The sequence below is a fragment of the Micromonospora chokoriensis genome (assembly GCF_900091505.1).
In the GTDB taxonomy this organism is placed as follows: domain Bacteria; phylum Actinomycetota; class Actinomycetes; order Mycobacteriales; family Micromonosporaceae; genus Micromonospora; species Micromonospora chokoriensis.
Window position 1 is genome coordinate 288,358 of the sequence record NZ_LT607409.1, and the last position, 230,686, is coordinate 519,043.

General features: G+C 71.4%; 212 protein-coding genes, 1 tRNA gene and 3 pseudogenes (2 of these 216 running past the window's edge). 81 read left to right on the forward strand and 135 right to left on the reverse strand.

All coding sequences use genetic code 11. The features are described from left to right. Positions 1-282 carry the 5' portion of a YbaB/EbfC family nucleoid-associated protein gene (locus GA0070612_RS01310; protein WP_088986241.1) on the reverse strand. It extends 141 nt beyond the left edge of the window, so only the first 282 of its 423 coding nucleotides appear in the window; its start codon is at positions 280-282; the stop codon falls past the left edge of the window. A 79-nt stretch (positions 283-361) separates the two neighbouring features. On the opposite strand from GA0070612_RS01310, the gene GA0070612_RS01315 reads away from it, so the two are divergent. Next, positions 362-1,603: an SUKH-3 domain-containing protein gene (locus GA0070612_RS01315; RefSeq protein WP_088986242.1), complete on the forward strand. Its 1,242-nt coding sequence runs from the start codon at positions 362-364 to the stop codon at positions 1,601-1,603. A gap of 34 nt (positions 1,604-1,637) precedes the next feature. Here the strand turns inward: GA0070612_RS01315 and GA0070612_RS01320 are convergent, their stop codons facing one another. From GA0070612_RS01320 to GA0070612_RS01390, 15 genes are all read right to left on the reverse strand, one after another. After that, positions 1,638-2,309 (reverse strand): RlpA-like double-psi beta-barrel domain-containing protein, encoded by a 672-nt coding sequence (locus GA0070612_RS01320; RefSeq protein WP_088986243.1) that lies wholly within the window; start codon positions 2,307-2,309, stop codon positions 1,638-1,640. Positions 2,310-2,365: 56 nt separating this feature from the next. After that, positions 2,366-3,043, reverse strand: coding sequence for a M15 family metallopeptidase (locus GA0070612_RS01325; RefSeq protein ID WP_088986244.1), 678 nt, complete (start codon positions 3,041-3,043; stop codon positions 2,366-2,368). Continuing rightward, positions 3,040-4,170: a D-alanine--D-alanine ligase family protein gene (locus GA0070612_RS01330; RefSeq protein ID WP_088986245.1), complete on the reverse strand. Its 1,131-nt coding sequence runs from the start codon at positions 4,168-4,170 to the stop codon at positions 3,040-3,042. The genes GA0070612_RS01325 and GA0070612_RS01330 overlap by 4 nt, the downstream gene beginning before the upstream one ends. Beyond that, positions 4,167-5,192 (reverse strand): threonine ammonia-lyase, encoded by a 1,026-nt coding sequence (locus tag GA0070612_RS01335; protein WP_088986246.1) that lies wholly within the window; start codon positions 5,190-5,192, stop codon positions 4,167-4,169. The genes GA0070612_RS01330 and GA0070612_RS01335 overlap by 4 nt, the downstream gene beginning before the upstream one ends. A gap of 70 nt (positions 5,193-5,262) precedes the next feature. Continuing rightward, positions 5,263-6,327, reverse strand: a complete 1,065-nt coding sequence (locus GA0070612_RS01340; protein ID WP_231924427.1) for a sensor histidine kinase — start codon at positions 6,325-6,327, stop codon at positions 5,263-5,265. Next, the gene (locus GA0070612_RS01345; RefSeq protein WP_088986247.1) at positions 6,324-6,989 is read right to left on the reverse strand and encodes a response regulator transcription factor; all 666 of its coding nucleotides are present in this window, start codon (positions 6,987-6,989) and stop codon (positions 6,324-6,326) included. Before GA0070612_RS01345 ends, GA0070612_RS01340 begins: the two co-directional genes overlap by 4 nt. 393 nt (positions 6,990-7,382) lie before the next feature. Continuing rightward, entirely contained in the window at positions 7,383-8,252 is an 870-nt protein-coding gene (locus GA0070612_RS01350; RefSeq protein ID WP_231924428.1) for a DUF559 domain-containing protein, read from the reverse strand. 195 nt (positions 8,253-8,447) lie between these two features. Further along, positions 8,448-9,230: a G5 domain-containing protein gene (locus tag GA0070612_RS01355; RefSeq protein WP_231924580.1), complete on the reverse strand. Its 783-nt coding sequence runs from the start codon at positions 9,228-9,230 to the stop codon at positions 8,448-8,450. Between the two features lie 268 nt (positions 9,231-9,498). Continuing rightward, on the reverse strand, positions 9,499-10,314 hold the full coding sequence (locus tag GA0070612_RS01360) for an ABC transporter permease (RefSeq protein ID WP_088986250.1): 816 nt from the start codon (positions 10,312-10,314) through the stop codon (positions 9,499-9,501). Further along, the gene (locus GA0070612_RS01365; protein ID WP_197699289.1) at positions 10,311-11,168 is read right to left on the reverse strand and encodes an ABC transporter permease; all 858 of its coding nucleotides are present in this window, start codon (positions 11,166-11,168) and stop codon (positions 10,311-10,313) included. Before GA0070612_RS01365 ends, GA0070612_RS01360 begins: the two co-directional genes overlap by 4 nt. Continuing rightward, positions 11,165-12,262, reverse strand: coding sequence for an ABC transporter ATP-binding protein (locus GA0070612_RS01370; RefSeq protein WP_088991193.1), 1,098 nt, complete (start codon positions 12,260-12,262; stop codon positions 11,165-11,167). The genes GA0070612_RS01365 and GA0070612_RS01370 overlap by 4 nt, the downstream gene beginning before the upstream one ends. A gap of 5 nt (positions 12,263-12,267) precedes the next feature. Beyond that, complete coding sequence (locus GA0070612_RS01375; protein ID WP_088986251.1) at positions 12,268-13,452, reverse strand: polyamine ABC transporter substrate-binding protein; 1,185 nt, start codon at positions 13,450-13,452, stop codon at positions 12,268-12,270. 445 nt (positions 13,453-13,897) lie between these two features. Then, on the reverse strand, positions 13,898-14,092 hold the full coding sequence (locus GA0070612_RS01380) for a DUF397 domain-containing protein (protein WP_088986252.1): 195 nt from the start codon (positions 14,090-14,092) through the stop codon (positions 13,898-13,900). Continuing rightward, positions 14,083-14,826 (reverse strand): DUF5753 domain-containing protein, encoded by a 744-nt coding sequence (locus GA0070612_RS01385; protein ID WP_088991194.1) that lies wholly within the window; start codon positions 14,824-14,826, stop codon positions 14,083-14,085. The genes GA0070612_RS01380 and GA0070612_RS01385 overlap by 10 nt, the downstream gene beginning before the upstream one ends. A gap of 670 nt (positions 14,827-15,496) precedes the next feature. Next, a complete protein-coding gene (locus GA0070612_RS01390) occupies positions 15,497-15,871 on the reverse strand; it encodes a DUF3499 domain-containing protein (protein ID WP_088986253.1) in 375 nt (124 codons plus the stop codon). A gap of 152 nt (positions 15,872-16,023) precedes the next feature. Here GA0070612_RS01390 and GA0070612_RS01395 point away from each other — a divergent pair, with 152 nt between their 5' ends. Next, a complete protein-coding gene (locus GA0070612_RS01395; protein ID WP_088986254.1) occupies positions 16,024-16,473 on the forward strand; it encodes a metallopeptidase family protein in 450 nt (149 codons plus the stop codon). A 190-nt stretch (positions 16,474-16,663) separates the two neighbouring features. Here GA0070612_RS01395 and GA0070612_RS01400 read toward each other — a convergent pair whose 3' ends face one another. The 6 genes from GA0070612_RS01400 to GA0070612_RS01425 form a co-directional block, all read right to left on the reverse strand. Further along, complete coding sequence (locus GA0070612_RS01400; RefSeq protein WP_088986255.1) at positions 16,664-16,921, reverse strand: WhiB family transcriptional regulator; 258 nt, start codon at positions 16,919-16,921, stop codon at positions 16,664-16,666. Positions 16,922-17,367: 446 nt separating this feature from the next. Next, the gene (locus GA0070612_RS01405) at positions 17,368-17,697 is read right to left on the reverse strand and encodes a phospholipase (protein WP_088986256.1); all 330 of its coding nucleotides are present in this window, start codon (positions 17,695-17,697) and stop codon (positions 17,368-17,370) included. Positions 17,698-17,717: 20 nt separating this feature from the next. Continuing rightward, positions 17,718-19,112, reverse strand: coding sequence for a DUF4331 domain-containing protein (locus GA0070612_RS01410; protein WP_088986257.1), 1,395 nt, complete (start codon positions 19,110-19,112; stop codon positions 17,718-17,720). Positions 19,113-19,163: 51 nt separating this feature from the next. Next, positions 19,164-19,442: a hypothetical protein gene (locus tag GA0070612_RS01415; RefSeq protein ID WP_088986258.1), complete on the reverse strand. Its 279-nt coding sequence runs from the start codon at positions 19,440-19,442 to the stop codon at positions 19,164-19,166. A gap of 158 nt (positions 19,443-19,600) precedes the next feature. Then, complete coding sequence (locus tag GA0070612_RS01420) at positions 19,601-22,270, reverse strand: bifunctional FO biosynthesis protein CofGH (protein ID WP_231924429.1); 2,670 nt, start codon at positions 22,268-22,270, stop codon at positions 19,601-19,603. Between the two features lie 227 nt (positions 22,271-22,497). Beyond that, on the reverse strand, positions 22,498-23,601 hold the full coding sequence (locus GA0070612_RS01425) for a hypothetical protein (RefSeq protein ID WP_088986259.1): 1,104 nt from the start codon (positions 23,599-23,601) through the stop codon (positions 22,498-22,500). 98 nt (positions 23,602-23,699) lie between these two features. On the opposite strand from GA0070612_RS01425, the gene cofD reads away from it, so the two are divergent. Together cofD and GA0070612_RS01435 are read left to right on the forward strand one after the other, a co-directional pair. Continuing rightward, positions 23,700-24,647, forward strand: coding sequence for a 2-phospho-L-lactate transferase (gene cofD, locus GA0070612_RS01430; protein WP_088991196.1), 948 nt, complete (start codon positions 23,700-23,702; stop codon positions 24,645-24,647). Then, positions 24,644-25,729, forward strand: a complete 1,086-nt coding sequence (locus GA0070612_RS01435) for a coenzyme F420-0:L-glutamate ligase (protein WP_088986260.1) — start codon at positions 24,644-24,646, stop codon at positions 25,727-25,729. Before cofD ends, GA0070612_RS01435 begins: the two co-directional genes overlap by 4 nt. A gap of 12 nt (positions 25,730-25,741) precedes the next feature. Here GA0070612_RS01435 and GA0070612_RS01440 read toward each other — a convergent pair whose 3' ends face one another. Then, positions 25,742-26,734 carry a winged helix-turn-helix domain-containing protein gene (locus GA0070612_RS01440; protein WP_088986261.1) on the reverse strand — a complete coding sequence of 331 codons (993 nt, stop codon included), beginning with the start codon at positions 26,732-26,734 and terminating at the stop codon, positions 25,742-25,744. Positions 26,735-27,086: 352 nt separating this feature from the next. Here GA0070612_RS01440 and GA0070612_RS01445 point away from each other — a divergent pair, with 352 nt between their 5' ends. Then, positions 27,087-27,692, forward strand: a complete 606-nt coding sequence (locus GA0070612_RS01445) for an NUDIX hydrolase (protein ID WP_197699290.1) — start codon at positions 27,087-27,089, stop codon at positions 27,690-27,692. Here the strand turns inward: GA0070612_RS01445 and GA0070612_RS01450 are convergent. Beyond that, positions 27,661-28,752: a mannose-1-phosphate guanylyltransferase gene (locus GA0070612_RS01450; protein ID WP_088986262.1), complete on the reverse strand. Its 1,092-nt coding sequence runs from the start codon at positions 28,750-28,752 to the stop codon at positions 27,661-27,663. The two genes, GA0070612_RS01445 and GA0070612_RS01450, sit on opposite strands and share 32 nt — an antisense overlap. Positions 28,753-28,813: 61 nt before the next feature. Beyond that, complete coding sequence (locus GA0070612_RS01455) at positions 28,814-29,959, reverse strand: glycosyltransferase family 4 protein (protein ID WP_088986263.1); 1,146 nt, start codon at positions 29,957-29,959, stop codon at positions 28,814-28,816. Between the two features lie 154 nt (positions 29,960-30,113). Here GA0070612_RS01455 and GA0070612_RS01460 point away from each other — a divergent pair, with 154 nt between their 5' ends. Beyond that, complete coding sequence (locus GA0070612_RS01460; protein ID WP_088986264.1) at positions 30,114-30,803, forward strand: TIGR03089 family protein; 690 nt, start codon at positions 30,114-30,116, stop codon at positions 30,801-30,803. Positions 30,804-30,921: 118 nt separating this feature from the next. On the opposite strand, the gene GA0070612_RS01465 is transcribed toward GA0070612_RS01460, so the two are convergent. After that, entirely contained in the window at positions 30,922-32,892 is a 1,971-nt protein-coding gene (locus GA0070612_RS01465; RefSeq protein ID WP_088986265.1) for an acetoacetate--CoA ligase, read from the reverse strand. 142 nt (positions 32,893-33,034) lie between these two features. Further along, positions 33,035-33,553 carry an acyl-CoA thioesterase gene (locus GA0070612_RS01470; RefSeq protein ID WP_088986266.1) on the reverse strand — a complete coding sequence of 173 codons (519 nt, stop codon included), beginning with the start codon at positions 33,551-33,553 and terminating at the stop codon, positions 33,035-33,037. A 23-nt stretch (positions 33,554-33,576) separates the two neighbouring features. Between GA0070612_RS01470 and GA0070612_RS01475 the strand changes: the two genes are divergently transcribed. Next, positions 33,577-34,248: a hypothetical protein gene (locus GA0070612_RS01475; protein ID WP_088986267.1), complete on the forward strand. Its 672-nt coding sequence runs from the start codon at positions 33,577-33,579 to the stop codon at positions 34,246-34,248. Positions 34,249-34,294: 46 nt separating this feature from the next. Here GA0070612_RS01475 and GA0070612_RS01480 read toward each other — a convergent pair whose 3' ends face one another. Beyond that, complete coding sequence (locus GA0070612_RS01480; RefSeq protein WP_088991198.1) at positions 34,295-35,515, reverse strand: multidrug effflux MFS transporter; 1,221 nt, start codon at positions 35,513-35,515, stop codon at positions 34,295-34,297. A 332-nt stretch (positions 35,516-35,847) separates the two neighbouring features. Here GA0070612_RS01480 and GA0070612_RS01485 point away from each other — a divergent pair, with 332 nt between their 5' ends. From GA0070612_RS01485 to GA0070612_RS01505, 5 genes are read left to right on the forward strand one after another with little or no spacing between them, the layout of a single operon-like run. Then, positions 35,848-36,402 carry an RNA polymerase sigma factor gene (locus tag GA0070612_RS01485; protein ID WP_231924430.1) on the forward strand — a complete coding sequence of 185 codons (555 nt, stop codon included), beginning with the start codon at positions 35,848-35,850 and terminating at the stop codon, positions 36,400-36,402. Continuing rightward, positions 36,399-37,196, forward strand: coding sequence for a zf-HC2 domain-containing protein (locus GA0070612_RS01490; protein WP_197699291.1), 798 nt, complete (start codon positions 36,399-36,401; stop codon positions 37,194-37,196). Before GA0070612_RS01485 ends, GA0070612_RS01490 begins: the two co-directional genes overlap by 4 nt. A gap of 20 nt (positions 37,197-37,216) precedes the next feature. Next, positions 37,217-38,017, forward strand: a complete 801-nt coding sequence (locus tag GA0070612_RS01495) for an ABC transporter ATP-binding protein (protein WP_088991200.1) — start codon at positions 37,217-37,219, stop codon at positions 38,015-38,017. After that, the gene (locus GA0070612_RS01500; protein ID WP_088986269.1) at positions 38,014-39,405 is read left to right on the forward strand and encodes a hypothetical protein; all 1,392 of its coding nucleotides are present in this window, start codon (positions 38,014-38,016) and stop codon (positions 39,403-39,405) included. Before GA0070612_RS01495 ends, GA0070612_RS01500 begins: the two co-directional genes overlap by 4 nt. Beyond that, on the forward strand, positions 39,402-40,016 hold the full coding sequence (locus GA0070612_RS01505; protein WP_088986270.1) for a hypothetical protein: 615 nt from the start codon (positions 39,402-39,404) through the stop codon (positions 40,014-40,016). Before GA0070612_RS01500 ends, GA0070612_RS01505 begins: the two co-directional genes overlap by 4 nt. Positions 40,017-40,078: 62 nt before the next feature. Here GA0070612_RS01505 and GA0070612_RS01510 read toward each other — a convergent pair whose 3' ends face one another. Continuing rightward, positions 40,079-41,248, reverse strand: coding sequence for an acyl-CoA dehydrogenase family protein (locus GA0070612_RS01510; RefSeq protein WP_088986271.1), 1,170 nt, complete (start codon positions 41,246-41,248; stop codon positions 40,079-40,081). A gap of 251 nt (positions 41,249-41,499) precedes the next feature. Here GA0070612_RS01510 and GA0070612_RS01515 point away from each other — a divergent pair, with 251 nt between their 5' ends. Both GA0070612_RS01515 and GA0070612_RS01520 read left to right on the forward strand, forming a co-directional pair. After that, a complete protein-coding gene (locus GA0070612_RS01515; protein ID WP_088986272.1) occupies positions 41,500-42,927 on the forward strand; it encodes a UDP-glucose dehydrogenase family protein in 1,428 nt (475 codons plus the stop codon). 150 nt (positions 42,928-43,077) lie between these two features. After that, the gene (locus GA0070612_RS01520) at positions 43,078-47,964 is read left to right on the forward strand and encodes an SCO7613 C-terminal domain-containing membrane protein (RefSeq protein WP_088986273.1); all 4,887 of its coding nucleotides are present in this window, start codon (positions 43,078-43,080) and stop codon (positions 47,962-47,964) included. A gap of 98 nt (positions 47,965-48,062) precedes the next feature. Here GA0070612_RS01520 and purE read toward each other — a convergent pair whose 3' ends face one another. From purE to GA0070612_RS31255, 5 genes are all read right to left on the reverse strand, one after another. Then, positions 48,063-48,554: a 5-(carboxyamino)imidazole ribonucleotide mutase gene (purE, locus tag GA0070612_RS01525; protein ID WP_088991201.1), complete on the reverse strand. Its 492-nt coding sequence runs from the start codon at positions 48,552-48,554 to the stop codon at positions 48,063-48,065. A 23-nt stretch (positions 48,555-48,577) separates the two neighbouring features. After that, positions 48,578-49,753 carry a 5-(carboxyamino)imidazole ribonucleotide synthase gene (locus GA0070612_RS01530; protein ID WP_088986274.1) on the reverse strand — a complete coding sequence of 392 codons (1,176 nt, stop codon included), beginning with the start codon at positions 49,751-49,753 and terminating at the stop codon, positions 48,578-48,580. Positions 49,754-49,853: 100 nt separating this feature from the next. Beyond that, complete coding sequence (locus GA0070612_RS01535) at positions 49,854-51,899, reverse strand: thioredoxin domain-containing protein (protein WP_088986275.1); 2,046 nt, start codon at positions 51,897-51,899, stop codon at positions 49,854-49,856. Positions 51,900-52,024: 125 nt separating this feature from the next. Further along, complete coding sequence (locus GA0070612_RS01540; RefSeq protein WP_088986276.1) at positions 52,025-55,192, reverse strand: type I restriction endonuclease subunit R; 3,168 nt, start codon at positions 55,190-55,192, stop codon at positions 52,025-52,027. A gap of 76 nt (positions 55,193-55,268) precedes the next feature. Then, on the reverse strand, positions 55,269-55,556 hold the full coding sequence (locus GA0070612_RS31255; RefSeq protein WP_157742396.1) for a hypothetical protein: 288 nt from the start codon (positions 55,554-55,556) through the stop codon (positions 55,269-55,271). Positions 55,557-55,663: 107 nt separating this feature from the next. On the opposite strand from GA0070612_RS31255, the pseudogene GA0070612_RS32980 reads away from it, so the two are divergent. The 3 genes and pseudogenes from GA0070612_RS32980 to GA0070612_RS01550 form a co-directional block, all read left to right on the forward strand. Next, a pseudogene (locus GA0070612_RS32980) lies at positions 55,664-55,891 on the forward strand (helix-turn-helix domain-containing protein); the annotation flags it as partial. 33 nt (positions 55,892-55,924) lie between these two features. After that, positions 55,925-56,590 (forward strand): DUF5753 domain-containing protein, encoded by a 666-nt coding sequence (locus GA0070612_RS01545; protein WP_231924431.1) that lies wholly within the window; start codon positions 55,925-55,927, stop codon positions 56,588-56,590. Between the two features lie 11 nt (positions 56,591-56,601). Continuing rightward, the gene (locus GA0070612_RS01550; RefSeq protein WP_088991202.1) at positions 56,602-56,796 is read left to right on the forward strand and encodes a DUF397 domain-containing protein; all 195 of its coding nucleotides are present in this window, start codon (positions 56,602-56,604) and stop codon (positions 56,794-56,796) included. Here GA0070612_RS01550 and GA0070612_RS01555 read toward each other — a convergent pair. The 7 genes from GA0070612_RS01555 to mca all read right to left on the reverse strand — a co-directional run bounded on the left by GA0070612_RS01555 (position 56,778) and on the right by mca (position 66,496). After that, positions 56,778-57,977, reverse strand: coding sequence for a restriction endonuclease subunit S (locus tag GA0070612_RS01555; RefSeq protein WP_157742397.1), 1,200 nt, complete (start codon positions 57,975-57,977; stop codon positions 56,778-56,780). The genes GA0070612_RS01550 and GA0070612_RS01555 overlap by 19 nt on opposite strands. Next, positions 57,934-59,535: a class I SAM-dependent DNA methyltransferase gene (locus tag GA0070612_RS01560; RefSeq protein WP_231924432.1), complete on the reverse strand. Its 1,602-nt coding sequence runs from the start codon at positions 59,533-59,535 to the stop codon at positions 57,934-57,936. The genes GA0070612_RS01555 and GA0070612_RS01560 overlap by 44 nt, the downstream gene beginning before the upstream one ends. A gap of 6 nt (positions 59,536-59,541) precedes the next feature. Further along, positions 59,542-61,617 (reverse strand): N-6 DNA methylase, encoded by a 2,076-nt coding sequence (locus GA0070612_RS01565; RefSeq protein ID WP_157742398.1) that lies wholly within the window; start codon positions 61,615-61,617, stop codon positions 59,542-59,544. A gap of 26 nt (positions 61,618-61,643) precedes the next feature. Beyond that, on the reverse strand, positions 61,644-62,282 hold the full coding sequence (locus GA0070612_RS01570) for a hypothetical protein (RefSeq protein ID WP_088986280.1): 639 nt from the start codon (positions 62,280-62,282) through the stop codon (positions 61,644-61,646). A gap of 280 nt (positions 62,283-62,562) precedes the next feature. Next, positions 62,563-65,094, reverse strand: coding sequence for a putative bifunctional diguanylate cyclase/phosphodiesterase (locus GA0070612_RS01575; protein ID WP_088986281.1), 2,532 nt, complete (start codon positions 65,092-65,094; stop codon positions 62,563-62,565). Between the two features lie 178 nt (positions 65,095-65,272). After that, entirely contained in the window at positions 65,273-65,566 is a 294-nt protein-coding gene (locus GA0070612_RS01580) for a hypothetical protein (RefSeq protein WP_088986282.1), read from the reverse strand. Positions 65,567-65,614: 48 nt separating this feature from the next. After that, entirely contained in the window at positions 65,615-66,496 is an 882-nt protein-coding gene (gene mca, locus GA0070612_RS01585; RefSeq protein ID WP_088986283.1) for a mycothiol conjugate amidase Mca, read from the reverse strand. Between the two features lie 202 nt (positions 66,497-66,698). On the opposite strand from mca, the gene GA0070612_RS01590 reads away from it, so the two are divergent. After that, on the forward strand, positions 66,699-67,139 hold the full coding sequence (locus GA0070612_RS01590; RefSeq protein WP_088986284.1) for a DUF4307 domain-containing protein: 441 nt from the start codon (positions 66,699-66,701) through the stop codon (positions 67,137-67,139). Between the two features lie 157 nt (positions 67,140-67,296). Next, on the forward strand, positions 67,297-67,794 hold the full coding sequence (gene greA, locus GA0070612_RS01595; protein WP_088986285.1) for a transcription elongation factor GreA: 498 nt from the start codon (positions 67,297-67,299) through the stop codon (positions 67,792-67,794). Between the two features lie 63 nt (positions 67,795-67,857). Here greA and ilvA read toward each other — a convergent pair whose 3' ends face one another. The 4 genes from ilvA to GA0070612_RS01615 all read right to left on the reverse strand — a co-directional run bounded on the left by ilvA (position 67,858) and on the right by GA0070612_RS01615 (position 73,001). After that, positions 67,858-69,078 (reverse strand): threonine ammonia-lyase, encoded by a 1,221-nt coding sequence (gene ilvA / locus GA0070612_RS01600; protein ID WP_088986286.1) that lies wholly within the window; start codon positions 69,076-69,078, stop codon positions 67,858-67,860. A 212-nt stretch (positions 69,079-69,290) separates the two neighbouring features. Beyond that, a complete protein-coding gene (locus tag GA0070612_RS01605; protein WP_088986287.1) occupies positions 69,291-70,700 on the reverse strand; it encodes an amidase in 1,410 nt (469 codons plus the stop codon). Between the two features lie 12 nt (positions 70,701-70,712). Next, a complete protein-coding gene (locus GA0070612_RS01610; protein ID WP_088986288.1) occupies positions 70,713-71,855 on the reverse strand; it encodes a cystathionine gamma-synthase in 1,143 nt (380 codons plus the stop codon). A gap of 99 nt (positions 71,856-71,954) precedes the next feature. Continuing rightward, complete coding sequence (locus GA0070612_RS01615) at positions 71,955-73,001, reverse strand: YncE family protein (RefSeq protein WP_088986289.1); 1,047 nt, start codon at positions 72,999-73,001, stop codon at positions 71,955-71,957. Between the two features lie 128 nt (positions 73,002-73,129). On the opposite strand from GA0070612_RS01615, the gene GA0070612_RS01620 reads away from it, so the two are divergent. Together GA0070612_RS01620 and msrA are read left to right on the forward strand one after the other, a co-directional pair. Then, complete coding sequence (locus tag GA0070612_RS01620; RefSeq protein WP_088986290.1) at positions 73,130-73,540, forward strand: HIT family protein; 411 nt, start codon at positions 73,130-73,132, stop codon at positions 73,538-73,540. An 87-nt stretch (positions 73,541-73,627) separates the two neighbouring features. After that, positions 73,628-74,290 (forward strand): peptide-methionine (S)-S-oxide reductase MsrA, encoded by a 663-nt coding sequence (gene msrA / locus GA0070612_RS01625; RefSeq protein WP_088986291.1) that lies wholly within the window; start codon positions 73,628-73,630, stop codon positions 74,288-74,290. Positions 74,291-74,393: 103 nt separating this feature from the next. Here msrA and GA0070612_RS01630 read toward each other — a convergent pair whose 3' ends face one another. Further along, positions 74,394-74,612 carry a GntR family transcriptional regulator gene (locus GA0070612_RS01630; RefSeq protein WP_231924433.1) on the reverse strand — a complete coding sequence of 73 codons (219 nt, stop codon included), beginning with the start codon at positions 74,610-74,612 and terminating at the stop codon, positions 74,394-74,396. A 777-nt stretch (positions 74,613-75,389) separates the two neighbouring features. Here GA0070612_RS01630 and GA0070612_RS01635 point away from each other — a divergent pair. Both GA0070612_RS01635 and GA0070612_RS01640 read left to right on the forward strand, forming a co-directional pair. After that, a complete protein-coding gene (locus GA0070612_RS01635) occupies positions 75,390-76,319 on the forward strand; it encodes a ribonuclease Z (RefSeq protein WP_088986293.1) in 930 nt (309 codons plus the stop codon). Continuing rightward, complete coding sequence (locus GA0070612_RS01640) at positions 76,316-76,825, forward strand: GNAT family N-acetyltransferase (protein ID WP_088986294.1); 510 nt, start codon at positions 76,316-76,318, stop codon at positions 76,823-76,825. Before GA0070612_RS01635 ends, GA0070612_RS01640 begins: the two co-directional genes overlap by 4 nt. 146 nt (positions 76,826-76,971) lie before the next feature. Here the strand turns inward: GA0070612_RS01640 and GA0070612_RS01645 are convergent, their stop codons facing one another. Further along, positions 76,972-78,342 carry a cystathionine beta-synthase gene (locus GA0070612_RS01645; RefSeq protein ID WP_088986295.1) on the reverse strand — a complete coding sequence of 457 codons (1,371 nt, stop codon included), beginning with the start codon at positions 78,340-78,342 and terminating at the stop codon, positions 76,972-76,974. Between the two features lie 71 nt (positions 78,343-78,413). Then, a complete protein-coding gene (locus GA0070612_RS01650; protein WP_088986296.1) occupies positions 78,414-78,770 on the reverse strand; it encodes a YkvA family protein in 357 nt (118 codons plus the stop codon). Between the two features lie 150 nt (positions 78,771-78,920). Between GA0070612_RS01650 and GA0070612_RS01655 the strand changes: the two genes are divergently transcribed. From GA0070612_RS01655 to GA0070612_RS01665, 3 genes are all read left to right on the forward strand, one after another. Then, the gene (locus GA0070612_RS01655) at positions 78,921-79,973 is read left to right on the forward strand and encodes an SGNH/GDSL hydrolase family protein (protein WP_088986297.1); all 1,053 of its coding nucleotides are present in this window, start codon (positions 78,921-78,923) and stop codon (positions 79,971-79,973) included. Next, on the forward strand, positions 79,970-80,782 hold the full coding sequence (locus tag GA0070612_RS01660) for an SGNH/GDSL hydrolase family protein (protein ID WP_088986298.1): 813 nt from the start codon (positions 79,970-79,972) through the stop codon (positions 80,780-80,782). The genes GA0070612_RS01655 and GA0070612_RS01660 overlap by 4 nt, the downstream gene beginning before the upstream one ends. 78 nt (positions 80,783-80,860) lie before the next feature. Then, positions 80,861-82,123: an acetyl-CoA C-acetyltransferase gene (locus tag GA0070612_RS01665; RefSeq protein ID WP_088986299.1), complete on the forward strand. Its 1,263-nt coding sequence runs from the start codon at positions 80,861-80,863 to the stop codon at positions 82,121-82,123. A gap of 160 nt (positions 82,124-82,283) precedes the next feature. Here the strand turns inward: GA0070612_RS01665 and GA0070612_RS01670 are convergent, their stop codons facing one another. The 4 genes from GA0070612_RS01670 to GA0070612_RS01685 form a co-directional block, all read right to left on the reverse strand. Further along, positions 82,284-82,604 carry a hypothetical protein gene (locus GA0070612_RS01670; RefSeq protein WP_088986300.1) on the reverse strand — a complete coding sequence of 107 codons (321 nt, stop codon included), beginning with the start codon at positions 82,602-82,604 and terminating at the stop codon, positions 82,284-82,286. A gap of 204 nt (positions 82,605-82,808) precedes the next feature. Next, positions 82,809-83,567, reverse strand: a complete 759-nt coding sequence (locus GA0070612_RS01675; protein ID WP_088991204.1) for a Bax inhibitor-1/YccA family protein — start codon at positions 83,565-83,567, stop codon at positions 82,809-82,811. Positions 83,568-83,703: 136 nt separating this feature from the next. Further along, positions 83,704-84,519, reverse strand: a complete 816-nt coding sequence (locus GA0070612_RS01680; protein ID WP_088986301.1) for a Bax inhibitor-1/YccA family protein — start codon at positions 84,517-84,519, stop codon at positions 83,704-83,706. 108 nt (positions 84,520-84,627) lie between these two features. Then, positions 84,628-84,708, reverse strand: a tRNA-Leu gene (locus GA0070612_RS01685). A 101-nt stretch (positions 84,709-84,809) separates the two neighbouring features. Between GA0070612_RS01685 and GA0070612_RS01690 the strand changes: the two genes are divergently transcribed. Continuing rightward, positions 84,810-86,666 carry a hypothetical protein gene (locus GA0070612_RS01690; RefSeq protein WP_088986302.1) on the forward strand — a complete coding sequence of 619 codons (1,857 nt, stop codon included), beginning with the start codon at positions 84,810-84,812 and terminating at the stop codon, positions 86,664-86,666. 68 nt (positions 86,667-86,734) lie between these two features. On the opposite strand, the gene GA0070612_RS01695 is transcribed toward GA0070612_RS01690, so the two are convergent. The 17 genes from GA0070612_RS01695 to eno all read right to left on the reverse strand — a co-directional run bounded on the left by GA0070612_RS01695 (position 86,735) and on the right by eno (position 102,256). Beyond that, positions 86,735-88,066 carry an NAD(P)/FAD-dependent oxidoreductase gene (locus GA0070612_RS01695; protein WP_088986303.1) on the reverse strand — a complete coding sequence of 444 codons (1,332 nt, stop codon included), beginning with the start codon at positions 88,064-88,066 and terminating at the stop codon, positions 86,735-86,737. 102 nt (positions 88,067-88,168) lie between these two features. Beyond that, positions 88,169-88,729, reverse strand: coding sequence for a hypothetical protein (locus GA0070612_RS01700; protein WP_408630554.1), 561 nt, complete (start codon positions 88,727-88,729; stop codon positions 88,169-88,171). Between the two features lie 111 nt (positions 88,730-88,840). Continuing rightward, positions 88,841-90,271 (reverse strand): DUF58 domain-containing protein, encoded by a 1,431-nt coding sequence (locus tag GA0070612_RS01705; protein WP_088986305.1) that lies wholly within the window; start codon positions 90,269-90,271, stop codon positions 88,841-88,843. Further along, complete coding sequence (locus tag GA0070612_RS01710; protein WP_088986306.1) at positions 90,271-91,278, reverse strand: AAA family ATPase; 1,008 nt, start codon at positions 91,276-91,278, stop codon at positions 90,271-90,273. The genes GA0070612_RS01705 and GA0070612_RS01710 overlap by 1 nt, the downstream gene beginning before the upstream one ends. Then, positions 91,278-91,862 (reverse strand): hypothetical protein, encoded by a 585-nt coding sequence (locus tag GA0070612_RS01715; RefSeq protein ID WP_088986307.1) that lies wholly within the window; start codon positions 91,860-91,862, stop codon positions 91,278-91,280. Before GA0070612_RS01715 ends, GA0070612_RS01710 begins: the two co-directional genes overlap by 1 nt. Then, on the reverse strand, positions 91,859-92,647 hold the full coding sequence (locus GA0070612_RS01720; RefSeq protein ID WP_088991205.1) for a DUF4129 domain-containing protein: 789 nt from the start codon (positions 92,645-92,647) through the stop codon (positions 91,859-91,861). Before GA0070612_RS01720 ends, GA0070612_RS01715 begins: the two co-directional genes overlap by 4 nt. Before the next feature lie 20 nt (positions 92,648-92,667). Further along, the gene (locus GA0070612_RS01725) at positions 92,668-93,381 is read right to left on the reverse strand and encodes a uracil-DNA glycosylase (RefSeq protein WP_088986308.1); all 714 of its coding nucleotides are present in this window, start codon (positions 93,379-93,381) and stop codon (positions 92,668-92,670) included. Between the two features lie 19 nt (positions 93,382-93,400). Beyond that, entirely contained in the window at positions 93,401-94,087 is a 687-nt protein-coding gene (locus GA0070612_RS01730; RefSeq protein ID WP_088986309.1) for a dienelactone hydrolase family protein, read from the reverse strand. Between the two features lie 249 nt (positions 94,088-94,336). Next, entirely contained in the window at positions 94,337-95,095 is a 759-nt protein-coding gene (locus GA0070612_RS32330) for an LppU/SCO3897 family protein (RefSeq protein WP_157742399.1), read from the reverse strand. Between the two features lie 130 nt (positions 95,096-95,225). After that, positions 95,226-96,278: an HAAS signaling domain-containing protein gene (locus tag GA0070612_RS01745; RefSeq protein ID WP_088986311.1), complete on the reverse strand. Its 1,053-nt coding sequence runs from the start codon at positions 96,276-96,278 to the stop codon at positions 95,226-95,228. Then, on the reverse strand, positions 96,275-96,607 hold the full coding sequence (locus GA0070612_RS01750; RefSeq protein ID WP_088986312.1) for a PadR family transcriptional regulator: 333 nt from the start codon (positions 96,605-96,607) through the stop codon (positions 96,275-96,277). Before GA0070612_RS01750 ends, GA0070612_RS01745 begins: the two co-directional genes overlap by 4 nt. A 317-nt stretch (positions 96,608-96,924) precedes the next feature. Continuing rightward, on the reverse strand, positions 96,925-97,866 hold the full coding sequence (locus GA0070612_RS01755; protein WP_088986313.1) for a Ppx/GppA phosphatase family protein: 942 nt from the start codon (positions 97,864-97,866) through the stop codon (positions 96,925-96,927). 22 nt (positions 97,867-97,888) lie between these two features. Then, positions 97,889-98,929 (reverse strand): ArsR/SmtB family transcription factor, encoded by a 1,041-nt coding sequence (locus GA0070612_RS01760; RefSeq protein ID WP_157742400.1) that lies wholly within the window; start codon positions 98,927-98,929, stop codon positions 97,889-97,891. 216 nt (positions 98,930-99,145) lie between these two features. Next, on the reverse strand, positions 99,146-99,667 hold the full coding sequence (locus GA0070612_RS01765; protein WP_088986315.1) for an amino-acid N-acetyltransferase: 522 nt from the start codon (positions 99,665-99,667) through the stop codon (positions 99,146-99,148). Beyond that, positions 99,664-100,221, reverse strand: a complete 558-nt coding sequence (locus tag GA0070612_RS01770; protein WP_088991206.1) for a DUF501 domain-containing protein — start codon at positions 100,219-100,221, stop codon at positions 99,664-99,666. Before GA0070612_RS01770 ends, GA0070612_RS01765 begins: the two co-directional genes overlap by 4 nt. A gap of 34 nt (positions 100,222-100,255) precedes the next feature. After that, positions 100,256-100,894 (reverse strand): FtsB family cell division protein, encoded by a 639-nt coding sequence (locus tag GA0070612_RS01775; RefSeq protein WP_088991207.1) that lies wholly within the window; start codon positions 100,892-100,894, stop codon positions 100,256-100,258. 78 nt (positions 100,895-100,972) lie between these two features. After that, complete coding sequence (gene eno, locus GA0070612_RS01780) at positions 100,973-102,256, reverse strand: phosphopyruvate hydratase (RefSeq protein WP_088986316.1); 1,284 nt, start codon at positions 102,254-102,256, stop codon at positions 100,973-100,975. Positions 102,257-102,469: 213 nt separating this feature from the next. Here eno and GA0070612_RS01785 point away from each other — a divergent pair, with 213 nt between their 5' ends. Beyond that, entirely contained in the window at positions 102,470-103,162 is a 693-nt protein-coding gene (locus GA0070612_RS01785; protein ID WP_088986317.1) for a hypothetical protein, read from the forward strand. After that, entirely contained in the window at positions 103,159-104,037 is an 879-nt protein-coding gene (gene nudC, locus GA0070612_RS01790) for an NAD(+) diphosphatase (RefSeq protein ID WP_088986318.1), read from the forward strand. The genes GA0070612_RS01785 and nudC overlap by 4 nt, the downstream gene beginning before the upstream one ends. A gap of 14 nt (positions 104,038-104,051) precedes the next feature. Here nudC and GA0070612_RS01795 read toward each other — a convergent pair whose 3' ends face one another. From GA0070612_RS01795 to mfd, 4 genes are all read right to left on the reverse strand, one after another. Next, entirely contained in the window at positions 104,052-105,671 is a 1,620-nt protein-coding gene (locus GA0070612_RS01795) for a DUF885 domain-containing protein (RefSeq protein ID WP_088991208.1), read from the reverse strand. A gap of 130 nt (positions 105,672-105,801) precedes the next feature. Continuing rightward, the gene (locus tag GA0070612_RS01800; RefSeq protein ID WP_088986319.1) at positions 105,802-106,788 is read right to left on the reverse strand and encodes a nucleoside triphosphate pyrophosphohydrolase; all 987 of its coding nucleotides are present in this window, start codon (positions 106,786-106,788) and stop codon (positions 105,802-105,804) included. Between the two features lie 2 nt (positions 106,789-106,790). Further along, positions 106,791-107,543: a hypothetical protein gene (locus tag GA0070612_RS01805; protein ID WP_088991209.1), complete on the reverse strand. Its 753-nt coding sequence runs from the start codon at positions 107,541-107,543 to the stop codon at positions 106,791-106,793. 177 nt (positions 107,544-107,720) lie between these two features. Then, positions 107,721-111,353 (reverse strand): transcription-repair coupling factor, encoded by a 3,633-nt coding sequence (gene mfd / locus GA0070612_RS01810; RefSeq protein ID WP_088986320.1) that lies wholly within the window; start codon positions 111,351-111,353, stop codon positions 107,721-107,723. A 557-nt stretch (positions 111,354-111,910) separates the two neighbouring features. Here mfd and GA0070612_RS01815 point away from each other — a divergent pair. Continuing rightward, positions 111,911-112,825, forward strand: a complete 915-nt coding sequence (locus tag GA0070612_RS01815; protein WP_088991210.1) for a cyclase family protein — start codon at positions 111,911-111,913, stop codon at positions 112,823-112,825. Positions 112,826-112,867: 42 nt separating this feature from the next. Here GA0070612_RS01815 and GA0070612_RS01820 read toward each other — a convergent pair whose 3' ends face one another. After that, positions 112,868-113,908, reverse strand: coding sequence for a S66 family peptidase (locus GA0070612_RS01820; RefSeq protein WP_088986321.1), 1,041 nt, complete (start codon positions 113,906-113,908; stop codon positions 112,868-112,870). A gap of 71 nt (positions 113,909-113,979) precedes the next feature. Between GA0070612_RS01820 and GA0070612_RS01825 the strand changes: the two genes are divergently transcribed. Further along, complete coding sequence (locus tag GA0070612_RS01825; protein WP_088986322.1) at positions 113,980-115,014, forward strand: hypothetical protein; 1,035 nt, start codon at positions 113,980-113,982, stop codon at positions 115,012-115,014. A 198-nt stretch (positions 115,015-115,212) separates the two neighbouring features. Then, positions 115,213-117,999 carry a phosphoenolpyruvate carboxylase gene (ppc, locus tag GA0070612_RS01830; RefSeq protein WP_088986323.1) on the forward strand — a complete coding sequence of 929 codons (2,787 nt, stop codon included), beginning with the start codon at positions 115,213-115,215 and terminating at the stop codon, positions 117,997-117,999. A gap of 127 nt (positions 118,000-118,126) precedes the next feature. Here the strand turns inward: ppc and GA0070612_RS01835 are convergent, their stop codons facing one another. Next, positions 118,127-118,918, reverse strand: a complete 792-nt coding sequence (locus GA0070612_RS01835; protein WP_088986324.1) for a hypothetical protein — start codon at positions 118,916-118,918, stop codon at positions 118,127-118,129. A gap of 54 nt (positions 118,919-118,972) precedes the next feature. Between GA0070612_RS01835 and GA0070612_RS01840 the strand changes: the two genes are divergently transcribed. Next, positions 118,973-120,148: a DNA recombination protein RmuC gene (locus tag GA0070612_RS01840; RefSeq protein WP_088986325.1), complete on the forward strand. Its 1,176-nt coding sequence runs from the start codon at positions 118,973-118,975 to the stop codon at positions 120,146-120,148. 137 nt (positions 120,149-120,285) lie between these two features. Next, on the forward strand, positions 120,286-123,582 hold the full coding sequence (locus tag GA0070612_RS01845) for a S8 family serine peptidase (protein WP_088986326.1): 3,297 nt from the start codon (positions 120,286-120,288) through the stop codon (positions 123,580-123,582). A 266-nt stretch (positions 123,583-123,848) separates the two neighbouring features. Here the strand turns inward: GA0070612_RS01845 and GA0070612_RS01850 are convergent, their stop codons facing one another. Then, complete coding sequence (locus tag GA0070612_RS01850; protein WP_088986327.1) at positions 123,849-124,292, reverse strand: hypothetical protein; 444 nt, start codon at positions 124,290-124,292, stop codon at positions 123,849-123,851. Between the two features lie 40 nt (positions 124,293-124,332). After that, positions 124,333-125,319: a 4-hydroxy-3-methylbut-2-enyl diphosphate reductase gene (locus GA0070612_RS01855; protein WP_088986328.1), complete on the reverse strand. Its 987-nt coding sequence runs from the start codon at positions 125,317-125,319 to the stop codon at positions 124,333-124,335. 144 nt (positions 125,320-125,463) lie between these two features. Here GA0070612_RS01855 and xseA point away from each other — a divergent pair, with 144 nt between their 5' ends. After that, positions 125,464-126,696 (forward strand): exodeoxyribonuclease VII large subunit, encoded by a 1,233-nt coding sequence (gene xseA, locus GA0070612_RS01860; RefSeq protein ID WP_408630527.1) that lies wholly within the window; start codon positions 125,464-125,466, stop codon positions 126,694-126,696. A gap of 119 nt (positions 126,697-126,815) precedes the next feature. Next, on the forward strand, positions 126,816-127,037 hold the full coding sequence (locus GA0070612_RS01865; RefSeq protein ID WP_088986330.1) for an exodeoxyribonuclease VII small subunit: 222 nt from the start codon (positions 126,816-126,818) through the stop codon (positions 127,035-127,037). A gap of 156 nt (positions 127,038-127,193) precedes the next feature. Here the strand turns inward: GA0070612_RS01865 and GA0070612_RS01870 are convergent, their stop codons facing one another. The 3 genes from GA0070612_RS01870 to GA0070612_RS01875 are packed head-to-tail and all read right to left on the reverse strand — an operon-like array spanning position 127,194 to position 128,884. Continuing rightward, on the reverse strand, positions 127,194-128,042 hold the full coding sequence (locus GA0070612_RS01870) for a hypothetical protein (RefSeq protein ID WP_088986331.1): 849 nt from the start codon (positions 128,040-128,042) through the stop codon (positions 127,194-127,196). A gap of 18 nt (positions 128,043-128,060) precedes the next feature. After that, positions 128,061-128,192 (reverse strand): hypothetical protein, encoded by a 132-nt coding sequence (locus GA0070612_RS32775; RefSeq protein ID WP_269458277.1) that lies wholly within the window; start codon positions 128,190-128,192, stop codon positions 128,061-128,063. 44 nt (positions 128,193-128,236) lie between these two features. After that, positions 128,237-128,884 (reverse strand): DUF4245 domain-containing protein, encoded by a 648-nt coding sequence (locus GA0070612_RS01875; RefSeq protein WP_088986332.1) that lies wholly within the window; start codon positions 128,882-128,884, stop codon positions 128,237-128,239. Between the two features lie 159 nt (positions 128,885-129,043). Here GA0070612_RS01875 and glpX point away from each other — a divergent pair, with 159 nt between their 5' ends. Both glpX and GA0070612_RS01885 read left to right on the forward strand, forming a co-directional pair. Continuing rightward, on the forward strand, positions 129,044-130,075 hold the full coding sequence (gene glpX, locus GA0070612_RS01880) for a class II fructose-bisphosphatase (protein ID WP_088986333.1): 1,032 nt from the start codon (positions 129,044-129,046) through the stop codon (positions 130,073-130,075). Further along, positions 130,072-131,043, forward strand: coding sequence for a DMT family transporter (locus tag GA0070612_RS01885; RefSeq protein WP_088986334.1), 972 nt, complete (start codon positions 130,072-130,074; stop codon positions 131,041-131,043). The genes glpX and GA0070612_RS01885 overlap by 4 nt, the downstream gene beginning before the upstream one ends. A gap of 17 nt (positions 131,044-131,060) precedes the next feature. On the opposite strand, the gene GA0070612_RS01890 is transcribed toward GA0070612_RS01885, so the two are convergent. The 7 genes from GA0070612_RS01890 to GA0070612_RS01920 all read right to left on the reverse strand — a co-directional run bounded on the left by GA0070612_RS01890 (position 131,061) and on the right by GA0070612_RS01920 (position 138,116). Next, the gene (locus GA0070612_RS01890; protein ID WP_088986335.1) at positions 131,061-132,719 is read right to left on the reverse strand and encodes a hypothetical protein; all 1,659 of its coding nucleotides are present in this window, start codon (positions 132,717-132,719) and stop codon (positions 131,061-131,063) included. Between the two features lie 65 nt (positions 132,720-132,784). Then, positions 132,785-133,753 carry an NAD(P)/FAD-dependent oxidoreductase gene (locus GA0070612_RS01895; RefSeq protein ID WP_088986336.1) on the reverse strand — a complete coding sequence of 323 codons (969 nt, stop codon included), beginning with the start codon at positions 133,751-133,753 and terminating at the stop codon, positions 132,785-132,787. A 105-nt stretch (positions 133,754-133,858) separates the two neighbouring features. Beyond that, positions 133,859-134,512, reverse strand: coding sequence for a rhomboid family intramembrane serine protease (locus tag GA0070612_RS01900; RefSeq protein WP_088986337.1), 654 nt, complete (start codon positions 134,510-134,512; stop codon positions 133,859-133,861). Positions 134,513-134,625: 113 nt separating this feature from the next. Further along, a complete protein-coding gene (locus GA0070612_RS01905) occupies positions 134,626-135,303 on the reverse strand; it encodes an aggregation-promoting factor C-terminal-like domain-containing protein (RefSeq protein ID WP_088986338.1) in 678 nt (225 codons plus the stop codon). 276 nt (positions 135,304-135,579) lie between these two features. After that, positions 135,580-136,995: a PhoH family protein gene (locus tag GA0070612_RS01910; RefSeq protein WP_088986339.1), complete on the reverse strand. Its 1,416-nt coding sequence runs from the start codon at positions 136,993-136,995 to the stop codon at positions 135,580-135,582. Between the two features lie 406 nt (positions 136,996-137,401). Next, a complete protein-coding gene (locus tag GA0070612_RS01915; protein ID WP_088986340.1) occupies positions 137,402-137,740 on the reverse strand; it encodes a hypothetical protein in 339 nt (112 codons plus the stop codon). Positions 137,741-137,771: 31 nt separating this feature from the next. Continuing rightward, the gene (locus tag GA0070612_RS01920; protein WP_030328857.1) at positions 137,772-138,116 is read right to left on the reverse strand and encodes a hypothetical protein; all 345 of its coding nucleotides are present in this window, start codon (positions 138,114-138,116) and stop codon (positions 137,772-137,774) included. A gap of 264 nt (positions 138,117-138,380) precedes the next feature. On the opposite strand from GA0070612_RS01920, the gene GA0070612_RS01925 reads away from it, so the two are divergent. The 3 genes from GA0070612_RS01925 (at position 138,381) to otsB (ending at position 140,232) form a co-directional block, all read left to right on the forward strand. After that, positions 138,381-138,824 (forward strand): XRE family transcriptional regulator, encoded by a 444-nt coding sequence (locus GA0070612_RS01925; protein WP_088986341.1) that lies wholly within the window; start codon positions 138,381-138,383, stop codon positions 138,822-138,824. Between the two features lie 162 nt (positions 138,825-138,986). Continuing rightward, the gene (locus GA0070612_RS01930) at positions 138,987-139,340 is read left to right on the forward strand and encodes a hypothetical protein (protein WP_088986342.1); all 354 of its coding nucleotides are present in this window, start codon (positions 138,987-138,989) and stop codon (positions 139,338-139,340) included. A gap of 67 nt (positions 139,341-139,407) precedes the next feature. Continuing rightward, positions 139,408-140,232 carry a trehalose-phosphatase gene (gene otsB / locus GA0070612_RS01935; protein WP_088986343.1) on the forward strand — a complete coding sequence of 275 codons (825 nt, stop codon included), beginning with the start codon at positions 139,408-139,410 and terminating at the stop codon, positions 140,230-140,232. Between the two features lie 41 nt (positions 140,233-140,273). Here otsB and GA0070612_RS01940 read toward each other — a convergent pair whose 3' ends face one another. The 4 genes from GA0070612_RS01940 to GA0070612_RS01960 all read right to left on the reverse strand — a co-directional run bounded on the left by GA0070612_RS01940 (position 140,274) and on the right by GA0070612_RS01960 (position 145,344). Further along, positions 140,274-141,044, reverse strand: a complete 771-nt coding sequence (locus GA0070612_RS01940; protein WP_088986344.1) for an isoprenyl transferase — start codon at positions 141,042-141,044, stop codon at positions 140,274-140,276. Between the two features lie 31 nt (positions 141,045-141,075). Further along, positions 141,076-142,218: a geranylgeranyl reductase family protein gene (locus GA0070612_RS01945; RefSeq protein ID WP_088991211.1), complete on the reverse strand. Its 1,143-nt coding sequence runs from the start codon at positions 142,216-142,218 to the stop codon at positions 141,076-141,078. A gap of 386 nt (positions 142,219-142,604) precedes the next feature. After that, positions 142,605-143,462, reverse strand: a complete 858-nt coding sequence (locus tag GA0070612_RS01955; RefSeq protein ID WP_088986346.1) for a hypothetical protein — start codon at positions 143,460-143,462, stop codon at positions 142,605-142,607. A gap of 31 nt (positions 143,463-143,493) precedes the next feature. After that, positions 143,494-145,344 carry a phosphoenolpyruvate carboxykinase (GTP) gene (locus GA0070612_RS01960; protein WP_088986347.1) on the reverse strand — a complete coding sequence of 617 codons (1,851 nt, stop codon included), beginning with the start codon at positions 145,342-145,344 and terminating at the stop codon, positions 143,494-143,496. A gap of 136 nt (positions 145,345-145,480) precedes the next feature. Here GA0070612_RS01960 and GA0070612_RS32335 point away from each other — a divergent pair. The 4 genes and pseudogenes from GA0070612_RS32335 to GA0070612_RS01975 all read left to right on the forward strand — a co-directional run. After that, positions 145,481-145,576, forward strand: a pseudogene (locus GA0070612_RS32335) (GtrA family protein); the annotation flags it as partial. 208 nt (positions 145,577-145,784) lie between these two features. Then, complete coding sequence (locus GA0070612_RS01965) at positions 145,785-146,321, forward strand: GtrA family protein (RefSeq protein ID WP_088991212.1); 537 nt, start codon at positions 145,785-145,787, stop codon at positions 146,319-146,321. A 63-nt stretch (positions 146,322-146,384) separates the two neighbouring features. After that, the gene (locus GA0070612_RS01970) at positions 146,385-147,089 is read left to right on the forward strand and encodes a GtrA family protein (RefSeq protein WP_088986348.1); all 705 of its coding nucleotides are present in this window, start codon (positions 146,385-146,387) and stop codon (positions 147,087-147,089) included. Then, positions 147,086-147,775 (forward strand): MaoC/PaaZ C-terminal domain-containing protein, encoded by a 690-nt coding sequence (locus GA0070612_RS01975; RefSeq protein WP_088986349.1) that lies wholly within the window; start codon positions 147,086-147,088, stop codon positions 147,773-147,775. Before GA0070612_RS01970 ends, GA0070612_RS01975 begins: the two co-directional genes overlap by 4 nt. Before the next feature lie 45 nt (positions 147,776-147,820). On the opposite strand, the gene GA0070612_RS01980 is transcribed toward GA0070612_RS01975, so the two are convergent. Both GA0070612_RS01980 and GA0070612_RS01985 read right to left on the reverse strand, forming a co-directional pair. Continuing rightward, entirely contained in the window at positions 147,821-148,393 is a 573-nt protein-coding gene (locus tag GA0070612_RS01980; RefSeq protein WP_088986350.1) for a PH domain-containing protein, read from the reverse strand. A 124-nt stretch (positions 148,394-148,517) separates the two neighbouring features. Further along, entirely contained in the window at positions 148,518-149,393 is an 876-nt protein-coding gene (locus GA0070612_RS01985) for a biotin--[acetyl-CoA-carboxylase] ligase (RefSeq protein ID WP_088986351.1), read from the reverse strand. Between the two features lie 84 nt (positions 149,394-149,477). Here GA0070612_RS01985 and GA0070612_RS01990 point away from each other — a divergent pair, with 84 nt between their 5' ends. Next, positions 149,478-151,061, forward strand: a complete 1,584-nt coding sequence (locus GA0070612_RS01990) for an acyl-CoA carboxylase subunit beta (protein ID WP_088986352.1) — start codon at positions 149,478-149,480, stop codon at positions 151,059-151,061. Between the two features lie 126 nt (positions 151,062-151,187). Here the strand turns inward: GA0070612_RS01990 and GA0070612_RS01995 are convergent, their stop codons facing one another. The 4 genes from GA0070612_RS01995 to GA0070612_RS02010 form a co-directional block, all read right to left on the reverse strand. Then, positions 151,188-152,069, reverse strand: coding sequence for a hypothetical protein (locus GA0070612_RS01995; RefSeq protein ID WP_088986353.1), 882 nt, complete (start codon positions 152,067-152,069; stop codon positions 151,188-151,190). Further along, entirely contained in the window at positions 152,062-152,562 is a 501-nt protein-coding gene (locus GA0070612_RS02000) for a SigE family RNA polymerase sigma factor (RefSeq protein WP_088986354.1), read from the reverse strand. The genes GA0070612_RS01995 and GA0070612_RS02000 overlap by 8 nt, the downstream gene beginning before the upstream one ends. 62 nt (positions 152,563-152,624) lie before the next feature. Beyond that, complete coding sequence (locus GA0070612_RS02005; protein ID WP_088986355.1) at positions 152,625-153,608, reverse strand: ketopantoate reductase family protein; 984 nt, start codon at positions 153,606-153,608, stop codon at positions 152,625-152,627. 239 nt (positions 153,609-153,847) lie between these two features. After that, positions 153,848-154,591, reverse strand: a complete 744-nt coding sequence (locus GA0070612_RS02010) for a M50 family metallopeptidase (RefSeq protein WP_088986356.1) — start codon at positions 154,589-154,591, stop codon at positions 153,848-153,850. A 101-nt stretch (positions 154,592-154,692) separates the two neighbouring features. On the opposite strand from GA0070612_RS02010, the gene GA0070612_RS02015 reads away from it, so the two are divergent. Together GA0070612_RS02015 and GA0070612_RS02020 are read left to right on the forward strand one after the other, a co-directional pair. Then, positions 154,693-155,244: a Uma2 family endonuclease gene (locus tag GA0070612_RS02015; protein ID WP_088986357.1), complete on the forward strand. Its 552-nt coding sequence runs from the start codon at positions 154,693-154,695 to the stop codon at positions 155,242-155,244. A gap of 125 nt (positions 155,245-155,369) precedes the next feature. Then, positions 155,370-156,122, forward strand: a complete 753-nt coding sequence (locus GA0070612_RS02020; protein ID WP_088986358.1) for a GH25 family lysozyme — start codon at positions 155,370-155,372, stop codon at positions 156,120-156,122. Positions 156,123-156,197: 75 nt separating this feature from the next. Here GA0070612_RS02020 and GA0070612_RS02025 read toward each other — a convergent pair whose 3' ends face one another. Both GA0070612_RS02025 and GA0070612_RS02030 read right to left on the reverse strand, forming a co-directional pair. Beyond that, positions 156,198-156,392 carry a hypothetical protein gene (locus tag GA0070612_RS02025; RefSeq protein ID WP_231924437.1) on the reverse strand — a complete coding sequence of 65 codons (195 nt, stop codon included), beginning with the start codon at positions 156,390-156,392 and terminating at the stop codon, positions 156,198-156,200. A 98-nt stretch (positions 156,393-156,490) separates the two neighbouring features. Then, on the reverse strand, positions 156,491-158,491 hold the full coding sequence (locus GA0070612_RS02030; protein WP_088986360.1) for a serine/threonine-protein kinase: 2,001 nt from the start codon (positions 158,489-158,491) through the stop codon (positions 156,491-156,493). 90 nt (positions 158,492-158,581) lie between these two features. Between GA0070612_RS02030 and GA0070612_RS02035 the strand changes: the two genes are divergently transcribed. Beyond that, a complete protein-coding gene (locus tag GA0070612_RS02035; RefSeq protein ID WP_088986361.1) occupies positions 158,582-158,776 on the forward strand; it encodes an acyl-CoA carboxylase subunit epsilon in 195 nt (64 codons plus the stop codon). Between the two features lie 89 nt (positions 158,777-158,865). Beyond that, positions 158,866-159,324: a hypothetical protein gene (locus GA0070612_RS02040; protein WP_088986362.1), complete on the forward strand. Its 459-nt coding sequence runs from the start codon at positions 158,866-158,868 to the stop codon at positions 159,322-159,324. A gap of 74 nt (positions 159,325-159,398) precedes the next feature. Here the strand turns inward: GA0070612_RS02040 and GA0070612_RS32895 are convergent, their stop codons facing one another. Continuing rightward, positions 159,399-159,863 carry a hypothetical protein gene (locus GA0070612_RS32895; RefSeq protein WP_157742401.1) on the reverse strand — a complete coding sequence of 155 codons (465 nt, stop codon included), beginning with the start codon at positions 159,861-159,863 and terminating at the stop codon, positions 159,399-159,401. 881 nt (positions 159,864-160,744) lie between these two features. On the opposite strand from GA0070612_RS32895, the gene GA0070612_RS02050 reads away from it, so the two are divergent. From GA0070612_RS02050 to GA0070612_RS02060, 3 genes are all read left to right on the forward strand, one after another. Beyond that, positions 160,745-161,839 (forward strand): S8 family serine peptidase, encoded by a 1,095-nt coding sequence (locus tag GA0070612_RS02050; protein ID WP_088986363.1) that lies wholly within the window; start codon positions 160,745-160,747, stop codon positions 161,837-161,839. A 252-nt stretch (positions 161,840-162,091) separates the two neighbouring features. Then, positions 162,092-162,760 carry a Maf family protein gene (locus tag GA0070612_RS02055; RefSeq protein ID WP_088986364.1) on the forward strand — a complete coding sequence of 223 codons (669 nt, stop codon included), beginning with the start codon at positions 162,092-162,094 and terminating at the stop codon, positions 162,758-162,760. Then, positions 162,757-163,410 carry an O-methyltransferase gene (locus GA0070612_RS02060; RefSeq protein WP_088986365.1) on the forward strand — a complete coding sequence of 218 codons (654 nt, stop codon included), beginning with the start codon at positions 162,757-162,759 and terminating at the stop codon, positions 163,408-163,410. Before GA0070612_RS02055 ends, GA0070612_RS02060 begins: the two co-directional genes overlap by 4 nt. 78 nt (positions 163,411-163,488) lie before the next feature. On the opposite strand, the gene GA0070612_RS31270 is transcribed toward GA0070612_RS02060, so the two are convergent. From GA0070612_RS31270 to GA0070612_RS02080, 4 genes are all read right to left on the reverse strand, one after another. After that, complete coding sequence (locus tag GA0070612_RS31270; protein ID WP_157742402.1) at positions 163,489-163,626, reverse strand: hypothetical protein; 138 nt, start codon at positions 163,624-163,626, stop codon at positions 163,489-163,491. 3 nt (positions 163,627-163,629) lie between these two features. Beyond that, positions 163,630-164,385: an ABC transporter permease gene (locus tag GA0070612_RS02070; protein WP_088986366.1), complete on the reverse strand. Its 756-nt coding sequence runs from the start codon at positions 164,383-164,385 to the stop codon at positions 163,630-163,632. 203 nt (positions 164,386-164,588) lie between these two features. After that, a complete protein-coding gene (locus GA0070612_RS02075) occupies positions 164,589-165,548 on the reverse strand; it encodes an ATP-binding cassette domain-containing protein (protein ID WP_088986367.1) in 960 nt (319 codons plus the stop codon). 122 nt (positions 165,549-165,670) lie between these two features. After that, complete coding sequence (locus GA0070612_RS02080; RefSeq protein ID WP_088986368.1) at positions 165,671-166,282, reverse strand: PadR family transcriptional regulator; 612 nt, start codon at positions 166,280-166,282, stop codon at positions 165,671-165,673. Positions 166,283-166,431: 149 nt separating this feature from the next. Here GA0070612_RS02080 and GA0070612_RS02085 point away from each other — a divergent pair, with 149 nt between their 5' ends. Both GA0070612_RS02085 and GA0070612_RS02090 read left to right on the forward strand, forming a co-directional pair. Next, on the forward strand, positions 166,432-168,183 hold the full coding sequence (locus GA0070612_RS02085) for an acetyl/propionyl/methylcrotonyl-CoA carboxylase subunit alpha (protein ID WP_088986369.1): 1,752 nt from the start codon (positions 166,432-166,434) through the stop codon (positions 168,181-168,183). A 108-nt stretch (positions 168,184-168,291) separates the two neighbouring features. Continuing rightward, complete coding sequence (locus GA0070612_RS02090) at positions 168,292-169,731, forward strand: GuaB1 family IMP dehydrogenase-related protein (RefSeq protein WP_088986370.1); 1,440 nt, start codon at positions 168,292-168,294, stop codon at positions 169,729-169,731. 109 nt (positions 169,732-169,840) lie between these two features. Here the strand turns inward: GA0070612_RS02090 and GA0070612_RS02095 are convergent, their stop codons facing one another. Beyond that, positions 169,841-170,401 carry a TetR/AcrR family transcriptional regulator gene (locus GA0070612_RS02095; RefSeq protein ID WP_088986371.1) on the reverse strand — a complete coding sequence of 187 codons (561 nt, stop codon included), beginning with the start codon at positions 170,399-170,401 and terminating at the stop codon, positions 169,841-169,843. Between the two features lie 81 nt (positions 170,402-170,482). On the opposite strand from GA0070612_RS02095, the gene GA0070612_RS02100 reads away from it, so the two are divergent. From GA0070612_RS02100 to GA0070612_RS02115, 4 genes are all read left to right on the forward strand, one after another. Beyond that, entirely contained in the window at positions 170,483-170,929 is a 447-nt protein-coding gene (locus tag GA0070612_RS02100; protein WP_088986372.1) for a DoxX family protein, read from the forward strand. Between the two features lie 24 nt (positions 170,930-170,953). Beyond that, positions 170,954-171,436, forward strand: coding sequence for a MarR family winged helix-turn-helix transcriptional regulator (locus GA0070612_RS02105; RefSeq protein WP_088986373.1), 483 nt, complete (start codon positions 170,954-170,956; stop codon positions 171,434-171,436). After that, positions 171,430-173,163 (forward strand): ABC transporter ATP-binding protein, encoded by a 1,734-nt coding sequence (locus tag GA0070612_RS02110; protein WP_088986374.1) that lies wholly within the window; start codon positions 171,430-171,432, stop codon positions 173,161-173,163. Before GA0070612_RS02105 ends, GA0070612_RS02110 begins: the two co-directional genes overlap by 7 nt. 152 nt (positions 173,164-173,315) lie before the next feature. Further along, the gene (locus tag GA0070612_RS02115) at positions 173,316-175,247 is read left to right on the forward strand and encodes an ABC transporter ATP-binding protein (protein WP_231924582.1); all 1,932 of its coding nucleotides are present in this window, start codon (positions 173,316-173,318) and stop codon (positions 175,245-175,247) included. A gap of 4 nt (positions 175,248-175,251) precedes the next feature. Here GA0070612_RS02115 and thrS read toward each other — a convergent pair whose 3' ends face one another. Next, the gene (gene thrS, locus GA0070612_RS02120) at positions 175,252-176,469 is read right to left on the reverse strand and encodes a threonine--tRNA ligase (protein WP_088991215.1); all 1,218 of its coding nucleotides are present in this window, start codon (positions 176,467-176,469) and stop codon (positions 175,252-175,254) included. Positions 176,470-176,993: 524 nt separating this feature from the next. Between thrS and GA0070612_RS02125 the strand changes: the two genes are divergently transcribed. Next, complete coding sequence (locus GA0070612_RS02125) at positions 176,994-177,614, forward strand: DedA family protein (RefSeq protein ID WP_088986375.1); 621 nt, start codon at positions 176,994-176,996, stop codon at positions 177,612-177,614. Positions 177,615-177,721: 107 nt separating this feature from the next. Continuing rightward, entirely contained in the window at positions 177,722-178,411 is a 690-nt protein-coding gene (locus GA0070612_RS02130) for a DUF998 domain-containing protein (RefSeq protein WP_088986376.1), read from the forward strand. A 48-nt stretch (positions 178,412-178,459) separates the two neighbouring features. Here the strand turns inward: GA0070612_RS02130 and GA0070612_RS02135 are convergent, their stop codons facing one another. Further along, positions 178,460-179,863 (reverse strand): NAD(P)H-quinone dehydrogenase, encoded by a 1,404-nt coding sequence (locus tag GA0070612_RS02135; protein WP_088986377.1) that lies wholly within the window; start codon positions 179,861-179,863, stop codon positions 178,460-178,462. A gap of 165 nt (positions 179,864-180,028) precedes the next feature. On the opposite strand from GA0070612_RS02135, the gene GA0070612_RS02140 reads away from it, so the two are divergent. Further along, positions 180,029-180,484, forward strand: coding sequence for a gamma-glutamylcyclotransferase (locus GA0070612_RS02140; protein ID WP_088986378.1), 456 nt, complete (start codon positions 180,029-180,031; stop codon positions 180,482-180,484). A 75-nt stretch (positions 180,485-180,559) separates the two neighbouring features. Here the strand turns inward: GA0070612_RS02140 and GA0070612_RS02145 are convergent, their stop codons facing one another. From GA0070612_RS02145 to GA0070612_RS02170, 6 genes are all read right to left on the reverse strand, one after another. Then, entirely contained in the window at positions 180,560-181,519 is a 960-nt protein-coding gene (locus GA0070612_RS02145; protein WP_088986379.1) for a GNAT family N-acetyltransferase, read from the reverse strand. 67 nt (positions 181,520-181,586) lie between these two features. Beyond that, complete coding sequence (locus GA0070612_RS02150) at positions 181,587-181,997, reverse strand: type II toxin-antitoxin system VapC family toxin (protein WP_088986380.1); 411 nt, start codon at positions 181,995-181,997, stop codon at positions 181,587-181,589. Further along, positions 181,994-182,272 carry a type II toxin-antitoxin system Phd/YefM family antitoxin gene (locus GA0070612_RS02155; RefSeq protein ID WP_088986381.1) on the reverse strand — a complete coding sequence of 93 codons (279 nt, stop codon included), beginning with the start codon at positions 182,270-182,272 and terminating at the stop codon, positions 181,994-181,996. Before GA0070612_RS02155 ends, GA0070612_RS02150 begins: the two co-directional genes overlap by 4 nt. A 24-nt stretch (positions 182,273-182,296) precedes the next feature. Continuing rightward, the gene (locus GA0070612_RS02160) at positions 182,297-183,055 is read right to left on the reverse strand and encodes an SCO6745 family protein (protein WP_088991216.1); all 759 of its coding nucleotides are present in this window, start codon (positions 183,053-183,055) and stop codon (positions 182,297-182,299) included. A 138-nt stretch (positions 183,056-183,193) separates the two neighbouring features. Continuing rightward, a complete protein-coding gene (locus GA0070612_RS02165; protein ID WP_088986382.1) occupies positions 183,194-184,219 on the reverse strand; it encodes a hypothetical protein in 1,026 nt (341 codons plus the stop codon). A 4-nt stretch (positions 184,220-184,223) separates the two neighbouring features. Then, positions 184,224-184,856 (reverse strand): MBL fold metallo-hydrolase, encoded by a 633-nt coding sequence (locus GA0070612_RS02170; RefSeq protein WP_088986383.1) that lies wholly within the window; start codon positions 184,854-184,856, stop codon positions 184,224-184,226. 114 nt (positions 184,857-184,970) lie between these two features. Between GA0070612_RS02170 and GA0070612_RS02175 the strand changes: the two genes are divergently transcribed. Continuing rightward, the gene (locus GA0070612_RS02175) at positions 184,971-185,921 is read left to right on the forward strand and encodes a DUF4349 domain-containing protein (RefSeq protein WP_088986384.1); all 951 of its coding nucleotides are present in this window, start codon (positions 184,971-184,973) and stop codon (positions 185,919-185,921) included. Here the strand turns inward: GA0070612_RS02175 and GA0070612_RS02180 are convergent. Both GA0070612_RS02180 and GA0070612_RS02185 read right to left on the reverse strand, forming a co-directional pair. Then, positions 185,878-187,137 (reverse strand): amidohydrolase, encoded by a 1,260-nt coding sequence (locus GA0070612_RS02180; RefSeq protein WP_088986385.1) that lies wholly within the window; start codon positions 187,135-187,137, stop codon positions 185,878-185,880. The two genes, GA0070612_RS02175 and GA0070612_RS02180, sit on opposite strands and share 44 nt — an antisense overlap. Before the next feature lie 449 nt (positions 187,138-187,586). Beyond that, complete coding sequence (locus tag GA0070612_RS02185) at positions 187,587-189,170, reverse strand: acyl-CoA mutase large subunit family protein (RefSeq protein WP_088986386.1); 1,584 nt, start codon at positions 189,168-189,170, stop codon at positions 187,587-187,589. A 205-nt stretch (positions 189,171-189,375) separates the two neighbouring features. On the opposite strand from GA0070612_RS02185, the gene GA0070612_RS02190 reads away from it, so the two are divergent. After that, positions 189,376-191,448 carry a serine/threonine-protein kinase gene (locus tag GA0070612_RS02190; protein ID WP_088986387.1) on the forward strand — a complete coding sequence of 691 codons (2,073 nt, stop codon included), beginning with the start codon at positions 189,376-189,378 and terminating at the stop codon, positions 191,446-191,448. A 48-nt stretch (positions 191,449-191,496) separates the two neighbouring features. Then, the gene (locus GA0070612_RS02195; protein ID WP_088986388.1) at positions 191,497-193,218 is read left to right on the forward strand and encodes a phospho-sugar mutase; all 1,722 of its coding nucleotides are present in this window, start codon (positions 191,497-191,499) and stop codon (positions 193,216-193,218) included. A gap of 13 nt (positions 193,219-193,231) precedes the next feature. Here GA0070612_RS02195 and GA0070612_RS02200 read toward each other — a convergent pair whose 3' ends face one another. Further along, positions 193,232-193,909: a GOLPH3/VPS74 family protein gene (locus GA0070612_RS02200; protein WP_088986389.1), complete on the reverse strand. Its 678-nt coding sequence runs from the start codon at positions 193,907-193,909 to the stop codon at positions 193,232-193,234. A gap of 74 nt (positions 193,910-193,983) precedes the next feature. Next, positions 193,984-194,616 (reverse strand): uracil phosphoribosyltransferase, encoded by a 633-nt coding sequence (gene upp / locus GA0070612_RS02205; RefSeq protein WP_088986390.1) that lies wholly within the window; start codon positions 194,614-194,616, stop codon positions 193,984-193,986. A gap of 123 nt (positions 194,617-194,739) precedes the next feature. Between upp and deoC the strand changes: the two genes are divergently transcribed. From deoC to GA0070612_RS02255, 10 genes are all read left to right on the forward strand, one after another. Beyond that, positions 194,740-195,699 (forward strand): deoxyribose-phosphate aldolase, encoded by a 960-nt coding sequence (gene deoC, locus GA0070612_RS02210; protein WP_088986391.1) that lies wholly within the window; start codon positions 194,740-194,742, stop codon positions 195,697-195,699. 6 nt (positions 195,700-195,705) lie between these two features. Then, positions 195,706-197,136: an aldehyde dehydrogenase family protein gene (locus GA0070612_RS02215; protein WP_088986392.1), complete on the forward strand. Its 1,431-nt coding sequence runs from the start codon at positions 195,706-195,708 to the stop codon at positions 197,134-197,136. Next, positions 197,129-197,953, forward strand: a complete 825-nt coding sequence (locus tag GA0070612_RS02220; protein ID WP_088986393.1) for an aldehyde dehydrogenase family protein — start codon at positions 197,129-197,131, stop codon at positions 197,951-197,953. Before GA0070612_RS02215 ends, GA0070612_RS02220 begins: the two co-directional genes overlap by 8 nt. Positions 197,954-198,213: 260 nt before the next feature. Then, positions 198,214-198,675, forward strand: coding sequence for a BlaI/MecI/CopY family transcriptional regulator (locus tag GA0070612_RS02225; protein WP_088986394.1), 462 nt, complete (start codon positions 198,214-198,216; stop codon positions 198,673-198,675). Between the two features lie 10 nt (positions 198,676-198,685). Beyond that, a complete protein-coding gene (locus GA0070612_RS02230; RefSeq protein ID WP_088986395.1) occupies positions 198,686-199,591 on the forward strand; it encodes a M56 family metallopeptidase in 906 nt (301 codons plus the stop codon). A gap of 271 nt (positions 199,592-199,862) precedes the next feature. Continuing rightward, entirely contained in the window at positions 199,863-201,113 is a 1,251-nt protein-coding gene (locus GA0070612_RS02235; RefSeq protein WP_088986396.1) for a cytochrome ubiquinol oxidase subunit I, read from the forward strand. A 17-nt stretch (positions 201,114-201,130) separates the two neighbouring features. Then, on the forward strand, positions 201,131-202,138 hold the full coding sequence (locus tag GA0070612_RS02240; RefSeq protein WP_088986397.1) for a cytochrome d ubiquinol oxidase subunit II: 1,008 nt from the start codon (positions 201,131-201,133) through the stop codon (positions 202,136-202,138). Continuing rightward, positions 202,135-203,829, forward strand: a complete 1,695-nt coding sequence (gene cydD / locus GA0070612_RS02245; RefSeq protein WP_088986398.1) for a thiol reductant ABC exporter subunit CydD — start codon at positions 202,135-202,137, stop codon at positions 203,827-203,829. Before GA0070612_RS02240 ends, cydD begins: the two co-directional genes overlap by 4 nt. Continuing rightward, complete coding sequence (gene cydC / locus GA0070612_RS02250; RefSeq protein ID WP_088986399.1) at positions 203,826-205,616, forward strand: thiol reductant ABC exporter subunit CydC; 1,791 nt, start codon at positions 203,826-203,828, stop codon at positions 205,614-205,616. Before cydD ends, cydC begins: the two co-directional genes overlap by 4 nt. A gap of 68 nt (positions 205,617-205,684) precedes the next feature. After that, positions 205,685-206,359 carry a permease prefix domain 1-containing protein gene (locus tag GA0070612_RS02255; protein ID WP_088986400.1) on the forward strand — a complete coding sequence of 225 codons (675 nt, stop codon included), beginning with the start codon at positions 205,685-205,687 and terminating at the stop codon, positions 206,357-206,359. Between the two features lie 21 nt (positions 206,360-206,380). Here the strand turns inward: GA0070612_RS02255 and GA0070612_RS02260 are convergent, their stop codons facing one another. Next, entirely contained in the window at positions 206,381-206,722 is a 342-nt protein-coding gene (locus GA0070612_RS02260; RefSeq protein ID WP_088986401.1) for a PadR family transcriptional regulator, read from the reverse strand. Positions 206,723-206,882: 160 nt separating this feature from the next. Here GA0070612_RS02260 and GA0070612_RS02265 point away from each other — a divergent pair, with 160 nt between their 5' ends. After that, a complete protein-coding gene (locus GA0070612_RS02265) occupies positions 206,883-207,839 on the forward strand; it encodes a DNA primase (protein WP_088986402.1) in 957 nt (318 codons plus the stop codon). Positions 207,840-207,878: 39 nt separating this feature from the next. Then, the gene (locus GA0070612_RS02270; RefSeq protein ID WP_088986403.1) at positions 207,879-210,311 is read left to right on the forward strand and encodes a transposase; all 2,433 of its coding nucleotides are present in this window, start codon (positions 207,879-207,881) and stop codon (positions 210,309-210,311) included. Positions 210,312-210,543: 232 nt separating this feature from the next. Here GA0070612_RS02270 and GA0070612_RS02275 read toward each other — a convergent pair whose 3' ends face one another. The 4 genes from GA0070612_RS02275 to GA0070612_RS02290 all read right to left on the reverse strand — a co-directional run bounded on the left by GA0070612_RS02275 (position 210,544) and on the right by GA0070612_RS02290 (position 215,625). Next, positions 210,544-211,137, reverse strand: a complete 594-nt coding sequence (locus tag GA0070612_RS02275) for a GTP-binding protein (protein ID WP_088986404.1) — start codon at positions 211,135-211,137, stop codon at positions 210,544-210,546. A 1-nt stretch (position 211,138) separates the two neighbouring features. Beyond that, a complete protein-coding gene (locus tag GA0070612_RS02280; RefSeq protein WP_030329021.1) occupies positions 211,139-211,516 on the reverse strand; it encodes a DUF742 domain-containing protein in 378 nt (125 codons plus the stop codon). Between the two features lie 99 nt (positions 211,517-211,615). Further along, complete coding sequence (locus GA0070612_RS02285; protein ID WP_030329023.1) at positions 211,616-212,020, reverse strand: roadblock/LC7 domain-containing protein; 405 nt, start codon at positions 212,018-212,020, stop codon at positions 211,616-211,618. Next, positions 212,017-215,625, reverse strand: a complete 3,609-nt coding sequence (locus GA0070612_RS02290) for a sensor histidine kinase (protein WP_088986405.1) — start codon at positions 215,623-215,625, stop codon at positions 212,017-212,019. The genes GA0070612_RS02285 and GA0070612_RS02290 overlap by 4 nt, the downstream gene beginning before the upstream one ends. 502 nt (positions 215,626-216,127) lie before the next feature. Between GA0070612_RS02290 and GA0070612_RS32345 the strand changes: the two genes are divergently transcribed. Then, entirely contained in the window at positions 216,128-216,421 is a 294-nt protein-coding gene (locus GA0070612_RS32345; RefSeq protein ID WP_231924438.1) for a hypothetical protein, read from the forward strand. 5 nt (positions 216,422-216,426) lie between these two features. On the opposite strand, the gene GA0070612_RS02300 is transcribed toward GA0070612_RS32345, so the two are convergent. Continuing rightward, positions 216,427-217,500, reverse strand: a complete 1,074-nt coding sequence (locus GA0070612_RS02300; RefSeq protein ID WP_088986407.1) for an adenosine deaminase — start codon at positions 217,498-217,500, stop codon at positions 216,427-216,429. 45 nt (positions 217,501-217,545) lie between these two features. Next, positions 217,546-217,962, reverse strand: coding sequence for a PPOX class F420-dependent oxidoreductase (locus GA0070612_RS02305; RefSeq protein ID WP_088986408.1), 417 nt, complete (start codon positions 217,960-217,962; stop codon positions 217,546-217,548). Between the two features lie 58 nt (positions 217,963-218,020). On the opposite strand from GA0070612_RS02305, the gene GA0070612_RS02310 reads away from it, so the two are divergent. Both GA0070612_RS02310 and GA0070612_RS02315 read left to right on the forward strand, forming a co-directional pair. Beyond that, positions 218,021-218,509 carry a MarR family winged helix-turn-helix transcriptional regulator gene (locus GA0070612_RS02310; RefSeq protein WP_088986409.1) on the forward strand — a complete coding sequence of 163 codons (489 nt, stop codon included), beginning with the start codon at positions 218,021-218,023 and terminating at the stop codon, positions 218,507-218,509. A 1-nt stretch (position 218,510) separates the two neighbouring features. After that, positions 218,511-219,494: a putative RNA methyltransferase gene (locus GA0070612_RS02315; protein ID WP_088986410.1), complete on the forward strand. Its 984-nt coding sequence runs from the start codon at positions 218,511-218,513 to the stop codon at positions 219,492-219,494. Between the two features lie 2 nt (positions 219,495-219,496). Here GA0070612_RS02315 and GA0070612_RS02320 read toward each other — a convergent pair whose 3' ends face one another. The 8 genes from GA0070612_RS02320 to GA0070612_RS02355 all read right to left on the reverse strand — a co-directional run bounded on the left by GA0070612_RS02320 (position 219,497) and on the right by GA0070612_RS02355 (position 228,773). Then, positions 219,497-220,177: a DUF4272 domain-containing protein gene (locus GA0070612_RS02320; protein WP_088986411.1), complete on the reverse strand. Its 681-nt coding sequence runs from the start codon at positions 220,175-220,177 to the stop codon at positions 219,497-219,499. Between the two features lie 111 nt (positions 220,178-220,288). Next, positions 220,289-221,569, reverse strand: a complete 1,281-nt coding sequence (locus GA0070612_RS02325) for a thymidine phosphorylase (protein ID WP_088986412.1) — start codon at positions 221,567-221,569, stop codon at positions 220,289-220,291. Between the two features lie 136 nt (positions 221,570-221,705). Further along, entirely contained in the window at positions 221,706-222,410 is a 705-nt protein-coding gene (locus GA0070612_RS02330; RefSeq protein ID WP_088986413.1) for a cytidine deaminase, read from the reverse strand. Between the two features lie 173 nt (positions 222,411-222,583). Next, on the reverse strand, positions 222,584-223,864 hold the full coding sequence (locus tag GA0070612_RS02335; RefSeq protein WP_088986414.1) for an ABC transporter permease: 1,281 nt from the start codon (positions 223,862-223,864) through the stop codon (positions 222,584-222,586). Between the two features lie 3 nt (positions 223,865-223,867). Next, positions 223,868-225,244, reverse strand: a complete 1,377-nt coding sequence (locus GA0070612_RS02340) for an ABC transporter permease (protein WP_088986415.1) — start codon at positions 225,242-225,244, stop codon at positions 223,868-223,870. After that, positions 225,241-226,896 carry an ABC transporter ATP-binding protein gene (locus tag GA0070612_RS02345; RefSeq protein WP_231924583.1) on the reverse strand — a complete coding sequence of 552 codons (1,656 nt, stop codon included), beginning with the start codon at positions 226,894-226,896 and terminating at the stop codon, positions 225,241-225,243. The genes GA0070612_RS02340 and GA0070612_RS02345 overlap by 4 nt, the downstream gene beginning before the upstream one ends. A 188-nt stretch (positions 226,897-227,084) precedes the next feature. Beyond that, positions 227,085-228,152, reverse strand: coding sequence for a BMP family lipoprotein (locus GA0070612_RS02350; protein ID WP_088986416.1), 1,068 nt, complete (start codon positions 228,150-228,152; stop codon positions 227,085-227,087). A 279-nt stretch (positions 228,153-228,431) separates the two neighbouring features. Next, positions 228,432-228,773 carry a hypothetical protein gene (locus GA0070612_RS02355; protein ID WP_088991217.1) on the reverse strand — a complete coding sequence of 114 codons (342 nt, stop codon included), beginning with the start codon at positions 228,771-228,773 and terminating at the stop codon, positions 228,432-228,434. 111 nt (positions 228,774-228,884) lie between these two features. On the opposite strand from GA0070612_RS02355, the pseudogene GA0070612_RS02360 reads away from it, so the two are divergent. Then, a pseudogene (locus GA0070612_RS02360) lies at positions 228,885-228,950 on the forward strand (LacI family DNA-binding transcriptional regulator); the annotation flags it as partial. Between the two features lie 417 nt (positions 228,951-229,367). Here GA0070612_RS02360 and GA0070612_RS02365 read toward each other — a convergent pair. The 3 genes from GA0070612_RS02365 to GA0070612_RS02375 form a co-directional block, all read right to left on the reverse strand. Then, complete coding sequence (locus tag GA0070612_RS02365; RefSeq protein ID WP_088986418.1) at positions 229,368-229,805, reverse strand: hypothetical protein; 438 nt, start codon at positions 229,803-229,805, stop codon at positions 229,368-229,370. A gap of 81 nt (positions 229,806-229,886) precedes the next feature. Beyond that, positions 229,887-230,273: a GntR family transcriptional regulator gene (locus GA0070612_RS02370; protein WP_088986419.1), complete on the reverse strand. Its 387-nt coding sequence runs from the start codon at positions 230,271-230,273 to the stop codon at positions 229,887-229,889. Beyond that, positions 230,273-230,686 carry the end of a YihY/virulence factor BrkB family protein gene (locus tag GA0070612_RS02375; RefSeq protein ID WP_088986420.1) on the reverse strand. Its footprint extends 513 nt past the window's final position, so only the last 414 of its 927 coding nucleotides appear in the window; the start codon falls outside the window, past its right edge; it ends in the stop codon at positions 230,273-230,275. Before GA0070612_RS02375 ends, GA0070612_RS02370 begins: the two co-directional genes overlap by 1 nt.

Here is a 230,686-nt window from a genome sequence, read left to right on the forward strand (position 1 = left end):
GGCGGTCGCGGCGGCGCGGACCGTTTCGGTGATTTTTCGGCCGAGCGCCACCGCGTCGCGGTCGCGGTAGACGGTCGACGCCAGTTCTACCTGGACCAACTCGCCGCGGGCACCCACTGTCGCGGTGACCTGACCGTCGGCCGACCGTCGGGTCACCCGAAGCTCGGCGAGCCGTGTCTGCAGGTTGTCCAAACCGGACCTGAGCTGCTGGTATTGCCCGTACACGTCGTCGAATCGGGCTCGTAGCTCGCGGTTGGCGTGCCGGTCCACCTGTTCGCTCACCGCCGCTCCTCCCGTCACCGTCGGTAGAGCAGCACCATACCGGCTGCCATCGATCCGTGTAGTCCGGTAGTTTCAGAGCGTGATCGACCGTCAGCAGGCCGAACAGCTCGCCGCCACCTGGGCCCGCCGCGACTCGCAGCGCCTGGGCCACGAGTGCACAGCGGTGGTGGACGAGTTCGACCTCGGGTACGTCATCACGTCCGTCGTGGCCACCGAGGTGCGGACGGTCCCCGGGGACCTGCCGACGACGGTCATCGACAAGCAGACCGGCACGGTGACCACCTGGCCACGCGTGCCGAGCGACGTGGTGGCGGAGTTGTACCGGCGCAACCAGCCGTCCGGGCCGACCGCTCCGCGCACCGTCGACCCGGCGAGCCTGCTGGTCCGGGAGATCCACCGGGTGGTCACCCCGAACACGTCGGCGCACCTGACCATCGACGGGCGGATCTGGACGGCGGAGGGCGCGAAGGGCGGCGTCCCGCTGAATCATCACCCGCTGGTCCGCGACTATCTGGACGAGCTGCCCCCGGGCGATCTGGTCCGGGGCGGGGACGCTCACGCCGAGCTGATCGTCGTCTCCGACGTGCTGCACGAGTACGACCACCGCCGGGCCGCCGAAGGCATCGCGCCGATGGGCCGGGCCGAGGCGGCGGTGCTGTTGGAGGGCGCCCGATTCGAGATCTTCCGGATCCGGGAGCCCGGCGACCCGGCTGGTGGCCCGGCCGAGCTGCCCTGCGAATCGTGCATCACCTTCCTGATCCGCGCCAACGTGCTGCCGGAGTCGGCTCGGGCGTACACCGAGACCTGGCGTGCGCCGGCGGCGACCGATCCCGACCCTGGTCGCTTCCCGGCGGAGGTCGCCAACGCGCTGGTCGCGGCCGGCTGGCGACCGCACATCGGGGACCAGATCATGGCCGCCGCAGCCGTCCGGGACGTGACAGCGGTGCCGGGGGCAACACACCAGCACACGGTCTTTCCGGCGGCCGTGGAGGCGCTGACCGCGTTCCCCAGCCTGGTCGGTGCCCGTCGCGGCCGGGGCGAGCAGGTGTGGATCTCGCGTTTCGACATCCGGCCGCACATGATCGCGCACACCGCCGACACGCTCGCGGACTTCGGCGCGGTGCTCGGCGTACGCCTCTTCCCGATCGGCACCGAGCAGCAGGACAGCATCCTGGCCATCGACGAGCGGGGGCGGGTGTTCGCGCTCGACCAGGCCGGCGAGTGGTTCCTCGGCGACACCATCGACGCCGCACTGACCACTCTGCTGCTGGGCCGCGCCCCGGCTCGCGTCCGCGACGACGGCACCTGGCAGGCGGACTAGTGCGGGGCCCGGTGTACGGGCCCCGCCTCCGAGATCAGCGAAGCACCTCGACCGTGTTGCGGCGGACGAGGTTCTTGCCCGGCTCGCGGATCTGCTCCATCGCGGCCGAGTTGAGCAGCACGCAACTGCCCGACGGGCCGGTCACCGTCACGGTGGTCGCCCGGTTGTTGTCCAGGTTGGTCACCCGCAGCCGGGTACCCACCGGGAACTGCCCGCTGGTGGCCCCCGGTCCGGCGGCCTCCTCGAAGAAGGTGATCGCACCCGAGCACGCCGATCGGGGTGCCGGGCCGGACGCGGCGGGCGACGCGGCACCGGGGCGTACCGTTCCGGGTGCCGGCGCGGCAGGCGGCGCGGCACCGTCGAGACGCTCCACCACGTTGCGGCGGATGACGTTCTTCCCGGGCTCCCGGACCAGCTCCATGGCGGCGGCGTTGAGCAGCACGCAACTGCCCGACGGGCCGGTCACCGTGACGGTGGTCGCCCGGTTGTTGTCCAGGTTGGTCACCCGCAGCCGGGTACCCACCGGGAAACGGTCGCTGGTCGCCGCCGGCGCCCCGCCCTCCGCGGAGAAGGTGACCGAGCCGGAGCAGACCGACGACCGGGTCGGGGAGGTGTCGGCGAACCCCAGGTTGGTACCGACCGCCACACCCGCCGCGGCGAGCACCGCCACACTCGCCGCCAGCACGTGCTTGCGCTGCACCCTCATCGCCGTCACTCCCGTCCTCGGTGTTTCCGTCACCGCCTGGTACGGACGGGACGGGCCTACCGTTCAGCCGGCACGGGAACCGATCTCGCGACGGTCAGGTCCACCGGCCCGTACCGGGTGCGCGGCGCCCCGGTGATCAGCGCCCAGTAACGGTCCCCGTACGACCAGTGCCACCACTCGGTCGGGTAGTTCACCATCCCCGCGCCGCCGAGGGCGTCCACCATGATCTGCCGGTTTCGGCGGGCGGTAGCGCTGATGGTGGGCGCGTCGGTGAAGCAGGCGTCGGCGCTGTCCTCCGGGGTGGCGTCGATGGCCGTGCCCAGGTCCAGCTCCACGCCGTCGTCGGTGCACAGTGTCAGGTCGACGGCCCCGCCCGTGCTGTGCGGGGCCACCTCGACCGGTGAGACGAACTTGGTGGTCTCGCGGTGCAGTCGCTCCGGGGACCAGTCCGGGTGCCGGCGACGCAGTTCGTCGCGGTAACCGGTGAAGATCGCCAGCTGCGACTGGTACGGCCGGTAACCCTCGACCACCAACAGACGCAGGCCTGCGGGCAGGGCCCGCTGCGCGGCCAGCAGCCGGTCCACGACCCCGGCGCGCAGTCGGGCGTACGCCCCGGCGGGGTCGGCCGCGCGGCCGTCGAGGCGCAACTCGGGCAGCGCCCGCAGGTCGAGCAGCGGGTCGCCGTCGTCGGAGCTGGGTACGGCGGCCACCCGGGGATCGGAGAGCAGGATCATCGGACGCTCCCCGCCGTCAGGACGGGCCGCCCGGCGTGCCGGACGCGGGCCAGCTCCACGAGTCGGTCCACCACCTCCCGGTACCCGACACCGACAGCGGCCCACACCTTCGGGTACATCGAGTGCGCGGTGAAGCCGGGCATGGTGTTCAGTTCGTTGACGTACACCGAACCGGTCGTCTCGTCGTAGAAGAAGTCGACACGGGCCAGGCCCCACCCACCGATCGCGGCGAACGCGCGCAGTGACAGGTCACGGATCAGCTCGGTCACCTCGTCCGGCAGGACGGCGGGAACGATCATCGGGTCGGTGTCGCCGAAGTACTTCTGCCGGTAGTCGAACCAGCCGCCGGCGACCCGCACCTCACCGACCGCCGACGCCTCGGGGCGCGAACCGCCGAGCACCGCGCACTCCAGCTCACGACCGGTGACTCCCTGCTCGACGATGACGAGCTGGTCGTGGCGGAGTGCCTCCTCCACGGCCGCGGCCAGGTCGTCGCCATCGTCGACCCGGGTGATGCCGATCGAGGAACCCATGCTGGCCGGTTTGACGAACAGTGGCCGGCGCAGCCCGACGACCAGGTCCTCCGGGTCCTCGGCGGCCCGGTAGGTGTGCGAGTCGAAGGCGACGTACGGCGTGACCGGGATGCCCTCGGCCCGCAGCGCCCGCTTCATCGCCACCTTGTTCATGCCCACCGCGGAGGCGAGGATGCCGCAGCCGACGTACGGCACGTTCAGCGACTCCAACAGCCCCTGCACCACACCGTCCTCACCGAACGGCCCGTGCAGCACCGGGAAGACCACGTCCAGCTCGGCGTGCACGGCACCGGGTGCGTTGCCGGCGGCCACCTGCACGATCCCCGGGCACGGGCCACTCCGCAGCTCGACGGCCGGGCCGGTCACCACCAGGTGGTCGTCGATGGCCCGTTCGCCGGCCGGCCGGTCGCGCAACTCGGCAAGCACCGAGTCGGGCATCAGCCGGAACCCGCCGCTGCGGGTGACGCCGATGGCGACCGTGCGGTAACCGCTGCCGGCGAGCGCCCGGGCCACCCCGAGCGCGGACGCGCAGGACACCTCGTGCTCCGCAGACGGACCGCCGAACAGGATGCCGATCCGAACGGGCGCACTCACGCCGCCACCCCTTCCGCCGCCGTCACGGCGATCGGCCGTTGGACCACCAACCGCGCCAGGAGCGACGCCTCGACGTTCCCGCCGGTCAGCACCACGCCGACCGTCCGCCGCCGGCCGAAGCCGACGTCCGCGTCGCCGGAGAGCCGGAGCGCACCGGCCAAACCCGCCGCGCCGGACGGCTCGGCCACCACCTTGAACTCCGTCAGGATCAGCCGGAACGCCGCGCCGATCTCGTCGTCGTCGACCCGGACGACCCCGCGCAGCGCGTCGCGCACGATGGCGAACGGCAGCTCACCCACGCAGGACGGCCGTAGCCCGTCCGCGATCGTGGGCGCCGGCGCGACCGGGACGCGCACACCGGCCGCCAGGCTGCGGGCGAGCGAGTCACAACCCACCGGCTCCACGCCGTACACCTCGATGTCTCTGCCGGCCGCGGCCAGGCACGCGCCGGCCACCCCACCACCACCACCGACGGGTACGACGAGCGCGTCCAGTGGTGTGCCCGCGCGCTCGGCCTCCTCGATCAGCTCCAGGCTGGCCGTGCCCTGCCCGGCGATGACGTCCGGGTGGTCGTACGCGTCGACGACCGGGTGACCGCTCTCGTCGCTGAGGCAGTTGGCCGTCGCCACCCGTTCCTCGACGTCGGTGCCGGCGAGCACCACACGCGCCCCCGCCGCGCGGGCCCGGTCGACCTTCGTCGGCGCCGCGTCGACCGGCAGCACCACTGTCGCCGCGAGCCCGTGTTCCCGGGCCGCCAACGCCACCGCGATCGCGTGGTTCCCGGTGCTCTGCGCGATCACACCGGTGTGGCCGTCCGCGGCGAGCCGACCCACCGCCCGCAGCGCGCCCCGCATCTTGTACGAGCCGCCGTTCTGGAGGTTCTCCGCCTTCAGCAAAATCCGCGCCCCGACCAGATCGTCGATCACCGGGGACCGCAGCACGGGGGTGCGGACCACCCGGCCGGCGAGCCAGTCGGCGGCCTCCCCGACATCGACCCGGACCTGGCCAACGGTGCGTGACATCGTTTCTCCTTTCGGGCACGCCGCAGGTGGGGTCCAGCGGTACGCGGACCCGAGCGGTGTGGTGGAAGCGTCAGTGCGGGTTGGGTAGTCGGACGTCGACTCTCAGGCCGCCGTGCTCGGCGGGCCGGGCCGCGATGATGCCGTCGTGCGCCTGGGTGATCGAGCGGGCGATGGCCAGGCCCAGGCCGGCGCCACCGCCCTGCGAGGTGCGGTCCCGGGCCAGCCGGCGGAACGGCTCGAAGAGACCGGCCACCGCTTCGGCCGGCACGGGCTGACCGGTGTTGACCACGGACAGCGCGGGTTCGTCGCCCACCGTGACGGTGAGCGAGCCGCCGCGCCGGTTGTACTTGATCCCGTTCTCCACGAGGTTGGTGACCAGGCGCTCCAGCAGCACCCGTTCGCCGACGACGACCCGGGGCGTGAGGTAGGTGTCGATGGTGACCTCGGCCTCGCGGGCGCGGTCCTGGTAGCCGGCGAGCACCGCCTCGACGATCGTGTCGAGCCGCTGCGGTATCCGCGACCGCAGGCCCTGGTCGCTCTCGCTGAGCGCGAGCAGACCCTCGATCAGCCGCTCGTTGCGCTCGTTGGTCTCCAGCAGTTGGCTGGTCAGCAACTCCAACTGCTCGCCGCTGAGCGCTTGGGCCATGCCGACCTCGATGAGCGTCCGCTGCACGGCGAGGGGCGTACGCAACTCGTGCGAGGCGTTGGCGGCGAATCGCCGCTGGCCGTCGTACCCGGCGGAGATGCGTTCCATCATCGCGTCGATCGCCCGGGACAGCTGGGCCAGCTCGTCGTTGCCCCGGGGTCGGATCCGGTGACCGAGGTTCTGCGGGCCGAGATGCTCGATGGGGCCGGTCAGGTCACGGACCGGACGCAGGCACCACACCGCGCCGAGCCAGACCCCCACGAGCGCGGCCACCGTCACGAGCAGGACGGCCACCAGGGGCAGCACGGACGCCCCCGGGCGTGCTTCCGCGCAGAGCGTGTACAGCCCCGGTATCGGCAGGTCGCAGAACTGCTGCCCCCTGATCCAGGTCATCGTCGCCAGCCACTTGCCGAAGGCGGGCAGCGTCGGCCCGGCCAGCAGCGCCAGCAGACCCACCAGCAACACCCGACGTCGGGGCGTCCAGGTCACGCCGATCCACCGATGCGGTAGCCGGCCTTCGGAACGGTGTGGATGATCGCCGGGTCGCCGAGCTTCTTGCGCAGGGTCATCACGGTGACCCGTACCGCGTTGGTGAACGGGTCGGCGAACTCGTCCCAGGCCTGCTCCAGCAGATCCTCGGCACTGACGACCTGGCCGTCCGCGCGCAGCAGCACGTGCAGCACCGCGAACTCCTTCGGGCTGAGCGCGAGCGGGCGGCCGTCCCGGGTGGCCGTGTGCCGACCCACGTCGAGCACCAGGCCCTCCTGGGCGAGCACCGGTGGCAGCGCCGGCGTGGACCGGCGGCCGAGGGCCTGAACCCGGGCGACCAGTTCGGCGAAGGCGAACGGCTTGGTGAGGTAGTCGTCCGCGCCGAGGCCGAGACCCTCCACCCGGTCGCGGATGCCGGCCGCCGCGGTCAGCAGCAGCACCCGCGTGCCGACCTGGGCGTCGGTGATGCTGCGGCACACCTCGTCACCGGTGTGCCCGGGCATGTCCCGGTCCAGCACCGCGACGTCGTACCGGTTCACCCCGATCCGCTCCAACGCACCGTCACCGTCGTAGCAGACGTCCACGGCCATTGACAGGCGGCGCAGCCCTTGGGCCACCGTGTCCGCCAACAACCGCTCGTCGTCCGCCACCAGCACCCGCACGTCGTCCGCTCCCCCGAGTTCCGCTTACCCGGCATACCGTGTCAGGCCCGGGTTAAGGGTTCTGTAAGCACCCGTCGACAGCCATCGTCCACGGCATTGCCCCAGGGACAAGTCGTCGTGACCCAGGTGGCCGCCGGGTTCGTCCCCGTCCCGTGCCACCTGCGCCCGCTTGTCCCCACGCCCGCCCAACGGTGAGTGAGCCCCGTCACGAAGCCCCCTCACCCCGCCTTACGTGTCGATCATGGAGTTGTGGTTGACGTTACGCGTGGCTTTGCCCGATTGGTACGGCACCACAACTCCATGATCGACCGGGTGGGGGTGGGGGTTGGGGTGGGGGTGGGGGTGGGGGTGGGGTGGGGTGGGTGGGGTGGGTGGGGTGGGGTGGGTGGGGCTTTAGGGGCGGAGGAGGGGGAGCAGGGTTTTGATGATGTGGGCGGGGCGGCGGTAGAGGTCCAGGTCCGTGAAGTGGCGCATTTGCCAGCCGTTCGCGGCGAGCCAGTTCGATCGGGAACGATCGTGCCGGAGGCGGGCGCGGTCCAGGTGAGACGAGCCGTCGTACTCGACGCCGACACGTTGGTGCCGATAGCCGAGATCGATGCGGTAGAGCGGTGTCCCGCTGCTGTCTCGGACCCAGAGCTGCGGCTCCGGCGGCGGCAGACCGCCGTCGACCAGCACCAGTCGGAGCTGGCTCTCCTGTCGGCATTCCGCACGGGGGTCGGCACGTCGCACGAGATCGCGAGCCTGACAGACCCCACGGAGGCGTTTGTGTCGAGCGACCTCGATCCGCAGCTCCTCAGCCTCGCAGGCGCCTACGCGGAGACAGAGGTCCAGCAGCGGCATCACGTCCATCCGGCGCATCGATCGCGCGAGGTCCACCGCACATCTGGCGGCGGGCGCGCAGGGCACTCCGGCCAGCAGCATTGGATCGCGTACGGGCAGCACCGCCTCGTGGGCGATCACGCCCCGGATGTGCGGGACGTTCTCCCCAGCCGGCACGACCACGTGCACGTCGGGGCTGCGCGCATCGCCGAAGCCATGCAGTTGCGCGCCAGTCTGAAAGCCGACGACGGCGGTGGCGGGCAGCCGTCGGAGGATCGCCGGCAGGTGTGCTGCCAGATCAGTCGATGGCGCGTAGACACCCCGCGACAGCCGGTGCAGGTCAGACAGCTCAGTCAGCGTCCGAACCTGCTGCCGGCTGAGGCCGGCCGCGAGCAGCTCCGAATATCGGTACATGCCACAGAATCTGCGGCACCAGCCAACCAACTATCGACCCGAACCCAGCGCCCTGTGGATAACCACAAGCCCTGTGCACAACCCCCAAAGTCTCCCCACCCGTGCTAGCCCCGCCCCCTGTTACCCGTCGATCATGGAGTTGTGGTGCCCCATAAAAGCCTCAAATACGGAGCTATCACCAACCACAACTCCATGATCGACGCGTAACGGGGCGGCGGGGCTGGGTCAGTCGCAGGCTGTGCCGTCGCCGTCGCGGTCCAGGTCGTAGATGTCGCTGCCGATGACGCGGATGGGGCCGCTGACGTAGGCGGGTCCGTTGCCGCTGCCGCCCGCGCAGTCGACGTCGCTGGCGATCGGGACACAGCCGCTGTAGTTCGGGTCGCACGTCGACGACTGCGGCTTCTTGGTGCCGACCGCGACGACCTGGGTCACCGGCTGCTTCGTCACAGTGGACTTGACCAGCTTCCTGGACGTCCGCACCCCGTTCGTGGTGGTCACCTCGTACGTCAGGGTCCGCACCCCGTTGACGCCCTTGGTCCGCACGACCCGCTTGCCCTCGGCCAGTGACGCGTCCTTGACGGTCTTCTCGGCGTACCGGACGGTGGCCTGCTCCGTCTCGGTCGTCACCTTCACGACCGGCGCTGTCGCGGCGTCCGACGGGGTCGGCGAGGCCGTCGCCGGGGGTGCGACGGCTTCTGGAGCGGCAGTTGGGGTGGTGGCCGGCTCGGTGACCGGGGCGGGAGACTCCTCGGCCGGGTCGGCGGACGCCGCCACGATCGGCTGCTGCGCCTGCTCGGCGGCCGTGCCGGTCCTGGTCGGCTCCGGCTCGCCGGCCAGCGCGCCGATGATGGCGGTGCCGGTGCAGCAGAGCAGCAGGATCGACAGGGTCACCGAGCCGAGGATCACGGCGGTCCGGCGGGCGGGGCTGGCCCGACGGAACCAGTTCGGGCGGGGCGCCTGACCGAACGACGACGGGTACGGCGGGCCCGGGTTCTGTGGTGGTTGCATCGTCACGGCGATGAGTGTCGTCGCAAACACCGTGCGCAATATCATCCGTCGCGCTCGTCACCTGCGCCGTTCGCTTCGCACCGATGATCCGTGGGCGCCTCCCCGGACGACGAGACGTCACCTGCGGCAAACCTCCAGGCCGGTCGGCCAGGGCCGATCGTGCGGCTGCATTTGCCAACAAGCCTCGCAAATCCGCGCGCGCCACGCCCTCACACGCTCGACAGTCGACGGACGGCCGGGAAGGTGTCGAAATGCCGTCAGCAGGGGGTCAACGGGGCGTCGGCGTCCGAGCGACCCGTGCCGTCCGTCGGCCGCGTAGCGACGTGAGCCCCACCAGCAGCAGCGCGAGCGCGAACATCGCGGTGCCGATGACGTTGACCTGCGGTGGGATGCCACGCTGGGCGGCGCCCCACACGTACATCGGGAAGGTGACAGTGGTGCCCGCGTTGAAGTTCGTGACGATGAAGTCGTCGAAGCTCAGCGAGAAGGCCAACAGCGCGGCGGCCACGATGCCGGGCAGCACCAGTGGCAGGGTGATCCGCCGGAAGGTCTGCCACTCGGTGGCGTAGAGGTCCATCGCCGCCTCCTCCAGCCGCCGGTCCATCCCGGCCAGCCGGGCCTTCACGGTGACCACCACGAACGACACGCAGAACACGACGTGCGAGATCACGACGGTCCAGAAGCCCTGCGGCACCCCGGCGGACACGAACAGCGCCAGGAGCGATGTGCCCATCACCAGCTCCGGGGTGGCCAGCGACAGGAAGACCAGCAGGTTGACCCCGGCCCTGCCTCGGAAGCGGTGCCGGACCAGCGCGAACGCCATCAGGGTGCCGAGCACTGTGGCGACGACAGTGGCGAGGAACCCGATCTGCACACTGCGGACCACCGCGTCGCACATGTCCGAGGTGGCACACGGCCGACGCCAATTGTCCACAGTGAACTCGTTGAAGTCGTAGGACAGCCGGTTCGACGGGCGGTTGAACGAGAGCGCCGCCACCACCAGGTTCGGCAGCGCCAGGTAACCGAGCACCAGCAGCGCCACGATCAGCACCCAACGGTCGGCCAGCCACCGCGCGAACCTCACCGCACCTCCTCCCGGCCTGCCCTACGGAGATATCCGACCACCACCGCGAGGATCGCCGCCATCAGGAGGACCGACAACGCGGCGCCCTGCGGATAGTCCAGCCGGACCAGGAACGCCGAGTCGACGACGTTGCCGATCATGTATTCGTTCGGGGTGCCGAGCAGCTCCGCGTTGATGTAGTCACCGCTGGCCGGGATGAAGAACAACAGCGTCCCGGCGACCAGACCGGGCCTGGACAGCGGCAGTGTCACCCGACGGAACGCCGCCGCCGGGCTCGCGTACAGGTCGCCGGCCGCCTCCAGCATTCGGAGATCCAACCGCTCCAGGCTCGCGTACAGCGGCAGCACCAGGAACGGCAGAAAGGTGTACGTGAGCCCGAGCACCACAGCGAACGGGGTCGCCAACAGCCGGCCGTCCGGTGCGAGCAGGTGCGCGTCACGCAGCAGACCGACGAGCGTCCCGTTGTCCGACAGGATCGTTTTCCAGGCCAGCGTGCGGACCAGGAAGCTGGTGAACATCGGTGCGACCACGCACACCAGCAGCAGGTTCCTCCACCGGCCGGCCTTCACCGCAATCGCGTACGCCAGCGGGTAGCCCAGCAGCACCGCCAGCACCAGAGCCAACCCGGCGTAACCGAACGAGCGGAGGAACTGCGGCCAGTACGCCTGCACCACGTCGGAGTAGTTGCCGAACGCCCAGGTCATCGCGTACCCGGTGGTGAGCGAGCCGTCGGGGTCGTAGAGGCTGGCCGCCGCGAGCTGCGCCAGCGGCACCGCGAAGAACACCAGCAGCCAGGCCACGCCAGGCAGCAACAGGAGGTACGGCAGGAGCCGCCGCCGCGTCAGCCGGGTCACGACGACGCGGGCAGCAGGAACGCGTGCCGTGGATCCCAGTGCGCCACGGCCGCCCCGCCGACCGCCACCCGCGTCGACGTTCCACTGTTCGCCACGAACACCGACAGCTCGGCGCCCCAGCCGGTACGCAACAGGTACTGCGTGCTGACCCCCACGTAGGAGGCGTCGGTGACCACCCCGGTGACGTGTTGATGCCCCACGGGCACCTGGGCGGCGGAGCCGACCAGGTGCAGTTTCTCCGGGCGTACCCCCAGCTGGACCGGCCCGTGGTCGGCCCGTGAGCGGCCGACGGGCACCGAGAAGCGCGCGCCGTGCGCCGTCACCGCGACGTCGCCGCCGCTGACGCCGGTGGCCTCGCCGGCGAGCAGGTTGGACTGGCCGAGGAAGTTCGCGACGAACGCGGTGGCGGGGAACTCGTACAGGTCGGCGGGTGCGCCGAGCTGTTCGATCCGGCCGGCGTTCATCACCGCGACCGTGTCCGCCATGGTCATGGCCTCCTCCTGGTCGTGCGTGACGTGCACGAAGGTGATGCCGACCTCGGTCTGGATGCGCTTCAGCTCGATCTGCATCTGCCGCCGCAGCTTCAGGTCGAGCGCGCCCAACGGCTCGTCCAGGAGCAGCACCTGCGGCCGGTTGACCAGCGCACGGACCAGCGCGACCCGTTGCTGCTGACCGCCGGACAGCTCGGCGGGACGGCGACTGCCGTAACCGTCGAGCTGCACCAGCGACAGCATCCGGTTGACCTCGTCGTCCACCGAGCGGATGCCGCGTCGACGCAGCCCGAAGGCCACGTTCTCGAAGACGTCGAGGTGCGGGAAGAGCGCGTAGCTCTGAAAGACGGTGTTGACCGGTCGCTGGTGCGGCCGCAGCCGGGCGATGTCCCGGTCACCGAGCAGCACCTGGCCGCTGGTCGGCTCCTCCAGACCGGCGATCATCCGCAGGGTGGTGGTCTTGCCGCAGCCGGAGGGCCCGAGCAGCGCGAAGAAGGAGCCCTGGGGGATCGTCAGGTCGAGGGCGTCGACAGCGGTACGGGCGCCGAACCGCTTGGTCAGGTCGGCCAGTCGCAGGTCACCGGCCGGAGTCTCACGCGCCATCCGCGTCACGCTCCGATGACCTGCTGGAACGTGCCCTCGTACTCCTTCTCCTGCTTCTCGTCCAGGGTCATGAACACCGTGGACCTCGACAGCAGCGCCTCGTCGGGGAAGATCAGCGGGTTGGCCGCCAACTCGGGGTCGATCTTCTCCATCTCGGCCTGGGCGCCCCGGACCGGGCAGATGTAGTTGACGTACGCGGCGAGCTTCGCGGCCACCGCCGGCTCGTAGTAGTAGTTGATCAATTGCTCGGCGTTGGCCCTGTGGGTGGCCTTGTTGGGCACCAACATGTCGTCGCTGTAGAGCATCACACCGGAGTCGGGCGCGACGAACCTGACCTTCTCGTCCGCGCTGGCGAGCTGGATGACGTCGCCGGACCAGCCGATACACGCGGCGATGTCACCCTTGGCCAGCTCCGGCGCGTAGTCGTTGCCGGTGAACCTGCGGATCTGCCCGGACTCGACGGCCTTCCTGAGCTTGTGCAACGCGTCGTCGAACTGGGCGGGAGTGAAGTTCGCCGGGTCGTGCCCGTTCGAGGCGAGCAGGAGGCCCATGGTGTCGCGCATCTCGCTGAGCGCCGTCACCCGCCCCTTGAGGTCGGGGCGGGTGAGCAACTCGTCGACGGTCCGCAGCTCCTTCGTGACATTGCCGTTGTACGCCAATCCGGCCAGGCCGGACTGCCACGGGATGGAGATCCGGTTCTCGGTGTCGAAGGAGCGGTCGAGCAGCGACGGGAGCAGGTTGGCCCGTACGTTCGGGATCCTCGCCGGGTCGAGCTTCTGGACCCAGCCCAGCCGGGCCATCCGGGCCGCCATCCAGTCGCTCAGCACGATGATGTCCCGGTCGATGCTCTGACAGGCGGCGAGCTGGTTCCGTACCTTGCCGAAGAACTCGTTGTTGTCGTTGATGTCCTCGGTGTAGGTGACCTTGATGCCGGTCTCCGCGACGAACTCGTCCAGGCTCGGCCGCTTGGACTCGTCGCTCTCGTCCACGTCCAGGTACTGCGGCCAGTTGGAGAAGGCGAGCTTCTTCTCCGTGCCGGACAGGTCCTCGCTGACGCAGCCGGCCTCGGTCTGCTGGGCGCCCTCGGTGCCGCAGCCGGCGAGGCTGCCGCCCGTGGTGAGCAGGGCAACCGTGCCCAGAGTGCCGGTGAGTAGTCCACGCCGGGAGAGGGGCCGGAGGGGCGCGCGCATCAGTTTTCCTCAGGGTCGGTGCCGTGGACGCCTGACACGATGACAAACCCGCAGCGCCAGAAGAGCATCGGGGCCAGCGCATCACCGCCCGTGCAGCCGCCCATCACGCTCAGCACGATCCGCTCGCCTCCCCGCGCGGGCTCGGTCCACCCAGGGCTTGATCGACTCGCCTCCCTTGGGCTTGATCGACTCGCCTTCCGGGAAACCGGGCCATCCGCGCGACGTGATACCGCGCCTTCCGTGAACCCGAGTGGATCAGCTGTCGGGCAGGCGGCCGGGCAACAGCGGTCGGGCAGGCGGGCAGGCATCAGCAGCCGGTCAGGCGGTCAGGCAACAGCGGTCGGGCAGGCGGTCAGGCATCAGCAGCCGGTCAGGGCTCAGCGGCCGGGCATATGGCCAGGCGGCCAGGCGGCCAGCGATCAGCGGCGGGGCAGGCGGTCAGGGCTCAGTGGTCGCGCCGGCGGACATCCTTGACGAAGGACGACCAGGCGGCCGGCGCGAAGGCCAGGGTGCCGCCGTCGCGGTCCTTGCTGTCGCGCACCAGCACCTGGCCGGGCAGGTTGTCGGCCACCTCGACGCAGGCACCCCCGTTGTTGCTGCTGCGGGTAGCGGTGCGCCAGCGGGCTTCGGTCATGTCCATGTCGTGGCCACTTCCCTGATCAGCTCGATCGACCGGCGTTGGGGTAACGCCTCACCGGTGACGCTCTCCCACCTGTGTCCCAGGCTAGCGACGTCGACGGGATCGGTCACGATCTGACCGCGGAGCTGGTTGTCGAGATACGCCAATTCCGTCCCGTCGGGCAGGCGGCCCAGCACGAAGGGGCCGGCCAGGCCGGTGTGCCACGGACTGTCGGCCGGGATGACCCGGACCTGCACGTGCTCCCACTCGGCGACCGCCGCCAGGTGGGTCAACTGCCCGGACATCACGGCGGGGTCGCCGACCAGCCGGCGCAGCACCACCTCGTCGATCACCGTAACGAGCTGCGGCGGGGCATCGCGGCCGAGGACCGCCTGCCGTTCGAGCCGGCTCGCGACGATCAGATCCACCTCGGACGGCGGGAGCAAACCACCGGTGCCCAGCACCGCGCGGGCGTACCCCTCGGTTTGCAGCAGGCCCGGTACCAGCAGCGGCTCGTACCACCGAATGCCGATGGCATCCTGTTCGAGCTCGGCCCACGGTCGGAACCACGGCAGGTCACGGCGACGGAACGGCTCCGGCCAGAGGTCGGCCGCGTCCCGGCACAGGATCTTGGCCACCGCGACCCGGGTACGCGGATGCGGGATGTGCCCCACGGCAAGCCACCGCGCGGTCGTCTTGGGGTGGACGCGAACCTTCTCCGCCAGCGATTCGACAGTCTCCCCCGCCTCGGCCATCGCCACCCGCAACGCCTCGTTCGCCACTGGAGCCTCCCGCCCGCCAGGCGTACACCGTGACTTCGCTCGATGCACGTTGCGGCGGATGGTAACCACGCTGCGTGGCGATGTCTGCGGTCTACCGGCGTGTGGCGGTCAGACATGTCGGCGCGCTTCCAGAACGCCCACCGAACGCTCCGAAGGTGCCCCACCAACGTCCCCAGCCAGGCCGCCGCACCCCTGCGACCGATCCACACTCACGTCGCCGCCGCCCGTGACGACCGACCCACACCACCTGACCGCCAGCCGTGGCGGCCGATCCACTCCACCTTCCCGCCACCCGTGGCGGCCGATCCACTCCGCGTCGCCGATAAGGCGGTATCAACCGTTCCCGACACCGCCACATCGCCGATCAGGTGTGGATCACCCCGCCCAACCCAACCCCACCCCGCCCCGCCCTCACCCCGCCCACGCCTGTTGATCAAGAGGTTTCGGTCAAAGACCGGCGCGTTCTTGACGCAAACCTCTTGATCAACACCGAAGGAGGCGCGCGCAGCCCGAAGGAGGCGCGCGCAGCCCGAAGGAGGCGCGCGCAGCCCGAAGGAGGCGCGCGCAGCCCGAAGGAGGCGCGCGCAGCCCGAAGGAGGCGCGCGCAGCCCGAAGGAGGCGCGCGCAGCCCGAAGGGGCGCGGTTAGTGGTTGGGGGGGATTACGCGGAGGTGGCCTCGGCGGCCGGTGGAGTGGGACTGGTCGGAGTGCGACCGGTCGTGGGGTTCCTCCGGCGGGCGGGGGGCCGGGCGGGCGGCTTCGCGGACTGCTTCGGCGAGCGCTACCAGGTCGTCGGTGGTGGGCGGGGGCGGTTCGAACTCACCCTCGTGCCGGACCACGTCCCAGCCCCGCGGCGCGGTCAGGCTGCGGGCGTGCGGCTCACACAGGTCGTACGTGTGCGGCTCGGCGAACGCCGCCAGCGGCCCCACGACCGCTGTCGACTCGTTGTAGACATAGGTCAATGTGGCGACCGCTTGCCGGGGGCAGCCGTTACGGGAGCAGCGCCGTGGTGACCTCACGGCGGCAGGGTATCTCCATTACCGGGTCCGGCGCATCGCTTCGCGTTGCGACACGCCCGTCATGGTGATCACAGTTGACCGTTGCGGGCGCGCCGCGCCACGGGAGCGGCGCTGCCGCTGAGCAGCCCCACGTGGGCGCTACCCTTTGCCTCATGACGAGTCCGGAACACCGCCGCCCCGGCTCCGGCCGGCGTGCGCACCGCGACCGGCATGGGCGCGGCCTGCGCGGACGGTTGGTGCCGGCGACCGTGCCGCTGGCGCGGACCAAGGCCGAGGTCTTCGACGACCTGGTCCTGGACACGGTGGAGACGCTGGAGCGTCGGTTCGCCAAGGAGTTGGCCGGTGTCGAGTTCGCGGTCGAGGACGTCCCACCGGACCTGAACGTGTACGACTCCGACGTCCTGGAGGACGGCGAGATCCCGCTGGCCCGACTGCTGCCCGGTCGGCCGGGCCGACAGGAGGTGCCGCCGAGGATCGTGTTGTACCGGCGACCCCTGGAGTTCCGGGCGATGGACCGTGAGGACCTTGCCGATCTCGTCCACGACGTGATCATCGAGCAGGTGGCGAATCTCCTCGGGGTGGACCCCGAAGAGCTGGCCTGAGCAGTCCGGCCGTGCGCCGGCAGTCCGGCCGCGCGCCGGCAGTCCGGCCGCGCGCCGGCAGTCCGGCCGTGCGCCAGCAGTCCGGCCGTGCGCCGCGCTGAGCGACCCCCCGCGGGCCGGACCCCGCTCCGGTAGAGCTGCTGTTCGGGTGCGCTGTCGGGCGGCCCCCACCGCCCCGACCTCGCACCGCTCAGGCGGCCCGCCGCTTCAACTTGCGCCGCTCCCGCTCGGAGAGCCCACCCCAGATGCCGAACCGCTCGTCGTGACCGAGAGCGTATTCAAGGCATTCGGTCTTGACCTCGCAGCGCCCACAGATCCTCTTCGCCTCACGGGTGGAACCGCCCTTCTCGGGGAAGAACGCCTCGGGGTCGGTCTGCGAGCACAGTGCTCGCTCCTGCCACTCCGGCGCGTTTCCGAGCAGGTCGGCCACCTCAAGCTGGCCGTCCATCAAATGCCTCCTTGTCGCGCACCGGCGTCATCGCCGCTGCAACCCCCCACGCGAAAGGCGTGCTTGTCCGTCCGGTCCCGTTTTGTTGCGTTCCGTGCGAACAACCCCATTCAAATTACACGCGTGTAATACGTGCGCCGTCAAGCCAAACTTGATAATGGAGTCGCCCTCCCGACACCCCCGGCCGGCCATCCAGGCCGTCCAGCCTCGCAACCTGCCCTATCGATTCAGACCCCGGCCGAGTAACGCCCTCTCCGGCGAGTTGCTCGACTTTTCTGCCGTGGCGCTCCCCCGCCGGGCCGCCGCCAGGACAGCACGAGCCAAGCTGATCTTGGTGGGGGACAGGTTAACGCGGCGCGGCACAGACTGCCCGTCGAGCAGTGGGCAGCACGCGCGCCCCGTCCACAATGTGGACGGGGCGCGACGTGGAGATCGGTGTCGGGACGTCAGCCGGCAGCCCCGAACCCGCTGCTGGGCCACACGAACTCGGCTATCCCTCCACCATGGACAGAAACCGTCCCGGCAGAGGTCTTCTCGTCCCACCAGACGGTATAGAACCCAGCGGGCAGGTCGGGATAGACCGCACTGTGGAACGAGCCGTCCCGCACCCGGCGCTCACGCACCGCCGAGTGGACCCGCCCGCCCTCCTCCCGGCTGATCTCGATCTCCCGACCGTGCAGATCCGGGCTGGTGTAGACGATCAGAGCACCGGTGTCGCCGCCCAGATCGAGGACCACACTCCCGGTCTCCGACGGCCCGTACGCGTGATCATGCATCCGCTTCTCCCCCGCGCCGATCAGGACCCCGCCGGCGGGTTGTTGAACCCGTCGTACGGCGTACCCAGGTAGGGGAAGTTCCCGAGGAACGGCGCCGTCACATCCGCGGCGCTCAACCCCGGGGTGACCGCGGCGGCCGCCGCGTCCGGCCGGAACGTCTTGTCCACCAGCGGGACGGTCAGCCCGGCGATCGCCCGCAGCGCGATGCTCACCACGTCGTCACCGACCCGCCGCCCGTTCGGGAAGCCGGCCAGGTCACCACCGAGCACCCCGAACCGGTCCGGCCGCCTGGTCGGCGGGATCGCGGTGTTCAGCCGCAGCATGTCCGCCTGCACGTCGCCGGTCGCGTTGGTGAAGCCGTCGATCAGCCCGGCCGGTACGCCCGTGAGCAGGATCGCCACCAGATCGGCGCGGGCCTTCTTGGCCCTGGTGAGCTTGTCCAGGTTCGGGAAGACGTCCGGGTACAGGGCCGGCAGCAACGCGGCCAGCTCCGGCTGCTCGACGAACTGCGCGAACCGCTTGTCCTCCGACGGCGGCAGCGAATTCCACTGGTCCTTCTTGGACATCGGCACGATGACCTCGTTGAACAACGGATTACCCAACCGGGACACCTGCGTGAACGGGCCGGTGGCGGTGTCCGCCGCACCCCGGTCGCCGAGCACCCGCACCTGCCGGCGCGACGCCGACGTCCACACCCCGATCACCGACGCCCGGTCACCGACGCCGTACCGGTTGGCGCGCCGACGCACCCGGTCGAGCGGCACCTGGACGGCGATACTGTGCACGTTCATCCGGTCGGTGGCGTTGACCGGCTCCCCCTCGGCCTTGAAGATCTTCTTGCCGGCGACGTGCAGCTGCTGGAACGGCCGCAGCGTGCCCAGGTCGAAGATCGCCCCCAGGTCGACGAAGAACCCGTCGGCGCGCTGACCGGCGAAGACCCGCTCCCCGGTGGACAGCGAGTAGGTCGCCTGCCGCACCAGCTCGGCGTACTTCGGCGTGGACAGCGGGCCGACGTTGCACGGCGGGCACTGCAACTTGTGCGCCAGCCGGTGCTCCCGGCCGTCGGCCACCCGGGTCAGGCTGTAGAACTGCCGCCGGTTCCAGGTCTTGCTGTCAAGCGAGTCGATCGGGCCGGTGTTGTACAGGAAGCTGTTCGGATTGGTGATCTCGGTGGTGAACTCGAACCGGTAGGTGACGTCCGGACGGCCGTCACCGTCGTTGTCGATATGGATCTCGTAGCGCACGTCGTCGCCGAACTCGAAGAAGTTCGGCCCCCCGGAGGGGAGCTGCAACGGCACGTAGTTGGCGATCAACGTGACCGTGTCGCGCTTGTCGGGGCTGACGAACGCGTACAGGTCGGAGCTGTCGGCGACCGGATCCTTGGCGATCTCCGGGGCCTCGCGGTGGGAAGACATGGCGGACCAACCTCACTGGGCGGGAACAGGGTGGCAGGGCGGGACGACGGGTCAGCGCCGGGCGGCGCGCCGCAGTCGATCCGCCAGGCCGCGGTCGCGTACCTCGATCCGGGTCTCACCGACGAAGACGTCCATCGTTCCGGAGCTTGCGTCCCGCAGGTGCACGACGATCGGCTCGTCGGCCCGCCCGGCCGCGCCGGGGGCGTTCTGCGCGGCCGACAGGCCCGGCACGGTGAGCGCGGCGGCCCCGAGGGTGGCGCTGGCCGCGGCGGTCAACGTCTGCCGGCGGGTCAGTCGCGGCCACTGCCGCTTCCGCTGATCACTGGTCATGGGCAACCTTTCCGGCGGCGGCGCGAACGCGCCCGCGAGGACGGACGGGTCCGGTGCCGTCCAGCGACGCCGGGCCCCGAAGGGACACCGGCGGCGGTCCTCGCCGCGACCGCCGCCGGCATCGCGTGGTACGGCCGGAGGCGGGGAAAGGTTCGACGTCAGGATCTGGCGTGACCGTACGCGGTCGCCCGCTTACGCGCCGGACGCCCGGCCACCGTCGCGATGGCCCGCAACTGCTCCTCGGTACGCGCCGAACCGTTGCCGGAGCCGGCCATCCGGGAGATCGTCTCCTCCATCAGCGTGCCACCCAGGTCGTTGCAGCCACCCTGGAGCATCGCCACGGTGCCCTCGTCGCCCAACTTCACCCAGGAGCACTGAATGTTGTCGATGCGGCCGTGCAACAGCAGCCGGGACATGGCGTGCACCACCCGGTTCTCCCGCCAGGTCGGCCCGGGTCGGGCGATCCCGGCCAGGTAGATCGGGGCGTTGGTGTGCACGAACGGCAGCGCCACGAACTCGGTGAACCCGCCGGTGCGGTCCTGCACCCCGGCCAGCACCCGGAAGTGCGCCAGCCACTGCCCGGGATGGTCGACGTGGCCGTACATCATCGTGGAGCTGGACCGGATGCCCAGCTCGTGGGCCGTGCTGACCACATCGACCCAGGCGGCGGCCGGGAGTTTGCCCTTGGTCAACACCCACCGCACGTCGTCGTCGAGGATCTCGGCGGCGGTGCCCGGGATGGTGTCCAGCCCGGCCTCCCGCAGCTGGGTCAGCCACTCGCGAACCGGCACACCGGCCTTCGCGGCGGCGGTGACGATCTCCATGGGCGAGAACGCGTGCACGTGCATCCCGGGCACCCGGGCCTTGATCGCACGCACGATGTCGGCGTACCCGGTGACCGGCATCTTCGGGTCGATGCCACCCTGGAGGCACACCTCGCTGGCACCGGCCGCCCACGCCTGCGCGGCCCGGTCGGCGACCTGGTCGACGGAGAGCCGGTACGCGTCGGCGTCCCGTTCCCGTTGCGCGAAGGCACAGAACCGGCAACCCACGTAGCAGACGTTGCTGAAGTTGATGTTGCGGTTGACCACGTAGGTCACGTCGTCCCCGACCGCGTCCCGGCGGACGTCGTCGGCGAGGCGGCACAGCTCGTCGAGCGCCGGCCCGTCCGCGCCGAACAACGCCAACGCCGCGTCGGTGTGCCGGGGGTCGAGCAGCGCCGCCGGATCGTCGGCGGCGAGCCGCAGCCCGGCCGCCAGGTCACGGTCCGCGCCGCTCCCCGCCGACATCGGGGGTACGCCCGCGCGACGCGCCGTCGCCTCGGGGGTGACCTTGCCGGCCACCTCGGCCCAGTCCCCGTAGACGCTGTCGAAGTCACCCCGCCGGTCGTCGGTCCGCCCGGTGGTGTCGATGGTGACGTGCAGGTCGACCCGCCCGCCGAACGTCTCCTCCGGCTCCTGCCAGGGTCGACCCACCGGGCGGGCCTCCTCGACGGCGAGCCCGGTCCGCGGATCGGCCAGCGCCATAACGTGCGGCAACAGGCGCGGGTCGAGCCACGGGTCGCCCGCACGCACATACTCCGGGTAGATCGTCAACCGCTCCCGCAGGGTGAACCCCGCCAGCTCGGTGTGCTTCGCCAACTCGTCGATCTGCGGCCACGGGCGCTCCGGGTTGACGTGGTCCGGGGTGAGCGGGGAGACGCCACCCCAGTCGTCGATGCCGGCCCGCAACAGCAGGCCGTACTCGCCGGCGATGAGGTTCGGCGGGGCCTGGATGCGGGCCTTCGGGCCGAGCAGCAACCGGGCCACCGCCACCGTGGCGGCCAGGTCGTGCAGCTCCGCGTCGGGCATGCCGCGCATCGCCGTGTCCGGCTTGGCGCGGAAGTTCTGCACGATCACCTCCTGGAGGTGCCCGTACTCCCGCTGCGCGCGGCGGATCGCGAAGAGCGCGTCCACCCGCTCCGCCGGGGTCTCCCCGATGCCGATCAGGATGCCGGTGGTGAACGGCACCCCGACCCGGCCGGCGTCGTCCAGCACCCGCAACCGGACCGCCGGCTCCTTGTCCGGTGAACCGAAGTGCGGACCACCCGGCTCGGACCAGAGCCGCGTCGCCGTCGTCTCCAGCATCATGCCCATGCTCGGCGCGACCGGCTTGAGCCGCTGCAACTCCGACCAGGACAGCACCCCGGGGTTGAGGTGCGGCAGCAGGCCGGTCTCCTCCAGCACCGCGACCGCGCAGGCGCGCAGGTAGTCCAGTGTGGAGTCGTAACCGCGCTCGTCCAGCCACGTCCGGGCCGCCGGCCACCGCTCCTCCGGCCGGTCACCCAGGGTGAACAGAGCTTCCTTGCAGCCCTGCGCGGCGCCCTCCCGGGCGATCGCCAGCACCTCGTCGCGGTCCAGGAACGGCGCCGGCAGCCGGTGCGGCACCGTCGCGAACGTGCAGTAGTGGCAGCGGTCCCGGCAGAGCCGGGTCAGCGGGATGAAGACCTTTTTGGAGTACGTGACCACGCCCGGCCGCCCGGCGTCGCGCAGCCCGGCGTCCCGGATCCCCCCGGCCACCCGGAGCAGCTCGTCGAGCGCGTCACCTCGGGCGGACAGCAGCGCGGTCGCCTCGTCGACATCCAGAGCCCGCCCGGCCGCGGCCCGGCCCAGCGCCCGCCGGACGCTCGCGTCGCTCGGCCCGGAGTGGTGGCTCAGGCCGGCGCGGTGGCTCGGGCCGGAGTCGCCGCTCGGGCCGGAGTCGCCGCTCGGGCCGGAGTCGCCGCTCGGGCCGGAGTCGCCGCTCGGGCCGGAGTCGCCGCTCGGGCCGGAGTGGATGCGATCAACCATTCGCTCAGCCTATGCGCAGCGCGAGCCCGTTCGACTGACCAGTGCCCGCACCGTGAGAAACGGCCCACCTGGCCTCCCGCCCGGCCCGGTGCCGGCGGAGGCGACAGTGCCCGCTGATCTCGCCGCGCCGGGTGCTGGCGATCCGTCAACATGGTGATCAAGTGATGAAAAGTAGTTGCCAGAGCGTCTGTGGAGCTACTTTCCATCACTTGATCAAGGAGTTCGGCTCAGCGGGGCTGGTCGGGGTGCTCTCCCGGCTTGATGTGCTGGGTGCGGTCGTCGTCCAAGTCGGTGGGACGCGGGATCGCCAGCGTCGGGTCTGCGGGGGCCGGGTCGGCGGGGTGCGCGATGGCCTGCGTCCTGTCGGCGGCGGCCGAGTCGGCGGGCTGACGCGGGATGGCCTGCGTGGGATCCGCCGACGGTGGCTGCCCGAACGGCGGCGCGGCGGGAGACGGCGGCGCGGCGGGAGACGGCGGCGCGGGGTTGAGCGGCGGCGCGGACTGTGGGAACGGCGGCGCCGACTGGGGCGCAGCCTGGAACGGCGGCGCGGACTGCGGGAACGGCGGCGCGGACTGCGGGTGCGGCGGCGCGGACTGCGGGTGCGGCGGCGCGGACTGCGGGTGCGGCGGCGCCGACTGGGGCGCCTGGAACGGCGGTGACGGCTGACCGAACTGCCCCGGGTACTGCGCCGGCGGGTATCCGCCCGGCTGGCCGGCGGAGGGCCATCCACCCTGCGGCTGACCACCGGGCTGCCCCGGTGCCGGCCAACCACCCTGCTGCTGCGGCCAACCAGGATGCGGCTGACCCGGCTGCGGCTGCCCGTAGACGCCGGGCTGCGGCTTGGGACGCGGCACGTAGTAGTGGGCACGCCAAACCGTGTAGACCACCCACGCGGCGACCGCGAAGACGACCATCCAGGCGAACCGGGTGAGCACCCCGAGGAGCGCATCGAGGATCTCGGCCTGGGACAGGCGGCCGACCGTCCAGATCAGCATGGTCAACGTGCCGAAGAACGCGCTGACCGCGTACTCGACGAGAGCCACCTGCGTGATCAGCTTCGCCTTCGGCACCACCGGCGAGATGTGCGTGGCCAGCAGCACGGCCAGCAGCGGCAGACCCACCGCCTCCACCCCGATGAACGAGTAGAACGCGCTGCCCGCCCGGTCGGTGAAGGAGCTGTAGTCGTTCGGGGCGATCAGGCGGAGCAGGCCCACGAAGAGGAACACGGCGTTGGCGCCGAGCAGCGCGAGCGCAGCGAGCTCGCGTAGTGGCTTGGTCAGCTGGCGGGCCTGCGTCGCGTCGGTCGACGCGGGCTCGGCGGGGCTGGTCACGAGCTCCCCCTCGGGGCAGGAACGGACAGGGCGCACGTGAGCCTAGTCTCTAGGACCACCGGCCGACCGGAGGCGTCACGTGCGCGAGGATGGTCGACATGCGCATTGTGGTTCTGGCCGGCGGCATCGGTGGCGCCCGGTTCCTGCTCGGCGTCCGGGCGTACGCCCGGGACGTCGGCGCGGAGGTGACCGCCGTGGTCAACGTCGGCGACGACCTGTGGCTGCACGGGTTGAAGATATGCCCTGACCTGGACAGCGTCATGTACACGCTCGGCGGCGGCGCCGACCCGGAGCGGGGCTGGGGTCGGGTCGGCGAGAGCTGGACGGTCAAGGACGAGCTGGCCGCGTACGGGGCGCAGCCGACCTGGTTCGGTCTCGGCGACAAGGACATCGCCACGCACCTGGTGCGTTCGACAATGCTCAACGGCGGTTACCCGTTGAGCGCGGTCACCGAGGCGCTGTGCACCCGCTGGGAGCCGGGAGTACGCCTGTTGCCGGCCACCGACGACCGGCTCGAAACCCACCCTGTCGTCGAGGACGAGCAGGGGCAGCGGGCGATCCACTTCCAGGAGTGGTGGGTCAGGTACCGGGCTGACATCCCGACACAGCGCTTCGTGTTCGTCGGCGCGGAGACGGCGAAGCCGGCACCCGGGGTGCTGGAGGCGATCGGCTCGGCCGATTTGGTGCTCGTCGCGCCGAGCAACCCCGTGGTGAGCGTGGCGCCGGTGCTGGCCGTACCGGGGCTGCGCGAGGCGGTCGTGGACGGCCCGGCGCCGGTGGTGGGTGTCTCGCCGATCATCGGCGGCGCTCCGGTGCGCGGGATGGCCGACCGGTGCCTCGACGTGCTCGGCGTCGAGTGCAGCGCCGCCGGGGTGGGCCGCCTGTACGGGGGCCGGCCGGACGGCGGCCTGCTGGACGGGTGGCTGGTGGCCGAGGAGGATGCCGGCACGCTGGTGCCCGATGTGACGGTCCGCGCGGTGCCGTTGCGGATGACCGACGAGGCGGCGACGGCGGCGATGGTCCGCGCCGCGGTGGAGTTGACGTGAGGCTGGAAATCCTGCCGGTGCTCGGCATCGGCCACGTGACCGAGGGTGACGATCTGCCTGCGGTGATCGCGACGGCGGCACCGTGGCTGCGCGACGGTGACGTCCTGGTGGTGACCAGCAAGATCGTCTCCAAGGCGGAGGGGCGGTTGGTCGACGTCCCGGCGGACGGGCCGGAGCGGCTCGCCGCACGCGACGAGGTGCTGGCCGGTGAGACCGCACGGGTGGTCGCCAGTCGCGGGCTGACCCGGATCGTGCAGACCCACCACGGCTTCGTGATGGCCTCGGCCGGCATCGACGCGTCGAACGTGGACAAGACCCAACTGGTGCTGCTGCCGGTCGACCCGGACGCCTCGGCGCGGGCGCTGCGCGAGGCGCTGCGGGAGCGCTACGAGCTGGATGTCGCGGTGATCATCACTGACACGATGGGGCGACCCTGGCGCAACGGGCTCACCGACGTGGCGCTCGGCGTGGCCGGGATGCCGGCCATCCGGGACCATCGGGGCGAGGTCGACCCGTACGGCAACGAGCTGCAGTTGACCCAGATGGCCGTGGTGGACGAGCTGGCGGGCGCGGGTGAGCTGATCAAGGGGAAGTGCGACCAGGTTCCGGTCGCTGTAGTGCGGGGCTACCTGTCCAGCACCGACCCGGAGGACACCGCCGGTGCGCGGGCGCTGGTCCGCGACGCCGCACAGGACCTCTTCTCGCTCGGCACCGCCGAGGCCCGGGCCGCCGGTTTCGCCGAGGCCGCCACCCTGAGCGACGCGCACTCCTCGACGCCTGTGGAGCTGGGCGCGGTGCGACGGGCGATCGACGCGGTCGCCGACGTCGTCGCCCCCGGCACGGTGTTCACACTGGTCGACGAGGCGGAGGTACGCGCCGGACTGGTCGCCGAGATGCCGGGATGGCCGGAGGGCGCGACCCTGCTCCTGGGCTCGGCCCCGACGCCGCTGGAGCCGATCGGTCTGGTCCGCTTCGGCGCGGACCTGCATCGGCTGCGCGTCGCCCTGGCCGCCGAGGGTGTCGGGTCCACCCTGTTGCCGCCACCGCCGGGCAGCCCGGCGAGCGCCGCGCTCGCTCTGTGAGAGACGGCCGGGTCAGGCGTCCAGCATGGCCCGGCCGAGCGGCGTCACCATGTGCAGCACGCTGTTGCGCTCCCGGTGACTGACCAGCAGGCCGGCGTTGCGCAGGACTGTGGCGTGCTGGCTCGCCGCGGCGGGCGAGATGTTGAGCTGGCGGGCGACCTCGCCGGTGGTGCAGCCCTCGTCGCTGGCCTGCAACACCGCCGCGCGGGTGCGGCCGAGCAGCGCGGCGAGTGAGTCGCGGGTGGCATGGGACGGCACAGCCCCGTTGGCCGGTGCCAGCCCGCCCAGCCGGTCCACCGGGTAGACCAGCACCGGCGGCAGCGCCGGGTCGAGCAGCGCGACAGGGGTGCTCGCGCAGAAGAACGAGGGCACCAGCAGCAGCCCGCGACCGTCCAGGTGCATCTCCCGACTGTGCGGGTAGTCCCGGACCTCGAGCACCCTGTCCTCCCAGCGCATGGCCGGCCGGAGGCTGGTGAGCAGACCCTCGACACCGCCGTCGAGCAGCGCGCGGGCCCGGCGAGCCCGGTCCGCCGCCACCGCGGCCTGGATCCGGTTCCAGTACGGGCTGATCGCCAACGACCGGTACTGCTCCATCGACTCGGCGAGGTGGTGCAGCACCGCCACCTCGCCTCGGGCCAGCGCGGCGGCCGAGGAGGGCAGCTGGTTCTCGGCGGCCAGCACGCTCAGGTCCCGATGCAGGAGCTCGGTGGGGGTTCGGCGGAGCGCGTCCAGCCCGGCCTCGAAACCGTCGACGCTGGCGTACGGGGTGAGGAAGTCGGGGAAGTAGCCGCGTGGCGGGTTGAGCGCGAACAGCAGCCGGAGCTGCTCGGAGGCGACGTCCTGACGCAGCCCCCGGGACACGGTGCGCCGCCAGTGCGCCGTCAACGGATCACGGTTGCGGCCCTGGAGCACGTGCAGGCTGAGGACCAGCTCCCAGATCGGGTCCGCAGCCGGCGCCACCCGGGTCCGGAGGATGTCCTCCCCAGAAAAATGGATCTTCAGCATGGTGCGCTCCCGTGTCGCCGACAGGGGGGTGCCGGTTGACCGTTCGACTCTACCCGGACGGCACTAATCTCCATCTTTAAGCCTGAGCTGAAAAACCTCGACGTCCTGCGGGCCGCTTCGGCATGCTTCCAGTGCTCGAACACAGGGTGCCGGCGCGTCCTCGACGTCCCGGCGCCAGGGCACCGGGACCGGGGAGGCCCCGGTGATCGGGCGGCACCACGAGGGTCTGCGGCCCCTGCTCCGCAGAGGTGCCGCCCGGTCACCCACCGCACACATCACCCGTCCGGTCGAATTCGACGAGGCGCGGGGTCACCGAGCCGGCCCACTGAGCACACGCTCGTACAGTGTCGGGGTGCCTGACACCGCGATCCCCGGCCCGACCGATGCCACGACGTACACGGCGCTGCACGCCGACGCCACCGCGTTGCTCGGCGACTGGCAACCCACCAGCCCGGACGCGGCCCGCGCCCGGGACCGCACCCTCCGCCTGCTCGACGCCGGCCCGATCGCGATGAGCAGGCAGCACCGCCCCGGGCACATCACCGCGAGCGCGCTGATCCTCGACGCCACCGGCTCGCGCGTGCTGCTCTGCCTGCACGGCAAGTTCGGGCGGTGGGTGCAACTGGGCGGGCACTGCGAGCCGGTCGACCGGACTCTGGTGGCCGCGGCGCTCCGCGAGGCCACCGAGGAGTCCGGGATCGCCGACCTGCGCATCGACCCGGTGCCGATCGACGTGGACGTACACCCGGTGCAGTGCCAGGGTGGCTCCCTGCACCACGACGTCCGGTTCGCCGTGCTCGCCCCACCCGGGGCGGTGGAGCAGGTCAGCGACGAGGCCGAGGAGCTGGGCTGGTTCCCGCCGGACAACCTGCCCGAGCCGCTGGCCGGCGGGACCGTGCAACTGGTCGCGCCGGCCCTCGCAGCCCTCAGACGTAGCCCTCTTCGCCTCGTTCCTTGAGCTCGTCGACCAGGGCCTTGACGTCCTGCGCCCGATCGCGCGGGCAGACCAGCACCGCGTCCGGGGTGTCCACCACGATCAGGTCCTGCAACCCGAGGACGGCCACCAGCCGTCCCGACTGCGGCACGACGACCAGGTTGCTGCTGTCCCGCAGCAGCACGCCGGGCTTCGCGTCGGTGCCGAGCACCACGTTGCCCTGGTCGTCGGCCGGCAGCACGTCGCCCAGCGTGTGGAAGTCGCCGACGTCGTTCCAACCGAAGTCACCCGGCACCGTCGCCACCCGACCCGCGGTGGCCGCGCCCTCCATCACCGCGTAGTCCACCGAGATCTTCGGCAGGGTCGGCCAGATCGCGCCGAGAACCTCGTCCTGCTCCGGGGTGCCCCAGGCGGCGGCGATCGCGACGACGCCCGCGTGCAACGCCGGCTGCTGACGGGCCAGCTCGGCGAGGAAGACGTCCACCCGCCACACGAACATGCTCGCGTTCCACAGGTGCCGGCCCGAACGGACGTACGCCTCGGCGACCTCGGCGCCCGGCTTCTCCTTGAACTCGGCCACCTGTCGCCACGGCGAGCCCTCGGCCTCCTCGCCGGTCTCCAGGTAGCCGTAGCCGGTCTCCGGCCGGGTCGGGGTGATCCCGACGGTCATCAGCATGCCCTGTTCGGCTCCGCGGACCGCCTCCTGGACCGTGCGGACCCAGCTGTCCGGGTCGCGGATCAGGTGGTCGGCGGCGAAGCTGCCCATCACCGCGTTCGGGTCGCGCACCGCGATCACCGCCGCCGCCAACGCGATCGCCGCGCAGGAATCCCGAGGGGAGGGCTCCACCAGGATGTTCTCCTCGGGCAGACCGGTCAGCTGCCGGGCCACCGCCGCGACGTGCGCGGCACCGGTGACCACAAGGGTCCGGTCCGGTGTGGTCAGCGGCGCGAGCCGTTCCACGGTCGCCTGCAACAGCGAGGCGCTGGTGCCGGTCAGCGGATGGAGAAACTTGGGGTGGCCGGCGCGGGACAACGGCCACAACCTTGTGCCGCTGCCACCTGCCGGAATGACCGCATAAAGCATCCGCACATCATGCCCGACGAGTCTGCCCGGAGTGGCACGGGTCACCACCCGGGCCGGAGGGTCAGGATCGGGCCCTGCTCCAGGCGGCGATGTGCACCTCGGCGCTGGTCGCCCAGGTGAACTCCTTCGCCCGGTCGAAGCCCGCCTTCGCCAGCGACAACCGTCGTTGCTCGTCGTCGAGAAGGGCGGCCAGGTCGGTGCCGATCTGCTCCGGGTCCTCCGAGGTGTACGCGACCGCGTCGCCACCCACCTCGGGCAGCGACAGCCGGGGAGTGGTCAGCACCGGGGCGGCGCACGCCATCGCCTCCAGGATCGGCAGGCCGAACCCCTCGCCGTAGGACGGATAGGCGGCAACCAGGGCGCCACCGAGGAAGCCCGGCAGGTCGGCGTAGCGCAGGTAGCCGGGGCGCAACAGGCGCAGGTGCGACGGGACCTCGGCGACGGCCCGGTCGATGTCGTCGTCGTGCCCCTGCCCGCCGGCGATCACCAGGGCCGGCGGGTCGGACCGCTCGGCCACCGCACGCGCCCAACCACGAATCAGATTGGGTACGTTCTTGCGCGGCTCCTTGGCCCCGAGGAAGGCGACGTAGCTGCTGTTGCCGAGCCCCAGCCGAGCGCGGACGCGGGCCTTCTCCTCCTCGGTGGGAGCGTGGAAGGCAGCCTGGTCGACGCCGTGGTAGGCCACGTCGATCCGGGTCGGGTCGGCGTCGAGCAGCCGGATCAGCTCGTCCCGGGTGGCCTTGCTGGGCACGATCACCCGGTCGGCGCGGCGCAGCGAGGTCTTGATGGCGCTGCGGAAGAACGTGCGGCGGGACTTGTCGTAGTGCTCCGGCTCGGTGAAGAACGTCGCGTCGTGCACGGTGACGGTGACCGGACAGCCGGCCCGCAGCGGGCAGGTGTAGAACGGCGAGTGCAGCACCTCCGCACCGACCTGCTGGGCGAGCAGCGGCAGGCCGGTCTGCTCCCAGGCGAGCCGGGCCGGACGGTGGGCCACGGCGGCCGGGGCGGGGATGATCTCCGCACCGGGCAGCATGCGGGTGTAGCGCTCCAGGTCGGTGCGGAGGCTGACCACCGCCAGCTCCACCCCCGACCCACACACCTTGCCGAGGGCACCGAGCAGACCGTCGACGTAGCGACCGACACCACCACGGTCGGCGGGGACACTCGTGGCGTCGATGAGCACGCGGGGCGGGCGACCGGCGGTCACGGGGCGACTCCTTGCACTGGCGGGTCTGTGGGGAAAAACACTCCGGGGGCCAAGCCTACGCCCGAGCGCGGGGGTGGCGCTGACTGCGACCCGACGGTACGCCGACTTGTCATCGCCATCGAGTACGGCCGCAAGGGGCGTATCGTTCGCGCCGATGGCCGACAATATTGCCCGGGTCTTCGCCGATGCGATCGCGACCGACCCGACCAGACCGTTGCTCACCTGGTACGACGATGCCAGCGGGGACCGCACCGAACTGTCCGGCGCCACCCTGGCGAACTGGGTGGCGAAGACCGCCAATCTTCTCGTCGACGAGGTCGGCCTCGCCCCGGGCACCCCGGCCGGCGTGTTGCTGCCGCCGCACTGGCAGGCCGCGGCGGTGCTGCTGGGTTGCTGGTCGGCCAAGCTGAACGTCGTCGACACACCGGGAGACGTGGACGTGCTCTTCGCCGCCGTCGACCAGTTCGACGAGGCGCAGTCCTGGGCGGCCGACGAGCGGTACGCCCTCGGGTTGGCCCCGCTCGCCGCCCCCCTACGGCAGGTGCCACCCGGGTTCGCCGACTACGTGGTGGAGGTACGCCGGCACGGCGACCACTTCACGCCGCAGCCCGGTCCGGGCCCCGCCGACGAGCGCCTGCTGACCCGGGCCGAGGCCCGTGCCGACGAACTGGGCATCGAGCGTGGGGCGCGCGTCCTGGTCGACGCCACCCGCTACCCGGACCCGGTGGACTGGCTGCTGGCACCGCTGACCCGGGCCGCCACAGTGGTCCTCTGCGCCAACCAGGACCCAGCCCGCCTCGACACCCGGGTAGCCACAGAAAAAGTCACCCACCGCCTCCCGTGACCCCACTCGGGGCGGGGCTTGCGCCGTGATCCACTCCATATCGGCGATCTGGCGGTATCCCCTGCCACGGATACCCCGACACCGCCGATCTGGAATGGATCAATGACGGGCAGCCGTCCTAGGCGGAGGTCCTCGACTGGGCGAAGGTGGCGAACGCGGTCAGGGACTCCGGGTTGGCCAGCGCGCCCCTGGCCGCGGCCTGGTCGACCGGCGTGCCGGTGAGGATCTTCTTGACCGGCACCTCCAGCTTCTTCGCCGACAGGGTGCGGGGCACCGATCGCACCTGGTGGATCTCGTCGGGCACGTGCCGGGGGGAGAGGGCGGTACGCAGTTCGCGGCAGATCGTCGCGCGCATCGCGTCGTCAAGGGTCAGACCCTCGGCGAGCACCACGAAGAGCAGCAGCTCACCGGCGCCGCCTTCGTCGTCCTCCAGGTGCACGACCACGGAGTCGAGCACCTGGTCCAGCCCTTCGACGACCGAGTAGAACTCGGCGGTGCCCAGCCGCACCCCACCACGGTTGAGCGTGGCGTCGGAGCGTCCGGTGATCACGCAGCCGCCCCGCTCGTTGATGGTGATCCAGTCACCGTGCCGCCACACGCCGGGGTAGACGTCGAAGTACGCCTCGGCGTAGCGGACGCCGTCAGTGTCGTTCCAGAAGCCCACCGGCATGCTCGGCATCGGCTCGGTGATCACCAACTCGCCCAGTTCACCGATGACCGGGGTGCCGTCGGCGGAGCGGGCCTCCACCTTCGAGCCCAGGGCACGGCAGGCGATCTCACCGGCGTACACCGGCAGCAGCGGCACCCCACCGACGAAACCGGTGCACACGTCGGTGCCACCGGAGAGCGACTGGAGCTGAAGGTGGTCGCCGACGGTCTCGTACACCCAGTGGAAGCCCTCGGCCGGCAACGGCGCACCGGTGGAACCCACCCCGCGCAGCGCGGACAGGTCGGCGATCTCCCGGGGGACCAGCCCGGCCTTGCGGCAGGCCAGGAGGAAGGGGGCGGAGGTGCCGAAGTACGTGGTGCCGGTCTCCGCCGCCAACCGCCACAGCCCACCGAGGTCGGGGTGACCCGGGTTGCCGTCGAAGAGCACGATGGTCGCGCCCACCGCCGGGCCGGAGACCAGGAAGTTCCACATCATCCAGCCGGTGGTGGTGAACCAGAAGAAGCGGTCCGCCGGGCCCAGGTCGTGGTGCAGGGCGAGCATCTTCAGGTGTTCCAGCAGGATGCCGCCGTGGCCGTGCACGATCGGCTTGGGCAGCCCGGTGGTGCCCGAGGAGTAGAGAACGTACAGCGGGTGGTCGAACGGCACCGGCGTGAACGTCAACGGCTCGTCGGTCGGCGCGGCCAGTTCGGCCCAGCCCAGCGCGTCGTCCGGCGGGGTGGCCCGCGGGTCGAGGTAGGAGATGCCGACGGTGTGCCGCAGCGACGGCAGGGCGGCCCGGATCGCTGCCACCTCGGCGCGCCGGTCCACCGGCTTGTCACCGTAGCGGTAGCCGTCCACGGCGACCAGCACGGTCGGCTCGATCTGCTGCCAGCGGTCGGTGACGCTGCGGGTGCCGAACTCGGGCGCGCAGGACGAGAACACCGCGCCCAGGCTGGCGGTGGCCAGCAGGAGGACGTACGTCTCGGGAATGGTGGGGGCGTACGCCGCCACCCGGTCACCGACGGTGACGCCGAGCCGACGAAGCCCTGCCGACACCCGGCGTACCTGCTCACGCAGCTCCCCGGCGGTCAGCGTGACCGGCGGTCGGGTCTGCCCGTGTGCGATCACCACCGGGTCGTCGTCGACCCGCCCCGGCATCCGCAGCACGTTCTCCGCGTAGTTGAGCGTGGCCCCGGGGAACCAGCGGGCCCCGGGCATCCCCCGCTCGGCCAGGGTGGCGGTCGGCGGGGTGTGCGCGATCACCTCGAAGTGGTCCCAGATCGAGCGCCAGAACGCGTCCAGATCGGTGGTGGACCAACGCCACAGCGCGTCGTAGTCGGCGAAGTCCAGCCCCCGGTGCTCTCGCAGCCAGCGCAGGTAGCCGCCGATCCGGGACCGCTCGCGTACGTCCGCCGGCGGCGCCCACAGCATGTCACCCACTGGTCCACCCTCCCCTGGCCCGGCACGACGTTGTGTTTGGGCCGTGGCGCCATCTTGCCCTACCTCGAAGCGCCATTCTGCGCACCGGGTACGCCGACCGATGCGTGCCCGTCCCACACTCCACCCCGCCGACCCGTGTGGGTCAACCGGCGCGGTGGGCCTGGATGGCGCGGCGGCGGGCGAGGCGGTGCGCCCGGCGGATCTCCGCCTCCTTGTAGCGGCGCTCGTCCTCCGCGGTCTCCGGCAGCACCGGTCGGACCGTCCGCGGCGCCCCGCCGACGTCCACTCCGACGAAGACCAGGTACGCGGTGGCCACCCGGACCGCCTCGTCCTCGGCCGAGTCCCACCGTTCGGCGACCACCCGCACGCCGACCTCCATCGAGGTCTGCCCGGTCCAGTTCACCTGCGCGTGCGCGTGCACCAGGTCACCGACCCGGACCGCCTCGGAGAAGACGATCTCGTCGATCGCCGCGGTCACCGCCGTGCCCCCGCTGTGCCGGGCGGCTGCGGCACCCGCCACGTCATCGACGAACTTCATCAGGACCCCACCGTGCACGGTGCCGTAGAGGTTCACGTCCACCGCAGTCATGATCTTGCTCAACGTGACGCGCGAGTACGACGTCGGCTTGCCGACCGGTGCGGCGGAGAGGTGCTCAGTCATGTCGAAAACGGTACGGTGCGCGGATGCGACATCTCTGGAGCTTCCTCGCCGGGCTGGTGGTGGCGCCCATCACCTGGGTGCTGGTCACACTGGGGCAGGACGGGTCGAGCCGGACGGTCGACCGCTGGGTGGAGATCGGCACGTTCAACACCGCCAACCTGATCGAGCCGGCCGTGTACCTCGCTGTCGGTGGTGTCCTGTTGGGCCTGCTCGGCACGCTGCGTTTCTCACCGCTGGGCCCTTTGGTGGCTGGGTTGCTGCTGGTCACCCCGTACATCGGGATGTTCGTGGCGCCCTTCACGGTGCGGGACGCGATCCCGCACGAGTGGAAGGTGCTCGGTGATCCGCTGCCGCTGCGACTGCCGGTGGAGAACGGCACACTCTTCCTGGTCGGCCTGCTGCTGCTGATGGCGACCTTCAGCATGCAGCGGTGGCGGCAGTGGCCCCGCCCGGCGACCGAGCCGGCCGCGACTCCGGCCCCCGCGCCGGACGGAGGCCCCCGCAGCGACGACTTCACCCTCACCGACTGGCCGCCGGCCACCCCGACGGATCGGGACACCGCGCCCCTCACGCTGGGTTACCCGGCTGACTCGACGCCGACCGAGCCGCTGCCGCGGCGGGTCGGTGGCGAATCACCCTGGTCCGCTCCGCCGCGCAGTCAACCGCGTCCGGAGGACACCACCGAGATCCGCTGAATCGTCGGGCGGGCCGGGCGACCGGCCCGCCCGCTGTCCCTTACGGCTAGTGCACCGCGACCGCGAGCTCCGGGTCGACGGTGCCGAGGCCGGCACGGGGAACGACGACGAGCATGACCAGCAGGGCGGCGGCCATGCCGCCCGCGATGACGATCGCCATCGGCACACTTCCGGTGCCGAACAGACCGGCCAGCGGCGCGGACAACGCGCCGATGCCGAACTGCACGGCGCCGAGCAGCGCCGCGGCGGTGCCCGCCGCCTCGCTGTGCCGGCTCATGGCCAACGCCGGGGCGTTCGGTAGGGCCAGACCGGCGGCGGCCAGCACGAGCCACAGCGCGGCGAGCAGGGTGCCCAGACCACCGAAGCCGGTCGCCGCGAACAGGACCAGCAGCAACCCGGCCGCCGTGCCGGCGATCAGGGCGCTGACCAGGATCTGTTGCGGGGTGTAGCGGCGCAGCAGCCGAACGTTGAACTGGGTGGCCGCGATCAGGCCCACCGCACCGGCCCCGAAGGCCACGCCGAACTCCTGCTCGTTGAGGCCGTACTCCTGCTGGAGGACGAAGGACGACCCGGAGACGTACGCGAACAGGGCCGCCATCGCCAGCCCCGCGACCAGTACCAGGCCGACGAACGCCCGGTCGTTGAACAGCCCCCGGTAGTCGCGCACTGTGGCAGCCACCCCTCCGTGCCGCCGACGCGCCACCGGGAGGGTCTCCTGGAGCCGGAGCGCGGCAACGACGATCAGCACCGCGCCGAGCACCGCCAGCGCCGCGAAGACACCCCGCCACTCGGTCCAGCGCAGCAGGCCGCTGCCCAGCGTCGGTGCGAGGATCGGCGCGAGACCCATGACGAGCATCAACCGCGAGAAGATCCGGGCGAAGGACGCCCCGCTGAACAGGTCGCGGACGACGGCAGTGGCGACCACAGTGGCTGCCGCGACGCCGAGACCCTGGAGCACCCGCAGGGCGCCGAGCACCGCGATTGTCGGCGCGAAGACGCACAGCACGGAGGCGACGATGTGTGCGGCCAGCCCGGCCAGCAGCGGAATCCGCCGTCCGACCACATCGGAGAGCGGGCCGATCAGCAGCTGGCCCAGGGCGAGACCGACGAGCGTGCCGGTCAGCGTCAGCTGCACAGCGGTCTCGGTGGTCTGGAGACCAGCCGTGATGGCGGGCAGCGCGGGCAGGTACATGTCGATGGTCAACGGCCCGATCGCGATCAACGCGCCCAGCACGAGGACGAGTTGCACCCGCTGACGGTTGGTCATCAGATCGCCGGGCAGGACACCCTCGGTGATCGTCGGCTCTGCCGTGCGGGTGCCCGCTCCGGCCTCTTCCACGGGCTGCTTCATCATCTCGATCTCTCTGCGGAGCGGGTGTCTCGTCACACGCGGTGCGGGGCGTCCCCGCACCCGCAGGAGCAGCGGGCATGGTGGGGGAGGCGAGGGGTTCGTGGTGGGGGTGAACGCCCGGGAGGCGTACGTCGTTCCCGGTGTGTGGGGAGTCACGCCACGACGGATCGCGGTCGATGGATGCCAGGTGTGACGGCGGTCACGGCGGAACGAGAACCGAAACGGGGGTACGCGTCGTCTTGCCTTTCGTGAGACGAAGTCTGGACGGGCTCGACGAGGGCGAACTGCTCCGCCGGGTCGCTCGGGGCGACCGACGCGCGTTCGACGCGCTGTACCGGCGTACCGCCCCCTGGTTGACCGCACGCCTACGCCGGCGCTGCGCCGACGAGGACGTGGTGGCCGAGGTGTTGCAGGAGACGTACCTGGCGGTGTGGCGGTCGGCCGGCAGTCAGGCGCAGTCGTCCGCCGCGTCCGGCACCGCCGTGGGCTGGTTGTGGACGATCGCCGCCCACCGGCTGGTCGACGCGTTCCGCCGCCGGGCTCGACGCGAGCGGATCCCGGCGGTGCGGACCTTCGAGACGGTGGCCCCGGCCGCCGAGGAGGAGGCGCTGGCCGGCGGGTTGGACGCCAACCTCGAAAGGGCCCTGCACGCGCTGCCCCCGGAGCTCCGACAGGTGCTCCGCGCGATGGTCCTCGACGGGCTGACCGCCCGGGAGACGTCGCTGCTGCTCGGCATGCCGGAGGGGACCGTGAAAACCCGCGCGCGACGGGCCCGAATCGCACTCCGGGAGGCGCTGTCATGACCACTCACCCCGCACCCGCTCTCATCTCCCACTACGCCTCGGGCGGTGTGGGCGTCGACGACGCGACCATCTGGGCGGTGGAGGCGCACCTGGAGACCTGCGCCGACTGCCGGGCGCTGCTGACGACTGCTGTCGACCCCGGCACGCGTGACCTGCTGGACCGGGTCGCCGAGACCGTCGGCGCCGGGATCGCCAACGGTCCGGGGCCGGTGCGACGGCGGCGGCTACCGCGTACCGGGGTCGCCGCCCGGATCCTGCCGTGGCTCGCCACCGCCGCCGGGCTGATGCTGGCCGCGGTCCTGTTCGAGAAGACCTTCGCCAGCCTGCCGTCGCTGGTGCTGCTCGTCGCGCCGGTCGCGCCGCTGCTGCCGGTGGCCGCCGTCTGGAGTCGGCGCGTCGACCCGGCCTGGGAGGTGGCGGCCACCACACCCCGTACCGGTCTGCCGCTGCTCATGCGCCGCACGTTGGGTGTGCTGCTCGCGGTCCTGCCGGTGCTGGCGGTGGCCGGCTGGGGCACCGGGCACTCCCCCGGCCTCTGGTTGCTGCCGGCCCTGGGCTTCACCGCCGGGGCGTTGGCGCTCGGCACCGTGGTCGGGATCGACCGGGCCGCGCTCGCCCTGGCGTTCACCTGGTCCGTGACCGTGGTGGCCCCGAGCCTGGCCGGTGGGCGACTCCCGGCCGTCCTCGCGGCCAGCAGCCTGACCGGTTGGGCGCTCACCACGGTGCTGTTGCTGGCCGTGGTCCTCGTCCAGGCCCGATGGCGGTCGCAGCTCCCCACCAGCACGTTCCGATGACGAGATACGGAGACATGATGATGCGTACGGTCAGCGTGGCGGAGACCGCGCCGTCGACCTACCCGTGGGCGGTGCACGCCGAGGCGTTGCAGGTGAAGGCCGGCCGGCACTTGGCGGTCAACGGGCTGGACCTGTCGTTGGGCATCGGCGTGCACGGGCTGCTCGGCCCCAACGGCGCCGGTAAGACGACGTTGATGCGGGCCCTGGCGACGGTGGTGAAACCGTCCGCCGGCCGACTCACACTGCTCGGCGAGGACGTCACCGCCGGCGCGGACCTCCGCCGGGTACGACGTGGCCTGGGCTACCTGCCGCAGCACTTCGGCTTCTACCCGCGTTTCACCGTCCGGGAGTTCGTCGAGTACCTGGCCTGGCTCAAGGAGATGCCGAAGTCGGTCATCCCCGGCGCGGTGCAACGGGCCATCGAACGGGTGGGCCTGGCGGATCGCGCCGACTCCCGGATGAAGACGCTGTCCGGCGGGATGCTGCGCCGCGCCGGCATCGCCCAGGCGATCGTCAACGACCCGGCGGTGCTGCTGCTCGACGAGCCGACGGTCGGCCTGGACCCGGAGCAACGCCTCGACTTCCGTGAGTTGCTGCGGGAGATCGGCCTGGACAGCTGCGTCCTCGTCTCCACCCACCTGGTCGAGGACGTCGCCGTGGCGTGCACCGACGTGGTGCTGGTCAACGAGGGCCGGTTGGTGTGGCAGGGCAGCACCGGCGAGCTGGCCGAGCAGGGCGGCGCCGACGACGCCGGGGACAGCGCCACCGAACGCGGCTACTCGTCGGTGCTGCGCGCCTACCGTGGGCGGGTGTCGGCGTGACCGGACGCATTCTGCGCATCGAGCTCCGCCGGTCGGCGGCCCTCGGTGTCGCTCTCCTGTCGCTGGTCATCGGCACGGCGCTGGTGCTCACCTCCACCGAGTTCTACGCCGGGCGGTGGATGCAACTGGCGATCACCGCACGGTTGATGCTGATGGTGCTGCTGCCGCTGGCGCTGGCCGGCGGAGCGTTGCTGGGTCGCCGGGACGCCCGTTGCCGGGTCGACGAGTTGTTCGCCAGCACCGTCCGCCCACGGTGGCAGCGCGTCGGTCCGACCGCCGGCGCTCTCGCCGTCGCGGTGGTGAGCGCGTACCTCCTGATGTTCCTCCTTGCGGCCGGATGGGTGGTGCGGACGTCGGCGTACTTCCCGGCCAACGCGGTCGTCGTGATCGCCGTCGGCGTTCCGGCGTTGGTCGCCGCGGCCTGGCTGGGCATGGCCGCCGGTCGGGCCGTGCCCCGCCTGGTCACCGCCCCCGTCCTCGCCGTGCTCGGCTTCGTCCTGGTGGGCCTGGTACCGGAGTGGGTCATGATGGCCGACACCGCCTCGACCCTGACCAGGTTCCGGCCGGAACCGTCGGCGGTCCTGCTCGTCCCGATCTTCAGCGGCGGTGTGGACGACTTCCAGACGGTCACCAACCGGGTCAGCCTGCTCCAGCTGGTGTGGCTGGTGTCCCTCGCCGCAACCGGGCTGCTGCTCCTGGGCGCGGTCCGGCGTCGGGCCATCGCACTGGCCGTGCTCCCCGCGGTGCTCGGCGCCGCCGTCACCGTGCCGCTGCTGCCCGTGGGCGGCACCCGCGGCGCGGTCGCCGCCGATCCGGTCGCCGTCGAGCTGGTCTGCGACAACGACGGCCCGCAGGTCTGCGTGACCCGCGCACACGCCGGGGCCCTGCCCGACATCGTCGGCCCCGCCCGGGAGGCCCTGGCGGTGATCGCGGCGAAGCTACCCAACGCACCGGTCCGAGCGGTGGAGACCCAACAGGTCGCCTACTGGGCGCAACTCACACCCGACCTGTCACCGCCCCGGCACCCCGGCGACACGCTCGTCTTCGAGTCCCCGTCGATCACCCGCACCGGCGGCGCGGACCTGTCCGACGGTTACTTCCGGCCGTTCCTGCTCCGGGCCGCCTGGCAGCAGGAGTGTGGCGAGGGGTCGGAACGGGACGACGAGCCGCTCGCCCGGATGGTCGCCGCCGCCTGGCTGACCGACCAACCACCGGCCCTGGAGGACTGGTGGGACCGGGCGGACGCCGAACGGGCGCAACGCGCCTACCAGGCGCTGGTGAGCCTGCCGCAGGCCGAGCAGCGGCAACGGATGGCAGCGGCACGGGAGGCAGCGCTGGACTGCCGGCCCGACGCCCTGCTGGCGCTCCTGCCCGAGGACAAGCCGTGAGATGGCTCCGGCTGTACCTGCGCTCCCGTCGGGTGCCCCTCGCCCTGGGTGTCGCGACCGCGGTGATCGTGCTGGCGTGGGTGGTGTCGTCGGCCTACACGACCGCGACGACGATCAACGCCCGTACGGCGAGCCTCACCATCATGCTGGCGGTGGTCGCGCTCGGGGCCACCCTCAACGGGGCCGACGACGCGCTCGACCGCACCGCGTCGGTCAACTGGCCGCTGCGGCGGGCCGGGCACCTGCTCCTCGCCGCCGCCGTGGTCACCGCCCTGCTGTCGCTCAGCGCACTCACCGACGTGCGGTACGAGCCGCTCGCCCTCGTGCTGCGCAACACCGCCGGCCTGCTCGGGCTGACCGCGCTCGGCACCGCCCTGTTCGGCGCCGCCCTGTCCTGGATCGCCCCGCTCACCTGGACCCTCGTCGCGGTCCTGCCGTTCCTGGGGCCGAGCAGCGACGTGCGGGTCCAGGTCGCCAGTTGGCTGACCCAGCCCGTCGGCACCACGGCTGCCACCGCCTGCGCCACCGTGCTGGCCGTGACCGGTCTGCTGGCGTACGCGCTACGTGGCGGCCCGCTGCGACCCGCCACCGAGACGGCCCCGGACCGGTGACGGACCCGCCGGTGGTCCGGTACGCCGGTGTCGGCGCACCGGACCACCGGCGGCTACGCGAACTAGACGACGCCGGCCAGCAGCTGCCGGGCCATGACGATGCGCTGCACCTGGTTGGTGCCCTCGTAGATCTGGGTGATCTTGGCGTCCCGCATCATCCGCTCGACCGGGTAGTCCCGGGTGTAGCCGTAGCCACCGAGCAACTGCACCGCGTCGGTGGTGATCTCCATGGCGGCGTCCGAGGCGAAGCACTTCGCCGCCGCACCGAAGTAGGTGAGGTCCGCGTCGCCCCGCTCGGACTTGCCGGCCGCCGCGTACGTGAGCTGTCGGGCCGCCTCCAGCTTCATGCCCATGTCGGCGAGCATGAACTGGATGCCCTGGAACTCGGCGACCGCCTTGCCGAACTGCCGGCGCTCCGTCACGTACCCCTTGGCGTAGTCGAGCGCGCCCTGCGCGATCCCGACGGCCTGCGCGGCGATGGTGACGCGGGTGTGGTCCAGGGTCTTCATCGCGGTGGCGAAGCCGGTGCCCTCCGCGCCGATCATCCGGTCGGCGGGGATCCGCACGTTGTCGAGGTAGACCTCGCGGGTCGGCGAGCCCTTGATGCCGAGCTTCTTCTCCGGCGCGCCGAAGCTCACCCCGGGGTCGGACTTCTCGACCACGAAGGCCGAGATGCCCCGGGACCGCGCGGACGGGTCGGTGACGGCGAAGACGGTGTAGAACTCCGACACGCCGGCGTTGGTGATCCAGCGCTTCACACCGTTGAGCACCCAGTGATCCCCGTCACGCACCGCCCGGGTGGTCATCGACGCCGCGTCGCTGCCCGCCTCCGGCTCGGAGAGGCAGTACGAGAACATGGCCTCACCCGCCGCGACCGGCGTCAGATAGCGGCGCTTGATCTCCTCGGAACCGGACAACAGCAGCGGCATCGTGCCGAGCTTGTTCACCGCCGGGATCAGCGAGGAGGAGGCGCAGGCACGGGCGACCTCCTCGATCACGATGGCGGTGGCCAGCGCGTCCGCGCCCGCCCCGCCGTACTCCTCGGGGATGTGGGGGGCGTGGAAGTCGGCCGCTCGCAGCGCGTCGTAGGACGCCTTGGGGAACTCCCCGGTCTCGTCGGCCTCGCCGGCGTGCGGGGCCACCTTCGCCGCGCAGACCTCCCGGACCGCCTCCCGGATCGCCTGGTGCTCATCGGGCAACCGGTAGACGTCGAACGACTCCCCTGCGGCCATGTCGGCCCCTCCCCTTCACCGCTATCATGCGCAGTCTGTGACGACTCCGGACCGCTGACCGAGCAGACTGAAGACTAGCGACTGCAGTTCAGGAGATGTTACCGGCGCGTAGGCATGGGCATGAGGGTGCACCCACGCCGCTGGGCGATGATGGAGGGCAGACAGTTGGCCAACCCTCCGGTGCCACGCCCAGGCGCCGCAACAGAACGCGACGCGACGACGCGCCGCCAGTGCGAGCGGAGAAGACAGGCGTGACGATCCCCTACCCCACCATCCAGCCGACCCCCGCCATCGCCGCGGTGACACCGCCCTCGGGCGCGCCTCGGCCGCGGGTGACGTTCCTGGGGACCGGCTACCTCGGTGCGACGTACGCCATCTGCTACGCCGAACTGGGCTACGACGTGCTCGGGTTCGACGTCGACGCGGACAAGATCGCGATGCTGAACGCCGGTCAGGTGCCGATCCACGAGCCCGGCCTGGACGAGCTGCTCCGGCGCAACCTCGCCGCCGGACGCCTGCGGTTCAGCACCGACATCGCCGAGACCGCCGACTTCGGTGACGTGCACTTCATCTGCGTCGGCACCCCCCAGCGGGCCGACGGGATGGGCGCCGACCTGTCGTACGTCGAGGCGTCGGTCACCGGCCTCGCGCAGCACCTGACCCGCAAGGCCCTGATCGTCGGCAAGTCCACCGTGCCGGTCGGCACGGCCGAGTGGGTGGAGCAGCTCGTCGGCAAGCACACCCCCGACGACCTCGGTGTCGAGGTGGCGTGGAGCCCCGAGTTCCTCCAGGAGGGCTTCGCCGTCGACGACGTCCTGCGCCCCAACCGGATCGTGGTGGGCGTGAAGAGCGAGTGGGCGAACGGCATGCTCTACGCCGCGCACAAGGGCGTGTTCGACCTGGCCGCCACCGAGGACCGCGAGGTGCCCCTGGTGGTCACCGACTTCGCCACCGCCGAGCTGGTCAAGGTCGCCGCGAACGCCTTCCTGGCCACCAAGATCTCCTTCATCAACGCCATGGCCGAGGTCTGCGAGGCGTCCGGCGGCGACGTCACCCAACTGGCCCGCGCGATCGGCTACGACCCGCGCATCGGCAACCGGTTCCTCCAGGCCGGCCTCGGCTTCGGCGGTGCCTGCCTGCCGAAGGACATCCGGGCGTTCCAGGCCCGGGCCCAGGAGTTGGGCGCCGGCGAGGCGCTGCGTTTCCTGCACGAGGTCGACCTGATCAACCTGCGCCGTCGTACCCGGGTGCTGAACGTCGCAGCGGATCTGCTCGGCCGCCGCTCCGGGCCGGCCGGCCCGGACCTCTCCGGCACCCGGATCGCCGTGCTCGGCGCCACCTTCAAGCCCAACACCGACGACGTCCGCGACGCCCCGGCGCTCGCCGTCGCCGCGCTGCTGCACAAGGCCGGCGCCGACGTGCACGTGTACGACCCGCAGGGCGCCGACAACGCCCGCCGCGCGGTCCCCGAGCTGACCTACGAGAGCGGCATCAACGAGGCGGTCACCGGCGCCGACCTGGTCTGCGTCCTCACCGAGTGGGCCGACTTCCGCAACGCCGACCCGGTCGCCCTCGGCGAACTGGTCAACGGGCGCAAGGTGGTCGACGGCCGCAACTGTCTGGATTCGGCACTGTGGACCCAGGCCGGCTGGGAGTACCGGGGCATGGGTCGCCCCTGATCGAACGCCCGCCAACCGGCCGGCCACCGAGCATCTCGGGGGCCGGCCGGTGTCGTTGTTTGCCCCGGACCCGCCGACAAGAGTCGAAATCCGCGCCAGCTTTGGGCATGCTGCGACAGTGGGAGTCCACAGTGCGGGTGGAGGGGTGTCGTGGCGACCTTTCAATGCTCCTCGTGCGGCCGGGAGATCAAGCCGGCCGTCCGATGCCCGCACTGTGGGGCGGACCAGCCACAGTGGGTCGAACACCTGGCGGACATCGAGCGATCCATCGCGGAGATGAAGGCGCGCGACGCCGCCATCGCCCGTGAGCAACGGCAGATCGCCGCCAAGATGCAGGCCGCGCTCTTCCAGCGGGACATCCTCGCCCACGCCGGCGAGGAACGGGTCAAGCAGGCCACCCGACCCCGTCGGGTGCTGCGCCGCCGCCCCGGCCGGCGGCCACCGACCGCCACCACCGGCGCGCCTCCCCGGGTGCCCCGCCAGAACACCCCGCCGGCTCCGGAGGACCCGCCACCGCCGCCCCGCTGGCTCGACGCGGACGACCCCGAGCACCCGCCGGAGGCCTCGTCGCGCGAGGTGCAGAACATCCCCCTCGGGCTGGGTGCGCTGCTGCTCGGCGTGGCCGCGGTGGTCTTCGCCGCCGTGGCGACCAGCTCGATGGACGCGGTGGCCCGGCTCGGCATCCTGCTCCTGGCCACCGTGCTGATGCTCCTCGCACCGCCGGTGCTGGCCCGGCGCGGGCTCACCTCGACCGCCGAAACCATCGCCGCGGTCGGCCTTCTCCTCGTGCCACTCGCCGGTAACGCCCTCTGGGCGGTGGACCGGATCGGCACCGGCGGCGTCTCCGCCACCGTCTTCAGCGGGGTGATCTTCGCGGTCACGGCGGGCGTCGCATTCGGGTACGCCGGCTGGACGGGCCTGCGCGCGCCCCGCTTCGCCACAGTGCTCGCCGCACAGCCGGTGCTGCCGCTGCTCGCGTACGAGCGGATCACCGGCCCGGGCGGCTGGGCGCTGGTGCTGGCCCTGGTCGCCCTCGTCGACCTCTGGCTGGCCCGCTCCGGCGTGGTGATGGAACGCCCCGTCCGGCAGGACCTGCCACTGCCGGACGCCTCGTCGCCGCCCCGTCGACGCAGCGCCGAGAGCCGACCGGAGGGCGACCCGGAGGAGGCCGCCGAGCTGATCGACGCCGACGCGGGCTCCGCCGACCCGCCGCCCGCCCGCCCGGTGCCCGGGCTGCGCGAGCTGACCTGGCTGCTGCACGCGGTGGCGGTCGCCGTCGCTCTGGCGTACGCGGTCACCGCCCTGCTGCGGGCGCAGACCGTGCCGACGGCCACCGGTGCCGGGGCGGTGCTGCTGCTGGCCGCCGCGGTCGGGCTGGCCGGCGCGCTGGTGCTGCGTCGACCGCCGTTGCCCGACGTCGCGGCCGGCATCGTCACCCTGGCGGTGATCGGTGCGCTCAGCCGAATCGTCTCGGTGGCGCTGCCCGGCCAGGCGCTGCTGCTGATCGCGTTGGTCATCACGGTGACCGGGCTGGCGGTCCGCGCGGTCCCCGAGGCCGCCCGCCGTGGCCCGCAGATCGCCTCGGCGGTGGCGTTGACGGTCAGTGGCCTGGTGGTCGCCGGTGGCGCACTTCGCGCCGGGGTCGCACCGGTCCGGGCTGCGCTGCCCGCCTGGGGCGCCGACCTCGACCGTTACCCGGCCGAACTGGCGGCGGCGGTCGGACCGACAACCTGGCAGCTCGCGGGTGCCGCGTTCCTACTCACCATCGCTGCGGTGCTGGCACTGCCCCCGGAGATCCGCCGCGAGTTCGCGGTCGCCGGCGCGGCCCTGACCGCGCTCGCCGTCCCTGCCTCGTTGGATCTCGGGTGGGCGGCGGCCCCCTGGCCGATGGTGATCACCTCGATCGGCATCGGTGTCGTCGGGCTCTCCGCCCGCACCGACCGCGCCGCGGTGGCACACGCCGCCGGCGCGGCGGTGGTGGGCCTCTTCGGTGCCGGTGCCAGCCTCAGCCGCCCCACCCTCACCGCCGCCGTCCTGCTCACCCTGTTCGTGGCCGGCACCCTGGTCGCGTTGGCACCCCGGATCCGGATCGCCTCCGCGGCCTCCGACACCGTCACCGCCTGGGCCGCCGGTGGTGCCGCGTTCGCGTTGCCCGGGGCGGTGGCCGCGTTCGTGACCGCCACCATGCCGGTCGACCCGACTCCCACCCCGGCGAGTCTCCGGGAGGTGACCGTCCCGGTCCTGGCGGCCAGCTTCCTGGCCGTCTGTGTGACTCTCGGCTACGCCGCCATCGTCCAGGTCTCCCAGCGTCGCATCCCCGCGCCGCTGTCGGTCGGCACCGGGCTGGGCGCGCTGCTCGTCACCGCCGCCGCGTTCGGCGCGCCCGGCGCCACCGTCGCCGACGCCTGGGTCGGCGCGCTCCTGCTGGTCGCGGCGGTGCTGCTCTTCCTGGCCCCCTCCATCGACGCCGGCCGTCGCGCCGACCTCACCCTCGACGGCTCCGACCTGGCCGCCGCCGCGGTCACCACCGCCCTGGTCGCCACACTGGTGCGGATCGGCGCGGTGCTCGCACCGGGTGGGCAGTTGGCGGTGGCCGCCGCCCTCGTCCTGGTCGTCGCTGTCGGCGCGCGCAGCATGCCGGAGGAGTGGCGACGGGGGCCGATCCTCGGCCTCGCCGTCGGTGGCCTCCTCATCGGCGTACTCGCCGGCTGGTCCGCGGTGCGCGGCGGGGTCGGCGTGCTCGCCACCCCCGGTCCGATCTGGGCGGGCGACCTGAGTGGCTGGCCCGCCGCGCCCGTCGGCGGCTCCACCTGGCAGGCGCCCGTCGCGTTGGCGTTGTTGGCCCTCGCCGCCGGCATCCTGCTCCCGCCACCCTGGCGTTGGGACGCGTCCGGCGCGGCGGCGGTGCTCGCCACGATCGGCGCGCCCGCCGCGTTCGACCTGGCCTGGTGGTCGCCGGTCCTGGTCGGCGGCATGGTCGCCACCGTGTTCGGGATCGCCGCGGTCGCCACCGAGGAGGCCCGCGCCGGGCTGTCCCGGGCCACGGTGGCCGGCGTGATCGCGTTGCACGCCGCCGGAGCCGGCCTGGTCCGGCCGTGGACCACGGCGTTGGCCCTGGGCAGCATCGCGCTCATCGGGGTGGTGGTGGCCACGCTGGCCCGCGTCCTGGCCGGTCCGCAGGTGACCGACATCGACACCGAGGGGATGCCACCGCACCTGGCACAGATCGGTGGTGCGGCCCTCGGCGCGGCGCTGCTGGCCCTACCCGGTGCGGTGGCGGCGCTGGCCGCCGAGTTCGGACACTCGGCGCAGGTGGTGCTGACCGCGGCGCTGGCCGCGTCCAGCCTCGGACTGGCCGCCGTGGCGGCGGTCCGTCGGGAGGTACCGCAGTATCTGCCCTGGGTCAGCGCCGCCGTGGTCGGCGGAGCCACCATCAGCGCCCTCGCCGCCATCCCCACCGGCCTCGCCGCAGGTGTCTACGCGGCCGCCGCGGCACTGCTCGGCGTGCTGGCCGAGCTGATCCGGTCGGCCACCGTGCCGCCCACCGGTGCCGCCCAACCGGTCCGGCGCTGGGCGGTACGCCTCGACGGGGCCCTACGCCGGCTGCCGGACGACCCGGAACGACGACGGTGGCGGTTCAACCCGGCAGCCGGTGCGCTGGCCGCGGCGGCCCTTCCGACCGCCCTGGCCCTCGCCTCGATCGCCCCCGCGCTGGTGGCCGCGCTGGTCGAACCGCACCGCACACTGACCCGGATCTGGGACGGCCCGCCGCCGGAGCTGCTCACCCCGCCCCCGGACGTGGTCGACCCCACCCACGTGCTGACCGCGCTGTTGCTCACCGCGACCGCCGCGCTCGCGGCCACCGGTTTCAGCGGTGGACGACGCTCCCGGGCCGTGCCGGTGGTGCTGCCCGGGGCCGCCGTCACGCTGTTGATCACGCCGATCGCGTTGGGCAGCGGCTGGCCGGCGAGCACCCTCGCCGCGCTCTCCGTCTTCACCATCGCGATGCTCGGCCTCGCGTTGACCCCACCGCCGCCGCTGGCCGAACGGGCCCGCTCGCTGCGGCTGGCCCGGGTCCTAGTGTTCGTCATCGGGTTGGCCGCCGGTGGCGCCGGGCTCGCCGGGAGCCTCGCCGCCCGGGAGCTCACAGTGTTCACCCTCGGTGGGGCGGTCGGCGTGGGTGTGGTGGCCGCCCTGTTCGGCACCACCCAGCGGGCCCGCATCCTCGGTTGGCTCTTCGCGTCGCTGATGGCGCAGCTCTTCGTGCTCACCGCCGGTCTGGTCGCCGGGCTGGCCCCGGTCTGGTCCGCGTTCGGGGTGCTCGCGGTCGGGGCCGTCCTCCAGGTGTTCGCGGCGGTCCTGCCCCGGCTGCGGCAACCCGAGGCGCAGCGGGAAGCCTCCACCGTGCAGTGGAGCGGCTACGCCGCCGCGCTCATCGCCCTGGCCCTCGCCTTCGACTCGCCCCGACACATCGCCGCCCTGCTGGCGGCCTGGGGCGCGGTCCTCGGCGTGGCAGCGACCCGGCCCGGTCGCCGGCCGGTGGAACGCCGGATCCTGTTCTGGGCGGTGGTGGTCTGCGAGATCACCGCCTGGTGGATCCTGATGCGGGTGGCCGACGTCGCGCTGCCCGAGGCGTACACGTTGCCGTTCGCCGCGCTGGCCCTGCTCGTCGGAGTCCTCGAACTGCGTCACCGACCGGATCTGAGCAGCTGGGTGGCGTACGGGCCGGCGCTGGTCACCGCCTTCGTGCCGACCCTGGCCATCGTCCTGGCCACCGAGTCCAGCACTCTGCGGCAGATGCTGTTGCTGCTCGGCGCGGTCGCGGTGCTGATCTTCGGCTCGTCCACAAGGCAGCAGGCCCCGGTAATCGTCGGCGCGTCGGTCACCGCGATCACGGCGATCCACGCGTTGATCAGCCTCGGACCCTGGCTGGCGCTCATCCCGGTCGGCATCCTGCTGCTCGTGCTCGGGGCGAGCAACGAGCGCCGCCGCCGCGCCCAGGAACGCCTACAGACAGCACTCCGCGGCATGAGATGAAACGCCTAGCCCCCGTCGATCATGGAGTTGTGGTGGGGACGAAGAACCGCAAGCGACTCTTTTCGGGCACCACAAGTCCATGATCGACGCCCTTGGACCTAGCGGAGGGATTCTTGGAGGGCTGCTTCCTTGGTGGCCACCAACTCCTCCAGCTCGCGCTGGTAGGTCGTCATCCGGGTGCGCAGGCCCTCGTCGGAGGCACCGAGGATGCGTACGGCGAGCAGGCCGGCGTTGCGGGCGTTGCCGATCGAGACGGTGGCGACCGGAACACCGGCCGGCATCTGCACGATGGACAGCAGCGAGTCCATGCCGTCGAGGTGCTTCAGCGGCACCGGCACGCCGATCACCGGCAGTGGCGTCACCGAGGCCACCATGCCGGGCAGCGCGGCGGCCCCGCCCGCCCCTGCGATGATCACCTTGACGCCACGGTCGGCGGCGTCGCGGCCGTACTCGATCATGGCGACCGGCGTCCGGTGCGCCGAGACCACCCGCACCTCGTACGACACGCCGAAGTCGTCCAGCACCTCGGCGGCGGCCCGCATGGTCGGCCAGTCCGAGTCACTGCCCATGATCAACCCGACGGTGCTCACCGCGGCCCTCTCCTCGTTCCCGCTCACTCGTGGCCCTCGCGCAACCAGCGTGCGGCTCGTGCCGCCCGGGCCCGGAGGTCTTCCAGGTCGTCGCCGAGCACCGTGACGTGCCCGATCTTCCGGCCCGGTCGCACCTGCTTGCCGTAGAGGTGCACCTTCGCGCCCGGCTCGGCGGCGAAGAGGTGGTGCAACCGCTCGTCGATCGACATCCCGCCGGGCTCACCGCCGAGCACGTTCGCCGACACCACCACCGGCGCGGTCAGCGCCGTGTCACCCATCGGGTAGTCCAGCACCGCCCGCACGTGCTGCTCGAACTGGGAGGTCCGGGCACCCTCGATGGTCCAGTGCCCGGAGTTGTGCGGACGCATCGCCAGCTCGTTGACGACGATGGCGGGACGACCGGCGTCGTCACGGACCTCGAACAGCTCCACGGCCAGCAGACCGACCACACCGAGCGCGGTGGCCAGGTCGATGGCGAGCTGCTGCGCGGAGACCGCCAGCTCCTCGTCCAGGTCGGGTGCCGGGGCCAGCACCTCCACGTTGATGCCGTCGCGCTGCACGGTCTCGACCACCGGGTACGCGGCCACCTGACCGAACGGCGACCGGGCCACCTGCACTGCCAACTCCCGACGCAGCGGCACCCGCTCCTCGACGATCAGCCGGGTGCCGCCGGCCAGCAGGGTCTCGGCCAGCTCGGTGGCCTGGGCGGCGTCGTCGACCATCCAGACGCCCCGGCCGTCGTACCCGCCGCGGGCCGCCTTGAGCACCACCGGCCAACCGACCTGCTCGCCGAAGCCCACCAGGTCGGCGGGCTCGGCGACCGGCCGCCACGCCGGGTTGGGAGCACCCAGCTCGGTGAGGCGTTCCCGCATCACCTGCTTGTCCTGGGCGTGCAGCAGCGCGTCCGCCGGCGGGTAGAGGGTCACCCCTTCCGCCGCCAGCGTGCGGATGTGCTCGGAGGGCACATGCTCGTGGTCGAAGGTGACGACGTCGCAGCCCTTGGCGAAGGTGCGCAGGGCGGCCAGGTCGGTGTGGTCGCCGTACTGGACGTCGGCGGCGACCAGCGCCGCGCCGTCGTCGGGGGCGGTCGCGAGCACACGCAGTGACTGGCCGAGGGCGATCGCGGCCTGGTGGGTCATCCGGGCCAACTGGCCGCCACCCACCATGCCGACAACAGGCAGTCCGGTACGGGAATCCATAGCGCGGCCAGCCTATCCGGGCCCTCGGCGCGCCTCCCCGGAGGGCCGGCGACCGCGCGCCGGGCGCCCCGTCCGGACGCTCGGCGCGGCGCACCGACGACTACCGGGTGCTACCCAGCTCGGCGGTCAACTCCTCGACGGAGGTGACCGGCCGTTGACAGACGAAACCCCGGCAGACGTACGCGGCGGACCGGCCGTCGACCAGCGGACGGTCGGCGAGCAGCGGCACACCGGGCTGGTCCGGGAGGCCGGCGACCACCACCGCCCCGGGCGGGGCGTACCGACGGGCGGCGGCCACCAGGGGGTCGCCCGTCGGGTCCTCGGTGACGACGGCGATCTCGTACGGCCCGGACAGCAACGCCTCACCGGTCATGGCCGCGTACCCGGTGAACCGGGGGTGCCGCCCGACGATCGGCGCGACGGTGGCGAGCGCCGCCTCGGCGGCCTCCCGGTAGCGGGTCTCCCCGGTCAGGGCCGAGTACGCGACGAGCCCGGCGATCAACGCCGACCGGCCGGACGGGGTGGCGTTGTCGGTCGGGTCGGCGGGACGGGCGACCAGCCGTTCCGCGTCGTCGGCGGTGTCGTAGAAGGCGCCACCGGGTGCGGCGAAGCGCGCCAGCGCGGTGTCCAGCAGCTCACCGGCCAGCGTCAGCCAGCGCCCCTCGCCGGTGAGCTGGTGCAGCGCGCAGAAAGCCTCGGCCACACTGCCGTAGTCCTCCAGGACACCGGCCGGCTCGCCGACGGTGCCGTCCCGGGAGACCCGGCGCAGCCGGCCCTCCACCAGGTGCACGGTGGCCAGGTGCTCGGCGGCCTGACGCATCGCCCCGTCGGCGACGATGGTCACGCCGTCCATCAGGTTGGCGTCCTCGTCCTGCGGAGACGCGTACAGGGCAGCGACCTGCTGGAACTCTGCGATGGCGGTGATCGCCAGCCCGTTCCAGGCGGCCACCACCTTGTCGTCGCGGGCCGGTTGCGGACGGGTGTCCCGGGCCGCGAGCAGCCGTCCCACCACCTGCTGCCAGCGGGCGCGGACCTCGGGCGCGGCGTCGTCCACGTCCCGGGCGAGCCGCAGCACGCTCGTGCCCCCTTCGAAGGTGCCGTCGTCGGTCACCGTGAACAGGTCGGCGGCCCACCCACCGTCCTCCTCGCCCAACGCCTCCACGAGCTGCGCGGGCGTCCAGGCGTAGGTGAGACCCTCGACGCCCTCGGTGTCGGCGTCCAGCGCGGACGCGAAGCCCTCGCCCGGTCGGTGCAGCTCGTCGGCGAGGAACCGGGCGGTGTCCCGGGCGACACGGCGGGCCAGTGGGTCACCGGTGAGCCGCCACAGCTGGGTGTAGAGACGGAGCAGGAGGGCGTTGTCGTAGAGCATCTTCTCGAAGTGCGGCACCGTCCAGTGCGCGTCCACCGAGTAGCGGGCGAAGCCGCCGGCGAGCTGGTCGTAGATGCCGCCCCTGGCCATCGCCTCGGCCGTGTGCCGGGCGATCTCCAAGCTCTGCGGGTCACCGGTGCGCTGGTGGTGGCGCAGCAGGAACAGCAGGTTCATGTGCGGCGGGAACTTCGGGGCACCGCCGAAGCCGCCGTTCGTCGCGTCGTACTCCTTGGCGAGTTGGCCGGCCGCGGCGTCGAGCAGCGGCACGTCCAGCGGGGCGGTGGGCCCGCCGACGGCCTGCGCGCCGCCGATCGCCTCGACCACGGCGGCGCCCTGGCGTACCACCGCCTCGCGCTGCTCCCGCCACGCGGTGGTCACCGACTGGAGCAACTGGACGAAGTTGGCCCTCGGGAAGTAGGTGCCGCAGAAGAAGGGGGTGCCGTCCGGGGTGGCGAAGACGGTCATCGGCCAACCGCCCTGGCCGGTCATCGCCTGGGTCGCGGTCATGTAGATCGCGTCGACGTCCGGGCGCTCCTCGCGATCCACCTTGATCGACACGAAGTTGTCGTTCAGCAGGGCCCCGACCTGCTCGTTCTCGAACGACTCGTGGGCCATCACGTGACACCAGTGGCAGGCCGCGTAACCCACCGAGATGAGTACGGGGACGTCGCGCCGTTTCGCCTCGGCGAACGCCTCGTCGGACCACTGCCACCAGTCGACCGGGTTGTCGGCGTGCTGGAGCAGGTACGGACTGGTGGCGTCGGCGAGTCGGTTCACCCGACGACCATAACCACCCCGGAGGGGCGTTCGCCCGGCGTCCACCTGACGCTCAGTTCGCCTCGTGCGGTTGGACCGTCCAGCAGCGCATTTCGAGGCGGGAAGTTGCGGGCCGGAAGAGGTCATCAGCTCCACTCTTCGGCAAAGGTCTTCGCCTGTGCCAGCACCAGTTCGATCGCTCGTGGTTCCTCATCAGGTGGATAGCCGTAACGCGCGAGCAGCCGCTTGACCTTGCTCCTGATCCGAGCCTGAACCTGTTCACGAACTGACCAGTCCACGGTCACATCGGCTCTGATACGTCGCACCAATTCGTGGGCAATCTCCGCCAACGTGTCGCTACCTAGCTCCCGCATAGCGGATTCGTTGGCCGCCACCGCATCATAGAACGCTAACTCGTCGTCGGTCAGACCGAGTACTGCTGCCCGACCCCGGTCAGCCGCGACCTCTTGGGCGAAGCGGACCAGTTCCTCGACCACCTGCGCCGAGGTGAGCGCGCCATTGGTGTATCGGCGCATCGTATCTAGCAGCCGATCGGTGAACGCTCGCTGGCGGACCAAGTTATGTCGGTGGGTCTGCCGGATCCCTCGTTCGATGGCCCGACGCAATGCTTCAAGGGCAAGATTGGGTCGTGGGTGGTTCTTAATCCGCTCGATGAATGCTTCATCCAGGTGAGACAGATCCGGTTTCTCGACACCGGCCACCCCGTAGACATCGACGACGGCATCCGCCGCGACCGCGGAGGCGGCAAGCTGACGCAACGCCAGTTCGATATCGGCGGTGCTGGGAAGGCCCTGCGCAGCTCTGGCCTCGGCATCAAGCCGGATCAGATACAGCCGTACGGCCTCGAAGAAGGCGATGTCTCGGTGCAGATGGCGCAACTCCGGCGCAGCGGGAGCGAGAGCGAACGCGCGGCCCAGTTCGCGGGCGTGGGTGGTGAACCGTCGAGACAGCTCCGGCGGACCCGACCCGTCGTCGCCCCGCGCCGGAGCACGGAGATACTCGACCGCTCCGAGGATGGCGTCCAGATAACCGCGTGGACCTCCGGCATCCCGTACGGCTCGGAAGTCGTAACCGGCGAGCAGCGCCGAGACGATGCCATGTCGCTCGACGACGAGCGGGATGCCCTCTTCCGAGACGTCGGCGCCAACTGGCCGCTCCTCCTGGTCCTCGACCGTGTATTCGGCCAGCGCCTCGGTCAGCCGGTCCGCGATGCCGAGGTAATCGACGACAAGCCCGGCGGGCTTCTCCCCGAACCTGCGGTTGACCCGAGCGATCGCCTGCATCAGCGCCGCGCCCCGCAGGAACTTGTCGACATAGAGCGTGTGCAGCGGCGGTGAGTCGAAGCCGGTCAGCCACATGGACTGCACGATCACCAACTCCAGGTCGTCGTCCGGGTCGGTGGCCCGTCGCTGGATCACCTTGTTCTGGGTGGCGGTCCGGATGTGCGGCGCGAGCCGTTCTCCGTCGTGTCGTCCACCGCTGAAGACGACCTTCAACCGACCCTTGTCGTCCGCCGCGTGACCCCACGCCGGTCGAAGCGTGACGATCTCGTCGTAGAGCCGCGCGCAGATGTCCCGGCTCAGGCAGACGATCATACCCTTGCCCGGCACCCCGGTGACCTTGCGCATTTCCGCGCTCCGTCGTTCCCAGTGCTCGACGATGTCCTCGGCCACCTGTCGTACCCGCTCGGGTGCGCCGACCACCGCCGAGATGGCGGCGAAGGCGCGCTCTGCCTTGCGACGCTCCTCGGGGCTGAGGTCGCCCACCGCGTCCTCGGCCCGGTCGTCCAGGTCGTCGGGGTCGACGTTGGCCGGCAGGTGCACCGGGATGTGCCGGTTCTCGTAGAAGACGCGGACGGTCGCGCCGTCGTCGACGGCCCGGGTCAGGTCGTACGTGTCGATCTCGGTGCCGAACACCGCCCCGGTGTTCTTGTGCATGTCCCTGATCGGTGTGCCGGTGAAGGCGATGAAGGCGGCGTGCGGCAGGGCGTCACGCAGGTGCCGGGCATAGCCGTCCAGGAAGTCGTAGTGGCTGCGATGCGCCTCGTCGACGATCACCACAATGTTGCGCCGCTCGGAGAGCCGTGGATGCCCCCGGCCGGCGGCCCGCTCCGCGCCGGACAGACCGAACTTTTGGAGGGTGGTGAACAGGATCCCTCCGGTAGGTCGGTCGCGGAGCTGGTCGCGCAGCTCGTCCCGACTGCCGACCCGCTTCGGCTGCGTCTCGGGCAGCAGCCGGCTGGCGGCGAACGTCTCGAAGAGTTGACCGTCGAGGTCGGTCCGGTCGGTGACGACGACGATTGTCGGGTTGTCGAGCGCGGGATGGCGCATCGCCTTGGCGGCGTAGAAGACCATCTCCATGCTCTTGCCTGAGCCCTGGGTATGCCAGACGTAGCCGGCGCGGCCATCGGTCCGGGTCGCCCGCAACGTCCGCTCGACGGCCTTGTTGACCGCGTGGAACTGGTGGGCCTTGGCCAACTTCTTGGTGGCCAACACGCCGCGTTCGTCAACGGAGAACGAGATGAAGTTGGCGACGAGATCGAGGAACCTGGCCGGCTCGAAGGCCCCGGAGACCATGACCTCCAGGGCCGAACCGTCGGTGACGTCGACCCGCCGGCCGTGCTCGTCGACGTTCCAGGGTGCCATGTGTTCCCACGGAGTGAACGGCGTGCCGATCCGCGCGGTGGCACCGTCGCTGGCGACCCAAACCACCGGGGCAGCGAAGACGGCCGGGCCGAGATCCCGCAGGTAGGACCGGAGCTGGGCGTACGCGGTCGCGCTGCTAGTCTCACCCCGGCTGGCCGATTTCAGCTCCACCACCGCAAGCGGCAAACCGTTCACGTAACAGACCAGGTCGAGCCGCCGGGCGTGATCGCCGCTCGTCACCTTGACCTGGGACGCGACAAGGAACTCATTCGCGTACGGGTCGGCGTAGTCCACCAACCAGACCGTCGGCTCACGGGTGATGCCGGCGGCATCGGGGTAGCTGATGCCTGACACGCCTCTGGTGATGAGCTGATGGACCCGATAGTTCTCGGCGAGGGCGTCCTGCGACTCGGGCCGACGCAGGGCGTCGATCGCATCCTCGACTGCGGTCGCCGGCAGATCCGGATTGATCCGGGCCACGGCCCGGTGAAGACGCCGGGTCAGCAGCAGGTCATCCCAGCCAAGACGCTCCCCAGTGCGGGGGGCGAGGTCGACACCCTCGACGGGTTTCCAGCCCCACTCGGCGAACCACTCCCGCGCGAGCTGCTCCCACCCGGCCTCGGTCAGACCGCCCGCTTGCTGCGCCATCGACCACTCTCCTCCGATGACAGAACGTACCTGGCCAGGCCAGCGACCGTCGACATGATCACCCTGGACGTGCCGGCTACGCGGTCGCCCGTCGCACCAACCGCCGGAGTGACCAGGCGAGGATACGGGCCTGATCGAGATCGAGCGGATAGTCCTCGACCAGGTCGGCGGCGTAGAGCCGCAGGTTGACCCCGACAAGCGGCACCGGCAGCCCATCCATCCGAAACAGGCTGCTCCCCGCGTAGATGACCCGGTCGCTGCCCCATGGCGGAATTTCGCTTGAGTAGTGGATCCCGTCCCGGTGCGTCGTGCACCAGGAAGGATGCGTCGGCACGATCAGCCGGGCAGTCGAACCGGCCGTCATCTTGTCAGGCTGGGCTATCAGGGCTCCTCCGGGCGTGACACCAACACGTCAACTCGGCTCGCAACCGGCCAGCTCCGGGTATCAGGAGCCACACCTGAAGATGGCACATGAAAAACGCATGTGCCATAGTTACCCCTATCTGCTCGCGCAGCGCCAGCCAGGAGGCCATCACCTTGCCCGAACCAAGCCCCACGGTGCGTCGCCGTCGACTCGGCATCATCCTCCGAGACCTGCGAATCGCGGCTCGGTTGACCGGTGAGGAGGTCGGCCAGCGGGTCGAGCGCTCTGCGTCCTGGGTCAGTCGCGTAGAGCACGGTCGCGTAGGCCTGCGCAGCCGCGATCTCCATGACCTACTGGACGCCCTAGAGGTGACCAGCGAGGAGACCCGCGAGGCGCTGACGCAGCTCGCCCGAGAAAGCAAGCAACGTGGCTGGTGGAACCGCTACGGTCAGACAATCACCGGCCCGTACGCCAGCTTCATCAGCTTCGAACACGAAGCGACGGGTCTGCTGTGCTACGAGACGATCGTGGTCAACGGCCTACTCCAGACCGAGGCGTACGCCCGCGCCTTGAATGACCGAGCGACCTCTGTGCAGGTGAGTGAGGACGCGGATCGACAGGTCCAGATCAAGCTCAACAGGCAGCAGCGGCTGACGGGCGAGCACCCACCAGAGCTGTGGGTAATCCTCGACGAGGCGGTGCTGCGGCGCCCCTTTGGCGGTCCGTCCGTGATGCGAGATCAGCTTCTACATCTGGCTACCACCGCCGACGAGATGCCGCATGTCTCGATCCAGGTGCTTCCTCACCGACAAGCGATCTTCCCCGGCATGATCGCCTCGTTCACTCTCATGGAGTTCCCGGCCCCGGACACCAGCATCGTCTTCTCGGAAGGCTTGACGGGCGCGGTGCACGGGGAGGCGGAGGAGGCCGCACGCTGTACGATTATCTTCAACGAGCTGCGCGCCGCCGCTCTCAGCAAGAGGGACTCGATCAGGGAGCTACGGGAGGCTGCGCAGATGATGGGTGAGCAGTGAGGAGTCAGGCCATGACGCCGCTCAGCGTGACCTGGCGGACCAGCACACGCAGCGGCACTCAAGGCCAGTGCGTGGAAGTCCGCTACGTCGAGGGCCGAGTCGAGGTACGCGATAGCAAGGACCAAGACGGTCCCGCCCTGGCCTTCCCAGCTGTTATTTGGTCAAAATTTGTTGGAAGCGCTGGGGCTCACCGCACGAACGCCTGAACGACATTCAGCCGAGCGTCATTCCTGATCCTTAGATCTCCAGACATTAACCTCGGCAGCAGCGCGCCTCGTAACTCCAGCAACGCCTCATTCTCCCGCTGAGCAAGCCAAATCCGCTCGTGCAGTTCGTGTAGAACTGGCGCCAGCGAGGCGGTAGAAGGGGCGTCGGGAAGCACGATTTCCCAGCACCCCAACTCACTCAGAGGAATCCGATCGACGGTGGCCCCGTGGACCGCCTTCTGCCGGATCACCTCCTGGAACTCACTTGCGAGATAGGCATGCAGCAACACCGACGAACTCACGAGCGCAGATTTCGGACGGAGGATTCCCATTCTCCGGCCCAGACATGCCTGAACACCCGGAGGCATCAACGCCGCTACTCCGAGCCTCGTTTCATAAGAAAAGAGGACATCACCCGCGCCAGGGGCTACTCGACGCGTCCAAGCAACAAATGAAGCTTCGTCAAGATGCGCCGATTTGCTAAGGTCTAGCGATCCGAAGCCGAGACTTGAAATACTGAGAAAGTAGGGCCCTCTGTCAGTTTTCTTCGGAGTGGCATGTGGCCCGTCATAGATTTGAGCCAAGTCGCCGAGAGCGAACCTTCTCGGCTCGCCGCCACTTATCATCGCGCCAGCATACCGGGCGTTCGCGAGTTCGAGCGCCGTGTCCACTATTCGGTTATTCAGTGAGGCCTTTTCATCGATAGCTGAGATCAGTGAAACTACCGAGTCCTGAGTAGGCCTAGGGGGCAACTTAAAACGGATGGCGCTCATCGCCGACTGAGTGAGCTTCGGCTGCGTAGAACCGGAGAGAAAGCCCGCTAGATCCAGTTCCTGGAGGACGTAAGCAAGGTAACGGGTACTCGCCAGCTCATTCCCCTGAAGAACATGAGCATGGTTATTAACCCAAAAACGACCATCCGCAATGAATGCGATCGGCGTCTTCCTGGTGCGAAGATTCTCTCCGTCCTCCGCGAGGAGGAGATACTCGCCATCAAACAAGTATCCATCCACATAGTCAATCACGCCCGACGCGCCGTAATATGGATATAGGCCAGGCCTTCTATCCGAAGATCTAATTGGACGTCGGTGTGAATCGTGACAAACCGCCACCTCTGTCAGGAGGAATTCCCGGAGCTCAGACATCGACAGCATCCAGTCGCGCACGGAGGATCTGATCATGACGAGCAGCGTCATCCATAAGTAGCAGCAATTGACTGGTCAAGCGGCTCACTCGCTCAGCAATCGGCTCATCGTCCGACTCAGATTCGACAGCCCCCACATAACGGCCTGGGGTTAGGACGAAGTCGTGTTTTTTAATTTCGTCCAGCTTGGCCGAATAGCAGAAACCGGGCTCGTCGGCGTACTTGGCAAACGCTGTTTTGTCGGTGCCGCGCCAGCGATGGTAGGTATCGCCGATCCGCCTGATTTCCTCGTCGGTGAGTTCGCGCAACGTCCGGTTTGCCATGACGCCCAACTTGCGGGCGTCAATGAAGAGGACTTCACCGCGCCGGTCGTTCAGCCTCTTTGAGCCCTGCGGCGACTTGTCCCGTGTGAGGAACCACAGGCAGGCCGGGATCTGGGTGTGCCGGAAAAGCTGCGGTGGCAGCGCCACCATGCACGCCACTAGGTCTTCAGTCACCATATTGCGGCGGATGTCGCCCTCGCCGGACTGCTTCGACGACATCGAACCGTTCGCGAGCACAACACCCGCGCTACCGCGCGGGGAGAGCTTGCTGGCGATGTGCTGGAGCCAGGCGAAGTTGGCATTGCTAGCTGGCGGCACGCCGAACTGCCAGCGGGTGTCCATACCAAGGCGGTCGCCGCCCCAGTCGGAGATGTTGAACGGCGGGTTGGCCATGACGACATCGGCGAGCTTGTCCGGGTGCAGATCCTGGCGGAAGGTGTCCTCCCACTTCGGGCCGAGGTCGGCTCCGATGCCGTGGATAGCCAGGTTCATCTTCGCCAGTCGCCAGGTGGTCTCGGCCATCTCCTGGCCGTACACCGAGATCTTGAACGGGTTTCCGCCGTGGCTCTCGATGAACTTCTCGGCCTGCACGAACATTCCGCCCGATCCACAGCAGGGGTCGTAGACCCGGTCTCCCTGCTGTGGTTCCAACACCTCGACTAGCAGACGTACCACGCTCTTCGGGGTGAAGTACTCGCCCCCTCTGCGGCCTTCAGCAGCCGCGAACATGCCGAGGAAGTATTCGTAGACCTCGCCGAGAATGTCCCGCGCTCGGCCCGATCCACCGCCGCCGAAGCCGATGCGGCCGATCAGGTCGACCAACTCGCCGAGCCGGCGCTCATCGACGCTCGACCGGTTGAAGAAGTGCGGCAGCACGCCCCGCAGCTCAGGGTTCTCGCTCTCGATCGCGAGCATCGCCGCGTCGATCAACTCACCAACGGTGCGCTCACCGGCCGCGCTCTTGGCACCGGTCGCGATGGTTTCCCAGCGGGCGTCCGGCCGGACCCAGAAGACACCCTCGCCGGTGTACTCGTCCCGGTCCTCCAGGAGCCGCTCGGCGCGTTCGCCGGTGATGCCTTCCTCTGCCAGCTCGTCGGCGATTACCCTACGACGTTCGGTGAAGGCGTCCGAGACGTACTTGAGGAAGACCAGTCCGAGCACGATGTGCTTGTATTCCGCGGAGTCCATGCTCCCGCGCAGCTTATCGGCGGCCTTCCACAGGGTGGCCTTGAAATCCGCCGGCTTGGCCGGGGCGATGCTTCGTCGTGCCACTGACTCCTAGCTTCCTTCCTCGCTGACGCCGTCGCTGTCGACGATCACCTTGAGCGCACCATCGGCTATCCCGGCGACCAAGGCTGCCTGGACAGCGTCGATCGCAGTCAGGTGCTCGACCGCTCGACGACGCCGCGCCTCGAAAGTGGCCAGAACCTCATCGAGTCGAACAACCTCCTCGGTTTCGAGGCGCGGCAGCTCCAATCTACTGAGGTCCACCCGCCGGACGAGCCCGCCGGTAGCCCGGTCGGCGTTGCGCGGCGCCATCAGCAGTGCTACCAGAACCCGGGGTGTCATTCCCGGGTGTGGCCTTGCAATTCCTTCGCGGTCCACCGGGTGCTGCTGGTAGTCGGCGAACCCGGGGATGCGGATCACCCGGGCCGGGCTGAGGACGATGCTGCCGCCCGCCTTGTCCACCATCGCCCTGATCTTGTCACCGCCCAGCATGACCACATCGCCGGGGTGGGTGACCTGAGCGGCTTCGCTGACGTCGAGCGTGCCGATCGACCGGCTGCCCACCGGGACGACGCCGGTCAGCTCGGCCACGCCGATGACCGGGAGACCTGTCGGATCGTTTTTTCGTATTCGCTTATCGTTCGCCTTGTGACCAGGCAGGACCCTGAACAACTCCCCGACCGTCCGGTATCCGCGGCTCATCGGTTCGACGGGCACGTCCGCGAGCTCTGGTTCAAACCGGTGCACAGCCCGCTGAGCTTCGCGTAGCCGCGCCAGTTGGAAGGTCGCGGACCGTAGGCCAGTCAGCCGGTCCGTCGGCATCAGGGATCCTCTGGCCTCTCCCCAACACGTGAACTCTGCCGGGGCATCGTCCGGGTTCCGGACCCAGTCGGCAACCTCGGAGAACCAACCGTCAGCGCCCGTGGCAGCGAACCGATCGGCGTCACAAAACAGGACATCATCCGGTCGGCGATAGCCGTCTGGCGCATTCCCGTAGACGAGCAGCGCGAACTCCACACCGACGCGAAACGAGTGCAGACGGCGGGGAAGCTGGATCACGGCCCGCAAGGCACCATCGGCCCCCAGCGGGTGCAGCCCACCCGGACGGACCCGCGCGCTGCGGAGCGCTGGCAGGGGCACAAGTAGGTAAGCGCGTCCCTCGGGGCGCAGGAAACGCACCGCAGCCTCGGCCCACGGGGTAAGTTCCGCCGTGACTGGAACGTTGTCGGTATAGCGATCGAACGGGGTGAAGGGCGGATCGACCACCACCACGTCGGCTACAGACGACGACTCGTCGAACAGGCTATTGCCGCGTCGCACGCATGCCTTCAAGCCATGACAGATTAGCCGAAACCGGAGCAGATCGACCTTAGCAGCGTCCAGGTCGGCCGCTTGGACCCCGACCGGCTTGACCGCCTCCACCAGCGGCAGGAGGAGTGAGCCGAGCCCCGCTGCCGGATCGAGCACGGTAAGCCCCGCCGCCGATCCCATCAGCGCCGCGATCAACCTGCAGACGGTTTCGGGCGTGGCGTCCTGACGGTTCGTGGCACCCAAGCGATCAGCCTGAGTCAACAGGCGCTCGACCGCACGTCCGCCTCCCACGGACGGGACGAGGTCATTCACCACCTTGAGCAGTAGCTGCGTACCGTCCGGCAGGTCACGCAGCGATCGGTCCAAAGCTTCGGCTTCGGCCGTTCGCCCCTCGGCGGCGACCCGGCGGATGCCCTCCGACAAGCCGTCCATCGTCAACGGCGCAGCGGTCAACACCCGCAACGCGGCCAGCGCCAAGGCGACGGCCAACAGCCGGTCGCCGCGCACCGTATTCCTCAGGGCACCCAACGACCGCAGCTCAAGACCACGCCGGAAGACATCACCGTACGTCATCAGCCGCTCATCGGCCTCAGCCGCGAGCACGGCTGGTGGTAGCGGTCGGGCATCCAGCCACCGAGCGACCGCTGCCGCGTCGAAAAGCGCGGATTGGCCCTCCTCCCGGACCGCTCGGGGGAAGTCGGGATGGCGGCGTCGCCAGTTGCTGGCCGTCGGCCGGCGAACCTCGGCGAACTCCGCTACCTCCGTCAGCGTGACGAGCTGCACGTCAGTCTTGTGCTCTGGCTGTTCCGTCGTCACCTCGCGGACATCCTTCCCGTCAGCCCTCACAGCTTCGGCTTCCGGGCAAGCTCCTCAGGGACGCGGTCGTTCGCCCGGACGGACGTAGCCGCGAACGAGGACACGTACCCCATGATCAGGAAGATCTTCTCATTGTCCGCCGCGAGGTGCCGGTGGTGGATCGGCTCGTGATGCGCCATCCGGTTCCGCAACCGGTTGAGATGGTGCAGATCACGGTGCAGCGGCCCCCGCGCGCCACGGTATTCGGGGAAAGCGTGCCGGAGAGCAGGGCGCCAGAGGGTCATCTCATACTCGCGGCCCAAAAGCGCGGCCCAAAAGCCCAAGCTGAGTTCGGTCAACACGTCGCCGACTCGCAGGGAGGGCTGTCGGGGTCCACAAGCCTGGAGAGCGCGGTCCAGACGGGCCGCCTCCGGTTTTCTAAGTGGCAGGGCTCCCGCGTGCCACCAGTCCACCCGGCCGGTCAGGGTGGCCAACTGGGCCGCCATGGAGTTCCGCAGGATCGGCTCGAAGAACGGGAGATGCGCCTGCAGAGCACGCGTGACGTCGATGTTCCAGTAGTAGAGGCGGATCGCCGCCACCGAGTTACCGGCGCACCGATTGAGGTAGGGTGCCATCCTCTCCGGGGAGAGCAGGGCAATCATTCGGCGCGCCTCGTCCTCGTCCATCGCGATCCCCTTCCGATCCGCTCAGCGATGCGGTACTCTCGGTGCGTACACCCCGGGTGTGGCCTCTGATTCAAGCCCCCCGGGGTAAGCCCTTTTGGGGCCGCATGGCGCATCGCGGGCAGCCGGGTCACGGCGGCGATTGCGACAGAACTTCCTTCCGCACCACAAGAATGACAGACACGTCAGCAACCGCGCAAGGCACGGAACTGGACTACATCTGATAAGCCTGCTTATCAGCTCCTGTCATGCGGCGACACTCCTCAGATCCCTCATCGCGAACTTAGGAGGCGCCGTCGGCGCGGAGCCGGAACACGTTCGACTCGGCCGAGTCGCGCAGCGACCCCAGCACCGCGCCGATCTTGTCCGCCGGCATCGGCTTGAAGAAGTGGTAGCCCTGCGCGGAGGTGCAGCCCAGCTCGGCCAGGGCCATCCGCTGCTCGGCGGTCTCCACCCCTTCGGCGACCACGCGCAGCCCCAGCTCGTGGGCGAGACCCACCGTCGTGCGGACGATCGCCGCCGCCTCCGGCGAATCCGCCATCTTGATCACGAACGAGCGGTCCACCTTCAACTCGTCCACGGCGATCCGGGTGAGGAAGGTCAACGACGAGAAGCCGGTGCCGAAGTCGTCCACAGCGAGCTGCACGCCCATCGACCGGAGGGTGGCCAGCACCTCGTCGATGACCTCCAACTCGCTCATCACCACCGTCTCGGTGATCTCCAGGACGAGGCGGTGCGGTGGCACCTGGTGTCGGCGCAGCGCGTCGGCGATCTCCGCAGGCAGCCGGCGGTCCAGCAGGCTGCGTGCCGACAGGTTGACCGAGATCGGGACGTCCAACCCCTCCCGGGCCCAGCCGGCGGCCACACCGAGCGCCTTGTCCAGCACGTAACGGGTGAAGGTGCCGAGCTGCTCGCTGTTCTCCACCGGCCGGATGAAGTCGGCCGGGTTCAGCCATCCACGCCGGGGATGCTGCCAACGGATCAGCGCCTCCACGCCGGTGGGCGCGCCCGTGGTCAGGTCCACCGCCGGTTGCAGGGCCAGCACCAGCTGGTCGTCGACTGTCAGCGCCTCCCGAAGCTCGGCGAGCAGGGCGAGCTGATCGGTGCTGGCCGCGTCGCGGGTGCCGTCGTACGCGGCGACGTTGCCGCCGCCCTCCTTGGCCTGGTACATCGCGATGTCGGCACGGCGCAGCAGCTCGGTCAGGTCGGCGGTGCCGGCGTCCGCCACCACCACACCGACGGAGACCTCGATCGACATCCGGACGCCGGCCACCTCGGTCGGCGCGGCCAACCGTTCGGCGATCTCCCGGGCCTGGCGCAACGCGTGGGCCATCGGGGCGGCCCGGTCGCCGAGCACCGGCACCGCGGTGAGGAGCAGGGCGAACTCGTCACCGCCGAGGCGGCCGAGCAGGTCGCCGGGGCGGACCAGCGTGTCGAGCCGGTTCGCGGTCAGCCGCAGCAACTGGTCGCCCGCCGCATGACCGAGGGTGTCGTTGACCTCCTTGAACTGGTTGATGTCCAGCAGCAACAACGCCACCGGATGATCGTGCGCGAGCTGCCGCAGCGACTGGTCACCCTTGCCGAGCATCGCCGCCCGGTTGACCAACCCGGTGAGCGGGTCGTGCACCGCCTCGTACGACGACCGGGCGGTCACCAATCGCAGCTCACGGTGGGTCGCGGCGTCGTGCAGCGCGGCAGCGAGCGCGTCGCCGAACGCGGCCACGGCGTCGCGTTCCCGCGCGGTGGGCGGGGCCGAGCGGGGAAACCGCACCCGCAGTCGACCGACCGGGGCGGCACCGACCGACAGTGCGCGGACCAGCTCGTGCTCGTCCGCCTCCGTCTCCTCCGGTGGGTCCGTCTCACGGTCGGCCGTCTGACCGCTGGCGTCGCCCCGGTACCGGTGCCACCGGCCGTCGGCCCGGGCCACGTCCACGTCCACCAGTTCGGCGTTGAACAGCGTCAGCGCACCGGTGACCGCCGCGCTTGCCACCCCCCGCTCGTCGAGCTGGTTGAGGGCGGCGGTGGCCTCGGCGAAGGCCCTCCAGGTGCGGCGTTCCAGATCGGCGCGCAACCGGTAGCGGTAGGTCTGTTGGAGCAGCCAGAGCAGCGGCGGCAGCAACAGCAACCAACGCGGGTCGAGCTCCAGCAGAGCGACCACCACGAGGCCGACCGCCACGTTGCCGACGAACATCAGCAGCTTGCCGCGCAACGCGGCGAGCAGCGGCGGCCCGATCGGCAGGCCGTGCCGCAGGCCCAGCGTCACCCCACCCAGCCAGGCGGTCACCAGCAGATAGGTCACCGACCCGGCGAGCACAGCCAGCGCCAGCATCGGGGTGGGCGGGGAGAGCAGTGGCCGCCCGAGCGCCGTGGTCACGGAGACGGCCAACGCCGACGCGGCGGCCAGTGACGCGGCGATCCGGACGATCTCCAGGACCGGGCGGCGGTCGTTGTGCAGGGAGAGCACCGTCCAGGCCAGCCCGGTGCCGAGCAGCGTGGCGGACGGAAGCCACCCGGCCGGGGTCAGGTAGAGGCAGACGATCAACGCCGCCTCACCCCAGGTGATGCTGACCATGCCGGCCGCCGAACGGAACCGGAGCCGGGCCAGCTGGGCGAGACCGAGGACGGCGACCGCGATGCCGAAGCGGGCCGGACCGCCGAGCGGGTCGTCGGCCGGTAGCCGGGCCGGGAGGGTCAACCCCACCGTGGCGGCGACCACGGCGGTCAGCGTGACGGCGGCGGTGAGCACGAGTAACCGGCCCGGGGTGCCCCGCACCCCGAGCCGGTCGAACGAGTCGTTGGCTGGACCGGAGGTCATCGACCTCCCCCGTCAGCCGACCGACCGAGGTTGCGGCGGGCGGCCGGTGCTGTGCTGGTCATCGGCGCCCCCTCCCGCACCCGGCTCGGAGACTTTTGGTCCCCCGGCGGAAGGCTAAGCCAAACCGGGTGGTCGCAACAGGGGGCGACCACCCGGTCCGGCGTGATTCATGGGGTGACTAGCCGTTCCGGTGCTGCTGGTGCCCGTTGGGAGCGGGCGTGGATGAATCACGCCCCCCGGTCCCGTCTGTCGGATCGACGACTGCCGCATCGACCCTGGTCGGGTCGGTGGACCCCGCCTGCTGCGGGAACCGGTCCGGCAGGCGACGCAGCCGGGAGTTCATGTTGCGGATCAGCAGGATGGTCGCGGTGGCCAGCAGCAGGATGAGGAACAGGCCCATCGGGCCGGCCAGACCACCCGTGCGGGTGTCCCCGAAGTTGTTCTCCGCGAGCACCTGGGCAGCGGTCAGCATGGCGTTCCTCCGATGTGCGGTTGGTATCCAGGGTAGACCCGCCCGGAATCAGCGTGCGTGCGCCGTCTCCCGTACCCCGGCGAAGAGATCCGACTCGGGCAGCGGGCTGTCGACCATCGAGCGGGCCAGCTCGTAGTCCTCGGTCGGCCAGGCACGCTGCTGGAGCTCCATCGGCACGTGGAACCAGAAGCCGTCCGGGTCGACCTGGGTGGCGTGGGCGCGCAGCGCGTCGTCGCGGACCGGGAAGTATTCGGAGCACTCGACCCGGGTGGTGATCCGGGGCCCCTTGTCCGGCCGGTCCTCCCACCGCTTGAGCCACTCCTCGTACGGCGACTCCAGACCCGCCGCCAGCATGCCCTCGTGCAGGGCCATGATCTTGCCCTTGGAGAACCCGATGTCGTAGTAGAGCTTCAACGGCTGCCAGGGGGCACCCAGCTCCGGGTAGCGCTCCGGGTCGCCGGCGGCCTCGAAGGCGGCCACGCTCACCTTGTGGCACATGATGTGGTCGGGGTGCGGGTAGCCGCCCTCTTCGTCGTACGTGGTGACCACGTGCGGACGGAACTCGCGCATCAACCGCACCAGGGGCCCGGCGGCCACCTCGACGTCCTGGAGGGCGAAACAACCCTCCGGCAGCGGCGGCAGCGGGTCACCCTCGGGCAGGCCGGAGTCGACGAAGCCGAGCCAGGCCTGGTCGATGCCGAGGATCGACCGCGCGGCGTCCATCTCGGCACGCCGGATCTCGGCGATGTTGGCCCACACGTCGGGTCGGTCGAGCTTGGGGTTGAGCACGCTCCCGCGCTCGCCGCCCGTGCACGTCACGACCAGGACGTCCACCCCCTGTGCGACATATTTCGCCGTCGTCGCCGCGCCCTTGCTCGACTCGTCGTCCGGGTGCGCGTGCACGGCCATGAGACGCAGTTGCTCTGCCAACTTCGGCGCTCCTCGTCTGTGCCGGACGGTGGACCCGACCGGGCTCGACCGGCTGACCTGCCGGGATCTTCCTCACCGCACCCTTGTCGCCGGTCAGCAGCCCGTGCATGACCTGCCATTCCTGCCGCTGGACCGGGTGGGAGGATGGGACTCTGCCATTCTTGCTGATGCCGCCGACAACAACGCCAGGAGATACCCGCCGGTGACCGAGACGCACGCCACAATTTCATCAGGCGCGCCGGTTTTCCCGGCCGGGCGCTACGGCCGTCGCCGGGCACCGGCCGGGCGGCGTCGTCGCACGCTGCTGGCCGCACTGGTGCTGCTGGCGCTCGTGGGGACGCTGACCGTGATCTCCGTACGGCTCTACCGCCAGTACGGCGACCCGGTCTACGACGCCCAGGTGATCACTTATACCGACATCACCGACAACCAGGTGGTTGTCGACTTCCGGGTCACGGTGCCGTCGGGTGGATCGGCGGTCTGCGTACTGCGCGCGCGGGACCGCGCGGGCGCCGAGGTGGCCCGGGAAGAGATCACGGTGACGGCCCAGCCGGGCAACCGGCACGTGACGACCCGACACCGCCTCGCCACCACAGCACGGCCGTTCATCGGTGAGGTCCTGCGCTGCCGCCCCCCGGCCTGAGCTGCGGGAACGTCCCCTCCGACGACGGCGGCGGCCCCTCTACGCGCGGTGTCGGATCCGGGCACCGGCGGTGATGGCCGACACGCTGTGTCGTACCGCACTGGTAACTTGGTAGTTCACCTGTTCAGCCGGCCACGCACAACTGAGGAGAACGCCTGTGTCCACTGGCAACGAGGCGCCCGCCACCTGGCTGTCGCAGGACGCGTACGACCGCCTCCAGGCCGAGCTCGACGAGCACATCGCCAACCGTCCGGCCATCGCCGCCGAGATCAACGCTCGGCGCGAGGAGGGCGACCTGCGGGAGAACGGCGGCTACCACGCCGCCCGCGAGGAGCAGGGCAAGGCCGAAGGTCGCATCCGTTACCTGACGGAGCTGCTGCGCACCGCCAAGGTCGGCGAGGCGCCGACGGCCGACGCGGTCTCCCCCGGCATGGTCGTGACGATCTACTTCGACGACGACACCGACGACACCGAGACCTTCCTGCTCGGCTCGCGGGAGATCGCCGCCACCACCGACCTGACCGTCTACAGTCCCGAGTCGGCGCTGGGCAAGGCGATCCTGGGCGGTCGGGCCGGGCAGACCTGCACCTACACGGCACCGAGCGGCGCCGACATCAAGGTGACGGTGGTCAGCTTCGAGCCGTTCTCCGGCTGACGTCGCCGGCCGCACCACCGATCCCCACCACGCGCACTTCCCGAGGCGTGACACCCACAGGTGTCACGCCTCGGCCGCGAAGACCACCTGGTAACCGCTGGCCCGCAAGGCGCTGATCAGCGTGTCCGAGTGCTCCACGCCACGGGTCTCGACCGACAACGCCACCTCCACCTCGCCGAGGCCGAGGTGCGGGTTGGCCCGCTGGTGCTCGACATCCACGACGTTGGCCCGGTGCTCGGCGATCTGGCTGAGCAACGACGCGAGCTGCCCCGGCCGGTCCGAACAGCGCACCGTCACCCGCAGGTAACGACCCGCGGCGGCCAGCCCGTGCTCGATCACCCGCATCATCAGCAACGGGTCGATGTTGCCACCGGAGAGCACCGCGACCGCCGGCGTCTCCACCTCGACGACGCCCGCCAGCAGCGCGGCGACACCGACCGCCCCGGCCGGCTCGACAACCTGCTTACCGCGTTCGAGCAGCATCAACAGGGCCCGGGAGATGTCCTCCTCGGACACCGTGACCACCTCGTCGACCAGCTTGCGCACGTGGTTGAAGGTGATCTCCCCCGGTCGGCCGACGGCGATGCCGTCGGCGATGGTGGAGAAGGTGGGCAGCCGGACCGGCTCGCCGGCCACCAGTGAGGGCGGGAACGCCGCCGCACCGGCCGCCTGGACACCGATGATCCGTACCTCCGGCCGTAACGCCTTCGCGGCCACCGCCATGCCGGAGATCAGACCGCCGCCACCGACCCCGGTGATGATCGTCTTCACGTCCGGGCACTGTTCGAGGATCTCCAGCGCGACGGTCCCCTGGCCGGCGATCACGTCCCGATGGTCGAACGGGTGGATCAGCACCGCGCCGGTGCGTTCGGCGTACGTGTGGGCGGCGACCAACGACTCGTCGACGGTGTTGCCGGCCAACTCGACCTGTGCGCCGTACCCCTTGGTGGCCGCCACCTTCGGCAGCGGCGCGTTGACCGGCATGAAGACGGTGGCGTGCGTGCCGACCAGGCCGGCGGCGAGGGCCACGCCCTGCGCGTGGTTTCCGGCGCTCGCCGCGACCACGCCGCGCTCCCGCTCCGCCGCCGACAGGCGGGAGATCCGCACGTACGCGCCCCGCACCTTGTACGAGCCGGCGCGCTGCACGTTCTCGCACTTCAGCCAGGTCGGCCCGCCCAGCGCCGCGCTCAGCGGACGCGAGGGCTCCAGCGGCGTCGTCCGGGTGACGCCAGCGAGCAACTCCCGTGCGGCCCGCACGTCGTCGAGACCGACCAGTTCCGTCATGCCCCGATCGTGCCACCCCGGTTCGCGGTCCAGCCCGCGGGCCGGGCCGACCGGGGTGCGGGCCGCCCGGGGTGCGGGCCGCCCGGGGTGCGGGCCCGGGCCGCCCGGACCAGGGTGATCCACTCGGCATCCCGGAAAGCGCGGTATCCACCGCGCCCGGTCAGCCCGACTTCAACGATAAGCACGGCGGCCGCGCCGACCGCGCTAGACGATCACGCGACGGCCGGCGACCCCGTTCCGATCCGGGGATAGCCGGGGGCGTGACGCGCCCAGGGGGCGGCCATCTCGAACTGGCCGGCGACACCGAGCAGCAGCAACTCCGAGCCGGGCGGACCGACCAGTTGCACCGCGACCGGCAGACCGTCCGGGCGCCGACCCACCGGTACCACCACGGCCGGCAGGCCGGCGACGTTCCACGGCGCGGCGTACGGGGCGTACCGGATGTTGGCCGTCATGTTCGCCCGCCACGACCGCTCGGACCAGCGCGCGGCCTCCGGCGGCGCGGTGGCCAGCGCCGGGGTGAGCAGCAGGTCGACGGAGTGGTCGCCGAAGAAGTCGACCGACCGTTGCCGCCACTCCGCCCGGTCGGCCTCCCGCACGTATCCGCGGCGCTGCGCCCACTCGCCCAGCGCGACGTGCCGCCGGGTACGGCGTTGCAGGCCACGCCGGTCCAGCCCGGACGCCCGGACGTCGGTGGCGGCCGCGGCGAACCACGTGGCGATGCCCTGTAGGCCGAGCGCGGTGGGGTAGACCGGATCGGCCGGCACCGTGTCGTGCCCGGCGGCGGCGAGGAGCCGGCCGGCGGCGGCCACCGCGTCGCGGTTGGGTTCGTCAGGGGTGACGCCCCGCACCGGGGATCGCAACGAGACGCCCACCCGCAGCCGCTGCGGCGGGACCAGCTTCTCGGGACGGCGACCGGCGAGCACCGAGAAGCCGACCGCCGCGTCGGCGACGGTGCTGGTCAGCATGCCGTGTTCGGTGAGACCGAACCAGTCGTCCGCACCGAGCTGGCAGGGCACCACACCCCGGCCGGGCTTGAGCCCGACCAGGCCGCAGCAGGCCGCCGGGATCCGGATCGAGCCGAGACCGTCGTTGCCGTGCGCGATCGGCACCAGCCCCGCGGCCACCGCGGCGGCTGCGCCGCCGGAGGAGCCACCGGGGGTACGCGTGCTGTCCCACGGATTGCGCGTCACCGCGCTGTCGTCGTCGGTGAGTGCCCACAGCCCCAGCTCCGGCATCCGGGTCACACCCAGGATCACCGCTCCCGCGCCGCGCAGCCGCCGCACCACCTCGTGGTCGGCCTCCGCGACGTCGGTGCGGGCGGCCGTCGACCCGTTCCAGGTGGGCAGGCCGGCGACCGGGGTGTTCTCCTTCACCGCCACCGGGACCCCCGCCAGGGGCAGGTTGGCGAGGTCCTCCTGCTCGTCGACCTTCTCCGCCTCGGTGATCGCCTCGCCGCCGCGAACGGCCCGGAACGCGGCCAGCTCACGGTCGGCTCGGGAGATGTACTCGAGGTGGTCGGCGACGACCTGGGTGGCCGAGACGTCACCCCGGCGTACGCCCCGGGCGATCTGCTTGGCGGTCGCCCCGACCCAGGTCGCCATGATGTCCTGCACGGCCATCCTCCCCAGCGGTCAGCCCAGTGCCTGCTCCAGATCGGCGAGCAGGTCGTCGACCGTCTCGATGCCGACAGACAGTCGCACGAGATCGCCGGGAACTTCAAGCGGCGAGCCGGCAGCACTTGCGTGTGTCATCCGGCCGGGGTGCTCGATCAGGGATTCCACCCCGCCCAGCGACTCGGCGAGCACGAAGAGCTTGGTGCGGTTGCAGATCTCGACGGCGTGGTCCTCACCGCCGGAGGCGCGGAACGAGATCATGCCGCCGAACCGGCGCATCTGCTTCCCGGCCACCTCGTGACCGGGGTGCGAGGGCAGCCCCGGGTAGAGCACCTGGGCCACCTTGGCGTGCCCGTCGAGGTACGCGGCGAGCCGCTCGGCGTTGTCGCAGTGCCGGTCCATGCGTACCCCGAGGGTCTTGATGCCGCGCAGCGTCAGCCAGGCGTCGAAGGGGCCGTTGATCGCGCCCATCGCGTTCTGGTGGTAGCGCAGCTCCTCGCCGAGCCCGGCGTCGGCGACGACGAGCGCGCCACCGACCACATCGGAGTGCCCGCCGATGTACTTGGTGGTGGAGTGCACCACGACGTCCGCGCCGTGCGCGATCGGCTGTTGCAGGTACGGCGAGGCGAAGGTGTTGTCCACGACGAGCAGCGCGCCCGCGTCGTGTGCCACGGAGGCCAGGGCGGCGATGTCGGCGATGCCGAGCAACGGGTTGGTCGGCGTCTCCAACCAGACGATCTTCGTGCGGCCGGGCTGGACGGCGGCCCGGATCGCGTCCGGGTCGGAGACCTTGGCCGGGGTGAACTCCAGGCCCCAGCGCTGGGCGACACGGGCGAAGAGCCGGTAGGTGCCGCCGTACGCGTCGTCGGGGATCACCACGTGGTCGCCGGGCTGGCACACGGCCCGCAGCAGGGTGTCCTCGGCGGCCAGGCCACTGGCGAAGGCGAGCCCCACCGGCCCACCCTCCAGCGCCGCCAGGCACTCCTGGAGGGCGTCGCGGGTCGGGTTGCCCGAGCGGCTGTACTCGTAGCCGAGCCGGGGCGCACCGACGGCGTCCTGCGCGTACGTGCTGGTCTGGTAGATCGGTGGGATCACCGCGCCGGTGCGGGCCTCAGGGTCCTGGCCGGCGTGGATGGCGAGCGTCTCGAAGCCGTGGTTCATGGTGTGAGGCTAGTGCCCCTTCCCGAGGGCTGGAACGGAACCCGCGCTCCCGGGCGCGGGGCCGGACCGTCCGGCCCGGCCCCGCGCCCGGGAGGGCGGTCAGGCGGCCGGGACGGGCAGGACGTGCAGGGTCGCCTGGTTGGCTCCGGTCCAGTCGTAGGCGACCGCGTAGAGCCGGGCTCCGTTCGGCGACCAGGCCAGCGCGCCGGAGCTCAGCTCGTCGCCGAGTTCGAAGCGGGCCAACTCGGTCCCGTCCGGGCTGAAGACGAACACGTCCGGGTCGTAGGTGGCGTCCGCCCCGGCGGCGATCCGGGTGCCGTCGCGGGAGATCTCGACAGCGTTCGGGTACGCGCCGGTCCGGTAGGTAGCGGACGGGGTGGTGATGTCCGCGAAGGGGAACGCCTGCACCTCGTACGGGGCGCCGGCGGCGGTGTAGAGCGTGGTGCCGGTCGGGTCGAGGGCGATGTCCCGCAGGTTGCTGCCGACCACGGACCAGTCGTTCGTCCGCAGGGTGGTCAGCGTTCCCGCGGTGCCGATGCCGTACGCGTAGACCGACGCCGGGCTCAACCCCGGCTGCCCCGCGAGCAGCACCGACCGGTTCTGGCCGGCCGCGGTGAGCAGCGGAAAGTCGTGGAAGTCCTGCTCGGCGACCCGGGTGGTCAGCCGGGCCGGCTGGCGGCCGAGGTCGATCTGACCGATGTTGCCGCCCCACTGGTCACAGCCGTAGCCGAACCACAGGTAGCGCCCGGTCAGCGCCAGCGACGACGGGCACTCGCCCGCGCCGGTGTCGTAGCGGGCCGACTCGACGAGCGAACCGGTGTCGAAGGCGGCGATGGCATTGGCTGCCGGAAGCGCCACGTAGAGGGTCCGCCGGTCGGCGCTGAGCAGCAGGTCGGTGGGGCCGGGAAGACCGGACAGGGTGCCGACGACCGCGCCGGCCGCGCTGGTCACGACGACGTCGGTGGCGGAACGGCCACCGCTGACGAAGACCCGGTCGCCGGCCGACACCACGTCCGCCACGGTGCTCAGCGGTAGCGGGGTCACGGTCGGCGCGGCGGCGGCCAGGGCCTGTCCCGGGACCCCGCCGGTGAGCAGACCGGCGGTCAAGGCCGCCGCGGCCAGGCTGATGCTTCTTCTGAGGTGCAAGGTTCGTCCTTTCGGAGCTTCGCCACAGCACGTCCCCCCGTGCTGATCGATTCACGTAGATGAGTACCACAGTCGGGCCGCGCGCAGGGGGCAGCGTGTCCCGCGAGGTCGCGGCATAGCCTGTGCCGATGAGCGGTTGCGTGTTCTGCGGGATCGTGGCGGGAGAGGTCCCGGCGTTCCGGGTGGCCGACACACCGGACGGGGTGGCGTTCCTGGACACCCGGCCGGTGTTCAAGGGGCACGTGCTGGTGGTCCCCCGGGTGCACCTGGTGGCCCTGACCGACCTGCCGTCCGACCTGCTGCCGGGCTACTTCGCGCTGGTCCGACGCCTGGCGGTGGCCGTGGAGTCCGGTCTGGGGGCCGGGGGGACGTTCGTGGCGATGAACAACAAGGTGTCCCAGTCCGTTCCGCACCTGCACACCCACGTGGTGCCACGGACCAAGGGCGACGGGCTGCGCGGGTTCTTCTGGCCGCGTACCCGCTACGAGGACGACACCGAGGCCCAGACCTACGCGGACCGGGTCGCCGCCGCGCTCTGAGGCGCGGCCTGACTCACACTCGCGCGGGTAAGGAAGGTGGACCCGCCGGTGTTGCACGCTGCGAGAGGTACGAGAGGAGATCCCCACGTGTTTTTGCGCCGTATGAACGCCGAGATGATTTCGCCCGACCAGGCCCTTCCGGGCCGTCCGATCGCCATGCCGGTCGCTGACCGGCACGAGGTGCTGGGCACCCCGTTGAAGGGCCCGTTCCCGGAGGGCCTCCAGGTGGCGGTCTTCGGTATGGGCTGTTTCTGGGGCGCCGAGCGGCTGTTCTGGACGCTGCCCGGTGTCTACACGACCTCCGCCGGCTACGCGGGTGGCATCACCAAGAACCCGACATACGAGGAGACGTGTTCCGGACGCACCGGGCACGCCGAGGTCGTCCAGGTGGTGTACGACCCCAGCAAGATCAATTATGAGGACCTGCTGAAGGTCTTCTGGGAGAACCACGACCCGACCCAGGGCATGCGCCAGGGCAACGACGTGGGCACCCAGTACCGGTCGGCGATCTACACGACCACCGACGAGCAGCGGACCATCGCTGAGTCGTCCCGGGACGCGTTCCAGCCGATCGTGACGCGGGCCGGCAAGGGTGAGATCACCACCGAGATCGCCCCGCTCGGCAGCTACTACTTCGCCGAGGACTACCACCAGCAGTACCTCGCCCCGACCAAGAACCCGAACGGGTACTGCAACCACGGCCCGAACGGGCTGAGCTGCCCGGTCGGCGTGGCCCGCGTCGGCGGCTGACCACCATCGCGTCAACTGGCAAGGCCACTGGGTTTCGCACCCGGTGGCCTTGTTCTCGTTTTGGCGGCATGGCCGTGAGCAACAGCGTTACCCCACCCGGCGCCTACGTGTCAGCGACGTACACACCCGATCCCCGGACGCCGACCACGATCCCCCGCGCTTTCAACCCCTCGACGGCGCGCGCCACAGTGCGCCGGGCCGAGCCGTATTCATCGGCCAGCGCGTCGTACGTCGGGAGGCGCTGCCCGCGCCGAAACTCGCCAGCGCCGATGCGCCTCAACAGATCAGCCTCGATCTCATGCGCAGTGTGGGGTATCGGCACGCACACAGGCTGCGCCTACCCGCAGCAGGGACTACTTACACCCATTGCCCTACTGGCACTACTTGCACTACTGTCGAATCTGCGCGGTAGGTAGTGGATCTGGGATCGGTGCCTGTCGCTGCATCCAAGGGGCGCCCGCCGGTCTCGCCGATCATGCGGACGCCCCTCATACGGCAGGGAGTAGCGATGTTCAGTGCGCGGGCCGAGGGCGATGAACCGGCAAGGGTGCCAATTGAGCTGGAAGTGTCGAGATGGACCATCGTCGTCACCAGCCGAGTTACGTGCGGCAAATGCTGGCGGGTGCTACGGATGGACACAGCCACGACACCCGGCGAGATTGCCGAGGTCGTCGGTGACCACCAGGAACGCTGCCCTCGGACGCAGCTACGGCCGGCACCCTAGCCCGGGCGGGGGCCGCTCTCGCGGCGTTGCCCTGCCATGCGACGCCGCTGAGCTGGCCGGGCATTCCCATCTGACCCTGTGATCGAAATCCGTTGCCGAGGGCGGCGAGAACTCGATAGCGTGGCCGTACACGTGAAAGGAGGTGGTCCAGACTTGTATAGCAATCGGACTCGTGAGGTGGCTGTCCGCTAGCCGCTGTCCTCGACAGTGATCGGTCCGCCGACAGGCGGGCACCAGCACCATCGTCGAGACCGTGTGGCAGCGGTGCGGCGAATTCCAGACAGCCACCCGACCCCCGGGGTGCCGGCCAAGTCCAGCCGGCCCGCGCGCGAGCGCGGAGCGCCCCGGGGGTCGCTCCATATCCGGAGGCCCTCGATGTCGATGCGCGAACTGGTGGTGCTGGGCACGGCCAGCCAGGCGCCGACGCGGCAACGCAACCACAACGGGTACGTGCTGCGCTGGGACGACGAGGTGATCCTCTTCGACCCGGGTGAGGGCAGCCAGCGTCAACTCCTGCACACCACTGTCACCGCCAGCGACCTCACCCGCATCTGCGTCACCCACTTCCACGGCGACCACTGCCTCGGCCTGCCCGGCACCATCCAGCGACTCTCCCTGGACCGGGTGCCGCATCCGGTCGCTGTGCACTTTCCCGCCGGGGGCGCCGAATACTTCGCCCGGCTACGGCACGCGACCTCCTTCTACGAGACCGCCGAGCTGCATGTCGAACCCATCGAGGCGGACGGGCAGCGGATCATTCTGTCCTGCGGCACGCTGGAGGCACGCCGGCTGCGGCACCCCATCGAGACGTACGGCTACCGGCTGATCGAGCCGGACGGCCACCGGATGCTGCCGGAGAAACTGTCCGCGTACGGCGTCGCCGGGCCGGCCGTCGGTGAGCTGATCCGCGTCGGCCACCTGGACCTCGACGGGCGTCGCGTCACCCGCGACGAGGTCAGCGAGCCCCGGCACGGGCAGCGGTTCGCGTTCGTGATGGACACCGGCCTCTGCGACGGGGTGTACGCGCTCGCCGAGCACGCCGACCTGCTGGTCATCGAGTCGACCTTCCTGGAGTCGGAGGCCGCGCTCGCCGCCGAGGTCGGCCACCTCACCGCGGCGCAGGCCGCCCGGGTGGCGACCGAGTCCGGGGTACGCCGACTCGTGCTCACCCACTTCTCCCAGCGCTATCCCGACCCGCGCCGGTTCCACGACGAGGCACGCGCGCACTTCGACGGTGACCTGATCATCGCGGAGGATCTGACCACGGTGCAGCTCCCACCCCGCCGGGTAGCCTCGGCCGGGTGACCGTCACGCTCCGCCCCGCGACCGGCGACGACCTGATGGCGGTGGGTGCCCTGCACCAGCGCTCCCGGGTCGCCGCGTACTCCGCCTTCCTGCCGGTCGAAGCCCTGGCCGACCCGACACCGGAGGCGATGGGGCGGTACTGGGTCGAGCGGTGGGGCTGGGAACAGTGCACCCACCGGATGACGGTGGCCGAGCGGGCCGGGGCGCTGGTCGGGTTCAGCCACCTGGGCCCGGACGACGAGGACGACCCCGCCACCGGGCTGCTCAACGCGATCCACCTGGACCCGCGCGAGCAGGGCCGGGGCGTCGGTCGCGCGCTGATGGTGGACGCCCTGGACGCCATGCGTGCCAGGGGGTGGCGTCGTGCGGTGCTCTGGGTGCTGCGGGGCAACGCCCACGCCCGCTCCTTCTACGAGCGCGGCGGCTGGACGTCCACGGGCATCGAGCGCGAAGAGCACATCGGCACCGCCCTCACCCCGCAACTCCGCTACACCCGCCCCCTCTGAACTGCCCGGCCCGCCGCACCCTCCCCGGCGTCGATCATGGAGTTGTGGTGACCGATTCAGGTGCCTGTGCCGCTTTTGTACGGCACCACAACTCCATGATCGACGGAGCGAGGGCGGGGACGGGCGGGGACGGGCGGGGTAACGGGTTAGTGGGCTCCCAGGTGGGACAGGAGGTCCTGGCGGGTGAGGACGCCCTTGGGCTTGCCGTCGACCAGGACGAGGGCCGCGTCGGACTTCTCCAGCAGCCCGACCGCCTCGCTCACCGGCTGACCGCCGCCGATCATCGGCAGCGGATCGCCCATGTGCCGCTCGATCGTGTCGTGCAGGTGGGCCTGGCCGGTGAAGAGCGCGTCGAGCAGGTCCCGCTCGGCGATCGAACCGGCCACCTCGCCGGTCACCACCGGCGGCTCGGCCTTGAGCACCGGCAGCTGCGAGACGCCGTACTCGCGCATGTAGTCGATCGCGTCGCGGACCGTCTCGGTCGGGTGCACGTGCACCAGCTCGGGCAGCCCTCCCGGCTTGCTGGCCAGCGCGTCGGCCACCGTCGGCTCCGCGCCGGAGTTGTCGAGGAAGCCGTACCGGGCCATCCACGAGTCGTTGAAGATCTTCGAGAGGTAGCCTCGGCCGCCGTCGGGCAGCAGCACCACCACCACGTCGTCCGGGCCGGCCTTGCGGGCGACCTCCAGCGCGGCAACCACCGCCATGCCGCACGAACCGCCGACCAGCAGCCCCTCCTCGCGGGCCAACCGCCGGGTCATCTCGAAGGACGCCTTGTCGGAGACCTCGACGATCTCGTCGGCGACACCCCGGTCGTACGTCTCCGGCCAGAAGTCCTCGCCGACGCCCTCCACCAGGTACGGACGGCCGGTGCCGCCGGAGTAGACCGAACCCTCCGGGTCCGCCCCGATGATTCGGACCCGACCCTCGGACGCCTCCTTGAGGTACCGCCCGATGCCGGAGATCGTGCCGCCGGTGCCGACACCCGCCACGAAGTGGGTGAGCCCACCCTCGGTCTGCTTCCACAGCTCCGGGCCGGTGGTCTCGTAGTGCGAGCGCGGGTTGGCCGGGTTGCTGTACTGGTTGGGCTTCCAGGCACCGGGGATCTCCCGGGTCAGCCGGTCGGACACGTTGTAGTACGAGCGCGGGTCCTCCGGGGCGACAGCGGTCGGGCAGACCACCACCTCGGCGCCGTACGCCCGGAGCACGTCCTGCTTGTCCTGGCTGACCTTGTCCGGGCAGACGAAGACACACTTGTAGCCCTTGAGCTGGGCCATCAGGGCCAGCCCGACACCGGTGTTGCCGCTGGTCGGCTCGACGATGGTGCCGCCGGGCCTGAGCAGACCGGCGGCCTCGGCGTCCTCCACCATCCGCAGCGCGATCCGGTCCTTCACGGAGCCGCCCGGGTTGACGTACTCCACCTTGGCGAGCACGGTCGCCTGGATGCCCTCGGTGACGTTACGCAGACGCACCAGCGGGGTGTTGCCGATCATGTCGACGACGTTGTCGTAGTACTGCACGGTGTGCCCTTCGTTGCGGCGCCGGCGACGGCGGCCGGGCAGACGTTTACTCGCGCCCAGCGTACGTGCCGTCAGGGCACGATCCCCCCGGGGATGACGGAGCTGCGGCGGCCTTCCCACTCCAGGAAGCGGTCGGTCTCGGCGAGCACGCTGCCGGCCAACCAGGTGATCATGACCGCGTCGTCGGCGAGCCCGAAGATGGCCAGCGGAATCTCCGGGAGCAGGTCGATCGGCGAGACGATGTACGCCGTGGCCGCCGTCATCAGGGCCAGCCGGAGGCCGCCGTCGTACTCCCCCTTGGTGGTGGCCCGGATCATCCGGGGCAGCGCGGCCAGGCGGGTGCCCAACGACGGCCCACCCCGGGCCCCGGACGCCAGTGCCCGCGCCAGTGCCGCGAACGCCGCGCTGCGCTTCAGTGTCTTCCCCATCGTCGTGCTCCTCTCCGCCGGATCAGCGTGGCGGGTCCGCGCAAGTCGGCCGGCCTCTGCCGGACAGATACCCCGCCGCGTCGGTTTCCAGGCACCCGGGTGCCGTCACGACGACAGCGGCGTGTCGGGCCGGCGCGATAATGTCGCGGTATGGGGGTGGCTGATTCCGTCGTACCCGGTGGTACGAGATGGCGGCAGGCCCGGCGGGTCGCCCGCCTGGTGGCCCTCGGCACGGGTGCCACCGCGGCGGCCGCGGTGGCTACCGGCGGGGTGCTGCTCGGCCAGGCACGCCAGGCTCGACGCACCATCCCGATGGCCGAGGCGCCGCCCCCGCGCTGCGACGGCATGTACGGCGCGAAGTTCCCCGGTCCCGCGCTCACCATGGTCGTGCTGGGTGACTCGTCGGCGGCCGGCTACGGGGTGCACCGCCGGCGGGAGACACCCGGGGCGCTGCTCGCCAACGGTCTGTCCCGTCGGCTGCACCGGCCGGTGCGACTGCACCGCTTCGCGGTGGTCGGTGCCATCTCGGCGGCGCTCCGTCACCAGGTGGAGGCGGCCCTGGAGTGCCGACCCGACATCGCGGTGATCCTCATCGGCGGCAACGACATCACCAACCGCACCCCGCGCGGGCTGGCGGTGCGCTACCTGGTCGAGGCGGTGCACACCCTGCGCGACGCCAACTGCGAGGTGGTCGTCGGCACCTGCCCCGACCTGGGCGCGATCCGTCCGATCCAACCGCCGTTGCGATGGTTGGCGCACCGGTGGAGCCGACAACTCGCCGCCGCCCAGACGGTCGCCGTGGTCGAGGCGGGCGGTTGGACGGTCTCCCTCGGTGACCTGCTCGGCCCCCGGTTCACCGCCGAGCCGACCCGGATGTTCGCCTGGGACCGGTTCCATCCCTCCGCCGAGGGTTACGCGATGGCCGCCGCCGCGCTCCTGCCGACAATGCTGTCCGCGCTCGGCGCCGCGCAGGAAAGACGGGTTACGCCGACCCGGGGCGAGGGCGTACGGTCGCTGCCTGAGGCCGCGCAGGAGGCGGCCCGGCACGCCGGCACGGAGGTCAGCGCCACCCGGGTCCGGGGTCGCGACCGAGGGCCGGCGGGCAGGTGGGCGCAGCTGCGTCGCCGCGCGTTCTTCGGTGTGGGCGCGGCACCGCAGCACGGGTCCGCCTCGGACACCTCGACAGTGGAGGGACTGGCATGAACGAGCGCACAGTGCGGGGCTTCACCGCCGGCGTCGCCGGCCGGCTGGGCCGGGCGGCCGCGTTCTCGCTGCTCGCCGGCACCGTGGGAGGCGCTGCCGTCCTGGCCGGCGAGGCGTTCGTCGCCCGACACCGTCGGTACGCCCAACCGGAGCTGGGGCTGGCCCTACGGGCCACGATCGGCCGGGCCGAGGCTCCACCGCTGCGGCTGGTGCTGCTCGGTGACTCGTCGGCCCTGGGTGTCGGTGTCGACCGTCTCGAGGACACCATCGGTGGGCAGTTGGCACACCTGCTCGCCGAGGGCCCGACCGGTCGGCGGGTGCACCTGTCCAGCGTCGGTGTCTCCGGTTCCCGCTCGACCGACCTGGCCACCCAGGTGGCGCGGTCCCTGCTCGGTGAGCGGCCGGACGTGGCGCTGATCCTGATCGGCGCCAACGATGCCACCGGGCTGCGCCGACCCTCCGACGCGGCGGCCTATCTCGGCGCGGCGGTGCACCGGCTGCGGGAGGCGCGGGTCGAGGTGGTCGTCGGCACCTGCCCCGATCTCGGCGCGGTGCGTGCCATCGCCCCTCCGCTGCGCCAGGTGGTCGGCTGGTCCGGCCGGCGCATGGCCCGCGCGCAGACCACTGCCGTGCTGGAGGCCGGCGGCTCGGTGGTCGACCTGGCCAGCGAGACGGGGCCGGTGTTCCGGGCCGACGCGGGGACGCTCTGCCACGACGGCTTCCACCCCTCCGCCGACGGCTACCGGGTCTGGGCGCACGCGCTGCTGCCCGGCGTCGCCGCCGCCGCGACGGTCGCCACCCGGCGCTAGAGCGGCCCGGCGGGGGGTGACATTTCCCGCCGCGCCTGCGCCTTCCGTGCCATGTTACCGGCGGGTTAACGTTGGCCCATGCCGATTGAGTCGTCCCGCGACGCCGTCATCGTCGCCACCGCCCGCTCCCCCATCGGCCGGGCGCACAAGGGGTCCCTGCGCGACGTCCGCTCCGACGACCTCGCCGCGACCATCGTCCAGGCGGCCCTGGACAAGATCCCCGCGCTCGACCCGACCACCATCGACGACCTCTACCTCGGGTGTGGCCTGCCCGGCGGCGAGCAGGGCTTCAACATGGCCCGGGTGGTGTCGACGCTGCTCGGTCTGGACACCGTGCCCGGTGCCACGCTGACCCGCTACTGCGCCTCGTCGTTGCAGACCACCCGGATGGCGATGCACGCGATCCGGGCCGGTGAGGGCGACGTGTTCGTCTCCGCCGGCGTCGAGATGGTGTCCCGCTACGCCCGGGGCAGCTCCGACGGGCTGCCCTCCGAGGCCCAGGCCCTCGTCGGCGGCGGCTGGGAGAACCCCCGGTTCGGCCCGGCCGGCGAGCGCTCGAAGCGCCGCGCGCAGGGCGGCGCCGAGGTGTGGACCGACCCACGCGAGACGGGCGACCTGCCCGACATCTACCTGACCATGGGGCAGACCGCGGAAAACCTGGCCCAGGTGTACGACGTCACCCGCGCCGACATGGACGAGTTCGGCGTACGCAGCCAGAACCTCGCCGAGAAGGCCATCGCCGACGGCTTCTGGGCGCGGGAGATCACCCCGGTCACCACGCCGGACGGCACAGTGGTGAGCACCGACGACGGTCCCCGCGCCGGCGTGACACTGGACGCGGTCGCCGGTCTCAAGCCGGTGTTCCGCCCGGACGGCCGCATCACCGCCGGCAACTGCTGCCCGCTCAACGACGGCGCGGCCGCCGTGGTGGTGATGAGCGCCCAGCGGGCCGAGGAACTCGGGCTCACCCCGCTGGCCCGGATCGTCTCCACCGGTGTGACCGCCCTGTCGCCGGAGATCATGGGTCTCGGACCGGTGGAGGCGTCCCGGCAGGCGCTGCGCCGCGCCGGGATGACCATCGACGACGTCGACCTCGTCGAGATCAACGAGGCGTTCGCCGCGCAGGTCATCCCCAGCTACCGGCAGTTGGGCATCCCGGAGGAGAAGCTGAACGTCATGGGCGGCGCCATCGCCGTCGGCCACCCGTTCGGGATGACCGGTGCCCGGATCACCGGCACCCTGCTGAACGCCCTGGAGTGGCACGACAAGACCATCGGCCTGGAGACGATGTGCGTGGGCGGCGGCCAGGGCATGGCCATGGTGTTGGAGCGGCTGAGCTGAGCCGGGTGGCCTGAGGTCGGTGTCCGCCGCCGACGACGTCGGCCGGTCGGGCACCACCGGGCGCGCGGCGGTTCGCCAGCGGGACCGCGTTCGGCGGTTCGTCACGGACCGCGGCGCCCCCCGCAGGGCGCGCGTCGCGGGACCTGTCCTGACGTGGGCCTCAGAGGGCGTTGCGGGTCGCCGTCACCTCGGCGGCGGCCCGCGCCAGCACCTCGTCGTCGGCCCCGGCGGCCAGCAGGTCCGCCGCCACCACCCGCACCTGGTCGGGTAGGGCCAGATCGTTGTCCAGCCGGGGCACCACCCGGCGCGGCTCCCCTTCGGCGTCGGCGGCCAGGTTGGCGACCTCCTGCACCAACCGGTGCACCAGGTCGGCGCGGGACACGTTGCCGGCGGTGGCGACCGCCGCCCAGCGTGGCTGCTGCCAGTGCACCACCTGACGCACCAGCAACGTCACGGCCTTGTCCAACTCCGCTGCGCTCATCGCCGCCGAGTCTACGGCCGACCGGCGCCACGACCGACCGGCGCCACCGGAGATCGGCGCCCGCGGCCATGATCGACTCGGCTTCCTGAAAATCGGTGCATCACCGCGCCCCGGACACCCCGTCTTTCACGAAACCGAGTCGATCACGCGGCCAGGCGGCAACACGGGCGCGGGCTAGGCGCGGGACGGCACTGCGGGCGTCGGTTAGCGGCGCAGGTAGCTGAGCAGCCGCAACAGCTGCCAGTAGAGAAAGACCAACCCGGTGAGCAGGCCGAACGCGCTCAGCCACGCGAACCGGCGGGGTCGCCCGTCCCGCACCGAACGCTCGACGAGATCGAAGTCGAGGATGAAGCTGAACGCCCCGGCGATGATGGCGACCACCGAGAAGGCGTACGGCAACCAGCCGACCTCACCACTGACGCTGTAGACCGCCAGGCCCGACCGTCCGGTGATCAGGTACGACACCAGGTTGACCACGCTGAGCACGGCGATGCCGAGCAGCGTGCCGATCACCAGACGCGCCAACCGGGGCGTCGCCCGGATCACCCGGGCCCGGTAGAGCGCCGCCATGCCGAGGAAGACGCCGAAGGTGCCGGCCACCGCCTGCACCACGATGCCGGGATAGACCTGCTCGAAGGCACGGCTCGCCACCCCCAGCAGCAGACCCTGCAGGACGGCGTAGCCGAGGATCGGCACCGGGTTGGTGATCGCGCGCAACGAGATGACCAGGACCAGCGCGATCGAGGCGAGCGCGCTGCCGGCCAGCGCGGCGCCCAGCCACGCCGCATCCGGGATCACCGCCCAGGACACCGCCGCCGCCGCGCCGGTGACGATCAGCAATCCGACGGTACGGACCACCACGTCGTCGACGGTCATCGGCTCGACGTCGCGGGAGCCGAGCACCCGGGCCTCCACCCGGCCGGCCTCGTCCAGCCGGTTGAGTACGGGGTTGTTGCTGCGCACCGCCGCCTCCTTCACCCACGTACCCCTTGCAGTCACTCTGCCCTGGGCGGACCGGCGGCGGCGGGAAAACAGCGCGGACGACGGCGCCCGCCCCCACCGGAGCGGGGACGGGCGCCGTTCGGCAGGGCGGACGAGGTCAGTCGTCGCCCTGGAAGTAGCTCAGCAGACGCAGGATCTCGATGTAGAGCCAGACCAGGCTGACCAGGATGCCGAACGCGGCCACCCAGGAGTAGCGCTGCGGCAGGCCCATCCGGACGCCGTCCTCGATCTCCTTGAAGCTGAGCACGAAGCTCAGCGAGGCGACGACGATGCAGACCAGGCTGAAGCCGATCGCCAGCGGGCTGCCGTCACGCAGACCGGTGTTGACGCCGAACATCGCCAGCACGAAGTTGATCAGCATCACCGCGAAGAGACCGGTGATGACCGCGATCATGCCCTTGACGAACGCCGGGGTGGCCCGGATGACCTTCGCCTTGTAGAGCATCGCCATCAGGAAGAAGATGCCGAAGCTGGCTGCGGCGGCCTGGAGCACGATGCCGTCGTACGCCGTCTCGAACGCCTTGCTGACCATGCCGACGAAGACACCCTCGACGACCGCGTACGCGATGACGAGTGCCGGGTTGGCCATCCGGGAGAACGAGATGATCAGGCCGAGGACCAGGCCGACCAGCGCCGCACCGATCCAGGCGGTACCGACCAGCGCGTCGGGCACGAGCACCCAGGCGGCCGCAGCGGTGATGCCGAGGATGCCGAGGAGGGCGACCGTCTTGACGACCACGTCGTCGACGGTCATCGGCGCCACGGTGGGGGGCGCGGCCGGGTAACCGGCCTGGGACGGGTACTGCTGGGGAATGCCGGGCTGTCCGTACGGCCCGGCCGGGGCGTACCCGGCGGAGCGCTCCCGCTCGGCCGCTTGGCCGAGCCGGGCGAGCACCGGGTTCGAGGTCTTCACTGTCTGGCCTCCCTCAGGGGGTCGTGTGCACGTGAACGTGCCCTCCAAGAGTAAACGGCGCAGCCAAGTCCTGGTGATCACGAATGAGAATGCGTCTGAGTGACAGGGTGCCCGGGGCGGGGGTCGAACCCGCACGCCTTTCGGCAGCCGCTTTTAAGGCGGCCGTGTCTGCCTTTCCACCACCCGGGCGGGTGGCACCGGCGTGCCGACACGCACAGTGCAGTGTCACCGTAGCCGGTCTCCGGCGACCCGGCGTACCCCGACGGGTTGGCCACATTAGGGTCGATGCCGTGAGCAGCGCAGCCTCCACGGCCCCCGACGCCGCCCCTGAGCAGGCCATCCGCCTCGCCGATCAGGTCGACCGCCGGCCTTGGACCACCCGGCTGCTGGCCGCCCTCGGCCGACACCGGGGCGATGTGCTCGTCGCTCTGCTCTGGGCCGTGCTGGCCGGCTGGCTCACCCACGGGCTGTGGCCCGACCCCGCCGGCCGCATCCTGTCGCTCAACCCGGAGGACCAGGCCCTCTACGAGTGGTTTCTCGCTGTCGACGCCCGCGCGCTGCTCGGAGACTTCGACCTGCTCAGCGACCGACTCAACGCCCCCGACGGCGTCAACCTGATGGCCAACACCACGGTGATCGCGCTCGGCGTCGCCTTCGCGCCGGTCACCCTGCTGCTGGGCGCACCGGTCACCTTCGCGCTGCTCGCCGCCGCGAACCTCGCCGGGACCGCTCTCGCGTGGTACCTGCTGTTCCACCGGACCCTGCGGGCCCACCGGCTCGCCGCCGTGCTCGGCGGGGCCCTGTGCGGGTTCGGCCCGGGGATGGTCTCGCAGACCAACAGCCACCTGCACATGACCGCCCAGTGGCTGGTACCGGTGATCGTGTGGCTGGTGGTCCGGCTGCTGCGGGCGTCCGACCCGGGGCCGACACCCGACGGTCCGGGTCGCGACCTGGCCGCCGGGCCGGACCGTCGACGGATGATCACCTCCGCTGCCGGGCTGGCCGGCGCTGTGACCGCGCAGGTCTTCGTCGGCGAGGAGGTGTTGTTCCTCGCCGCCGTCACCCTGCTGGTGATGGCGATCAGCTACGCCGTGGCGGACCGCGACCTGGCCCGGCGGGCGCTACCCGGCTTCGCCGGCGGGCTGGCCATCGCCGCCGGACTGGCCCTGCTGGTGCTCGGCTACCCGCTGTGGTTCCAGTTCGCCGGCCCCCAGGGAGTCGCCGACGGCATGTTCACGCCGGCCTACTTCTCCGCCGACCTGAGCAGCTGGTGGACCCTCTCCCCGCTGTCGGTGGCCGGCAGCGACGAGTCGGCCCGGCTGACCACCGGACCGGCCGAGTACAACACCTTCCTGGGTTGGCCCCTGCTGCTGGTCGCCGCCGCCAGCGCGATGTGGGTCGGGCGACGTCGACTGGTCTTCGCCTGCGTCGTGGCGGGCCTGGTGATGGGTGCGCTCTCCCTCGGCCCGGAAGTGGTGCTCGGCGGCACGAAGACAGCGATTCCCGGCCCGTACGCGCTGATCAGCGGGCTGCCGGTGGTGGACGGCGCGCTGCCGATGCGGTTCGCGCTGGCACTGCTGCCGATCATCGCGACACTGCTGGTGCTGGCGGTCGACCGGGCGCTGCGCAGCACCGGTCGGGCACGACGGCTGGTGCCACTGGCCGTCGGCGCGGCGCTGCTGCCGATCTTCCCGACCCCGCTGCCGACCGCCGAACGACCCGCGGTGCCGGAATTCATCACCGGCGGACACTGGCGGCAGTGCGTACGCCCCGGCGGGGTGCTGGTCCCGGTGCCACTGCCCACGCCCAAGGAGCCCTGGCCGATGCGCTGGGCCACCGCCGCCGACGCCGCCTTCGGTCTGCCGGAGGGGTTCTTCATCGGCCCCTACGGGCGGAAGGGCAGCGCCGCGATGGGCACCTTCAAGCAGCCCACCTCCGCTCTGCTGGCCGACGTCGCCCGACGCGGCGACCAACCGGCCATCGGCGACGAGCAGCGCCGTCAGGCCGCCCGGGACGCCGAGTTCTGGGGTGCCTCCTGCGTCGCGTTGGCCGACGACGCCCCGCACGCGGAGAGCCTGCGGTCGACCCTGGAACAGCTCTACGGCCCGGCGACCCGGATCGCCGACGCCTGGATCTGGCGGGTCTGACGGTCTGTCCGGGCATGACGAAAGGGCCCCCTCCGATGGAAGGGGCCCTTTCGCCGAGCAGAGCCCGGTCAGACGCGGGGGGCGCCGACCGGCTGGGACGCCTCGGAGAACTCCTCACGCGGGTCGTGCAGCTGCCCGAGGGCGACCACCTCACGCTTGAGGACGAACGCCAGCGTCCAGTCCACCACCACGCGGACCTTGCGGTTGAACGACGGAATCCGGCTCATGTGGTACGTCCGGTGCATGACCCACGCCGGCCAGCCGGTCATCTTGATCCCGTACACCTGGGCGACGCCCTTGTGCAGGCCGAGGCTCGCGACGCTGCCGACGTGCTTGTGCTTGTAGTCCACCGGCTCGCGGCCCCGGATCACGGCGGCGATGTTGTCGGCCATCCGGGCGGCCTGGCGCACCGCGTGCTGCGCGCTGGGCGAGCAGAAGTTGCCCGGCTCCTTCGTCAGGTCCGGCACCGCGGCACAGTCACCGGCGCTCCACGCGCCCTCGACCACCCGGTCGCCGTCGACCACCTGGAGGGTGGGCAGGCAGGTGATCCGCCGACGGTCGTCCCGCGGGAAGTCGGTCGAGTCCAGCATCGGCGAGGGCTTCACGCCGGCCGTCCACACGATCGTGTCGGACCGGAAGCTGTCACCGTCGGAGAGCTTCACCACGCCGTCGACGCAGGACTCGAGCCGGGTGTCCAGCCGGATGTCCATGTTCCGCTTCATCAACTGCTGGACGGTGTAGGCGCCCATGTCCCGGTCGACCTCGGGCAGCACCCGCTGGGTGGCCTCGACCAGCACCCAGCGAACCTCGTCCTGCTTCAACTCCGGGTAGTAGCGCAGGGCGTCGCGAGCCATGTCCTCCATCTCGGCGAGCGCCTCGATGCCGGCGTACCCACCGCCGACGAAGGTGAAGGTCAGCGCCGCGCGACGGACGTCCGCATCGGGCGTGGCAGCGGCCACGTCCAACCGGTCCAGCACGTGGTTGCGCAGGTAGATCGCCTCGCCGATGGTCTTGAACCCGATGCCCTGCTCGTGCAGGCCGGGGATCGGCAGAGTGCGGGACACCGAGCCCGGAGCCACGATCACGTGGTCGTAGGTGATCTCCCGGGCCGGGCCGCTGATCGGCTGCACGGTCGCCACCTTGCGGTCGTGCTCGATCCGCGTGACAGTGCCGGCCACCATCTTGCAGCGCTTCAACTCCCGCCGCAGGGGCACCACGGAGTGCCGCGGGGAGATGTTGCCCGCCGCCGCCTCGGGCAGGAACGGCTGATAGGTCATGTGCGGCTGGGGATCCACCACCATGACCTCAGCCTCACGGGAGCTGAGCTTCTTCGACAGGCGCAGGGCCGCGTACAGACCGACGTGCCCGGCACCAACCACAAGGATCCGCTTCGGATTCACGTTGTCTATCTTTCCCCGGGCGGCTCAGGTAATCCCGCTCGCGCCCCCCATCTGTGACGGAGCACAACCCCTGTGACCTGCGTAACCCTCCCGTAGCAGCGGTCACCGCCGCCGCAGGAGCCAGCCCAGCAACGCCGAAGTGCCCACGGCGAGCAGCAGACCCAGCACCGTCACCCACTGGTATCCGCTCCCCCCACCGATGCCCCCGGCCTGCAACAACAGCACCCCCAGCACGGCGGTGCCCAGCAGGACCGCCGCCGAGCGCAACAGCCACCGGGTGATCAGCTCGGGATCCACCACCGCGTCGTACGGAAGCAGCGCGGCCAGCGCACACAGGGTGTGCCCCAGGTAGAGCAGGGCGGCGAGAGCAAGCAGCCGCCAGAGGGCAACCGGGCGGCCGTACCCGTCGGTGGCGAGCAACCAGCCGCCGACGGTGACCAACGCCGTGAAGGTCGCCCAGACCCGACGCGGGCCGAAGGCGGGCAACAACGCGGCAACCGTCAGGAACAGGATCGGTCGCCCGGCAAGCACCTCAGCGGGGAACGCGAGGGCGAACCCGGCAAGCACGACGACGAAGATCGCACACCGCACCAGGAGCGGAGCGAGGCTGATCCGGGTGACAGCGTTCTGAACCGCCCGGACCCGCCCGCTAACGGCGTCAATCATCTGCGCCTCCGCTCGTTCGCGACTGCGGGGCTCGCAAGCTCACTCCTCGCGCTCACCGAGCCCGCCCTTCGTTCGCGACTGCGGGGCTCGCAAGCTCACTCCTCGCGCTCACCGGCCACCCACCCGCGGGGCCGTCGCCAACCTCGCCACGTCCCGCAGCACCTGGTCCAGGCTGCCGGCGCCGGCCCAGCGCACCACCGGTACGCCGTGCTCCCGGAGCTGCCCGATCATGACCTCACGATCCAACCGCCACAACCGGTACGCCACCTCGGCCCACCCCCGGTCCTTCGGTGACGCCAGGTCGGTCGGCAACGTGTCGACAGCCACCACGAACCGGCCGGCGCGGGCCAACCGGGCGAGCATCTGCGCGGAGCGTTCGTCCAGCAGCGGGGTGAGCACCACCACCAGCGCGTCCGACGACAGCAGTTGCGGGCCGAACACCTGGTCGTACGGCTCGTGCGAGGACGACGTGACACGGATGTCGAGCAGCCACTCCAGGACGGTCAGGTACTGCCGTCGTCCGGCCGCCGGACGGAGCCGGCGGGCTGCCGGCCCGTACTCCAGCAGCGAGACGCGGTCACCGCGGTGCAGGTAGTGCTCGGCGATCGCGGCGGTGGCCCGAACGGTGGTGTCCAGCACCGAGGCGGCACCGTTCACCCCACCCGAGCGCCCCGCCTCGGCGAGCACGTCGAGCAGCACCACCACCTCGGCGTCCCGGTCGGACAGGGTGGAGGCCACGTGCAACTGGCGCGCGCGCAGCGAGACCCGCCAGTCGATCCGGCGCAACCGGTCCCCGGGAGCGAAGACCCGTACACCGGCCAGTTCACCGCCCTCACCGGGCCGCCGCGAGTGGTGCGCCCCGACCAGACCGGCGGCCCGGGGCATCGCCTCCACCGCCTCGAACGGCTCGGTACGCGGGTACACCCGCACGCGCACCGGCTCGACGATCACCGCGCGGGAGACCAGCAGGCCGCCTGCCGTGGCGACCCGCGCACCGGCCGGGCCGACCGGGTGCCGACCCCAGCGCAGGGCGCGGCCGGCCAACTCCAGGTCGACAGCCGATCCGACGGGCACCGACGTCACGAACGGTCGGTCGGCCGGGGAACGAGCCGCGCCGCCGACCGCCGGACCCTCAGCACCGGTCGGCGGCACGTCGGCGACGGCCTCGTCCCGGGCGAAGCCGGCCCGGAATATCCGCAGCCACGGCGAGACCCGGGTACGCAGCACCACCAGGTCGTAGTCGACACTGTCCGGGTTGCCGACGCTGACGGCCGCCGTAGCGGCGCCGCCCTCGACCAGTGGCCCGTCGTCACCCGTGGTGATCCAGACCTGCGGCAACGCCGTCGGCCGTCGGCGCAGCGCGTACGCGGTGCCCAGTGCGAACGGGGCGGCCAACACGATCAGGTCGACCCGCCCCAGCAGCACCCCCGCCACGAGGAGCAGACCGGCGAGCAGCACCGCCCGACCGAGCGCCGGGGTGGGCGCCCAGCCGGCAGCCGGTTCCGGCTCGGTGGACCTCGACTCGGTCGGAACGGTCATCAGCGCTGGGGCCCGCCGGCGGCGTAGCTGGGCAGTGCGCCACTCGCCGGTGCCGGGGTGCCCTCCAGCACCTCGCCGACCACGAACGCCGGGTCGACCCGGCGCAGCCACATCTCCGGACGCAGGGTGATCCGGTGGGCCAGCGCGGGTGCGGCCACCTCCTTGACGTCCTCCGGCACCACGTAGTCCCGCCCGGCGAAGACGGCCCGCACCCGGGCCAGCAGCAACAGCGCCAACGAACCGCGCGGTGAGGCGCCGACCAGCACCGACGGGTGCTCCCGGGTGGCCGCGGTGAGGGCCACGATGTAGCGGCCGACGGAGTCCTCCACCACCACGTCCTCCAGGGCGGCCTGCATGGCCCGCAGCGTGGCCGCGTCGACCACCGCCTTGATGTCCGCCTCCTCACGGCGACGACCCATCCGACGGCGGAGCACCTCCCACTCCTCTTCGTGGTGCGGGTAGCCGAACGAGACGCGCAGCAGGAAACGATCCAGTTGCGCCTCGGGCAGCGGGTAGGTGCCCTCGTACTCGATCGGGTTCGCGGTGGCCAGCACGTGGAACGGCTCGTCCAGCTTGTAGGTCACACCCTCCACCGAGACCTGCTTCTCCTGCATCGCCTCCAGCAGCGCGGACTGGGTCTTCGGCGGCGTCCGGTTGATCTCGTCGGCGAGGAGCAGGTTGGTGAAGACCGGGCCGGCCCGGAAGGCGAAGTCACCGTTGCGCTGGTCGTACAGGAACGAACCGGTGACGTCGGCGGGCAGCAGGTCGGGGGTGAACTGCAACCGGCGGAAGTCCAACCCGAGCGCCTGCGCGAACGAGCGCGCGGTGAGCGTCTTACCCAACCCGGGCAGGTCTTCCAGCAGGACGTGCCCGCCTGCCAGGATGCCGGCGAGGACCAGTTCCAACGCGTCCCGCTTGCCGACCACGACGGTGCCGACCGCGTCCAGGACGGCCCGGGCGAGGTGGCCGACCTCGGCGGGGGCGATGCTCCGGTCCACGTCCTTCATCAGATTTTCTCCAGTTCGGCGACGATCACCGCGAGGTCGCGCGGCGACGGGGTGCGGCGGGGCGGGGTCTCCAGGAACGTCCACAGCCGGTCACCCAGCAGGGCACGGGCACGGGCCGGGTCCGACTCCCGGGTGACGCCGTGCTTCAGGCGCATCCGCTCGTCGGCCAGCTCACCGATCCGGGGCAGCACCGTCCCGGTGAACCGTTCGGGTCGGGTCGCGGACCAGTCCAGGGGCCACTCCCACCGGTTGATCGCGCTCCGCAGCGCGTCCCGGGCACCCCAGTTGTAGCTGCCGTCCTCCTCGCCCGGCGCGGACCGGGCACCGGCCGGCGGCGGGGGTGGCGGCGCGAGCAGGGCGGTGACCCGGCGGACCGCCAGGACGGCGAGCACACCGGCGATCAGGACCGGCAGTGAGATCTGGAGGCCCACCGCGCGCAGACCGACGAGCAGCACCGCGACCAGCGCGGCGGCCCACGCGAGCACACGCAGCACGGGACGCCACCGGGAACGGCGCTCCGGCGGACCGGACGGCGGCGCCTCCTCCTCGAACGCGAGCAGGTCGTCGATGCTGGTGCTGCTCATGCGGTCGTCACCGCCGCGGTGAGCTCGCCACGCAGCCGGCGCAGCGCGGCGCGGGCCTGGTCGCGGGTGCGTTCGTCGACCGGACGGGTGGCGTACCGGGCCTCCCGGTAGACGTGCGCGAACTCGGCCAGCACGTCGGCGCTGACGATCGCCGGCACACCGGCCGCCGGGTCTCCGCGCAGCAGCCGGCTGACCAGGTCGGTGGGGGTGTCCCCGGTGAGCCGTGGCACGCCGGCAGCCGCGGCGGCCTCCTCCAGGCGTACCCAGCAGGCGATCACCGCCACCCGTGGGTCGGTGTCCCGGTCGTCCAACTCCACCAGGCCGGCGTCGAGGGCGGCGACCACCTCGCGGGCGGTGCCCTCGGCGGTACGCCGGGCCCGCTGCGCCGGCAACGTCCGGGTGGTACGGCGCAACGCGCCCCGGATCAGGACCCAGGTCAGGTAGCCGAGGGCGGCCAGGATGGCGAGCCCCAGCAGGGCCATCGCCACCGTGGCGATCCACTGCGGTATGTGCGCCTGGGTGGCCTCGCCGGCCTCGCGTGGCTCGATCGGGATGGACGGGGACGGCTCGACGGTCGGGTATTCAGGCACCCAGGGGACGTTCTCCGCCGCAGGTGGAATCCGACTGGTCCCGAGCGACGAGTGGGCGGACGCCAGCGCGGCACCGGCCAGCAGCGCGGCGACCGCGCCGACCGGCCACCACCTGCGAAGCAGGCCCACCGCCGGGCGCAACACACCGGACTCGTCAGCCGGTGACGGCGCGGGTGGGCGTGTTCCGTCTGTCATCGCCACCGCCCCACGCGTTCTCAGTCCACCCCGGCCAGCTGTTTAGCCTGGTCGAAGACGTCGTCCAGCATCTTTGGCGTCAACCGCCCGGTGAAGGTGTTCTGCTGGCTGACGTGGTAGCTGCCCAGCAGGTCCGGAGCGGCTGTGCCGGACCAGTGTGCCCCATGACCGAACGCCGGTCGCGGGCTGGGCGGTCGCAGCCCGTACACCTGACGCAGCACCGGCCACCACGCAGCCCAGGCGAATGCGCCCAGCGCGACCACGACGCGCAGCGTGGGCCGGATCAGCGAGACCTCGCGGTGCAGCCAGGGTGCGCAGGCGTCCCGCTCCCGGGGGGTCGGCTTGTTGTCCGGCGGTGCACATCGGACCGCCGAGAAGATCCGGATGTCGCGCAGGGCGAGCCCGTCGTCGGCGGCGACGCTCGTCGGCTGGTTGGCCAACCCCGCCCGGTGCAGCGCGGCGAACAGCACGTCACCGGACCGGTCGCCGGTGAAGATCCGACCGGTGCGGTTGCCGCCGTGCGCCGCGGGCGCCAGCCCGAGGATCGCGATCCGCGCGTCGGCGGCGCCGAAGCCGGGCACCGGCCGCCCCCAGTATTCCTGGTCACGGAAGGCGGCCCGGCGGGTGCGGGCCACCTCCTCCCGCCACTCGACCAGCCGGGGGCAGGCGAAACAGTCGCTGACACCCGCGTCGAGGTCGGCCAGGTCGGCCGCCCGCGCTGCGCGGGCGACCACCTGTTCCGGGGTACGCGACTCAGCCAAGCTTGGCCCGGAAGAGTTCCAGGGTGCGGGCGAAGGCACTGGAGGCGGCGCGCTGGTCGAACGCCTCCGGCCGGTCGTCGTTGAAGAAGGCGTGCGCGGTGCCCGGGTAGTCGTAGAGGTGGCAGTCGCCGCCGGCCTCCTCGATGGCCCGGCGGGCGGTCTGCACACCCTCGGCGGCCGAGGTGCCGTCCTCTTCGGAGCAGTGGATGACAGCGGCCTTGCCGGCGTAGTCGGCCCAGTCGGGACGCATCGAGTCCCAGGGCAGCACGGGGTAGAAGCCGGCGGTGGCGACGATCCGCTCGGAGATGGTGGCCGACCAGAGCGCGAGGCTGCCACCGGCGCAGAAGCCCACGGCACCGACCTTACCGGTGACCTCCGGCCGTCCGGCGAGGTAGTCGGCCGCACCGGCGATGTCCTTCGCCGCCTCGTCCATCCGCATCGCCATCAGGAGGCGCTGCGCCTCGTCGGGTTCGCTGGCCGTCTCGCCGTGGTAGAAGTCCGGGGCGAGGGCGACGAAACCGGCCTCGGCGAAGCGGTCCGCCACCGACCGGATGTGCGGAACGAGGCCCCACCACTCCTGGATCACGATGACGGCAGGGCTGGCCATTCCGCCGGCGGGTATCGCGAGATACCCCTCGCTCGTACCCCCGTTGCTGCGGTAGCTCACCATGTCGCCCATGGGCCGTCCTCCTAGCGGTCAGTCATCGTTGGCTGGTCGCCCAGTGGTCCTACGTGCCGGTAGCCTGCCACGCCGCGCGGCCCTCGGGAAGACGCCGGAACAGTGGCATTCACCTCCTGTTCGCCGGCCGGTGACCGCTGGCACGCCGACGGCGGCGGGATCCACTCCCGCCGCCGTCGATGCTGGCTGTCCTCGCTGGTCAGGCCCTCATGGCCTTCGTGGCCCTCATGGCCCTCATGGCCTTCGTGGTCACGCCTTCTTGGTCAGGCAGAGCACGTAGCCGGTCTTGCCCGGCTCGATGCTGGAGAAGACGTACCCCTCCTCGCCCTGCTTGAAGAACTGGTCGCAGGCGGTGCCGGCCTGGGCCTGGGCCTGGCTCTGGTCGTTCACCCGACCGACCACCGTGTACGCGGCGTCGGTGGAGGTGCAGGACACGACCTTCGCGCCGTCGACCTTCTTCTGCTTGGTGCCGGTGACCTCGGGCAGCTCGGCGATGCAGTCGCCGGCCTTGGCGTCAGCCGTCTCGTCCTTGTTGAAGTAGTTGCCGATCGCCGAGGCGATGCCGAACTTCAGGCCGGCGATGACGACGACCGCGAGGATCGCCCCGATGATGCCCAGCGCCTTCTTGCCACCGGACTTCTCCGCCTCCGGCTTGGCCACGTCGGGCGCCCCTTCACCCGGGGCGATCGTGTTCGGGGCGGCCGCATCCGGCGCAGGGGCGCTCGGCGCGGCCGCATTCGGCGCGGGGGTGCTCGGCGCGGGGGTGCTCGGCGCGGGGGTGCTCGGCGCGGAAGCATCCGGCGCGTTGGTGGTCGGCGCGGAAGCATCCGGCGCGTTGGTGGTCGGCGCGGAAGCATCCGGCCCGGAGGTGGTCGGGGCGGCCGCATCCGGCGCGGCCCCGGCCGGCTTGGCCGTCTCCGGCTGGGCCGGCGTCGGCTGCGGCGTCTCGACGGCCGGCTGGGGTGCTGCGGCGTCGGGCGCGGAGGGGGGTGCGACCTGCTCTGGCACTGTGGTTCCTTCCGAGGGGTTGATGAGCAGACGACACCGTAACGATCATTGATTTCCGGTGCCGTCCCGCCCGCCTCGTCCGTTCAGCTATTTCCCAGCTTCATCGACATGATCCAGTTCACACCGTCACTCACCTCGTCGCGGTCGGCGTCGGTGCGCCACTCGGCGTCCCGGTGGAGCCCACCGAGGGTTCGCCGGAGGCCGTCTCGCTCGGCTGCGGCGCACCGGGCGTACCCGCGTTGGCGCTCGGCTCCGCCGTGGTGCCGGCGCCAGGCGCGGCGGTCGGCGTCGTCGCCGGGGCGGCCGGTGGCGTGAGCGGTACTGTCGCACCCGGGGCGCGCGGCCCGAAGGGCGCCTGCTCGGGGCAGTACGGGTACGGCCGCAGCAACGGGTTGCCGTACTCGTCGATCTGACCGCCGCAGTCCGGATAGCCCAGCCGGATCGGGTTGCCGTTCTGGTCGAAGAGTCGCGCGTCCTCCACCAGACGACCCTCACGGTCGTAGACGTAGACGTCCCGGATCTGGCTGTACTGGCTGTCGACCGAGGTCTGGTCGTAGTAGTAGTCGCGGTCGAGACGGTCCTCCGCGTGGCCGAGCGCGGCGAGCGCGAACACCACCAGGACGAACGTGCCGCCGTGCAGTGCCCACCGGGGCCAGCCGGCCAGCCGGGCGGATCGGCGACCGATCCAGATCGAGGCCAGCACGAACGCGCCGAGCATGATCAGGCCGGCGAGCAGTTCCCCGCCGAACCGGGGCAGCAGCCCGTAGCTTCCATTGGTGCTCATCATCGTCACGAGCATCGCCGCCAGGTAGCCGCGCAGCACCCACCAGGCAGGTCGCAGCAACCGCAGGAACTCGCTCGCCGTCTCGTACCCGAACGCCGGGCCGAGTCGGACGTCGATCGCGCGCAGCCGGGCGCGGACCCGGACCATGGCGGTGGCGACCCGCTGGTCGAGGTTGCGTCCACCGACGCTGGCGGCGCCGGCCGCGGCGCGCAGTTCGGCGGCGTACGTCTCGGGCTCGCCCAGCCGCTCGACGAGCGTGCCCCCGGACTCGGCGGCAACCTCGGCGAGGTGGTCGGCGAGATCCTCGGTCAGCTCGTCGCGTTGGGTGGGCGGCAGGTCGGCCAGAGCGGCCCGGACCCGCGCCACGTAGTCGGTGATCTCCTGCTCCGTGACGGTCATGCCGCCAGCCCCCGATCGTCGAGCAGAGTGTCCATTGTGGTGGCGAACGAGCGCCAGAGTTTGCCGGAGCGGGTCAACTGGTCACGCCCCGCGGCGTTGAGTGAGTAGTACTTACGGTGCGGCCCGGATTCACTCGGCACGACATAGGTGGTGAGCAGGCCGGCGGCGAAGAGACGGCGAAGCGTCCCGTAGACCGAGGCGTCGCCGACCTCCTCCAGGCCAGCCTCGCGCAACCGGCGCAGGATGTCGTACCCGTAGCCGTCCTCCTCCCGGAGCACGGCAAGGACGGCCAGGTCCAGCACGCCCTTCAGTAACTGTGTGGTGTCCACGCATTGGAGACTAGTGTGCAATGCGAAGTAGCGTCAACGATCTCGCCCCGACACGCCGACCTGAACGCGGGGCACGGACGGCCGAGCGCACGCCACCCGAAGATCCGGGGCACGGGAACGGCACGTCCGGCACGGGCCGGGCCGGGCCGCGTCGGGCCGGGCCGCGTCGGGCCGGGCCGGGTCAGGTCGGGCCGGGCCGGGCCGGGCCGGGCGTGATCGACTCGGGTTCGGCGATATTGGGGTGTCCTGACGGGGTGGATACCGCGTTTTCGGCGAAGGCGAGTCGATCAAGCGGCTAGCGGGAGTCGATCAAGCGGCTAGCGGGCGGCGGGGTGGAGGCTCCAGGCGATGCCGTCGAGGATGTCGTGCTCCGAGGCGACCACGGAGGGCATTCCGGCCCGCTCCATGATCACGCGAAGCACCAGCGCGCCGGCGCCGATCACGTCGGCCCGGCCCGGGTGCATCACCGGGTTCGCCAGCCGCTGCGCGCGGGTCTGACCCAGCAGGTCCGCCGTCACCTGGGCGACCGCCTCGTACGACACGCGGGCGTGGTGGATGCGCTCCGGGTCGTACTCCTGAAGGTTCTGTGCGATGGCGACCACTGTGGTGACCGACCCGGCGAGGCCGACCAGTGTGGCCGCCTCCCGGCCGGGCACCGCGGCGAGCGCCCGGTCCACCGCGGCGGCGATGTCGGCCTGTGCGGCGGCGACCTGCTCGGACGTCGGCGGGTCGTCGGGCAGGTGCCGCTCGGTCATCCGGACACAGCCGATGTCCACCGAGATCGCCGCGCGCACCCCGGCTTCCCGGTCGCCGACGACGAACTCGGTGGAACCGCCGCCGATGTCGACCACCAGGAAGGGTGCCTTCGCGTCGGCCGGAAGCCCGCGCACCGCACCGGTGAACGACAGCCGGGCCTCCTCGTCGCCGGTGACCACCTCGGGCGCGACACCAAGGGTGCGCTGCACCATCTCGGTGAAGTCGGCCGCGTTGGCGGCGTCCCGGGAAGCCGAGGTGGCGCACATGCGGACCCGCTCCGCGCCCAGCTTCTCGATGTCGGCGGCGTACGACGCCAGCGCCACCCGGGTGCGCTCGATCGCCTCCGGGGCCAGTCGACCGGTGCGGTCCACGCCCTCACCGAGTCGGACGATCTCCATCCGGCGGGTCAGGTCGACGAGCGGTGCCGGCGGCCCGGCCGCGTCGTCGGGCAGGTCGGCGACCAGCAGTCGGATCGAGTTGGTCCCGCAGTCGATGGCCGCCACACGCGTCGTCACGGCAGCAACCTTACGGCAGGCCGGGCGGCCCTCCGGCGGACCGGCACGGCGGCGGGCACGTCGCGGGCGGGTCGTCCGACAGGCCCCGCAGCAGATTCGCGCCGAGCGTCGTCAGGTGATGTCGGACCGCCCCACCCTCCCGTTCGCTGACCACCAGACCGGTCGCCCGCAGCGCGCTGGCGTGCTCCGAGGCCGAGGAGAGGCTGATGCCGACCGCCCGGGACAGCACCGTGGTGGTCAACCCGCCCTCGGCCGCGAGCCGGCGCAGGACCAGCGCCCGGGTGACGCCGATCAGCCGGCCGAGGGCGTCACCGTCGGCGGTGGCCGGGCGCGCGGGCATCGACGACGGGTAGACGAGCAGGATGGGGTGCCCCGGCTCGACCAGGACCCGTGGTCGGGGCCCGGCCAGCGGCGATGGCAGCAGGAGCAGCCCGTGACCGGTGCCGGGCAGGTCCCCGTCCCACCACGTCTGTATCTCCAGCACCGGCTCCCGCCAGCTGATCGCCGGGTGCAGGCCCGCGAAGAGGCCGGCGAGGCCGTGTTGCGCCAGCCGTTGGCTGGCACAGGTCACCTGCTGGCGGTACGCGGAGACCAGCTCGGACCAGTGCGGCGCGAGGACGGCGTCGAACCAGGTGCGGACGGCCCCGCCGAACAGGTCCAGCACCTCCGGGTCGGCCGCCGCGAACCGCCGCCGCAGCGGGGTGGCCGCCACGTCCCCGTACGCGGCGACGACCTCGTCGCGTACCCGCCGTGCCGGGGTGGCCTGGATCGCCGCCAGGCCGGCGGTGACGGACTCCACCCCGTCGAAGGGTGTGACGAAGTCCGGCAGACGCCCCCGTGCCGGCAGCAGGTGTCGCAGGATCGCGGTTGCGGCCTGGGCGGTCCCGGTGGTCTCCACAGCTGCCGCTCGCTCGGCCAGGGCCGGCGCCATCATCGCGACCGTCGGGTCGCGCAGCCACTGCCCGGCCAGCAGCGCGGTGCCGACCGGGTGCAGCCGGTCGCCGAAGCGCACCCGGCAGAGATCCGCCGACCCGAGATGGAGGCGAAGCATGGGAGACAGCCTGCCCTGCTTCGCCCAGGACCGAAAGGGTTGTTTCCCGAGTCGGCCACCTCCAGGGTGGACGGCGGGGTCGACGGGGGGTGGCCGACGTGCGGCCGACGGTGGCAGTGTTGACGGGGCTCTGCCTCACCGTCGTCGTTGCAGCTTGTGCTGAGCGGGGGCAACCCTCGTCGGCCCCGACCTCCGCGGCGAGCTGACGCCCGTCGGCTACAGACGCAGCAGCATCCGGGTGTTGCCCAGCGTGTTCGGCTTGACCCGTTCCAGGTCCAGGAACTCCGCGACACCCTCGTCGTACGAGCGCAGCAGCTGCTCGTACACGGGTTGCGGCACCGGTGCGCCGTCGATCTCCCGAAAGCCGAACGCGCCGAAGAACCGCGTCTCGAAGGTGAGCACGAAGATCCGCGCCACGCCCAGCTCCCGGGCCGCGTCGATCAGCTCGCTCACCAGCCGGTGCCCGATCCGCTGACCGCGACACGACGGGTCCACCGCTACCGTGCGGATCTCGGCCAGGTCCTCCCACATCACGTGCAGCGCGCCGCAGCCCACCACGACGTCGTCCTCGGCGCGGACCGCGACCCGGAACTCCTGCACCTGCTCGTAGAGGGTGACGGTGGCCTTGCTCAGCAGCCGCCGGTCGTTGGTGTAGGTGTCCACCAGCCGCCGGATGCCCCGGACGTCCCCGGTGCGGGCCCGCCGGACCGTGATCTGCTCCGCAGTCGGCGCGCTCACTCGTCCGCCGGCACGTCCACGCACGGGCCTGCGGCCCACCAGGGCTCGACCAGCTCCAACGTCTCGTCGCCGAACGGGTTGACCCCGGGGCCGGCGCCCAACGCGTGCCCCAGGTGCACGTGCAGGCACTTCACCCGGCCGGGCATCCCGCCGGCCGAGATGCCGGCGATCTCCGGCACGTCACCGATCGCCTCCCGGCGGGCCAGGTAGTCCTCGTGCGCGGCACGGTAGTGCGCGGCCAGCTCGGGATCGGTGGTCAGGCGGTCCGCCATCTCCTTCATCAGCCCGGCCGACTCCAGCCGGCTGCACGCCGCCGTGGCCCGGGGGCAGGTCAGGTAGTAGAGCGTGGGGAACGGCGTGCCGTCGGCCAGGCGGGGGGTCGTCTCCACCACGTCCGGCAGGCCGCACGGGCACCGGTGGGCGACCGCCCGGGTGCCCCGGGGCGTGCGACCGAGCTGCGCGGCCACCGCGGCCAGGTCGGCCTCGGTCGCGGGCTCCCGCTGCGGCAGGGGTACGGAGTCCGCCGCCGGCTCCGACGGTGGTACGACAGTCACGGTGCCCATCTCTCCTGGTGCGCTGATCGGTGGTTCACTTGCCCGGCTGCTGGCTGTCGGCTGCCCGCACGCTCGACCAGAGCGTGTCGTACCAGGTGGTCGGCCCGGGCGGGGGCGTCGAACCGGACTTCCCGGCGTCCCGGGCGGCGCCCTCCGGGTCGTGCAACACGACCATCATCTTCTCGCCCGGCTCGCCCATGAAGAACCGCTCCCGAGCCTGCGTCTTGATGTACTCCTTGTCCTTCCAGTTGGCCGCCTCGGCGGTGAGCTTGGCGATCTCCGCCTCCTGCGCCGCCTGGGCCGCCTCCATGCGCTCGATGTCGGCCTGCTGGTCCAGGTAGACCCGGACCGGGTAGGTATAGGCGAGCGCGAGCGCGATCAGGACCGCGAACAGCACTGTGGCCCGACCGGTGAAGCGACGGGGGTGGGGTGCGACGAGCCGCTTGACGGTCCCACCGGCGGCGGTACGCCGGGCGGCGGCCGGACGGTTCGCCGAGCGCACCCCCTCGGCGCCCCGGGCCGCGCCCGGTGCCCGACCGGCGGCGGTACGGGGTTCGGCGCGGACGCCGGCCTCCCGCACCGATCCCCGCGTGGAGCGGCCTCCGCCCGGCCGGCCGGACTGACCCGGCCGGCGGGCGGGACGCTGACCACCCGGTGTGCGGCGCTGCTGCATCGTCACACCCCTCCCCCGAGGCTTCGTGCGTTACAGGGTTTGTCGGGAAGCCCCGTGGCGGGGCTTCCCGGCAGCGTCTCAGGCCGAACGGTAGCGCGGGAACGCGCCGGCGCCCGCGTAGCGCGCCGCGTCGGCCAGCTCCTCCTCGATCCGGAGCAGCTGGTTGTACTTGGCGACCCGGTCCGAGCGGGCCGGCGCGCCGGTCTTGATCTGGCCACAACCGGTGGCGACCGCCAGGTCGGCGATGGTGGTGTCCTCGGTCTCGCCGGAGCGGTGGCTCATCATGCACATGAAGCCGGCCCGGTGGGCCAGGTCCACCGCGTCCAGGGTCTCGGTCAGCGAGCCGATCTGGTTGACCTTGACGAGGACGGCGTTCGCGGACTTCTCCGCGATGCCACGGGCGATGCGCTGCGGGTTGGTGACGAACAGGTCGTCGCCGACGATCTGCACCCGGTCGCCGATCGAGGCGGTCAGCGTCTGCCAGCCGCTCCAGTCGTCCTCGGCCAGCGGGTCCTCGATCGACACGATCGGGTACTCGTCGGCCAGCTTGGTGTAGTAGGTGCTCATGTCCTCGGCGGACTTCGCGGCACCCTCGAAGGTGTAGGTGCCGTTGTCGAAGAACTCGGTGGCCGCCACGTCGAGCGCGAACACGATGTCGGTGCCGAGCCGGTAGCCGGCCTTCTCGACCGCCTCGGCGATCAGGTCCAGGGCCGCCGCGTTCGTCGGCAGGTTCGGCGCGAAGCCGCCCTCGTCACCGAGGCCCGTCGACAGGCCCTTCTTCTTCAGCACCGACTTGAGCGCGTGGTAGACCTCCGCGCCCGAGCGCAGCGCCTCCCGGAAGGTGGGAGCGCCGATCGGCGCGATCATGAACTCCTGGATGTCGACGTTCGAGTCGGCGTGCGCGCCACCGTTGAGGATGTTCATCATCGGCACGGGCAGGAGGTGCGCGTTCGGGCCGCCCAGGTAGCGGAAGAGGCTCAGCTCGGCGCTGCCGGCAGCGGCCTTCGCCACCGCCAGGGAGACCCCCAGGATGGCGTTCGCGCCCAGCTCCGACTTGCTGTCGGTGCCGTCGATGTCGAGCATCTTCTGGTCGATGAGCCGCTGCTCGCTGGCCTCGTACCCGATGATCTGGTCGACGATCTTGTCTTCGACGTTGGAGACCGCCTTCTCCACGCCCTTGCCCTGGTAGCGGTCGGCGTCACCGTCGCGCAGCTCGATCGCCTCGAACGCGCCGGTGGAAGCGCCGGAGGGCACCGCGGCGCGAGCCACCGTGCCGTCGTCCAGGCCGACCTCGACCTCGACAGTGGGGTTGCCCCGCGAGTCGAGAATCTCCCGGGCGACGATTCCCTCGATGGTTGCCACTGAGTCGCTCCTCGTTGTTGTGATCCGGTCCGTGGGTGGGCCGCGACGGTGCGGCTGAGGCAGGTGTTGAACGCAGCGTATCGGGCCACGGGAAACGGCACGGCGTCGCCCGCGCACCCGAGTCGCCCCGCACTGACGGACATTCCCGGATTTCCGGGCGTCAACCGGCAACGGGTTTGCGCTGCGCGGACCAAATCCACCAGGCTGGTCGCCATGCCCGCCGCCTCGACCACCCTCCGCATGCTCGCCGTGTCGGTCATCGCGTCGCTCACGGTCACTGGCTGTCAGACATTCGAGGACGCCGGAGTCGCCATGGGTCGCTCGGAACTGGTCAACGACCTCGCCGCCCGACTCGACCGGGCGTTGGAGTTGACGTACTCGGCCGACTACCAGCTACCCGGCGGCCAGAGCGCCGCGATCGTGCAGGCGCAGGACCCGGCCCGCTCCGCGTACACCTATCCGGGTGGGCGGCTCACCGTCACACCGGAGGCGATCACCCGGTGCACGACCACCGGCGCCCGGCCCGAGTGCACGCTGGCCACCCCGCCCACCCCGGGCGGCAAGCCCACCGTGACGCTCTTCGGCGAAGCCAACCAGCAGGGGCTGGTCACGCCGCCGGTGGTGGTCGGGCTGCTGACCACCGCCGCGCTCGACCCACAGGCGGTCATCAAGCAGAGCGACACCACGATCGCCGGACACCACGCCACGTGTGTGAACGTCCAGAGTTCCTCCGGTGACTTCACCGCCTGCGTGACCACCGAGGGTGTGCTCGGCAGCTTCACGGGGCCGGTCGACGGCAAGCCGATGGAGCTGGCGTTGAGCCGCTACTCCGCGACCGTGGACGCCGACGCGTTCGACCCGCCGGCCGGTGCCGGCGTCGTGGACAGCCGCCCGGGAGGGTCGTGACCGGCCCGGCCGCCGCTGCCGGGCTCGACGGACCCGCGTGGGCACGACCCGCCGGTTTCCAGCCCGGGGCCGAGCGAGGGCGGCTACCCACCTCCGGCGACCTGGCCCTACCGGTGACCGGCGCGAAGCTGCTGACCGCCGCCGACGGTCGACCACTCCGCGTCGCCGACCTGCCCGCCGACACCGAGTGGGTGCCGCTGGGCACCCTCGACGGGGTGCCCGCCTGGGCCACCGATCTCACCACCGCCGGCACCCTCCCCGGCCGGGCACTCGGCTGGGCGTCGCTCGCCGCCGAGGTGCCGGAGCCGCACGCCGCGCTCGCCAGCCGGGCGTTGGCGGTGATCACCTGGCGGCGTACCCACAGGTGGTGTGGCACCTGCCGCGCCGAACTGACCGACCAGCCGGGCGAGACCGCGCGGCGGTGCCCCGACTGCGGCCTGTACGTCCCGATGCAGCTCTCCGCCGCGGTGCTGGTGGCGATCACCCGGCCCGGCCCGGCGGGTCACGCCGACGAGCTGCTGCTGGTGCGGCACGCCACCGGACCGACCGGGCTGTGGGCACTCGTCGCCGGCTTCGTGGAGGCCGGCGAGACGCTGGAGGCGGCCGTGCACCGGGAGGTCGGCGAGGAGGTCGGGTTGCCCGTCGACCGACTGGCGTACTTCGGCAGCCAGCCGTGGGCGATCTCCGGCCCGGGCGTGCTGCTCGCCGGTTTCACCGCCCGTGCCGCCGACCCGCACGCCGAGCCGGTGGTCGACGGTCGGGAGCTGACCGAAGCGCGGTGGTTCGGCGTGGATGCGCTGCCGGCGGAACTGCCGCCCGCGTACTCCATCTCGCGCTGGCTGATCGACGCGACGGTGAGCGCCGCACGGGCCTGAACCCGCGCGGACCCTCAGACGCCGAGCAGGGTACGCAGGTGGCGCGGCGGCGGGCAGTCGTGGGACAGCATCGCGTCGTGCCAGTCTCGCACCGACACCCCGTCGGGGCGGGCAGCGGCGATCTCGGCGACCTCGCTGTAGCCGACGAAGTAGGTGGAGAGCTGGGTGGAGGTGAGCAACGCCCGACGCCACTTGCCGGCCGCCTCGCCCTCCTCCTGGAAGCCGCGCCCGGTCATCAACGCCATCGCCTCCGCCTCGGGCAGGTCCTCGGCGTGCACCAACTGGTCGAGAAGCGCGTTGATGGTCATCCGGAGCTGCATCTTGAGCTGCTGCAACCGCACCGGCAGGCCACCGAAGCCCAGGCCCGTCATCAGCTCCTCCGCGTACACCGCCCAACCCTCGATGAACGGGCCGGACTCGGCCAGCGCACGGACCCGGGTGCCGCCGACGTAGCGGCGCGCGTGGGCGAGCTGGAGGAAGTGCCCCGGCATCGCCTCGTGCACGGTCAGGTTGCGGATCATGTGGTCGTTGTACTCCCGGTAGAACGACTCGACGCGCTGCGCCGGCCAGCCCGCCGGGGTGGGCGCGATGCAGTAGAAGGTCGGCACCGCCGCGGTCTCCAGCGGGCCGGGCGCGTCGCAGTAGGCCACCGCGACACCCCTGGCGAACTCCGGCATCTCCTGGATCACACACCTGTCGTCGACCAGGGTGACCAGGTCGTGGGCGCGGACGAAGTCGGTCGCCTCGTCCAGTGTCACAGCGGCCAGCTCGACGATCGTCGCGTCGTCCGGGTGCTCGGCGGCGAGCAGGTCCAGCGCCCTGCGCACCGCGGCGTCGTCGGCCGGGCCACCGACCAGCTCGACGGCCGCCTCGCGGATCTCCGCGGTGACCCGGTCCAGGTTGGCCCAGGCACGGCGCTGGATCTCGGCGGCGCCCAACTCGGTGTCGAGGGTGTGCCACAGCCGGGCCTCCCAGCGGCGGCGGCCCAGCCGGGGGTCACGTCCGGGGCCCGCGTCGGCGGCCAGGCCGGCGCGCAGCCACGCGACGAACTCCTCGATCGCGGCGATCGCCTCGGTGGCCGCCGGCTCGACCCGGTCGAGGCCGTTCGGCGCCTGGGCGAGCAGGGCCGGCAGCTCGTCGCGGATCAACGCGGCCGTGCCGGCGAACTGCCCGACCGCCGTCTCCGCATGGATCCGCGGCATGTCGCGCAGCATCGAGCGGGCGGTGGCGAGGGCGTCCGGTACGGCGGCGAGCCGACCGGCCAGTTGGGTCAGTCGCACCTCCGCCGGGGCGTACGCGCGGGTCAGCAACGGGTGCAGGAGCGAGCCGGGGTTGTGCCACAGCGGGTTCCACTCGTGCGACCGGATCTCGGTCAGCTCGAACAACTCCCGGTCCACGAAGGAGGACAGCAGCGCGTGGTCGACCTGCTCGTCCACGTCGAGCGAATCCGGGTCCAGTTCGGACAGCGCGTTGGCCGCGTCGGAGAGCATCGCCCGATCGGCCGCGAGCCCGTCGGGGGACAGATCAGGGAGCCGGTCGTCGAACCGGTGGTCGCCGGCGGCGGTGGCCACCCCCGGCCGCGACTCCAGCAACGCCTCGACAACCCGCTCGGCCAGCACCCCAAAGGCTTCCACCCGGCCCACCCTACCGATCACCCCCGACAACGCCGCCGGTTCCGACGCACCGCCCGCCCGGGTCGATCCACCCCGTCGATCATGACGTTGTCGCCGTCCGCCTCGGCGTGCCGTGGCGACAACGTCATGATCAACGCGGGTCTGCGGGTGGGGGTTCGACGGCGCGGAGGGCTTCGGCGTAGGCGAGGGTCGTGCGCCGGAGGGCCGCCTCCGGGTTGATGCCCGCCTCGCGGGCAGCTGCCACCGTTGCCAGGAGGCTCGCACCCAGCCGTGCTTCGGCGTCCACCTGGGTGTCCGCCAGGGGCGGCGGAACACTCATGCCCGCCCGCGCGGCACGCTCCAGGATCTGCGTGGCCAGGGCCAGGGCCGGCTGGCTCAACGCGACGCCGTCCAGCACCGACGTCCGGGCCTTCTCCGCGCGCTTGATCCGCTCCCAGTTCTCGGTGATCTCCTCCAGGGTGCCCGCCTCGGCACCGGCGAAGACGTGCGGATTGCGCCGGATCATCTTGTCGACCAGGCCACCGGCCACGTCGTCGATGCTCCACCGCTCACCCTCGGGCAACTCCTCGGCGAGCCGCGCGTGCAACACCACCTGCAGGAGGACGTCGCCCAACTCCTCCCGCAGCGCGTCGGTGTCGTCGGCGTCGATCGCGTCGTACGCCTCGTAGCTCTCCTCCAGCAGATAACCGGCGAGGCTGCGGTGCGTCTGCGCACGCTTCCACGGGTCACCACCCGGCGAGGCCAACCGGTCCAACACGGCCACCGCGTCGAGCAGACGCGCGCCCGGTGGGTCCCACGAGCCGTACATCAGCTCCATCTCGGCCAACCCCGGCTCCCGGGCCAACCGCAGGCCCAACTCCCGGGCAAGAGCCTCGTCGCCGGCCGGGCCGGCCAACCACACCGCCGTGCCGTGCTCCGCCACCGTGTCCAGCAGCCGTTGCGTCGCCGGACCGTCCACCACGGCGACCTCGGCGCCCGCCTGGCGCACCGCCGTGACCAACTCGCTCTCCGCGCCGGTCAACACCGGGTGCCGGCGTACGACGTCCCAGGCCGCCGCCGTCAGCAGACCGGCCGGTAGCCGGGGCGACGTGACCAGCAGGACGATCCGTGCCGTCATGGTCAGCTGGCCGTGCCCTCGGCGTCGGGGGTGGCCGGCGACTCGACCGACTCCGGGGTGGACACGTCGGTGACCATGTCAGAGCCCGGCTCGCCCAGCGGCACGCTCACCGCCGGGATGTCACCGGGGAAGCTGAGCACCGGGAACTCCAGCGGGCGGTACCGGGGGCTGACCGTCACGTCGTAGCGCTCGACCGCCTCGACCAGCGACCGTCGGGTGGCCAGAGCGCCACGCAACTGGTCGCCGTCGAGCTGGCTGGCGGCCTCCTGGTCGCTCGTCGCGGCGGGGATCTGACCCGCCTCGCGGCCGACCGCGATCAGGGTCTTCATCTCCTGCTCGGTCGGCGCGACCGACTCGGACGGCACCCCGGACAGGCAGGTGTAGAGGGCGGACACCTGCTGCACGTACTCCGTGTCAGCCGTCAACTGGAGCGCCTGGGCTACCTGGTCGGCAGCCACCTGGCCACGCGGCTGGTAGTTCTTCTCGGCGGAGACCTGCTTGCAGACCTCGCTCAGCACCAGCACGCTGGCCACGTCGGCCGGGCCGGTCGGCTTCGGCGCCGGCTGGCCGGGCTGGCCGGCGGCGGGCGACTCCGGATTCTTGTCGCGCAGGTCCTTCAGCACGGCGGCAACCCGCTCGTCGGTGATGCGGTGGTCACCGATGTAGGCGGCGATGCCGGGCTCGGCACGACATCCGGAGAGGGCGATGAGACCGACCGCCACGCTGGCGACGGCGACAAGACGGCGAGCACGCATGACGGTCACTCTCTCACGGCTGAGCGCGCCGCTGTGACGCCCCCCACCGCACGAGCGGCTCGGGCCGACGCGCCTGCCGCCACTTCCCGGGGCGCCGGCCGGTGCCTCACCGGGCTCGGCGGGCACCGCCGCGCCCGGTGAGGCGTCGTGGCCGGCCGGCTGTCGCCGGTGACCGGCTCAGGCCGACGCGCCTGCCGCCGCCACTGCGGGGGCACCGAGCACATCGGAGAGCAACTGCGCGCACCACTGCAACAGCGCCTGGTCGCGCAACGGCTCCCCGCCGATCCGGCGGGTGGTCGGTCGGGGCACGCTGACCTGGTCGGTGGCCTGCTTGTAGACGGCATCCGGGTGGTAGCGCTTGAGCCGCAACTGCTTCGAATCCGGCAGCGGCAGCGGACCGAACCGGACGTGCTTGCCCTGCATCGACACGTCGGTCAGGCCGTAGCGGCGGGCCAGCAGACGGAACCGGGCCACCTCCACCAGGTTCTGCACCGGGGCCGGCGGCTCGCCGTACCGGTCGGTCATCTCGGCGATCACCTCGCCCAGCCGCTCCTCGTCGCGCGCCTCGGCGAGCTTGCGGTACATCTCCAGGCGCAGCCGCTCCACGCTCACGTAGTCGTGCGGCAGGTGCGCGTCGACCGGCAGATCGATCTTGACATCGACCTCCTCCTCCGGCCGCTCACCCTTGAACGCGGAGACCGCCTCGCCGACCATCCGCACGTACAGGTCGAAGCCGACACCCTCGATGTGCCCGGACTGCTCACCGCCGAGCAGGTTGCCGGCACCCCGGATCTCCAGGTCCTTCATGGCCACGTACATGCCGGCGCCCAGCTCGGTGTGCTGCGCGATCGTCGCCAGCCGCTCGTGGGCGTGCTCGGTGAGTGGCTTCTCCGGCGGGTACAGGAAGTAGGCGTACGCCCGCTCCCGGCCCCGGCCGACCCGACCCCGGATCTGGTGCAGCTGGGCCAGGCCGAGCAGGTCGGCCCGCTCCACGATCAGGGTGTTGGCGTTCGGAATGTCGATGCCCGACTCCACGATCGTGGTGCAGACCAGGACGTCGAACTCCTTCTCCCAGAAGCCGACCATCACCTTCTCCAGGGCTTCCTCGCTCATCTGCCCGTGGGCGACGGCGACCCGCGCCTCGGGCACCAGCTCGCGCAGCCGCCGCGCCGCCCGGTCGATCGACTCGACCCGGTTGTGCAGGTAGAAGACCTGCCCGTCGCGCAGCAACTCGCGGTGGATGGACGCCGCCACCTGCCGGTCGTCCTGCGCGCCGACGAAGGTGAGCACCGGGTGCCGCTCCTCCGGCGGGGTGGCGATCGTGGACATCTCCCGGATGCCGGTGATGGCCATCTCCAGGGTGCGCGGGATCGGGGTGGCCGACATGCTCAGCACGTCCACCGAGGCGCGCAGCGTCTTCAGGTGCTCCTTGTGCTCGACGCCGAACCGCTGCTCCTCGTCGACGATCACCAGCCCCAGCTGTTTGAACCGGGTGGCGGTCTGCAACAGCCGGTGCGTGCCGATGACGATGTCGACGGTGCCGTCGGCGACCATCTCCAGCGTCCGCTCGGTCTCCTTGGCCGTCTGGAACCGGGAGAGCTGCCGGATCTGGACCGGGAACTGGCTCATCCGCTCGGCGAACGTGTTGTAGTGCTGCTGCACCAGCAGGGTCGTGGGCACGAGCACCGCCACCTGCTTGCCGTCCTGCACCGCCTTGAACGCCGCCCGCACCGCGATCTCGGTCTTGCCGTAGCCGACGTCACCGCAGATCAGCCGGTCCATCGGGACGGTCTGCTCCATGTCCCGCTTGACCTCGTCGATCGCGGCGAGCTGATCCGGCGTCTCCTGCCAGGGGAAGGCGTCCTCCAACTCGCGCTGCCACGGGGTGTCCGGACCGAACGAGTGGCCCTTGGACGCCTTACGCGCCGCGTAGAGCTGGATCAGCTGGGCGGCGATCTCACGGACCGCCTTGCGGGCCCGAGCCTTGGACTTCTGCCAGTCCGAGCCGCCCATCTTGTGCAGCGTCGGCTGCTCCCCGCCCACGTAACGGGAGAGCTGGTCGAGCTGGTCGGTCGGCACGAACAGGCGGTCGCCGGGCTGCCCGCGCTTGCTGGCCGCGTACTCGATCACCAGGTATTCGCGGCTGGCGCCGTTGACGGTGCGCTGCACCAGCTCGACGTAACGGCCGATGCCGTGCTGCTCGTGCACCACGTGGTCGCCGGCCTTCAGCTCCAGTGGGTCGATGGTGTTGCGCCGCCGGCTGGGCATCTTGCGCATGTCCCGGGTCGACGTGCCCCGGCCACCTGTCACGTCGTTGCCGGTCAACAGCACGAAACGGGATGCCTCGTCGACGAAACCGCTGCCCAACGCGCCGCAGCTGACCACCAGCTCGCCGGGGACCGGCGCCGTCGGCACCTCCTCGGTCAACCGGGCGCCCAGCCCGGCGTCGCGCAGCACCTCCACCGCGCGCTGTGCGGGGCCGTGCCCCTCGAAGACCAGCGCGATCGACCAGCCGTCACCGGCCCAGCGCTTCAGATCGTCGACCACCCTGCTGGTCTCGCCGTGGTACAGCGGGGCCGGCTGTGCGCCGAGGGTCACCGCGATGGCGTCGTCCGGGGTGACGGCGGCCTCCTCGGGCGCGTCCTCCCAGGGTTGCCGAGTCTCCGTTGCCTCGGCCTCGACCAGGCCGAACGGTGACAGCGTCCACCACGGCTGGCCGAGCTTGCCGGCGGCCGCACGCACCTCGCCGAGGGTGCGGAAGGCGGCGGCGCCGACGTCCACCGGGGCCTGGCCGCCGACCGCGGCGGCGGCCCAGCTGGCCTGGAGAAACTCCTCCGAGGTACGCACCAGGTCGTGCGCCCTCGTGCGGATCCGCTCGGGGTCGCACAGCAGCACGTGGGTGCCGGACGGCATGGCGTCCAGCAGCAACTCCAGCGAGTCGGGGCCGACCAGCACCGGAGCCAGCGACTCCATGCCCTCCACCGGAATGCCCTCGGCCAGCTTGTCGAGGATCTCGGCCAGCTCGGGGTGCTGCTCGGCGAGCGCGGCGGCCCGCTCCCGGACCGCCGGGGTCAGCAGCAGCTCCCGGCAGGGCGGTGCCCAGAGCAGCGGAACCTGCTCGATGGTCCGCTGGTCGGCCACCGCGAAGGTGCGGATCTCCTCCACCTCGTCGCCCCAGAACTCGACCCGGGACGGGTGCTCGTCGGTGGGCGGGAAGACGTCCAGGATCCCGCCGCGCACGGCGAACTCGCCACGCTTGGTGACCAGGTCGACCCGCGCGTACGCCATGTCGATCAGTCGGCGGGCGACCGCTTCGAGGTCCGCCTCCTCGCCGGCGGCGAGCTGCACCGGCTCCAGGTCGCCGAGCCCCTTGAGCTGCGGCTGGAGCAGCGAACGGACCGGGGCCACGACCACTCGCAGCGGGCCCGTGGCACCGTGCGCGTCGGTGGCCTCCGGGTGCGCCAGCCGGCGCAGCACGGCCAGTCGTCGACCCACAGTGTCCGAGCGTGGGGACAGCCGCTCGTGCGGCAGCGTCTCCCAGGAGGGGAAGACGACCACCTGCTCGGCGGGCAGCAACGCACCCAGGGCGGCGACCAGGTCGTCGGCCTCCCGGGTGGTGGCGGTCACCGCCAGCACGGGCCGCCCGGCCCCCTGGTTGTCAGCGGCGACCGCCGCGACGGCGAACGGGCGCAGCGCCGCCGGAGCGGTGATGTCGAGGCCGTCGACCTGGGCGGCACCGGAGCGCGCCAGGTCACGCGCCCGGGCCAGCCCGGGGTCGGCCAGGGCGGCGGTGAACAGACCGGTGAGCAAGGGAATCCTTCCAGGGGAGTCGACGCACACGACGGCGGCCCCGCGTCCAGCCGGACGGGGGGTGCACGACAACCAGCCTATCTCCGTCGACCGACAGACACCCGCTTCCGCCGAGGTCCCCGCGCCCCGCGCCCCGCGCCCCGCGCCCCGCGCCCCGCGCCCCGCGCCCCGCGCCCCGCGCCCCGCGCCCCGCGCCCCGCGCCCCGCGCCAAGATCCTCACAACATCGGCGATAGTGCTGCATCCGACGCGCGGGACACACCAACATCCCCGATATTGCGCGGATCTTGACCTCCCCAAGGACCCGGGCGAGGTTCGGGGCGACCCACCGCCGCCAAGGTCACGCTCGAACAAGAAGTAGGGGCCTCACCGATGCGCCGACACCACTACATCCTTGATATTGCGCGATCTTGAAGAGTGGAGGGCCCTCCGGCACAGACGTCGCCGACCCGCACACCTTGCTCGCCCCAAGATCCGCGCGGGGAGCCGACGCCCCGGCCTGCCGTGGGCGTCCTGCGGATCTTGACCGATCGCCCGCTGACGTGGTCGGGTTTGTGGATGGGTGAGCAGTGGCGGGCGCAGTTCGACGCGGAGGTGAGCTTCGCCAACGGCGGCGGGCTGCGTACCGAGGGGTTTCGGCTGGACATTCCGGGTCGGGACATCGGCGATGAGGACCTGGCGGCGTTGTTCGTCCGTCACCTCGGGTTGCTGATGGTCGCCGAGGTGCGGATCAGCGCGAAGTCGATCATCGAGGAAGCACACAAGGGCGGTCGGGGCGTGGCCGTCGGTCAGCCCGCACCCGGCCGCAGGCTGGTCGAGTTGAGCCACGTGATCAGCGACGGGATGATCACCCTGCCCGGCTGGCCGGGGCCCCGGATCACCGACTGGCTGACCTTCGCGGCGTCCCGGGAGCGCTATGCGGCCGGCACCGAGTTCCACGTGGCCCGGATCGACCTGATCGCCAACACCGGCACGTACGTGGACACTCCCGCCCACCGCTGGGCCGGCCGCGACGACCTGACCGGGGTGCCGCTGGACCGTCTCGCCGACCTGCCCGGGGTGGTGGTCCGGGTGCCGGCCGGCACCCGCGCCGTGGATCGGCTGATGCTCGCCCCGTACGAGGTGAGTGGTCGGGCGGTGCTGCTGCACACCGGGTGGGATGTGCACTTCGGCACGGAGCGGTACGGCGCGCCGGAGGCGCCGTACCTGACCGGGGACGCCGCTCAGGCGTTGGTCGACGCGGGCGCGGCACTGGTCGGCATCGACTCGATCAACATCGACGACATGAGCCCGGCGGCCGGAGGTCTGCGTCCCGCGCACAGCACTCTGCTCGCCGCGGACGTCCCGATCGTGGAACACCTGACCGGCCTGGACGCGCTGCCGCCGACCGGCTTCCGGTTCACCGCGACCCCACCGATGGTGGCCGGCATGGGCACCTTCCCGGTCCGCGCCTTCGCCGTCGTCAACCCCTGACGCGACACGCCCGGGGCCCGCGCGTGCCACCGCCCACCCGTGTCAGTAGCGCACCGAGATTCGGCGCGCGACGGCGTCCACCTGGATCTCCCCGCCGTACGGGATGATCACCTGCGGGTCGGTGTGGCCGAGGTCGACGTCGAAGACCACCACCGCGTCCGGGTGGTACGGCGCGAGCGCCCGCAGGACCGCTTCCCGCTGGGCCTCGCCCCACGCCTGCCGTTCCGGCACCGACAGCGGCTTGTCGAAGTCCCACGCCTTCGGGCGCCCGACGATGACGGCTCCGAGGGCGGCAAGCAGGCCCCGCTCCCCCATGTTCCGCACGATCCGGAACACCTCCCGGGCGCTCGGCATCTCCTGGGAGGTCTCGAAGAGCAGCACGGACCCGGCCAGTTCGTCGGCGGTCGGTACCCGGTCGACGGCCATCAGCCAGTGCAGGATCTCCAGGTTGCCGCCCCAGGTGTGCCCCCGCACCATCCGCTGGGGGCCGTGCCAGCGCCAGCCCTCGCCGGGCAGCATCTCCGGCTCGTACGCCAGCGTCTCCGGCTCGGTCCACGGGTTGGGCCGGTCACCCCAGGTGGGCGCGGGCGTCAGCTCGTACCAGTCGGTGGTGAACAGCGCGGCGCGCAGCGAGTCGACTGTCAGCGGGTGCGGCGCGCCCGGCCGGCCGAGGTGCACGAGCACCGACCCACCGTGGTACGCGACGACGCCCAGCCGGTACAGGTGGTTGAGCACGTTCGTGTTGTCCGAGTACCCGAAGTAGGGCTTGGGGTTGGCCCGCAGCACGTCGTCGTCGAGGTGCGGGGTGACCGTGATCAGGTCGTCGCCGCCGACCGTGGCGAGCACCGCGGTGATGCTCGGGTCGGCGAACGCGGCGGTCAGGTCGCGGGCCCGGTCGCGCGGGTCCGCACCCATGATCCGGGTGGTCGGGTACTCCACCGGCTCCAGGCCGAGCTCCTCGCGCAGCCGGCGCAGCCCCAACTCGTACACGTGGGGGAAGAGACCCGGCAGACCGGCGGAGGGTGAGACGACCGCGACCCGGTCGCCCGGCTGCGGTTTGGGTGGATAGATCGGCGCCCCCATGATCGAAGGCTAACGACCCGGCCAACCGGTTTCCGTCCTGCCGCTCGGGGAACGGACATTAGGCTTCCAACGTGGATGAAGCACCGCAAAGCCGCGACCGTGACTGGTCGCCGCGCAGCATCGGCCTGCTCATCGGCACGCTCGCGCTGGCCACCGCGTTCATCGCGGCCTACGTCGGAGCACTGCACCAGCCCACACCGCGCGACCTGCCGACCGGCGTCGTCACCAGCGACCACCGCGCGCGGGCCACCCTCGACGCCGTCCGCGACCAGACCAGCATCCTCAAACCCATCGAGTACGACGACACGGCCGCCGCCGAGCACGGCCTGCTCAGCCGTGCCGTGTACGCGGTGCTCAGCACCGGCCCGGACAACGGCCTGCTCCTGACTGTGGCGAGCGCCTCCGGACCCTCCGCCACCAGTGCGATCAAGGAGGTCCTCAGCACCGCCGCCACCCGCTCCGGCACCCCGTTGCAGATCGTCGACCGGGTGCCGGTCACCCCGGACGACCCGCGCGGCGTGGTGCCGTTCTACCTCAACGTCGGGTACGTGCTCGGCGGTTACCTCGCCTCGACAGTGCTGGGGATCTCCGCCGGCACGACCCCACGGTCGGCGCGGCGGGCTGGACTCCGCACCGCCGCGCTGGCGGTCTACAGCGTGCTGCTGGGCATCGCGGGTGCCGTCGTGGTCGGGCCGGTCCTGGACATCTGGCAGCACGACGTGCCGACGATCGCCGCGATCGGCACACTGGCCGTCTTCGCCGCCGCGATGTTCGCCAGCGCCATCCAGGGGTGGCTCGGTGTCGCGGGCACCGCACTCGTCATCCTGCTGCTGGTGGTACTCGGCAACCCCGGCTCCGGCGGCATCTACGCACCGGAGTTCCTGCCCGGGGTGCTGCGCGGCATGCACCGGTGGAACATCCCCGGGCTCGCCAACGACCTCACCAAGGCGGCGGTCTACTTCGACTGGCGATCCGCCGGCTGGCCGGCGATCGCCCTCGCGCTCTGGGCGGTGGCCGGCATCGTCGGGTTGGTCAGCGCGAGCCTCGTCCGCGGTCGCCGGAGCATCGCGGCCACCCCCGGACGGCACGCCCCGACCCCTCGGTGACCGACCGAACCGCCGCTGCCACCCCGGAACGGCACGCCCCCACCCCACCGTGAGCGGCCACGGTGGCTGAGATCACGCCGCAAACGCCGACCCGGAGCCAGTGGATCACCCGGGGGCCCTCCGCACATCCCGTGCGCGCGGATACCATCCAGTAAGTCGGACAGCGCTGTCCTTCGTCACCACGTAAGGGAGCGCATCGTGACCGATCAGCACGACCACGACGGCCCGGACGCCGCGCTGCGGGCCGACATCCGCCGACTCGGCACCCTGCTCGGGCAGACGCTGGCCCGCCAGGAGGGTCGTCCGCTGCTCGACCTCGTCGAGGAGATCCGCGCCCAGGTCCGCAGCGACGCCCCGGCGGCCGCACAGCGCCTCGGCGGGCTCGACGTGACCACCGGCACCAAGCTGGCGCGAGCCTTCTCCACCTACTTCCACCTGGCCAACATCACCGAGCAGGTGCACCGTGCGCGGGATCTGCGCCGACGCCGCGCGGTGCAGGGCGGGTGGTTGGACCAGGCCGCCAAGATGATCGCCGAGCGTGGGGTCCCGGCGGACGAGATCGCCAACGCGGCACGCCGGTTGGCGGTCCGTCCGGTGTTCACCGCCCACCCGACCGAGGCGGCCCGCCGCTCGATCCTGTCCAAGCTGCGGGCGATCGCCGACGAGCTGGACACCGAGACGGCCAACGCGATCCTCTACGGCGCCAGCGACGAGGGCCCCGCCAACCGCCGGCTGGCCGAGTTGCTGGACCTGATGTGGCAGACCGACGAGCTGCGCCTCGACCGGCCGGACCCGACCGACGAGGCCCGCAACGCCATCTACTACCTGCGCGACCTGTACGCCGAGGCCGCCCCCCAGGTGCTCGACGACCTGGCCGACACGCTGCGTACCCTCGGCGTGGAGACCTCGCCGACGGCCCGGCCGCTGAGCTTCGGCACCTGGATCGGCGGCGACCGCGACGGCAACCCGTTCGTCACCCCGGCGGTCACCCGCGAGGTGCTGACCATCCAGCACGAGCACGGCATCGCCGCGACCGAGAAGGCGATGGACCACCTCATCAACGAGGTCTCGGTCTCCCGCCGACTGCGCGGGGTGTCCCTCGACCTGTCCGCCAGCCTCGCCGCCGACCTGGACGCGCTGCCCGAGGTGGCGACGCGGTTCCGTCGGGTCAACGCGGAGGAGCCGTACCGGCTCAAGGCACGCTGCGTGAAGGCGAAGCTCGCCAACACCCGGCAACGGCTGCGCCAGGGCACCGCGCACGTGCCCGGCCGGGACTACCGCGGCTCCGCCGAGCTGATCGCCGACCTCGACCTGCTGCGCGCCTCGCTGGCCCGCAACTCGGGGCAGCTCACCGCCGTCGGCCGGCTGGCCTCCACCATCCGTACGGTCTCCGCGTTCGGTCTGCACCTGGCCACCATGGACGTCCGGGAGCACGCCGAGGCCCACCACGCGGTGCTCGCCCAGCTCTACGAGGCGGTCGGCGAGGTCTCCGACTACCCGGCGCTGACCCGGCTGGAGCGCACCAAACTGCTCGCCGACGAGCTGACCGGCCGACGGCCGCTGTCCACCGTCGACACGTCGCTGACCGAGCCGGCCCGCAAGACGTTCGACGTGTTCGGGACCATCCGGGAGGCACAGGACCGGTTCGGCGCCGAGGTGATCGAGTCGTACATCATCTCGATGACCCTGGGTGTCGACGACGTCCTGGCCGCCGTGGTGCTGGCCCGTGAGGCCGGTCTGGTGGACGTGCACAGCGGGCGGGCCCGGGTCGGGTTCGTGCCGCTGCTGGAGACTCCGGCCGAGCTGAACGCCGGCGGTGAGCTCCTCGACGAGCTGTTGTCGCTGCCCGCGTACCGGGCGCTGGTGAGCGCCCGGGGCGACGTGCAGGAGGTGATGCTGGGCTACTCCGACTCGAACAAGGAGGCCGGGATCACCACCAGCCAGTGGTCGATCCACCGGGCGCAGCGCGCGCTGCGCGACGTGGCCGCCCGGCACGGGGTGCACCTGCGGCTGTTCCACGGCCGCGGCGGCACTGTCGGGCGCGGCGGCGGGCCGACCCACGAGGCGATCCTGGCCCAGCCGTACGGCACGCTGGACGGCGCGATCAAGGTGACCGAGCAGGGTGAGGTGATCTCCGACAAGTACACCCTGCCGTCCCTGGCCCGGGAGAACCTGGAGCTCACCCTCGCCGCGGTGCTCCAGGCGACCCTGCTGCACACCGCGCCCCGGCAGCCCGCCGAGATGTTGGAACGCTGGGACGCGACGATGGACGTGGTCTCCGAGTCCGCGTTCCGCTCCTACCGTTCCCTCGTCGAGGAGCCGGACCTGCCCGCGTACTTCTGGGCGTCCACCCCCACCGAGTTGCTCGGCGCGTTGAACATCGGCTCCCGGCCGGCGAAGCGCCCGAACACCGGCGCGGGCCTGTCCGGTCTGCGGGCGATCCCGTGGGTGTTCGGCTGGACGCAGACCCGGCAGATCGTGCCGGGTTGGTTCGGTGTCGGCTCCGGGCTGGTCGCCGCGCGCGAGGCCGGTCTAGCCGACGTGCTGGCGGAGATGCACCGCAACTGGCACTTCTTCCGTACGTTCCTGTCGAACGTCGAGATGATGGTGACCAAGACCGACCTGACCATCGCCCGCCGGTACGTGGAGACGCTGGTGCCGAAAAAGCTGCACCCGATCTTCGAGCAGATCGAGCAGGAGTACGAGCTGACCAAGCGGGAGCTGCTGGCGGTCACCGCCTCACCCGCCCTGCTGGACAACTCGCCGGTCCTCCAGCGCACCCTTGCCGTCCGCGACACCTACCTGGAGCCGTTGCACCACCTCCAGGTGGCGCTGCTGCGGCAGTACCGGGAGTCCGGTGCCGCCGGACGGGCGGTGGCCACCGCGCCGGGCGGTCGACGCGCACCGAGCGACGGCACGGCCCTGGAGCGGGCGCTGCTCACCACTGTCAACGGCATCGCCGCCGGAATGCGCAACACCGGCTGATCAGCTGAACCGGCCGAGCCGGCCGAGCCGGCCGAGCCGGCCGATCATGGAGTTGTGGTGCCCCGCATAAGCCGCCTACAGGGGCGCATCGGTCACCACAACTCCATGATCGACGGGGTGGGCGGGGTCAGAAGTCGCCGCCACCGAAGTCACCACCGAAGTCGCCGCCGCCGAAGTCGCCGCCGGCGTAGTCGCCGCCGCCGAAGTCACCGCCCTGGTCGCCGCCGCCGAAGTCGCTGCCCTGGTCACCGCCCTGGTCGAAGCCGTCGCCGAAGCCCTCCTGGTAGCCGGCGTCGTAGCCGTAGCCGGGGTCGGCGAAGGCCGGCGAGAACAGCGCGTCGGCGATCAGGATGCCGCCGAGCACGCCCGCGCCGGCGCCGAGCGCCGTCTTCCACCACGGCGTCGAATACCACCCGGCCGGCACCGGCCGGCCCTGATAGCGCCCACCGGGGTAGTAGTACGGCGTTTCCCGGCCGGGTTGCGGGCCGGCCCGGAAGGTCTGCCCCTGCACGTCGACCTCGCGTTCCTTGGTCAGCTGGCCCACCCCGCGGGCGGCGGCCAGCGCTGGCACCTCGGGGCCCGGGTCGATGCCCAACGCGGTACGCGCCGCCCGGATGTAGGCCAGCCCTTCCAGCGCGGTCTCCCGAGCCAGCTCGAACTGGTGCGGCGTACGCGCCTGCTCCAACTGCGAGCCGGCCGCGTTGTACCGCTCACCGGCGTCGGCCAGCGCCTGGCGTACCGCCGGGTCGTCACCGTGCAGGTTGATCAACTGACCGCCGAGGCGCTCGTACCACCGTTGCGCGTCGGCGCGGGCGTCTCCGAGCGCGGTGCGTCGACGGGCGTTGGCCCTCGTGCTGGCCAGCACGCCGGCACCTACCACGCCGATGACGATGACCGCGAGGCACAGGACAGCTTCCATGCACTCGAACGTACCCCCGGGTGTCACGTCGTATCCGTCTGGCAAGCTCCGGTGATGGACGTCTCCACCCTGCTCCTGGTGATGGTGTGCCTCGGTGCCGGCGGGGCGGTCGGCTGGCTCGCGGCGCGTTCCCGGTCGGCGGCCGACATCGCCCGCCTCGACGCCACCCTGGCCGCCACCCGCGAGGGCGAGGGCCGGCTGGAGCAGTCCATGCGGGCGCTCAGCTACGAGGCCACCGCGCAGTCCCAGGAGGCGGTGGCCCGGGCTGTCGCCCCACTGCACGACACCCTGCGCCGCTACGAGCAGCGGGTGGCGGAGCTGGAGCACGAGCGGGTCGACGCGTACGCCGAGCTGCGCGAGCAGGTCCGCTCGATGAGCACCGTCTCCGGTGAGTTGCGCACCGAGACCAAGCAGTTGGTGGCGGCGCTGCGGGCACCGCAGGTGCGGGGCCGCTGGGGTGAGCACCAGCTGCGCCGGATCGTCGAGGCGGCCGGGATGTTGGAGCACTGCGACTTCGCCGAGCAGGTCACCGCCGCCACCGACCAGCAGGTCGTCCGACCGGACCTGGTGGTCCGGCTGCACGGCGGCCGATCCGTCGTGGTGGACGCCAAGGCGCCGTTCGACGCGTACCTGACGGCCATGGAGTCGCGCGACGAGCGCGGCCGGGACACCCACCTCGACGCGCACGCCCGGCACCTGCGCGGGCACGTCGACGCCCTGGCCGCGAAGTCGTACTGGTCGGCGTTCGACAGCGCACCCGAGTTCGTGGTGCTGTTCGTCCCCGCCGACCCGTTCCTCGACGTCGCGCTCCAGCGTGACCCGACGCTGTTGGAGCACGCCTTCACCCGCAACGTGGTGCTGGCGACGCCGGCCACGCTCGTCGCCCTGCTCCGCACCGTGGCCTACTCGTGGCGGCAGGAGGCGCTGGCCCGCAACGCCGTCGCGGTGCACACTCTCGCCCGTGAGCTGTACGGGCGACTCTCCACCCTGGGCGACCACGTGGGCAAGCTCGGCTCGTCGCTGGCCGGTGCCGTGACCGCGTACAACCGGGCGGTGGGTTCGTTGGAGGCGCGGGTGCTGGTCAGCGCCCGCAAGCTCGCCGAGTTGGGCGTCTCGGACGATGAGTTGGCGACGCCCGCGCAGGTCGAGTTGACGCCCCGGCAGCCGCAGGCGCCCGAGCTGGTCGACCCGGCCGACGACGAAATCCCGACACGCCGACCATCTATGTGACAGTGCGTATGCATGCATGTCACGAAGTGGTCACAAGGGACTGACCAGTAGTGACAGTGCTCATTGATACACCGAAAGATTTTGCTCACCCACGCGCCCATGTTCCTGAGGGCCCTGTTCTCTGGAGGAAAGAGAACGTGAGCAAACCCCGAGATCTGCGTCGGCGTACCTCTGCCGCGCTCTTCGCGTCGGTCCTGGCGGCTGGCGCCGTGACCGTCGTGGGTGGTGCCGCCACCGCGGCCGCCGCCCCCGTCACCACACCGGACGCTTCCCCGGCCACCGCCGCCGAGACGCTGGGCGCTCACGACGCCAAACTGCTCAGCGAGGCCAGAGCCAAGAAGGCCCCCACCGTCACCCTGATCGTCTCCACCGAGAAGGGCGAGGCGGGGGACGTCGCCGACAGCCTCACCAAGCTCGGCGGCACCGTCAGCCAGCGGCAGGACAAGGTCGGCTTCGTGCTGGCCAAGGTCCCGACCGACAAGGCCCTCACGGCGGCGCGGCTGCCCGGTGTGTCGGCCGTCGACCTGGACGAGGTCATCCAGCTGCCCGACCCGGCAGCGGAGAAGACCTCCGTCGGAGCCGCCGCCGCGCGGCAGGCCACCGTCGCGGCGCCGGGTGAGGCCACCCGGGCGGACAACCCGTACATGCCGACCAACGAGACGGGCGCTGTCAGGTTCACCGACGTCCACCCGGAGTGGGACGGCCGGGGCGTGACGATCGGCATCATGGACTCCGGTGTGGACCTGGCCCATCCGGCGTTGCAGCAGACCACCACCGGCGAGCGCAAGATCGTCGACTGGGTGACCGCTACCGACCCGCTGGAGGACCCGACGTGGCGGCGGATGCAGGCCGAGGTCGCCGGCCCGTCGTTCACCATCGCGGGCGGCACCTGGACGGCACCTGCCGGCACGTACCGGTTCAACCTGTTCAGCGAGTCGGTCACCGCCGCCAGCGACGCCCGGGGTGACGTCAACCGCGACGGCGACACCACCGACACCTGGGGTGTGCTCTACGACCCGGCCACCAACAACATCTGGGTCGACGCCAACCAGAACCGCAACTTCACCGACGACCCGATGATGCGGCCGTACAAGGAGAAGTACGACGTCGGCTACTTCGGCACCGACAACCCGGCTACGGCGGTCGCCGAGCGGCAGCCCTTCGTCGTCGAGTTCCGCAAGAACGTGAACACCGCGCCGATCGGCCTTCCGGGCCTGTGGGACTACGTCAACATCGGCATCGTCGAGAGCACCCACGGCACCCACGTCGCCGGCATCACCGCCGCCAACGACATGCTCGGCAACGACGTCTTCGACGGCGCGGCACCGGGTGCCAAGCTGGTCTCCGCCCGCGCCTGCTCGTGGGGCGGCGGCTGCACCGCGGCGGCCCTCACCACCGGCATGGTCGACCTGGTGGCCAACCGTGGGGTCGACATCGTCAACATGTCGATCGGCGGCCTCCCGGGCCTGAACGACGGCAACAACGCCCGGGCGAACCTCTACAACGAACTGATCGAGACGTACGGCGTGCAGCTGGTGATCTCGGCCGGCAACTCCGGTCCGGGTCTCAACACCGTCGGTGACCCGTCCGTCGCCAGCAACGTGATCAGCGTCGCCGCCAGCATCAGCAAGGACACCTGGCTGGCCAACTACGGCTCGGTGGTGCGGAAGAAGAACGCGCTGTTCAACTTCTCCTCCCGTGGCCCGCGCGAGGACGGCGGCTTCAAGCCGAACATCGCCGCTCCCGGCTCGGCCATCTCCACCGCGCCGACCTGGCAGCTCGGGGCCCCGGTTGCCGAGGCCGGCTACGCGCTGCCCCCGGGCTACGCGATGCTGAACGGCACCTCGATGGCGTCCCCGCAGACCGCCGGCGCCGGCGCGCTGCTGTTGTCGGCCGCCAAGGCCACCGACCGGGGCGTCAGCCCGGCCGCGCTGCGGCGTGCCCTGTTCACCTCGGCCAAGCCGATCGCCGACGTGCCGACGTACGCGCAGGGCTACGGCATGGTCAACGTGCCGGGCGCCTGGCAGCTCCTGCGCCAGGGCGTCGAGACCCGGTCGTACGTCTCCGACGCGGCGGTCTGCAGCCCGCTGGCCGACCAGCTGACCATCTGGAACGGCGTGAAGTTCGTGCCGAACCCGGGTCGGGGCACCGGCGTCTACAACCGTTGTGCCGCCTCCGACGGCGGCCACAAGGTCGGGCAGGGCAAGACCTACCCGGTCACGATCACCCGTACCAGCGGCCCGGCCGGCACCATCCGGCACGACATCACGTTGCAGGGCGACGACGGCACGTTCAAGGCGCCGAAGACTGTCGCGCTGCCGCTCAACAGGGCCGTCACCGTCAACGTGACCGCCAAGCCGACCGCCGAGGGCGCCCACGGCGCGATCATGCGGATCGACGACCCGGCCACGAACGTGGTCGACTTCGAGGTCTCCACAGTGGTGGTGGCCTCGAACGACGTGAAGAAGCCGACCTTCGCGTACACCAACGAGGGATCCGTCGACCGCAACGGCTACACGTCGTACTTCGTGACGGTGCCGGAGGGCGCCAAGGCGCTCCAGGTGAACCTGTCCGGGATCGCCACCGGTTCCCAGACCCGGTTCATCGCCATCAACCCGCTGGGCGTGCCGGTGGAGGCCACCACCAGCACCGTCTGCTACACCAACTTCTCCGACGTCAACGTCTGCAAGCCGCAGGAGCGGGACTACCAGAACCCGCTGCCCGGGGTCTGGGAGATCGAGGTGGAGTCGCGGCGGACCTCGCCGGCGCTGAACAACCCGTTCAAGCTCCAGGTACGGGTGCAGGGCCTGTCGGTCGAGCCGGCGCTGGTCGAGCTGCCCAGCGTCGAGGCCGGTGAGCCGACCACCGTGAGCTGGGGCGTGACGAACGTCTTCGGCCCGGTCTCGGTCAGCGGCCGGAGCGGCGCGCTGACCGGTGTGCGCACCGAGCGTCCGACCATCACCGAGGGCGGCCCCAACCAGGAGTGGACCGTCGAGATCCCGGCGGGCACGTCGACGTTCACCGCCCGGATCGGCAACCCCGCCAACGCGGGCGCCGACCTGGACCTGTTCGTCTACCGGGGGGACGCCGAGGTCGGCCGGGCCGCCGACGGCGACTCGGAGGAGGCGGTCACGCTGACCAACCCGCCCGCGGGCACCTACCGCGTGGTGGTGGAGCCGTACGGGGTCGACGGGCCGGGCACCAGCACCGCGTACGACTACTACGACGCGTTCGCGTCCACGTCGCTGGGCACGATCACCGCCCCGGCGACCGCGGTGCCACTGATGCACGGCGAGTCGACCACCATCACCGGCACGGTGACGGCGGTGGCCGTTCCGGCGGACGGGCGGCAGCTCTCCGGTGAGCTGGCGATCGTCACCACCGAGGGCGCGGTCGTCGGCCGCGGCACCGTTTCCATCGGCGCCGTGAACTGATCACTCCGTAACACCGACAGGAGCCCGCCCCCGGATCCGGGGGCGGGCTCCTGCCTGTCCGAGCGAGGGGTCACCGATCGGGCGTCGAGGGCCCGGGCCGCATTGAGCTGATCGGGCGTCGTGGGCCCGGGCCGCATCGAGCTGATCGGGCGTCGTGGGCCCGGGCCGCATTGAGCTGGTCGGGCGTCGTGGGCCCGGGCCGCATTGAGCTGATCGGCCACCGAGGGCCCGGTCGGGCCGCGCTGAGCTGGCTGGCCCCGACGGCGTCAGGACCGGTGGGCGGCCGACACGACGAACGGGGTGCCCTGCTGGCAGGTGGTCATCATGCCGGGCTCCACCCGACCGGTGACCTCCACCCGCGCGCCGGGCGTCAGCACGTCACGGGGGCCGCCGAGCAGTAGGTAACCGTCGAGCAGTACGCAGCCGGGCTCCACACCGCCCTGCACGGTGCCGCTCAGGGTGGTCGCCCCGACTCCCGGGGGTGTGCTGGGGCCGCCCGGCTTCGGGGCCCGCGGAGTCGTCGAGCCGGCGGGCGGGGTGGGATCGACTGTCGACGGCGAGGCGGTCGGGTCGGGCGTGGGCGGGTTGGTCACCGGCTGCGCTCCCGTCGGGGTCGGAGTGGGTGTGCCGCCTCCGGCGTCCTGGCTGCCGCAGGCGCTCAGCGCCACGCAGACGGCCAGCGCGGAGACGGCGAGCCGAAGAGTCCTCATGCCGGATTCGACGTACGCCGGGTCGGGTCGGTTCCGGCCTTCAGCCGCGGGCCGCGGCGGCCTTCATGTCCCGCTTCAGCTCCTGCGGGAGCGAGAACGTGAGCCGCTCGTTGGCGGTGGTGATCTCCTCGACGTCGCCGAAGCCCCGGGCGGCGAGGTAGGCCAGCACCTCCTGGACCAGGTCGTCCGGGACGCTCGCGCCCGAGGTCAGCCCGACCGTGGTGGCGCCCTCCAGCCAGGCGTCGTCGATCTCGTGGGCGAAGTCGACCAGGTGACCGGCGCGGGCCCCCGCGTCCAGGGCGACCTCGACCAGGCGAACCGAGTTGGAGGAGTTGGTCGAGCCGACGACGATCACCACGTCGCAGTCGGCGGCGATCTCCTTGACCACGTGCTGCCGGTTGGAGGTGGCGTAGCAGATGTCGTCGCTGGGCGGGGACTGCAGCAGCGGCAGCCGCTGCTTGAGGCGGGCCACCGTCTCCAGCGTCTCGTCGACCGAGAGCGTGGTCTGGGAGAGCCAGACCACCTTCTCCGGATCACGGACGGTGACCTTGTCGGCGCCGTCCGGACCGTCCACCAGCTGGATGTGGGCGGGGGCCTCACCGGCGGTGCCGATGACCTCCTCGTGCCCCTCGTGACCGATGAGCAGGATGTCGTAGTCCTCGGCGGCGAACCGCTTCGCCTCGTGGTGCACCTTGGTGACCAGCGGGCAGGTCGCGTCGATCGCCTTCAGGGAACGGGCCTTGGCCTGCTCGTAGACCTCGGGAGCGACGCCGTGCGCGGAGAAAATGACTGTGGAACCCTCCGGCACCTCCTCGTTCTCCTCCACGAAGATGGCGCCCTGGGCCTCCAGGGTCTGCACGACGTGCTTGTTGTGCACGATCTGCTTGCGCACGTAGATCGGGGCACCGTAGAGCTTGAGCGCCTCCTCGACGGTCTGCACCGCGCGGTCGACGCCGGCGCAGTAACCGCGGGGCTTCGCCAGGAGCACGCGCTTGCCGGTCCGGGGGGTCGCCTCAGCCTCAGTCACCCACCCATCCTACGTGCCGTCCCACCACCCGCCACCGGGCCGCGGGCCGCCACCCGGACCCGGTGATCAAGAGGTTGGCGTCAGAAACGCGCCCAGCACTGACGCCAACCTCTTGATCACCGGGAGGGTCCGTAGGGTGGGCGGGTGACTGAGGGTGGACGGGTGGGCGGCGGCGCGGCCAGCAGCGCCGAGGAGCCGTGGCCGGTACGGGTGGTCAGCCAGAAGGTGGGGGCGTGGATCGCCAAGCTGGGCTGGGTGTGGGTGGACGGGCAGGTGGCGCAGATCAGTCGCCGCCCCGGAGCCAGCACCGTCTTCCTCACCCTGCGTGACCCGTCGGCGGATCTGAGTCTGACCGTCACCACCAATCGGGACGTACTGGACGCTGGCGCCCCGGAGCTGCGCGAGGGTGCCCGCGTGGTGCTGCACGCCAAGCCGGAGTTCTACGCCGCCCGGGGCACACTGAGCCTGCGGGCCGACGAGATCCGCCAGGTGGGGCTCGGGGAGCTGCTGGCCCGGCTGGAGAAGCTCAAGAAGCTGCTCGCCGCCGAAGGGCTCTTCGACAGGGCCCGCAAGCGCCGACTGCCGTTCCTGCCCGGCCGCATCGGGCTCATCACCGGTCGCGCGTCGGCGGCCGAACGCGACGTGCTGACCAATGCCCGGCGGCGTTGGCCCGCCGTGGAGTTCCGCACTGTCAACGTCGCGGTGCAGGGCCCGTCCGCGGTGCCCCAGATCGTGGACGCGCTCAAGGTGCTGGACGCCGACCCGACCATCGACGTGATCATCATCGCCCGGGGCGGCGGCGGCATCGAGGATCTGCTGCCCTTCTCCGACGAGGCGCTCTGCCGTGCGGTGTTCGGCTGCCGTACGCCGGTGGTCAGCGCGATCGGCCACGAGACCGACGCGCCGCTGATCGACTACGTCGCCGACGTCCGCGCCTCCACCCCGACCGACGCGGCCAAGCGGGTCGTCCCCGACCTCACCGAGGAGGTACGCCTCATCGGCCAGGCCCGGCACCGCCTCGAACGGGCGGTCCGCAACCTGGTGGACCGGGAGACGCACCGGCTCGACGGGCTGCGGTCCCGGCCGGTGCTGGCCCGGCCGCAGGTGATGGTGGACCAACGGGCGACCGAGCTGACCGCGTTGCGCCAGCGGGCCGGCCGTTGCCTGGAACACCGACTCTCCGCCGCCGACGACGACCTGCGGCACACGGTGGCGCGGTTGCGCGCGCTCTCCCCCGCCGCCACCCTCGACCGGGGGTACGCGATCGTGCAGCGCGCCGACGGCCACGTGGTCCGCGCGGCGGCGGAGGTCGGCAAGGGCGACCCCCTGCGGGTACGGCTGGCCGACGGCGAACTGGCCGCCACGGTGGACGGCTGAGTGGCGACGCGCGCGGACGGTCTGAGCGACGGCGTGGCGTCGACGGTTCGAGCGGCAGCGCGGTGGATGGCTGAGTGGCGACGCGGTGACCCGGGGAGCGGTGTGTTGAGATGGATGCGATGACTGACGACACGAAGGCCGGGCCGGATGAGCGGCTCAGTTACGAGCAGGCCCGCGCCGAGCTGGCCTCGGTGGTGGAGCGGCTGGAGGCCGGTGGCACCTCGCTGGAGGAGTCCCTGGCGCTCTGGGAGCGCGGCGAGGCCCTGGCGGTGATCTGCCAACGCTGGCTGGACGGCGCGCGGGCACGGATCGACGCCGCCCGCCGGGAACAGAACTCCTGATCACCGCCCCACCTCAGGCGCCAAGATCCACACGACATCAGGGGTCGTGGTGCCTCCCACGGCTCGGCGGCAGCACGATCAGGGACCTTGCGCGGATCATGACCGGGCGACCGGTGCGCGCCGGTGGGGCAGCCGGAGCCGCCCCACCCGCGTACGTCAGTTGAACAGGTTGTACAGCTCGGCCGGTGCCTCGACGACCTGGTCCGCCGGCGGCTTCTGCGCGGCGGTGGCGGCGCCGTAGTCGGAGTACGTCATCGTGATCTCCTGGGCGGCGGTCTGCCCGGCGGCGGGCAACTGCAGCACGAGCTCGCTGAGCCGGCCCTGCGGGTCCACCTTCGCGGTGAACGGGACCGTCTTCGCCTGGGTGCCCAGCGCGGCGATCGTCGCGGCGTTCAGGGAGCCGGCCTCGGCGGCCTTGGTGACGTCGATGGTGCCGGCGTACGCGCCGGTGCCGGTGCTGCGTACCTCGGTGATGCCCTGGGTCAGCACCGCGCTGCCCGCCGGGTCGACCTTGTCGAAGTCGAAGCCGAGGTTGCGGTTGCCCTTGATCCGGGCCTGGTCCAGGTGCTGGTACTTGCCGAGGTTGAGCTGCTTGATCTCGGGCAGGCTGTTGGCGGTGGAGCCGCTCAGCTCCAGCTTGACCCAGCTGTCCGGCTTGAAGTGGATCACGTCGAGCTTCATCGCCAGGTCAGACGAGGGGCCGCCGATGGCGATCTTCATCGCGGCGCTCTGGCTCGGCTGGTGCACCTGCCCCTCGACGGTCGAACCGACACCGGTGAGGGCGAAGCGGAAGTTGCCGGTGCTGATCTCCTTGGTGGAGTCGAGCAGGGCCTGCTTGGCGTCACCCGCGACCGGGGCTCCGGTCGGGCTCGCCGCGCCGGACGCGGTCACTGTCGGGGTCGCGGTCGAGCCGGCGGTGCCGGTGCCATTGCTGGCGCAGGCGGCCAGGGCGGGCGTGATCAATGCGGCGGCCACCAGGCCGGCGCCGAGTCGTCGGACAGTCATACGTGTCTCCCAAGAGGGTCACCCGACGACCTGGGCGGCGCCGGAAACCGGGCGACGCAGCAGCACCGTCGGCTGCGTCGCGCGACCCGGGCCGAGCAACGCGCCCGGGTCACCCCCTCTCTGTTCCCGCTCGACGCGTCGGACAATCACCCTTCTGTCCGGTTGCCCATTTTCGCTGCCCACCAGGGGCCGGGTCAGCGCAGCGAGCCCGCCAACTCGCGCAGTTCGTTGTCCCGGGCATCGCCGACGATGATCACCGTGCGGTTCGGCTCCAACAGGACCAGCGCCTGCTGGTTGTCCCGGGCCGTGTAGCGCTGCCAGTTGCGCCCGGCCAGCTCGGTGGGCCCCTGCGGCTGGGCCTGGTCGGTCAACTCGGCGGGGAGCAGTCGCTCCGCCGGCACGTTGCTCTGCAGGAGCTGGACTCCCCGCCCCTCCGGGGTGAGGTAGCCGAGCCGCAGGTTCGCGCCGCCCTCGACGCTCTGGTAGCGGGCGCTGACCGTCGACCAGTCGGAGCCGAGCCCTTCCGGCTGGCTCACCGGAAACACGTTCGCCGACCGGGCCTGCTCGATGGCCGGGGCCGAATCGACGGTGGTGGGCTGGTCACCACCGAGAAAACCCCGATAGAACGCGAGCAACAGCGCGATCGGGACGAGCAGCACCAGCAGCGAGATCGCCATGTCCTTCGGCGAGCGCTCGGACTTGCCGGACGTCACCCGCGGCGGCGGCGTCGGATCGGTCGCGGCAGGCTCACCACCGGGGCCGGTGGGGACGTCGACCGGCGGCTGACCGTCGGGCGGCGTGCGGTCGGCGGGGGCGCGGTCGGCTGGCTGTGCGGGTTCCACCCCTCCATCTTCGCAGCAGCCCGACCGGCGGTATCCGGGCCATCACCGCCCCGCGCCGACGCCGGGTCGGCGATCGTGTGAGGATCAGCGACAAAGCCGACAGCGGGGACCGCCCCGCTGTCGGTCGTCCCCGCACCGTCGCGAGGAGGAGCAACCGTCATGACGAACACCAGGACGCGGATCCCACAGGATCTCGACCGAAACCTCGCCCTCGACCTGGTACGGGTCACCGAGGCGGCGGCGATGGCCGCCGGCCGGTGGGTGGGTCGGGGCGACAAGGAGGGCGGCGACGGCGCCGCCGTCGACGCGATGCGCAAACTGATCAACTCGATCCAGATGCGCGGCGTGGTGGTGATCGGCGAGGGCGAGAAGGACAACGCCCCGATGCTCTTCAACGGCGAACACGTCGGCGACGGCACCGGCCCGGAGGTGGACGTCGCGGTCGACCCGGTCGACGGCACCACCCTGATGAGCAAGGGCATGCCGAACGCGGTGGCGGTGCTCGCCGTCTCCGAGCGGGGCGCGATGTTCGACCCCAGCGCCGTGTTCTACATGGAGAAGCTCGCTGTCGGCCCGGCGTACGCCGACGTGATCGACATCAACGCCGGCGTGGCCGAGAACCTGCGCCGGATCGCCAAGGTCAAGGGCACGGACGTCTCCGAGGTGACGGTCTGCGTGCTGGACCGCAGCCGCCACGACGACCTGGTCGCGCAGATCCGCCGGACCGGGGCGGGCATCCGGTTCATCTCCGACGGCGACATCGCCGGCACCATCGCCGCGGCCCGGGGCGAGTCGGACGTCGACGTCCTGATGGGCATCGGCGGCACCCCGGAGGGCATCATCTCCGCCTGCGCGCTGAAGTGCATGGGTGGCGCGATGCAGGCCAAGCTCTGGCCGCGCGACGAGCAGGAGCGGGAGAAGGCGATCGCCGCCGGGCACGACCTGGACCGGGTGCTGGGCACCGACGACCTGGTCACCGGCGACAACTGCTTCTTCGTGGCGACCGGTGTCACCTCCGGGGATCTGCTGCGCGGGGTGCGCTACCGGGCGGGTGGCGCGTACACCCAGTCGATCGTGATGCGCTCGAAGAGCGGCACCATCCGGGTGATCGACTCGTACCACCGGCTGGAGAAGTTGGCGCTCTACTCCGCGGTCGACTTCGACGGCCGTCCGTTGGCCGAGCAGGAGTGACCAACGCCGACACGGCGGCCCCGCAGATCCTGTCGGCCACCCGCCGGATCACCGGCGTCGCGCTGGCGTCGATCTCCGGGGTCGCGGTGGCGGTGCAGTCGCGCATCAACGGCGAGCTGGGGGTACGCCTCGCCGACGGTTTCGCCGCCGCTGTGGTGTCCTTCGGCGTGGGCCTGGTGGTGCTCCTGGTGCTGGTGCCCGCTACTCCCGGCGGTCGGCGTGGCCTGGTCGCGTTGCGGCGTGCGCTCGCGGGCGGTGCGTTGCGGCCCTGGCAGTGCCTCGGCGGGATGTGCGGGGCGTTCCTGGTGGCCACCCAGGGTCTCACCATCGGTTCGCTGGGCGTGGCCGTCTTCACCGTGGCGGTGGTGGCCGGTCAGACCGGCAGCAGCCTCGCCGTGGACCGGGCGGGGATCGGGCCGATGGGCCGGCAGCCGGTCACCCGACAGCGGTTGGCCGGTGCGGCGCTCACCGTGCTGGCGGTCCTCCTGGCGGTCGGTGACCGGCTCGAAGACCCGGGCATGTTGGCGCTCGCCCTGCTGCCCCTGCTCGCCGGGGTGGCCATCGCCTGGCAGCAGGCGGTCAACGGGCAGGTCCGGGCGGCGGCCGACAGCGCGTTGACCGCCACCCTGGTCAACTTCGCCGTCGGCACTGTCACCCTGCTCGTGGCGTTCGCGACCGACATCGCCGTACGCGGCTGGCCCAGCGGGCACCTGCCCTCCGAACCGTGGCTCTACCTGGGTGGTCCGATCGGCATCGTGTTCATCGCCATCGCCGCCGCGATCGTGCGGTTCACCGGGGTGCTGCTGCTCGGCCTGGCCACCATCGCCGGGCAGATCGTGGGCGCGGTCCTGCTGGACGTCCTGCTGCCCACCGCGGCCTCGCACCCCGGCCTGAACACCCTGCTCGGGGCGGCTCTGACCATGGTGGCCGTGCTGGTCGCCGCGTTGGCGCCACCCGCCCGCCGCTGACGACCAGCCGCCGCGGGTCAGGACGGCGGCACCCGCTGGTGCGGTTGGGGCGGATACGGCGGGTAGGGCACGTACGGCGGATACGGCGGGTTGGGCAGGTGGGGCGGCCTGTTCCGTCGGCCGCGCGTCAGGGTCGGGTCGACCAGCCCGGAGGTCAGGACGGCCAGCACCAGACCCGGCACGGCGGCCAGCAGGGCCAACGACACCGCCGTCCGGGTGTCCGGCGGGTTGCCGTTCACCCAGCCGATCAGCGGCGCTCCGGCCAGGAAGACGGTGCACACGAGGCCAACCAGCATCCAGCCGACCCAGCGCGTCGTCGCGCCCTCGTACCAGGCGCGGACCGACACGACGACGGCCGGTGCGACGCCCACCGCCAGGGTGGCGGCCATCATGAACGACACCCCGAGGATGTCGTCGCCCCGGTACCAGAACGCCGTCAACGCGAGGCCCACGAGCAGCATCGGCAGGGCGCCGACGAACCCCCACCAGCTCCCGCCACCCGCGCGACGGACGGCCAGAGAACTCGCCACCAGGGTGACCAGGGCGCCGAGGCTCACGGCGAGCACGACGGCGAGCAGCAGATCGAACGATCGGGTGCGAGGGCCGCTGCCGTCCAGCGTGGGCAGGGTCTCCGCCCCGTGGATCGCGCTGCGACCGTCCGCGGAGAGGAAGCCGTCCCGCTGCCATTCCCCGTTCGGCAGGCTGCGGAGGAAACCGTCCCGACCGTTGGCGACCAGCACCTCGTGGCCGCCACCGACGCGGGGATAGACGGTCAGTTCGCGGGAGGCGAAGTGCCGGCCGATGTCGCCCGGGTTGGGTGACTGGCGGGCCAGCGCCTCCCGCTGCCGGTCCGGCACCTCCCAGGCCACCCGCCAGGTGACACCGGCGTCGTCGCTCTGCTCCACCCGCAGGTGCCCGGTGACCACCCGGTAGCAGCGGCGGGCATCGTCGGGGGCGCAGGCCTGCCGGCGCGGCGAGTCCTGGCTGTTCAGTTGCTCCTTCTCGTCCTCGGTGGCGGCCCGCCAGGTCGCCGCGCCACTGTCGCTGACCGCCCACGCCCCGTCCGACGGACTGGTCGGCCAGTTCTGCGTGCTGTAGCCGCTGCCGACCGAGATCGCGGGTTTGCCGTCGAGCACCGCGGTTCCCAGCGCGTAGGGGTACCACACGGCGCTGGTGGCGGCCACGGCCAGCACCGCCGGCGGCAGCACCACGAGCATTCGGGCCACCCGTGCGGCCCGTCGCCGCACCGGCCGCACGCGGGCCCTCGTCCAACTCCACCAGGCCAGGCCGAGGGCCGGCACTGTGAGCAGGTCGGTCCAGTCGGCCCGGACCAGCGACGGCCCGGCCAGCACGGTCCAGGCGGAGGAGGCGAGTTGGGCCGCGTACCCGCTGGATTTGACGACCGCGAACCCGGCGCCCACCGCGACCAGGCCGACCACCGCGGCGGTCCGGGCCGGCAGCCGCGGCACCAGGAGGGTCAGCAGCACCGCGACCAACGGCGGAGCGAGCACCAGGCCGGCGACGTCGCTCAGCTTGCCGGTCAGCAGCCCGGGAAATGCCGGCTTCAACACGTGGTCGTTGACGACCAGCAGGACCAGGGCGAGCAGCGTGGTGGGGTGGCAGAGCCAGGACAGTGTCGTCGGTGCGCCGTCGTGCCGTGCCTCGGGACCGGTCATTCCCTCAGGGTGCGGTGAGCGCGTCTCGGTCCGGCTACGGACCGGTCCGCTTCCGATACCGACGGTCAGCCGGCGTCGGAGGAGTGCCCCGGAAACAGGTGCGCGCTCGGGTCGATGGCCACCGCCGCGTTGTTGACGGCCGTGGCAGCCTCGCCGAAGCCGGTCGCGATCAGCCGGACCTTGCCCGGGTATTCGGTGATGTCACCCGCCGCGAAGACCCTCGGCAGGTTCGTCGCCATCGCGCTGTCCACCAGGATGTGCCGGCGGTCCAGGTCGAGCCCCCACTCGGCGAGAGGGCCCAGGTCGGCGGTGAAGCCGAGGGCCGCCACCACGACGTCCACCGGCAGGGTCTCGGCCGCGCCACCGCGCACCGTCACCTCGGCGCCGGTCACCGCGCCGTCCCCGAGCAGCCGGCTGACCTCGGCGTTGACCACCACCCGCACCGGCAGCGACAGCACCCGGGCCACCGTCGAGGCGTGCGCCCGGAACTTCTCCCGCCGGTGTACGAGGGTCACCGAACGGGCCAACGGTTGCAGCGCCAGCGCCCAGTCGAAGGCGGAGTCGCCGCCACCGACGATCAGCACGTCCCGGTCGGCCAACTCGGCGGGATCGGTGACGAAGTAGACGATCCCCGTGCCGGGAGCGCCGTCGGCGCACGGCAGCGGCCGAGGGCTGAAGCTGCCGAGCCCGCCGGTGATCACGACCGCTCCGCACTGGAGCTGCTCGCCGCCGGCCAGGCCGAGGACCGGACGACCGTCGGAGTACGCGAGTTTCTCGGCGCGGGTGCCGAGCAGGTACTGCGGATTGAACGGCGCTGCCTGGGCGACCAGGTTGGCCACCAGGTCGCGGCCCTTGACGGCGGGGAAACCGGCCACGTCGAGGATCAGCTTCTCCGGGTACATCGCGGTGACCTGACCGCCTGGCTCCGGCAGCGCGTCGATCACCGCCACCGAGAGACCGCGGAACCCGGCGTAGTACGCGGCGAAGAGACCGGCCGGACCGGCCCCGATCACGGCGACATCGACCTCACGCATGGCGTACCGTCGCTTTCCGCTTACGGATCAACGCTTGCTGATCTCGACCGTAGGCGGACGACGGCGGTCGGGCAAGGACGTCCCAGAGGCGCGCCGAGGATTCGGTCAGGGAAGGCTGAGCGTGGAGCCCGAGTAGTCCGGACCTTCCACGGTGGGTCGCCGTCGCCGGAACAGGATCGCCGCGACGACACCGCCGAGCAGCCCGAACAGGTGGCCCTGCCAGGAGATCCGCTCGTCGGTGGGGAGGATGCCGACCAGTTGCCAGCCGTAGAGCAGGCCGACCAGGAGGACGACGGCGAAGTTCCACCAGCTCCGTTCGACGATGCCCCGGGTGAGCAGAATGCCGAGGTAGCCGAAGATGACGCCGCTCGCGCCGACCACCACCGAGTTGGGCGAGCCGGTGAACCAGACGCCGAGACCGCTCACCAGGATGATGACGAGGGTCGACCACAGGAACCGGCGGGCTCCGGCGGCCAGGACGAACGTGCCCAGCAGGATCAGCGGGATGCTGTTGCTGTAGAGGTGGTCGAAGCCGTGGTGCAGGAACGGTGAGAAGAAGACACCGTCCAGCCCGTCGATGCGTTGCGGGATGATGCCGGCCGTGGCGTCCAGGCCGAAGGCGAGGCCCTGGTCGGCGGCCTCGATGAGGAAGAGGAACGGGACCACCGCGCACATGGCGACGAAAGCCCGGCCGAGCGAGGCGTAGAACGACTCGGTGCCGAACCGGTAGGGGTCGTCACTTGACGGGTGCAGGGTCACGCTACAACTGCTATCAGCAAAAGCGGACGACCGCCACTCGCATCCCGTTCGAGCAGACCGGGGTACGGGCGACGGCGGGGCGGTGGCTTCCCACCCTCCCCGCCGTCGAACCGTCAGTAGCTGCCGTTGTTCTGGAAGTGGGTCCAGGCGCCGCAGGGCGTCTTGTACCTGCCCTTGATGTAGCTCAGCCCCCACTTGATCTGGGTGGCCGGGCTGGTCTGCCAGTCGGCGCCGAAGGCGCTCATCTTGTTGCCCGGGTACGCCTGCGGGATGCCGTACGCGCCGGAGGAGGAGTTGCGGGCCTTGTGGTTCCAGCCGCTCTCCTTGTTCCAGAGCTTGTCCAGGCAGGGGAACTCGGCGATACCGAAGCCGCTGTCGATCATCAGCGCGCAGCCGATCTTCCGGTTGCCGCTGTACTCCTCGCAGGACGCGGGGATGGGCCCGTCGTACGGCTTCGCGGGTGCGTTGGCCGCGTCGCGTTCGCGCTTGCGGGACGCCGCGGCTGCCTCGGCCCGGCGGGCCCGCTCGGCGGCCTCCTTGGCGGCCTGTGCCGCGCGCAGCTTGGCCTGGTATTCGGCGGCCCGCTGCTGGGCGAACTTGACCTGGCTCGCGGCCTGCCGCTCGCGCTGGTACGCGAGATCGGCCCGGTCGACCTCGTGGCTGACCTGCTCGGCCAGGCCCTGTTGCTGGGTTTCCCGGTTTTCGCCCAGGTAGAAGCCACCGGCTACGCCCACGGAGAGCAGCGCCACGGCGGCCGTACGGGCACCCAACCGGCTCCACAGCCGACTCACGAAGTGGTCCCTTCGTCGGGGGCAAGGACGCGGCCCGATGCCGGCCGCAGGTGGGCCGTCAACCGTGCCACGAGCGCCCCGACCGGTTGCCGGCCGCTCCGACGCACCGACCGCCGCCGATGTCGTTCCGCTCGGGACGAACGATCACCAACGATGCTCATGGTGCGTGGACGCTCGTGGGACACGATTGCGCACAGTGAGGCCGTTGGGAAACCAACCGACCTCTTTGTGATCTGCGCCACGTATCAAATATAGACAAAGGGCCCTAAAAAGTCATCAGATCGGGATGTCCTCCAGGAGATCGGTCACCATCGCCGCGATCGGCGAGCGCTCCGAGCGGCTGAGCGTGACGTGCGCGAAGAGCGGATGGCCCTTGAGCGCCTCGATGACGGCGGTGACCCCGTCGTGCCGGCCCACCCGCAGGTTGTCCCGCTGGGCCACGTCATGGGTGAGCACCACCCGGGAGCCCTGCCCGATCCGGGACAGCACCGTCAACAGCACCCCACGCTCCAGCGACTGGGCCTCGTCCACGATCACGTACGCGTCGTGCAGGCTGCGCCCCCGGATGTGGGTCAGCGGCAACACCTCGAGGATGCCCCGCGAGGTGACCTCCTCCAGCACGTTCTCGTGCACCACAGCGCCGAGCGTGTCGAAGACCGCCTGCGCCCAGGGCGACATCTTCTCCGACTCCGAACCCGGCAGGTAGCCCAACTCCTGACCGCCGACGGCGTACAGCGGGCGGAACACGATCACCTTCTTGTGCCGGCGACGCTCCATCACCGCCTCCAGCCCGGCGCAGAGCGCCAGCGCCGACTTGCCGGTGCCGGCCCGGCCACCCATCGAGACGATCCCGATCGACTCGTCGAGCAGCAGGTCGAGAGCGATCCGCTGCTCGGCGGAACGGCCGTGCAGACCGAACGCCTCCCGGTCGCCCCGGACCAGACGCACCGACTTGTCCGGTAGCACCCGGCCGAGCGCCGAACCACGCCCCGAGTGCAGCACCAGACCGGTGTGACAGGGCAACCCGGCCGCCTCGTCGAGGTCGAGCGTCTCGCCGCCGTACAACCGGCCGATCTGCTCGTCGCTCAACTCCATCTCGGACATGCCGGTCCAGGTCGGGTCGCTGGCCTGGCCGTGGCGGTACTCGTCGGCGCGTAGACCCACCGAGGCCGCCTTGACCCGCAGCGGCATGTCCTTGCTGACCAGGGTCACCTCCCGCCCCTCGGCGGCGAGGTTGAGCGCGACGGAGAGGATCCGGGCGTCGTTGCTCTCGTTGCGGAAGCCGGGAGGCAGCACCCCGTCGTCGGTGTGGTTCAGCTCCACCCGCAGGGTGCCGCCCGCATCGTTGGCGGGCACCGGAGTGTCCAGGCGGCCGTGCCGGATGCGCAGGTCGTCGAGCATCCGCAGTGACTGCCGGGCGAACCAGCCCAGCTCGGGATGGTGCCGCTTGCCCTCCAATTCGGTGATGACCACCAGGGGCAGCACCACCTCGTGCTCGGCGAACCGGTGGAACGCCGCCGGATCGGAGAGCAGCACGGACGTGTCCAGGACAAAGGCCTGGCCTGCTGGTCGCGGCTCCTTGGGGTCGGCCGGCGCGGCGGCCGCCGAACGGCGGCTCCTGGTGGCACGGCGGGTCGTGGCAGTCGCGGCCGGGGTCTGGTCGGCACCGGCGGGGGTACGGCGAGTCGTCACAGGCCTGCTCCGACGGATGGGCACCCGCCACCCGCGTTCCGCCTCCTCCGGTGCCCGGGGACACGGGGTCGGATGCGGAACCCCGTGCGCGAGGTCGCAGATCCGGGCGGACCGGCTGGCTCGGGAGAACCCCGTGCCATGCCTAGACGCTAGCCCCGCCGGACCCTCTCGGCTAGAGGTCGGACGTGGATCTCCCAAGACGGGTGCGTGAACACCCCTTCACCACGGCACCTACCCGCCGGAAGGCACCGCGGCGGAACCGGCCGGGATGCATGCCCCCTGCGCGCATCCCGGCCGGTGGGGCCACCGTCACCGGTCTGACGTGACCCCCGACGGTGCGTGTCCGCCGCGGACGACGCACCGCGTTCTTGGCGTCGGTCGGCGGGGCGACACCCGCCGGCCCACGTCAACCGGTACGTCGGACGAGCGTGCCGGTCGGGTGCCGCCCGGTGATCGGGGCGGCCGGCGCGGCGAACGACGAGCCGGTGTAGGTGGTGCCGGGCCGGGGAGCGACGGCGCCCGCCGAGCGGGCCACGCTCGCCGGCGCGACCGACAGGGCCGAGGCGATTGCCGCCTGGGCGTCACGACGACGCCTGTTCCAGGCGCCCCGGTCGCCGTCGAAGTAGCCCTGCCGGTAGCCGAAGCGGTAGCCGATGCGATAACTGAGCTGCCCGTGCAGGCGGCCGGCGGCGTAGCTGGTGGCACCGAGCACCAGGACGAGGAAGACCGCGAGGAACGGGCTCATCGGGCAGCTCCGGCCCCGCTCGGACGGCGGGTCATCGCTCCTCCGGCTCGATCGTGGTCGGATCCGCGACGAGCAGGCGGTCCAGGTCGTCGGTGCTGACCTCCTCGACCAGCTCGACGCTGATCCGGCAGCCGTCGAGCACGACCTCGGCCACCGAGGAACGGCGGATCTCACCGCCGGCGTCGTAGACCCGGACGCTCAGCTCAGGGCAGCCGAGATGGGTACGCCAGGCGTTCCACTCGGCGCGGTCGCCGACGCTCAGCGACAGGTAACGGCAGCCTCGGGCGAGGTAGAGCCGCCAGGGAGCGGTCAGCCCCGCGGCCACCCCCTCGGCGATCAGCCCGAAGGCCTGGGCGCGGGTGGCGAGCTCGGTCACCACACCCCCTCGGCACCGGGGGCGTGACGCATGTGAGCACCAATCGTCTCATGCACGTGACACACCGTAGATTGTCCCATGGGCGTGACAGTATCAGCTTTTCGTCCCCTTACGTTGACCACTATGGGCATCTATTCTGCCCGCGTGACACCCCTCGACAGTGACATCGAATCGTTTACCGGAAATCCGAAGGCCCCGTCACGTCCGCGTGACAGTAGCGAGCCGGGGCGGGCACTCACCTCCGGCTGGCCGTACGGTCACGGGGTGACCGAGACGGCCAATGCGCGGAAGATCGCGTTCGCCACCTTCGTGCGGCGCGCCCTGGACGAGGCACGGGCGACCCGGGCCTGGAGCGGCACCGAGGTGTCCCGACGCACGGGCGTGTCCCGACAGACCATCAACCGGTGGGTCCGGGGCGACTGGGCCAGCGACCCGGAGGCCGAACGGGTCGTCGCCTTCTGCGAGGGCCTGGGGCTGAATCCGGCCGCCGCCTTCGCGGCACTCGGCTGGGACCGCGCCGCGACGGGTCACCGCACCGATCAGCCCGCCCCTCCGATGGACCCCGACGTCGAGGCGTTGCTACGCCGACTCGTCGATCCGAACGTGTCGGACGCGGAGAAGTTCCACATCCGCGAAACCATTAGATACCTCGCATACCGCCCAACGTTGCCGGTCGATGTCCGAAAAAGAGGCAATCAGGCCGGGTAGTTCCTCAGATAGCGCAAGAACGCCTGGTCAGGTTCATTCGTTTACCTCCGGGGCAGGAACGGGCACGCTAGCGTCCCTATTCGTACTGCTTGGGCTCGTCATCGGCGGGGGGACGGGACAAGGCCGAACCCAGCCCTGCGGGACAGAAGGAGGGGTCTGTCCATGACCCTGAAATGGTTGGCAGTCGTGGTCGCGACCGTGTCGATGACACTGTGGGCGACCGGCAACGCGGTGACTCTCGCAGTCGACGGCGGGCAACTCCCGCTGCTCGTCAATCTCTTCGTGCTCATCGCCGCCGGCACCGCGGTCGTCCTGGCCGTCGTCGCCGAGTTGCACGAGCGCCTGAACGATCGGATCACCGCCCTCACCGAGTTCCTGGTGGCACGGCTCAACGAGATCGAGAACCACACCGGTGATCGCAACACCGGGTTCGTGGAGGGCTACCTGTTGAGTCACGGCCAGGAGGCGGCGGTGGTGCCGTTCGGCCGGCGCGGACGGGGAGCCGCCGAACGCTGATTGCGTACCGCCGAACGGGTCCGCTCGGCCAGGAATGAGCCCCGATCGCCGGGGTACGCTGACGCGCGTGCCGCCGTTGAATCTGGGCAATCAGCAGCCGAGGACCCCGTTGAACGCCGACCAGGTCTGGCGGACAACCGCCGACCGGGCCGCCGGGACCGTGCTCTTCTTCGACTTCGACGGCACGCTCGCGCCCGTCGACGACGATCCGACAGCGGTTCGCCCGGCGCCCAAGGCGCTGTCCGCGATCGAGGCGTTGGCCCCGGTCGTGCAGCGGGTCGCGATCGTGTCCGCCCGACCCGTCGAGTTCCTCCGGGATCAGCTCGGCGGGCTCACCGGCGTGGACCTCTACGGTCTGTACGGGCTGGAGCACAGCCACTCCGGCGGGGAGACCGTCACCGAGCCGGCGGCGCTGCCCTGGGTGCCGACCATGGCGGAGTTGGCCGACCAGGCCCGGGCGGAGCTGCCGCCCGGCACCCTCGTGGAGTACAAGCGGCTCTCCGTCGCGTTGCACTGGCGCACCGCCCCGCAGCTCGGCTCCACCGTGCAGCAGTGGGGCGAGGCGCAGGCCGACCGGCTGGGGTTGCGGGTGCAGGCCGGGCGGATGGTGCTGGAGCTCAAGCCGCCCGTCGACCGGGACAAGGGCATGGTCATCGGCGAGGCGATCAAGGGCGCCACCGGCGCCTGGTACTTCGGCGACGACGTCTCCGACATCAAGGCCTTCGCCGCGCTGCGCGCCCGCGCCGCCGCCGACCCGGACTTCCTCGGCGTCTGCGTGGCGGTGGCCAACCCGGAGACCGGTCAGGAGGTGGCCAACGCGGCCGACCTGACGATCGAGTCCCCGGCGGCCCTGGGCGACTTCCTCACCCGGGCACTGACCCACCTGCCCTGATCCGATCGACTCCAGCGGCGGCCGACGGCGTCGCCGCTGAGTCAGGCGCCGTAGCGGCGTTGCCTGGTGGCGTACGAGCGCAGTGCCCGCAGGAAGTCGATGTGCCGGAAATCCGGCCAGTTGAGTTCGCAGAAGTAGAACTCCGAGTGCGCGGACTGCCAGAGCATGAAGCCGGACAGCCGCTGCTCACCGCTGGTGCGGATGACCAGGTCCGGATCGGGCTGGCCGCGGGTGTAGAGGTGCTCGGAGATGTGCTCGACGTCCAGCACCTCGGCCAACTCCTCGAGCGTGCCGCCGGAGGCGGCATGCTCCAGCAGCAGCGAGCGGACCGCGTCGGTGATCTCCCGGCGGCCGCCGTACCCCACCGCGATGTTGACCTCCGCGCCGCCGCTGCGCTCGCGCGTGCGCTCCTCGGCGCCCTTGAGCGCCGCCGCGGTCTGCGCCGGCAGCAGGTCGAGCGCCCCGACGATGCGCAGCCGCCAGGGGTTGCCCTCCTCCGCCAGCTCCACCACCAGGTCCTCAATGATCTTGAGGAGTGGGTCCAGCTCACTGGCCGGACGGCGGAGGTTGTCGGTGGCCAGCAGATAGAGGGTGACGTGCCCGACGCCGGCCTGGTCGCACCAGCCGAGAACGTGCTTGATCTTCGCCGCGCCAACCCGGTGCCCGTCGTTGGGGTCGACGAAGCCCATCTCCCGCGCCCAGCGGCGGTTGCCGTCGCACATCACCCCGACGTGGCGGGGCACCGGTTTACCGGCGAGCTTCGCCGTCAGCCGGCGCTCGTACACGGAGTAGATAAGGTTCCGCAGCGTCATCACCTTGCAGCGTAGCGACCCTTCTCCCAGATCACTGCCTCGGAGCCCCACCCCGCCCGGCCAGACCGATGCCGATCATCGCCAGGGTGCGCGCGTTGAGACGCCCGTCACCCAGACCCAGCTCGACCACGTCGTAGAACACCCGATCGTCCCGGCGGGCAGCCCGGACCGCCCCGTCCACCACCCGCCGACGCCGCGCCAACCAGGCGGCGAACGAGCTGTGGCGCAGGTGGGTGCCGAGGCGGCGACGCAGTCCGTGGGCGTAGTGGGCGGCGGCCTCCTCGGGTGCCCGGGCCGCCGCCGCGCCGGCGAGCGCACCGGAGAGCAGCGCGTAGAAGATGCCCTCCCCGGTGAACGGATTGATCAACGACAGGGCGTCCCCGGCCAGCAGTGTGCGACCCCGACCCGGAGCCGGCCGGTGGGTGGACAGCGGCAGGTGGTGGGCACGCAACGCGGTCACCGTCGCCAGCTCGGTGCCGGGCAGCAGCGCGGCCAGCCGGTCCAGCAGGTAGGACCGGCTCAGCGGCTCACCGCGCAGCACCTCTCCGTACCCGACGTTGGCCCGTCCGTCACCGATGGGAAACGACCAGGCGTACGCCGGCCAGCGTGCCTGCGAGGTGACGATGAGCTGCTCGGACGGGCCGGGCAGAGCTGGGGCGTACCCCCGGATGGCCAGCGCGAGGTGCCGGTCGGGATTCTGCGGGTGGCCCAGGGCACGCCGCACCACCGACCCGGCGCCGTCCGCGCCCACCACCACCCGACCGGACAGCTCCCCGTCGAGCACCACCCGGTCGGCGCGCGGCTCGACCCGACGCACGGTGTGCCGGCGCAGCTGGGCACCGGCCGCCACGGCAGCCGCCACGAGACGCGCGTCGAAAACCTCGCGCGGCACCGTGTACGCGGGTCGGGGCAGCGCCCGGGCCACGGCACCGCCCCCCGGCGCGATCATGCGTAACGCGGGCAGCGGGGCGTAGCCCGCCACCGCCTCGGGCACCCCCAGCTCGGCGAGCACATCCACCGAGTGCGCGGCGATCCCGTCGCCACAGGCCTTGTCCCGGGGGAAGTCGGCCCGGTCCAGCAGCAGCACGCTGGCGCCCGCCCGGCGAGCGGTCAGCGCGGCGGCCGCCCCCGCCGGCCCGGCTCCCACGACCACCACGTCGAACTCGTCGCTCACCGCGCCTCCCTCCGGCCGACGCGACTGCTCCCGCACCGCCCCGACGAACCACCCGCGCCGCCCACGCCAGTCGTTGTGACCGACGCCACCCCGCCATCCTGCCCCCTGTCGGCCCGCGCGGACCGCTCCCGCACGGCACGTTTCCCAGCCGGACGCGACAGCGCCCCTGCATCCACGCCCACGCCCACGCCCACGCCCACGCCCACGTCCACGTCCACGTCCACGTCCACGTCCACGTCCACGTCCACGAGATCGTGCTCACGCCCGCAAGATCGTGCTCAAACCAGGATGTAGTGGTATCGGCGTATCGATGAGGCCACTACTTCCTGGTTCGAGCACGATCTTGGCGCGGGCGCGGGCGCGGAGACGCGGGGGCGCGGGGCGCGTCAGGCCGGGACGGCGTCCTTCGCGCGGGCTGCCCGACGAAGGCCGTAGAAGGCCAGCGCCGCGGCGACGACCAGCGGACCGCCGTCGCGGACCAGGCCGTCCACGCCCAGCAGCCACCAGCACAGCGGCAGGTCCACCGCGAGCACGGCAAGCGTGACGCCGACCAGCAGGCCACGCGCCCAGTCCTTGTCCCGCATCAGGAACGCGGTGCAGAACAGCACGGCGTAACTGGCGGCGATGCCCGCCCCGAACCAGAACAGCACTGCCGGTACCGCACTCAGCCGGCCGTCCAGGATGGATCCTCCGGCCACCAGGGCCGGCACCAGCATCAGCGGGCTGTAGGTGAACGCCGCCACGCGGCTGGTCAACAGCCAGGCGTTGACCTGCGGACGGCGCGGAGGGGTCTCCCGCCAGGAGATGCCGGCCCGGTCGATGACGAGCCGGGGCCGGTGCCGGACCAGGTGCCCGGCCAGCGCCGGCGAGCGGTAGAGCAGACAGACCACAGCGGCGCAGAGCGCGGTGAGCACGGCGAAACCGAGTAGGCCGGGCAGCGGCGGCACGCCCTGCCGGGGCACGATGAGTCGACCGACGGCGAAGATCGTGGTGACCGCGAGGATCAACCCGAACGGGCGGGCCACCGTGCGGCCCCGCCGGACGTGCCCGATCAGCAGCAGGAAGCCGAACGAGCGCAGCATCGCCCAGCCGGTGCGTACGGCCAGCCCGAAGCCCTGCTCCGGGGCGTACCACCAGTTGAGCAGCTCGACCACGACGGTCGCCGCCGCCGTCGTCGCGAGCAGGATGGTCAGCACCCGGACGGCGGACGGCCGCCGGACCTGGGTCTCGGCGGCCGTCCTCATGGGATCCGATGATGCCCGCAGGGGGCGGTTTTCACACCTGGCGCTGCGGCTGCGCGGCGTCCAGGCGGGCGCGCAGCGCGTCCAGCTCGGCCCAGAGCACGCCGGGCAGCTTGTCACCGAACTTCTCGAACCACTCGGTGATCATCGGCAGCTCGTTGCGCCACTCGTCCGGGTCGACCTTCAGAGCGATCCGGACGTCCTCCGGGGTCATGTCCAGACCCTCGACGTCCAGCGAGTCCGGCGCGGGGACCATGCCCACCGGGGTCTCGACCGCGTCGGCAGAGCCCTCGATCCGCTCGACGATCCACTTGAGCACCCGGGAGTTCTCCCCGAAGCCCGGCCAGAGGAACGAGCCGTCCGGGTCCTTACGGAACCAGTTGACGTAGTAGATCTTCGGCAGCTTCGCCTCGTCGCCGTCGGCGCCCTTGCCCATCTCGATCCAGTGCCGGAAGTAGTCACCGGCGTGGTAGCCGATGAAGGGCAGCATCGCCATCGGGTCACGGCGGACCACGCCGACCGCACCGGAGGCCGCCGCGGTGGTCTCCGAGGAGAGCGTGGCACCCATGTAGACGCCGTGCACCCAGTCGCGGGCTTCGGTCACCAGCGGGACGGTGTCCTTGCGGCGGCCGCCGAAGAGGATGGCGTCGATCGGCACGCCGTTCGGGTCGAAGTACTCGTCGGCGAGGATCGGGCACTGGGTGATCGGCGTGCAGAACCGGCTGTTCGCGTGGGAGGAGAGGCTGTCGCTCTCCGGCGTCCAGTCGTTGCCCTTCCAGTCGATCAGGTGCGCCGGCGGCTCGCCCATGCCCTCCCACCAGACGTCGCCGTCGTCGGTGAGGCCGACGTTGGTGAAGACGGAGTTGCCCCGGTCCAGGGTGCGCATGGCGTTGGCGTTGGTCTTCCAGTCGGTGCCGGGCGCGACGCCGAAGAGGCCGTACTCCGGGTTGACCGCGTACAGGCGACCGTCCGGGCCGAATCGCATCCAGGCGATGTCGTCACCGATGGTCTCGACCTTCCACCCCGGGATGGTCGGCTCGACCATGGCCAGGTTGGTCTTGCCGCAGGCGGACGGGAACGCGCCGGCGATGTGGTAGACCCGACCCTCCGGCGAGGTGATCTTGAGGATCAGCATGTGCTCGGCGAGCCAGCCCTCGTCCCGGCCCATCACGCTGGCGATCCGCAGGGAGTAGCACTTCTTGCCGAGCAGCGAGTTGCCGCCGTACCCCGATCCGTACGACCAGATCTCCCGGGTCTCCGGGAAGTGCGAGATGTACTTGGTCTCGTTGCACGGCCAGGCGACGTCCTGCTGGCCGGGGGCGAGCGGCGCGCCGATCGAGTGCAGGGCGTGCACGAAGTCGGCGTTGTCACCCATCGCCTCGAGGACGCGGGTGCCCATCCGCGTCATGATGCGCATCGAGGCGACGACGTACGGGCTGTCGGTGATCTCGACACCGAACATCGGAGACTCGGCCTCGACCGGACCCATCACGAACGGGATGACGTACATGGTGCGACCGCGCATGGAGCCCCGGTACAGGTCCGTCATCGTCCGCTTCATCTCGGCCGGCGCCATCCAGTTGTTGGTGGGGCCGGCGTCCGCCTCGTCGACGGAGCAGATGTAGGTGCGTTCCTCGACCCGGGCGACGTCCGTCGGGTCGGTGCGCGCGTAGAACGAGTTGGGCTTCTTCTCCGGGTTGAGCCGGACCAGCGTGCCGGCCTCGACCAGCTCGTCGGTGAGCCGGCGCCACTCCTCGTCGGACCCGTCCACCCAGACGACTCGGTCGGGGGTGGTCAGTTCCGCGACCTCACGGACCCAGGCGAGCAGTTTCGGGTGGGACGTCGGGGCCTGATCGATACCCCGCACAACAGCCGGAGCAACCATGACACATCTCCTTGTGGTCGACGCTGACCGATCTATGGGATGCACGAGACTCAGCGGCGCGATGCGTCGCCTTCGTGGAAACCTGGGATTGGCCTCAGCGTAAACCGGACAGCCTTCCGAGTCAGTGGGACTGGTTGTGAAGAACTGCACAAGCTACGGCTACGCTGCGGCATCACGAGCTAATACCCGCTTTCCCGCGCAGTTTCACGCAAATCTTGTTGTGCACCCCCGGCGGACTCTTGTTGCGGTCGGGCCGTGGACATGCCCCGCCGACCGGTGCGTGGATTCCCGTTCCGGGCCGCGACAGTCCTCCCAATTGGTTACGCTGCGTTCAACCGTTCCGCACACGGCGCTGGGCTGCCGCGTGCGATCACATCCGCTCGCCGTTGCTACCCCGCTGACCGGTCCACAGCCGGTAGGCTCGCCCCGTGGCCGCCACGATGACCGGGGAGCAACCGGGTCCCCGGCAGACCCGACCGGGTCTGGTCGGCAGACTGCTGGACCGTTTCGGTCACCTCGTCCGCGAGATGAGCAAGTTCGCCACCGTGGGCGGCATCGCCTTCCTCATCGACTTCGCGCTCTTCAACTACCTGACGAGCAGTCGCGGCGTGGAAGAGTTGACGGCAAAGACGATCTCCACGGTGATCGCCGCCTCGGTCGCCTTCCTGGGCAACCGGTTCTGGACGTGGCGTCACCGTCAGCGCAACAACCCGGCACGGGAGTACGCGCTGTTCTTCCTGTTCAACGCGGTCGGCCTCGGCATCGCGGTGGCCTGCCTCGCGATCAGTCGGTACGGGCTCGGCAGCATCTGGCCGTCCGTGTTCGAGACGCGCCTGGCCGACAACGTGGCCAGCTACATCGTCGGCACCGGGCTCGGCACGCTGTTCCGATTCTGGTCCTACCGGCGGTTCGTCTTCGTCGAAGCGGGAACCCCGACCCTTCCGCAGGTTGTGCCCGACCGCGACCACGGGGCGTGACCTACCGCCCACCCTGTTCGGCCGGTGATCGCCGGCCGCCACGACTGCCCTAAGGTGTTTCGCATGCGTCTTGTCCGTCTGCTGCCTGAGCGCTGGCAGAAGTTCATCCACGAGGCGCTCAAGTTCGGCATCGTCGGCGGCATCAACACCGTCATCAATTACGCGGTGTTCAATGCCCTCGCACTGACCGTTTTCGTCAACGGTCAGTTGAAGGCAACAGTGATCGCGACCATCGTCGCCACGATCACGTCGTACCTCATGAATCGGCACTGGACGTACCGGGATCGCCCGAAATCGGCAGTTCGGCGAGAGTACGTCCTTTTCTTCCTATTCAATGGCGCTGGCCTGCTCATCGAACTCGGTGCGGTGGCCGCGGCCAAGTACGGCCTCGGCGTCCATGGCCTGCTGGCACTGAACGTGGCCAAGACCGTCGGCGTCCTGCTCGCCACGCTGTTCCGGTTCTGGTCCTACCGGACCTTCGTCTTCCAGCCGGTCAGCGCTGTCGAGGACGACAAGAAGTCGGACTCCACCTGGCACGGCCTCCCCCGCGACGAGTGGGACACGATGGCGGAGATGGATCCGGTCGCCGAACTCGCCGAGTCCGTCTCCGAGCTGGAGGAGGCGGAGTCCGCCCACCGGGGCGACCCACCGCCCGGCGCTCCCATCCAGGGGCGGCCCGCGCGGCTGAGCGTGAGCCCCGCCGCCGACCTGGACGCGGAACTCGCCGCAGAGCTGCACGTCGGCACCCGCCGCTCACCCCGCCGGTGACGCCACCCGCCGCGCGCTCCGGCACCGGGCAACCCGCCGAGCTGTACTTCGAGGATCTCGTCCCCGGGCTCACCGTCGATCTCGGTGTGGTCACCGTGGACGGCGACGAGATGGTCGCCTTCGCCCGTCGATTCGACCCGCAGTGGTACCACGTCGACAGCGAGCTGGCCGGGGAGAGCCGACACGGTGGCCTGATCGCCAGCGGCTTCTACACGGTCAGCCTGTTCATGCGCGCGTACGTCGACCATCTGCTGTCCCGGGCGGCGGCGGACGCCTCTCCCGGCCTGGAGGAGCTGCGCTGGCTCGCTCCCGTACGCGCCGGCGACCGGCTGGCCGTCCGGGTCGACGTGATGGGGGCCCGACCGTCCACCGCCCGGCCGGGGCTCGGCACCGTCAGCCTCACCGGCACCATGCTCCGCCTCGGCCCCGACGACCGGCCCGAGCAGGAGGTGCTGCGCACCCGGTTCCGTGGCTGGTTCGCCGCGCGACCGACCGAGGGCGACCCTCCCGCCGGCGACCTGCCCGAAACCGGTACTCCCGCCGCCGACCTGCCCGAAACCGGCACACCCGGGGCCGAGGTGCCCGACGGGGGTCCGGCGGTCGCCGACGTGCCCGCCAGCCCGACGTCGGCGACCAGCGCGGACGGGCCCCCGAGCGCCCCGCCCACTGTCGAACCACACAACTGACCCGCCCCGACTTCGGTCAGGGCGGGTCGCGGTCGTTCCGGACGATCAGGTCGTGGTGTCGCGCAGCGGCTTACCCTCACGCATGTCGGCCAGGATGTCGCGCATCTCCCCGTCGCCCAGCGAGTGCTTGTCGTGCTGCGCCTCGACCAACTCGTAGAGGGTGGTCTGCACCCGGCTGACCCCCGGCACGTCGACCAGCACCGACTGGCCGCGCTCGCCGGCCGACTCGATGGTGAGCGTGCCGCAGCCCAGCAGACGCTCGAAGAAGTGCTGGTTCATCGAGTGGTCGTTGATCCGGGTGAGCGGGAGGTCCCGCCGGTCCCGGGAGAAGACGCCCTGCTGCAACAGCACGCGCTCGTTGGTGAACAGGTAGTGGGTGGTACGCCATACCAGGAACGGCCACAGACCGAGCCACAGCACCGCTACCAGGGCGATCACGCCGATCACGGCCAGCGCGATCGAACCGCCACTGCTCTCGGGCAGCAGGAGCACGCCGACCACCACCGCGGAGATCGCCAGCACCAGCACCACGATCGGCCGGATCAGCGCCTTCCAGTGCGGATGTAGGTGCAGCACGACATGCTCGTCCTTGGTGAGCACGTCTTCGGGAAACGCCACGGGGAACCTCCAACGCCATCTTCTCGACGGGCAGACGGTAAACCCCCCAGAGCCCACCACAACATCCGCCACGCGGCCCCACCCGACTCTTCACGATCTTGCAAGGTGGGCGCCGCTCGCGCGGTCAGCGCAGGTGCAGTACGTCACCCGCGGCCAGGGTGCGGGGGGTCGTCGCCGTGGCCACCTGGAGTTGACCGTCCCGGTCCACGCCGGTCGCGGTGCCGGTCAGCACCTCACCGTCGGGAAGCAGCACGCGCACCTCACGACCGACCGTCGCGCAGGCCGCCAGGTAGGCGTCACGCAGGCCGCTGGCCACCGCGTCGCCGCCCGCCGAACGCCACCTGTCGTACCAGTGGGCCACCGAGCGCAGCAGCGCCCGCAGCAGCGGGTCCCGGTCGGTGGCCGCCGCGCCGGCCAACTGCAGCGAGGTGGCCGGCAACCCGGTCGGGTTGACCGGCAGCTCGTCCGCGCGCAGCGTCACGTTGAGCCCGATGCCGAGCACGATGGCCGCCGGTTCGTCCGGTGCGCGGCCGGGCACCACCTCGGCCAACACGCCCGCGCACTTCGCGTCGTCGATCAGCAGGTCGTTGGGCCACTTCAGGGCGGCTTCCAGCTCGGCCAACCGGGCCACCGCCTCCACCAGCGCCACGCCGGCCAGCAACGGCAGCCACCCGTACCCCGTGGTCGGCACCGGTGGCCAACCACGGTCCGGCACGGCCTCCCCGGGCCGCAGCAGCACGCTGGTGGTGATGCCGGCCCTCGCCGGCGACTGCCAGAAGCGACCGCGACGGCCACGCCCGGCGGTCTGCTGCTCGGCGACCACGACCAGGCCCTCGGGCTCGCCGGCCCGGGCGGCCTCGGCCACGTCGGCGTTGGTGGAGCCGGTCTCGGTGCGCAACTCCAGGCGGGCCCACGGCCCGTTCGGCGCGACCAACGCGCGGCGCAGCCGGGCCGCCGACAGCGGCGGGCGATCCAGATTGGTGTACGGGGAGCCCGACATCCCGTCAGCCTACGGCGGTCGTCCCGTCGGCACTGAGGCGTACTGCACAGCGGCACCCACCTGAACCATCGTTATATTCCCTGGGTGACTACCGAGACCGGGACCAACATCCACAGCACCGCGGGCAAGCTGGCGGACCTGGAGCGCCGGGTCGACGAGGCGGTGCACGCCGGGTCGGCCCGCGCGGTCGAGAAGCAGCACGCGCGCGGCAAGAGGACCGCCCGCGAGCGGATCGCGATGCTGCTCGACGAGGGCTCCTTCGTCGAGCTGGACGAGCTGGCCCGGCACCGCTCCACGGCCTTCGGGCTGGAGAGGAACCGCCCGTACGGCGACGGTGTGGTCACCGGGTACGGCACGGTGGACGGCCGGCAGGTGTGCGTCTTCGCACAGGACTTCACGGTCTTCGGTGGCTCCCTCGGCGAGGTCTTCGGCGAGAAGATCGTCAAGGTGATGGACCTGGCCATGAAGATCGGTTGCCCGGTGGTCGGCATCAACGACTCCGGCGGCGCGCGGATCCAGGAGGGCGTGGTCTCGCTCGGCCTCTACGGGGAGATCTTCTTCCGCAACGTACGCGCCTCCGGTGTCATCCCACAGATCTCGCTGGTGATGGGGCCCTGCGCCGGGGGCGCGGTCTACTCCCCCGCGGTCACCGACTTCACCGTGATGGTCGACCAGACCTCGCACATGTTCATCACCGGACCGGACGTCATCAAGACGGTGACCGGCGAGGACGTCGGCATGGAGGAGCTGGGCGGCGCCCGCACGCACAACTCCCGCAGCGGCAACGCGCACTACCTCGCCAGCGACGAGGAGGACGCTGTCGACTACGTGAAGGCGCTGCTGTCGTACCTGCCGTCGAACAACCTCGACGAGCCGGTCGTCTTCGAGTCCCCGGCCGAGCTGGAGGTCACCGACGAGGACCGCGAGCTGGACACCCTGATCCCGGACTCCGCCAACCAGCCGTACGACATCCACACGGTGATCGAGCACGTCCTCGACGACGGGGACTTCCTCGAGGTTCAGCCGCTCTACGCGCAGAACATCGTCATCGGCTACGGCCGGGTCGAGGGACGGCCGGTCGGCGTGGTCGCCAACCAGCCGATGCACATCGCCGGCACGTTGGACATCGCCGCCTCGGAGAAGGCCGCCCGGTTCGTCCGCACCTGCGACGCGTTCAACATCCCGGTGCTGACCTTCGTCGACGTGCCCGGCTTCCTCCCCGGCACCGGGCAGGAGTGGGACGGCATCATCCGCCGGGGCGCCAAGCTCATCTACGCGTACGCCGAGGCGACGGTCCCCAAGGTCACCGTGATCACCCGCAAGGCGTACGGCGGGGCGTACGACGTGATGGGTTCCAAGCACCTCGGCGCGGACCTGAACTTCGCCTGGCCCACCGCCCAGATCGCGGTGATGGGCGCGCAGGGAGCGGTCAACATCCTCTACCGCTCCGAGCTGGCCGGCGCCGACGACCCAGCCGCGGTCCGGGCCGAGAAGATCGCCGAGTACGAGGACACCCTGGCCAACCCGTACGTGGCCGCCGAACGCGGGTACGTCGACGCGGTGATCCCGCCGCACGAGACGCGCACCCAGATCGTGCGGGCACTGCGCGTCCTGCGCACCAAGCGGGAGACCCTGCCCCCGAAGAAGCACGGCAACATCCCGCTGTGACGCGGGTCCGGTTTCCTCGATCCGCGCAACGTCAGGCGAAGAGTTGCCTCTCACTGTCCGGAGGGAACACTTTTCCTGACGTGGCGCGATCCTCCTGGTTCGCAATCGACCGCGACCGCGTCGCCCTCAACAGTTCGGGGGCGGGGCGTTGGCGTTCGCGCACAGGCGCGCCACGGCCGCGACGGCGAATTGTTGGAGTTCCGCCTCGGTGCCGTCGCGACCGAGGCTGAGCACCGAGACGAGATCGCCGACCTGCACCACCGCAGTGTTGGTCGGGCGCGTCTCGTCGTTGAGCGTCGCGCCGGTGTTCACGTCCCGGGCTTGGGAAACCGTGTGGGTCAGCAGGACGCCGCCTTGCCCCCCAGAATCCAGCGGCCGGACCTGCCACCGGTGCATCGCCTCCGCCGTGCCGGTCTGCCCCTTCCGCTCATACGGCCCGCGGCTGCGCCACTCGTCGCACGGGTCCACCAGACCCTGGAGGGTCACGACGGCCAACGTCGCCTCGTCCTGTGTTGCCATCCGGTAGACGTCCTGCATCACGAGGACGTCGGCGTTGCCGGGCTCGGTTCCGGCGGGACGCGCCCGAAGCAGGGTCTGTGAGCGGGACACGCGGGAGAACCGCCACCCCTCCGGCAGCCCCAGGTTCGCCCGGCACTGTTCGAGCATCGCGTCGATCCGGACCGGCTCCCCGATGCCCGCCTGGCTGAGCTGCACCTCGATCGGGCGCGTCAGGTCGGCCGGCTGGAGCAGGGCGTCGGTCGTGATCTCGTGCTGGGTCGGCGTGGCGTCGGGCGCCGCCGAGGCGGCCGGTGTGGGCGGCACCGGAGATCCGCCGGTTGCGACGAGCGCAACGGAGGTCCCCCCGGCGAGGGCCAGTACGGCGGTGGCCGCCACGATCCTGCGCTGGCTGCGGCGGCGGGCCTGGGCACGGATCTCCTCCGGACCGGGCCAGCGCACGTCCTGAAGGTCCCGCCGGACCTGTTCGACGAACGTCAGGTCGTCACGCATCGGTGGCCTCCTCCAGGTCAGAGACGGCGAGCAGCCCGGCGAGCGCGGCACGCCCCCGGGAGAGTCGGGCCTTGACGGTGCCCACCGGGGCTTCGGTCTCCCGGGCCACCTCGGCGACCGGCATACCCATCAGGTAGTAGAGGGCGATGGCGACGCGTTGCTCCTCGGGCAGCCGACGCAGAGCGGCGACCACCTCGACGGTGTCGGTGCCCGGGCCGGGAACGCTCTCGGTGGCGCCGTGCCGCAGGTACGCGCGGGCGCGGCTGCGCAGGCTGCGCCACCTGCTGACGGCGATCCGGCTGGCCACCACCCGCACCCACGCCTCCGGGTCGTCGTAGCCGCTGATCGTGGACCAGCGCTGCCACGCCCGGATGTACGCCTCCTGCACGGCGTCCTGCGCCTCGCCCCGGTCGCCGGTGAGCACGTAGACGAACCCGAGCAGCCGTTGCCGACTCCCACGGTAGAACTCGTCGAACCCGTCGACGTCCGGCACCTGCTACCTCCCCGTGTCGGTCGCAGGGAACACGCACCGGACCGGGCGGTCGGTTGCCCCGATCAGGCGATCAACTTCTCCAGCTCGGCGAGCGGGAACGCGCCGGCCCCGACCCGCTCCCGGACCGCCCGGCGTACCGCCCGCTGGACGGCGACGTTGGCCGGCGTCGGCACGCCGTGCAGCCGCCCGAGCAGCGCGACCTCCCCGTTGAGGTGGTCGACCTCGGTCGATCCGGTGCCCCGGGCCAGGCTCTGCCAGGTGGAGCCACCGGAACGGGCCTCGCCGTCGACCGGGCGCTGCCCGACCAGGTCACCGCGCTCGACCTTCTCCTCCTCCGGGGTCGTGCAGGCGATCCCGGCGGCGGCGAGCGCGGCGACGCCTTCGGCGCGTACCCGCTCGGCCAGCTCGTCCGGGATGTCCCCGCCGAGCAACGCCTGCAGTCCGTTGCCGAGATTGCTGAGCAGCTTGCCGTACTTCCACCGCATGACGTCCGCGCGCACCGGGGCGACGAAGCCGGCGGCGTCCAGGTCGGCGGCGATCACCCGGTCGGTGTCATCGGCACCGCCCGGGTAGCGACCGATCTGGAGCATCCCCGGGTGCGGGTAGCCGTTGGCGACCACGACGCCGGGGTCCAGGTGGGTGGCGGGCAGCCAGACGCAGACCGGGTGTACGTCGGCGAAGAGGCGCAGCGCGGCCCGCTCGTTCGCCACCCCGTTCTGGGCGGTCACCAACGGCAGCCGCTCGCCGGCCGTACCGCCGCCCGCCACCGGAGCGTCCACCCAGGCGGCCAGCGCGCCGGCCGTGTCCTGCGACTTGACGGTGAGGACCAGCACCGTGTCCGCCGGCAGCGGCTCGTCGCCGGGCCCGTCCGTCGCGGCGAGCCGGGCGGTGACCTCGCTGTCGGGCTGCCGCAGCGTCAGACCCCGTTCCCGGATCACGTCGAGGTGCGCCCCACGGGCCACCAGGGTCACGTCCCGGCCTGCCTCGGCCAATCGCACGCCGATCGTCCCCCCGACCGCACCCGCCCCGATGATCACGTATCGCATGCCCCCATTCTGCCCGCCGCCCCCTCACGCCCGCCCTCACGCGCCATCCCGCCGCCCTCCCACCACCCTCCCGTCGCCCTGCGCGCCGTCGATCATGGAGTTGTGGTGCCCGGGCCGGTAGTCTTCGCGGCTTTTGTCACCCACCACAACTCCATGATCGACCGTGGGGCGGGCGGGGGCGAGGGCGGGGGCGGGGGTGGGGGCGAGGCAGGGGTGGGGTGGGGTGGGGTGGGGTGGGGTCAGATTGTCAGGCCGGCGTTGGTGAGGATCGGGCCGGCCAGCAGGAGCGCTCCGGCGACCAGGGCGGCCAGGTTGACCAGGGCGAAGACCGTCACCCAGAAGATCGCCGGGAACGGGGTCAGCCCGGCGAGCTGATCGGCGTCGGAGGCGGGCATCCGGCCCCGCGAGCGCAGCCGTTGCAACTCCACCACCGGCCGCACCCCACCGAGCAACAGGAACCACACCCCGGTGTACGCGAACGCGGCCTGGACCTGTGGCGTCGCGTACCAGGAGACGGCGAACACCAGCGCACCGGTGACCAGCAGCGACACCACGCCGAAGGCGTTGCGGATCATGACGAGCATGGCCAGCAGCAGCGCCACCGCCACCCAGAGCAGGAGGGTGATCCGGTTGCCGCCGAGCAGCCAGGCGCCGGCCAGCCCGACCAGCGGCGGGGCGACGTACCCGGCGAGCAGAGTGAGGATCATTCCCGGTCCGGTGGGACGCCCGGCGGACAGCGTCAACCCGGACGTGTCCGAGTGCAGTCGGATGCCGCGCAGCTTGCGACCGGTGAGCAGGGCCACCAGGGCGTGACCACCCTCGTGCGCAATGGTGATGGCATTCCGGGCGATCCGCCAGGGCAGGCGCGTGGAGACCACCACCAGCGCGACGGCCGCGGTGATCAGCACCAGCAGTGCGGGCGGGTCCGGCTGCGCGCCGAACAGCGTGTCCCACTTCTCGCCCAGACTGTCGATCGACATCATGGGGCGCGAGCCTACCGGCGGCGTTCCGTGTCGCTGGCGAGGCACCGGCTCGTATCCTGTGAGACTGATCGGGTGGCGACTGAAGCGGGAGGTGAGCGCCGATGAGTGCGGAACCCCTGGGACATCACGTCGGGCTCTGGACCGAGGCCGACTACTTCGCCCTGGCTGAAACCCCGGACCGGATCGAGCTGCTCGACGGGAGCCTGATCGTGAGCCCTGCCCCGAGCAAGCGGCACCAGTTGGTGTCGTGGGAACTCGTCTACAGTCTGCGCCGAGCGGTGACGTCACAGCCCCTCCTTGTCTTCGAGGCGGTCAACGTTCGGCTCGGGCCGGACCGGATCGTCATTCCCGACGTGGTTGTCGCGGACACCGACGACGAGGGCACGGCGGTGGAGGCCGCCGAGGTGGTGCTGGTCTGCGAGATCGTCTCGCCGGGCAACGCCGCGGCCGACCGGCTCGTCAAGATGCAGCTCTACGCCATCGCGCGGATCCCCTGGTACCTGCTTGTCGAGCAGGACGGGGACGGGCACTCGTTGCGGCTGTACCGGCTCGACGGTGAGCACTACGTCGAGGACCAGATCGCCAAGGCCGGCGAGACGTTGACAATCGTCGAGCCGTTCCGTTGGCAGCTCGACCCGGCCGCCCTGCACTGAACCGACCCACCCCGGACACCGGGCCTTCGCGTCCCGTCGATGAAGCTTTCTTCAGCCGCACTTGCGATCATGGGCACTAAACTCCAAAGATGGTTGTCGATAGAGCGATCCTCTTGGAGGCACTCATGGCCCGTACCCCGTCATTGCTGCGCCGCACGCTCGCGGCTGGCCTCACCGTCCTCGCCACCGCGGCGGCGGCCCTGGTCGCGACCGCCGGACCGGCAGCCGCGGCCACCACACCCGGCATCGACGTGTCCCGCTACCAGGGCACCATCAACTGGACCAGCGTCCGCAACTCCGGCGTCCAGTTCGCCTTCATCAAGGCGACAGAGGGCACCAGCTACAAGGACCCGAACTTCAACGCGAACTACGTCAACGCGTACAACGCCGGGGTGATCCGCGGGGCGTACCACTTCGCCCGGCCGAACATCTCCGCCGGCTCCACCCAGGCCAACTACCTGGCCTCCAACGGTGGCGCCTGGTCGGCGGACAGCCGCACCCTGCCGGCGGCGCTGGACATCGAAGCCAACCCGTACAGCGGCGGATACTGCTACGGCCTCAGCACGACAGGGATGCGCAACTGGGTGCAGGACTTCCTGAACACCTACCGCTCGCGCACCGGCCGGTACGCGGTCATCTACACCACCACGAGCTGGTGGAACCAGTGCACCGGCAGCTGGACCGGCCCGTGGGCGAACCACCCGCTCTGGCTGGCCCGCTGGGCGAGCACGCCGGGCGCCCTGCCGGCCGGGGCGTCGGTGTGGAGCTTCTGGCAGTACACCAGCACCGGCGCTGTCTCCGGGATCAGCGGCAACGTGGACCGCAACTACTGGAACGGCGACCGGAGTCGTCTGATCGCCTTGGCGAACAACACCTGACCGTGCCGTTGGCGGCAGCGGGACCGACGGTCACCACACGGTCGACAATCGGTCCGGCTGCCGCCACACCGTCGTTCAGGCTCGCCGTCGGCTCAGAACGGGCACCGCAGTTTCCTCGCGAGCCAGCGCGCCCCGGCGGGTCACCCGCCAGGCGGCCACCCCGGAACCGGCAACGATCACGACGCTGAGCAGTGCGATGAGCACCGGAACCCCCACGGCGGCCAGCAGCAGGATCGCGTCGCCGAGCGCGACAAGCATCCACAGTGCCATTCGAGGCCGGGTGTCCCTCCGTCGGTAACCCATGTCGTGCCTCCCTCCGTCGTCGAAGGTCAATTACCCAGGACGACGGAAGGTCATGCGAATGAGTTTCAGTCCTGGCGGTCGGGCACGAAGCCCTTGGCGATCCGGTCGAAGTTCGGCAGGTTGGCCTGCCAGTCCTTCTCGGCGATCTCCCACCGCAGGGCGTACCCCCGGTTGCTGGCCGTCACGAACCCCCGGTTACGGACGTGGATCCGCTGCCCATCGCGGGTCTCCAGCCACTCCCAGTCGCCGCAGGTCTTCCAGAAGTCGCACGACTTGATACCGAGGTTCTGGTAGTTGTTGACGAAGTTCTTGCGGTCCGACTCCTTGTCCTGCCAGTCCTTGACCGCGTCCTTCGCCGGCGTGTTGGTCCACTGCACCAGCAACTCGCCCGGCCCGTTCGACTCGTCGAAGACGACAGTGTTGCCGTTGACCTGGCTACGCACCCAACCATCCGGGATCGGCAGGGCGAAGCCGGCCGGGTCCTTGTGCAGCTTCCAGCCCGCCGGTAGCGCGTTCGGGTCCGCCGAGGGCGTGGCCGAGGCCGACGGAGTGGGCGCCGTCGACGTGGGCGGTGGTGGCGCGGCAGCGGACGTCGGCGCAGCCCCCGAGGTCGCGGCGGCCCCCGTCGGGTTGGCCTGCGGCGTCTTGTCGTCGTCCTTCGTGAGCATCGGCACGACCACCACGAGGCCGATCAGCAGCAGCGCGACCAGGGCCCCGACCAGCACGTTGCGGCGGGTGTTGTTCGGCTTCGTGCCGTCCGACAGCGGCACCGCCGCCCGACCGGAAGGACCCACCGGAGGCATGAGCGCCGTCGGCGTCGACGGCTTGCGCTGCACCGGGGCCACCGGCGGGCCGTCCACGACGGTCGGCTCGTCGTCGTCGGTCGTCGTACCGTCGCCGGTCGTGTCACTCGCCGCCGTGACCTTGGCGGTCGGGCCGGCGTCGGCCGGGGCCGGTCGGTTGATCGTGGCGGTCGGCTCCGCCGCCGCCGGGTCGGCGCCCACATCGGACGACACCACGGCCGTGGGTGTGGCGTCGGCCGTGGACGGCGGGGCGGCCACGGCCGGTGCGGCGTCGGCGGCCGGGGTCACGGCAGCAGAAGCAGCGGCGGCGGCCGGTGGTGGCGACACCGGCCGGTCCGCACCCTCGGCAGGTCGCGGAGCCGGCACCACCGGCAGGCGCGGCTCGCGCGGACCGTTCGGCCCCGGCCGGCGTACGCCATCGAGCAGTGAAATTCCGCGCGACCGCTTACCTCCGGCGCGGCGCAGCAACCGTTCCGCCACCTCGGCGGTGATCCGCTCGTTCGGGTCCTTGCGCAGCAGCCCGTTGAGCACGGCCTTGAGCGGGCCGGCGTTCTTCGGCGGCGGGATCGGCTCGGTGGCCAACGCGGCCAGGGTGCCGATCGCCGACGGCCGGGCGTACGGCGACTTGCCCTCGACCGCCGCGTAGAGCGTCGCGCCCAGCGACCACAGGTCGGCCTCCGGCCCGGCGGTGCCGTCGCGAGCCCGCTCCGGGGAGATGTACGCGGGTGAGCCGAGCACCATGCCGGTGCGGGTCACGTTCGGGTCGCCCGGAATCGTGGCGAGGCCGAAATCGGTCAACACCACCCGGCCGTCCTCGCCGAGCAACACGTTGCCCGGCTTGACGTCGCGGTGCATGACGCCCGCCTTGTGCGCGGAGCTGAGCGCGCCCAGCACACCGAGGCCGATCTCCACCGCGCGGGCCACCGGCACCGGGCCGTCCTCGGCGAGTGTGTCCTGCAACGACTTCGACGGCACGTACTCCATGACGATCCACGGATCGCCGTCGGTGCGCAGCACGTCGAAGATGCGCACGACATTCGCGTGGTTGAGCCGGGCGATGGCCCGGGCCTCCCGCAACGAACGTTCCCGCATCTCGCGGCGTTCCTCGTCGGTGAGACCGGGCGGCGGCACCAACTCCTTGATCGCGACGTCCCGGTGCAGCACCTCGTCGCGCGCCTTCCACACCCGGCCCATGCCACCCTGGCCGAGCGGCGACAGGAGCCGGTATCGGTCAGCGACAAGTTGGGGAAGCGCGTTCGACATCGCTGAGACGGTACCCGGACCCGCCGACGCTCACACCGTCGGCACGCCACTGTCCGCTTCCCGCAACGTCGCGCGGCGTACCCTGGCGGCATGTCTGCCGAAGAGCCGCTGATCCGGGTCGTGCGTGGTGTCCCCACCGCCGAGGAGTTGGCCGCTCTCGTCGGGGCGATCGTCATCCGCTCCCGCCCGGCCGTGACCCCCGCCCCGAAGACCGCGTCCGCCTGGGCGCGCAGCGGGCGACCCACCGGCCCTGGCGGGTGGCGCGCCGCCGGTCTGCCCCGCTGACCCGACCTACCCCGGCGGGGGCTGCCAGGGGCACGCGGAGCCGTTACCCTCACTCAGGGAAGTGGTGCCGTCACACGTAGGGAGGATCCGTGATCCCTGAGGAGGGCCGGCCAGCGCCCTGGTTGCGCGGATACGGCGGCATCGAAGCCGACATCAGCCAGCTCCGCGACTTCGCCGACCGGCTCGCCGCGGAGGTCGAGAGCAACTACGCGCCCCACCTGCCGTACATCGCCGAGGACATGTCCGCGCAGCTACCCAACCCGTGCGACGCCTTCGTCGAGCTGGTCACGTTCCTGCACGCGCACCACGAGACGCAGCAGGCCACCGCCGACATGGTGTACGCCGTCCGAGGCGCCACCGGCCACCTCGCCGCCGCCGCCGACCGAGTCGCCACCCACTACGCCGACAGCGACGCCTTCACCGCCGCCCGGATGGTCGACGTGCGACGTGCCCTCGCCGACCCGAGCGCCCTGCTACCCGGCGGGCCGACGCCGATGCTGACCGACCCCACCAGGCCCGACACCGAAGGTCCGGTGGTGCTGCCGTGATCGAACGAGGCACCGGCCGCACCTCCGGCCTCACCGACTGGCAACTGATGGACGTCAACAGCATGTGGGCCTGCCTACAGGACCACGACACCGCCAACCACTGGAAACAGGTCGCCGGCTGGCGCAAGGTCTGCGACCTCGCACAGACCCACCTCGGCCGCCTCCACGAATACCGGCGCGGCCTCGCCGCCGCCTGGCCACCCGAAACCAGCGCCGCCTCCAGCACGTACCTCGCCGAACTCGACCAACTCATCGACAAGGTCCAGCGCACCCACGACGCCGCCGCAGCGAACTACACCGCGTTGTCCGCCGCCACCCAGGCCATCAGCACCACCCGCGCCGCGCTCCGCAAAATCCACGAGGTGTACGCGGCCAAGCTCCAACAGAAGCAGGCGTACGACGCGATGGCCGCCGACCCGAAAGCGGTGATGGGCAACCGGGTGACGACGCCGCCGGTCGCGGACGGGGAACTGGAACAGCTGAACGTACAGGCCAGGAGCATGATGTTCGGCCTCAGCGGCGAACTCCAACAAGCCCAAGCAACACTCCAAAAACCACCGGCAGCGCCTAGGAATACGCGACAGCCGGACGATCCCGACGTTTATGACAGCAATTCCGCACCCACCATTCCGCCGATATTGCCGGTACCGCTGCCCGCTTCCTCACCTACTAGTTCGAGGGGCCGGGATGGGGAGCGAATTATTTCCACCCCCGCCACGCCCGGGGTGGGACCAGTTCTCGGCGGAGTCACATCAGGAGTTCCCTCACCATCTAATCATGCGTATTCGCCGATCATACAAGCAGCGGGAACATCTGTCCCACCAGTTTCGAGCGGACTTGGCCTCGCACCAGAAATTCCGCCTACCTCCAATGGCCCCTCAGCAGCGCCTGCGACACGGGCCACCCCGCCTGGTTCCTCCATCAAGCCGATCAGCCTAGGCACGGAAGGAGGTGCAGCGCATCCCACGCCAACGGTTCGCGCGACTCCCTCGACTGGAGGCCTAATTGGCGGTGTGCCAGGGTCAATCTTAGGTCAGCCTGTAGGCAATTCCGGCGGTCCGAGAAGAATCAATCCCGTTGGTGGGGTCATCGGCGGCGGTGGCGCCGGGACAGCCCCCGCAGGTTCAGCGGGAAGCCGGCCCGGCGGGGGGCGCAGCCTCAGCGGAGGCACAAACAACTTTCCGATCGGTGGCGCCCCAGGACTGCCTGGAAGCGCAGGGCGGCTAGGACCACAGCCACCAGGGACCAACGATAAATCTCGCTACTGGGACCCAGACAATCCCTGGAAGACTGATCAAGGTGTTCCACCGGTAGTTCGCTCTTCAGATAGCGATGATCCAATCGACCCCGGTCCAGCAATCGGGTTCAGCAGGTGACAACACCGCTACTCGCCAGCATTTCGGGGCTGACTTTGGCTGCAATGCTGCTTCCTGCCGCCTCAGCCACCCAGCCGCAGCATGCAGACCGCATACGGGACGACCAGTGGCATCTGCCGTTCCTCCGAATAAGTCAGGTACATTTATTGAGCGAAGGGGCTGGCGTCATCGTCGCGGTGCCAGACACCGGAGTCGATCCGCATCCTGATCTACGCGGAAACCTGCTCGATGGGGCCGACGTCATTCCCGGGGGCAACGGCAAGGGCCACCAAGACAATGATAGCCATGGCACTGCGATGGCTGGCTTGATCGCCGCACATGGAAGCACGAACAGCCAAGGCGCCCTTGGAATCGCACCTAAAGCAGAAATACTTCCTATATTTGACACGCCAGCTAATCGCGACGGTGATCCCGATGCACTGGCCTCCGGCATCGAGTTCGCCATAGCCGAGGGAGCCGATGTTGTCAGCATCTCAGCAGTCGCCGGAGCGAGCGTGCGGCTTCAACAAGCCATCAAAGCCGCCAAGGATGCCGACATCATATTAGTAGCAGCGGCAGGCAATTTTCCTCCTGACACCCGGGTTGGCTATCCCGCCAGCGAAGAGGGCGTGATTGCGGTTGGTGGCGTCGATCGCGCTGGACAACACGCTGCCATCTCGGTCACCGGGCCAGAAATCGACGTCGTCGCTCCTGCAGTGGACATCTACAGCACTAGCTACGGCGGGAAGTACTCGAAGGGCACCGGCACATCGAGCGCGACGGCGATTGTGGCTGGGGCGGCGGCTTTGATCCGGTCCAAGTACCCCTACCTGCCCGCACGCGAGGTCGCGCACCGGCTCACGGCCACCGCCATCGACAAGGGCCCGCCTGGGCGGGACGACGAGTACGGCTATGGCGTGATTGATCTCGTGGCAGCGCTGACGGCAGACGTACCGCCGCTGGGTTTTGAATCGGTGAGCGCTCCGGCCGACGCTGGCCCTTCGGCGGCGGCAGGCGACCGGCAGGGTGATGGCGACAGCGGCGCTACGGCACGTGGCCTGGCCACCCTGGGTGTGATTCTGGCTGCCGGGGTCGGATGGGCGGTGGTGGCACGGCGTCGTCGCCGTGGTGATGATCCGCCGCCCAGGATCAGTCGCTGACCAACGCGAGCGATCTTTGATCGTCTCGGGTTTCGCGAAAGTGGGGTGTCTGGAGGCATCGGATACCGCGTTTTCCGGGCATGGCGAGCGTCGCGAGGGGTAGGGCGCGCTGATCGACTCCACTTTCCCGATGTGGCGGTATCCGTCGGGGGTGGATGGGCCGTTATCGGCGATGTGAAGTGGATCAAGGGGGCATGGGTCTGGATTGAGCGTGGCGGACGCCGCGGGTGGGTTGCCGGTAACGTCGGGTTCGTGTCTGACTCTCTGCCGCTCCGCCTTGTGCTCGCATCGGCGAGCCCTGCCCGTCGTAAGCTCCTGCAGGCCGCCGGCATTGAGCCGGATGTGCTGGTCAGCGGGGTGGACGAATCTCTGGTGATGGCCGACCGGGCCGAGGAGTTGTGCCTGGAGTTGGCACGGCTCAAGGCCCAGGCGGTGCTGACCCGGTTGAGCCCGGCCGCTGATCAGCGGACGCTGGTGGTCGGCTGCGACTCGGTGTTGGCCTTCGACGGGGAGATTCTCGGTAAGCCGGCGGACCCGGCGGACGCGACCCGGCGGTGGCAGCGGATGCGGGGGCGTAGTGGGGTTCTGCACAGTGGGCACTGCCTGATCGACGTCGTCGCCGGGCGGCGCGCGGAGGCGGTGGCCTCGACGACTGTCCACTTCGCGGATATCAGCGACGACGAGATCGCCACGTACGTGGCCAGTGGCGAGCCGCTGGCCGTGGCCGGCGCGTTCACGATCGACGGGCTGGGCGGGCCATTCGTGGAGCGGATCGAGGGTGACCCGGGCACGGTGGTCGGGTTGTCGATGCCGCTGCTGCGCCGCCTTCTCGCCGAGCTCGACCTGCGGATCACCGACCTGTGGACGAAGGTCGCGCCGGGCGGCCAAGCCGTCGAGCCACTCGGTAACGTCCGGTCATGACCACCAAGTCGATCCCGCTCACCGACGAGCTGCACGCCTATCTTGTCGCGCACGGCTCCCCGCCGGACGAGATCATCCGGGACCTGGCCGACGAGACCCGGTCGGTGTTGCCGGAGCACGCCACGATGCAGGTGGCGCCGGAGCAGGCGGCTTTCCTGACCTTCCTGACGCGACTTCTCGGCGCACGACAGGCTGTCGAGGTCGGCACGTTCACCGGGCTCTCGTCGCTGGCGATCGCCCGCGGTCTGCCCGATGGTGGGCAGTTGACCTGCTTCGACATCTCCGAAGAGTTCACCGGCATCGCCCGGCGCTACTGGGATCGGGCCGGCGTGCAGGACCGGATCGACCTGCGGATCGGCCCGGCCGGAGACCGGCTCCGGGAGCTGCCGCAGGAGCGCTATCTCGATTTCGCGTTCATCGACGCGGACAAGACGGGCTACCCGATCTACTGGGCGGAGTTGGTGCCCCGGATGCGTCCGGGTGGGGTGATCGCGGTCGACAACGTGCTGCGCGGCGGCAGGGTCATCGCGCCGAGGGACGTCAGCGACCGGGCGATCGCCGCGTTCAACGACGAGGTGCTCGCCGACGTGCGGGTGGACCCGGTGATGTTGCCGATCGCGGACGGCCTGACCCTCGCCCGGGTGCGCTGAGCGGCTGATCCACTCGGGTTCCTGGAAGTCGCGGCATCCCGACGCCAGGACACCCCGACTTCCAGAAACCCGAGTCGATCAAGCCAGGGCCGGGCCACGGCCACGGCTAATCCGGGCCACGACCAGGCCCAGGACCACGGCCAGGCCCAGGACCACGGCCAGGACCGGGGCCAGGCCCAGGACCACGGCCAGGACCGGGGCCGGGGCCGGGACCACGCGTCAGCGGACGCTGCGGGCGAACTGTCGTGCGGCCCAGACGACGCCCAGTACGGCGAGCACCGCGGTGATGCTCAGGCCCTGCCAGACCTTGTCGCTGCCCAGGTCGCCGGCGAACAGCGCGCGGGTGCCGTCGACCGCCCAGGAGAACGGGTTCCAGTCGGCGATGCCCTGCAACCAGCCGGGGGCGAATGTCAGCGGCAGCAGAATGCCGGACAGCAGCAGTACGGGCTGCGCCACGGTGTTCATCAGCGGGGCCAGCGCGTCCTCGCTCTTGACCTTGAGCGCCACGCCGTAGGAGACGGCCGAGGTCATGAGGGCGATGAGGGCGAGCATCAGGTACGCCAGCAGGAGGTCACCGAGGAACACCCGCAGGTCGAACAGGAGCGCCAGCAGGGTGATGATGACGGCCTGCACCAGGAGCGACACCACGTCGCGCAGTGAACGGCCGAGCAGCAGGGCGAGCCGGCTGATCGGGGTGACCCGCGAGCGTTCGATGACCCCGGCTCGCAGCTCGGCGATGAGGCCGAACCCTTGGAAGAGGCCACCGAAGATGGCCAGCAGCACCAGCAGACCGGGTACGAAGATCTTGTAGGCGGCCGCCTGGGTGGGGGCGTTCAGGGCTGGCTTGAGCAGCGGGGCGAAGAGCAGCAGGTACATCACCGGCTGGAACACGCCGACGAAGACCCAGACCGGGTTGCGCAGCAGCAGTTGGGTCTGCCGCTGGAAGATCAGCCACGTGTCACGGGCGAATTTCATGAGTGGTCTCCGAGTGGTCGAGACTCGCGATGCGAGCGATGCGAGCGATGGCCGAGGCTCGCGCAGCGAGCGGGACGAGCCGTACGAGCGGAACGAGCCGAACGAGCCGTACGAGCGGAACGAGCCGAACGAGCCGTGCGAGCGGGACGAGCGGACGGTCGACGCTCGCGCAGCGAGCCGCAGCGAACGATGCGGACGAACGGTCAGGACTCGCGCAGCGAGCGGCCGGTCTTGGTGAGGAAGACGTCGTCCAGGCTGGGCCGGTGCAGCTCGATCGAGCGCAGCTCCAGGCCCGCGTGGTCGAGTCGGCGCAGCACCTGCGGGATGGCGGTGGCGCCCTCGTCGACGTAGAGGCGCAGGCCGCCCTCGTCGGCGGTCTCCAGCTTGTTGACGTACGGCTCGCCGTCGAGGGCCTTGGCGGCCTGCGGCGTGGCGGTCAGGTCGAGGCCGACCAGCACCACGTCGCCGGAGATCTCCCGCTTCAGCTCGGCGGGGGTGCCCTCGGCCACGACCTCGCCGTTGTCCATGATCGCGATCCGGTCGCAGAGCGCGTCTGCCTCGTCCAGGTAGTGCGTGGTGATGAAGACGGTCATGCCGTCGCTGCGCAGTCGGCGGATCTCGTCCCACATGTGGGCGCGGCTCTGCGGGTCGAGGCCGGTGGTCGGCTCGTCCAGGAAGACGATCTTCGGCTCGTGGATGATGCCGAGCGCGATCTCGACCCGTCGGCGTTGACCGCCGGAGTAGGTCTTGCACGTGCGGTCGGCGTACTCGGTGAGTTGGAAGGCGTCCAGCGCGCGGACGGCGCGGCGCTGCGCGTCGGCCTTGCTGATGCCGTACATGCGGGCGTGCAGCACCAGCTCCTCGCGCGCGGTGGACTCGTCCCAGGTGCTGCCGCCCTGTGGGACGTAGCCGATGCGGCGACGCACCTCGGCCGGGTCCTTGCGGAGGTCGGCGCCGGCGATGGTGGCCTCGCCGCCGTCGGGCTCGATCAGCGTGGCGAGCATCCGCAGCGTGGTGGTCTTGCCGGCGCCGTTCGGGCCGAGAAAGCCGAAGATCTCGCCCTCGGCGACCTCGAGGTTGACGCCCCGCACGGCGTCCACCGTCTTCGTCTCTCGACCCGCGCGGGAGCGGAACGACTTCCGCAGCCCCCTGGTCTCGATCATCTCTGCTCCTGATCGTTCGGGCCGGTCGAGGCCGGCCGTCGAGTGGGACGACGCCGAACGGCGCACTCCCCCGCTGTGCAGACAGCAGGCTAACGCGATATAGCGTTTCTAGTCAACGTTGATTATTCCTGACGGGCCTCACGCCGGCCGTCGCCCTCGCGCCACCCCGACCAACCTTCCGTGTTCTCCAGCTCAGCAGGCAGGTACGACACACCGGATTCGATGCGTTCCGCGATTCGCTCGCACCAGGTCATCTCCGCCTCGGCACGCGCCGACCACAGCTCGGACATCCAACTGACGTGCACCGGCTTGGTGTTGCGCACCCAGTCCGAGCCGAGCGAGGCCCGCATCGACTCGATGCCGGCCCGCAGCAGGTTGGCCCGGTTGCGCAGCGCCGCCGCCGCCTCGGGCCGAGGCATCGCCGGCAGGAAGGAGAAGGCGGCCGTGAACGGGTCGATCGGCTCGGAGAAGTTCCACCACAGGTTGCGCAACAGCGTCTCGAACTCGTCCTCCCCCTTGGGGGTGACTTCGTAGGTGGTGCGGGCCGGCCGGGCGCCGACCTGCTCGGTGGCGACGGCCCGGAGCAGCCCCTCCTCGGTGAGTTTGCGCAGAGCGTGGTAGATCGATCCGGGCTGCACGTTGGCCCACCTGTCGGCACTCCAGCTCAGCAGCTCACGGCGCACGTCGTAGCCGTGCACGGGCTGCATCCACCGCACCAGACCGAGGATCATCATTCGAGTCGCAGACACCTCACAAGCGTAATAGCCAAGTTTGACTAATGGAGGGTGGCCCCAGTGCCGCATCCCACACTGAGCGATCGTTAGGGCCGCCAGGGTGGCCGATACACTCCCCGTCAGTAACCTGCCCGGGAGGAGCCACGAAGGTGCGCAAGGTACTCATCGCCAACCGCGGCGAGATCGCCGTCCGGGTGATCCGTGCGTGCCGCGACGCCGGCCTGGACAGCGTCGCCGTCTACGCGGACTCCGACCGCGACGCCCTGCACGCCACCCTCGCCGACGAGGCGTACGCGCTCGGTGGTGACAGCGCGACCGAGACGTACCTGCGCATCGACAAGCTGCTCGACGTCGCCGCCCGGGCCGGCGCCGACGCCGTACACCCGGGTTATGGCTTTCTTTCGGAGAACGCCGACTTCGCCCAGGCGGTCATCGACGCCGGGCTGACCTGGATCGGCCCCACTCCGCAGGCCATCCGGGACCTCGGCGACAAGGTCACCGCCCGGCATATCGCCCAGCGGGCCGGTGCCCCGCTCGTCCCCGGCACCCCGGATCCGGTGGCCAGCCCGGACGAGGTGATCGCCTTCGCCGCCGACCACGGCCTGCCGGTCGCCATCAAGGCGGCCTTCGGCGGCGGTGGCCGCGGCCTCAAGGTCGCCCGCACGATGGAGGAGATCCCCCAGCTGTTCGAGTCGGCCACCCGGGAGGCGGTCGCGGCGTTCGGCCGGGGCGAGTGCTTCGTCGAGCGCTACCTGGACCAGCCCCGGCACGTCGAGGCGCAGGTCCTCGCCGACCAGCACGGCAACGTGATCGTGGTCGGCACCCGGGACTGCTCGTTGCAACGTCGGCACCAGAAGCTCGTCGAGGAGGCCCCCGCGCCGTTCCTCACCGACGCCCAGCGGGCGCAGATCCACGACAGCGCCAAGGCGATCTGCCGCGAGGCCGGCTACCACGGCGCCGGCACCGTCGAATACCTGGTCGGCGTGGACGGCACGATCTCCTTCCTGGAGGTCAACACCCGACTCCAGGTCGAGCACCCGGTCACCGAGGAGACCGCCGGCATCGACCTGGTCCGCGAGCAGTTCCGGATCGCCGACGGCGAGAAGCTGCGCATCACCGAGGACCCGACGCCGCGCGGGCACTCCATCGAGTTCCGGATCAACGGCGAGGACCCGGGCCGCAACTTCCTGCCCGCCCCCGGCACTGTCACCGCTCTGCGGCTGCCCACCGGCCCGGGTGTGCGGGTCGACACCGGCATCTCGGCCGGCGACGTGATCGGCGGCAACTTCGACTCGCTGCTCGCCAAGGTGATCATCACCGGTGAGACGCGGACCGAGGCCCTGGAACGCGCCCGCCGCGCGCTGGACGAGATGGTCCTCGACGGCATGGCCACCGCCCTGCCGTTCCACCGGCTGGTGGTGCGCGACGAGGCGTTCACCGCCGAGCCGTTCAGCGTGCACACCCGGTGGATCGAGACCGAGTTCCACAACACGGTGCCGCCCTTCACCGCCGCCGCCGGCACCGCCGAGGCGCCGGCCGAGCGCGACACCGTCGTGGTCGAGGTCGGCGGCAAGCGCCTCGAGGTCAGCCTCCCCGCCGGCTTCGGCGGGAGTACGACCACCGCGGCACCCGCCTCCCGTAAGCCGACCCGGCGCGGTGGCGGTGCGAAGGCCGGCGCCCCGGTCGGCGGAGACGCGCTCACCTCGCCGATGCAGGGCACCATCGTCAAGATCGCGGTTGCCGACGGCGACACCGTGGCCGAGGGCGACCTGGTGGTGGTGCTGGAGGCGATGAAGATGGAGCAGCCGTTGCACGCCCACAAGGCGGGCACTGTCAGCGGGCTCGCCGCCGAGGTCGGTGCCGTGATCACCGCCGGTGCCGCCATCTGCACCATCGCCTGACGGTCAAAGTGCCGTCCCGTCCCCTTTGTCGGACGGAGCGCCGTACGGCAGGGGTGGTTTGCGGCACCGACGTGGGCGATGGCGCCCGGGGGCGGGAATGATGGCCGGGTGCGGTTCCTACACGGCGCGGTTCCCGCGCACGACCTGACCTATACCGACGTCTTCATGGCGCCGGCCCGCTCCGACCTGGGCTCCCGGCTCGACGTCGACCTCTCCACCAGCGACGGTACCGGCACCACCATCCCGCTGGTGGTGTCGAACATGACAGCTGTCGCCGGCCGGCGGATGGCGGAGACGGTGGCCCGCCGGGGCGCGATCACGGTGATCCCGCAGGACATCCCCATCGAGGTGGTGGCGAACGTCGTCGCCTGGGTCAAGCAGCGGCACCTGGTCTACGACACGGCGATCACGCTGGGGCCGACCGACACCGTCGGCGACGCCATCCACCTGCTGCCCAAGCGCTCGCACGGTGCGGTGATCGTGGTCGACGACGACGGCCGACCGATGGGCGTGGTCACCGAGGCGGACACCACCGGTGTGGACCGGTTCGCTCAGCTGCGGCACGTGATGTCCACCGAGCTGCACACCGTCCCGGCGGACGCGGACCCGCGTACCGGGTTCGACCGGCTCTCGGCGGGGCGTCGCCGGCTCGCCCCGGTGGTGGACGCCGACGGTCGACTGGTCGGGGTGCTGACCCGCCAGGGCGCGCTGCGGGCGACCCTCTACACGCCAGCCGTGGACGACGGTGGTCGACTGCGCATCGCGGCGGCGGTCGGGATCAACGGTGACGTGACCGGTAAGGCCAGGGCACTGCTGGAGGCGGGGGTGGACACCCTGGTCGTGGACACCGCGCACGGCCACCAGGCGCGGATGATCTCCGCCCTCCGGGCGGTGCGCACGTTGGACCCGGGAGTGCCGGTGGCGGCGGGCAACGTGGTCACCGCCGAGGGGGTACGCGACCTGGTCGAGGCCGGGGCCGACATCATCAAGGTCGGCGTCGGACCGGGTGCCATGTGCACCACCCGGATGATGACCGGCGTGGGCCGGCCGCAGTTCTCCGCCGTCCTCGACTGCGCGGCGGCCGCCCGCGAACTGGGCCGGCACGTGTGGGCCGACGGCGGGGTGCGGCACCCCCGGGACGTGGCGCTCGCGCTCGCCGCCGGTGCGTCCAACGTGATGATCGGCTCCTGGTTCGCCGGCACCTACGAGTCCCCCGGTGACCTCTACTCCGACGCGGACGGCCGGCGGTACAAGGAGAGTTTCGGGATGGCGTCGGCTCGGGCGGTCAGCGCCCGTACCGCGGACGACAGCCCGTACGACCGGGCCCGCAAGGCGGTGTTCGAGGAGGGCATCTCCTCGGCGCGGATGTACCTGGACCCGGCCCGCCCCGGCGTGGAGGACCTGATCGACGAGATCATCGCCGGGGTGCGCAGCGCGTTCACCTACGCCGGCGCACGAAACCTCACCGAGTTCCACGATCGCGCCCTGGTAGGCGTCCAAAGCGCCGCCGGCTTCACCGAAGGAATGCCCCTCCCGACAAGCTGGTAGCCCCACCCACCCACCCACCCCGTTGATCATGAAGTTGTTGCCTCTCGCATCGCGGGGCTTCTCGTGGCAATAACTTCATGATCAACAGGGGAAGGGGTGTGGTTCGCCCTTAGGTTGTCAGGCGGCGCAGGACTTCGCGGGCTGCGTCGCTCGGGTTGTCGCCGACCCGGTCGGGCAGGGCTTTGGCCAGCCAGAGGGTGGCGAAGCCGTGGGCGATCGACCAGGCGGCGAGCGCGTCCCGGTCGGTGTCGGCGGGCGCGCCACCGCCGGGTAGGGCGGCCACCCCGGAGCGGAGTGCGGCACCAGCGCGATCCCGGGCGGCGGTCAGTTCAGCGTCGTCCGGCCGGTGCAGCTCGGGCCGGAACATCACCTCGAAGTACGCGCGGCGCCGGACGGCGAAGTCCACGTACGCGACGCCGGCCTCGAGCAGGTCGCCACCGGCCCGGACCAGCGCCTGCGCCAACAGGTCGAAGCCCTGGGCTGCGAGCGCGGTGAGCAGGCCCGCCTTGTCTCCGAAGTGGTGCGCGGGCGCGGCGTGCGAGACGCCGGCTCGACGGGCCAGGTCGCGCAGGCTCAACGCGGTGGGCCCGACCTCCTCGATGGCCTCCAGCGCGGCGGTGAGCAGTGCGCGGCGGAGATCCCCGTGGTGGTACGCACGCGTGTCGGTCACGTCAGAATCGTATCTTGCCATTGACAAGATGCCACCTCGACTCGCAATCTTGTCACTGACAAGTTTTCGAGGAGGATTTCGATGGCACCCCTGATCGCCCTGCTCGTCGGCAGCGCCCTGGCCCGCCTCGCCGGCCTGGCCGGCATCTCCGCGCTGGACGGTTGGCACCCCGCTCTGCGCGTCGGGCTGGCCCTGATGTTCGCGCTGACCGCCGTCGCGCACTTCGACGGCCGGCGGCGCGGCGACCTGATCGCGATGGTCCCGCCCCGACTGCCGCGACCGGACCTGCTGGTCACCGCAACCGGAGTGCTGGAACTGGTCGGCGCGATCGGCCTGCTGGTGCCGGCGACCGTCCGCATTGCGGCGGCCGGACTCGCCCTGCTGATGCTCGCGATGTTCCCGGCCAACGTCTCGGCCGCACGCCGAAGGCTGACCCTCGCCGGACGCCCGGTCACCCCTCTCGCGCAGCGCACCGCGCTGCAACTGGTCTTCGTCGCGGCGGCGGTCGCTATTTCGTTTGGCCCCTGACTATCAGGGGGCTAATCTACGGTCGTGGAACTCGTGACCCTCCAGGACGTGCCTCTCGGACGACTGCTGGTGGTGGCCGGGCACCTGGTCGGGCAGCGGTGGAACCGCTACCTCGCCGAGGAGCACGGCCTCACCCAGGCCGGCATGATCACCCTGATGACGCTCGCCCGACACGGCGAGCTGCCCCACCGGCAGGTCGCCGAGAAGGGCTTCGTGCGCCCGGCGACCCTCACCGGCATCGTCGACACCCTCGAACGCGACGGTCTGGTCGAGCGGCAGCGCGACGACAGCGACCGGCGCAGCATCCGACTCGCCCTCACGCCCGCCGGGCGGGAGCGGGCGGCTGCGCTCAGCGCGTTGATGCACTCCGGACGCCCGCTCACCTCGGTCGACGCCGACCCGGAGAAGGCCCAGGTCATCCGCGAGTTCCTGCTGGAGGTCATCGGCAGCGGGGACGACCCGCGGATGACCGGACGCCTCACCGAACCGAAGGATCCGGCGTGCTGATCCGACTGTTGCGCAACCAACTGCGCACCTACCAACGACCACTGCTGGCGGTGGTGTTGCTCCAGTTCGTGGGCACCATGGCCTCGCTCTACCTACCGAGCCTCAACGCGGACATCATCGACCAGGGCGTCGCCCGGGGCGACACCGACTACATCGTCCGCACCGGCGGTTGGATGTTGCTGGTCAGCCTGGTCCAGATCGCCTGTTCGATCGCCGCCGTCTATCTCGGCGCACGCGTCGCGATGGGCTTCGGCCGGGACGTCCGCGCCGAACTGTTCGGGCACGTCAACCGGTTCTCCGCCCGCGAGGTGGCCCGGTTCGGCGCGCCGTCGCTGATCACCCGCAACACCAACGACGTCCAGCAGGTGCAGATGCTCGTGCTGATGAGCTGCACGATGCTGGTCGCCGCACCGATCATGAGTGTCGGTGGCGTCTTCATGGCGCTGCGCGAGGACATCGGCCTGTCCTGGTTGATGCTGGTCAGCGTGCCCGTGCTGGCCATCGCACTCGGCGCGATCATCCGCCGGATGGTGCCGGGCTTCCGGCTGATGCAGACCCGCATCGACACTGTCAACCGGGTGCTGCGTGAGCAGATCACCGGCATCCGGGTGGTCCGTGCCTTCGTCCGCGAGCCGTACGAGACGGACCGCTTCGCCGTCGCCAACGCCGACCTGACCGCCACCGCGCTGCGTACCGGCCGGTTGCTGGCGCTGATCTTCCCGGTGGTCATGCTGGTGCTGAACGTGTCCAGCGTGGCGGTGCTCTGGTTCGGCGCACAACGGGTGGACGCCAACGCCATCGAGATCGGCGCGCTGACGGCCTTCCTGGCGTACCTCATGCAGATCCTGATGGCGGTCATGATGGCCACCTTCATGCTGATGATGGTGCCGCGGGCGGCGGTCTGCGCCGAACGCATCGTCGAGGTGCTGGACACCGACTCCTCGGTGGTCCCGGCCGCCGCGCCCGTCACCGACCTGTCCACGCGGGCGGAGCTGGAGCTGCGCGGCGTGCGCTTCCAGTACCCGGGGGCGGTCGAGCCGGTGCTGCGCGACATCTCCTTCCGGGCCGCCCCGGGCACCACCACGGCGATCATCGGCAGCACCGGTGCCGGCAAGACGACACTGCTGTCGCTGATCCCCCGCCTGGTCGACGTCACCGCGGGCGCGGTGCTCGTCGACGGTGTCGACGTGCGGGAGCTGGCACCCGACGAACTGTGGCGACGCATCGGCCTGGTGCCGCAGCGGCCGTACCTGTTCACCGGGACGATCGCGAGCAACCTGCGCTACGGCAACCCGGACGCCACCGACGAGGAGCTGTGGGCGGCCCTGGAGATCGCCCAGGCCCGGGACTTCGTGGCGCAGATGCCCGGCGGGCTGGACGCCCCGATCGCGCAGGGCGGCACCACCGTCTCCGGCGGGCAGCGGCAACGCCTCGCCATCGCCCGCGCCCTGGTCCGGCAACCGGAGATCTACCTGTTCGACGACTCGTTCTCCGCGCTCGACCTCGGCACCGACGCGCGGCTGAGGGCGGCGTTGCGGCCGATCACCGCGCAGTCCGCTGTGGTGATCGTGGCCCAGCGGGTCTCCACGATCGTCGACGCCGACCAGATCATCGTGCTCGAGAACGGAGGGGTCGTCGGAGTGGGACGACACGCGGAGTTGGTGGAGACCTGCCCGACGTACGCCGAGATCGTCGCCTCGCAGCAGACGGCGGAGGTGGCGGCATGAGCGAGCACGACGAGCGGCGCACCGCGGCCGTACCCAGTCAGAAGCCGGCCGGCGACGAACGGACACCGGGCGACGCCGCGCCGCGACCCGGCGGCGAGGCGCCGACGCCGAAGCGGCTGCCCCCCGGTCGCCCGGGTGGCGGCCCGGGGTGGATGAGCGCCGGAATGCCCGCCGAGAAGTCGATGACCTTCGGGCCGTCGGCCCGGCGGTTGCTCGGCCGGCTGCGCCCGCACCGGCTGCACCTGGCGGCGATCATCACGCTCGCCGTGGTGAGCGTCGGTTTCAGCGTGGCCGGGCCGAAGATCCTCGGCCATGCCACCGACATCATCTTCAGCGGCGTGATCGGTCGGCGACTGGAGCTGGGCACCACCGCCGAGCAGGCGATCGCCGCAGCCCGGGCCAGCGGCAACGAGAGCTTCGCCGACATGCTGGCCCGGATGGACGTGGTGCCCGGAATGGGCATCGACTTCGACGCCCTGGGCCGGGTGCTGCTGTTGGCGCTCGGGCTCTACCTGGCGGCGAGCCTACTGTCGTGGTGGCAGGGTTGGCTGCTCAACGGGGTGGTCCAGCGCACCGTGCTGCGGCTGCGCGCCGAGGTGGAGGAGAAGCTCAACCGGCTGCCGTTGCCCTACTTCGACAGGCAGCCCCGGGGCGAGCTGCTGAGCCGGGTCACCAACGACATCGACAACATCTCCACCAGCCTCCAGCAGACCCTCAGTCAGCTCCTCACCTCGTTGCTCACAGTGGTCGGGGTGCTGGGCGTGATGTTCTGGATCTCGCCGCTGCTGGCCCTGGTGGCGCTGGTCGCGGTGCCGCTGTCGGTGCTGGTCACGCAGCGCATCGCGAAGCGCTCGCAGAAACAGTTCGTCGCCCAGTGGACGCACACCGGTGAGTTGAACGGTCAGATCGAGGAGGCGTACACCGGCCACGAGCTGGTGAAGGTCTTCGGCCGGCAGCGCGAGGTGGAGGCCGCGTTCCACGCGAAGAACGAGGAGTTGTTCCGGGCCAGCTTCGGCGCGCAGTTCATCTCCGGGATCATCATGCCGTCGATGATGTTCATCGGGAACCTGAGCTACGTCGCGATCGCCGTGGTCGGTGGCCTGCGGGTCGCCTCCGGCACGATGAGCCTCGGTGACGTGCAGGCGTTCATCCAGTACTCCCGTCAGTTCACCCAGCCGCTCACCCAACTCGCGTCGATGGCCAACCTGCTCCAGTCCGGGGTGGCGTCCGCCGAGCGGGTCTTCGCGGTGCTCGACGCCGACGAGCAGACCCCCGACCCGGTCGAGCCGGCCCGGGTCACCGACCCGCACGGCCGGGTCGAGTTCGAGCACGTCTCGTTCCGCTACGAGCCGGACAAGCCGTTGATCGACGACCTGTCGTTGGTCGCCGAGCCGGGGCACACGGTGGCGATCGTCGGCCCGACCGGCGCCGGGAAGACCACACTGGTCAATCTGGTCATGCGGTTCTACGAGCTGGACGCCGGCCGGATCACCCTCGACGGGGTGGACATCACCACGATGCGCCGTGACGACCTGCGCGGACGGATCGGCATGGTGCTCCAGGACACCTGGCTCTTCGGCGGCACCATCCGCGACAACATCGCCTACGGGCGGCCCGACGCGACTGAGGAGGAGATCGTCGCGGCGGCGCGGGCCACCTTCGTCGACCGGTTCGTCCGCAGTCTGCCCGACGGCTACGACACGGTCATCGACGAGGAGGGCAGCAACGTCAGCGCCGGCGAGAAGCAGCTCATCACCATCGCCCGGGCGTTCCTCGCCGAGCCGTCGCTGCTCATCCTCGACGAGGCCACCAGCTCGGTGGACACCCGTACCGAGGTGCTGCTGCAACGGGCGATGGCCGCGCTGCGCTCGGACCGGACCAGCTTCGTCATCGCGCACCGGCTGTCCACCATCCGCGACGCCGACCTGATCCTGATGATGGAGGACGGCCGGATCGTCGAGCAGGGCACCCACGAGCAGTTGCTCGCCGCCCACGGCGCGTACCACCGGCTCTACCGTTCCCAGTTCACCGGCGCGGCGGTCGACGAGGAGCCGGCAACCGCCGCTCAACCGGCGTCGGTCTGACGTGTCAGCCCGGGGGGAGCAGATCCGCCGAGCGGGCCGCGACCTGCCCGCCGATCAGGGCGAGCGCGTCGGCGGCCGGCATCGGGGCCCGGGCCCGACCGCCGCGCAGGCGCAGCGCCAGGCGTCCGTCGGCCACCTCCCGGGCACCCACCACCCCGAGGTACGGGACGCGGCGGCGGGCCGCGTCCCGGATCCGGGCGCCCAGCGAGCCGGCGACGTCGACATCGACCCGCAGGCCGACGTCGACGGCCTGCCGGGCCAGGTCGGCCGCCACGTCGACCTGCCCGTCGTCGACCGGCAGCAGGACCAGTTGGACGGGTGCGTACCAGGCCGGGAAGGCGCCCTCGTGCACCTCGATCAGGTACGCGAACAACCGCTCCATGCTGCCGACCAGACTCCGGTGCACCATGACCGGTCGACGCCGGCTGCCGTCGGAATCGGTGTACGACAGGTCGAAGCGCTCGGGTTTGTCGAAGTCGAGTTGAATGGTGGAGATGGTCGACTCCCGACCGGCCGCGTCGACGATCTGGATGTCGATCTTCGGCCCGTAGAACGCCGCCTCACCGGGCGCCTCGACGTACTCCATCCCGGCCAGCGCGGCACGGAGCAGATCCTCCGCGCGGGCCCACTGCGCGTCGTCACCGACATACTTCCCGCCCGGCCCGCGCAGCGACAGCCGGAACCCGGCCGGGCGTACGCCCAGCGCGGCGTGCGCCTCCCGGATCAGCCCGAGGATCCCGGCGACCTCCGCACCGACCTGCTCGGGCGCGCAGAAGGTGTGCGCGTCGTTCAGGGAGATGGCGCGTACCCGGGACAGCCCGCCGAGCACCCCGGAACGCTCCGAGCGGTACATCCCACCCAGTTCCGCGACCCGCAGCGGCAACTCCCGGTAGGAGCGTCCACGGGCCCGGAACACCAGCGCGTGATGAGGGCAGAGCGCCGGCCGGAGCACGAACTCGTCGTCAGCGCTCAGCCGCATCGGCGGGAACATGTCGTCGGCGAAGTAGCCGAGATGGCCGGAGAGTTCGAAGAGTTCGCGTTTGCCCAGCGGCGGCGAGTAGACGTGCTGGTGGCCGGAGCGACGCTCCAACTCCCGGACGTACTCCTCGACGGCGTGCCGGGCGGCGGCGCCGGCGGGCAGCCAGATCGGCAGGCCGGCGCCGGCCAGCGGATCGGAGACGAAGAGGTCCAGCTCACGGCCGAGCCTACGGTGGTCGATCATGTCGGGCTCCTGGATCGGGTACGACCCGGAGGCGACCTGGACACCGAACGCCACGCGGCCCTCGGGGGCGGATCGCCCCGGGGCCTGGTCGACGGTGGTTACGTCAGAGCGGCGCGCCGGGGACACCCGGCGTCGTGGTCACCACTACCGCACTGCGCATGTGACGACGCTATCCGTCGAACGAGCGAGGACGCACCTGGATTACGACGGTCGGGACGCGGACGGGGGCGGGCCGCCGGCGCGGGACCCGCCGGCGGCCCTGGCGGCCCGAATTCGTCAGGAACGGGGGACCCGACGGGCGTGGCCGCGCGGACAACGGTACGCCGACGATTGCCGATCCGCCGACCGCTCCGGCGGGGGTGGAACAGCCACCGCAACCGTCACCCGGAACCGGTTCGCCTCGTTGGGCCCCGGGTGGCCTGGCCGTGTCGACCGTCACGACGGGCCGGGGTTGTCCACGGTGACGCCGGACACGCCGTCAGGCTCAAGACACCCAATCGGCCGCATCCGGCGAGGTGGCAGGCGTGCCCGAACTACTGACCGACGTTGCGTCGCCGACCTGGGCGTACCTCGTGCTGGTCGCCCTGCTCATCGCGGACGCCTTCGTCCCGGTGATCCCCACCCAGATCGTCATGATCACCAGTGGCGCGCTCACCGTCTACGGCGGGCTCAACCTGCCGGTCACCATCGCGGTCGGCGCGCTCGGCGTATTCGTCGGCGACCTGGCCTGCTACCTGCTCGGACGGAGCGCGCCGGACCGGCGCCCGCCCCGGCACGCCGAGCTGAGCCGCGCCCGCCGGGTGGCCAGCCGGGTCACCCAGGGGCTGCGACAACCCGGACCGCTGGTCATCCTGCTCTGCCGGTTCGTGCCCGGCGGCCGGATGGCGGCCTGCTTCTCGGCCGGGCGCAGCCGCTACCCCTACCGTCTGTTCGTGCTCTACGAGGCCGTCGCTGCACTGGGTTGGGCCACCTACGGCGCCCTGGTCGGGCACCTGGGTGGCACCGCGCTGACCGAGTCGGCGTGGCGGCTGGCCATCATCGCCACCGCCGCGGCGGCCGGCTTCGCCGCTGCCGGTTGGGCCATGACACTGGTCAGCGCCCGCCACGCCCGCGCCGCCGCCGGCACCAACATCCCGATCGACTGAGTGTCGCCCAGCGTTCCGGGTGCGGTCCCCTCTAGGGGTCGTTTCGGGGGGTTAACTCGGTGGGCGTCCCGGATTCGGCTCGGGTGCCTCCGGCGGCAGGCTGAGGCATGCCTGGAACCCGGAACACCGGCGTGCTGGCCCTCGGTGGGATCGCCGTGGCGGCGCTGCTCACCGTGATCGGCCACCTGGAAGTCAACGACGACCTCAACCCGTGGGCGTTGACCGTCAGCGACTTCGCGGTCTCCGACCGGGGCGGGGTCATCGACGTCGCCATGGTGGTGCTCGCGCTCGCCACCGTGGCGCTGCTGTACGGGCTGCGCCGCACCGGCCCGGCACAGCCCGGTCGCCCGGTCGAGCTGCTGCTCGGCGCGTGGATGTCCGGGCTGCTGCTGGCCGCGCTGGTGCCGACGAACGAGCCCGGCACCGCCATGACCACGGCGGCGTACGTGCACCGGTACGCCTCGGTGGTCGCCTTCCTCGCCCTGCCGGCGGCCGGTTGGCTGCTGGCCCGTCGACCCGACCTGGCCCCCGCCGCCCGGACGCTACGCACCCTCGTCCTGCTGAGCCTGGCCCTGGCGGTGGCGATGATCTGGTCCGCCTACCCCGGTGACCGTCTGCTCATCGGCCTTGCCGAACGCCTCCTCATCCTCACCGAGGTGGCCGTGCTGGCAACCGTCGCGCTGACCCAGACCCTGACCCTGACCCGCCCGTCCCGCCGCCCCCGCCCCGCCGCGGCCCGGCCCGTAGGGGTCGATCATGGAGTTGTGGTGCCCCGCAAAAGGGGCGTGACGGTGTGAACCGCCCACCACAACTCCATGATCGACAACGATCTGCCGGACGGGGGACTACTCCAGCTCGTGCAGCATGAGCTGGCGGGCCGCCTCGGTGATCGAGCCGGACAGACTCGGGTAGATGGTGATGGTCTGAGCCAACTCGTTGACCGTCAGATTGTTCTCCACCGCCATGGTGATGGGCAGGATCAGCTCACTGGCCTTCGGGGCGACCACCACACCGCCGATCACCTGACCACTGGCCGGGCGGCAGAAGAGCTTCACGAAGCCGTCCGCGAGGTCGTCCATCTTCGCCCGGGCGTTGCCGGACAGCGGCAACATCACCTGCCGGGCCGGCACCTTGCCCGCGTCCACCTCGTCCTGCGAGACACCCACGGTGGCCAGCTCCGGATCGGTGAAGACGTTCGCCGCGACGGTACGCAGACGCAGCGGACGGACCGCCTCGCCGAGGGCGTGCCACATGGCGATCCGGCCCTGCATGGCGGCCACGCTGGCCAGCAGCAGCACCCCCGTGCAGTCACCGGCGGCGTAGATGCCGGGCACGTTGGTCCGGGACGCCCGGTCGACGGTGATGTAGCCGCCCCGGCCCAGCTCCACCCCGTATTCCACCAGACCCAGGTCGGCGGTGTTCGGGATCGAGCCGACGGTGATCAACGCGTGTGAGCCGGTCACCTTCCGGCCGTCGGACAGCTCCACCTCGACGCCGTCGGCGGTACGCCGGACCGCGTCGGCCCGCGAGTTGTTCAGGATCTCCATGCCCCGGTTGCGGAACACCCGCTCGATGGCGGACGCCGCGTCGGCGTCCTCGTGCGGCATCACCCGGTCCCGGCTGGACACCAGGGTCACCTGGACCCCCATCGCCAGGTACGCGCTGGCGAACTCCGCGCCGGTCACACCCGAGCCGACCACGATCAGGTGCTCGGGCAGCTCGGGGAGGTCGTACACCTGACGCCAGGTCAGGATGCGCTCACCGTCCGGTACGGCGGTGGGTAACTGGCGGGGTGTCGAACCGGTCGCGACCAGCACTGTCGAGGCGTCGATGGAGTATTCCCCGCCACCGTCGGCGGGGGTGACGACGACCCGGTGGGTGTGCCCGAGGGAGTCCTCACCGAGCCGGGCGGTGCCGGCCACGAAGGTGACACCCGCCTTCAGCAGCTTGGCGTGGATGTCCGCGGACTGCGCCAGGGCCAACCGCTTGACCCGCTCGTGCACCGCCCGCGCGTCGACGGTGACCGCCTCCAGGCCGTCCGAGTGCACCCCGAACTCCTCGGTGTCCCGGTAGCCGGTGACGACCCCCGAGCTGGCGATGAAGGTCTTCGACGGCACGCAGTCGGAGAGCACGCAGGCCCCACCGGCGCCGTCCGCCTCCACCACCGTGACATCGGCATCCAGTTGGGCGGCCACCAGGGCCGCCTCGTACCCGGCCGGCCCCCCGCCGATGATCACGATCCGGCTCACAGCGCCATCCTTTCGCTCGCGACTGCGGGGCTCCGCTGCGCTGCACTCCTCGCGCTCACCACGTTCGCCCTTCGTCGATGCTCACAGTGACTTTCTTCTCCTGGGCGCATTCGACACGCACAGTCGTATTCTCCCCCACCCGTCCGCCGGGCTATCGTCATCGCCGTGCGTCATCACGCCGCCTACGGCTCAAATCTCGACCCCGCCCGGATGCGCGCCTACTGTCCGCATTCGCCGATGGTGGGCACCGGCTGGCTGGAAGGCTGGCGGCTGACCTTCGCCGGCGCGGATGTGATCGGCTGGGAGGGCGCGGTCAGCACCCTGGTCGAGTCCCCCGGTGACCGGGTCTTCGTGGCGCTCTACGACATCCACCCGTACGACGCCGAGCAGCTCGACGAGCTGGAGGGTGTCGCCGCCGGCACGTACCGCAAGCTGCACGTCCGGGTCTCCACCCTCGACGGCGACGTGACGGCGTGGATCTACGTCTTCAACGGGTACGAGGGCGGCCTGCCGACGTCGTGGTACCTGTCCGAGATCGCGAACGCCGCCGAAAAGGCGGGCGCCCCGGACGACTACGTCACCGAGTTGCGGTCCCGCCCCACCGGCACCGCGTCGGCGTAGCAGCGCGTATCGCACGCCCCCAGTCTGCTACCGATGTCGACCGGGTCGCCGGTCGGGCCCGACCGGGGTCGTCAATCACACACCGGCGGCCGGCACCGAGCGCTCGTACATGTCGGTCCACAGGACCTCCCGCAGGCCCACCGACTCGTACAGCGACAGCGGCGCGGTCGGGTTGCTGAGGTCGACGCCGAGACCGGCCGACTGCCGACCCTTCTCGGCGTAACGCGCGAAGGCGCGGCGCAGCAGCGCCGCACCGACACCCCTCCGGCGGTACGCGGACCGCACCGACAAACTCTTCACCCAGCCCTGCTGCTGGTCGAGCGCCTGGTCCGAGGACTGCAACACGCCGGCCGGCACCCCGTCCACCTCGGCGACGAACCACTCGTCCCAGGCGGTCAGGTCGCCGATCCGAGCCCGCCACCGGTCGTAGGACACCGGCTCGTGGTCGGGGGTGTCGGCGAAGGCGGCGTCGTAGATCCGGTGGAACTCCCGCAGGTCGGCCTCGTCGTCGGGGCGTACCTGTCGCACCGTCACGCCGGGCGGCGGCGCGGGCTCGTCCGGCAGGTCGGCCAGCGGCCGGCTCATCCGCACGTACCGCTTGGCCAGGGTGAACCCGGCCTCGATCAGGTCCCGCTCCCAGAGGCGTTCCGGCGCGAAGACGGCGCAGCGGACGGTGAGCGCCGGCAGCCCCCGCTCGGCGGCACGCTCGGCGACCCGGTCCAGTTGTCGGGCCAGCAGCGACGCGCGGACGGTGGCGGCGCGCGCCGGGTCGACGTAGACCTCCACGAACTCCCGGCCGACGCCGGTCGGGTTGTCGACCGTCGCCCAGCCGACCACGGCGCCGTGCGGGTCGACCGCCAGCCAGGAGTCCCGGGTCGGGTCGAAGTGGGGGGCGGTCAGCGACGCCGCGACGTCCTCCGCGTCGAAGTCGGGATGGCCGATGGCGAAGGTGTCGGCGGCGTGCACCACGGCGAGGATCGCGGGCACATCGGCGAGGGTGGGCCGGCGCGTTGTCCAACCAGCGGGAAAGGTCACGGCAGAGCATCCTGACAGCCGACCGTCGACGGCGCCGCTCATTTTCGGGCAGGTGCGGGACTCCGCGTCAGTTCTGGCCCGGACTGGCCACGGGCAGCCCTACTTCCTTGGCGCATTCGAGCAGCCGACGATCGTAGGAGACGAAGGCGACGAGTGCGGTTCCGGACTCGTTGGTCAAGACCTGAGCGGTGGCCAGGTGGATGGCGTCGAGACGACGGAGCATCGGCTCGGCGAAAGCCGCTGCGGTCGCGCGGACCGTACTGTCGATCTCCAGTCGGAACAACCGGCCGACGGCCGCAGGAACTCCGATCAACGCTTGCGGAGCTGATCGGCGCAACGCCCTGGGAACCTCGACCTCGACGAGAGCAGTGGACACCAGAGGCACATCGGGGTGGGTGTTCAGCCAGGAGACGAGCTCGGCGCTGCATGCCTCCTGGCGGACCAGCTTGACGACGGCGGCGGAATCGAGATAGATCACCAGCGCTCCTCGTCACGCATCGCGGTGAGCGTGGTGGCTACGTCGACGTCCTCGTCCCCGAGCTTCGGCGGAAGTGGCACGGGGCCGCTGCCGGTCGGAGGCGCGGCCCGCCCCGCCGCTACCAGCTTGGCCAGCATCGACCTGTCATCTCCGACCGGAACCAGGCGGGCGATCGGGTGGCCGCGATCGGTGATTTCAACGGTCTCGCCGCCGCTCACCCGCGCCAACACCTGGCTCGTGTTCTGGTTCAGCTCTCGGACACCGATGCGCTCCATGGACAAAGTGTAGAACCAAATGTTCTACGTACCCAGGTGTTCGGGCTGCTCAGCGAGGGTGGCCCGGGTACGGTGCAGCAACTCCACCAACTCGGTGCAGTCGGCGGGGCCGAGGGCGGTGAACGCCGGCGCGGCCAGTCTGTTGGTCACGGCCTCGGCCCAGAGTCGACGGCGGACCAACGGCCCGATCGGCGGGTACGGCGGCGGCCAACCGCAGGCCACTGCCCCGGCCTCCCCCTCCGGCCCGGACAGCACCGCCTCCAGCGCGGTCATCCCGGCGGCCCGCACGGCCAACAGGTAGGCGCCGGTGAAGTGTTCGCGGAGCAACCGCAGCCCGGCGGCGGTCCGGGCTCCCGGGCTGAGATCCGGCAGCGGCATGGCCCGCCAGGCCGCGAAGAGCGGCATTCCGCTGGCGTCCGCGGCGACCACCGCCCGCTCGACGAGCGCGGCCAGGCGCTCGGTGCCGGGCAGGGCGCCGAGCTGCTGAGCACCCCATCGACAGCATTCGGCGAGACTCGCGGTGGCCACCTCGATCGGCGGGACGACCCGGCCTGCGGCGTCCCAACCGTCGGCCACGGCATCCGGGGCGAGGAAGCCGAGGGCGGCGGCGGCTGTCTCGGCCCGGACGTCGCCGAGGGCACCGGCCCGGCCGCCGATGTAGAACGCCCAGCCGGAGATGCCGAGCAACCGAGCCCGGCGCAGCGTCGTCGGGTCCCGGCTGAACGCGTCACCCAGGTCGAGCACGACGGGTTTGCTGGCTGCGGCGGCCTGCTCCGGTGTCATCCGAGCGCCGCCCACTCCGATCGCCGGCGGGGCCGGGACGTCCTCGAAGAACCCGACCCGTCACCCACGACGACTCCCTCCCCGGCCCGGGGTCACCCGCCGTGGACGCTCCACGTACTCGTCGTCGTCCATCGATGGTCAGTCTGCCGCGCCGTCGCCCGCGTCCGCAGCCCCCTCTTCGGCCAGCAACGCCTCGATCGCCGCCTCCACCTCACCCGCGCGCCGGCGAGCCGAGGTGACCGCACGCTCGGCGGCGCGCCGAGCGAGTTTGGCCCGGCTGAGGTCCTGTTCGGCGACCGCCCGCCGCCGCTCCAGTTCGGCCAGCTCGGCCTCGATCCCGTCGAGGACGGCAGCACCGTCCCGCTCCTGCGTGGTGGCCTCGGTCAGCTCGGCCTCGACGCGTTCCTGGTCGGCCTGGGCACGCGCCAGTTCCCGGTCCAGGGCGCGGCGCTGCCGAGCCCGCTCGGCGCGGGCCGCCCGCTGCGCAGCCCGCTCGGCCTGCTCGGCGCGCTCGGCTGCCCGGTCCGCGCGGGAGGTCGGCCGGTCGGTGCGGGAGGTCGGCCGGTCCGCCCGGGAGGCCACCTCCGGGCGTTCCCGCTGGGCACCGGGGCGGCGGACCGGACGCTCCTCCTCCTGCTTCTCCTCGTCGCCGGTGACCAGCCGCAGCTGTGGCCGGGGCACCTCACCGAACCCGGCGTAACTGGCCGCCCGGAGCAGACGGCCCGCCCGCACCTGTTCGGCGACCTCGGCGTCGGAGAACGCCGCGTTGAGGGTCGCCTCCACCTCGGCCAGTGGCAGCCGGCCCGCCGGCGGCGCTTCCGGCTCCGCCGCGGCGAGCTTGCGGACCTCGACGACCAGGGCAGCGACCACCGCCCGGCGCTGCGCGGACAGCTCCCGCAGCCGGGGCCCGCGCAGCTCCCGCTGGGCCGTGCGGAGCGCGTCCGCGAGGTGCACCAGGTCGGCCACCAACTCGGGGCGTCTGATGGCGAGCAGGTTCACCAGCCAGGCGGCCACCGTCGGACGACGGAGCCGGGCCAACTGTCGGGCAGTGGTCGCGTCCCCGGCACGGCGGGCCTCGGCCACGGCGGCGTCCCGGGCGGCCACGAACCGGTCCGGTGGGGTGCGGTAGAGCTGCTGCACCAGCTCCGTCGAGGGGCCGGGCATCGGGTCAGACGTCCACCCGGCTGCCGGGCTCCAGACGCTGGTAGTCGGTGCCGGACAATGCCGCGTACTGCCGGTCGAGAACCCCCAGCCCGTTGTCGTTGAGCAGGGCGTCGTGCAGGGCGTACGCGCGTCGCGGCGCGACCGCCCGGATGAAGTCGACCACCTCGGCGAACTTCGACCAGGGGGCGTGGATCGGCGCGAAGAGGGTGTCGACGGGAGTCTCGTCGGGCACCACCAGGGAGTCCCCCGGGTGGTAGACGACGTCGTTGATCAGGTAGCCGAGGTTGTCGATCACCGGGATGTCGGGATGGATCACCGCGTGCCGCCCCCCGTACGCGCGCACGGCGACCCCGGCGGCGGTGAACGACTGACCGGCGGTGACCGGGTGCAGGGTCTCGGCCGCGTCGCCCAGGGCCTCGGCGAGCGAGGCGGGACCGTGGATCGGGAACGGCCGCCGGTCGAGCTGGAGGCGCAGCGCCGCCAGGTCGAGGTGGTCCGGGTGTTCGTGGGTGATCAGCACCGCGTCCGCACCGTCCAAGGCCACCGCCGGGTCGCTGAACACCCCGGGGTCGACGACGAGCACTCCGCCGTCGTGCTCCACGCGAAGGCAGGAGTGGGCGTACTTGGTGAGCCGCATCGTGACTCCTCGATTATCGAATCGTGACGTCCTCAGCGCAGTCTGCCGGAACCGGTCGACGCGTGCGCCGCGTCCGAACTATCGCCACACCGGACGACGATGATGGGAGCGGGGATGGACGGACGGACGGTACGACAGCGCGGCACAGCGCTGGCGGTAGCAGCACTGGCGGCCGTGCTGGTGTCGACGGGTTGCAGTGCCGGCGACAGCGGGGCGAAGGACACCGCCGGTTCGGCCGCCGAGGCACCGGCGGCGGCGAACGGCGGCGAGGCGGGTAGGGACGCCGCCAAGAGCGGAGAGCAACAGGCGGCCGGTGCCGGCGCAGCGGACCTGCGCGTCGACCAACGGGCGATCATCTACACGGGAACGATGCGCGTGCAGGTGAACGATGTGGACGCGAAGGCCCGTGAGGTCGTCGCCGTGGCCACCCGGGCCGGTGGCTTCGTCGGTGGCGACCAGCGCCGCAGTGCCGATGAGGACGCGGTGGCGGAGTTGCAGTTGCGGGTGCCGGCACCGAAGTTCGCCGCCGTGGTGGAGGAGATCTCGGCGCTCGGCCGGCAGCAGAGCCGGGAGATCAACACTCAGGACGTCACCGAGGAGACCGTCGACCTGGACGCCCGGATCACGAGTCAGCGGGCCCGGGTGGACAGCGCCCGGCGTCTGCTGGCCCGGGCCACCTCGATCACGGACCTGGTGACGCTGGAGAACGAGTTGGGCCGCCGGGAGGCCGACCTGGCGTCGCTGGAGGCGAAGAAGCGTCGGCTGGCCGACCTGACGGCTCTCTCCACGATCACCGTGTCGCTGGTCGGACCGGCGGCGAAGAAGGCCACCGACGACACGGACGAGACCGGTTTCCTGGTCGGGCTCCGGGGCGGCTGGAAGGCGTTCGTCGCCTCGCTGGCAGTGATGCTCACCGTGCTGGGGGCGCTGCTGCCCTGGCTGGCGGCGTTCGGCGTGCCGGTGGCGGTGCTGCTGCTGGTGCTGCGTCGACGGAAGAAGACCACCGGCCCGGCCGCGCCGGTCAGCGCGCCGCCGCCAGTGCCCGCAGCGCGGTCTGCACCATGACGCGTACGCCGGCCGGGATGGCCCGCTCGTCCACGTCGAAGCTGGCGCGGTGCAGGTCGACGTTGGGGCCGGAGCGACCCACGCCGAGCCGGGCGAGGGCGCCGGGGACGTACTCCAGATACCAGGAGAAGTCCTCGCCGCCCATGCTCTGCGGCGTCTCGGCGATCCCTTCCGGGCCGAGCGCCGCGGCGGTGGCGGCGGTCAGCACCTGGATGGCCCGGGAGTCGTTGGACACCGGCGGCCGGCCGCGCAGGTATTCCAGGTCGACGGTGGCGCCGGTCGGGGCGATCACGTCGCGGACCACCTGAGCGACGATCTTGGGAGCCTGCTCCCAGGTGTCGCGGTCCATCACCCGCAGGGTGCCGGAGGCGCTCGCCTCGGACGGGATGACGTTGTACCGGGTGCCGGCCGAGGCGTGGCCGAAGACCAGCAGCAGGCCACTGTTGGCCGGCACCCGGCGGCTGACCAGGGCGGGCACCTCGGTGACCAACCGGCCGAGCGCGTCGACCAAATCGACGGTCAGGTGCGGCCGGGCGGTGTGGCCGCCCGGGCCGGAGAGCCGCACGGTGACGTTGTCGGCGGCCGCGGTGATCGGGCCGACCCGCAGGCCGACCTGACCCACCGGCAGGTTCGGGTCGCAGTGCAGCGCGAAGATCTGCACCACGTCGTCCAGACCGCCGGCCTCGATGACCTCCAGCGAGCCGCAGGGCAGGATCTCCTCGGCCGGCTGGAAGATGAGCCGGACCCGCCCGTCCAGCTCGCCGAGGTCGGCGAGCTGGGCGAGCAACATGCCGACGCCGAGCAGGATCGAGGTGTGCACGTCGTGGCCGCAGGCGTGGCACACGCCCTCCACGGTCGACCGGTAGGACACGTCCTTCGGGTCGTCGAGCGGCAGGGCGTCGATGTCGGCGCGCAGCGCGACGACCGGGCCGTCCGGCCTGCCGTTGACGTCGCAGATCACACCGTTGCCCTTGGGCAGCAGGCGCGGGTGCAGCCCGGCCAGCGACAGCTCCCTGGCGATCAGCGCGGCCGTCTCGAACTCGTTGCCGGACAGCTCGGGATGCGAGTGGAGGTGACGGCGCGTAGCGATCAACCCCGGTACGCGGAGCGCGAGGAGGTGGTCCAGGTCGCGGGGCAGGGGCTGGGACCCGGGCGGCGTCTCCAGCCAGGACGACGCCAGCTGGCCCTCAGTGGGCAGCGTCAACGCACTCGTCACGTCGAATTCTCGATCACTAGAAGTGGATGGATCATCGGGGACAGCAGACAGCCTAGCCCTCCGGCGGTGACGCTGCGCAACCTCGTTACGGTAATGATCAGACCGCGTAGCGTCACGTATGCCCTGCTGGGGGCGCTCGGAGATGTGCGGGACAGCAGGTAGATCGTGCTCGAACGCCGCCATCCGCCCCTCACCTCCTACAACGCGTAACCAGTCGCGGCAGTCACGAAACCGGCGCAACTCAGGGGACCCCTGTTGCAAATTGTCGCATTAGTCGGGGTGATGAACTGACACTCCGACAATAAGCCGACCACACTCCGCAACGAGCCGGATAAGGACGCTCACACGCAGCCATCCACCGCGGGCGCACACGGTGTGCGTTCGCGCTCGACCGAGGGGTACCCGCTGAGCGCGACGGACACACCGCGCTCAGCGGTCAGGGGTGGTGATCAGAAGCGATCGGTCGGCCGGTACAGCCCCCACGCCTCACGCAACGTCCCACAGACCTCGCCCACGGTGGCCCGCGCCCGCAGCGCCGCCTTCATCGGGTACAGCACGTTGTCGGTGCCGTCGGCGGCGGCCCGCAACTCGGCCAACGCCCGCGTCACCGCCTCGTTGTCCCGCTCGGCGCGCAGCCGCGCCAGCCGTTCGGCCTGGGCCGCCTCGATCGCCGGATCGACCCGCAGCGGCTCGTACGGCTCCTCCTCGTCCACGGTGAACCGGTTGAGCCCGACCACCACCCGCTCGCCCGAGTCGATCTCCTGGGCGATCCGGTACGCGGACTGCTCGATCTCCCGCTTCTGGAAGCCGGCCTCGATCGCGTCCACCGCGGAACCGTGGTCGGCGACCCGCTCCATCAACTCGACGGCGGCGGCCTCGATCTCGGCGGTCATCGCCTCCACCACGTACGAGCCGGCGAACGGGTCGACGGTGGCGGTGAGGTCCGTCTCGTACGCCAGCACCTGCTGGGTACGCAGCGCGAGCCGGGCCGCCTTCTCGGTGGGCAGCGCGATGGCCTCGTCGAAGCTGTTGGTGTGCAGCGACTGGGTGCCGCCGAGCACCGCGCCCAGCCCCTGCACCGCCACCCGGACCAGGTTCACCTCCGGCTGCTGCGCGGTGAGCTGCACACCGGCCGTCTGGGTGTGGAACCGCAGCATCATCGACTTCGGGTCCTTGGCGCCGAAGTCGTCACGCATCAGCCGGGCCCAGATCTTCCGGGCGGCGCGGAACTTCGCCACCTCCTCCAGCAACGTGGTGCGGGCCACGAAGAAGAACGACAGCCGGGGGGCGAAGTCGTCCACGGCGAGCCCGGCGGCCAGCGCCGCGCGCACGTACTCCACGCCGTTGGCCAGGGTGAACGCGATCTCCTGCGCGGGCGTCGCGCCGGCCTCAGCCATGTGGTAGCCGGAGATGGAGATGGTGTTCCACTTCGGCACCTCCTTGCGGCAGTACGCGAACGTGTCGGCCACCAGGCGCAGCGACGGCTTCGGCGGGAAGATGTACGTCCCCCGGGCGATGTACTCCTTGAGGATGTCGTTCTGGATCGTGCCGTTGAGCGCCGAGCCGGGCACCCCGTTCTCCTCGGCGACGAGCTGGTAGAGCAGCAGCAGCACCGAACCGGGCGCGTTGATCGTCATCGAGGTGGAGACCTTGTCCAGCGGGATGTCGGCGAAGAGCAGCCGCATGTCCTCGATGGAGTCGATGGCGACGCCCACCTTGCCGACCTCGCCGTGCGCGATCGGCTCGTCGGAGTCGTAGCCCATCTGGGTGGGCAGGTCGAAGGCGACCGAGAGGCCCATCGTGCCGGCCCGCAACAGTTGGTGGTACCGCGCGTTGGACTCGGTGGCGGTGCCGAAGCCGGCGTACTGGCGCATGGTCCACGGACGGGAGGTGTACATCGTGGGGTAGACCCCCCGGGTGTACGGGAACTCGCCGGGGCCGCCCAGCCGGGAGCCCAGGTCCTCCGGAAGGTCGGCCTCCGTGTAGACGCCGTTGATCGGGAAACCGGACTCGCTTGACCGCCGTTCACTCATCCACGGATGGTAGGACGCCTGGCCACACCGTCGGGTGAGGGATACCGCACAGTGCGTCCCGACCGGTCGACACCAGGTGAACGACAAGGCACGTTGTGTCGACTTCGATAAACGTCCGTCGCGTCGGCTTTCGCATCGGGCGTCGGAACCAGCAAGATAGGGGGGTTGTGTCCCAGCCCCCCTCGATTTCCCCGGTGGCTTTTCTGTGACTCAGATCCCGACGTGGAGCGGCGGACCAGTCAGTCCCGCCAACGGCCGAGCGGCACCCGGCACCACCATCGGTGACCGGTACTCGCTGCGGTCCTCGGTGGGCAACGGCGGCATGGGCACGGTGTGGCGTGCCACAGACACCCTGCTGCGCCGTGACGTGGCGGTCAAGGAGGTCGTCCTACCTCCTGGGCTGGCCCCCAGCGACCGCGACGCCATGTACGAACGCACCCTGCGCGAGGCCCGCGCCGCCGCCGCGATCCAGCACCCCGCGGTGGTGCAGGTGTACGACGTGGTCACCGAGGCCGGGCGGCCGTGGATCGTGATGGAGTTGCTGGACGCCCGCAGCCTCGCCGACATGGTGATCGAGGACGGGCCGGTCGCGCCCCGGGCCGTCGCCAAGATCGGCATCGCGCTGCTCGGCGCGTTGGAGGTCGCGCACGCGATCGGTGTGCTGCATCGTGACGTGAAGCCCGCCAACGTGCTGATCTGCACCGACGGGCGCTGCGTGCTGACCGACTTCGGTGTCGCCCGGATGCCCACCGACGTGCAGCTCACCACCCCCGGCATGGTGCTCGGCTCACCGCACTTCATCTCGCCCGAGCGCGCCATGGGCCAGGAGTTCGGTCCACCGAGCGATCTGTTCTCGCTGGGTGTGACGCTCTACACCGCAGTCGAGGGGCGGCCCCCGTTCGACAAGGGCGACCCGATCGAGACCATGCACGCCGTGGTCGAGGACCCGCCCGCGCCGCCGCAGCGCAGTGGGCCGCTGACCCGCGTGCTGATGGGTCTGCTGGAGAAGGACCCGGCCCGGCGACTGGACGTGCACACCTCCCGGGCCATGCTGCGCGAGCTGCTCGCCGGCCCGCTGGGCAGCACCGCGACCGCGGTGCACTCGGTCACCGATCCGTACGCCGTGGTGCCGGTCCAGCAGCGCCCGGTTCCGGTCCTGCCGCCCCCTGCGCCGGAGCCGAAGCCGGACAGCCAGATCGGCGGCCCCGCCATGCTGGCCCCCGGTGAGTCGTTGACCGACCGGCTGGCGGCGTTGAACCGGGGCGAACGCCCAGCGCCCGCCGGCCCGGCCGGGGCCACCGGGCTCGACGAGACCAGCGCCGACGCGTTGGCCGGTCCGTTGCACACGCCCACCGGGGCGATGCCCCCACCCGGCCGCCCGACCGCCGGCCGCGCCTACGGCGGGAACGCGGACGCCACCCAGCGGGTGGACGCCGGCGCGCACCCGGACGCCACCCAGCGGGTCACCTACGGCACTCCGGCCGACGCCACCCAGCAGGTCGGCTACGGCGGCGCGCCGGAGGCCACCCAGCGCATCGGCGGCACCTACGGTGGCGGTAACCAGTGGTCGGTGCCGGGCACCGGCCAGCCCTGGGCCACCCCACCGGCCTCGGGTGGCGGCGCTGCGGGCGGCAGCGCCCTGGACAAGGTCCGCACCGCAGGTGGTCAGCTCGTCAGCACGGTCAAGGGCTGGCCGCGCAAGGTCCAGCTCGCCGCGGCCGGTGGCCTGGTCGTGGTGCTGCTGATCACCGCGGTGGCGCTCTCCGGCGGCGACGACGCGCCGCCGAGCACACCGACGGCGCAGCCCACCCCGTCCGCTCCGGCGGCGCCCGCTGTGGAGATGCAGGAACACGCCGCCCGGGGCATCCAGGTCATGGTGCCGAAGGGCTGGAAGAAGGCCACCGGCGGTTCCTACACCGACTACATCGACCCGGAGGACAGCGGCCGCAAGGTGCGCATCATCACGGAGAAGTGGTCGACCGACTCCACCCGCTGGGCGGAGACCGCCGAGAACGGCCTCAAGACCAGGAGCACCTCCTGCGTCAAGCCGTACCAGCAGGTCAGCTCCACGGAGACCGAGCTGGCCAACAAGCCGGCCGCCGAATTCGAGTACACGTGCGGCGAGGGTGACACCATGCGGCACGGTGTCTGGCGTGGTGTGGCGGAGGGCGGCAAGGCGTACTCCTTCTACCTCACCGCCACCGACGCCAAGTTCGCCGAGAGCAAGCCGATCTTCGACGAGATGGTGCGGACGTTCCAGCTCACCGGGGACGGCTGAGCCGGAGGGAACCCGCAGCGGTGATCCGCCGCCGTGCTATCAAGAGGCATGGCGGCGGACACCTCTGACATCGACGACATTCGCGAGCAAGCCCGGCGCTGGCTGGCCGACGACCCCGACCCGGCCAGCCGGGACGAGCTGACGGCGGTGCTCGACGGCCTACCGGCGACCGCACCGGAGCTCGCCGACCGGTTCGCCGGCCCGCTGACCTTCGGCACCGCGGGCCTCCGTGGCCCGCTGCGCGCCGGCCCGAACGGCATGAACCTCGCCGTGGTCACCCAGGCCGCTGCCGGCCTGGTCGGTTGGCTCGCCGCCCAGGGCGGCACCGGCCCCCTGGTGATCGGGTACGACGCTCGGCACGGCTCCAAGCAGTTCGCCGAGCGCACCGCCCAGGTGGCCACCGGTGCCGGCCGGCCCGCGCTGCTGCTCCCGCGCCCGCTGCCCACTCCGGTGCTGGCGTACGCGGTGCGCCAGCTCGGCGCGGTCGCCGGGGTGATGGTGACGGCCAGCCACAACCCGCCCCAGGACAACGGCTACAAGGTCTACCTCGGCGCGGAGCTGGGTGGTGAGCTGGGCGCGGGCGCGCAGATCGTGCCGCCCGCCGACGCCGGCATCGAGGCGGCCATCCGTTCGGTCGGCCCGCTGACCCAGGTGCCACTGGGCCAACCCGGGCAGGTGCTCGGCGACGACCTGGTCGCCTCGTACGTCGAACGGGCCACCGCCGTGATCGACCCGGACGGGCCACGGGACCTGTCGGTGGCGTACACCCCGCTGCACGGGGTGGGCGCGGCGGTGCTCACCGCCGCCTTCGCCCGCGCTGGTTTCCCGGTGCCCGGCGTGGTCCCCGACCAGGCCGAACCGGATCCGGCGTTCCCCACCGTGTCGTTCCCCAACCCGGAGGAGCCGGGCGCGGTGGACCGGCTGATCGCGCTGGCCGACGCCACCGGCGCCGACCTGGCCATCGCCAACGACCCGGACGCCGACCGGTGCGCGGTGGTGGTCCGTGCGGGCGCGCCAGCGAGCGCGAGGAGTGAGCTTGCGAGCCCCGCAGTCGGGAGCGAAGAACAGCACGGCTGGCGGATGCTGCGCGGCGACGAGGTGGGCGTGCTGCTCGCCGACCACCTGATGCGCCGAGGGGTGACCGGGCTGTACGCGACCACCATCGTGTCGTCGTCGCTGCTGCGGGCGATGTGCGCGGCCCGGGGTCTGCCCTATGACGAGACGCTTACCGGCTTCAAGTGGATCGTGCGGGCCGGCGGCGGGAGCGCGCCCCTGGTCTTCGGCTACGAGGAGGCGCTCGGCTACTGCGTCGCACCGGGGCACGTGCGGGACAAGGACGGCATCACGGCCGCGCTGACAGTGGCCGAGCTGGCCGCCGGCCTCAAGGCGCAGGGCCGCACCCTGACCGACCGGCTCGACGAGTTGGCCGCCGAGTTCGGCGTGCACCACACCGATCAGCTCTCCGTACGGGTGGACGACCTGCGGGTGATCACCGATGCGATGGGCCGGATCCGCGCGGCCACCCCGACCGCCCTGCTCGGGCAGCCGGTGGACAGTGTCCGAGACCTGCTGCCCGAGTCGGACGTGGTGATCCTGCGCACCGCGTCGGCCCGGGTGGTGATCCGCCCCTCCGGGACCGAGCCGAAGCTCAAGGCGTACCTCGAGGTGGTGGAGCCGGTGGCCGACGGAGATGTCACCGCCGCCCGGAGCCGAGCCGGCGCGGCGGTCGCGCGGCTGCGCGCCGAGGTCGGTGCCGCCCTCGGCATCTGACGTCGCGGGACGGTCAGGCGCGCTTGCCCAGCGCCGCGTCGACAGCTCCGGCCAGGGCGGCGACGACCAGGCCGACCGACGGGCGGACCACCGAGTCGTCGCTGCTCACCTGACCGGAGAAGCCCGCGCCGGTGGCGATCTCCTCCAGCCGGCGGCGAGCGGTGGCGACCTCCTCGCCACTGACGCCCAGCGCGGTCTCCATGCGGAGCACCACGACCAGGGTGGCCAGCGCGGCGGTCCGCTCGTCCGGGGCCGCCGCGCCGGTCAGGGCCTCGGCCAGCCGCTGGCGGGTCTCCGCCTCGACGGAGGCGTCCACCACCGGATAGCGGTGTACGTGGATGAAGCCCAACTCGGTCTCGTCGACGTCGCGGATGACACCCTGGGCGCACAGATCACCGAGGATCTTGTCGCGCAGGCCGTGGCGCAGGCGCTGCACCCACGAGGCCGGGGTGTGCGGGGTGTCGGCCGCGATCCGGCCCAGCACCTCATCGGCTACCGGCTCGCCGGTGGGCGTCGGGTCGACCACTGTCAACGACCCGTCGGCGTACGCGATCCGGCCCGCGATGGCCAGCTCGACCAGCACCGCGGCGGCCATGCCGAGGTCCAGGCTGATCCGCGGCATGGTCGCCTTGCCGGTCGAGTCGTCGTAGGCGAGGAGCAGCAACTCCTCGGCGAGCGCAACACCAGTCATGGCCGCAGACGGTAGCGGGTCCGCGCACCACCGCGCACGGACCCGCCGGACCCGGCACCGACCGGGTGGAGCCCTCAGAACCGGGGCATGCCGCCGAACTGACGGTCACCGGCGTCGCCGAGCCCGGGGACGATGAACATGCTGTCGTTGAGCCCCTCGTCGATCGAGGCCGTGACCAGGCGCAACGGCAGACCGGAGCGTTCCAGCCGCTCGATGCCGACCGGGGCGGCGAGCACGCACAGCACAGTGATGTCGGTGCAGCCTCGGTCGGCCAGCAGCCGGCAGCAGTGCTCCAGCGAACCACCGGTCGCCAGCATCGGGTCGAGCACCAGCACCGGCAGCCCGGCCAGGTCCCGGGGCAACGACTCCATGTACGCGCGCGGTTCGTAGGTCTCCTCGTCGCGGGCCAGGCCGACGAAGCCCATCGACGACTCGGGCAGCAGGCCGAGAGCGGCGTCCGCCATGCCGAGACCGGCCCGCAGCACCGGGACCAGCAGCGGCGGATTGGCCAGCCGGGTGCCCTCGGTGCCGGTGACCGGCGTCTGCACCGGGTACCGCTCGACGGGGAAGGAGCGCGCCGCCTCGTACACCAGCATGGTGGTCAGTTCGTGCAGCGCGGCCCGGAACGTCGAGGAATCGGTGCGCGCGTCCCGCATGGCAGTCAACCTGGACTGGGCCAGCGGGTGGTCAATGACGTGTACATCCACGATCGCTCAACCTACCGCTCCGTAGCGCGCGGTGGTGCGGGTGCGGGCGGACCGGCGATGTCGCTCACGCCGGCACCACCGTGACCAAGATCACTCAGCGGTTCCGTGCGTAAACTTCTCGACATGACGGCGACAACGACGTCGGCCCGGTCGGAGCTCTCCGAGCTGGGACGATCCGAGACCGCTCTGCGGACCTTCCTCCACGGCCTACCCGGCGTGGACCAGGTCGGCGCGGAGCAGCGGGCGGCACAGCTCGGCACCCGATCCATCAAGACCACCGCCAAGGCCCAGGCGATCGACCTGGCGATCCGGATGGTCGACCTGACCACCCTGGAGGGGGCGGACACCCCGGGCAAGGTGCGCGCGCTGGCCGCGAAGGCGCTGCGCCCGGACCCGGCCGATCCGTCCTGCCCGCACGTCGGGGCGGTCTGCGTCTACCCGGCGATGGTCCCGTACGTGGCCGAGGTGCTGGCCGGCAGTGGTGTGCACCTGGCCAGCGTCGCCACCGCCTTCCCGTCGGGCCAGGCCCCGCTGGAGATCAAGCTCGCCGACACCCGGGCCGCCGTCGCGGCCGGCGCCGACGAGATCGACATGGTGATCAACCGGGGCGCCTTCCTGGCCGGGCGGTACAAGGAGGTCTACGACGAGATCGTGGCCACCAAGGAAGCCTGCGGGGACGCCCACCTCAAGGTCATCCTGGAGACCGGCGAGCTGGCCACGTACGACAACGTGCGCCGGGCCTCGTGGCTGGCCATGCTGGCCGGCGGCGACTTCATCAAGACCTCCACCGGCAAGGTCCCGGTCGCGGCGACCCTGCCGGTGACCCTGGTGATGCTGGAGGCGGTCCGCGACTTCCGCGCCGCCACCGGGCGGCAGGTGGGCGTGAAGCCCGCCGGTGGCATCAAGACCACCAAGGACGCCATCAAGTACCTGGTGATGGTCAACGAGACCGTCGGCTCCGACTGGCTCGACCCGGACTGGTTCCGCTTCGGCGCGTCCAGCCTGCTCAACGACCTGCTGATGCAGCGCACCAAGCTGACGACCGGCACCTACTCCGGTCCCGACTACTTCACCCTGGACTGATAGCCGATGTTCGAATACGCCCCCGCCCCCGAGTCCCGCTCGGTGGTGGACCTCAAACCCTCGTACGGGCTGTTCATCGACGGCGCCTTCGTCGACCCGAGCGACGGCGGCAGCTTCAAGTCGATCAACCCCGCCTCGGAGGAGGTGCTGGCCGAGGTCGCCGAGGCCGGCGCACCGGACGTGGAGCGTGCGGTGCGTGCCGCCCGCAAGGCGTACGACAAGGTGTGGGGTCCGATGCCGGGCCGGGACCGGGCGAAGTACCTGTACCGGATCGCCCGCCTCATCCAGGAGCGCTCCCGCGAGCTGGCCGTCCTGGAGTCCCTGGACAACGGCAAGCCGATCCGGGAGTCCCGGGACGTCGACCTGCCGCTGGTCGCCGCTCACTTCTTCTACTACGCCGGGTGGGCCGACAAGCTCGGCCACGCCGGTTTCGGCCCGAACCCGCAGCCCATCGGCGTTGCGGCGCAGGTCATCCCGTGGAACTTCCCGCTGCTCATGCTGGCCTGGAAGATCGCCCCGGCGCTCGCCGCGGGTAACACCGTGGTGCTCAAGCCCGCCGAGACGACCCCGCTGACCGCGCTGCTCTTCGCCGAGATCTGCCAGCAGGCCGACCTGCCGGCCGGCGTGGTCAACATCCTCACCGGCGCCGGCGACACCGGCCGCGCCCTGGTCGAGCACCCCGGTGTCGACAAGGTGGCCTTCACCGGCTCCACCGACGTCGGTCGGGCCATCGCCCGATCCGTCGCCGGCAGCCGCAAGAAGCTCACCTTGGAGCTGGGCGGCAAGGCCGCCAACATCGTCTTCGACGACGCACCCGTCGACCAGGCCGTCGAGGGCATCGTCAACGGCATCTTCTTCAACCAGGGGCACGTCTGCTGCGCGGGCTCCCGCCTCCTGGTCCAGGAGAACGTGGCCGACCGGGTGCTGGAGTCGCTGAAGCGGCGGATGGCCCACCTGCGCGTCGGCGACCCGCTGGACAAGAACACCGACGTCGGCGCGATCAACTCCGCCGCCCAGTTGGCGCGGATCCGCGAGCTGTCCGACGCCGGCTCCGCCGAGGGCGCCGAGCGCTGGTCGCCGCCGTGCGAGCTGCCCGACCGCGGCTTCTGGTTCGCGCCCACCATCTTCACCGGCGTCACCCAGGCCCACCGCATCGCGCGCGAGGAGATCTTCGGGCCGGTGTTGTCGGTCCTCACGTTCCGCACCCCGGCCGAGGCCGTGGAGAAGGCCAACAACACGCCGTACGGGCTGTCGGCGGGAATCTGGACCGACAAGGGCTCCCGGATCCTGTGGATGGCCGACCGGCTGCGCGCCGGCGTCGTCTGGGCCAACACGTTCAACAAGTTCGACCCCACCTCGCCGTTCGGTGGCTACAAGGAGTCGGGTTACGGTCGCGAGGGCGGCCGGCACGGGCTGGAGGGCTACCTCAATGTCTGAGCGGGTCGCGGTACGCAAGACGTACAAGCTCTTCATCGGCGGGAAGTTCCCGCGCAGCGAGTCGGGACGGTCGTATCTCGTGCAGTCCTCGAATGTGTCACTGGCCTCCCGCAAGGACGCCCGGGACGCGGTGGTCGCCGCCCGCGCCGCCGTGAAGGGCTGGGCCGGCGCGACCGCGTACAACCGGGGTCAGATCCTCTACCGCGTCGCCGAGATGCTGGAGGGCCGCCGCGAGCAGTTCGTCGCCCTGGGCATCCCCGGCGACGAGGTGGACGCCGCGGTCGACCGCTGGGTCTGGTACGCCGGTTGGGCCGACAAGCTCGCCCAGGTGTACGGCGGCGCGAACCCGGTCGCCGGCCCGTACTTCAACATCTCCGCGCCCGAGCCGACCGGCGTGGTCGCGGTGGTCGCCCCGGAGCGTCCGGCGCTGCTCGGCCTGGTCAGCGTGATCGCCCCGGCGATCGTCACCGGCAACACGGTGGTGGTCGCCGCCTCGCCGACCGAGCCGTTGGCGGCGGTGACGCTGGCCGAGGTGCTGGCGACGTCCGACCTGCCCGGCGGGGTGGTCAACATCCTGACCGGTGCGATCACCGAGACCGCGCCCACGTTGGCGTCGCACCTGGACGTCAACGCGCTCGACCTGACCGGGGTGACCGACGCGTCGCTCGCCACCGACCTGGAGGTCAAGGCGGCGGAGAACCTCAAGCGGGTGCTCCGACCCGCCCCGGCCGACCACGACTGGTCCGCCGACCCGGGCCTGGCGCCGATGACCGCGCTCCTGGAGACGAAGACGGTGTGGCACCCCAAGGGGGTGTGATCGTCGGTCCTCGGCCTCTTTGGTTTTCCGGGGGATCCCGCCCACTCCGGGCGGTCAGGCTTGATCCCTGCGTGGGCGGGATCCCCCGGAGAACCTGACGTGGGCCGGGACCGTCGGGGTGGGTCAAGATCTGCGCAACTTTGGGGATGTTGCTGCCTCGGGAGCGCTGAGGCAGCAACATCCCCGAACTTGTGCGGATTTTGCGGGTGCTCCGACCCGGGGGTCGGCTCACGGTCTACTACCGGGGGTAGGATTGGGTCGTGACTCGGCTGGGCGATCTTGAGCGTGCGGTGATGGACGTGTTGTGGGACGTGGTCCCCGGCACGTCGGATGGTGTGACCGTGCGCGAGGTGGCCGACGCGCTCGACGGCCGCGAGTTGGCGTACACGACGGTGATGACAGTGCTGGACCGACTCGCCGGCAAGGGCATGGTGCAGCGGGAGCGCGAGGGCCGGGCCTGGCGATACCGGCCGGCGGCCAGCCGTGAGGCGCACATCGCCCAACTCATGCTCGACGCCCTCGACCTGGGCGGCAGCCGGGACGCCGCGCTGGTGCGGTTCGCCCGCTCGGTGACCGGCACCGAGGCCGAGGTCCTGCGGGCGGCGCTGGGCAGCGAAGCCGGCCTGACCGGGCCGGGTTCCGCCGACGACGGCACCGGGCTGACCGACCGCGTGGACGGGCCGACGGGCCGACGGCCCGCCGGCGAGGCAGCGGAGCGGTAGGGCGCACGCCGTGGCCTACGCCGTGCACTTCGCCGCCACCATACTGGCCTGCTATCTCACGGCCCAGGTGCTGGCCCGCTCCACCTGGACGTGGCGCAGCCCCCGGGTGGCGATCGTCTGCTGGCAGGCCGTCGGTTTGGCGCTGGGGCTCTCGGCGATGGGCCTGCCGATGGCGCTCGGGCTGAGCGGTTACGGGCGGCCGACCGGGAGCGCACTGCTCGCCCTGGCCTCCGATCTGGCGCACGGCACCCTGCCCATCGAGGAGACCGCCTTCCACCTGGCCGGTGTCGGGGTGGGCTTCGGCATCGGCGCGGTGCTGCTCGCCACGACAGTACGCAGCATCCACGGCACCGTACGCGCCCAGCGCCGCCACCGAGACCTGCTCACCCTTGTAGCCCGGGACGACCCGGCCGCACCCGGCGCGCTCGTGCTGGACCATCCGAGCGCCGCCGCGTACTGCCTGCCCGGCGTGAAGCCGCAGGTGGTGGTGAGCGCCGGCACGCTGAGCCTGCTGGACCGGGCCGAGTTGGCAGCGGTGCTCAGCCACGAGCGGGCGCACGCCCACGAGCGGCACGATCTGGTGCTGCTGCCGTTCACCGCGCTGTGCCGGGCGTTGCCCTGGTTCGGCTGGGTCCGCGACGCCCACGAGCGGGTCGCCCTGCTGGTCGAGATGCGCGCCGACGACAAGGCCCGTGAGCTGCACGCGGATGCGCCGCTGGCGGGAGCGCTACGCCGGTTCGCCGCGGCCGGTCACCGGATCACCCCGGCCGGCGCGCTCGGGGTGGGCGACCGGGATCTCGACGTACGGGTGCAGCGGCTGCTGGTCAGCGACCGGCCGCCCCGGTTGCTCGGCGCCATCGCCCTCGCGGTCGCCAGCACGCTGGTCGCCCTGCCGATCACCCTCTTCCTGTCCTGAGCTGACCCCGGCGGCGCTCACGCGCCTCGCCCGGGCCCTGCCGCGCCGCGCCCCCGCGCCTGCGCCGCGCCCTGCCGCCGCGTCCTGCGCCGCGCCCTGCTGCCCGATACCAAGATCGCGCTCGATCCAGGATCGAGCGCGATCTTCCCGGCCACACAACTACTACGTCACGTCGTAGACTTCTCTACGACATGCCGTAGTAGACAGACATGTAGTTAAGCTACGTGTAGGGTTGCTACGACAAGGGAGCCAACACTACGGAGAGCCGGCCATGGACACCCTGCTCCTCGCCCGCCTGCAGTTCGCCACCACCACCTCGATCCACTTCCTCTTCGTGGTCGTCACGCTCGGGCTGGTCACCCTGCTGGTCGGGATGCAGACCGCCTGGGTCCTCACCGGCAACCCGAAGTGGGAGCGACTGACCCGCTACTGGGGTCAGCTCTACGTGATCAACTACGTGCTCGGCATCGCCACGGGGATCGTGATGGAGTTCCAGTTCGGGTTGAACTGGAGCGGCCTGTCGCGCTACGTCGGCAACGTCTTCGGGGCGCCGCTCGCCATCGAGACACTCGTGGCGTTCTTCCTCGAATCCACGTTCCTCGGGATGTGGATCTTCGGCTGGCACCGGCTCGGCAAAGGCGTCCACCTCGCGCTGCTCTGGGGCGTGGCGATCACCGCGTACGCCTCGGCTTTCTGGATCATGGTGGCCAACTCCTGGTTGCAGAACCCGGTCGGCTACGAGGTACGCGACGGCATCGCCCACCTCACCGACTTCGGCGCGCTGCTCACCAACCCCAGCCTCGGCATGGCGTTCGGGCACGTGGTCTCGGCCGCGGTGCTGGTCGGCGGGATGCTGATGGCGGCGGTCAGCGCCTGGCACCTGATCCGGCGCACTCCCGACTTCGTGCTCTTCCGCACCTCGCTGCGCATCGGCCTGGTCACCTCGGCGTTCGCGATCACCATGGTGCAGGGCTTCGGCTTCGCCCAGTTCGGCCCGGTCGGTGCGGTGCAGCCCACCAAGTTCGGCCAGGGCCCGGAGGGTCAGGCGCTGATCGCCGAGTGGACCGCCCGCTTCGGCCCCGGCGACTACACGCCGCCGGTGCTGGCCAACGTCGGGCTGGGCTTCATGATCCTGATCGGCTTCACCCTCGGTTGCGTATGGTTCCTGCTCCCCCTGCTGTTCCGCGACTGGATCATCCGGCTGCGCTTCCCGCTCTGGCTGGTCCTGCTCGCCCTGCCGCTGCCGTTCGTCGCGGTGATCCTCGGCTGGATCGCCCGGGAGGTGGGCCGCCAGCCGTGGGTGGCGTACGGGCTGCTCCCCACCGAGCAGGCCGTCTCACCGGTCGGCGCGCCGGTGATGCTCACCTCGCTGATCGGTTTCAGCCTGCTGCTCGGCACCCTCGCCGTCACCAACTGGGTGTTGCTCGCCCGGCACGCGGCCCGGGGCGCTGCCGACCCGGCGCTCGGCCGACCGCCCTCGCCCCCGAACGAGTCGGCCCACCCCGAACCCGCCCTCGTCTGAGCACCTGAGGAGACATCGTGGACCTCGCCTGGTACGCCCTTCTCGGCCTCTTCTTCGCCGGCTACCTGGTGCTCGCCGGTTACGACTACGGCGTCGGGTTGCTGCTCGCCCGACGCGGCGGCGCGGCGCAGCGGCGGGAGGCGCTCACCGCTGTCGGCCCGTTCTTCCTCGGCAACGAGGTCTGGCTGGTGGCCGCCGTGGGCATCCTTTTCGGCGCGTTCCCGATGCTGGAGGGCGAGTTGCTCTCCGGCTGCTATCCGGCCGTCGCCGGCGCCCTGGTCGGCGTCATCCTGGTCACCGTCGGTGTGCAGCTGCGCAGCCGACCCGACGACGAACGGATCCGCGCGCGCTGGGACCGCGTCGTGATGGCCGGTAGCGCACTCGCCGCACTGGGCTGGGGTGTGGTGCTCGCCGCGCTGTTGCAGGGCGTTCCCCGGCAGGCCGACGGGCACGTCGCCGGGGTGTCGCACCTGGTCACCCCGTTCGCCGCGACCGTCGGGCTGGCCATGGTCGCGCTGGTCGCGGTGCACGGCGCGACGTTCCTCGCCCTACGCCTGCCGGCCGAGGCCGCCGCCGTGGTCGGACACACCGCCCGCCGACTCGTGTCGGTGGCGCTCACCGCCGTCGCCCTGGCCACCGTCGTGGGCCTGCTCTCCGCCCGGGTACGCGACGCGGTACAGCGGCCGGCGGTGGCCGTACTCCTGCCGGTGCTGCTCGTGGTGGTGCTGCTGGCGGCCCGCGCGGCGCTGGCGCGGCGGCGGCCGGGGTGGGCGCTGTGCGCCACCGGCGCGGCCCTGGCGATGCCGGTGGCGCTGGTCGGGGCCGCGCTGTGGCCCTATGTGCTGGTGTCCACGACCGACCCCGGTGCCTCGCTGACCGTCGCCGACGCGGCCGCGAGCGCACCGACCCTGCGGCTGCTGGGCTGGGTGGCGCTGCCGCTCCTTCCGGCCCTACTAGGCTTCCAGGCGATGTGCTGGTGGGTTTTTCGAGGACGAACCGACGGTAGGGCACCGGTGTACTGGTGAAGCGCCGTCCGTTCGACAGGCGTCTGCTGCGCCGGGTCCCTGCGGCCCGGCGCGACCTTGCCGTGCTCACACTCCTGGGTGTGCTCGCCGCCGGGTTGATCGTGGCGCAGGCCACCTCCCTCGCGGCGGTGCTGGCCAGCGCCTTCGACGGTCGGCTCGACCGGCCGGCGTTGAGCGCCTTCGTGATCACGGTCGCCGCCCGCTCCGCGCTGGTCTGGGCTCAGGGCACGGTCTCGGCGCGGGTCGCCGCCACGGTCAAGGCCACGCTGCGGGCCGACCTGCTCGGCGCGGTCGGCCGACACGGGCCGGGCTGGGTGGCCGGGCAGCGGGCCGGCGAGGTCGCCACCCTGGCCGGTCGCGGGCTGGACGCGCTGGACGCGTACTTCACCGGGTATCTGCCACAGCTGGTGCTCAGCGTGACGGTCCCGGTCGCGGTGCTGGCCCGGGTCGTCGTCGCCGACTGGAGCTCGGCAGTGATCATCGCGCTGACCCTGCCGCTGATCCCGGTCTTCGGCGCGCTGCTCGGCTGGCAGGCACAGGCCGCCACCGAACGGCAGTGGCGGCGGCTCTCGTTGCTCGGCGGGCACTTCCTGGACATGGTTGCCGGGCTGCCCACGCTGCGGGCCTTCGGGCGGGCCCGGGCGCAGACCGACGTGGTACGCCGGATGGCCGACGGCCATCGCGTCGCCACCATGAAGACGTTGCGGATCGCGTTCCTCTCCGCGTTGGTGCTGGAACTGGTCGCCACCCTCTCGGTGGCACTGGTCGCGGTGCCGGTCGGCATCCGGCTGCTCGGCGGCGGGCTGGCCCTGCAGACCGCGCTGCTGGTGCTGCTGCTCACCCCGGAGGCGTACCTTCCGCTGCGCGCCGCCGGCAGCCGCTTCCACGCCAGCATGGAAGGCCTCGCCGCGCTGGACGAGGCGCTGACCGTCTCGGCCGTGCCCGTCGCGCCCCGGGCCGCCGAGGGCGCCGCCGTTCCGGACGCCCGGCGGGAGATCCGGTTCGAGGGGGTGACGGTGGCGTACGAGCGGACCACCGCGCTGCGCGACGTCACCCTGACCGTCCGGGCCGGCGAACGGATCGCCGTCATCGGCCCCAGCGGCGCCGGCAAGAGCACCCTGCTCGGCCTGCTGCTCGGCTTCGTGACCCCGACCAGTGGCCGGATCACCGTGGGTGGGGTCGACCTCGCCACCGCCGATCCGGACGCGTGGCGCCGGCAGCTCGCCTGGGTGCCGCAGCGGGCGCACCTGTTCGCCGCCTCGCTGGCCGACAACATCCGGCTCGGCGCACCGGACACCCCGCCCGACGCACTCGCCACCGCGGTGCGCGACGCCGCCCTGGACGACGTCGTGACCGGCCTACCGGACGGCCTGGGCACCCTGCTCGGCGAACGCGGTCACGGGCTGTCCAGCGGGCAACGGCAGCGGGTGGCGCTGGCCCGGGCCTTCCTGCGCGACGCCCCGGTGGTGCTGCTCGACGAACCCACCGCCCGCCTGGACACGGCGGCCGAGGCGGTGGTGCTCGACGCCACCCGCCGTCTGGTCGCCGGACGGACCGCGCTGCTGGTGGCACACCGGCCGGCACTGCTCGCCGACGCCGACCGGATCCTGCGTGTCGAGGACGGTCGGGTCACCGAGCTGACGCCCGAACCGACGCAGCAGCCCGAGCCGACGCAGAAGGCGGCCCGATGAGCGCGGAACACCGGTCGGAGGCGGGGCCCGACGCGACACCGGCCGGGCGGGCCGCCGCCGAGCGGGCCGTGCTGCGGTTGGCCCGCCCCTACCTTGGCCGCCTGGTCGGCGCCGGGCTGCTCGCCGCCGCCACCGAGTTCGCCGGGCTCGCCCTGATGGCGACCGCCACCTGGCTGTTGATGAGCGCCGCCGGCCAGCCTCCACTGGACCGGCTCACCGTGGCGATCGTCGCGGTACGGGCGCTGGCGATCGGCCGTGGCGTGTTCCGCTACACCGAACGGCTTGCCGGGCACGACGCGGTGCTCCGCATGATCACCGACGTCCGGGCCCGGGTCTTCGCCACCCTCGCGGCCCACCGCGACGCCGCGCACCGCTCGGGGGACGTGCTGAGTCGGCTGGTCTCCGACGTCGAGGCCGTCCAGGACCTGCTGCTGCGAGTGCTGGTACCCGGTTCGGCGGCGGCCCTCGTCGGGGTGCTGGCGGTGGCCGGGGCGGCGCTGATCTCACCGCCCGCCGCCGGGGCGCTCGCCGTCGGGGTGCTGGTGGCCGGTGTGGCGCTGCCCGTACTGGCCACCGCTGTCACCCGCCGCAGCGCGGCCCAGGTGGCGCCCCTGCGCGGCGCCCTGGCCACCGACGCGATCGACCTCACCCACGGCGCTGCCGACCTGGCCGCGTTCGGAGCGACCGACGTGGCGTTGCGCGCCGCTGAGCAGCGCGCCGACCAACTGGCCCGGTTGGAACGACGGCTGGCCGCCACCGGGTTCGCGGTGGACGCGGCCGGGGTGCTGACCGCCGGGCTGACCGCTGCGGCCGTGGTGCTGGCCGCGCTGGCCGCCGACGTGTCGGGGGTGCTGGTGGGTGTCCTGGCCGTCGGCGCACTGGCCGCCGTCGAGGTGACGCTCGCCCTGGTCTCGGCGGCGCGGCAGTGGACGCAGTTGCGGCCCGGCCTGACCCGGGTGGCGACCCTGCTGGACGCCGGCACGCCGGCTCCCCCGCCCACCGGCGCGACGGCCGACCTGGCCGGCCCGCACGAGCTGCGCTTCGTCGACGTGACAGTGCGCTACCGGGTCGGCGCGGCACCCGCCCTGGACGGTGTCAGCCTGGACCTGCCCGCCGGGCGGAGGATCGCCGTGGTCGGCCCCAGCGGCGCCGGCAAGAGCACCCTGGCGGCTGTGCTGACCGGCACCGTCCGGCCCGTCTCCGGCCGCGTGACCCTCGACGGTCACGACCTCTCGGCGTACGCCGAGGAGGCACTGCCCCGGGCGGTCGGCGGCCTGCTCGCCGAGGCGTACGTCTTCCACGCCACGGTGCGGGAGAACCTGCTGCTCGGGCGGGCCGGGGCGAGCGAGGACGAGCTGACGGCGGCCACCGCGGCGGCCGGGCTGCTGGACTGGGTACGCGCGCAGCCGGCGGGCTGGGACACGCTGGTCGGCGAGGAGGGCGGGCAGCTCTCCGGTGGCCAGCGGCAGCGCCTGGCGCTCGCCCGGGCCCTGCTCGCCGCGCCACCGGTGCTGGTCCTCGACGAACCCACCGAGGGCCTGGATCCGGCGGCGGCGGACGCGGTGCTGGCGTCCGCTCTCGCCGCCACGCCCGCCGGGCACTCGGTGCTGCTGATCACCCATCGGCTCAGCGGGCTGGCCGAGCTGGACGAGATCGTCGTCCTCGACGGCGGGCGGGTGATGCAGCGCGGTCGGCACGCCGACCTGGTCGCCGTGCCGGGCTGGTACCGGGACCAGTGGATGCTCCAGGCCGCCGCCGAACGGGGTTACCTGGCGCTCGCGCCCTGACCGGGCTCGGGGACGGACCAGGGTTCTCCCCGACGCCGGGCGTCAAGATTCCGTGGCAGGGTGGTGCCATGCCGCACCGCGAGGACGTGTTGGTCGACGAGCACCTGCGGGAGTTCGCCGCCCGGTTGCAGGGGCCCGCGAGACTCAAGTCCGACCTGTTGACCGAGGCCCGGCACGGGTTGCTGGACGCCGTGGAGGCGTACCGCGACAGTGGGCTGCCGCCCACCGAGGCGCAGCGCCGGGCCGTGGTCGAGTTCGGCTCACCGGCGCAGCTCCTTCCCGCGTGGCAGGCCGAGCTGGCGGTAGGTGCGCTGCGCGGGCTGTCCCTGCGGATGCTGGCCGCGGCCGGGGTGGGGATGGCCGCCGGCGATCTGACCTGGCGCGGGGCGAGCTGGACCGACGGCCCACGCCCCCCGTCCGGCTACCTGCTGCTCTCCCACTCGGTCGACTGGATCTGGGCGGGTGCGCTGCTGCTCGCGGTGGCCGGTCTGCTGGTGGTCGCGGCCAGCGCCCGTTCGCCACGGCCGGGCCTGGCCCGGTTGCAGCGTGCCGTGGGCGCCGGCCTGACCGGAATCCTGGTGCTGTCCATCCTCGCCGGGTGCGCCCTCTTCGGCTGGTCGGTCAACCTCTGGGACGCCGCGCTGCGTTGGCCTCCGATGATCATCGGTGCGGTGCTGGTCGGAGGTGCCTACTTCTCGCTGACCCGTGCGGTGCGCGGTTGGCTGCTCGCCGTCGCCCGCTGAGCCGACGCCCGCCCGGTGGGGTCAGGCCGGGGTGTGGGGTGGACTGCCCGGATCCAGGAACCGGCCGACGGTCAGCTGGAAGTCGTGCCAACCGGCGCGTTCCCCGGCCAGCGCCCGCCGGCCGGAATCGGTGAGCTCGTACGTCCGCCGCTCCCGGCCGTTGACGGTGCTCCAGGTGCTCGCCACGTGCCCGGCGCGCTCCAGGCGACGCAACGCCGGGTAGATGGTGCCGGTGGGCAGATCGAGGCTGCCGTCACTGCGCTCGCGTAGGGCCTCAATGATGGCGTACCCGTGCAGCGCGCCCTGTTCGAGAACGGCGAGCAGCAGAGCGTCCAAGTGGCCGTGCAACGCCTGGGCCTTCATGCGTAGCTACGCTACTTGTCGAACGGTCGGTTCGCCAGCGCCCGCCGCCAGCAGGCCGAATCCGTGCGCCGAGCGGCCACCGGGGTGCGGGCACCGGTCACCCAGGTCCGCCGACTAGGGTATGTGCCCAGAGTCACTCGCCGGTCAGAGACCCCGGCGGGTGGGCAACCCGAAGCACACGGAGGTCAGCGTGGCCCGCCAGTCGCCCCAACGGCCCGACGCCGACGAGCCCGAGCTCGACGACACCACCGGCGCGGCCCGACCAGACGAGATCGAAGAGATCGACCGCCCAGCGGGCCCGGTCGACCGCGCGCTCTGGGACGAGCTGCGCATCGATCCCGTGGAGATCGCCCTCCCCGCCGGCACCGGCTTCACGCTGCGGGCGTACCGGCCGGCCAGCTCGCTGACCCCGACCGACGTGGCCGAGCGCGACCTGGACGACCCGTTCCTCGCCCGCCGCCAGGTGGTCGAGGAGGACGAGGACGACGAGACCGTCGTCATCCTCGACGAGGAGCTGGCCCAGGAGTTCGCCGACAGCGACGAGGACGAGTCGAAGCGCCGCCGCGCCGACGCCGACACCGACACCGACACCGAGGCCACCGACGAGGAGGCCGAGGAAGAGGTCAGCGACGAGGAGGTGCCGGTCTTCCTCAGCAACAAGGGCAAGTTGCTGCTGTTCAAGACCCCCGAGTCGTTGGTCAGTTTCATCCGGTCCGGTGCTCCCAACGATCTGTCCCAACTGGACAGCTGGAATGAATTGTCCGAACGGGTGGAGCCGGCAGATATCGTGCCGCTCGACGAGGACACCTACGAACTCGACCTCGTCGTGGAGAACCTGCGCGGCGGGCACGACACCTGGGATTCGACCCTGCTGATCGAGGCCGGCGAGGTCGCTCGTGACCTTTCGTACGCATTGCGGCTGCCTGCGGTGCTCGACATGCTCTCCGCCGGCTCCAGTCTCGACGACCTGGACGAGGCGCTGCGGGCCACCGCCAACGGCGGCATCGGCGCTTTCATGGGTCGGCGACGGCTGAAGAAGATCGGTGCGCAGACCGCGAGTTTGGGTTGGCGCACCATTGTCGGCAAGATCTCTGCGGTGGTGGACTGGCGCGACTGACCCGTACCGGGGAGCATCAGTTGCTGGCAGAGGAAAGACCTGTCCCGGGAGGAGGACGACGCCGTGGCGCTCGTGCGCGTTTACTGCGGTCTGGCCTCGGCGGATCCGGCTGACCGACCGGCCTCCGCCGGCTCGACGCTGACGTCCGCTGTGGTCGACGACGCAGGCCGTCTGCTGCATGTCAGCGAGATCAGCGACGACGCCGCTGGCTACGCCCAGCTCGTCGCGCTGCTCGTGGAGCGGTCGGGCGGGCCGAGCGGAGCGGCCATCGCCGCCGACAGCGACGACCACACGGTCATCTCGCTGTTGAGCGCGGCGGGTCGGCCTCTGGCGATCGCCGACGACGACTCGGTGGACGACTTCGCCGAGCGGTTCGCCGACGACGACTCCCTTGAGGAGATGCAGTCACCTCCGGCCGAACGACGGGCCGTCGGCCTGGCCCGCGCGTTGCAGGCCGGCGCGCTCTCGGCGGTCACCCTGCCGGCGCCCCGGGATCTGGCCGGCTACAAGCAGGTGCTCGCCGCGCACGCGGCGCTGGCCAGTGGTCGGCACTCGGCCGCCGTGGCGCTGCGCGAGGTCCTCCGCGAGCTCTACCCGGCGGCCCTGCGGGCGTACCCGGACCCGGCCGAACCGGTCTCGCTGGCGGTGCTCGACGCGCTGCCCGAGCCGGGCATGCTCGGCGGCACCGTGGCCCGTGGTCGCGAGGTGTCGGTCGCGGCCGACGCCATCGCCGCGCATCTTGCCGCCGACGGGGTCGCCGACGCCGACGAGATCAACGAGGCGGTCACCGCCCTGCGGGTCGCCATCTCCGAGACACCCCGGCGCGCCGCGGTCAACCGGGCGCTCACCTCGGCGGTGGCCGAGACGGTCCGGCAGGCCGTCGCCTCCGTACGGGCCTGTGACGCGGGGTGTGAGGCCCTGGTCAGCGCTCTCGGGTCACGGGTCACCGCGCCTGCCCAGGCACCCGGCCGTCGGGCCGCCGCCCGCCGTGGCGAGTCGGTCGGCGAACTGGCCGGGATGACGACCACCGGTGCGGGGCTGCGCTCGGTGCGTCCCACCCCGCCCGCCGAGCCCGCACCGGCCGTCGGGCGCCGCAGTCGCCCCGAGCCGATCCCCGGCAACGCTCCGGTGGCGTCGCCCCGCCCACTCGGGCCGCCCCCGACGGCACCGGCTCCGGTCACGCCGCCGCCTGTCGCGCCCGCACCGATGGCACCGGCCGCGATGGCCAAGCCTCCGGCGTCCACCCTCCCGCACCGCACCGCCGAGCCGGCGCCCAGCCGGATCGACGGCCCGACCAACCGACCGGTCTCCTCGCCGCCACCCCCGCCGCCGGGGATCACCCCGATCGCCCCCGCGCAGCGCGGCACGGTGCCTCCGGCCGAGGCCGGCGAGCCGTTCCGGCCGACGCTGACCACCGCCGCCATCAACAGCGCGCGGGCCGAACGGCAGCGTACGGTCATCCCGCCCCGTCCGAAGACCAACGGCGAACGGTCGAGCCACCTGCAACGCCCGGTCGACGAGCCGCCCACGGGCGGGTTCAGCGCCACCGACCTCAGCATTCCAGTGCCGACCCCCCGGCCCGGCCAGGACGCCGCGCCCCCGGGATCCCGGGCCAACTGGCCGTTGGTCAACAACCCGGAGGACCCGGCCGACAGCTCGCCGAACAACCCGGTGGCCTACCCGTACGGCGGCGGGCGCGGCATCGACGCCCCCACCGACCCGGGTCGGGCCGACGGTCGGGTCACGCCGCCCTGGTTGGCCGACGATCTGCCCCAGGAGCCGCCCATGCTGCGGCTGGTGGAGCCACCGCCGCTGGCCGACCGGGCGCTCCGGGAAGGGCTCAACCCGCCCACGGAGCCGCACCTGGAGACGCCGCCGCTGCGGCTGGTCGACCGGGAGCAGGCTGCTCGCGGTGGTCGAGCGGCTGCTCGCGCCGACCGTGCCGCCGAGCACCGGCCGCTGCCCTCGATGGAGCACCGACCGCCACCCATGGAGCACCGACCGCCGCCGGTCGAGCACCGGCCCCCGCCGGTCGCCGACGAGGGTGACGGCGACCTGCTGATCTTCGCGCAGGCCAAGTCGGCCTGGTTCGTCGGCCACGCCGACGAGTCCGATCTGGACTGGTCGACCACTGCGGACACCGGCTGGCAGGCCGCAGAGCAGGCCGCCCGTCCCGCGGTGGGCGCCGAGACCAACGCCGGGCTGCCGAAGCGTGTGCCTCAGGCCAATCTGGTCCCGGGTTCGCCGCTGCGTGAGGAGCGGCCACTGCGGATAGTGCGCGATGCGGCAAGCCTGGCGGAGAACACCACCGGTTACTTCCGTGGCTGGCGTCGTGGCCAGGAGATCGGCGGTTTCGCGGTGGGTGGTCGGCCCGGTCGTGAGGCGGCCGGCGGTTGGGACTTCAGCCGTGATCACGGGGACCGTGACGACGACCGGGAGTACGAGTACCGCTCCGCCGGTTACCAGTCCTGACCCTCTCTGCACACGACAGCGCCCCCGGTCAGCCGACCGGGGGCGCTGTCGCATGTGTGGTGGGGGGTAGGAGGCCGGGACGCGACGACGCCGCCTCCTGAGGAGCCCGCAGAGCTACCGGCCACAGGGTGCGGGGGCCGACAGCTCCACGGCTCTCTGGAAGCGGCGTGGGGCGCGCAGGGTGCCGCGCCCGGTGGGGGCCGAAGCCACCACCGGGCGTGCTGCGTCCCGATCAGGCCGGGGCGACGGCGCGCGTACGGCGCATGGTGAGCACGTACTCGACCAGCGAGATCAGCACGTGCTTCGTCGACTCCCGGTTACGGGCGTCGCAGGCCACCACCGGAACGTCACTGGAGATCGCCAAGGCGTCCCGAACGTCCTGCGGGTCGTGGTACTGCATCCCGTCGAAGCAGTTGATCGCCACCAGGTACGGCAGGCGTCGGTGCTCGAAGAAGTCGATCGCCGCGAAGCAGTCGGCCAGCCGGCGGGTATCCACCAGCACGACCGCGCCGATCGCGCCCCGAACCAGTTCGTCCCACATGAACCAGAATCGGGTCTGACCCGGCGTACCGAAGAGGTACAGGATCAGGTCACGGTCGATCGAGATCCGGCCGAAGTCCATGGCCACCGTGGTCGTCGACTTGCCCGGCACCTGCCGGGTGTCGTCGACGCCCACGCCGGCCGAGGTCATGATGGCCTCGGTGGTCAGCGGCGTGATCTCCGAGACCGAGCCGACCAGCGTCGTCTTACCGACGCCGAATCCACCGGCGATAACGATCTTCGCCGACGTCACGCGGCCGCCCGGGTTCGGCGGGCGGTGCGACATGTCAGAGCCTGCGAAGTCCACTCAGCACCCTCTCCAGCAGTTCAGTGCCCACCGCGTCGTCGGAGTCGTCCAGGATGGTCGGCTCGTGGACCGCGACCAGGCCGTCCGTCGCCATGTCGGCGATGAGCACCCGGGCCACACCGAGCGGGAGCTGCATCCGCGCCGCGATCTCCGCGAGCGACTGCACGCGTCCGTCACACAGCGCGGCGATGTACTGGTGTTCGCGGCCCTGGCCGCCGTTGCCATTGGCAGCGGCCCGACCGCGCACCGTCGTCTCGACGAGCGCCTCAAGCGCGATGTCGAGCCGGGGACGGGTACGACCACGGGTCACGGCGTATGGACGGACCAACGCTCCGGTCGGTTCGTCACGATCGGCCATCTCGCCGCTCACCTCCTTCGCACCCGTTACCGGCTCCCACCGGTGAAACCCGTCGTTGTTGTCGTTGCAGTTGTGCCGACCTCATCGATCGGCGAGGCGTCAACCCAGCATTCCCGCAGCCGCACGCGGCTGCGGGGTCAGCGCGTCACCGACCCGGTCGACCAGCAGCGCCATCTCGTAGCCGACCTGGCCCACGTCGGAGCTGCGAGCAGCCAGCACGGCGAAGGACGAGCCATCCGAGATGGACATCAGGAACAGGAAGCCATTGTCCATCTCCACGACGGTCTGCAACACCGCGCCTCCCTCGAAGCAGCGCGCTGCCCCCTGGGTCAGGCTGACCAGACCCGACGAGATCGCGGCGAGCTGGTCGGCCCGGTCGCGCGGCAGGTCCCGTGACGACGCCAGGAGTAGGCCGTCGGCCGAGACGGCGACCGCATGCGCGACACCGGGCACCCGGTCGGCGAAGTTGGCCAGAAGCCAACCAAGATCCTGAGTAGTTGTCATCCTTCTTGCTCCTTCTGCCCGCTCCCGGCCACCGGGCCTGAGCCAGACTGCGAGGATTGCCCACCCGAAGTCGCCTCCGGGTTGGTCGGGTTGTCCGAGGTGCTACGCCCTCGCTGCACGCCCCGGTGGTAGGCGGAGAGCAGGCCACGGACCGCCTCCGGGGAGCGCCGCTGGACCGAGGTGGTGGGCTTCTCCACGGCACCCGGCACCAACTGCGCCATCGGCTTGCGCTTCGGCAGACCGGTCGTGGTCGTCTCGCTCACCGGCACCGCGTCGGCCGCCGCCGAGGCAGCACGCCAGCCGTCGTCGGCCGCGGTCTGCCAGCCGTTGGTCTGCGGCTGGGGCCGGCGGTTCGGCAGGCTCTCAGCGAGGCTGGGGCGACCGCCCTCGCCCGCTGTGGAGCCGTTGTCCCGCGGCGCTCCTCCGGCCGTCGGAGTGTCTGCCATCGGTGTGTTACCTGTCGTCCCGGGTGGTGTCTTGTGGACTGCCGGACCGGTGGCCTCGACCGTGGCGAACTGCTGGGTCGCGTTGTCGCCGTTCGTCGCCGGTCGGGCACCGGCGGCGCCCTCCTCCGGACCCGGGCGGCGGGTACGGAACCAGGCCGACTCGAGCTCCCGGAAGATCGGCAACTCCATCGTCTCGTCCGCGTACCGCTGGCGGTTCTGCGCCTGCGGTTGCTGCGGAGCCGATCGGCTCTGTGCAGCCGGGGCGGGGGCCGGGGCCGGAGGCTGGGCCGGAGCCGAGGGCTGGGCGGCTGCGGCGGAGGGCTGTTCGCCGGGTCGCGGCACGCGCGGCAGCTCGGTGGTCATGTCCAGAGCGGCGGCGAGCCGCTCGGGCACCGGCGGGGTCGCGGCGTCCCGGTCGCCGTTCGGCACCGGCGGCCAGGCCGGCGGCGCCGGAGCACCGGCGGCCGGCGCGGGCGGGGCAGACCGGGGCGTGAACCCGCTGAACGACTGACCGGAGGCCGGCGGCGCCGAGTACGGCTGACCCGAGTACGGCTGACCGGACGCCGGCGATGCCGACACGGGCGAGGCGGACACCGGCGGGCCGGCGTACGGCTGGCCCGAGGCCGGGGCCGCGGACACCGGCTGACCGGTGTACGGAGCTCCCGAGTAGGGCTGGCCGGAGTAGGGCTGGCCGGAGGCCGGCGAGGCGGAGACCGGCGCGCCGGAGTACGGCTGGGCGGAGACCGGGGGCGCCGAGTACGGCTGCGTCTCGGGGCTGCTCGGCAGCTGTCGAGGAATGGACGGCTGCTGGCCGGTGCTCGGCCCGTCGTCACCGGCGCGACGCTGCGGCAGCGGGTCGATCCCCTGGCCGTTGGCGGGTCGCGGGGTGAACCCGTCCCCACCGTTGACGCCGTTCGCGCCGGCGGCGCCGGTCAGGTCGGACCAGGCGGGCATCGAGCGGTAGCCGCCGGCGTTGGCCGGGGTGCCGGATCCGTTGCGCGACGCGGGCTCGAACGGACGACCGCCGAGGGTGACCTGGTTGCCGGACTCGCTCGGACGGGGGCCGTTGCCTAAGGCCGGCAGCGCGCCGAAGGCCGGGGCGGGCCCGTTCTGCTGGGGGCTGCCGGTCGCGGGGAGAGCCGGGGGCTGCTGCACCCGACCGGAGAGCGCCCGGGGCACCAGCACCGAGGTGGGCAGGGTGACGTCCGCCACGGTGCCACGGTCGGAGCCGGGGCGCAGCTCGACCCGGACGCCGTGCCGGGAGGCCAGCCGGGCGACCACGACCAGGCCCATCATCCGGGAGACGGCCACGTCCACCTGCGGCGGCGTCGCGAGCCGCTCGTTGAGGTCCTGCAGCTGGTCGGCGCTGATGCCGATGCCGCGGTCCTCGACGTAGAGCGAGGCGCGGTCGCCGACCCGGCGGGCCTCGACCATCACCTGCGAGTCGGGCGGGGAGAACGCGGTGGCGTTGTCGAACAGCTCGGCGACGAGGTGCACCAGGTCGTTGACCGCGTGCGCGGCGACCTCGATGTCCCGGTCGATGACGCCGAACTCGATCCGGGTGTAGTGCTCGACCTCGGACTGCGCGGCGCGCAGCACGTCGATGAGCGCGGCCGGCTCCCGCTGCACGCGGGTGGAGTCGGCACCGGCGAGCACCAGCAGGTTCTCGTCGTTGCGGCGCATCCGGGTGGCCAGGTGGTCGAGCTGGAACAGCTCGGCCAGGCGGTCCGGGTCCTCCTCGCCGCGCTCCAGCCGGTCGAGATGCCCGATGAGGCGGTCGACCAGGATCTGTGAACGGCGGGCCAGGTTGACGAACATGGTGGCGACGGAGGCGCGCAGGGCCGCCTGCTCGGCGGCCGTGCGGACGGCTTCCAGGTGGACGGCGTTGAACGCCTCGGTCACCTGGCCGAACTCGTCACGGCTGCGGACCGGCAGCGGCTCGGCGATCTGGTTCGCCAACTGCACCGGGGTGAGCTGCCCGACGACCTGCGGGTCACGCAGTCGGGCAACCGCCTGCGGTAGGCCGTACTGGGCGACAGAGAGGGCGCCCTGCCGCAGCTCGCGGAGCGAACGGGCCATGGACCGGGCGACCAGGTACGCGAAGAGGATGGCCAGCAGCAGCATGCTGAGCAGCAGGCCGGTCTCCAGGAAGACCTGGCGCTGAACGTCCGTGCGGAGGGCGTCGGCTTCCTTGACCACTTCGCTGTCGAGCTTCGTCTCGACGGTGCGGATCAGCTTCGCGTTGGCCGTCATGGCCGCTTCCCACTGGTCCGGGCCGAACGGTGCGCCGCGCATGTCGCCGGTGGTGTTGCCGTCGATCCAGCCGGTGTAGTTCTGTGCCTGCCGACGGTCGCCGCCCGCGACGGTCTGGTCGTGGAACTTCGCGTCGTCCGGGGTGGCGACGGCCTTGAAGCTCTGCAGCGCCTGTTGCTGGCCGGTGCCACTGGCGATGTAGTCGGTGCGCAGCGCCGGCGTCAGGCGCTTTCCGCCCTTGACGCCCAGCGCGCGGTGCACCACGACCCGGCGTACGGCGAGGAACTCCTTCTCCCGGGCGACCGCCGCGGCGGCGCGCATCCGGTCGCTCAGGTCGTTGTCACCGGCGAGCTGCGTGGCCGAGTCACGGATGGCGAGCAGGTCACTGATCAGGCCCTCGTACGCCTGCACGGTCTCGGTGAGCGCGAGCTTGCCGTTGAAGACCTGGCTGCGGACGCCCGAGAGGTCCTGCAGGTTCTGGTCGATGCCGTCGAGCAGAGCGTCCAGGCTGCTCGGCAGGTCCTCGATGTCGGCCCGCTGCTGCCGGTAGGGGATCGCGTCCTGGTCCACCCGGGAGTTCACCCGGTTGTAGGCCTCCTGGTACTGGGCCGTCGGCTGCGTCCCGTCCGCGCCCAGCAACAGCACGGCGGCGGTGCGCTCGTCCTGCAGACTGTCGACCAGGTCACCTGAATAGCTCGACAGATTCGCCAGGTCGCCGGCCCGGTTGGCATTGTTGAGCGTCTCCACGTGGTCGACCAGACCACTGGTGCCCACCACGACCGTGGCGATGGTCGGCACGATCATGATTAGACCGAGCTTGGACCAGATCGGCATGTCCCCGAGCCGGCTGGCCGGCTGGCGCAGCCGCGACAGGAGGGAGCCCGCCATCTTTGGCCGTTTGCTCACAACACCGCCCTCGCGATTACAGCTTCAACGCGTTGCCCCGGGCAACGCCCAGCGACCGACCCGGCGGGTCGGACCCCCGAGATTCCATCACGCCGGTCGGCAAGAAGAAAGCCCAGGTTGTCCCCGACCGAAGGTGTGATGAGATGTTGATGCGATTTGATAGCAGTCCGTCTGGTCGGAGTAACTGAAGGTAATGGAACATCCGCACCGCGTTGTCCTGCTCGCCGGCCCTTCGGGCTCCGGAAAGTCGTACATTGCGCAGCAAACCGGGTTACCGGTGCTCTGCCTGGACGACTTCTACAAAGACGGCGATGACCCTACGTTGCCGCGACGAAACGGCCAGGTGGATTGGGAATCCCCTCAGTCCTGGGACGCCTCGACAGCGGTGGAAATCATTGCCCAACTTGCCCGTGAAGGCCGAGCCGATGTGCCGGTTTATGCGATCGGTGCGGACCGGCGGGTAGCCACCCGGCCATTCCATGTCGACGGATCGCCACTTTTCGTGGCCGAAGGGATCTTCGCCGCCGAGATCGTCGAGGAGTGCCGCCGCCGTGGCCTGCTGGCCGGGGCGTACGCGCTGCGTCGACCGCGCGGCGCGACCTTCCTCCGCCGGCTGGCCCGTGACCTGTCCGAGCAGCGCAAGGCTCCCCGGGTGCTGGTCCGGCGGGGCGTGGCGCTGCTCCGGGCCGAGCCCGCGGTCCTGCGGCGGCAGACCGGGCTGGGCGCGGAGGCGGCCCGCGCCCGCGAGGTGCTGCGCCGGGTGGCCGGCCTGCTCGCCGGCCACCCGCACGGCTGAGGTGGTCAGGCCAGCAGCTTGGCGTACGCCGGCTTGATCACCTCATCGATGATCCGGAGCCGCTCGTCGAACGGGATGAAGGCGCTCTTCATCGCGTTGATGGTGAACCACTGCAACTCCTTCCAGCCGTAGCCGAAGGTGTCCACCAGCAGCGACATCTCCCGCGACATGCAGGTGCCGCTCATCAGCCGGTTGTCGGTGTTGACCGTCACCCGGAAGCGCAGGTCCCGCAGCAGGCCGATCGGGTGGTCCGCGATGGAGGACACCGCACCGGTCTGCACGTTCGAGGAGGGGCACAGCTCCAGGGGAATCCGCTTGTCCCGGACGTACGCGGCCAGCCGACCGAGCGCGCCGTCGGGGGCGATGTCGTCGACGATCCGTACCCCGTGGCCGAGCCGGTCCGCTCCGCACCACTGGATCGCCTGCCAGATGGACGGCAACCCGAACGCCTCGCCGGCGTGGATGGTGAAGTGGAAGTTCTCCCGCTGGAGGTACTCGAAGGCGTCCAGGTGCCGGGTGGGCGGGAAACCCGCCTCGGCGCCGGCGATGTCGAAGCCGACCACCCCGGCGTCCCGGTGCCGCACGGCCAGCTCGGCGATCTCCTGGGATCGGGCGGCGTGCCGCATCGCGGTGAGCAGGGTGCCCACCCGGATGGTCAGGCCCGCCTCGACCGCCTGGGCGGCGCCCTCGGCGAACCCGGCCAGCACCGCCTCGACCACCTCGTCCAGGCTGAGGTCCTGTTCCAGGTGCTGCTCCGGGGCGAAGCGCACCTCGGCGTAGACCACTCCGTCGGCCGCCAGGTCGAGGGCGCACTCGCGGGCGACCCGCCGCAGCGCCGGTGCGGTCTGCATGACCGCGACGGTGTGCGCGAACGTCTCGAGGTAGCGCTCCAGGGAACCGGAGTCGGCCGCCTCCGCGAACCAGCGCCCCAGCGCCTCGGGATCGGTGGCGGGCAGCTCGTGGCCCACCTCGGCGGCCAGGTCGACGATTGTCGCCGGCCGCAGCCCGCCGTCGAGGTGGTCGTGCAGCAGCGCCTTCGGGACCTTGACGATGTCCTCGTACCGGATTGTTGCGACCATGCTCAGACCCTAGTCAGCCGGCTTGCGCCCAGCCGAGCAGGCCGCTCATCCGGGCCAGCCGTAGACGCGTTCGACGGTGAGCCGGATGACCACTCGACCGTCGGCGACCATGGCGGTCCGGTACTCCGCCCAGTCGGGGTGCTCGCCGCGGATGCGCCGGTAGACCTCGATCAGTTCCCGAACGGTGTCGTCGTCCTCGGCGGCGGCGGGTGGGGTGAGGGTGGCGGTGCCGTCGGCGACCGCGTACGCGCCACCGTCGCCGGTCGTCACGTGGAAGCTCGCCCGGGGGTCGCGGCGCAGGTTGCGGGCCTTGGCGCGGTCGCCGACGGTCGAGCATCGAATGAGCCCCGGCTCGGCCAGGTAGTCGAGGTTCGACAGTTGGGGTCGGCCGTCGCGGCGCACTGTGACCAGCACTCCGCGTCCACGTTCGCCGAAGAGCTGCCAGAGGTCATTCGTTGACATGTCATCGACCGTAGGGGGTGATTCGATGACATGTCAACGATCCGGGTAGGCTGGCGGCATGGACGCGCCACGGTGGCTGGACGAGCGGGAGGACCGCGCCTGGCGGGGCTACCGCCGGATGCGTCGCCTGCTCGACCTGGAGCTGGCCCGGGACCTGACGCAGGACAGCGGCCTCTCCGAGCCCGACTACGACGTGCTCTCCGACCTCTCGGAGTCACCGGAGGGACGTCTGCGCCTCCGCGACCTGGCCGACCGGATGCTCTGGTCCCGCAGTCGGCTCTCCCACCACCTCACCCGCATGCAGCAACGCGGCCTGGTGACCCGGGAGGAGTGCCCGGACGACGCCCGGGGCTCGATAGTCGTGCTCACCCCGGCCGGTCGGGAGGCCATCGAGGTCGCGGCACCCGGCCACCTGGCCGCCGTCCGCCGGAACCTCATCGACCTGCTCACCCCCGCCGAGATCGAGGCGCTCGGCGCGCTCACCCACCGGGTGGTGGACCACCTGACTGGTCAGCAGCCCCGCCCACGGCACGAGCCGGTGGCCTGACGTGGATCCCCGGATCCTGCACCGGATGCGCTGCCCGGTCTGCGGCGAGCCGTTGAGCGAGACGACAGTGGGCACCGCCCGGGCCGTGCGCTGCCCGCGCCGGCACAGCTTCGACATCGCCCGCCAGGGTTACGTCAACCTGCTCGCCGGTCGCGCCCCGCACGTCGGGGACACCGCCGAGATGATCGCGGCCCGGGAGGACTTCCAGGCCGCCGGCCACTACGACGTCATCTCCGCCGCCCTCGCCACCGCCGCCACGGAGGCCCTCGGCCGTCACGACACGTCACGCCCCGCAGGCTCCGCTCCCACCGGGGCACCGGTCGCCGACCAGGGGTGTCGCCTGGAGGTAAGCAGAGCAAAGGACACCACAGCGGGGGTACGCTCCCAGCCCTCGACACCCGACGTCGACGCGTACCCCCTGGTGGTGGACGCCGGCGCCGGCACCGGCCGGTACCTCGGCGCGGTGCTGGCGGCGCTGCCGGACGCCGTGGGTCTGGCCCTGGACGTGTCCAAGCCGGCGCTGCGTCGCGCCGCCCGCGCGCATCCCCGGGCCGCCGCCGCGCTCGCCGACACCTGGCAGCGGCTGCCGCTGGCGGACGCCTCGACGGCCGTGCTGCTGAACGTCTTCGCTCCGCGCAACGGTCCGGAGTTCCACCGGGTGCTCGATCCGGCCGGCACCCTGCTCGTGGTCACGCCGGACGCCGACCACCTCGCCGAGCTGGTGGACGCGCTCGACCTGCTCCGGGTGGACCCGGAGAAGACGGACCGGGTGACCGGCAGCCTGGGCGGGCACTTCACGCCGGTCAGTGCGACAGTGCACCGGGCGGAGCTGGCCCTGACCCGGGCGGAGGCCGCCAGTCTGGTCGGGATGGGCCCGAGCGCGTGGCACACCGATCCGGTCTCCCGCACCGCGCGACTGGCCGCACTGCCCGAGCCCGTCCGGGTGACGGTCGCGGTGCGGGTGGCCGCGTACCGACCCCGCTGACCTCAGGTGGAGAGGTCGACCTCTTCCCAACCCGGGGGCTCGTCGTGGTACGGCCCGCGCAGGATCACCGCCCACTCCAGTGCCCAGCGACGCTGCCCGATCGCGTTCGCGTCGACCAGGCCCGGTGCCCGGCGGCCGTCACGTTCGGTCTCCAGGTAGGCCCAGTCCAGGCAGTAGTGCAGGTCGAGCAGAGCCGCCGCGTCCGCCGGGTGCTGCGGCGCCGTGAGGATCCGGGAGCGCCAGTGCGGGAAGGTCTCCCCTCCGGCGATGTGCGGCAGCCGCTCGACCAGCCGTTCGTCGACGGCCAGCGTCGGGTCGAGCTGCTTGCTCAACCCGAGCACCCAGGCCAGCGCGAAGAGCGCGTCGTGGTGCAGCACGAACGAGCGGTGGTCGCCCTTGCCGCCCATCACGAACTGCCACTCCGGCGGGGTCACCATCTCCACCAGGTGTGAGCCGAGCAGCCAGCTCATCGCCGCCTGCGGGGGCATCCCGAAGCACCGCGCCAGGATCAGGTGCAGGACGGCGATCCGCGCCTCGATCTCCCCCGTCGGCCGCAGGTCGATCCCGTCACCCGGCTCCCACACCAAGGGGAACTGGGCCGGCGGCAGAGGCAGGCCGAGCCGGGACAACTCCTCCAGGCTCGCCTCGCGCACCTCACGTGGGTCGGGGGCAGCAACGGTCACGGCGGGTCTTCCTGTCTGCTCGCGCCGGCGCAGGGCCGGTGGTCCCCCCTTGGCCTGCGACAATAGCGCTCCCAGGTCATCGGCACCATGCCCACCCCGACCCCTGTTCGGTCAGCCGATGCGCTCGATGACCAGCGACGTCGACGCCGGAGCGGTCGACGAGACACGCACCGCCGTAGCGGCCTCCGCCAACGCCGCCGGGATCCGCGTCGCGTCCTCGGCACGCAACTCGTAGAGGGCGTCACCGGCCCGCACCGGGTCACCCGGCCGCTTGTGCAACACCACCCCGGCCGGCACGCTGACCGGGTCCTCCTTGCGGGCCCGTCCCGCACCGAGCCGCCACGCCGCAACCCCCATGGCGTACGCGTCGACGGCGGCGACGTACCCGTCCCGCTCGGCGCGGACCACCTCGACCTCGGCGGCCTCGGGCATCGGCGCGTCCGGGTCGCCGCCCTGCGCCCGGATCATCGCCCGCCAGGAGTCCATCGCCCGGCCGTCACGCAGCGCCGCCGCCGGGTCGGCGTCCGGAAGGCCCGCGGCGTCGAGCATCTCCCGGGCCAGGGCGAGTGTCAGCTCCACCACGTCGGCCGGCCCACCACCGGCCAGCACCTCGACCGACTCGGTCACCTCGACGGCGTTGCCGATCGCCAGGCCGAGCGGAGTGGACATGTCGGTGAGCAGGGCAACCGTCCGGACGCCGTGCGCGCCGCCCAACTCGACCATGGTGCGCGCCAGCTCACGGGCCTGGTCGACGGACTTCATGAAGGCACCCGAGCCGACCTTGACGTCGAGGACCAGCGCGCCGGTGCCCTCGGCGATCTTCTTGCTCATGATCGAGCTGGCGATCAGCGGGATCGCCTCCACGGTGCCGGTCACGTCGCGCAACGCGTACAGCTTGCGGTCCGCCGGGGCGAGCCCGGCGCCCGCCGCGCAGATCACCGCGCCGACCTTGTCCAGCTGTTCGATGAACTCGTCGTTGCTGACCGTGGCCCGCCAGCCCGGGATGGACTCCAACTTGTCCAGCGTGCCGCCGGTGTGCCCGAGACCCCGGCCGCTCAACTGGGGCACTGCCGCGCCACAGGCCGCCACCAACGGGGTGAGCGGCAGCGTGATCTTGTCGCCGACGCCGCCGGTGGAGTGCTTGTCGACCGTCGGCCGGCGTACCGCCGAGAGGTCCAGCCGCTCTCCGCTGGCGATCATCGCGGCGGTCCACCGGGCGATCTCCGGCCCGGTCATGCCGTTGAGCAGGATCGCCATCGCCAGCGCGGACATCTGCTCGTCCGCGACAGCCCCCCGGGTGTATGCGTCGACCACCCAGTCGATCTGCGCATCGGACAGCACCCCACCGTCCCGCTTGACCCGAATGACGTCAACAGCAGCAAAACCACTCATCAAAAGATCTTTCCTAGTCTGTTGCAGATCCCGACCCACGGCCGCTGACCACGTCAGGGCGGGGGCCGACCGTGCCCGGCGGAGGGATCAAGCCTGACCGCCCGGAGCCGGGCACGGTCGGCCCCCGCCCCCAAGCTCAACCCCAGCGAACAGGGATCTCCGCAGGCGGCTCCCCCTCGCCGGCCCAGAAGATCGTGCCGGTCTCGTCCACCACCACGACCCGGGGCGTGCGTGCCATCCCCCAGGTGATCGCCTCGGCCGGATCATCCCAGCTCGGCGCCTCCTCCAGCACACCGGTCTCGGCGCCCGCGTCGTCTCCGGCCGAGCGCTCCCAGTAAGCCGTCCAGACCTGCTGGCCGGCGGACAGGTCCGCGTGCACGAAGACGGTGCCGCGCCCGCGCCACGCGGCGAGCCGCTCGGGGACCACCGGCACCGGAGTCTCCCCGGTGACGGCCTCCAGGTCCTCGACGCCGAAGGCGTGCGGCAGCAGCTCGGCCATCCGTAACGGGTCGCCCTTGGTCTCGATCAGGCACTCCGGGCCGCCGTGTTCCCAGAGCAGCTGCCGACAGCGACCGCACGGCATCAACGGCTCGCCGGTGGCATCGACGCAGGACAGCGCGACGAGTCGACCGCCGCCGGTGGCGTGCAGGCTGGAGACCACTCCGCACTCGGCGCAGAGCGTCACCCCGTAGGCGGCGTTCTCCACGTTGCAACCCACCACCACACGGCCGTCGTCGACCAGCGCGGCGGCGCCCACCGGGAACGTCGAGTACGGCGCGTACGCGTGCCGCATCGCGTCGGTGGCGGCGGCGCGCAACCGCGCCCAGTCAATGTCGCTCATGCCGCCATTCTGCCCAGGTAGCCCAGGTCAGGAGCGAGCAGGGTGCTGCGCGCCCGGGAAGAGGCACACGGCCCGTGAGCTGCGTCGATCATGGAGTGGTGGTGGGCGAAAAATGTAGATTTACACGTTTTGCGCGGCACCACAGCTCCATGATCGACGAACCGGTGGGCGGGTCAGCCCTTGATGTACGGCTTGCCGTCGGCGGCGGGTGCGCGGACCCGGCCGACCAGCCCGGCGACGGCCAGGATGGTCGCCAGGTAGGGCAGCATGGCGAGGAACTGGCTGGGAATCGAGCTGCTGATCGCACCCAGGTAGGTGGCGAGCTGGTCGGCGAAACCGAAGAAGAGCGCGGCGAGCAGCGCCCCGGTCGGGTTCCACCGGCCGAAGATCAGCGCGGCCAGCGCGATGAAGCCCTTACCGCCGATCATGTTCTTGGTGAACGAGTAGAGCGCCAGCGTGTAGGACGCGCCGCCGATGCCGGCGACCACGCCGGCCAGCAACACGTTGCGGTAGCGCACCCGCAGCACCTTGACGCCGAGCGTGTCGGCGGCGATCGGGTGCTCGCCGACCGAGCGGGTACGCAGACCCCACCGGGTGCGGAAGAGCCCGATGTGGATCACCAGCACGAGCAGCAGCCCGAGGTAGAGGAAGATGTTGCCGCGGAACAGCGCCGGCCCGAGCACCGGAATGTCCTTCAGCAGCGGGATCTCCCAGTTGCTGAAGCGGGGCGCGCTGTTGTATTTCGCCGCGTCCGTCTGCATCAGCCGCTCGTAGAGGAAGCCGGTGACGCCGACCGCCAGCAGGTTCAGCACGATGCCCATGACGACCTGGTCGACCAGGTAGCGGATGGCGAAGACGGCCAGCAGCAGCGAGATGAACGCGCCGCCGATGGCAGCGGCGACCAGACCCACCCAGACGCTGCCGGAGATGCTGCCGAACAACGCACCGCTGAAGGCACCCATCAGCAGTTGGCCCTCGATGGCCACGTTGACCACGCCGGAGCGTTCGCAGAGCACCCCGGCGAGCGCGCCGAAGATCAACGGTAGGGCCAGGATGAACGTACCCCGGATGATGTTGACCAGCGGCATGAAGTTCTGCCCGGCCGGCGCGGCGGACACCTGCCAGCAGAGGAACGAGAGCACGAAGGCGACGAGCCCGACGCCGAGCACCGGGAGGAACCACCGCTTCGGCACACCGGCGAGCAGCGCCGCGCCGGCGGCGATCGTGATGATCCCGAACAGGATCGCCCCGATCGTGCCGTTGACCTCCAGTGCGGCACCGGCCGCGTCGTCGCTGAGGGTGAACCGGGCCTGTTGGTCGGTGGCGAGCGCACCGAAGAGCACCGCCGCCAGCAGGCCGAGCCCGAGCAGCGTGAGGCCGACCTTGCGGCTACGGGTCCAGAAGCCCTCGTCGACCGGAGCGACGGCGACGTCGGGGACAGCCATGGTGGACATGAGTTACCAGCCCTTCGCCAGGCTCGTCTGCAACCGGGCGGCGCGTGCGGCCCGGAGCTGGAAGATCGCCTTCACCAGGGCCGGCGCGGCGATGAAGATGACGATCAGCGCCTGGAGCACTGTCACCAGCTCCAGGGAGATCCCGGAGTACGACTGCATCCGGTTGCCACCGGCCTGCAACGCCCCGAACAGCAGCGCTGCCAGCAGGACCCCCCAGGGCTTCACCCGCCCGAGCAGCGCCACCAGGATGCCGTCGAAGCCGATCTGCGCGACCACCAGCGGGGTCAGCGCGCTGGCGGTGGAGCCGAGCACCATGTTCGAGCCGCCGAGACCGGCCAGGATGCCGGCGAAGACCATGATCAGAATGTACGTCCGCGTGACGCTGATGCCGGCGGTGCGTGCGGCGTCGGGGTTGGCGCCGACCGCCCGCAGCTCGAAGCCGAGCGTCGACCGGTTCAGCAGCCAGGCGACCGCCCAGGTGGCCAGCACGGCGAGCAGGATGCCGGCGTGCACCCGCAGGTTGTCGCCGAGCAGGCGGGGCAGCTGGGCGGAGGTGTCGACCGCCTTGCTGATCGCGTCGGTACGGGTCGGGTCCTGCACGCCGTTCTGCACGATCAACCAGGTGAGGAAGTACGTGGCGACGTAGTTGAGCATGATCGTGTTGATCACCTCGTGCGCGCCGGTGCGGGCCTTGAGGATGCCGGGGATGAATCCCCAGATCGCTCCGCCCAGCGCGCCGGCCAGCACCGCCACCAGCAGGTGCAGGCCGGGCGGCAACGGCAGCAGGAAACCGGCCAGCGCCGCCATGATCACGCCGATCGTGGCCTGGCCCTGCGCGCCGATGTTGAACAGGCCGCCCCGGAAGGCCAGCGCCACCGACAGACCGGTGAAGACCAGCGGTGCCGCGTAGGTGAGCGTCTCCGAGATCGGCGCGAGCACCGGCTGCCATCCGTTGGTGCCGTTCAACCAGCCGGTGAACGCCTCGGGGTCGAAGACCGAACCCTTGAACAGGTTCGCGTACGCCTCGCTGACCAGGGTCCAGCTGGAGTTGATCGCGTCCGACGGGCGCGAGGTGATGTACGAGTACGTGGACAGCACCGCCGGATCGGAAATGATCATCAGCACCGCGCCGACCACGATCGCCAGCACCAGCGACAGCAACGTCACCGTGAAGGTGTTGGCCGCCCAGAGGTTGTCCAGGAAGAACCGGCCCAGGCTCGGCTTCGGCTCCGGGTCCTGGTCCGGCTTCGAGGCGGAACGGTCCGGCTGGGTCGCCACCTCGGCCCGTTCGGTGTTGCCGAGCGCGTTCTGCGCGGCCTGCGCCTCGCTCGCCGGCTCCTTGTCCGGGGAGCCCGACTGCGGGTTGGAAGCGTTGGTCATGCCTTGTCCTCGCTCGCGGAGCCTGCGTCGCTCGCCGGGTCACCGTCTGCCGCGCCGGACCTGCCGGCGGGTGCGTCGGGCTGGTCGGCGGCCGGTGCCGCGACGGAGGTGTCGGCGACCGGTGCCGCGACGGCCTCGTGTGCGGCATCCGGGCTGATGCCGGCCATCAACAGGCCGATCTCCTCGCGCGGAGTGTCCGGACCGACGATGCCGATGATCCGACCGCGGTACATGACAGCGATCCGGTCGGCCAGACCGATGACCTCGTCGAGCTCGCTGGAGACCACCATGACGGCGGTGCCGATGTCCCGCTCGTGGATGATCTGGCTGTGGATGAACTCGATCGACCCGACGTCGACGCCACGGGTCGGCTGGGCGGCGATGAAGAGCTTCAGGGGCCGGGACAACTCCCGGGCCACGATCACCTTCTGCTGGTTGCCGCCGGAGAGGGTGCCCACCGCCGCGTCGGCCGATGAGGTACGGACGTCGAACTGCTCGATCCGCTCCTTCGCGGACGCCGCGATCGCGTCCGGCTTGAGCGCCAGCCCCGCGCCGAACGGCGGACGGTCGTAGATGTCCAGCACCAGGTTCTCCGCGACGGTGAACTCCTTGACCAGGCCGTCCACGCTGCGGTCCTCGGGCACGTAACCGACGCCCGCCCGGAGCACCCTCTTGGGCTTCCAACCGTCGATCCGGTCACCGGCCAGGCTGATCGTGCCGGCGAGCACCGGCCGCAGGCCCATGATCGCCTCGATCAGCTCGGTCTGACCGTTGCCCTGTACGCCGGCGACGCCGAGCACCTCACCCGCGCGCACGGTCAGGTCCACCCCGTCGACCGCGCGGACCTGCCGGTCGTCGTCGACGACCAGACCGGCCACCTCCAGGACCGGCTCGCCCGGGGTGGCCGGGGCCTTGTCCACGGTGAGCCGGACGTTGCGCCCGACCATCAGTGCGGCCAGCTCGTCGCGGCTGGCCTCCGGGGAGGCGGTGCCGACGGTCTTGCCGCGTCGGATCACCGTGATCCGGTCGGCGATGGCCTTGACCTCGCCGAGCTTGTGGGTGATGAAGACGATCGACTTGCCGGCCGCCTTGAGCGACCGCATGACCGTCAGCAGCTCCTCGGTCTCCTGCGGGGTGAGCACCGCGGTCGGCTCGTCCAGGATGAGCAGGTCGACGTCGCGGGTGAGCGCCTTGACGATCTCTACTCGCTGCTGGATGCCGACCGGCAGGTCCTCGATCACCGCGTCCGGGTCGACCCGCAGGTTGTAGCGCTCGGACACCTCGGCGACCTCGCGCCGGGCGCGACGCCGGTCCAGGAAACCGGCGATGCCGCCCCGGGTCTGCTCGGCGCCGAGCATGATGTTCTCGGCGACGGTGAAGACCGGCACCAGCATGAAGTGCTGGTGCACCATGCCGATCCCGGCGTCGATCGCGTCGGACGGGCCCTTCAGCTTCAACGGCTCGCCGTCGACCAGGATCTCGCCCTCGTCGGGCTGGTAGAGCCCGTAGAGCACGTTCATCAGGGTCGACTTGCCCGCGCCGTTCTCGCCGAGCAGGGCGTGAATCTCTCCAGGCTCCACCGTCAGGTCGATGTGGTCGTTGGCGACCAGATCACCGAACCGCTTGGTGATGCCGCGCAGTTCGAGTCTCAGCGCAACCTCCTGGAGTGCGAGCGATGGTGCAGCCTAGCTGCCGTCTGCCCGGCCGGAACGGCCCGGCCGACGTGGTGCGCGATCGGCCGCTCCGACCCCACGGTCACCCGCAGGGCCGAAGCGGCCGATCGGTCGTACCTGTCCCCGCCGACCCCACCGATGATCTCACCGGAGGGGCCGGCCGGTTGTCACTTGGTCGGCTGGGCCTTCGAGGTGACGGTGATGGTGCCGGCGGCGATGTCCGCCTTGATCTTGTCGACCTCGGCCTTCAGCTCGGCCGGAACCTTGCTGTCGAAGTCGTGGTACGGGGCGATCGAGACACCGTTGTTGGCCAGGGTGCCGACGAAGCCCGGCTTGGCCGGCAGCTTGTCGCCGGCGGCGGCCTTGACCACGGCCTCCTTGACGGCCTCCGGGATGTTCTTGACCACGGTGGTGATGATCGCAGAGCAGTCCGGGGTGCTCTCGCAGCCGTCGACGTCCACCCAGATGGTGCTGTACTTGCCACCCGAGGCCTTGGCCGCGGCGGTGGTGCCGAGGCCGGAGCCGCCGGCGACCGGCATGATGATGTCCGCGCCCTGGGCGACCAGCGCGTCGGAGACCTTCTTGCCCTCGTCCTGCTTGGCGAAGTCGTTGGTGAAGGAGCCCTTCTGGGTCTCCTTGTTCCAGCCCAGCGCCTGGACGTTCTTCTTCTTCGTGGTGTTGTAGTACGCCACGCCGTCGACGAAGCCGTCCATGAAGATGGTGACCGGCGGGATCGGCAGCGCGCCGTAGGTGGCCACCTTGCCGGACTTGCTCATCCCGGCAGCCAGGTAACCGGCCTGGAACGCGGCCTGGGCGGTGTCGAACTGCATCGGGTAGACGTTGGCGTCACCCGGGTTCGCGTCGACGATGCCGAACTCCTGGTTCGGGTTCGCCTTGGCGATCTTCGAGGTGGCGTTGGCCATCAGGCCGCCGACCGCGAGGATGAAGTTGCACTTCTGGTTGACGTACTGCGTCAGGTTCGGCTCGTAGTCGGCCTCGGCCTTCGACGCGACGAACTTGATGTCGATGTTGTCGTTGGCGGCCTTGGCCTCCTGCAGACCCTTCCAGGCTGAGGCGTTGAACGACTTGTCGTCGATGCCGCCGACGTCGGTCACCATGCAGGCGCTGAACTTCTTGGCGCCACTGCCGGCGTTGTTGTCATCCTTGGGGGCCTCGCCACAAGCGGCGGCGGTGAGCGCGAGCCCACCCACCGCGATAATCGAGGCGATCCGCATCCCACGCACCGAGCGCAAGACGTCTCCTTCCCATTGCTCACCGCGCCTTGTGCGGTGGCAGCCCATCAGCCGGCCTGCGGGTGTGCCGCCGGCTGTCCCACGTTACGGACGGGAGCGTACGCCCGCGCCCACCCACCGGCCGACAATCGTGCACGACTGTTGAGCGCCTGTTACCCGGGTGTAACCCTTGCGTGGGGCACATCACTCTTCGTGCTGGTAAGCAAGCGCCAAGGCGTCCGCAACGTCCGTTTTTCGGGGGGGCGGCCCCCTCCCCGGACGTTACCGCCAAAAGACCGCGACCGCCGCGTTGACCAGGGTCAGGCCGACGATTGCCAGGAAGTGACCGCGGTTCACCGCGTCCCGCTTCCGGGAGAAGAAGACCATGACGAAGATCAGCAGAGCGATGACCAGCTTCGTCACAAGTTTCGCCGGCGCCGGTTCGTCTCCGTCGCGGAGCGGGGCGGAGAGCCCGATCCCGGTCAACAGCTGGATCGCCGCTCCCCAGAGCATGGCCTGGTTGATCCGGATCGGACCGCTGACGTACTGGGCGATCGCGCCGCCGAGCAGCAGCGCGAAGCCGATCAGATGGACATAGAGGAGGATTAGTCGCAGTGCTTCCACGCCGCTCATCCTCTCCTATCAACGACGGTTTGTAGTAGGGGGTCGGCGTGGCGTGTCCCCGCGCGCCGTCGCCGGGACGGCATCGGGAGAGCTTGCGGATACCGCGCCGCCATGCGCGCCCGACTGTCCGACATCGCCCAGCAGGCCGACGTCAGCGAGGCGACGGTGTCGCGGGTGTGCTCTGCACCCAGACCACCCACGGAGTGACCGCACCGTCGACGCCCGGTCCGGCCAGCAGGTCGTCGACCGCCGCGCGGACACCTGGTTGGAACGGCGTTCAGGGGGTACCTCCTTCTCGACCTGGTCGTCCGTCGTGCCCCGCGCCGACGGGCGACTGGGCTACCGGCCCCTTGTGGTGGGGGGCGAGGTGGTACCGGCGCCACGCGGATTCGACTCCGCGCGGCGCCGGTGTCCGTCTACGCCGATGTGTGCGTCGTCGCCACCGGGGGTACGGCACGAGGCATCGACGCGACGGAGGTGCCTCGTGGCGGTACGGGTTGCGCAGTGCACGATCGGGGTTCACGGTGCTCGCCGACCCCGAGGGCAACGAGTTCTGCGTGCTGGACGCCGCCCCGACCCGCTGAGCGCCCTGGGTCACTTCGCCGTGAGCAGCGCGGCGATCCGGGTGAAGCCGGCGCGCACCTCGGCCTCGTTCGGCGGCTCGGCGGGCTCGCCGTGCCCCGCCTCGTCGGCGGCAGCGTCCAACTCCTCGTCGATCACGTCCTCGAAGTCACCGTAGAGGTCAGCCCCCTCCACCTGACGCGCCTCGTCCTCCGCGGCAACCTGCGCGGCGGCGATCTCACTGCGGATCTCGTCGGCCGACAGCGCGGGCAGCAACGGCTCCACCACGGCCATCAACTGCTCCTCGGCCACCACCGCCTCGGCCAACGCCAGCGCGTGCGGCCGTTCGTACGGCCCGCAGACCACCGGCTCCCACTCGTCGAGGTCACCGAGTGGACCGAAGGTGATGATCCACGGCAGGCCGAGGAGCGGCGAGTCCGCCGGCAGGTCCAGTGTCATGAGTGCGCCCACCGGCTCATCATGGTCCGCGAACACGATGCACGACGCCTTTCGGCGTAGTTACCGCCCGTCCGGCGGCCTATCCGTGGTCGGTCAGCCAGGGCGGGCGGCGTCCAGGGCGGCACGGACCAGAGCGAGCGCGGTGGCCGGGGCCACGCCGAGCCGAGCCGCCTCGGCCGCGTACCCGGCGGCGGCCCGCTGCAACCTGTCGACGGCGTCGTCCCGGCCGGGCGCGACGAAGGTGCCGTTGCGCCCACGGGTCTCCAGCAGCCCCGCGGCCTCCAACTCCCGGTATGCCCGGGCCACCGTGTTCGCGGCCAACCGCAGGTCGGCGGCGAGTTGCCGGACGGTGGGCAGTCGACTGCCCACCGGCAACCGGCCGTCACCGATCAGCTCGGCGAGCTGCCCGCGCACCTGCTCGTACGGGGGTACCGACGAGTCCGGGTCGACCGAGATCAGCACCTCTGCACCTTCCGTCATCAGCCCGCACCGCCCGGCGTACCCGGATCGGTGTCCTCGTCCACGTCCCTCGGCGGCGCGGCGGCCTCCGCCAGGTCCACCACCCGCCCGCTCGACGAGGTCGCGAGGAGCGCCGCGCCGAACAGCACCAACTGGTTGAGCAGGTAGAGGTACAGCAGCAGACCGACGGCGCCGGCCACCACGGTGTACGCCGGATTGCGCTCGGTACGCACCACGTAGTACCGCCCGACCGTGTTCAGCAGCGTGATGCCGACCGCCACCAGCAACACCACCGGGCGCAACCGGGACCTGCTCATCCGCAGCCGGGGCACCGCGACGAGCAACGCGGTGGCGAGCACCGCGTTGACCAGCACGCTGAGCACCGCGCTGATCGTGGTGAGACCGACCGAACCGGTGCTGCGCAGCAGGAAGCG

Coding starts and splice junctions, on each gene's coding strand:
- GA0070612_RS01620 (WP_088986290.1), top strand. CDS start 73,130: ATGAGCGGTTGCGTGTTCTGCGGGATCGTGGCGGGAGAGGTCCCGGCG.
- GA0070612_RS01760 (WP_157742400.1), bottom strand. CDS start 98,929: ATGCTTCGCCTCCATCTCGGGTCGGCGGATCTCTGCCGGGTGCGCTTC.
- GA0070612_RS01475 (WP_088986267.1), top strand. CDS start 33,577: ATGCGACATCTCTGGAGCTTCCTCGCCGGGCTGGTGGTGGCGCCCATC.
- GA0070612_RS01995 (WP_088986353.1), bottom strand. CDS start 152,069: ATGCGTGACGACCTGACGTTCGTCGAACAGGTCCGGCGGGACCTTCAG.
- GA0070612_RS02025 (WP_231924437.1), bottom strand. CDS start 156,392: ATGGCACTGTGGATGCTTGTCGCGCTCGGCGACGCGATCCTGCTGCTG.
- GA0070612_RS02350 (WP_088986416.1), bottom strand. CDS start 228,152: ATGCGGATCGCCTCGATTATCGCGGTGGGTGGGCTCGCGCTCACCGCC.
- GA0070612_RS01670 (WP_088986300.1), bottom strand. CDS start 82,604: ATGAGCGCAGCGGAGTTGGACAAGGCCGTGACGTTGCTGGTGCGTCAG.
- GA0070612_RS01665 (WP_088986299.1), top strand. CDS start 80,861: ATGCCGATTGAGTCGTCCCGCGACGCCGTCATCGTCGCCACCGCCCGC.
- GA0070612_RS01745 (WP_088986311.1), bottom strand. CDS start 96,278: ATGACCGTCACGGAGCAGGAGATCACCGACTACGTGGCGCGGGTCCGG.
- GA0070612_RS02330 (WP_088986413.1), bottom strand. CDS start 222,410: ATGAGCGACATTGACTGGGCGCGGTTGCGCGCCGCCGCCACCGACGCG.
- GA0070612_RS01970 (WP_088986348.1), top strand. CDS start 146,385: ATGCGTCTTGTCCGTCTGCTGCCTGAGCGCTGGCAGAAGTTCATCCAC.
- GA0070612_RS02185 (WP_088986386.1), bottom strand. CDS start 189,170: ATGAGTGAACGGCGGTCAAGCGAGTCCGGTTTCCCGATCAACGGCGTC.
- GA0070612_RS02115 (WP_231924582.1), top strand. CDS start 173,316: ATGAGCGCCGGAATGCCCGCCGAGAAGTCGATGACCTTCGGGCCGTCG.
- GA0070612_RS01650 (WP_088986296.1), bottom strand. CDS start 78,770: ATGGGGAAGACACTGAAGCGCAGCGCGGCGTTCGCGGCACTGGCGCGG.
- GA0070612_RS01835 (WP_088986324.1), bottom strand. CDS start 118,918: ATGGAAGCTGTCCTGTGCCTCGCGGTCATCGTCATCGGCGTGGTAGGT.
- GA0070612_RS02160 (WP_088991216.1), bottom strand. CDS start 183,055: ATGACACCGGAGCAGGCCGCCGCAGCCAGCAAACCCGTCGTGCTCGAC.
- GA0070612_RS01840 (WP_088986325.1), top strand. CDS start 118,973: ATGGACGTCTCCACCCTGCTCCTGGTGATGGTGTGCCTCGGTGCCGGC.
- GA0070612_RS02070 (WP_088986366.1), bottom strand. CDS start 164,385: ATGAAATTCGCCCGTGACACGTGGCTGATCTTCCAGCGGCAGACCCAA.
- GA0070612_RS02080 (WP_088986368.1), bottom strand. CDS start 166,282: ATGATGATCCTCGGTCTGGTGCGGTGGATGCAGCCCGTGCACGGCTAC.
- GA0070612_RS02275 (WP_088986404.1), bottom strand. CDS start 211,137: ATGTCGCACCGCCCGCCGAACCCGGGCGGCCGCGTGACGTCGGCGAAG.
- GA0070612_RS31255 (WP_157742396.1), bottom strand. CDS start 55,556: ATGACGGCCGGTTCGACTGCCCGGCTGATCGTGCCGACGCATCCTTCC.
- GA0070612_RS01580 (WP_088986282.1), bottom strand. CDS start 65,566: ATGCTGACCGCTGCCCAGGTGCTCGCGGAGAACAACTTCGGGGACACC.
- GA0070612_RS02165 (WP_088986382.1), bottom strand. CDS start 184,219: ATGCCCGGCCCCTCGACGGAGCTGGTGCAGCAGCTCTACCGCACCCCA.
- GA0070612_RS01800 (WP_088986319.1), bottom strand. CDS start 106,788: ATGACGGCACGGATCGTCCTGCTGGTCACGTCGCCCCGGCTACCGGCC.
- GA0070612_RS02010 (WP_088986356.1), bottom strand. CDS start 154,591: ATGATGTCGATCGACAGTCTGGGCGAGAAGTGGGACACGCTGTTCGGC.
- GA0070612_RS01610 (WP_088986288.1), bottom strand. CDS start 71,855: ATGAACCACGGCTTCGAGACGCTCGCCATCCACGCCGGCCAGGACCCT.
- GA0070612_RS02170 (WP_088986383.1), bottom strand. CDS start 184,856: ATGCGGCTCACCAAGTACGCCCACTCCTGCCTTCGCGTGGAGCACGAC.
- GA0070612_RS01460 (WP_088986264.1), top strand. CDS start 30,114: ATGGCCGACAATATTGCCCGGGTCTTCGCCGATGCGATCGCGACCGAC.
- GA0070612_RS01895 (WP_088986336.1), bottom strand. CDS start 133,753: ATGCGTGAGGTCGATGTCGCCGTGATCGGGGCCGGTCCGGCCGGTCTC.
- GA0070612_RS01410 (WP_088986257.1), bottom strand. CDS start 19,112: ATGTCTTCCCACCGCGAGGCCCCGGAGATCGCCAAGGATCCGGTCGCC.
- GA0070612_RS02280 (WP_030329021.1), bottom strand. CDS start 211,516: ATGGCCGATCGTGACGAACCGACCGGAGCGTTGGTCCGTCCATACGCC.
- GA0070612_RS01540 (WP_088986276.1), bottom strand. CDS start 55,192: ATGGCGCAGCAAGCGGGCGGTCTGACCGAGGCCGGGTGGGAGCAGCTC.
- GA0070612_RS02305 (WP_088986408.1), bottom strand. CDS start 217,962: ATGTCAACGAATGACCTCTGGCAGCTCTTCGGCGAACGTGGACGCGGA.
- GA0070612_RS01530 (WP_088986274.1), bottom strand. CDS start 49,753: ATGGATTCCCGTACCGGACTGCCTGTTGTCGGCATGGTGGGTGGCGGC.
- GA0070612_RS01870 (WP_088986331.1), bottom strand. CDS start 128,042: ATGACTGTCCGACGACTCGGCGCCGGCCTGGTGGCCGCCGCATTGATC.
- GA0070612_RS01450 (WP_088986262.1), bottom strand. CDS start 28,752: ATGCTTTATGCGGTCATTCCGGCAGGTGGCAGCGGCACAAGGTTGTGG.
- GA0070612_RS01955 (WP_088986346.1), bottom strand. CDS start 143,462: ATGAGGACGGCCGCCGAGACCCAGGTCCGGCGGCCGTCCGCCGTCCGG.
- GA0070612_RS01415 (WP_088986258.1), bottom strand. CDS start 19,442: ATGACCAGTGATCAGCGGAAGCGGCAGTGGCCGCGACTGACCCGCCGG.
- GA0070612_RS01495 (WP_088991200.1), top strand. CDS start 37,217: ATGCGTACGGTCAGCGTGGCGGAGACCGCGCCGTCGACCTACCCGTGG.
- GA0070612_RS01820 (WP_088986321.1), bottom strand. CDS start 113,908: ATGGGGGCGCCGATCTATCCACCCAAACCGCAGCCGGGCGACCGGGTC.
- GA0070612_RS01785 (WP_088986317.1), top strand. CDS start 102,470: ATGCCCGCCGCCTCGACCACCCTCCGCATGCTCGCCGTGTCGGTCATC.
- GA0070612_RS02020 (WP_088986358.1), top strand. CDS start 155,370: ATGGCCCGTACCCCGTCATTGCTGCGCCGCACGCTCGCGGCTGGCCTC.
- GA0070612_RS01325 (WP_088986244.1), bottom strand. CDS start 3,043: ATGATCCTGCTCTCCGATCCCCGGGTGGCCGCCGTACCCAGCTCCGAC.
- GA0070612_RS01720 (WP_088991205.1), bottom strand. CDS start 92,647: ATGACAGACGGAACACGCCCACCCGCGCCGTCACCGGCTGACGAGTCC.
- GA0070612_RS02215 (WP_088986392.1), top strand. CDS start 195,706: ATGTTCGAATACGCCCCCGCCCCCGAGTCCCGCTCGGTGGTGGACCTC.
- GA0070612_RS02195 (WP_088986388.1), top strand. CDS start 191,497: ATGGCGGCGGACACCTCTGACATCGACGACATTCGCGAGCAAGCCCGG.
- GA0070612_RS02220 (WP_088986393.1), top strand. CDS start 197,129: ATGTCTGAGCGGGTCGCGGTACGCAAGACGTACAAGCTCTTCATCGGC.
- GA0070612_RS01605 (WP_088986287.1), bottom strand. CDS start 70,700: ATGGCCGTGCAGGACATCATGGCGACCTGGGTCGGGGCGACCGCCAAG.
- GA0070612_RS01730 (WP_088986309.1), bottom strand. CDS start 94,087: ATGGGCGACATGGTGAGCTACCGCAGCAACGGGGGTACGAGCGAGGGG.
- cofD (WP_088991196.1), top strand. CDS start 23,700: ATGCGCATTGTGGTTCTGGCCGGCGGCATCGGTGGCGCCCGGTTCCTG.
- GA0070612_RS02050 (WP_088986363.1), top strand. CDS start 160,745: ATGCTGCTTCCTGCCGCCTCAGCCACCCAGCCGCAGCATGCAGACCGC.
- GA0070612_RS01395 (WP_088986254.1), top strand. CDS start 16,024: ATGACGAGTCCGGAACACCGCCGCCCCGGCTCCGGCCGGCGTGCGCAC.
- GA0070612_RS02200 (WP_088986389.1), bottom strand. CDS start 193,909: ATGACTGGTGTTGCGCTCGCCGAGGAGTTGCTGCTCCTCGCCTACGAC.
- GA0070612_RS02340 (WP_088986415.1), bottom strand. CDS start 225,244: ATGACCAACGCTTCCAACCCGCAGTCGGGCTCCCCGGACAAGGAGCCG.
- GA0070612_RS01335 (WP_088986246.1), bottom strand. CDS start 5,192: ATGTCACGCACCGTTGGCCAGGTCCGGGTCGATGTCGGGGAGGCCGCC.
- GA0070612_RS01710 (WP_088986306.1), bottom strand. CDS start 91,278: ATGAAGGACGTGGACCGGAGCATCGCCCCCGCCGAGGTCGGCCACCTC.
- GA0070612_RS01865 (WP_088986330.1), top strand. CDS start 126,816: ATGACTGACGACACGAAGGCCGGGCCGGATGAGCGGCTCAGTTACGAG.
- GA0070612_RS02300 (WP_088986407.1), bottom strand. CDS start 217,500: ATGGTCGCAACAATCCGGTACGAGGACATCGTCAAGGTCCCGAAGGCG.
- GA0070612_RS01510 (WP_088986271.1), bottom strand. CDS start 41,248: ATGGCCGCAGGGGAGTCGTTCGACGTCTACCGGTTGCCCGATGAGCAC.
- GA0070612_RS01555 (WP_157742397.1), bottom strand. CDS start 57,977: ATGATCAGATCCTCCGTGCGCGACTGGATGCTGTCGATGTCTGAGCTC.
- GA0070612_RS02015 (WP_088986357.1), top strand. CDS start 154,693: ATGAGTGCGGAACCCCTGGGACATCACGTCGGGCTCTGGACCGAGGCC.
- GA0070612_RS02005 (WP_088986355.1), bottom strand. CDS start 153,608: ATGCGATACGTGATCATCGGGGCGGGTGCGGTCGGGGGGACGATCGGC.
- GA0070612_RS02130 (WP_088986376.1), top strand. CDS start 177,722: ATGCCTGGAACCCGGAACACCGGCGTGCTGGCCCTCGGTGGGATCGCC.
- GA0070612_RS01375 (WP_088986251.1), bottom strand. CDS start 13,452: ATGCGCGCGCCCCTCCGGCCCCTCTCCCGGCGTGGACTACTCACCGGC.
- GA0070612_RS02035 (WP_088986361.1), top strand. CDS start 158,582: ATGTCTGCCGAAGAGCCGCTGATCCGGGTCGTGCGTGGTGTCCCCACC.
- GA0070612_RS02255 (WP_088986400.1), top strand. CDS start 205,685: ATGCCGCACCGCGAGGACGTGTTGGTCGACGAGCACCTGCGGGAGTTC.
- GA0070612_RS01490 (WP_197699291.1), top strand. CDS start 36,399: ATGACCACTCACCCCGCACCCGCTCTCATCTCCCACTACGCCTCGGGC.
- GA0070612_RS01890 (WP_088986335.1), bottom strand. CDS start 132,719: ATGACCGGTCCCGAGGCACGGCACGACGGCGCACCGACGACACTGTCC.
- GA0070612_RS02155 (WP_088986381.1), bottom strand. CDS start 182,272: ATGGAGCGCATCGGTGTCCGAGAGCTGAACCAGAACACGAGCCAGGTG.
- GA0070612_RS01985 (WP_088986351.1), bottom strand. CDS start 149,393: ATGTCGGGCTCCCCGTACACCAATCTGGATCGCCCGCCGCTGTCGGCG.
- GA0070612_RS01805 (WP_088991209.1), bottom strand. CDS start 107,543: ATGCGTGCTCGCCGTCTTGTCGCCGTCGCCAGCGTGGCGGTCGGTCTC.
- GA0070612_RS01440 (WP_088986261.1), bottom strand. CDS start 26,734: ATGCTGAAGATCCATTTTTCTGGGGAGGACATCCTCCGGACCCGGGTG.
- GA0070612_RS01355 (WP_231924580.1), bottom strand. CDS start 9,230: ATGCAACCACCACAGAACCCGGGCCCGCCGTACCCGTCGTCGTTCGGT.
- GA0070612_RS02175 (WP_088986384.1), top strand. CDS start 184,971: ATGGACGGACGGACGGTACGACAGCGCGGCACAGCGCTGGCGGTAGCA.
- glpX (WP_088986333.1), top strand. CDS start 129,044: ATGACGAACACCAGGACGCGGATCCCACAGGATCTCGACCGAAACCTC.
- GA0070612_RS01815 (WP_088991210.1), top strand. CDS start 111,911: ATGGGTGAGCAGTGGCGGGCGCAGTTCGACGCGGAGGTGAGCTTCGCC.
- GA0070612_RS02260 (WP_088986401.1), bottom strand. CDS start 206,722: ATGAAGGCCCAGGCGTTGCACGGCCACTTGGACGCTCTGCTGCTCGCC.
- GA0070612_RS01965 (WP_088991212.1), top strand. CDS start 145,785: ATGACCGGGGAGCAACCGGGTCCCCGGCAGACCCGACCGGGTCTGGTC.
- GA0070612_RS01930 (WP_088986342.1), top strand. CDS start 138,987: ATGACCCTGAAATGGTTGGCAGTCGTGGTCGCGACCGTGTCGATGACA.
- GA0070612_RS01940 (WP_088986344.1), bottom strand. CDS start 141,044: ATGACGCTGCGGAACCTTATCTACTCCGTGTACGAGCGCCGGCTGACG.
- GA0070612_RS02310 (WP_088986409.1), top strand. CDS start 218,021: ATGGACGCGCCACGGTGGCTGGACGAGCGGGAGGACCGCGCCTGGCGG.
- GA0070612_RS01715 (WP_088986307.1), bottom strand. CDS start 91,862: ATGAGCAGCACCAGCATCGACGACCTGCTCGCGTTCGAGGAGGAGGCG.
- GA0070612_RS02075 (WP_088986367.1), bottom strand. CDS start 165,548: ATGATCGAGACCAGGGGGCTGCGGAAGTCGTTCCGCTCCCGCGCGGGT.
- GA0070612_RS01550 (WP_088991202.1), top strand. CDS start 56,602: ATGACGCCGCTCAGCGTGACCTGGCGGACCAGCACACGCAGCGGCACT.
- cydC (WP_088986399.1), top strand. CDS start 203,826: ATGAGCGCGGAACACCGGTCGGAGGCGGGGCCCGACGCGACACCGGCC.
- GA0070612_RS01420 (WP_231924429.1), bottom strand. CDS start 22,270: ATGGTTGATCGCATCCACTCCGGCCCGAGCGGCGACTCCGGCCCGAGC.
- GA0070612_RS01320 (WP_088986243.1), bottom strand. CDS start 2,309: ATGAGGGTGCAGCGCAAGCACGTGCTGGCGGCGAGTGTGGCGGTGCTC.
- GA0070612_RS01400 (WP_088986255.1), bottom strand. CDS start 16,921: ATGGACGGCCAGCTTGAGGTGGCCGACCTGCTCGGAAACGCGCCGGAG.
- GA0070612_RS02285 (WP_030329023.1), bottom strand. CDS start 212,020: ATGACAACTACTCAGGATCTTGGTTGGCTTCTGGCCAACTTCGCCGAC.
- GA0070612_RS01570 (WP_088986280.1), bottom strand. CDS start 62,282: ATGGACGAGGACGAGGCGCGCCGAATGATTGCCCTGCTCTCCCCGGAG.
- GA0070612_RS02100 (WP_088986372.1), top strand. CDS start 170,483: ATGGCACCCCTGATCGCCCTGCTCGTCGGCAGCGCCCTGGCCCGCCTC.
- GA0070612_RS02335 (WP_088986414.1), bottom strand. CDS start 223,864: ATGTCCACCATGGCTGTCCCCGACGTCGCCGTCGCTCCGGTCGACGAG.
- GA0070612_RS01660 (WP_088986298.1), top strand. CDS start 79,970: ATGAACGAGCGCACAGTGCGGGGCTTCACCGCCGGCGTCGCCGGCCGG.
- GA0070612_RS02325 (WP_088986412.1), bottom strand. CDS start 221,569: ATGAGTGGTTTTGCTGCTGTTGACGTCATTCGGGTCAAGCGGGACGGT.
- GA0070612_RS02030 (WP_088986360.1), bottom strand. CDS start 158,491: ATGTCGAACGCGCTTCCCCAACTTGTCGCTGACCGATACCGGCTCCTG.
- GA0070612_RS02235 (WP_088986396.1), top strand. CDS start 199,863: ATGGACACCCTGCTCCTCGCCCGCCTGCAGTTCGCCACCACCACCTCG.
- GA0070612_RS02060 (WP_088986365.1), top strand. CDS start 162,757: ATGACCACCAAGTCGATCCCGCTCACCGACGAGCTGCACGCCTATCTT.
- GA0070612_RS01385 (WP_088991194.1), bottom strand. CDS start 14,826: ATGGCCGAGGCGGGGGAGACTGTCGAATCGCTGGCGGAGAAGGTTCGC.
- GA0070612_RS01850 (WP_088986327.1), bottom strand. CDS start 124,292: ATGAGGACTCTTCGGCTCGCCGTCTCCGCGCTGGCCGTCTGCGTGGCG.
- GA0070612_RS01480 (WP_088991198.1), bottom strand. CDS start 35,515: ATGACCAACCGTCAGCGGGTGCAACTCGTCCTCGTGCTGGGCGCGTTG.
- GA0070612_RS01370 (WP_088991193.1), bottom strand. CDS start 12,262: ATGGCGCGTGAGACTCCGGCCGGTGACCTGCGACTGGCCGACCTGACC.
- GA0070612_RS01960 (WP_088986347.1), bottom strand. CDS start 145,344: ATGGTTGCTCCGGCTGTTGTGCGGGGTATCGATCAGGCCCCGACGTCC.
- GA0070612_RS01705 (WP_088986305.1), bottom strand. CDS start 90,271: ATGACCGTTCCGACCGAGTCGAGGTCCACCGAGCCGGAACCGGCTGCC.
- GA0070612_RS01575 (WP_088986281.1), bottom strand. CDS start 65,094: ATGACCTCCGGTCCAGCCAACGACTCGTTCGACCGGCTCGGGGTGCGG.
- GA0070612_RS01635 (WP_088986293.1), top strand. CDS start 75,390: ATGTCGATGCGCGAACTGGTGGTGCTGGGCACGGCCAGCCAGGCGCCG.
- GA0070612_RS01470 (WP_088986266.1), bottom strand. CDS start 33,553: ATGACTGAGCACCTCTCCGCCGCACCGGTCGGCAAGCCGACGTCGTAC.
- GA0070612_RS01915 (WP_088986340.1), bottom strand. CDS start 137,740: ATGAGCCCGTTCCTCGCGGTCTTCCTCGTCCTGGTGCTCGGTGCCACC.
- deoC (WP_088986391.1), top strand. CDS start 194,740: ATGACGGCGACAACGACGTCGGCCCGGTCGGAGCTCTCCGAGCTGGGA.
- GA0070612_RS01380 (WP_088986252.1), bottom strand. CDS start 14,092: ATGGACATGACCGAAGCCCGCTGGCGCACCGCTACCCGCAGCAGCAAC.
- thrS (WP_088991215.1), bottom strand. CDS start 176,469: ATGATCGACCACCGTAGGCTCGGCCGTGAGCTGGACCTCTTCGTCTCC.
- GA0070612_RS01775 (WP_088991207.1), bottom strand. CDS start 100,894: ATGCAGCAGCGCCGCACACCGGGTGGTCAGCGTCCCGCCCGCCGGCCG.
- GA0070612_RS01655 (WP_088986297.1), top strand. CDS start 78,921: ATGGGGGTGGCTGATTCCGTCGTACCCGGTGGTACGAGATGGCGGCAG.
- GA0070612_RS01405 (WP_088986256.1), bottom strand. CDS start 17,697: ATGCATGATCACGCGTACGGGCCGTCGGAGACCGGGAGTGTGGTCCTC.
- GA0070612_RS02370 (WP_088986419.1), bottom strand. CDS start 230,273: ATGACGGAAGGTGCAGAGGTGCTGATCTCGGTCGACCCGGACTCGTCG.
- ilvA (WP_088986286.1), bottom strand. CDS start 69,078: ATGACGGAACTGGTCGGTCTCGACGACGTGCGGGCCGCACGGGAGTTG.